209 protein-coding genes, 3 tRNA genes, 1 pseudogene and 2 riboswitches (1 of these 215 cut by a window edge) are annotated in these 230,686 nt (G+C 41.2%); of the genes and pseudogenes, 140 read left to right on the forward strand and 73 right to left on the reverse strand.

Going from position 1 to position 230,686, the window contains the following annotated elements:
- From WMO31_RS00005 to WMO31_RS00020, 4 genes are all read left to right on the forward strand, one after another.
- A partial coding sequence (locus tag WMO31_RS00005) for a hypothetical protein (RefSeq protein ID WP_367998981.1) occupies nt 1–1,112 on the forward strand: 1,112 nt, incomplete at its 5' end.
- Nucleotides 1,113–1,379: 267 nt separating this feature from the next.
- Nucleotides 1,380–2,255: a hypothetical protein gene (locus tag WMO31_RS00010; RefSeq protein ID WP_155128987.1), complete on the forward strand. Its 876-nt coding sequence runs from the start codon at nt 1,380–1,382 to the stop codon at nt 2,253–2,255.
- 182 nt (nt 2,256–2,437) lie between these two features.
- Nucleotides 2,438–3,505: a hypothetical protein gene (locus WMO31_RS00015; RefSeq protein ID WP_367998982.1), complete on the forward strand. Its 1,068-nt coding sequence runs from the start codon at nt 2,438–2,440 to the stop codon at nt 3,503–3,505.
- Between the two features lie 294 nt (nt 3,506–3,799).
- Nucleotides 3,800–5,374 (forward strand): hypothetical protein, encoded by a 1,575-nt coding sequence (locus WMO31_RS00020; protein ID WP_367998983.1) that lies wholly within the window; start codon nt 3,800–3,802, stop codon nt 5,372–5,374.
- Between the two features lie 145 nt (nt 5,375–5,519).
- Here the strand turns inward: WMO31_RS00020 and rpmB are convergent, their stop codons facing one another.
- On the reverse strand, nt 5,520–5,708 hold the full coding sequence (gene rpmB, locus WMO31_RS00025; RefSeq protein WP_015523414.1) for a 50S ribosomal protein L28: 189 nt from the start codon (nt 5,706–5,708) through the stop codon (nt 5,520–5,522).
- Between the two features lie 199 nt (nt 5,709–5,907).
- On the opposite strand from rpmB, the gene WMO31_RS00030 reads away from it, so the two are divergent.
- From WMO31_RS00030 to WMO31_RS00095, 14 genes are all read left to right on the forward strand, one after another.
- Nucleotides 5,908–6,606, forward strand: coding sequence for a site-2 protease family protein (locus tag WMO31_RS00030; RefSeq protein ID WP_295246637.1), 699 nt, complete (start codon nt 5,908–5,910; stop codon nt 6,604–6,606).
- A gap of 44 nt (nt 6,607–6,650) precedes the next feature.
- Nucleotides 6,651–7,424: a segregation and condensation protein A gene (locus WMO31_RS00035; protein ID WP_101070574.1), complete on the forward strand. Its 774-nt coding sequence runs from the start codon at nt 6,651–6,653 to the stop codon at nt 7,422–7,424.
- Nucleotides 7,424–8,038, forward strand: coding sequence for an SMC-Scp complex subunit ScpB (scpB, locus tag WMO31_RS00040; RefSeq protein WP_117521080.1), 615 nt, complete (start codon nt 7,424–7,426; stop codon nt 8,036–8,038). Before WMO31_RS00035 ends, scpB begins: the two co-directional genes overlap by 1 nt.
- A 19-nt stretch (nt 8,039–8,057) precedes the next feature.
- Nucleotides 8,058–8,678, forward strand: a complete 621-nt coding sequence (locus tag WMO31_RS00045; RefSeq protein ID WP_367998984.1) for a DUF2953 domain-containing protein — start codon at nt 8,058–8,060, stop codon at nt 8,676–8,678.
- A 30-nt stretch (nt 8,679–8,708) separates the two neighbouring features.
- Complete coding sequence (gene ytfJ / locus WMO31_RS00050) at nt 8,709–9,128, forward strand: GerW family sporulation protein (RefSeq protein ID WP_015523418.1); 420 nt, start codon at nt 8,709–8,711, stop codon at nt 9,126–9,128.
- Nucleotides 9,129–9,179: 51 nt separating this feature from the next.
- Nucleotides 9,180–10,304 carry a D-alanyl-D-alanine carboxypeptidase family protein gene (locus WMO31_RS00055; protein ID WP_295184419.1) on the forward strand — a complete coding sequence of 375 codons (1,125 nt, stop codon included), beginning with the start codon at nt 9,180–9,182 and terminating at the stop codon, nt 10,302–10,304.
- Nucleotides 10,305–10,347: 43 nt separating this feature from the next.
- A complete protein-coding gene (locus tag WMO31_RS00060; RefSeq protein ID WP_015523420.1) occupies nt 10,348–11,097 on the forward strand; it encodes a pseudouridine synthase in 750 nt (249 codons plus the stop codon).
- A gap of 230 nt (nt 11,098–11,327) precedes the next feature.
- Nucleotides 11,328–12,641 (forward strand): carboxyl transferase domain-containing protein, encoded by a 1,314-nt coding sequence (locus tag WMO31_RS00065; protein ID WP_021883776.1) that lies wholly within the window; start codon nt 11,328–11,330, stop codon nt 12,639–12,641.
- Nucleotides 12,642–12,679: 38 nt separating this feature from the next.
- Nucleotides 12,680–13,045 carry a DUF2118 domain-containing protein gene (locus tag WMO31_RS00070; RefSeq protein ID WP_046433336.1) on the forward strand — a complete coding sequence of 122 codons (366 nt, stop codon included), beginning with the start codon at nt 12,680–12,682 and terminating at the stop codon, nt 13,043–13,045.
- 30 nt (nt 13,046–13,075) lie between these two features.
- Nucleotides 13,076–14,479, forward strand: a complete 1,404-nt coding sequence (locus tag WMO31_RS00075; RefSeq protein WP_015523423.1) for an oxaloacetate decarboxylase subunit alpha — start codon at nt 13,076–13,078, stop codon at nt 14,477–14,479.
- A 283-nt stretch (nt 14,480–14,762) separates the two neighbouring features.
- Nucleotides 14,763–16,760, forward strand: coding sequence for a S8 family serine peptidase (locus WMO31_RS00080; RefSeq protein WP_337367653.1), 1,998 nt, complete (start codon nt 14,763–14,765; stop codon nt 16,758–16,760).
- A gap of 14 nt (nt 16,761–16,774) precedes the next feature.
- The gene (locus tag WMO31_RS00085; RefSeq protein ID WP_367998985.1) at nt 16,775–17,452 is read left to right on the forward strand and encodes a hypothetical protein; all 678 of its coding nucleotides are present in this window, start codon (nt 16,775–16,777) and stop codon (nt 17,450–17,452) included.
- A 193-nt stretch (nt 17,453–17,645) separates the two neighbouring features.
- The gene (locus WMO31_RS00090) at nt 17,646–18,659 is read left to right on the forward strand and encodes a hypothetical protein (RefSeq protein WP_367998986.1); all 1,014 of its coding nucleotides are present in this window, start codon (nt 17,646–17,648) and stop codon (nt 18,657–18,659) included.
- A gap of 196 nt (nt 18,660–18,855) precedes the next feature.
- Nucleotides 18,856–20,694 carry a fibronectin type III domain-containing protein gene (locus WMO31_RS00095; RefSeq protein ID WP_367998987.1) on the forward strand — a complete coding sequence of 613 codons (1,839 nt, stop codon included), beginning with the start codon at nt 18,856–18,858 and terminating at the stop codon, nt 20,692–20,694.
- A 291-nt stretch (nt 20,695–20,985) separates the two neighbouring features.
- Here the strand turns inward: WMO31_RS00095 and ilvC are convergent, their stop codons facing one another.
- The 6 genes from ilvC to WMO31_RS00125 form a co-directional block, all read right to left on the reverse strand.
- On the reverse strand, nt 20,986–22,005 hold the full coding sequence (ilvC, locus tag WMO31_RS00100) for a ketol-acid reductoisomerase (RefSeq protein WP_117966319.1): 1,020 nt from the start codon (nt 22,003–22,005) through the stop codon (nt 20,986–20,988).
- Nucleotides 22,006–22,086: 81 nt separating this feature from the next.
- Nucleotides 22,087–22,578, reverse strand: coding sequence for an acetolactate synthase small subunit (ilvN, locus tag WMO31_RS00105; protein ID WP_015523428.1), 492 nt, complete (start codon nt 22,576–22,578; stop codon nt 22,087–22,089).
- A gap of 12 nt (nt 22,579–22,590) precedes the next feature.
- A complete protein-coding gene (ilvB, locus tag WMO31_RS00110; protein ID WP_021883769.1) occupies nt 22,591–24,213 on the reverse strand; it encodes a biosynthetic-type acetolactate synthase large subunit in 1,623 nt (540 codons plus the stop codon).
- Nucleotides 24,214–24,409: 196 nt separating this feature from the next.
- Nucleotides 24,410–25,651, reverse strand: coding sequence for a hypothetical protein (locus tag WMO31_RS00115; RefSeq protein WP_367998988.1), 1,242 nt, complete (start codon nt 25,649–25,651; stop codon nt 24,410–24,412).
- Nucleotides 25,652–25,849: 198 nt separating this feature from the next.
- Complete coding sequence (locus WMO31_RS00120; RefSeq protein WP_367998989.1) at nt 25,850–28,174, reverse strand: heavy metal translocating P-type ATPase; 2,325 nt, start codon at nt 28,172–28,174, stop codon at nt 25,850–25,852.
- A gap of 12 nt (nt 28,175–28,186) precedes the next feature.
- Nucleotides 28,187–28,504, reverse strand: coding sequence for an ArsR/SmtB family transcription factor (locus WMO31_RS00125; protein WP_015523431.1), 318 nt, complete (start codon nt 28,502–28,504; stop codon nt 28,187–28,189).
- 708 nt (nt 28,505–29,212) lie between these two features.
- Between WMO31_RS00125 and murA the strand changes: the two genes are divergently transcribed.
- The 4 genes from murA (at nt 29,213) to WMO31_RS00145 (ending at nt 33,677) form a co-directional block, all read left to right on the forward strand.
- Complete coding sequence (murA, locus tag WMO31_RS00130; RefSeq protein ID WP_021883766.1) at nt 29,213–30,505, forward strand: UDP-N-acetylglucosamine 1-carboxyvinyltransferase; 1,293 nt, start codon at nt 29,213–29,215, stop codon at nt 30,503–30,505.
- A gap of 122 nt (nt 30,506–30,627) precedes the next feature.
- Complete coding sequence (locus WMO31_RS00135; RefSeq protein WP_195231938.1) at nt 30,628–31,416, forward strand: MBL fold metallo-hydrolase; 789 nt, start codon at nt 30,628–30,630, stop codon at nt 31,414–31,416.
- A 21-nt stretch (nt 31,417–31,437) separates the two neighbouring features.
- Nucleotides 31,438–31,923 carry a 23S rRNA (pseudouridine(1915)-N(3))-methyltransferase RlmH gene (rlmH, locus tag WMO31_RS00140; RefSeq protein ID WP_304036707.1) on the forward strand — a complete coding sequence of 162 codons (486 nt, stop codon included), beginning with the start codon at nt 31,438–31,440 and terminating at the stop codon, nt 31,921–31,923.
- A gap of 14 nt (nt 31,924–31,937) precedes the next feature.
- The gene (locus WMO31_RS00145; RefSeq protein ID WP_367998990.1) at nt 31,938–33,677 is read left to right on the forward strand and encodes an Rqc2 family fibronectin-binding protein; all 1,740 of its coding nucleotides are present in this window, start codon (nt 31,938–31,940) and stop codon (nt 33,675–33,677) included.
- A 308-nt stretch (nt 33,678–33,985) separates the two neighbouring features.
- On the opposite strand, the gene WMO31_RS00150 is transcribed toward WMO31_RS00145, so the two are convergent.
- Nucleotides 33,986–34,864, reverse strand: a complete 879-nt coding sequence (locus WMO31_RS00150) for a radical SAM protein (protein ID WP_015523434.1) — start codon at nt 34,862–34,864, stop codon at nt 33,986–33,988.
- 90 nt (nt 34,865–34,954) lie between these two features.
- Nucleotides 34,955–35,170, reverse strand: a complete 216-nt coding sequence (locus WMO31_RS00155; protein ID WP_367998991.1) for a DUF6514 family protein — start codon at nt 35,168–35,170, stop codon at nt 34,955–34,957.
- Between the two features lie 487 nt (nt 35,171–35,657).
- Here WMO31_RS00155 and pulA point away from each other — a divergent pair, with 487 nt between their 5' ends.
- Entirely contained in the window at nt 35,658–39,359 is a 3,702-nt protein-coding gene (gene pulA, locus WMO31_RS00160) for a type I pullulanase (RefSeq protein WP_367998992.1), read from the forward strand.
- A gap of 301 nt (nt 39,360–39,660) precedes the next feature.
- On the opposite strand, the gene mnmA is transcribed toward pulA, so the two are convergent.
- Nucleotides 39,661–40,734, reverse strand: coding sequence for a tRNA 2-thiouridine(34) synthase MnmA (gene mnmA, locus WMO31_RS00165; protein ID WP_155129032.1), 1,074 nt, complete (start codon nt 40,732–40,734; stop codon nt 39,661–39,663).
- Nucleotides 40,735–40,773: 39 nt separating this feature from the next.
- Nucleotides 40,774–41,688 carry a quinolinate synthase NadA gene (nadA, locus tag WMO31_RS00170; protein WP_293638806.1) on the reverse strand — a complete coding sequence of 305 codons (915 nt, stop codon included), beginning with the start codon at nt 41,686–41,688 and terminating at the stop codon, nt 40,774–40,776.
- A 261-nt stretch (nt 41,689–41,949) separates the two neighbouring features.
- Here nadA and WMO31_RS00175 point away from each other — a divergent pair, with 261 nt between their 5' ends.
- The 3 genes from WMO31_RS00175 to WMO31_RS00185 all read left to right on the forward strand — a co-directional run bounded on the left by WMO31_RS00175 (nt 41,950) and on the right by WMO31_RS00185 (nt 44,746).
- On the forward strand, nt 41,950–42,450 hold the full coding sequence (locus tag WMO31_RS00175; RefSeq protein ID WP_295241877.1) for a hypothetical protein: 501 nt from the start codon (nt 41,950–41,952) through the stop codon (nt 42,448–42,450).
- 192 nt (nt 42,451–42,642) lie between these two features.
- A complete protein-coding gene (gene srtB, locus WMO31_RS00180) occupies nt 42,643–43,440 on the forward strand; it encodes a class B sortase (RefSeq protein ID WP_367998993.1) in 798 nt (265 codons plus the stop codon).
- A complete protein-coding gene (locus WMO31_RS00185) occupies nt 43,424–44,746 on the forward strand; it encodes an LCP family protein (protein WP_367998994.1) in 1,323 nt (440 codons plus the stop codon). Before srtB ends, WMO31_RS00185 begins: the two co-directional genes overlap by 17 nt.
- A 403-nt stretch (nt 44,747–45,149) precedes the next feature.
- Here WMO31_RS00185 and WMO31_RS00190 read toward each other — a convergent pair whose 3' ends face one another.
- Together WMO31_RS00190 and yfbR are read right to left on the reverse strand one after the other, a co-directional pair.
- Nucleotides 45,150–46,331 carry an LCP family protein gene (locus WMO31_RS00190; protein WP_367998995.1) on the reverse strand — a complete coding sequence of 394 codons (1,182 nt, stop codon included), beginning with the start codon at nt 46,329–46,331 and terminating at the stop codon, nt 45,150–45,152.
- 160 nt (nt 46,332–46,491) lie between these two features.
- On the reverse strand, nt 46,492–47,079 hold the full coding sequence (gene yfbR / locus WMO31_RS00195) for a 5'-deoxynucleotidase (protein WP_117522739.1): 588 nt from the start codon (nt 47,077–47,079) through the stop codon (nt 46,492–46,494).
- Between the two features lie 253 nt (nt 47,080–47,332).
- On the opposite strand from yfbR, the gene WMO31_RS00200 reads away from it, so the two are divergent.
- The 8 genes from WMO31_RS00200 to WMO31_RS00235 all read left to right on the forward strand — a co-directional run bounded on the left by WMO31_RS00200 (nt 47,333) and on the right by WMO31_RS00235 (nt 56,507).
- Complete coding sequence (locus tag WMO31_RS00200) at nt 47,333–49,792, forward strand: YfhO family protein (protein WP_367998996.1); 2,460 nt, start codon at nt 47,333–47,335, stop codon at nt 49,790–49,792.
- Between the two features lie 39 nt (nt 49,793–49,831).
- Complete coding sequence (locus WMO31_RS00205) at nt 49,832–51,193, forward strand: Sapep family Mn(2+)-dependent dipeptidase (protein ID WP_021883754.1); 1,362 nt, start codon at nt 49,832–49,834, stop codon at nt 51,191–51,193.
- 42 nt (nt 51,194–51,235) lie between these two features.
- Nucleotides 51,236–52,024 (forward strand): hypothetical protein, encoded by a 789-nt coding sequence (locus tag WMO31_RS00210; RefSeq protein WP_367998997.1) that lies wholly within the window; start codon nt 51,236–51,238, stop codon nt 52,022–52,024.
- On the forward strand, nt 52,018–53,097 hold the full coding sequence (locus WMO31_RS00215; protein ID WP_015523447.1) for a glycosyltransferase family 2 protein: 1,080 nt from the start codon (nt 52,018–52,020) through the stop codon (nt 53,095–53,097). The genes WMO31_RS00210 and WMO31_RS00215 overlap by 7 nt, the downstream gene beginning before the upstream one ends.
- Nucleotides 53,098–53,147: 50 nt before the next feature.
- Entirely contained in the window at nt 53,148–54,017 is an 870-nt protein-coding gene (locus WMO31_RS00220; RefSeq protein ID WP_117520825.1) for a LicD family protein, read from the forward strand.
- 15 nt (nt 54,018–54,032) lie between these two features.
- Nucleotides 54,033–54,758: a DNA alkylation repair protein gene (locus WMO31_RS00225; protein ID WP_367998998.1), complete on the forward strand. Its 726-nt coding sequence runs from the start codon at nt 54,033–54,035 to the stop codon at nt 54,756–54,758.
- Between the two features lie 33 nt (nt 54,759–54,791).
- Nucleotides 54,792–54,913, forward strand: a riboswitch (FMN riboswitch).
- A 107-nt stretch (nt 54,914–55,020) separates the two neighbouring features.
- Nucleotides 55,021–55,683, forward strand: coding sequence for an ECF transporter S component (locus tag WMO31_RS00230; protein ID WP_101070602.1), 663 nt, complete (start codon nt 55,021–55,023; stop codon nt 55,681–55,683).
- Between the two features lie 74 nt (nt 55,684–55,757).
- Nucleotides 55,758–55,855: riboswitch (THF riboswitch) on the forward strand.
- Between the two features lie 88 nt (nt 55,856–55,943).
- Nucleotides 55,944–56,507, forward strand: coding sequence for a folate family ECF transporter S component (locus WMO31_RS00235; protein ID WP_367998999.1), 564 nt, complete (start codon nt 55,944–55,946; stop codon nt 56,505–56,507).
- A gap of 303 nt (nt 56,508–56,810) precedes the next feature.
- Here the strand turns inward: WMO31_RS00235 and glgA are convergent, their stop codons facing one another.
- The 5 genes from glgA to gap form a co-directional block, all read right to left on the reverse strand.
- On the reverse strand, nt 56,811–58,238 hold the full coding sequence (glgA, locus tag WMO31_RS00240) for a glycogen synthase GlgA (RefSeq protein WP_367999000.1): 1,428 nt from the start codon (nt 58,236–58,238) through the stop codon (nt 56,811–56,813).
- Between the two features lie 28 nt (nt 58,239–58,266).
- Complete coding sequence (glgD, locus tag WMO31_RS00245; protein WP_015523453.1) at nt 58,267–59,379, reverse strand: glucose-1-phosphate adenylyltransferase subunit GlgD; 1,113 nt, start codon at nt 59,377–59,379, stop codon at nt 58,267–58,269.
- Nucleotides 59,369–60,580 (reverse strand): glucose-1-phosphate adenylyltransferase, encoded by a 1,212-nt coding sequence (locus WMO31_RS00250; RefSeq protein WP_015523454.1) that lies wholly within the window; start codon nt 60,578–60,580, stop codon nt 59,369–59,371. Before WMO31_RS00250 ends, glgD begins: the two co-directional genes overlap by 11 nt.
- 72 nt (nt 60,581–60,652) lie before the next feature.
- A complete protein-coding gene (gene glgB / locus WMO31_RS00255) occupies nt 60,653–62,575 on the reverse strand; it encodes a 1,4-alpha-glucan branching protein GlgB (protein ID WP_367999001.1) in 1,923 nt (640 codons plus the stop codon).
- A 262-nt stretch (nt 62,576–62,837) separates the two neighbouring features.
- The gene (gene gap / locus WMO31_RS00260) at nt 62,838–63,869 is read right to left on the reverse strand and encodes a type I glyceraldehyde-3-phosphate dehydrogenase (protein WP_015523456.1); all 1,032 of its coding nucleotides are present in this window, start codon (nt 63,867–63,869) and stop codon (nt 62,838–62,840) included.
- 564 nt (nt 63,870–64,433) lie between these two features.
- Between gap and rny the strand changes: the two genes are divergently transcribed.
- From rny to WMO31_RS00275, 3 genes are all read left to right on the forward strand, one after another.
- The gene (rny, locus tag WMO31_RS00265) at nt 64,434–65,981 is read left to right on the forward strand and encodes a ribonuclease Y (protein ID WP_101070614.1); all 1,548 of its coding nucleotides are present in this window, start codon (nt 64,434–64,436) and stop codon (nt 65,979–65,981) included.
- Nucleotides 65,982–66,612: 631 nt separating this feature from the next.
- Entirely contained in the window at nt 66,613–67,863 is a 1,251-nt protein-coding gene (locus WMO31_RS00270; RefSeq protein WP_367999002.1) for an ammonium transporter, read from the forward strand.
- A 15-nt stretch (nt 67,864–67,878) separates the two neighbouring features.
- Nucleotides 67,879–68,265 carry a P-II family nitrogen regulator gene (locus WMO31_RS00275; protein ID WP_015523458.1) on the forward strand — a complete coding sequence of 129 codons (387 nt, stop codon included), beginning with the start codon at nt 67,879–67,881 and terminating at the stop codon, nt 68,263–68,265.
- A gap of 72 nt (nt 68,266–68,337) precedes the next feature.
- On the opposite strand, the gene WMO31_RS00280 is transcribed toward WMO31_RS00275, so the two are convergent.
- The 3 genes from WMO31_RS00280 to fabF form a co-directional block, all read right to left on the reverse strand.
- A complete protein-coding gene (locus WMO31_RS00280) occupies nt 68,338–68,781 on the reverse strand; it encodes an acyl-CoA thioesterase (protein WP_337606228.1) in 444 nt (147 codons plus the stop codon).
- A gap of 35 nt (nt 68,782–68,816) precedes the next feature.
- The gene (locus tag WMO31_RS00285) at nt 68,817–70,478 is read right to left on the reverse strand and encodes a class I adenylate-forming enzyme family protein (RefSeq protein ID WP_367999003.1); all 1,662 of its coding nucleotides are present in this window, start codon (nt 70,476–70,478) and stop codon (nt 68,817–68,819) included.
- 85 nt (nt 70,479–70,563) lie between these two features.
- Nucleotides 70,564–71,790: a beta-ketoacyl-ACP synthase II gene (gene fabF, locus WMO31_RS00290; RefSeq protein WP_117886664.1), complete on the reverse strand. Its 1,227-nt coding sequence runs from the start codon at nt 71,788–71,790 to the stop codon at nt 70,564–70,566.
- A 203-nt stretch (nt 71,791–71,993) separates the two neighbouring features.
- Between fabF and WMO31_RS00295 the strand changes: the two genes are divergently transcribed.
- The 4 genes from WMO31_RS00295 (at nt 71,994) to WMO31_RS00310 (ending at nt 76,444) form a co-directional block, all read left to right on the forward strand.
- Nucleotides 71,994–72,905, forward strand: a complete 912-nt coding sequence (locus tag WMO31_RS00295; protein WP_101070611.1) for a LysR family transcriptional regulator — start codon at nt 71,994–71,996, stop codon at nt 72,903–72,905.
- A 166-nt stretch (nt 72,906–73,071) separates the two neighbouring features.
- Nucleotides 73,072–74,283, forward strand: coding sequence for an iron-containing alcohol dehydrogenase (locus WMO31_RS00300; RefSeq protein ID WP_101029450.1), 1,212 nt, complete (start codon nt 73,072–73,074; stop codon nt 74,281–74,283).
- Between the two features lie 168 nt (nt 74,284–74,451).
- Nucleotides 74,452–75,147, forward strand: a complete 696-nt coding sequence (locus tag WMO31_RS00305) for a flavodoxin family protein (protein WP_367999004.1) — start codon at nt 74,452–74,454, stop codon at nt 75,145–75,147.
- A 13-nt stretch (nt 75,148–75,160) separates the two neighbouring features.
- The gene (locus WMO31_RS00310; RefSeq protein ID WP_367999005.1) at nt 75,161–76,444 is read left to right on the forward strand and encodes an alpha-amylase family glycosyl hydrolase; all 1,284 of its coding nucleotides are present in this window, start codon (nt 75,161–75,163) and stop codon (nt 76,442–76,444) included.
- A 208-nt stretch (nt 76,445–76,652) separates the two neighbouring features.
- Here the strand turns inward: WMO31_RS00310 and WMO31_RS00315 are convergent, their stop codons facing one another.
- Together WMO31_RS00315 and WMO31_RS00320 are read right to left on the reverse strand one after the other, a co-directional pair.
- Entirely contained in the window at nt 76,653–77,903 is a 1,251-nt protein-coding gene (locus WMO31_RS00315) for a chloride channel protein (protein ID WP_367999006.1), read from the reverse strand.
- A 177-nt stretch (nt 77,904–78,080) separates the two neighbouring features.
- Nucleotides 78,081–79,532, reverse strand: coding sequence for an MATE family efflux transporter (locus tag WMO31_RS00320; protein ID WP_367999007.1), 1,452 nt, complete (start codon nt 79,530–79,532; stop codon nt 78,081–78,083).
- 443 nt (nt 79,533–79,975) lie between these two features.
- Between WMO31_RS00320 and WMO31_RS00325 the strand changes: the two genes are divergently transcribed.
- Nucleotides 79,976–80,368: a hypothetical protein gene (locus WMO31_RS00325; RefSeq protein WP_324496445.1), complete on the forward strand. Its 393-nt coding sequence runs from the start codon at nt 79,976–79,978 to the stop codon at nt 80,366–80,368.
- Between the two features lie 63 nt (nt 80,369–80,431).
- Nucleotides 80,432–81,406: a Gfo/Idh/MocA family protein gene (locus tag WMO31_RS00330; RefSeq protein ID WP_155129089.1), complete on the forward strand. Its 975-nt coding sequence runs from the start codon at nt 80,432–80,434 to the stop codon at nt 81,404–81,406.
- An 86-nt stretch (nt 81,407–81,492) separates the two neighbouring features.
- Here the strand turns inward: WMO31_RS00330 and rbr are convergent, their stop codons facing one another.
- Complete coding sequence (rbr, locus tag WMO31_RS00335; RefSeq protein WP_117948679.1) at nt 81,493–82,038, reverse strand: rubrerythrin; 546 nt, start codon at nt 82,036–82,038, stop codon at nt 81,493–81,495.
- A gap of 533 nt (nt 82,039–82,571) precedes the next feature.
- Here rbr and WMO31_RS00340 point away from each other — a divergent pair.
- From WMO31_RS00340 to WMO31_RS00355, 4 genes are all read left to right on the forward strand, one after another.
- Complete coding sequence (locus WMO31_RS00340; RefSeq protein ID WP_367999008.1) at nt 82,572–83,612, forward strand: sulfate ABC transporter substrate-binding protein; 1,041 nt, start codon at nt 82,572–82,574, stop codon at nt 83,610–83,612.
- 82 nt (nt 83,613–83,694) lie between these two features.
- Nucleotides 83,695–84,546 carry a sulfate ABC transporter permease subunit CysT gene (gene cysT, locus WMO31_RS00345; protein WP_101070216.1) on the forward strand — a complete coding sequence of 284 codons (852 nt, stop codon included), beginning with the start codon at nt 83,695–83,697 and terminating at the stop codon, nt 84,544–84,546.
- Between the two features lies 1 nt (nt 84,547).
- The gene (gene cysW / locus WMO31_RS00350; RefSeq protein ID WP_021883727.1) at nt 84,548–85,369 is read left to right on the forward strand and encodes a sulfate ABC transporter permease subunit CysW; all 822 of its coding nucleotides are present in this window, start codon (nt 84,548–84,550) and stop codon (nt 85,367–85,369) included.
- Nucleotides 85,369–86,427, forward strand: coding sequence for a sulfate/molybdate ABC transporter ATP-binding protein (locus WMO31_RS00355; RefSeq protein WP_296167694.1), 1,059 nt, complete (start codon nt 85,369–85,371; stop codon nt 86,425–86,427). Before cysW ends, WMO31_RS00355 begins: the two co-directional genes overlap by 1 nt.
- A gap of 87 nt (nt 86,428–86,514) precedes the next feature.
- Here WMO31_RS00355 and WMO31_RS00360 read toward each other — a convergent pair whose 3' ends face one another.
- A complete protein-coding gene (locus WMO31_RS00360; protein ID WP_015523477.1) occupies nt 86,515–87,021 on the reverse strand; it encodes a zeta toxin family protein in 507 nt (168 codons plus the stop codon).
- Entirely contained in the window at nt 87,018–87,770 is a 753-nt protein-coding gene (locus tag WMO31_RS00365; protein ID WP_117522718.1) for a tRNA threonylcarbamoyladenosine dehydratase, read from the reverse strand. Before WMO31_RS00365 ends, WMO31_RS00360 begins: the two co-directional genes overlap by 4 nt.
- Nucleotides 87,771–88,092: 322 nt before the next feature.
- Here WMO31_RS00365 and hemA point away from each other — a divergent pair, with 322 nt between their 5' ends.
- From hemA to hemL, 6 genes are read left to right on the forward strand one after another with little or no spacing between them, the layout of a single operon-like run.
- On the forward strand, nt 88,093–89,232 hold the full coding sequence (hemA, locus tag WMO31_RS00370) for a glutamyl-tRNA reductase (protein ID WP_367999009.1): 1,140 nt from the start codon (nt 88,093–88,095) through the stop codon (nt 89,230–89,232).
- Nucleotides 89,232–89,840 carry a precorrin-2 dehydrogenase/sirohydrochlorin ferrochelatase family protein gene (locus WMO31_RS00375; protein ID WP_367999010.1) on the forward strand — a complete coding sequence of 203 codons (609 nt, stop codon included), beginning with the start codon at nt 89,232–89,234 and terminating at the stop codon, nt 89,838–89,840. The genes hemA and WMO31_RS00375 overlap by 1 nt, the downstream gene beginning before the upstream one ends.
- On the forward strand, nt 89,837–90,697 hold the full coding sequence (gene hemC, locus WMO31_RS00380) for a hydroxymethylbilane synthase (RefSeq protein WP_367999011.1): 861 nt from the start codon (nt 89,837–89,839) through the stop codon (nt 90,695–90,697). The genes WMO31_RS00375 and hemC overlap by 4 nt, the downstream gene beginning before the upstream one ends.
- Nucleotides 90,690–92,174, forward strand: a complete 1,485-nt coding sequence (gene cobA / locus WMO31_RS00385) for a uroporphyrinogen-III C-methyltransferase (RefSeq protein WP_367999012.1) — start codon at nt 90,690–90,692, stop codon at nt 92,172–92,174. The genes hemC and cobA overlap by 8 nt, the downstream gene beginning before the upstream one ends.
- Before the next feature lie 4 nt (nt 92,175–92,178).
- Nucleotides 92,179–93,150, forward strand: a complete 972-nt coding sequence (gene hemB / locus WMO31_RS00390) for a porphobilinogen synthase (protein ID WP_367999013.1) — start codon at nt 92,179–92,181, stop codon at nt 93,148–93,150.
- A gap of 12 nt (nt 93,151–93,162) precedes the next feature.
- Nucleotides 93,163–94,425 carry a glutamate-1-semialdehyde 2,1-aminomutase gene (hemL, locus tag WMO31_RS00395; protein ID WP_367999014.1) on the forward strand — a complete coding sequence of 421 codons (1,263 nt, stop codon included), beginning with the start codon at nt 93,163–93,165 and terminating at the stop codon, nt 94,423–94,425.
- Between the two features lie 62 nt (nt 94,426–94,487).
- Here the strand turns inward: hemL and WMO31_RS00400 are convergent, their stop codons facing one another.
- Nucleotides 94,488–94,940, reverse strand: coding sequence for an RrF2 family transcriptional regulator (locus tag WMO31_RS00400; protein WP_046432502.1), 453 nt, complete (start codon nt 94,938–94,940; stop codon nt 94,488–94,490).
- A 292-nt stretch (nt 94,941–95,232) separates the two neighbouring features.
- Here WMO31_RS00400 and WMO31_RS00405 point away from each other — a divergent pair, with 292 nt between their 5' ends.
- The 15 genes from WMO31_RS00405 (at nt 95,233) to WMO31_RS00475 (ending at nt 106,277) form a co-directional block, all read left to right on the forward strand.
- Nucleotides 95,233–96,480, forward strand: a complete 1,248-nt coding sequence (locus tag WMO31_RS00405) for an O-acetylhomoserine aminocarboxypropyltransferase/cysteine synthase family protein (protein WP_367999015.1) — start codon at nt 95,233–95,235, stop codon at nt 96,478–96,480.
- Between the two features lie 5 nt (nt 96,481–96,485).
- Nucleotides 96,486–97,346 (forward strand): ferredoxin-like domain-containing protein, encoded by an 861-nt coding sequence (locus WMO31_RS00410; protein WP_101029430.1) that lies wholly within the window; start codon nt 96,486–96,488, stop codon nt 97,344–97,346.
- The gene (locus WMO31_RS00415) at nt 97,339–97,584 is read left to right on the forward strand and encodes a sulfurtransferase TusA family protein (protein ID WP_015523486.1); all 246 of its coding nucleotides are present in this window, start codon (nt 97,339–97,341) and stop codon (nt 97,582–97,584) included. The genes WMO31_RS00410 and WMO31_RS00415 overlap by 8 nt, the downstream gene beginning before the upstream one ends.
- Nucleotides 97,585–97,908 carry a thioredoxin gene (trxA, locus tag WMO31_RS00420; protein WP_367999016.1) on the forward strand — a complete coding sequence of 108 codons (324 nt, stop codon included), beginning with the start codon at nt 97,585–97,587 and terminating at the stop codon, nt 97,906–97,908.
- A 5-nt stretch (nt 97,909–97,913) separates the two neighbouring features.
- Nucleotides 97,914–98,120, forward strand: a complete 207-nt coding sequence (gene thiS, locus WMO31_RS00425; RefSeq protein ID WP_015523488.1) for a sulfur carrier protein ThiS — start codon at nt 97,914–97,916, stop codon at nt 98,118–98,120.
- Nucleotides 98,120–98,932 carry a thiazole biosynthesis adenylyltransferase ThiF gene (gene thiF / locus WMO31_RS00430; protein ID WP_367999017.1) on the forward strand — a complete coding sequence of 271 codons (813 nt, stop codon included), beginning with the start codon at nt 98,120–98,122 and terminating at the stop codon, nt 98,930–98,932. The genes thiS and thiF overlap by 1 nt, the downstream gene beginning before the upstream one ends.
- Complete coding sequence (locus WMO31_RS00435) at nt 98,929–99,339, forward strand: M67 family metallopeptidase (protein WP_015523490.1); 411 nt, start codon at nt 98,929–98,931, stop codon at nt 99,337–99,339. The genes thiF and WMO31_RS00435 overlap by 4 nt, the downstream gene beginning before the upstream one ends.
- A 12-nt stretch (nt 99,340–99,351) precedes the next feature.
- A complete protein-coding gene (gene trxB / locus WMO31_RS00440; RefSeq protein WP_367999018.1) occupies nt 99,352–100,263 on the forward strand; it encodes a thioredoxin-disulfide reductase in 912 nt (303 codons plus the stop codon).
- Between the two features lie 20 nt (nt 100,264–100,283).
- A complete protein-coding gene (locus WMO31_RS00445) occupies nt 100,284–101,966 on the forward strand; it encodes an adenylyl-sulfate reductase subunit alpha (protein WP_367999019.1) in 1,683 nt (560 codons plus the stop codon).
- Nucleotides 101,950–102,264 (forward strand): 4Fe-4S dicluster domain-containing protein, encoded by a 315-nt coding sequence (locus tag WMO31_RS00450; RefSeq protein WP_304026220.1) that lies wholly within the window; start codon nt 101,950–101,952, stop codon nt 102,262–102,264. Before WMO31_RS00445 ends, WMO31_RS00450 begins: the two co-directional genes overlap by 17 nt.
- Nucleotides 102,265–102,305: 41 nt before the next feature.
- On the forward strand, nt 102,306–103,205 hold the full coding sequence (gene cysD / locus WMO31_RS00455) for a sulfate adenylyltransferase subunit CysD (protein ID WP_117519891.1): 900 nt from the start codon (nt 102,306–102,308) through the stop codon (nt 103,203–103,205).
- On the forward strand, nt 103,205–104,893 hold the full coding sequence (locus tag WMO31_RS00460; RefSeq protein WP_367999020.1) for a sulfate adenylyltransferase subunit 1: 1,689 nt from the start codon (nt 103,205–103,207) through the stop codon (nt 104,891–104,893). The genes cysD and WMO31_RS00460 overlap by 1 nt, the downstream gene beginning before the upstream one ends.
- 169 nt (nt 104,894–105,062) lie before the next feature.
- Nucleotides 105,063–105,263: a TM2 domain-containing protein gene (locus WMO31_RS00465; RefSeq protein WP_021883707.1), complete on the forward strand. Its 201-nt coding sequence runs from the start codon at nt 105,063–105,065 to the stop codon at nt 105,261–105,263.
- A gap of 17 nt (nt 105,264–105,280) precedes the next feature.
- Nucleotides 105,281–105,664: a hypothetical protein gene (locus WMO31_RS00470; RefSeq protein ID WP_117846858.1), complete on the forward strand. Its 384-nt coding sequence runs from the start codon at nt 105,281–105,283 to the stop codon at nt 105,662–105,664.
- Nucleotides 105,665–105,743: 79 nt separating this feature from the next.
- Entirely contained in the window at nt 105,744–106,277 is a 534-nt protein-coding gene (locus WMO31_RS00475; RefSeq protein WP_367999021.1) for a methylated-DNA--[protein]-cysteine S-methyltransferase, read from the forward strand.
- On the opposite strand, the gene WMO31_RS00480 is transcribed toward WMO31_RS00475, so the two are convergent.
- Entirely contained in the window at nt 106,270–107,049 is a 780-nt protein-coding gene (locus WMO31_RS00480) for a GHKL domain-containing protein (protein ID WP_367999022.1), read from the reverse strand. The genes WMO31_RS00475 and WMO31_RS00480 overlap by 8 nt on opposite strands.
- On the opposite strand from WMO31_RS00480, the gene WMO31_RS00485 reads away from it, so the two are divergent.
- Entirely contained in the window at nt 107,033–107,209 is a 177-nt protein-coding gene (locus WMO31_RS00485) for a hypothetical protein (protein ID WP_367999023.1), read from the forward strand. The two genes, WMO31_RS00480 and WMO31_RS00485, sit on opposite strands and share 17 nt — an antisense overlap.
- Nucleotides 107,210–107,551: 342 nt before the next feature.
- On the opposite strand, the gene WMO31_RS00490 is transcribed toward WMO31_RS00485, so the two are convergent.
- On the reverse strand, nt 107,552–108,259 hold the full coding sequence (locus tag WMO31_RS00490; RefSeq protein ID WP_101106166.1) for a LytR/AlgR family response regulator transcription factor: 708 nt from the start codon (nt 108,257–108,259) through the stop codon (nt 107,552–107,554).
- A 579-nt stretch (nt 108,260–108,838) separates the two neighbouring features.
- Here WMO31_RS00490 and WMO31_RS00495 point away from each other — a divergent pair.
- Both WMO31_RS00495 and WMO31_RS00500 read left to right on the forward strand, forming a co-directional pair.
- On the forward strand, nt 108,839–109,216 hold the full coding sequence (locus tag WMO31_RS00495; RefSeq protein WP_306552528.1) for a hypothetical protein: 378 nt from the start codon (nt 108,839–108,841) through the stop codon (nt 109,214–109,216).
- A 3-nt stretch (nt 109,217–109,219) separates the two neighbouring features.
- Nucleotides 109,220–109,762 (forward strand): VanZ family protein, encoded by a 543-nt coding sequence (locus WMO31_RS00500; RefSeq protein ID WP_015523500.1) that lies wholly within the window; start codon nt 109,220–109,222, stop codon nt 109,760–109,762.
- A 352-nt stretch (nt 109,763–110,114) separates the two neighbouring features.
- Here the strand turns inward: WMO31_RS00500 and WMO31_RS00505 are convergent, their stop codons facing one another.
- The 4 genes from WMO31_RS00505 to WMO31_RS00520 all read right to left on the reverse strand — a co-directional run bounded on the left by WMO31_RS00505 (nt 110,115) and on the right by WMO31_RS00520 (nt 120,109).
- Complete coding sequence (locus tag WMO31_RS00505) at nt 110,115–117,446, reverse strand: non-ribosomal peptide synthetase (protein ID WP_367999024.1); 7,332 nt, start codon at nt 117,444–117,446, stop codon at nt 110,115–110,117.
- Nucleotides 117,447–117,464: 18 nt separating this feature from the next.
- Entirely contained in the window at nt 117,465–119,225 is a 1,761-nt protein-coding gene (locus WMO31_RS00510) for an MATE family efflux transporter (protein ID WP_304027813.1), read from the reverse strand.
- Between the two features lie 9 nt (nt 119,226–119,234).
- Nucleotides 119,235–119,543, reverse strand: a complete 309-nt coding sequence (locus WMO31_RS00515; RefSeq protein WP_304016929.1) for an STAS domain-containing protein — start codon at nt 119,541–119,543, stop codon at nt 119,235–119,237.
- 167 nt (nt 119,544–119,710) lie between these two features.
- On the reverse strand, nt 119,711–120,109 hold the full coding sequence (locus WMO31_RS00520; RefSeq protein ID WP_304017021.1) for an ATP-binding protein: 399 nt from the start codon (nt 120,107–120,109) through the stop codon (nt 119,711–119,713).
- Nucleotides 120,110–120,617: 508 nt separating this feature from the next.
- Here WMO31_RS00520 and WMO31_RS00525 point away from each other — a divergent pair.
- From WMO31_RS00525 to WMO31_RS00555, 7 genes are all read left to right on the forward strand, one after another.
- Nucleotides 120,618–121,361, forward strand: coding sequence for an AzlC family ABC transporter permease (locus WMO31_RS00525; protein ID WP_367999025.1), 744 nt, complete (start codon nt 120,618–120,620; stop codon nt 121,359–121,361).
- On the forward strand, nt 121,351–121,656 hold the full coding sequence (locus WMO31_RS00530; RefSeq protein WP_015523509.1) for an AzlD domain-containing protein: 306 nt from the start codon (nt 121,351–121,353) through the stop codon (nt 121,654–121,656). The genes WMO31_RS00525 and WMO31_RS00530 overlap by 11 nt, the downstream gene beginning before the upstream one ends.
- A gap of 68 nt (nt 121,657–121,724) precedes the next feature.
- Nucleotides 121,725–122,891: an exonuclease SbcCD subunit D gene (locus WMO31_RS00535; protein WP_367999026.1), complete on the forward strand. Its 1,167-nt coding sequence runs from the start codon at nt 121,725–121,727 to the stop codon at nt 122,889–122,891.
- A complete protein-coding gene (locus WMO31_RS00540) occupies nt 122,878–126,027 on the forward strand; it encodes an AAA family ATPase (protein ID WP_367999027.1) in 3,150 nt (1,049 codons plus the stop codon). Before WMO31_RS00535 ends, WMO31_RS00540 begins: the two co-directional genes overlap by 14 nt.
- 106 nt (nt 126,028–126,133) lie before the next feature.
- Nucleotides 126,134–126,916: a ZIP family metal transporter gene (locus tag WMO31_RS00545; protein WP_101070243.1), complete on the forward strand. Its 783-nt coding sequence runs from the start codon at nt 126,134–126,136 to the stop codon at nt 126,914–126,916.
- A gap of 143 nt (nt 126,917–127,059) precedes the next feature.
- Nucleotides 127,060–127,317 (forward strand): DUF1490 domain-containing protein, encoded by a 258-nt coding sequence (locus WMO31_RS00550; protein WP_187299825.1) that lies wholly within the window; start codon nt 127,060–127,062, stop codon nt 127,315–127,317.
- Nucleotides 127,317–129,443: a heavy metal translocating P-type ATPase gene (locus WMO31_RS00555; RefSeq protein ID WP_367999028.1), complete on the forward strand. Its 2,127-nt coding sequence runs from the start codon at nt 127,317–127,319 to the stop codon at nt 129,441–129,443. The genes WMO31_RS00550 and WMO31_RS00555 overlap by 1 nt, the downstream gene beginning before the upstream one ends.
- Before the next feature lie 79 nt (nt 129,444–129,522).
- Here WMO31_RS00555 and WMO31_RS00560 read toward each other — a convergent pair whose 3' ends face one another.
- On the reverse strand, nt 129,523–130,191 hold the full coding sequence (locus WMO31_RS00560) for an SdpI family protein (protein ID WP_303666360.1): 669 nt from the start codon (nt 130,189–130,191) through the stop codon (nt 129,523–129,525).
- 11 nt (nt 130,192–130,202) lie between these two features.
- Nucleotides 130,203–130,457 carry an autorepressor SdpR family transcription factor gene (locus tag WMO31_RS00565; RefSeq protein ID WP_303666359.1) on the reverse strand — a complete coding sequence of 85 codons (255 nt, stop codon included), beginning with the start codon at nt 130,455–130,457 and terminating at the stop codon, nt 130,203–130,205.
- Nucleotides 130,458–130,794: 337 nt separating this feature from the next.
- Between WMO31_RS00565 and eno the strand changes: the two genes are divergently transcribed.
- From eno to WMO31_RS00580, 3 genes are all read left to right on the forward strand, one after another.
- Entirely contained in the window at nt 130,795–132,093 is a 1,299-nt protein-coding gene (gene eno, locus WMO31_RS00570; RefSeq protein ID WP_367999029.1) for a phosphopyruvate hydratase, read from the forward strand.
- 503 nt (nt 132,094–132,596) lie between these two features.
- Complete coding sequence (locus tag WMO31_RS00575) at nt 132,597–133,961, forward strand: MATE family efflux transporter (RefSeq protein WP_367999030.1); 1,365 nt, start codon at nt 132,597–132,599, stop codon at nt 133,959–133,961.
- 52 nt (nt 133,962–134,013) lie between these two features.
- Nucleotides 134,014–134,580 carry a GNAT family N-acetyltransferase gene (locus tag WMO31_RS00580; protein WP_367999031.1) on the forward strand — a complete coding sequence of 189 codons (567 nt, stop codon included), beginning with the start codon at nt 134,014–134,016 and terminating at the stop codon, nt 134,578–134,580.
- Nucleotides 134,581–134,641: 61 nt separating this feature from the next.
- Here the strand turns inward: WMO31_RS00580 and WMO31_RS00585 are convergent, their stop codons facing one another.
- From WMO31_RS00585 to WMO31_RS00595, 3 genes are all read right to left on the reverse strand, one after another.
- Entirely contained in the window at nt 134,642–135,745 is a 1,104-nt protein-coding gene (locus WMO31_RS00585; RefSeq protein ID WP_367999032.1) for an acyltransferase, read from the reverse strand.
- Between the two features lie 302 nt (nt 135,746–136,047).
- Nucleotides 136,048–138,762, reverse strand: coding sequence for a CDP-glycerol glycerophosphotransferase family protein (locus tag WMO31_RS00590; protein WP_367999033.1), 2,715 nt, complete (start codon nt 138,760–138,762; stop codon nt 136,048–136,050).
- A 182-nt stretch (nt 138,763–138,944) separates the two neighbouring features.
- Nucleotides 138,945–139,487, reverse strand: coding sequence for a TIGR01440 family protein (locus tag WMO31_RS00595; RefSeq protein WP_367999034.1), 543 nt, complete (start codon nt 139,485–139,487; stop codon nt 138,945–138,947).
- Nucleotides 139,488–139,880: 393 nt separating this feature from the next.
- On the opposite strand from WMO31_RS00595, the gene WMO31_RS00600 reads away from it, so the two are divergent.
- Nucleotides 139,881–140,357 (forward strand): GNAT family N-acetyltransferase, encoded by a 477-nt coding sequence (locus WMO31_RS00600; protein WP_101070251.1) that lies wholly within the window; start codon nt 139,881–139,883, stop codon nt 140,355–140,357.
- 34 nt (nt 140,358–140,391) lie between these two features.
- Nucleotides 140,392–143,001: an NYN domain-containing protein gene (locus tag WMO31_RS00605; protein ID WP_367999035.1), complete on the forward strand. Its 2,610-nt coding sequence runs from the start codon at nt 140,392–140,394 to the stop codon at nt 142,999–143,001.
- A 55-nt stretch (nt 143,002–143,056) separates the two neighbouring features.
- On the opposite strand, the gene WMO31_RS00610 is transcribed toward WMO31_RS00605, so the two are convergent.
- Entirely contained in the window at nt 143,057–143,392 is a 336-nt protein-coding gene (locus WMO31_RS00610) for a helix-turn-helix domain-containing protein (RefSeq protein ID WP_021883681.1), read from the reverse strand.
- Between the two features lie 125 nt (nt 143,393–143,517).
- Between WMO31_RS00610 and WMO31_RS00615 the strand changes: the two genes are divergently transcribed.
- Both WMO31_RS00615 and WMO31_RS00620 read left to right on the forward strand, forming a co-directional pair.
- Nucleotides 143,518–144,096: a zinc ribbon domain-containing protein gene (locus WMO31_RS00615; protein ID WP_117948599.1), complete on the forward strand. Its 579-nt coding sequence runs from the start codon at nt 143,518–143,520 to the stop codon at nt 144,094–144,096.
- 41 nt (nt 144,097–144,137) lie between these two features.
- A complete protein-coding gene (locus tag WMO31_RS00620; RefSeq protein WP_367999036.1) occupies nt 144,138–144,941 on the forward strand; it encodes a DUF6591 domain-containing protein in 804 nt (267 codons plus the stop codon).
- A 65-nt stretch (nt 144,942–145,006) separates the two neighbouring features.
- Here the strand turns inward: WMO31_RS00620 and WMO31_RS00625 are convergent, their stop codons facing one another.
- From WMO31_RS00625 to WMO31_RS00645, 5 genes are all read right to left on the reverse strand, one after another.
- Nucleotides 145,007–145,261: a hypothetical protein gene (locus tag WMO31_RS00625; RefSeq protein WP_367999037.1), complete on the reverse strand. Its 255-nt coding sequence runs from the start codon at nt 145,259–145,261 to the stop codon at nt 145,007–145,009.
- Between the two features lie 205 nt (nt 145,262–145,466).
- Nucleotides 145,467–145,985 (reverse strand): hypothetical protein, encoded by a 519-nt coding sequence (locus WMO31_RS00630; RefSeq protein ID WP_367999038.1) that lies wholly within the window; start codon nt 145,983–145,985, stop codon nt 145,467–145,469.
- Between the two features lie 280 nt (nt 145,986–146,265).
- Nucleotides 146,266–146,676: a peptide deformylase gene (locus WMO31_RS00635; protein ID WP_021883674.1), complete on the reverse strand. Its 411-nt coding sequence runs from the start codon at nt 146,674–146,676 to the stop codon at nt 146,266–146,268.
- Nucleotides 146,677–146,736: 60 nt separating this feature from the next.
- Nucleotides 146,737–147,447 (reverse strand): zf-HC2 domain-containing protein, encoded by a 711-nt coding sequence (locus WMO31_RS00640; protein ID WP_367999039.1) that lies wholly within the window; start codon nt 147,445–147,447, stop codon nt 146,737–146,739.
- A complete protein-coding gene (locus tag WMO31_RS00645) occupies nt 147,440–147,922 on the reverse strand; it encodes an RNA polymerase sigma factor (protein WP_367999040.1) in 483 nt (160 codons plus the stop codon). The genes WMO31_RS00640 and WMO31_RS00645 overlap by 8 nt, the downstream gene beginning before the upstream one ends.
- A 138-nt stretch (nt 147,923–148,060) precedes the next feature.
- On the opposite strand from WMO31_RS00645, the gene WMO31_RS00650 reads away from it, so the two are divergent.
- On the forward strand, nt 148,061–148,252 hold the full coding sequence (locus WMO31_RS00650; RefSeq protein ID WP_117969967.1) for a hypothetical protein: 192 nt from the start codon (nt 148,061–148,063) through the stop codon (nt 148,250–148,252).
- A 61-nt stretch (nt 148,253–148,313) separates the two neighbouring features.
- Here WMO31_RS00650 and WMO31_RS00655 read toward each other — a convergent pair whose 3' ends face one another.
- Both WMO31_RS00655 and WMO31_RS00660 read right to left on the reverse strand, forming a co-directional pair.
- Nucleotides 148,314–148,763 (reverse strand): MerR family transcriptional regulator, encoded by a 450-nt coding sequence (locus WMO31_RS00655; RefSeq protein ID WP_021883670.1) that lies wholly within the window; start codon nt 148,761–148,763, stop codon nt 148,314–148,316.
- Between the two features lie 177 nt (nt 148,764–148,940).
- Nucleotides 148,941–149,780: a patatin-like phospholipase family protein gene (locus tag WMO31_RS00660; protein ID WP_117931550.1), complete on the reverse strand. Its 840-nt coding sequence runs from the start codon at nt 149,778–149,780 to the stop codon at nt 148,941–148,943.
- 64 nt (nt 149,781–149,844) lie between these two features.
- Here WMO31_RS00660 and WMO31_RS00665 point away from each other — a divergent pair, with 64 nt between their 5' ends.
- Nucleotides 149,845–150,453, forward strand: a complete 609-nt coding sequence (locus WMO31_RS00665; RefSeq protein ID WP_303675462.1) for a TetR/AcrR family transcriptional regulator — start codon at nt 149,845–149,847, stop codon at nt 150,451–150,453.
- Here the strand turns inward: WMO31_RS00665 and WMO31_RS00670 are convergent.
- From WMO31_RS00670 to WMO31_RS00695, 6 genes are read right to left on the reverse strand one after another with little or no spacing between them, the layout of a single operon-like run.
- A complete protein-coding gene (locus WMO31_RS00670) occupies nt 150,428–151,132 on the reverse strand; it encodes a flavodoxin family protein (protein WP_293641715.1) in 705 nt (234 codons plus the stop codon). The two genes, WMO31_RS00665 and WMO31_RS00670, sit on opposite strands and share 26 nt — an antisense overlap.
- A 2-nt stretch (nt 151,133–151,134) precedes the next feature.
- Nucleotides 151,135–151,590 (reverse strand): 3-hydroxyacyl-ACP dehydratase FabZ, encoded by a 456-nt coding sequence (fabZ, locus tag WMO31_RS00675; protein ID WP_117522667.1) that lies wholly within the window; start codon nt 151,588–151,590, stop codon nt 151,135–151,137.
- The gene (locus WMO31_RS00680) at nt 151,587–152,321 is read right to left on the reverse strand and encodes an SDR family NAD(P)-dependent oxidoreductase (RefSeq protein WP_117931552.1); all 735 of its coding nucleotides are present in this window, start codon (nt 152,319–152,321) and stop codon (nt 151,587–151,589) included. The genes fabZ and WMO31_RS00680 overlap by 4 nt, the downstream gene beginning before the upstream one ends.
- A 15-nt stretch (nt 152,322–152,336) precedes the next feature.
- Nucleotides 152,337–154,535 carry a beta-ketoacyl synthase N-terminal-like domain-containing protein gene (locus WMO31_RS00685; RefSeq protein WP_367999041.1) on the reverse strand — a complete coding sequence of 733 codons (2,199 nt, stop codon included), beginning with the start codon at nt 154,533–154,535 and terminating at the stop codon, nt 152,337–152,339.
- Nucleotide 154,536: 1 nt separating this feature from the next.
- Complete coding sequence (locus WMO31_RS00690; protein WP_021883662.1) at nt 154,537–154,779, reverse strand: acyl carrier protein; 243 nt, start codon at nt 154,777–154,779, stop codon at nt 154,537–154,539.
- A 39-nt stretch (nt 154,780–154,818) separates the two neighbouring features.
- Complete coding sequence (locus WMO31_RS00695; RefSeq protein ID WP_367999042.1) at nt 154,819–155,505, reverse strand: lysophospholipid acyltransferase family protein; 687 nt, start codon at nt 155,503–155,505, stop codon at nt 154,819–154,821.
- Between the two features lie 242 nt (nt 155,506–155,747).
- Here WMO31_RS00695 and trpS point away from each other — a divergent pair, with 242 nt between their 5' ends.
- Both trpS and WMO31_RS00705 read left to right on the forward strand, forming a co-directional pair.
- Complete coding sequence (gene trpS, locus WMO31_RS00700; protein WP_015523540.1) at nt 155,748–156,809, forward strand: tryptophan--tRNA ligase; 1,062 nt, start codon at nt 155,748–155,750, stop codon at nt 156,807–156,809.
- Between the two features lie 169 nt (nt 156,810–156,978).
- Nucleotides 156,979–158,001, forward strand: coding sequence for a carcinine hydrolase/isopenicillin-N N-acyltransferase family protein (locus tag WMO31_RS00705; protein ID WP_367999043.1), 1,023 nt, complete (start codon nt 156,979–156,981; stop codon nt 157,999–158,001).
- A gap of 51 nt (nt 158,002–158,052) precedes the next feature.
- Here WMO31_RS00705 and WMO31_RS00710 read toward each other — a convergent pair whose 3' ends face one another.
- Nucleotides 158,053–159,366, reverse strand: a complete 1,314-nt coding sequence (locus tag WMO31_RS00710) for a sensor histidine kinase (protein WP_367999044.1) — start codon at nt 159,364–159,366, stop codon at nt 158,053–158,055.
- On the reverse strand, nt 159,363–160,085 hold the full coding sequence (locus WMO31_RS00715; protein WP_367999045.1) for a LytR/AlgR family response regulator transcription factor: 723 nt from the start codon (nt 160,083–160,085) through the stop codon (nt 159,363–159,365). Before WMO31_RS00715 ends, WMO31_RS00710 begins: the two co-directional genes overlap by 4 nt.
- 187 nt (nt 160,086–160,272) lie before the next feature.
- On the opposite strand from WMO31_RS00715, the gene WMO31_RS00720 reads away from it, so the two are divergent.
- From WMO31_RS00720 to WMO31_RS00740, 5 genes are all read left to right on the forward strand, one after another.
- Nucleotides 160,273–162,303, forward strand: a complete 2,031-nt coding sequence (locus WMO31_RS00720; protein WP_367999046.1) for an alkyl/aryl-sulfatase — start codon at nt 160,273–160,275, stop codon at nt 162,301–162,303.
- An 18-nt stretch (nt 162,304–162,321) separates the two neighbouring features.
- Nucleotides 162,322–162,867, forward strand: a complete 546-nt coding sequence (locus WMO31_RS00725) for an HdeD family acid-resistance protein (protein ID WP_295239670.1) — start codon at nt 162,322–162,324, stop codon at nt 162,865–162,867.
- 257 nt (nt 162,868–163,124) lie between these two features.
- Nucleotides 163,125–163,199, forward strand: a tRNA-Cys gene (locus tag WMO31_RS00730).
- A 48-nt stretch (nt 163,200–163,247) separates the two neighbouring features.
- Nucleotides 163,248–163,323: transfer RNA gene (locus WMO31_RS00735), tRNA-Val, on the forward strand.
- A 6-nt stretch (nt 163,324–163,329) separates the two neighbouring features.
- Nucleotides 163,330–163,405: transfer RNA gene (locus WMO31_RS00740), tRNA-Gly, on the forward strand.
- A gap of 97 nt (nt 163,406–163,502) precedes the next feature.
- Here the strand turns inward: WMO31_RS00740 and WMO31_RS00745 are convergent.
- The 9 genes from WMO31_RS00745 to WMO31_RS00785 are packed head-to-tail and all read right to left on the reverse strand — an operon-like array spanning nt 163,503 to nt 172,064.
- Nucleotides 163,503–164,165: a V-type ATP synthase subunit D gene (locus tag WMO31_RS00745; RefSeq protein ID WP_021883654.1), complete on the reverse strand. Its 663-nt coding sequence runs from the start codon at nt 164,163–164,165 to the stop codon at nt 163,503–163,505.
- Between the two features lie 21 nt (nt 164,166–164,186).
- Nucleotides 164,187–165,560: a V-type ATP synthase subunit B gene (locus tag WMO31_RS00750; RefSeq protein WP_015523546.1), complete on the reverse strand. Its 1,374-nt coding sequence runs from the start codon at nt 165,558–165,560 to the stop codon at nt 164,187–164,189.
- Entirely contained in the window at nt 165,560–167,326 is a 1,767-nt protein-coding gene (locus WMO31_RS00755; RefSeq protein WP_118101353.1) for a V-type ATP synthase subunit A, read from the reverse strand. The genes WMO31_RS00750 and WMO31_RS00755 overlap by 1 nt, the downstream gene beginning before the upstream one ends.
- Before the next feature lie 11 nt (nt 167,327–167,337).
- Entirely contained in the window at nt 167,338–167,661 is a 324-nt protein-coding gene (locus tag WMO31_RS00760) for a V-type ATP synthase subunit F (RefSeq protein ID WP_015523547.1), read from the reverse strand.
- Nucleotides 167,654–168,625, reverse strand: coding sequence for a V-type ATPase subunit (locus tag WMO31_RS00765; RefSeq protein ID WP_367999047.1), 972 nt, complete (start codon nt 168,623–168,625; stop codon nt 167,654–167,656). Before WMO31_RS00765 ends, WMO31_RS00760 begins: the two co-directional genes overlap by 8 nt.
- An 11-nt stretch (nt 168,626–168,636) precedes the next feature.
- Nucleotides 168,637–169,218 (reverse strand): V-type ATP synthase subunit E, encoded by a 582-nt coding sequence (locus tag WMO31_RS00770; RefSeq protein WP_367999048.1) that lies wholly within the window; start codon nt 169,216–169,218, stop codon nt 168,637–168,639.
- Nucleotides 169,219–169,259: 41 nt separating this feature from the next.
- Nucleotides 169,260–169,733 carry a V-type ATP synthase subunit K gene (locus WMO31_RS00775; RefSeq protein ID WP_015523549.1) on the reverse strand — a complete coding sequence of 158 codons (474 nt, stop codon included), beginning with the start codon at nt 169,731–169,733 and terminating at the stop codon, nt 169,260–169,262.
- The gene (locus WMO31_RS00780) at nt 169,730–171,718 is read right to left on the reverse strand and encodes a V-type ATP synthase subunit I (protein WP_367999049.1); all 1,989 of its coding nucleotides are present in this window, start codon (nt 171,716–171,718) and stop codon (nt 169,730–169,732) included. The genes WMO31_RS00775 and WMO31_RS00780 overlap by 4 nt, the downstream gene beginning before the upstream one ends.
- Before the next feature lie 34 nt (nt 171,719–171,752).
- Nucleotides 171,753–172,064, reverse strand: a complete 312-nt coding sequence (locus WMO31_RS00785) for a hypothetical protein (RefSeq protein WP_015523550.1) — start codon at nt 172,062–172,064, stop codon at nt 171,753–171,755.
- A gap of 600 nt (nt 172,065–172,664) precedes the next feature.
- Here WMO31_RS00785 and ybaK point away from each other — a divergent pair.
- Nucleotides 172,665–173,144, forward strand: coding sequence for a Cys-tRNA(Pro) deacylase (ybaK, locus tag WMO31_RS00790; protein WP_101070280.1), 480 nt, complete (start codon nt 172,665–172,667; stop codon nt 173,142–173,144).
- Nucleotides 173,145–173,157: 13 nt separating this feature from the next.
- Nucleotides 173,158–173,946 (forward strand): class I SAM-dependent methyltransferase, encoded by a 789-nt coding sequence (locus tag WMO31_RS00795; protein WP_367999050.1) that lies wholly within the window; start codon nt 173,158–173,160, stop codon nt 173,944–173,946.
- A gap of 56 nt (nt 173,947–174,002) precedes the next feature.
- On the opposite strand, the gene WMO31_RS00800 is transcribed toward WMO31_RS00795, so the two are convergent.
- From WMO31_RS00800 to WMO31_RS00820, 5 genes are all read right to left on the reverse strand, one after another.
- On the reverse strand, nt 174,003–178,040 hold the full coding sequence (locus tag WMO31_RS00800) for an efflux RND transporter permease subunit (RefSeq protein ID WP_367999051.1): 4,038 nt from the start codon (nt 178,038–178,040) through the stop codon (nt 174,003–174,005).
- A gap of 123 nt (nt 178,041–178,163) precedes the next feature.
- On the reverse strand, nt 178,164–178,778 hold the full coding sequence (locus WMO31_RS00805; protein ID WP_367999052.1) for a TetR family transcriptional regulator: 615 nt from the start codon (nt 178,776–178,778) through the stop codon (nt 178,164–178,166).
- Between the two features lie 144 nt (nt 178,779–178,922).
- A complete protein-coding gene (locus WMO31_RS00810; protein WP_367999053.1) occupies nt 178,923–179,393 on the reverse strand; it encodes a low molecular weight protein-tyrosine-phosphatase in 471 nt (156 codons plus the stop codon).
- A 382-nt stretch (nt 179,394–179,775) separates the two neighbouring features.
- Nucleotides 179,776–181,101 (reverse strand): ATP-binding protein, encoded by a 1,326-nt coding sequence (locus WMO31_RS00815; RefSeq protein WP_367999054.1) that lies wholly within the window; start codon nt 181,099–181,101, stop codon nt 179,776–179,778.
- Nucleotides 181,102–181,104: 3 nt separating this feature from the next.
- Complete coding sequence (locus WMO31_RS00820) at nt 181,105–181,794, reverse strand: LytR/AlgR family response regulator transcription factor (RefSeq protein ID WP_367999055.1); 690 nt, start codon at nt 181,792–181,794, stop codon at nt 181,105–181,107.
- A 369-nt stretch (nt 181,795–182,163) separates the two neighbouring features.
- Between WMO31_RS00820 and WMO31_RS00825 the strand changes: the two genes are divergently transcribed.
- From WMO31_RS00825 to WMO31_RS00940, 24 genes and pseudogenes are all read left to right on the forward strand, one after another.
- Complete coding sequence (locus tag WMO31_RS00825) at nt 182,164–183,126, forward strand: FHA domain-containing protein (protein WP_195231112.1); 963 nt, start codon at nt 182,164–182,166, stop codon at nt 183,124–183,126.
- Nucleotides 183,127–183,159: 33 nt separating this feature from the next.
- Nucleotides 183,160–184,056 (forward strand): PP2C family protein-serine/threonine phosphatase, encoded by an 897-nt coding sequence (locus tag WMO31_RS00830; protein ID WP_195231111.1) that lies wholly within the window; start codon nt 183,160–183,162, stop codon nt 184,054–184,056.
- A 14-nt stretch (nt 184,057–184,070) separates the two neighbouring features.
- Nucleotides 184,071–184,232 (forward strand): hypothetical protein, encoded by a 162-nt coding sequence (locus WMO31_RS00835; protein ID WP_195231110.1) that lies wholly within the window; start codon nt 184,071–184,073, stop codon nt 184,230–184,232.
- Nucleotides 184,233–184,260: 28 nt separating this feature from the next.
- Nucleotides 184,261–187,113 carry a WD40 repeat domain-containing serine/threonine protein kinase gene (locus WMO31_RS00840; RefSeq protein ID WP_195231109.1) on the forward strand — a complete coding sequence of 951 codons (2,853 nt, stop codon included), beginning with the start codon at nt 184,261–184,263 and terminating at the stop codon, nt 187,111–187,113.
- 398 nt (nt 187,114–187,511) lie between these two features.
- The gene (locus WMO31_RS00845) at nt 187,512–188,492 is read left to right on the forward strand and encodes a DUF6017 domain-containing protein (RefSeq protein ID WP_144017173.1); all 981 of its coding nucleotides are present in this window, start codon (nt 187,512–187,514) and stop codon (nt 188,490–188,492) included.
- Between the two features lie 20 nt (nt 188,493–188,512).
- Nucleotides 188,513–188,731, forward strand: coding sequence for a DUF5348 domain-containing protein (locus tag WMO31_RS00850; RefSeq protein ID WP_074091776.1), 219 nt, complete (start codon nt 188,513–188,515; stop codon nt 188,729–188,731).
- Nucleotides 188,732–188,819: 88 nt separating this feature from the next.
- Nucleotides 188,820–189,302: a PcfB family protein gene (locus WMO31_RS00855; RefSeq protein ID WP_077735128.1), complete on the forward strand. Its 483-nt coding sequence runs from the start codon at nt 188,820–188,822 to the stop codon at nt 189,300–189,302.
- Nucleotides 189,299–191,086 (forward strand): VirD4-like conjugal transfer protein, CD1115 family, encoded by a 1,788-nt coding sequence (locus WMO31_RS00860; protein WP_077735129.1) that lies wholly within the window; start codon nt 189,299–189,301, stop codon nt 191,084–191,086. The genes WMO31_RS00855 and WMO31_RS00860 overlap by 4 nt, the downstream gene beginning before the upstream one ends.
- Nucleotides 191,079–191,249, forward strand: coding sequence for a hypothetical protein (locus WMO31_RS00865; RefSeq protein WP_173772911.1), 171 nt, complete (start codon nt 191,079–191,081; stop codon nt 191,247–191,249). Before WMO31_RS00860 ends, WMO31_RS00865 begins: the two co-directional genes overlap by 8 nt.
- A 199-nt stretch (nt 191,250–191,448) precedes the next feature.
- A complete protein-coding gene (locus WMO31_RS00870) occupies nt 191,449–191,664 on the forward strand; it encodes a Maff2 family protein (protein ID WP_009906233.1) in 216 nt (71 codons plus the stop codon).
- An 18-nt stretch (nt 191,665–191,682) separates the two neighbouring features.
- Complete coding sequence (locus WMO31_RS00875) at nt 191,683–192,552, forward strand: VirB6/TrbL-like conjugal transfer protein, CD1112 family (protein ID WP_367999056.1); 870 nt, start codon at nt 191,683–191,685, stop codon at nt 192,550–192,552.
- A 42-nt stretch (nt 192,553–192,594) separates the two neighbouring features.
- Nucleotides 192,595–192,999, forward strand: coding sequence for a PrgI family protein (locus WMO31_RS00880; RefSeq protein ID WP_025579738.1), 405 nt, complete (start codon nt 192,595–192,597; stop codon nt 192,997–192,999).
- Nucleotides 192,947–195,109 (forward strand): annotated as a pseudogene (locus tag WMO31_RS00885) (VirB4-like conjugal transfer ATPase, CD1110 family); the annotation flags it as partial. The gene WMO31_RS00880 and the pseudogene WMO31_RS00885, both read left to right, overlap by 53 nt.
- A gap of 359 nt (nt 195,110–195,468) precedes the next feature.
- Nucleotides 195,469–195,732: a hypothetical protein gene (locus tag WMO31_RS00890; RefSeq protein ID WP_025579741.1), complete on the forward strand. Its 264-nt coding sequence runs from the start codon at nt 195,469–195,471 to the stop codon at nt 195,730–195,732.
- A gap of 152 nt (nt 195,733–195,884) precedes the next feature.
- Nucleotides 195,885–197,672 carry a C40 family peptidase gene (locus WMO31_RS00895; RefSeq protein ID WP_438871048.1) on the forward strand — a complete coding sequence of 596 codons (1,788 nt, stop codon included), beginning with the start codon at nt 195,885–195,887 and terminating at the stop codon, nt 197,670–197,672.
- A 31-nt stretch (nt 197,673–197,703) separates the two neighbouring features.
- Nucleotides 197,704–197,955: a DUF4315 family protein gene (locus WMO31_RS00900; RefSeq protein WP_018112827.1), complete on the forward strand. Its 252-nt coding sequence runs from the start codon at nt 197,704–197,706 to the stop codon at nt 197,953–197,955.
- The gene (locus WMO31_RS00905) at nt 197,945–198,673 is read left to right on the forward strand and encodes a DUF4366 domain-containing protein (protein ID WP_018112826.1); all 729 of its coding nucleotides are present in this window, start codon (nt 197,945–197,947) and stop codon (nt 198,671–198,673) included. The genes WMO31_RS00900 and WMO31_RS00905 overlap by 11 nt, the downstream gene beginning before the upstream one ends.
- Complete coding sequence (locus WMO31_RS00910) at nt 198,670–198,852, forward strand: hypothetical protein (RefSeq protein ID WP_018112825.1); 183 nt, start codon at nt 198,670–198,672, stop codon at nt 198,850–198,852. Before WMO31_RS00905 ends, WMO31_RS00910 begins: the two co-directional genes overlap by 4 nt.
- A gap of 92 nt (nt 198,853–198,944) precedes the next feature.
- Nucleotides 198,945–199,193: a DUF3781 domain-containing protein gene (locus tag WMO31_RS00915; protein ID WP_005921256.1), complete on the forward strand. Its 249-nt coding sequence runs from the start codon at nt 198,945–198,947 to the stop codon at nt 199,191–199,193.
- A gap of 22 nt (nt 199,194–199,215) precedes the next feature.
- Nucleotides 199,216–199,689 carry a GNAT family N-acetyltransferase gene (locus tag WMO31_RS00920; RefSeq protein ID WP_009905261.1) on the forward strand — a complete coding sequence of 158 codons (474 nt, stop codon included), beginning with the start codon at nt 199,216–199,218 and terminating at the stop codon, nt 199,687–199,689.
- 123 nt (nt 199,690–199,812) lie between these two features.
- Entirely contained in the window at nt 199,813–201,903 is a 2,091-nt protein-coding gene (locus tag WMO31_RS00925; protein ID WP_131780863.1) for a DNA topoisomerase 3, read from the forward strand.
- Nucleotides 201,904–202,120: 217 nt separating this feature from the next.
- Complete coding sequence (locus WMO31_RS00930) at nt 202,121–206,149, forward strand: antirestriction protein ArdA (RefSeq protein ID WP_367999057.1); 4,029 nt, start codon at nt 202,121–202,123, stop codon at nt 206,147–206,149.
- 2 nt (nt 206,150–206,151) lie between these two features.
- On the forward strand, nt 206,152–206,358 hold the full coding sequence (locus WMO31_RS00935; protein ID WP_077735221.1) for a transposon-transfer assisting family protein: 207 nt from the start codon (nt 206,152–206,154) through the stop codon (nt 206,356–206,358).
- On the forward strand, nt 206,355–206,720 hold the full coding sequence (locus tag WMO31_RS00940) for a cysteine-rich VLP domain-containing protein (RefSeq protein ID WP_077735222.1): 366 nt from the start codon (nt 206,355–206,357) through the stop codon (nt 206,718–206,720). Before WMO31_RS00935 ends, WMO31_RS00940 begins: the two co-directional genes overlap by 4 nt.
- 144 nt (nt 206,721–206,864) lie before the next feature.
- Here WMO31_RS00940 and WMO31_RS00945 read toward each other — a convergent pair whose 3' ends face one another.
- From WMO31_RS00945 to WMO31_RS00965, 5 genes are all read right to left on the reverse strand, one after another.
- Entirely contained in the window at nt 206,865–207,158 is a 294-nt protein-coding gene (locus WMO31_RS00945; RefSeq protein ID WP_077735223.1) for a hypothetical protein, read from the reverse strand.
- Between the two features lie 38 nt (nt 207,159–207,196).
- Nucleotides 207,197–207,475, reverse strand: coding sequence for a helix-turn-helix domain-containing protein (locus tag WMO31_RS00950; protein WP_077735224.1), 279 nt, complete (start codon nt 207,473–207,475; stop codon nt 207,197–207,199).
- A gap of 60 nt (nt 207,476–207,535) precedes the next feature.
- Entirely contained in the window at nt 207,536–208,885 is a 1,350-nt protein-coding gene (locus tag WMO31_RS00955; protein ID WP_144017161.1) for a relaxase/mobilization nuclease domain-containing protein, read from the reverse strand.
- A complete protein-coding gene (locus WMO31_RS00960) occupies nt 208,846–209,175 on the reverse strand; it encodes a plasmid mobilization protein (protein WP_144017160.1) in 330 nt (109 codons plus the stop codon). Before WMO31_RS00960 ends, WMO31_RS00955 begins: the two co-directional genes overlap by 40 nt.
- 250 nt (nt 209,176–209,425) lie before the next feature.
- Nucleotides 209,426–209,779, reverse strand: a complete 354-nt coding sequence (locus tag WMO31_RS00965) for a helix-turn-helix domain-containing protein (RefSeq protein WP_144017159.1) — start codon at nt 209,777–209,779, stop codon at nt 209,426–209,428.
- 161 nt (nt 209,780–209,940) lie between these two features.
- Between WMO31_RS00965 and WMO31_RS00970 the strand changes: the two genes are divergently transcribed.
- The 20 genes from WMO31_RS00970 to WMO31_RS01065 form a co-directional block, all read left to right on the forward strand.
- Nucleotides 209,941–210,129 carry a helix-turn-helix domain-containing protein gene (locus WMO31_RS00970; RefSeq protein ID WP_144017158.1) on the forward strand — a complete coding sequence of 63 codons (189 nt, stop codon included), beginning with the start codon at nt 209,941–209,943 and terminating at the stop codon, nt 210,127–210,129.
- Nucleotides 210,122–210,814, forward strand: a complete 693-nt coding sequence (locus WMO31_RS00975) for a response regulator transcription factor (RefSeq protein ID WP_144017157.1) — start codon at nt 210,122–210,124, stop codon at nt 210,812–210,814. The genes WMO31_RS00970 and WMO31_RS00975 overlap by 8 nt, the downstream gene beginning before the upstream one ends.
- Nucleotides 210,815–210,820: 6 nt before the next feature.
- Complete coding sequence (locus WMO31_RS00980; protein ID WP_367999058.1) at nt 210,821–211,738, forward strand: sensor histidine kinase; 918 nt, start codon at nt 210,821–210,823, stop codon at nt 211,736–211,738.
- Between the two features lie 137 nt (nt 211,739–211,875).
- Nucleotides 211,876–212,802, forward strand: coding sequence for an ABC transporter ATP-binding protein (locus WMO31_RS00985; RefSeq protein WP_144017155.1), 927 nt, complete (start codon nt 211,876–211,878; stop codon nt 212,800–212,802).
- A complete protein-coding gene (locus WMO31_RS00990; RefSeq protein WP_144017154.1) occupies nt 212,795–213,580 on the forward strand; it encodes an ABC transporter permease in 786 nt (261 codons plus the stop codon). Before WMO31_RS00985 ends, WMO31_RS00990 begins: the two co-directional genes overlap by 8 nt.
- A gap of 11 nt (nt 213,581–213,591) precedes the next feature.
- Entirely contained in the window at nt 213,592–214,410 is an 819-nt protein-coding gene (locus tag WMO31_RS00995) for an ABC transporter permease (RefSeq protein WP_144017153.1), read from the forward strand.
- Nucleotides 214,407–214,865: a hypothetical protein gene (locus WMO31_RS01000; protein ID WP_144017152.1), complete on the forward strand. Its 459-nt coding sequence runs from the start codon at nt 214,407–214,409 to the stop codon at nt 214,863–214,865. The genes WMO31_RS00995 and WMO31_RS01000 overlap by 4 nt, the downstream gene beginning before the upstream one ends.
- A 20-nt stretch (nt 214,866–214,885) precedes the next feature.
- Entirely contained in the window at nt 214,886–215,149 is a 264-nt protein-coding gene (locus WMO31_RS01005; RefSeq protein WP_144017165.1) for a hypothetical protein, read from the forward strand.
- A 478-nt stretch (nt 215,150–215,627) separates the two neighbouring features.
- The gene (locus WMO31_RS01010) at nt 215,628–216,068 is read left to right on the forward strand and encodes an RNA polymerase sigma factor (protein WP_009905239.1); all 441 of its coding nucleotides are present in this window, start codon (nt 215,628–215,630) and stop codon (nt 216,066–216,068) included.
- Nucleotides 216,049–216,306 (forward strand): helix-turn-helix domain-containing protein, encoded by a 258-nt coding sequence (locus tag WMO31_RS01015; protein WP_009905237.1) that lies wholly within the window; start codon nt 216,049–216,051, stop codon nt 216,304–216,306. The genes WMO31_RS01010 and WMO31_RS01015 overlap by 20 nt, the downstream gene beginning before the upstream one ends.
- A 418-nt stretch (nt 216,307–216,724) precedes the next feature.
- Nucleotides 216,725–216,928: an excisionase gene (locus WMO31_RS01020; protein WP_009905235.1), complete on the forward strand. Its 204-nt coding sequence runs from the start codon at nt 216,725–216,727 to the stop codon at nt 216,926–216,928.
- 79 nt (nt 216,929–217,007) lie between these two features.
- The gene (locus WMO31_RS01025) at nt 217,008–218,201 is read left to right on the forward strand and encodes a site-specific integrase (protein WP_144017150.1); all 1,194 of its coding nucleotides are present in this window, start codon (nt 217,008–217,010) and stop codon (nt 218,199–218,201) included.
- 208 nt (nt 218,202–218,409) lie between these two features.
- Nucleotides 218,410–222,330 carry a putative Ig domain-containing protein gene (locus WMO31_RS01030; RefSeq protein ID WP_367999059.1) on the forward strand — a complete coding sequence of 1,307 codons (3,921 nt, stop codon included), beginning with the start codon at nt 218,410–218,412 and terminating at the stop codon, nt 222,328–222,330.
- A gap of 325 nt (nt 222,331–222,655) precedes the next feature.
- On the forward strand, nt 222,656–223,570 hold the full coding sequence (locus tag WMO31_RS01035) for an FHA domain-containing protein (protein WP_195231104.1): 915 nt from the start codon (nt 222,656–222,658) through the stop codon (nt 223,568–223,570).
- A gap of 8 nt (nt 223,571–223,578) precedes the next feature.
- The gene (locus tag WMO31_RS01040) at nt 223,579–224,637 is read left to right on the forward strand and encodes an AAA family ATPase (protein WP_195231103.1); all 1,059 of its coding nucleotides are present in this window, start codon (nt 223,579–223,581) and stop codon (nt 224,635–224,637) included.
- 14 nt (nt 224,638–224,651) lie between these two features.
- Nucleotides 224,652–224,906: an EsaB/YukD family protein gene (locus WMO31_RS01045; protein WP_195231102.1), complete on the forward strand. Its 255-nt coding sequence runs from the start codon at nt 224,652–224,654 to the stop codon at nt 224,904–224,906.
- An 11-nt stretch (nt 224,907–224,917) separates the two neighbouring features.
- Nucleotides 224,918–229,432 (forward strand): type VII secretion protein EssC, encoded by a 4,515-nt coding sequence (gene essC, locus WMO31_RS01050; protein ID WP_195231101.1) that lies wholly within the window; start codon nt 224,918–224,920, stop codon nt 229,430–229,432.
- Nucleotides 229,433–229,506: 74 nt separating this feature from the next.
- Nucleotides 229,507–229,800: a WXG100 family type VII secretion target gene (locus WMO31_RS01055; RefSeq protein WP_195231093.1), complete on the forward strand. Its 294-nt coding sequence runs from the start codon at nt 229,507–229,509 to the stop codon at nt 229,798–229,800.
- 89 nt (nt 229,801–229,889) lie between these two features.
- Nucleotides 229,890–230,606, forward strand: coding sequence for a coiled-coil domain-containing protein (locus WMO31_RS01060; RefSeq protein WP_195231091.1), 717 nt, complete (start codon nt 229,890–229,892; stop codon nt 230,604–230,606).
- 14 nt (nt 230,607–230,620) lie between these two features.
- A protein-coding gene (locus WMO31_RS01065; protein ID WP_195231089.1) for a hypothetical protein crosses the window boundary here: on the forward strand, nt 230,621–230,686 show its 5' portion. It continues 222 nt past the right edge of the window; only the first 66 of its 288 coding nucleotides appear in the window; the start codon lies at nt 230,621–230,623; the stop codon falls past the right edge of the window.

Here is a 230,686-nt window from a genome sequence, read left to right on the forward strand (position 1 = left end):
CTGCAAACGATGATTGGGCAGCTAGCTGGGGTCTTCCCGAGCAGAGCGCAACTCCTATAGGCGAAGAATTTGACCTTACATTCAATGGTCAGAATATGCTTCTTAACACAGTTTCTGCCGGTTTTGAAGAAGATTCACTCGTTGATGTAACAATCACACTCGACATTACAAACTTTGATTATTCAACACGTTCAGGCGCTAAGGCTACTGTTAAGGTTGAGCCTTCAACTCCTGCAGTTGATAATTTAACAATCAACGCTACATCTAATATTTGCCAGGCTAACGGTTCAGGCACATTTAATGTAGGTGACAAGGTATCAGTTTACTATCTCCTTGACACTAAGGACGCACAGCTTGAAGAAGTACAGTGGGCTCTTACATATGATAAGAACCTCCTTACACTTGATTCACTTACAATGCCTGAAATCGCTGACGGCATGGTAAATATGGATGATGTTTCAGGCAATGCTTCAAACCTTGCACTTTATGATTTTGCTGGCGGCAAGAAGCTTGTTGAGGCTGTATTCACAGTTAACGGTACAGGTACAACAAATGTTGACCTCAATGTAGTTGATCTTACACTTGGTAAGCTCAATCCTGCAACAGGCACAGTTGATGCTGATTCAGAATATGAAGCAGTAGTTAACGGCGACATGGCTAATGATCTCTTTGATCACATTAACTCAGACGCTAAGGTTGAGGCATATGTTGAGCCTACAACAACAGAGCCTGCTACAGAGCCTACAACAGTAGAGCCTACAACAACAGAGCCTGCTACAGAGCCTACAACAGTAGAGCCTGCTACAACAGAGCCTGCTACAGAGCCTACAACAGTAGAGCCTGCTACAACAGAGCCTGCTACAGAGCCTACAGACGCTCCTTCAACAGAGCCTACTACAACAGAGCCTGCTACAGTAGCTCCTACTACACCTGATGCTACATCTGCTACACAGGCTGCAACAAAGGGTCAGTCAACAGCTGACACACCGGCTAACGGCACAAGCAGCAACGCAGTACAGACAGGTAATGCTTCTATGGCAGTAGTTATCCTCTTAGCTCTTGTTTCTGCAACAGGTGTTGTTTACTTCACAAGAAAGAGATTCAATAAGTAATTGAATTTCCTATTGTAAGACTGTTAACGGCGTTGACAGATTAAAAAAATAATTTTTCGCCTCTCGGTTTTCCGAGGGGCGTTTTTTTATATCGTAATGTTGTGAAAATCAGTTTGAATTATAATTTCTAAAATATCATTTCTTTAAAGGTGAATCTGCAATTAATTTACTTTTCACATAAATTTCACCGAGAATTGTTAAATTATTGATTGAAATTTTAGTCTTAATGATATATAATAGGGATATCAAACTAAAGGAATGAAAAAAATGTCTAAAAAAATCAAAAATATGCTTTCAATTCTCTTCGTGGCTGTACTTACCGTGTCAGCATTCTGTATTCCTGCAAGTGCTGCCGAGGATGACCTTACAATCAGCATTTCAACAGATGAAAAGGATTCCGTAACAGCTAAAGTCGGCGATACGGTAAAGTATGCTATTTATATGACCGATACAAAAGAAGAAGTAATCGGAGCTGCAATGAGTTTCTTTTACAACGATGAATATTTGAAGTTAAATGCCGATTCAATAAACTGCGAAAGCTTTAAAAATGCGATTGGCAACCCTAAACTTAAGAATTTTTACACCTTTACATGGACAGATGTTCAGAATCCCGTAAAGCTTAACGGTGACAAGGCTCTTGTTTCTGCTGAATTCAAGGTACTCAAGGGAGGCAAAACCGATCTTTCATATTTCATCTCGGATATGTACGGCGATGATATGACATATCTCAAATCATATAAAATCACCTGCAAGCTTTGGGTGAACGGTAAAGAGGTAGAGGATAGTGCCGTTCCGATAGTAAATAATGATACGGCAAATTCCGAAAAAATTCAGGGCGATTTTGTAAACTACATTGACGGAATGGGCGAGGAAAACTCACCTAACAAAGACGATCATAAGTCGGTAGTTGTTGAGAAAAAGTACATCTCAACTCAGCAGAATAGTCAGGTTGTAGATGTTACAAAGGTTGTTGAGAGCTCTGCAAACGGTTCGGGTTCAAACACGACATTAATTATTATAATTGCAATTGTTGTTGTTTTGATTGCCGCAGGTGCAATTATTTTCGTAAAGAAAAAGGACGAAAAAAAGAACAAAGCTGCGGACAATAATGCAATGTCGGACGACGCAGATGCAGATAAATAAAACAGATAAATATCTTTTATAGGAAAATTTTTTATAATACAAGCTAAATACACAAAATTGCGATTGCAATTTTGTGTATTTTTTTGTTTTAAGCTTTTTGAAAAAGATTGCAATTTTGAAAATTTTGTTATATAATGATTTCATACCGATAGAAATCGGAAATTTTTTTGGAGGAGATTCAAATGTCAAAAAAACTTATCAGTATCATAGTGTCATGCGCTCTCGTCCTTTCACTTGCTCTTGTAGGTGTAATCGGCGTTTCCGCAGCTATTGATACAGACGGTCGTTATGTCCCAAGTGAGGGCGTAAAAGAAACACACAAAGTTTACTTCCTTATGCCTGAGTCATGGAAGAGTGAAAAGTACAATGCTCATGATGCAGGTGCATACTGGTGGAACGGTTCAGATGCATGCGGCTCTCTTGACGGTACGTCAGTAGGTCCTGCTTGGCCGGGTTATAAGATGCAGGTTGAAAATGCTGAAAATAACATCTTCTATCTTGACCTTCCTACAGATGTTCCTAATCTTGATTTCAACAACTACCTTAACGGCGGTCAAAGGACAGAAGATGCCGCAACAGGTAAAGTAACTTACGAGTTTACTGAGGAACAGTTTAAGGCTGCTAAGCAGACTGCCGATGTTTCTTGTCAGTACTATTCGGAAGGCGACAATGAATATTATGACAGTTTGCTTGACGGCGAATTCTGGGCAAAGGCTCAGGAAGCATTTGACGGTGATGACAAGACATTCCTCGGTAAATTTGCTGACAACTTCTTTGAGGATCCTGACTGGGGTATCTCAATGTACCTCACCAACATGATTTATGTTATAGACCCTACCAACACTTCTGTAAGCGTAACAGGTAAGGAAACATATGCCGGTGAGTTCTACTTCTACTATGGTCTTAACGAAGAAACAGGCAAGTACGAGTACGGTTCACTTCCTAACTATGATATGGCTAAGGAAGCAGGTCTTGTTCAGACAGTAGATAAGAATGCAAAACCTGCTACACCTGATCAGCCTACAACAACAACTCCGTCAAATAACAACAACACAGATCCTACAAAGAACACAGTTCCTACTGCAGGTCAGAACCCAACATCTTCTGCAAACGCAGTTTCAACTGCTGACACAGCAAATAGCACAGACAACAGCGCAGTTCAGACAGGTGCTACAACAGCAGCTGCAGTTCTCGCAGTTCTCCTTGTTGCAGGCGGTGCAGTTCTTTACACACGCAAGAGATTTGAATAATCTTAAATAATTATACATAATTATTTGATGCCCTCCGCTTTGGAGGGCATTTTTGCATTACTGTTTATTATTTGTTCTCTTATGTATGACTGAATAAGCGGAAATTACGGTTGAAAATATGCCAAAATTCCATAAAATGCAAATTTGGTGGAATTTAACACAAAAATTTGGTTGTTATTACATTGAGATTAAGGCTCAAAATTCCCTGTAACACTTGATTTTTACTGCGTTTTATACTATAATAAGCATACAGATGCAAGTATGGTGTCGGAAATTCATAAGGAGGAAATACAAATGTCCAAAAAAGTTATCAGTCTTTTGTTGGCTGTTATGCTCACAGCGGCAATGATTGTGGTTGCTGCAATAAGCGTTTCTGCTGATACGGACGATGAAGGCAGTTATGTGCCTTCTGAGGGCACTGAAACCTACCATATATATTTCTGCAAGCCTGATGACTGGGAAAACAAATATACATCTGATGCAGGTGTTTATTGGGAAAACGGTTCGGATACTCCTTCAGCGTGGCCCGGTTATTCAGCTCGCAATGCTGATGTCAAAAATGTTTACTGTTCTGATGTACCGACCGATGTTGATAAAGTAATCTGGAACAACGCTCTTAAAGGTACAGACGATCCGACAAATCCTGAATATAAACTTGCTTATCGAACAACCGATATTAATTTTAAGGGTTATGATAAAGGCGAGTCTGATTATTATCCCAACGGTGTTGAAAGCTTTGACAATATGATTTATGTTATCAATCCTGAATTTACTTCCGAGAACGATAAGGATGAATTGTTTTTTGCCGGTGAGTGGTTCTACTACTACGGTAACGGTGAATACGGCAATGCTCCTAAAAAGGCAGACCTCAAGGCCGGTGATTATTACGGCAAAGACGGTGTGTTTCCGACAGAGTACAATCCATCTGCTGAGGAAACAACAGCCGAATCAACAACAGAGGTTGTAACAGAATCGGAAACAACCGAGTCTGCAACTGATGCCCCCGTTGCAACAGAGGGGACAACATCGTCTGCTGAATCTTCGCTTGCTCTTACAGTAAATGCAACATCAAATTACTTCCCAATGGCAAGTGCAAAGTATAATGCAGTTACAAATCAGGTAACGGTTACATATTTTATGCAGTCTCCAAAGAATGTGCTCGACACGCAGTGGCACATTTCTTATGACACTTCAATCCTTTCGGTTGCTGATGTGAATACTGCTAAGTCGGTTTGCCCGACAATGGACGGCAGAGGTGTATATGTAAACTTCAAGAATAAGTCGGAAGGCGTTGGTTATGTAAGATTCGGTGCAAGTAATCTCGGTCTTTATGACTTTAGCGAAAAGACGCTTTTTGCAACAGTTGTTTTTGATGTTAAAGACATTTCAAAGGTTGCACCGGTTTCGACGACGGTTGACCTTGTTGTTGAGGTGCTTCGTGTTTCGGAAGTAAAACCGGACACAGAAATGACTGACGGTTCAAAAGAAGTTATTCTCGTTGATAAAGAAGTAGTTAAGAAAGCTCCTGTTGCTGCGGCAGTAAAAAATGATCTTTCAACTGAGCTTACTCCTTCAACCTATGCAGAACCGACAACAGCCGAGCCTACAACCAAGGAATCTACAACATTAGACACGACTGCCGAGCCTTCAACCGCAGAGCCTTCTACCGAGGAAGCAACATCTGTAACACAGCCTGTAACAAAGAAAATCAGCTCAACATCCGACACTCCCGATACACCCGACAGCAACGGCGGCAATGACGGCGTTGTTCAGACAGGTGAAGCTCCTCTTGCAGTTGTAATCCTCTCTCTTCTCATCGGCTCAACTTGTGTAATGTTCGTTCTTCGTAAGAAAGAAGAAATCCTTTAACGGCTGATAAAGACTAATAATTAAGAGGGCTGACCAAACAAAGGTCAGCCCTCTTTCTGTGCTGTGATTGAGGTTTAAAATTCTGATAAAAATACAAAAAAACAGCTCCACCGTAAATAGTGGAGCTGTTTCGTAATCTGTAAAATCAGTTAGCTCTGGTAACCTTACCTGAACGCAAACAACGGGTGCAAGCATATACACGCTTTGGTGAACCGTCAACAATAGCCTTAACACGCTGTACGTTGGGCTTCCATGTTCTGTTTGATCTTCTGTGTGAGTGAGATACCTTAATACCGAACTTTACATCCTTACCGCAGAATTCACATTTTGCCATGCGTCTGCACCTCCTTAAAGAAAACTAATTCTATTTCTAACTTTGTTATAATAACAGAAAATGAGAGAAAATGCAAGTGTTTTTTGAAAATTTCTTAACTTGTTTTTTGCTCTTGTAATTTTTGACGATATATTATATAATTAGGAATAAATATAGTTACACGATTGTTACCTAAAAATTCAGATTTCAGGAGGCTCTTATGCTCTCATTATTACTTAACGGCATCAGAAACGGCAACCTTGATTTCGGCTCGGTAATTGCCGAAATATTGGCTGTACTCGTTATTATATTTTTAATTCTCCCGTTCCATGAATGGGCGCACGCTTTTACTGCGTCACTTCTCGGTGATAAGGCGGTAAAGGGCAGAGGCAGACTTTCGATTAATCCGCTCAGCCACATTGACCCTATGGGTGCTTTGTGTATGCTTTTGTTCGGATTCGGTTGGGCAAAGCCTGTTCCGATTGATCCGAGAAATTTTAAAAATCCAAAGGTCGGTATGGCAATCACCGCAATTATGGGACCGATTGCAAATATCGTTGCGGCTTTTGTCGGACTCCTCATTTACTATCCGATTATCCTTTTTACGGGTGCTTTTCCGCTTTCAACAATCGGTGATTACATTATTCAGTTTTTAAGTTTTTATATTTCGTGCAATGTCGGACTTGCTGTGTTCAACCTTATCCCGATTCCGCCTCTTGACGGCTCAAAGGTTCTGTTCGTATTTTTACCCGACAAGGCTGTTGAATTCTTTTACAGATATCAGATGTATTTCTTCATCGGCCTTTTTGTTCTCCTTTATGTAGGAATTCTCAACACTCCGATTAACTGGCTCAGCAATCAGATTCTTGACTTCATCAGCTGGCTTGCAAGCCTGCCGTATATGCCGTTTGTCGGTTGATTTCAAAATCATTCGTAACATCAAATCATAACTGAAACTTATTTATGGAAACACAACAACTTCAATATAAGCTGTCGGCATTTGAAGGTCCTCTTGACCTTTTGCTGACGCTGATTTCTAAAAACAAAATAGATATTTACGACATCAGCATTTCCGAATTGCTCGACCAGTACATGGAGCAGATTAATATGATGCAGGAAAATCAGATGGATATCGCATCGGAATTTCTGACAATGGCGTCAAGGCTTGTTTATATCAAGTCTGTAATGCTCCTGCCAAAATATGAGGAAGAGGCTGAAGAACTCAAGAAAGAACTTTCGGGACAGCTTCTTGAATATGCCGTTTGCCGTGAAATGGCGGCAAAACTGGGCGATATTTATGACTTTGACAGCTTTTACAGAGAGGCTTCTCCCGTTGAATTTGACTTGACTTACAACCGTATTCATCCGAGTGAGGATATTGCAAAGGCATATGTCAGCGCAGTCGGACGGGGCAAGCGTAAGCTTCCGCCGTCAAAAGACGCATTTTCGGGCATTGTGTCGCATAAAATCGTGTCGGTAAACAGTAAGATTATCCATCTTATGAGAAGGCTCTGGCACGGCAAAAGGCTTGAATATCACGAAATTTTTGAGGTGTGCGAGGGCAAAAGCGACCTTGTGGCAACATTTCTTGCAACGCTGGAGCTGGTAAAGGGCAAGCGTATCAGAATTGAGGGCAGCGGTGAAAATGCCGTTGTTCATATGATTGAGGATAAAAACGCAATGCCTTTGCCACAGGTTGACGAGGACGAAAACAATGAAAATGAGGAGGTGCAGTAATGGCTGTTGAAAATATTCGTGGTGCGATTGAGGCGATTTTGTTCGCAAACGGTGCGTCGGTTGAATTTTCCCGAATAGCGCAGGCACTTGAAATTTCCGAAAAAAAGGTTAAAGAGCATATTTCTGCACTGATTGATGATTATGAAGCGTCAGGACGGGGCATAACTATAATATTGCTTGACAATTCCTGTCAGATGGTTTCAAAAAAGGAATTTGCTCCGCAGATTCGTACCGTTATGGATTTGAGAAGAAACACTCCGCTTTCACAGGCGGCTCTTGAGGTTCTTGCAGTTGTTGCGTACAATCAGCCTGTTACAAAGGCTTTTGTCGAGCAGGTGCGTGGTGTTGACTGCAGTGGTGTAATCGGCAGCTTGACAACAAAGGGACTTGTTGAAGAAAAGGGCAGACTTGAGTTACCGGGCAGACCGTTGCTTTACGGCACAACCGAAAACTTTTTGCGTTGCTTTAACATTTCAAGTCTTGACGAACTTCCTCCGCTCCCCGAGGGTGATGAGGACAAGGAGTCCGAAGAAAACGGTGAAGAACAGGAAAAGACTGAAAACGGCAATGAGCAGATTGATTTGCTTGCCGATCAGCCTGTTGACAGGCAGTAAAATTTAGGGGGAATTCCCTTTGCTTTGGCTATATATCCTACTCGGAATTGTGCTGTTTATTGCGCTTGTGATGTTTATTCCGATTACTTTGTGTGCATCATATAAAGAGGAGTTTTGGTGCGCCGTGTATATCGGATTTGTAAAGCTTCAGCTTGTGCCGGCAAAACCCAAAAAGGAAAAGAAGAAGAAAAAAGCAAAAAAACAAACTCAGAAAACCGAACAGCCTAAAAAAACGACAGAAAAAAAGCCGAGCCTTATAAAAAAATACGGTATTGAGTGGCTTTTGAACCTGATAAAAAAAGTTGCAGAGCTTGCAGTATCTGCATTGCAGGACTTTTTCAGCCACATACTGGTTAAAAAATTGTCGCTGAGTATCAGCGTTGCAGGTGACGATGCGGCTGACACGGCTATAAAATACGGCAAATACTGTGCCGTTGTTTATCCGGCAGTAGGTACAATTGTCCGTGTTGTAAAATGCAAAGGCTACGGAGTTGACATAAATCCGAATTTTTCGGAAAAAGCAGAAACTGAAATTAACTTTGACTTTGCCGCAAGAATTTTCGCATTCCGACTTATCGGTCTTGCCGTTAAGCACGGAATCAAGGGGATTAAACTTCTTGCAGAAGTTAAAAATGATTGATATAAATATTGTTGAAAAAGGAGAATGGCTATGGAACATCCTATCGGCAGTTTAATGGATACCACAATGGAAAAAATCAAGGAAATGATTGATGTCAATACTATTATCGGCGAGCCTATAACTTCGCCTGACGGCACACTCATCATTCCTGTTTCAAAGGTAAGCTACGGCTTTGCGGCAGGCGGTTCGGATCTGCCTACCAAAAAGGAAAACAAAGACTGCTTTGGCGGCGGTAGCGGTGCAGGTGTGACAATTCAGCCTGTTGCATTTCTTACCGTTTATCAGGGCGATGTAAGGCTTGTTTCCGTTGACAGGGAAGAAGGCACAGCCGATAAGCTCGTTAATATGATTCCCGATGTTCTCAAAAAAGTAAAGGGAGTTTTCAAAAAGGATAAGAGCGAATCCGCAGACGATTTTTCCGAAATCACACAGGACGATATTGACGGCTGATTCGTAATATTGCAACACCCCTCGGCATAGATTTATGCAGGGGGTGTCCTTATGAAAAAAATAATCTCGCTTGCGGTGTGCTTTGTTATGCCGTTTGTGCTTATGGGCGCAAAGACTGCGGAGGATACTCCTCCAACAACTTCTGCACAGGCATTTGTTCTTTATTGTCCTGATAACAACACGGTTATCTGTTCAAAAAATGCAGATGAAAAAATGAAGCCTGCGAGTACCACAAAGATTATGACATCTCTCATAACGCTTGAGGAGGCGGCATCCTGTAACAGCGAAGTAACCTTCAAACAGGAAATGGTTGCCGAGGGCAGTTCGATGTATCTTAAAGTCGGTGAAAAAGTCCGACTTTCGGACCTTGCGTCAGGAATGATGATGGCGTCGGGTAATGATGCGGCGAATGCGGCGGCATATACGATTTCGGGCAGTCCCGAAAAGTTTTCACAACGAATGAATGAAAAGGCAAAGCAAATCGGTATGACGAATACCAATTTTGTAACGCCGAGCGGACTTGACGATGATAACCATTACTCAAGTGCAAAGGATATGGCTCTGCTTATGTCATATGCACTTGAAAATGACGATTTTGCAAATCTTACGGCTAAGAAGAGCGTGACCGTTGAATTTCTTGAACCGAAATCAAGGAAAACCGCATATGCAAATCATAACAGGCTTTTGTCGCTTTATCCCTACTGTACAGGCGGAAAAACAGGCTATACAACGGTGGCAGGGCGGTGCCTTGTTTCCTCTGCAAAAAAAGACGGCGTAACGCTTGTGTGCGTCACTCTGAATGACCGTAACGATTGGAATGACCATATTTCCCTTTATGATTACGCTTTTGAAAAGTACAGGGGAGTTGACTGCAAGGACGCTGACTTTTGTGCCGATATTCCGTGCGTGGGCGGTGATAAGGACAGCGTAACGGTTACAGGTGAGAAGAACAACACAATCGTTTTAAAGCGTGAGGACTGCGATAAAATCAAGAAAAAAATCTTCATAGACAGCTTTTTGTATGCTCCGATTGAAAAGAACGAATCGGTCGGCAGAATTGAATACACACTCGGCGGAAAGCTGCTTTATAAATGCAACATTGTTGCAGGCGAAAAGATTAAATCGGATAAAAAGAGTGTGTCAATATTTTCGGCAATAGGAAATCTGTTTTCGTGACAGCTTAAATATACAGAAAATTTTAATAAAAAGGAATTTACATATGGCTAAAATTGAACCTATAAGACTTCAGAAATTCATAGCGCAATGCGGTATTGCGTCAAGGCGAAAAGCCGAGGAGCTTATTCTCGGCGGTCATGTCAAGGTGAACGGCAAAACCGCAATTCTCGGTGATAAGGTTCTTCCTACAGACAAGGTGTTTGTAAGAGGCAAGAGAATTGTTGTGCCGAAGGGCGGTAATTACCGATATATTATGCTCAACAAGCCCCGTGGATTCATTACCACAATGAATGATGAGCGTGGCAGAAAGTGTGTTGCACAGCTTGTTGAGAATGTCGGCGAGCGAGTTTATCCGATAGGCAGACTTGACAAAGACAGCGAGGGTATGCTTGTTTTTACAAATGACGGTGACTTTGCAAACAAGGTTATGCACCCGAAAAACAATGTTTACAAGATTTACAGAGTAACCGTTCGACCGTCAATTGACGAGGATCAGCTTGTAAAGCTTGAAACAGGCGTTGAGCTTGACGGCAGGAAAACCGCTCCTGCATATGTCCATGTAATTCACAAGGAGCAGGGCAGAGTAGTTCTTGAAATGATTCTTCACGAGGGTAAGAACCGTGAAATCAGAAGAATGTGCGAGGCTGTCGGGCTTGAGGTTGCAAGACTAAAACGCACCCAGATTGGTGGAGTTAAAATGGGTATGCTCAAACAGGGCGACTGGAGAGATTTGACCGAACAAGAGGTTAAAAAACTGCTTGCAAACCCGTTTTTAAACGGCAAACAGCTTTAATTTTCCGTTTTTGAAAAATACTTCCGAAACGGTCAATCAAACTATTCGTTAATTCGACAATAAATTTACGGTTTTGGTGTAATAACTATTAAATGTGTTCAAAATTGAAATAGTACAGCGTGTTTTTCTTGTACTTTTGAAGATTATAGAGTATAATGTATTGTGTAGAAAATTAGTATGCACGCTCAGTTTTCGTGCATATTCAATACATGGTATTGGAGGATTTTAAGATGAGTATTGAAAAGATCAATCAGGCAAAGGCTGAAATTGCCGCAACTTCCGCTTATAAGACAATTACGGCGTTTTTTGATGCAGACAGCTTTTGTGAAATTGATGCCTTTGCAAAATCCGGTGAAGGTTTTGCCGAGGTTGTTGCAGGCTTTGGAACAGTAGAAGGTATGCCTGTTTATGCGTTTGCACAGAACAGCGACATTTGCGGCGGTGCTATGAGTAAGGCACAGGCTGCCAAGCTTAAAAAGCTGTATGGTCTTGCGCTCAAGACAGGCGCTCCTGTTGTAGGATTCTATGACAGCGTTGGCGGCAGACTTAATCAGGGTACAGAGCTTCTCGCAGGTTGCGGTGATGTTCTCAATGCGGCTGCGTCACTTTCCGGTGTTGTACCGCAGATCTCGGTTGTTCTCGGCACTTGCCTCGGAACAAACGCTCTTAACGCCGCAAGCGCAGACATCGTTATCATGAGCAAAGACGCACAGCTTTCACTTTCGGTAACAGGCAAGCATTCCGATGCCGCTTACAATGCTGAAAACGGTATTGCCTCAATCGTTTGTGACGACGCAGACAAGGCAATCAAGGCTGCAAAGGAACTTATCCTTTATCTTCCGTCAAATAACCTCACAATGGCTCCTCAGTCATTTGAAGAAGCTCCGGCAGAGGACGGTTGCGGTTGTGTAGTCAGCAGAACAGTTGACGGCAACAGCATTGTAAAGCTCTTCAATGATTACGGCAAGGAAGCAAATGTTCGTTTTGCAAGACTCGGCGGTCAGGTTGTAGGTATTGTTGTTACAAAGGGCAAGGAGCTTGGTTGCAAGTCTGCAAACAAGGTAGCAAAGTTTGTTCGTTTCTGCGACGCTTTCTCACTCCCTGTTGTAACATTCGTAAACTGCCCGGGCTTTGAGTCAATCAAGTCGGCAACAAAGGCATCAGCCGCTTATGCTGAGGCAACAACAGTTAAGATTTCTGTTGTTACAGGCAAGGCAATCGGTTCAGGCTATGTTGCTCTTGCAGGCACAGGCGCTAATGCAGATGTTGTTTACGCACTTCCCGATGCAGTTATTTCACCTGTTAATGTTGAGGCTGCCGCATTCATTATGGCTCCCGAAGTTATGAATGTTGCCACAGATAAGCAGGCTGAGGTTGCTCAGAAGTTTGCTGACGAGAATCTTTCTGCTTACAATGCCGCTCAGAACGGCTATGTTGACGGTATTGTTGAAGAAGCTCAGCTCCGTCAGACTCTTATTTCTGCTCTTGATATGCTCTCGGGCAAGCGTGTTTCAACACTTTCAAAGAAGCATTCAACTATCTGATAAATGATTACTTGTTAAAATAAAAGGGGATACTAAAAATGAAGAATTTAAGAATTACAGTTAACGGCACAGCATATGATGTTCAGGTTGAAGAACTCGGCGGCTCTTCAGCTCCCGCAGCAGCCGCTCCTGCTCCGGCAGCCGCTCCCGCTCCTGCAGCAAAGCCGGCAGCTCCCGCAGGCGCTCAGGGTTCTGTTGTTGTAAAGGCTCCTATGCCCGGTACAGTTGTTAATGTTGTTGTTTCGGCAGGACAGGCTGTTAAGGCTGGAGATGACCTCGTATTCATCGAGGCTATGAAGATGGAAACTCCCGTTAAGGCTCCGCAGGACGGCACAGTTGCAACAGTTGATGTTGCAAAGGGTGAGTCAGTTGACTCAGGTAAGGTTCTCGTAACACTTAACTAATCAATAATTCGGAGAAAGGGATGCTGTAAAATGGCAAAAAAAATCAGAGTTACCGAAACTGCTCTGCGTGACGCTCATCAGTCACTCATTGCAACAAGAATGACAACAGAGGAAATGCTCCCTGTTCTTGACAAACTCGATAAAATCGGTTATTACTCACTCGAATGCTGGGGCGGCGCAACATATGACTCATGCCTCAGATTCTTAAACGAAGATCCGTGGGACAGACTCCGCACAATCAGAGAGCATTGCCCTAACACAAAGCTCCAGATGCTTTTCAGAGGACAGAATATGCTCGGTTATCGTCACTATGCCGATGACTGCGTTGAGTACCTTGTTCAGCGTTCAATCGCAAACGGTATTGACATTATCCGTATTTTTGATGCTCTTAACGACATCAAGAATCTTAAAACAGCTATCAAGGCCGCTAACAAAGAAGGCGGTCATGCACAGGTTGCTATCAGCTACACAACAGGTCCAGTATTCACAGATGAATACTATGTTGAGTATGCTAAGAGAATTGCAGACGCAGGTGCAGATTCAATCTGTATCAAGGATATGGCTGCTCTTCTTACTCCGACAAGAACCGAAAGCCTTGTAAAGGCTATCAAAGCCGCTGTTCCGGAGCTTCCGCTTCAGCTCCACACCCACTACACATCAGGTCTTGCATCAATGTGTCTTTTAAAGGGTGTTGAGGCAGGTGCCGACGGCATTGACACAGCAATCAGCCCACTCGCTCTCGGTACATCACACGCACCTACAGAGTCAATGGTTGCCGCTCTTTCAGGCACAGAGTTCGACACAGGTCTTGACCTTAAACAGTTCTCTGACATCCGTGCTTACTTCATGACTCTTCGTGAGAAGTACATCAAGTCAGGACTTCTTGATCCTAAGATGCTCGCAACAGACGCTAACGCTCTTATCTATCAGGTTCCCGGCGGTATGCTTTCCAACCTTCTTTCACAGCTCAAGCAGGCCGGTAAAGAAGACAAGCTTGACGAAGTTCTTGCAGAAGTACCCCGTGTTCGTAAGGATTCAGGTTATCCTCCGCTTGTTACTCCGACATCACAGATTGTCGGCACACAGGCTGTATTCAATGTAATCACAGGCAAGCGCTACTCAATGTGCACAAACGAGTTCAAGGGACTTGTTGCCGGTGAGTACGGTACAACTCCAATGCCGATTGATCCTGCGTTTCAGAAGAAGATTATCGGTGACAAGAAGATTATCAAAGGTCGTCCTGCAGATCAGCTTAAGCCTGAGCTTGATAAGCTCCGTGGCGAGATTGAGCAGTGGATTGAACAGCCTGAGGATGTTCTTTCTTATGCACAGTTCCCGAAGGTTGCTCTCGACTTCTTTGAAAAGAGAAGAAATGCCAAGGTTGGCATCAACGGCGACAAGCTTGACAAGAAAAATATGGTTCACCCAGTTTGATTTGACAACTAAAATTAACATTTATGCCACTTTCGCTATGAAAGTGGCATTTTTTATTGATAGTTAGAATACGAAATATGTGAAGTAGGTACTGCTTTTTATAAGTAAACACTACTGACAAAATTAATAATGAATTTTCAAATGAATATGAAGTTTTTATTGAAAGTGAAAGTAATATGTGTTATAATAGTGATATAAAATCACAACAGTAAGGTTGGTGACGATAATGTAATATTATAAAAATGTAAATAATAAAAAGTAATTTAGGAATAGGAGTCTATGTATGAAAAAATTAAAATTATTGACAGGACTATTTTTCTCTGCTATACTTACAGTAAATGCTACTGTAGCTTATGGAGCAGTAACTGCGGATGCTAATTATAATACTCTAAAAACTGATTGTAATGATATTAGTTTGTCAGAGGATTTTTGTGACAACTCTTTGATTGTAGCACTTCGTAACGAAACAAGTATGGAATTAGACACATATTCTGTGTCTGATTTTAGCGAAGTCAACGCTAAATCAGTAAAAGATTTAACATCTGATACTGTAGATACGATTCAAAATGAATATGTTTCTGTTTATAATGATTTTATTAATGTAGTGTCACAAGATGATACAGTATTTTTGTCTGATGAACTAGGACAGCAGGCACTTGACAGTATTGATGAAAATATTAAGGATGAATATTCAGATTTTCATCAAACCTTGTGTATAACATTAAATAAACACGATAAACAAAATGTTTTAGATGCTATAGAAACTCTTCAAAAGAGAAATGACGTACTGTATGCTGAACCTAATTATTGTATTACATTAGATTCAACTGATGTGACTAATGACGAATATGTTAGTGAACAATGGGCTTTAGACAAGATTAATTTACCTGATGCATGGAAGATAACTACCGGTAGCAAAAGCGTTAAGGTAGGTGTTATTGATAGTGGAATAAAAGCGGATCATCCAGATTTAAAAGATAATGTTGATTGTGAATTGAGTAAATCTTTTGTTGAGGGAACTGATGATTCGTATGCATTAGAAGATGTTTTTGGTCATGGTACACATGTAGCCGGAATAATCGGTGCGGTTGGAAATAATGGTACTGGTGTTTCAGGAACTTGTTGGAATGTAGATTTAGTAAGTCTGAAGGTTTTTAATGATAATGGCAGTAGTGGAGATAGTAAAAACAAACTTAGTGGTGTAATTAATGCTATAAATTACGCAAAAGCAAATGACATAAGAATATTAAATTTAAGTGCAAGTTTTGCTGGTCATATTTCAAAATCTTTTGAAGAAACAATAAATAATTACAATGGTTTATTAGTATGTTCAGCAGGTAATTATGGCTTAAATATCGAAACAGCAAATAAATATAACAGAATACATCCATCTATATATACTAGTGACAATATAATCTCTGTTGCTGCTTCAAATGTTGATGATGAAATATGGAGAAGGGGTGAGTATGATGGAAGTAATTATGGTGTAGTTAGTGTTGATTTAGCTGCGCCTGGAGCAAATATTTATTCCACATACTCTGCAGAAGATAAAGCATATGTCAGTATGACCGGTACATCTATGGCAACACCGTATGTTACAGGTGTTGCTGCATTGATTCAAAGTAAATATCAGAATATTTCCACTAAAGCGACAAAAAAAGCAATTCTTGATGGTGTTGATAAGTCATCATATTGGTCTAAATATGTAAAAACCGGTGGTAGGTTAAATGCTCATAACGCACTTAAATCAGCAGGTGATTGTAAGTTTACAATTCAATACGATAAAAATGGCGGTAGTGGAAATAATATGCCAAATACAACTGTTACTTACGGTGTGTCAACTAAAATTAGTTTAAATACATACCAGTCACCCTCTGATGAAAAGTTATTTGCAGGTTGGTATGCAAATAGGAAGTCTGACAATAAGTGGTTATATCAAAATGAGTCAGGTAAACTTGGTTGGTATAAAGAAGGAAGTCAGCCGAGCGGTTATACAAAATCAATATATAGAGATGGGGTGACGGTTGCTCATACATCAAGCGTAAAGAACGACACGATTGTTATGTATGCTTACTGGATAAAGAAGGGTGATGTTTTGAAAGGTGATGTTAATATTGACGGTGCAATAACCATTGATGATGCAGTTCTTGTTCAGAAGTATATAAGTCATATGTGTACGTTTAGCGACATACAAAAATATGCTGCTGATGTTAATTCTGACGGAGTTATAAATGTTTATGATTCAACAGAAATACAAAAAATAATTGCTAAACTTAATTAACGGGAGAAATCAAAATGAAAAAAATTTTAACAGCATTGATAGCATTTGTAATGTGCTTTTCGGTTGTAACAACAGCTTTTGCGGCTACACCTGATGAAATATCAGAATCGGATGTTGCATCAGAAATCAGACAGGTGATGATAGATACATATTACGGCGGTAAAGAGCCTGAGTATCTCAACATTGAAATTGTTGGTTCAACAAGTGACGGCGGAGTATGTTTTATGCACAATGAAGGCTTTAGCCTTGATTATTCAATTGAAGAAACAATTGGTGACTATACTTATCATTACAACCATAACGATGATGTTATGCTTTATAAGAATGGCAATGTTTACTCAATTAAAGAGGCTTACGAAAGCGGGGTTATTGACGATAGTATTCTTGAAGAATTGTCAAAAATGAATTTTGGTTTGGAATCTAATAAACCGAATACAACTGTTCCTACTGAGCCTACAACTACGGTTGCAACAGTTGACGAACCTGTAACAGTACCCGATACAACTTCTGTAACTTCGGCAACTAAGCCTGTTTCAACAAGCGACACAGCAACAAATGACACACTGAGCAATTCACAGAGCAACGGCGGTGCAGTTCAAACAGGACAGAACAGCGTTGCTGTAATTCTTCTTGTTGCAATGCTTGCAGGTTGTGCAGTAATTTTTGCAAAACGCAGAAATCATTTTGAGTAATTTACAAATTAAATAATCCCTGTAAAAGCCGTTCTCGTTATTGAGAACGGTTTTTATTTTGCTGATTATTTTATGTGAATTTTTAGCAACTATATTGCATTACATATAATTAAGCGGTATAATGAAGTAAATTGAATATCTGTTGCGTATACCATTATTACAGATAGAATAAATAAAAGATGAGGAAATAAAAATGAAAAAACTTTTAACAGCATTGATAGCATTTGTAATGTGCTTTTCGGTTGTAACAACAGCTTTTGCTGCTACACCTGATGAAACTTCTGATCCAGACTTGATTTCAGATATTAAACAGGCTATGTTAGATACATATTATGGCGATGAAAAGCCTGATTTTATTGAAGTAAGAATATATGGTACAGCCAGTGACGGTGGCGTGTATTTCGATTTTATGGATAGTTTTACACACTGGACAGATGAAGTGGAATTCGATATAGGTGATTATACTGTTTCTTATCCGAGAGATTGTCCCGTTTTGTTATACAAGAATAATAAAGTATATACCTTGTCAGATGCCTATGAAACAGGTGTAATTGATGATGATATGCTCTATGAATTATATGTTTGGGGAAATCTTTGGGGTAAGATAGATGTTACCCCAAAGGGTGAAGATAGAGCTCTCCTTTCAGAAATAAAGCGTGTAATTATAAATAAATATTACAATGGCAAAGCACCTGAATATTTGAATGTCGAAATTGTTGGTTCTACAAGTGATGAAACAGTATGTTTTAGAAATATACCCTTTATGAGTTTAGGCGTTATGATTGAACAAACAATTGGTGACTATACTTATTATTACAACCATGGCGATGATGTTATGCTTTATAAGAATGGCAATGTTTACTCAATTAAAGAGGCTTATGAAAGCGGAGTTATTGACGATAGTATTCTTGAAGAATTGTCAAAGATGAATTTTGGTTTGGAATCTAATAAACCGAATACAACTGTTCCTACTGAGCCTACAACTTCGGTTGCAACAGTTGACGAACCTGTAACAGTACCCGATACAACTTCTGCAACAAAGCCAGTTTCAACAAGCGACACAGCTACAAATGACACACTGAGCAATTCACAGAATAACAGCGGTGCAGTTCAAACAGGACAGAACAGCGTTGCTGTAATTCTTCTTGTTGCAATGCTTGCAGGTTGTGCAGTAATTTTTGCAAAACGCAGAAATTATTTTAAATAATTCAAAACATCAACAGAATATATAAAATAAACCGTTCTCGCTTTTGTGAACGGTTTATTTATTTTAGCTTAAAAATTTGTGATAGTTTATCAAGATGTATTGCTTTTTATATCATTTAATGTTACAATTAACTTGCATAAAAATTTAGCTAAAGTTTTTAATAATGCGTAGAATATTTACAAAGTGAGGGATAGATATGAAAAAGTTTTTACCTATAGCTATGGCGGCGGTAATGTCGATGTCTGCGGTTGCGGTTTCGGCAGTTTCTGCAAATGCGGTTGAACCGCTTAACACACCCGTGCAGTATGCACAGGTTGCAAGGGCAAGCTTGGCAACTCCGAAAATTTCAAAAGCCGAAAGCGTTTACGGCGGTGTAAAGCTTACATGGAACAAAGTGAACGGTGCGGCTAAATACAGAGTTTACTACAAGGGCCGTAAAGGCTGGACACGAATGGTTGATACAACTTCAACCTCATATATCGACAAGGATGTTTCATCGGGCAGGAATTACACCTATACTGTAAGATGTATTTCTGCTGACGGAAAGAGCTTTACAAGCGGTTATGATTCAAAGGGGACAACCGTAAAATATATTGCCGCCCCCGAAATTTCAAAGCTTGAAAGCGTAAACGGCGGTGTAAAAATTTCTTGGGGCAAAGTAAGCGGTGCGACTAAATACAGAGTTTACTACAAGGGCAGTAAAGGCTGGACACGAATGGTCGATACAACTTCAACCTCATATATCGACAAGGATGTTTCATCGGGCAGAAATTACACTTATATTGTAAGATGTATCACATCAGACGCAAAGAAATTTACAAGCGGTTATAACCCGACAGGCAAGTCGGTAAAGTATGTTGCCACACCGAAAATTTCAAAACTTGAGGTCACATATGACGGCGTAAAGCTGACATGGAACAAAGTTGCAGGTGCAGAGAAGTATCGTGTGTACTACAAGGACAGAAACGGTTGGACAAAGCTTGCCGATACAACAGGCACGACTATGCTTGATATGAATGTTGTTTCAAAGGAATTTGATTTAAGCATTGATGATATTTATTACACGGTTCGTTGTATCAGCAAGGATGCCAAAAGTTTTACAAGCGGCTACGATTCAAAGGGTACGCCTATTGGCAATCATCAGGATTGTCCCGAAATTTACAGCATTGGTGCAGTAAACAACGGTATTGAAATGCATTGGACGGGAGATGCGCCAAAGTTCCGTGTTTATATTAAAGAAAACGGTTTTTGGAAGAGGATAGCAGAAACTTATGACAACTATTATGTTCACAAGGGTGCAAAGTCCGGCAGTAACACTTATACGGTAAGAGGTGTTTCAAAAGACGGTAAAAAGTTTACTACGATGTTTAACCCAACCGGTGTAACATACAGGTATAAGACATCTGATAAAACAAGGGACGCTTATATCAATTATATGATGAATCATCAGAGTGAATGGATGCCAAGCTTGGGAAGTAATCACAATTTGTCAGGTGTTATGTTTTTGGATTTCGACTTTGACGGAGTTCCGGAGCTTGTTGCACAAAAGGCTGATTCCAATGAGTATAGTTTCCATTCCGTTGTTTACAAATTTGAAGACGGTAAGTTAAAAAGAGTGGGAAATGTTAACGACGGTTTTGCGATATACTATAATAAAACTGCCAAAAAGTATGAGGTTCACGACCTAAAGATATCTTTAAATGTAGATGACGGTTACTATTGGTCGGGTAATTCAATAATCACATACGACGGAGAGAATCTTTTTGCAAATATGTATTCGGCAAGAGGCGTAGGCGAAGAATCAAATAATAATATTTATTATAGATATTTTGACGGTAATGACAAAAATATTTCACGGGCAAAATATAACGAAATTAACCTTAAACAGTTTAATAATTGCGTAAATGCACATATGTTTACCAAATTTATTGCGACAGGTTATGGTGATAACAGCGTATGGGGTGAGAACACTACCGCTGAGAATAAGCAGTCTTTGCTTGATGCTTATAATTCTTTCTCCTATGAGAAGTATTGATTATTTAAAAATTAATAAGTTTTAACTGCAAAAGGGTTCAGCCGTAAAAAGCTGAACCCCTTTATTGCACAACAAAAATCGGTTCAGCCAAATTGACTGAACCGTTAATCTGTACTATATTAAGCTTGGGAACAAGTAGTTGTAAATTATCACAAACTACCTACACGAACTACGAGCGAGGTACTCGCAAAAAGGGTAGCTTGAAAATCAAGCTACCCTAAATTCGTACTATGTAATGCTCGGGTGACAGAAGTTTGAATATATCAAACTAACTTCACGAACTAAAAAACATTAGTTGTTGATGAGCTTATCTTCGTCAGACCAGCTGTAGAGCTTTCTAACTTCCTTACCGAATACTTCGGCAGGAGCTTCGGCAGCGAGCTTTCTCATAGCCTTGAAGTGAACCTGTGAACCGGCATCGCTCATGTCAAGGAGGAAGTCCTTAGCAAATGTACCGTCCTGAATGTCAGAAAGAACCTTTCTCATAGCCTTCTTAGTATCCTCTGTGATGATCTTTGGACCTGTGATGTAGTCACCGTACTCAGCTGTGTTAGAGATTGAATATCTCATGCCTGCAAAACCTGACTGATAGATAAGGTCAACGATGAGCTTCATCTCATGGATACACTCAAAGTAAGCGTTTCTTGGGTCGTAACCGGCATCGCAAAGTGTTTCAAAACCTGCCTGCATAAGTGCACAAACACCGCCGCAAAGAACAGCCTGTTCACCGAAGAGGTCTGTTTCTGTTTCTGTTCTGAATGTTGTTTCAAGAACGCCGGCTCTTGCACCGCCGATACCGAGTGCATATGCAAGTGCGAGATCCTTAGCCTGACCTGTAGCATCCTGCTCAACTGCAACGAGGCAAGGTACACCCTTACCAACCTGATACTCTGAACGAACTGTGTGACCCGGTCCCTTAGGAGCTACCATTGTAACATCAACATCCTTTGGAGGCTTGATGCAACCGAAGTGAATGTTAAAGCCGTGAGCGAACATAAGCATATTGCCTGCTTCGAGGTTTGGCTCGATGTCGTTCTTGTAAAGAGCTGCCTGCTTTTCATCGTTGATAAGAATCATGATGATGTCAGCCTGCTTTGCAGCCTCTGCCGATGTATATACCTTAAAGCCCTGTGCCTCAGCCTTTGCCCAGCTCTTGCTGCCTTTGTAAAGACCGATGATTACATCGCAACCTGAATCCTTGAGGTTGAGAGCGTGTGCATGACCCTGGCTGCCGTAACCGATAATAGCAATTTTCTTACCCTTGAGAAGGTCAAGGTTACAATCTGACTGATAGTAGATTGGTGCTGTCATGTTTTTTGTGTAGTCTTTCATATTAAAGTCCTCCTTACCGCAAACGCGGCATATAAATTAAAATATATGCTAACTGTAAGATTAAACGGAAACCGAAGCTGTGCCTCTGTCAATGGCAACAGTACCTGTTCTTACAATCTCACGGATACCATAAGGCTTGAGTAAGTCAACAAGCGTGTTGATGCGGCTTGCACATTCGCAGTACTCAACGGTAACTGACGAAGGGGATACATCAACGATTTTCGCCTGCATAATTTCAACCGTTTTGACAATTTCGGCTCTTTTTGAGGCGGCGCAGTGAACTTTGATTAAAACAAGCTCACGGCTGATAAATTCGCCCTCGTTAAGCCTTTTTACCTTAATGACGGGAATGAGCTTGTTGAGCTGTTTTTCAAGCTGTTCAACAATGTACTCGTCACCGTTTGCAACGATTGTGATTCGGGAAACCGACGGGTCCTGAGTAACACCTACTGCAAGTGAGTCGATGTTAAAACCTCGGCGAGAGAAAAGTCCCGAAATTTTTGAAAGAACGCCCGCCTGATTTTCAACAAGTATTGATAATGTATACTGCATTTTATCACCTCATTAAATTGACGGAGTGTCGGGGTGAACATCGCAAACAAGAATGAACGGTTTTTCCGAATCAACAATACCCTTGATGATGTTTTCGGCTTCCTTGTTTGAATGAGCCTCTGCATGGTCAATGCCGTAAGCATCGGCAATCTTCAAGAAGTCGGGATCACCGTTGAGAATTGTTGCGGAGTGTCTGCCGCCGTAGTGTTTGTCCTGAAGTTCACGAACCATTCCGAGTCGTGCGTTTTTCATAATGATGATTTTAATTCCGAGCTGATTGCCTGCAATAGTCGCAAGCTCATTAAGCCCCATCTGAAAACTGCCGTCACCGCAGATTACAATAACATCACGGTCGGGTCTTGCAAACTTTGCACCGATTGCAGCGGGAATTGAGTAACCCATTGTACCCATACCGCCTGTTGTGAGGAATCTTCCCTCACGAATACGGAAGTTGTTTGCACACCAGATTTGATTTTGTCCCACATCGGCAACGAGAATTGCCTTTGAGCGGAACATTGCGCTAAGATGACCGACAAGTGTTCTCGGCTCAACAAAGCCGTCAAAAACGGGAGGCTCACGGTAAAGGTCTTTTTTCCAGTTCTTTACGGTTTCGCTCCACATTGTTGTAACCTTGTAATCGCCGATGCTGTCAAGCAGCATATTGATGACATTTTTCATATCGCCTACAATCGGAATTTCTGTTTTAACATTCTTACCGATTTCAGCAGGGTCAATGTCAATGTGAATTACCTTTGTGTTTTCACTCATCTGGTCGGGAGCCGCAACAGCTCTGTCACCGAGTCTTGCACCGCATACGATTACAAGGTCGGCTTCGTGAAGAGCACGGTTGGCAACAGCCTTGCCGTGAGTGCCGAGCATTCCGAGATAAAGCTCATGCTCGCTGGGCATAACACCGATGCCCATCATAGTTGAAATAACGGGGATACCCGTAGTTTCTGCAAATTTTTGAAGTTTAAGCTTGATACCAGAACTCAGCACGCCGCCGCCTGATACGATAACAGGACGCTTGCTTGCGTTGATGGCCTCAACAGCCTTTTTAACCTGAATTGCGTGTCCCTTAGTGTTCGGCTTGTAACCGATAATGTTTACGCTTTCGGGATATTCAAAACTTTCAATTTCATTTTCCTGAATATCAACGGGAATGTCGATAAGTACAGGACCGGGTCTGCCGGTTGAGGCAATATGGAAAGCCTCTTTGAAAACTCTCGGAAGGTCTTCTGTTTTGCTGACGAGATAACTGTGCTTTACAAACGGTTCACAAGCTCCTGTGATGTCAGCTTCCTGAAAGACATCTCTGCCGAGAAGGTCGGAACGAACCTGACCTGTAATGGCAACAATCGGAATAGAGTCCGTATAGGCGGTTGCAATGCCTGTGATGAGGTTGGTTGCACCGGGACCGGAAGTTGCCACGCAAACACCGGGACGATTACTGCATCTTGCATAGCCGCTTGCCGCATGAGCAGCGTTCTGTTCCTGACGAACAAGAATGTGGGTAATGCTCGAATCGTAAATTTTATCGTAAAATGGGCAGATAGCCGCACCGGGATAACCAAAGACTATGTCAACGCCCTCGGCTTCCAAACATTTTACCATAATTTCAGCACCGCTGATCATTATGTTTTGTCCCTCCTATCCTTTTTATTGTGAGCAAAAGGTGTTTTGTAACATTAAATATACCTTTTTACTTTACCGCTAATTATACAATAAATACCTTAAAAAGTAAAGAGCAGTATTGCCCATAAATTAAATTTTTTGCAGGATTTTGACAGATAATTTGCAAAATGAATTTTAATTGATTTTTACCGCCTGTTTACTGAAAATTTAAGTCGCTTAATTTTGTAAAGTATATTCTTGAATTAAGGTCACTTTTTTTGTCTGCATTATCAGGGGACATCATTATCATCAAATTATCTTTTCCTATCCGTGATATACCGCCTATAGTGTACCCTTTTTCTTCAATATTAAATTTTGTTTCTTTCATTGTTTTGTTGGTTGTATCAAAAAGATATATGTAGTTATTTTCTGAACTTGATTCCGCCCTCTTATACAATAAATTTGTATCACTGTCATCTTCAGATGCGGATACTATTGAAAAAGTATCATCTACATCTTCTGATATGTCGGATTTTTTCAGCTTATCGCTGTCTATATATCCTATACATCTTGTTATGCTGAAATTTTGATAGAATAGATAATTGTTTTTAAAATCAAAAACCTGTACGCCCTGAATTAATTCGTTTGAATCATCTGAAATGTTGGATATATCATAGCTTTTGAGAAAATTCATATCATAGTCATAAGTTTCTATTTTTAAAGAAGCTTCGTTCTGTGAAATGCAATCCAAAACCAAAAGAGAGATTGTTTTTGTACTTTTGTCAATTGAAACTTTTCTTATAGTTTCCCCGATACTGTTTTTATCATCAAACTCTAAATATTTTAATTGCTTGAATTTTTGAGTTTCGGTATCATACAGTTCCAAAGAAGTACCGTTGTCTAGCACTTTTGTGATTATGACAAGATTGTCTGCTCCTGTAACAGTGTCATATGGAAATCCGCCTTTGTCAGAAAATACAGTCGTCATTTTGTTTTTATTAAGGTCGATATCAATAAATTCAAGAGTTCTGTTTTCTTCGTCTGTAATGTCGCCCGTGCTTGACGTAAAGCAAAGGTGATTATTTACATAAGCTTTATCGTGAATTTGCATAGACCAGTTTTTTATTGAACCAAGTTTTACACTGTTTTTTTTATCTAAATAATATCTGTAGTATTCCATTTCATTTGGAGAGTCTTTATTGATTTTTGAATATATGAAGCCGTTATCAATTTGTTTAAATAAGCCGTAAAGATTTAAAGTATCCACCTTTTTGCCGTTATTGTAAATTTCATAATCATGATTTAATTCTGTTGTTTCAATATCTGAATCAAGAGATAAATCATCTGTATTCGTTACGGTTGTTTGTTCAGTGGGGTTATTGCTTGATGAAGAAGTGTTACATCCATATAATGAAAGTAAAAATAAAGCGGTTACTAATAATAAAAATATCTTTTTCAAATTAATCTCTCCAAAGTTTATTTATCAGTTGCAAGCACTGACAAAAATATTATAATTTACATAATTATAAAAGTCAATGATTTTAAAATACTATAATATAAGATTATGTTTAGAAAAATTTTGGCAAATGAAAGCACCGTGAAACTTGTGAAAGCTCACGGTGCTTTATCATAATAAATGATATGATTTGCAAAAAAATTAATATTTCTTTTTGAGGAGTCTTGCGGCAATGAGTACGCAGACTACGCTTACGCCTGTGTCGGCGATAACAGACATCCAGATTTGTGCAAGACCGAATGCGGCGAGGATAATTACAAGAGCCTTGATTGAGAGGGCGAAGATGATGTTGCCCTTGACGGTGTTGATCACACTTCTTGCAATTTTAATTGCCTTTGGAAGCTGTTTGAGTGTGCCTGATGCGAGAACTGCGTCTGACGCTTCAATAGCGGCTTCACTGCCGAATCCCATTGCGATACCGCAGTCGCTTGCCGAAAGAACAGGGGCATCATTGATGCCGTCACCCACAAAGCAAGCACCCTTGGATTTTGATTTCAAGCCCTTGAAAAGCTCAAGCTTTTGAGCAGGGAGAAGCTCTGCGTGACATTCGGAAAGTCCGAGTTCATTTTTAACATTTTCGGCAGGCTGTTGTCTGTCACCTGTGAGCATTACCGTGTTCTTGACACCGAGCGCGTTAAGCTGTGAGATAACCTCTTTTGCCTCAGGTCTTACCGTATCGCTGACATTGAGCGAACCGATAAGCTGACCGTCATAAATTACGAAAACAGAATCGTCTTTATTTGCAATCTTCTTCTGCTCGTCCGAAAGAATCTTTGAACCGCCGCACTGAATAGTTTTGCCGTTATAAACTGCGCTTGTTCCGTGACCGGCACTTTCGCTGTAGTCGGAAAGCTCGGGAAGTTCAAGACCGTTTGCCTTCTCTCTGATTGCGGAGGCAATCGGATGAGCGGAATATTTTTCGCTTGCAGCGGCAAGAGCAAGAACTTCGTCGGCACTGTATGAACCGACAGTATTAACCTTGTTTACGCTGAGCTTGCCGCTTGTGAGTGTGCCTGTTTTATCGAATACGAATGTGTCTGCTTTTGCAAGAGCCTCAATATATTTTCCGCCCTTGATGAGTACACCGACTTCGGATGCCGCACCGATACCCGAATAGTAGGAGAGAGGTACGGAAATAACAATAGCACACGGACATGACGCTACAAGACAAACAAGCGCACGGTATAGCCATTCGCTGAATGCTCCGAGTCCGCAAAGCGGAGGAATTACTGCGATTGCAACTGCAATGAGTACAACAACCGGTGTGTAAACAGAGGCAAATCTTGAAATAAGCTTTTCGCTGTTGCCCTTTTGAGCGGCGGCATCTTCAACAAGCTGAAGAATTCTTGTTGCGGTACTGTCGCCGAAATGCTTTGTGGTTTTGACAGTAATAAGGTTACTGCCGTTGATTGCGCCGCTGAGTACCTCACTGCCCTCGCCTGCATCAACAGGAAGGCTTTCGCCTGTGAGAGCCGATGTGTCGAGAGTCGTTTTACCTTTGATAATAATGCCGTCAAGCGGAACTCTTTCGTATGGCTTGACTTCAATGATACTTCCGATTTCAACGCTTTCGGCAGGAACAACCTGTTCTGCACCGTCAACAATAATTGTTGCTGTATCGGGACGAATGTTTGCAAGCTTTTCAATGTCACGGCGGGATGCGTCAACTGCTCGATCCTCAAAAATTTCACCGATAGAAAAGAGGATTGTTACCATTGCCGCCTCAACAAAATCTCCAAGACAGAATGCCGCAATTACCGCAACAGCCATAAGCGTTGTTTCGTCAATTCTCAGCTTTAGAATGTTTTTTGCACCCTTGATAAATACCTTGTAACCCGAAAGAAGTGTTGCAACAAAACACGCTGCGAGTACAACATAATGAACAGCCGTAACACCGTCAAGTGTAAGGTGGAGAATTTCGGACACTACAGCAAGTACAATTGAAATTGCAAGGAAGATTGTGTCATGGTTGATTTTCTTTTTCGTGATTTCGGGTTCTGCCTTTGTTGTGATATCATTTTTCGGAGTTTTGTCAACAACAGTTACACCGTCCTCAATGCTGTCGCAGATCGACTGAATTTCGGAAACAGGATTCTGCTTTTCGCTTTTGAAGTTGAGAAGTTTTGTCGCAAAATTAAAGCTTACATCCTCAAAGTCGTCTGTTTCTGCAATTTTAGCCTCAATTTTGCCCGCACAATGAGCACAATTGAGATTGTCTAAAGTGTAGGTGTATTTTTTGAGATTGGTTTTCGGAGTTTTGTCAACAACGGTTACACCGTCCTCAATGCTGTCGCAAATTGCCTGAATTTCGGAAACAGGATTCTGCTTTTCGCTTTTGAAGTTGAGAAGTTTTGTCGCAAAATTAAAGCTCACATCTTCAAAGCCGTTTGTTTCTGCAATTTTAGCCTCAATCTTGCCTGCACAATGAGCGCAGTTGAGATTATCAAGCTGATATTTGTACCTCATATGTCTCCCTCCTTATTCAAGGACATGGTCAAGTCCCATTTCGATGATTCGTTTCACATGGTCATCGTCAAGGCTGTAATAAATCTGCTTTCCTTCACGGCGAACACGCACCAGCTTGTTCTGCCTTAACACACGCAGTTGGTGGGAAATTGTGCTTTGCTCCATGCTGAGAGCTTCAGCAATGTTGAGCACCGACATTTCATTTTCCGAAATGGTGTACATAATGCGAAGTCGGGTTGAATCACCGAAAACCTTAAAAAGGTCTGCAAGCTCAAACAGCACATCAATGTCGGGCATTTCGGGAGTGGTCGTTTTTTCTTTGTTTTCCATAGGCGTCCCCTTTAATTTTCTCTCAGGTTAATAGTTATACTTGAACATATGAAGATATGCTCATATGTTAATTATAATATAGCATTCCCTTTTTAAAAAGTCAATAGACACACACGAAAAAATGTAATGTTTTTCAAGTTTTTTTGCCCCAAAGTTTCACTTGTTTATTGTGTCCGTTTGGAAAGTATATATAGTATAGAAAGTTAATTTTAAATTTGAAAAAAGAAGATTGAAGGTGTAAAATTATCATAGGAATAACGGAACGATATTTTTCTGTGTTCAATTTGAATTGTAAATTGCTCAGATGCCTGATGATAACACGAAAATAACACTTGTTTCAATTTGTAATAATTTTACAAAAAATCGCTTTGATTAATTACTTCTTTTTAGGAAAAAACGGTTTTAAAAAGCATGGTTGGTTATATTAAAAACAAAAAAAGCAACAAATTAATAATTTGAGTACAACTTGCCCAAAAATAGATTACAGTTTTATTATTCCGTTGACTTTACTACAATTTTGTAGTATCATTTTCTGTAAGAGAATTGTTAAATTACATCTGCGTAACCGAGTGGGTTCGTTTTTAATAAAATGTAACAAATTAGTTCTTGCTGCGAATTTTAAATTCGTGTTATTTTTGACTTTTACTTATTTGATATATATTTCAGATATTTTTTTAATATCTTTTGCACATAATTGGGGTGTAACAATTGGAGAAGTTTGTAGTTACCGGCGGAAAGCCATTATCAGGTGAAGTGACAATCAGCGGTGCGAAAAATGCAGCCGTTGCAATTATTCCGGCAGTTATTCTTTGTGATGAACCCTGCCAGATTGAAAATATTCCTAACATCAGCGATGTATCACTTATCAGCAGAATTCTTCAGCAGATGGGTGCTAATGTAAGACGAATCAACCGTTCGTCCTTATATATTGATCCTACAAAAATCCGCACATGCAATGCTGTGACCGACCTTGTAAGAGGTATGAGAGCGTCATATTATCTCCTCGGCGCACTTTTGGGCAAGTACGGCAAGGCTAAGGTGGCTCTTCCGGGCGGCTGTAACTTTGGCGTGCGTCCGATTGACCAGCATCTTAAAGGCTTTGAGGCTCTCGGTGCGACAACTCAGCTTGTTGACGGTGCGATTATAGAGGCAGAATGCGACAGCCTTGTCGGTACACATGTGTACCTTGATGTTGTGTCCGTTGGTGCAACAATGAACATTATGCTTGCCGCATCAAAGGCAAAGGGACAGACCATTATTGAAAATGCCGCAAGAGAACCGCATATTGTTGACCTTGCGAACTTCCTTAATTCAATGGGTGCGGATGTCAGGGGTGCAGGTACGGATGTTATCAAAATCCGTGGCGTTGAGTATCTTCACGGCATTACTTATTCGATTATTCCCGACCAGATTGAGGCAGGAACATATATGTGTGCCGCCGCCGCAACAAGAGGTTGTATTACGGTAAAGAATATTACACCGAAGCATCTTGAATCAATCAGCGCAAAGCTGCGTGAGATGGGCGTTAAGATTACGGAATATGATGAGGCTCTCAAGGTTGATGCGTCATCTGCTCCGCTAAAGCGCTGTAACATCAAGACAATGCCGCATCCCGGCTTTCCGACAGACTGTCAGCCGCAGTTTGCCGCATTGCTTATGAGCGTTCCCGGAACAAGCATCATCAACGAGAATGTTTGGGATAATCGCTACCAGTATGTCAGCGAGCTTATCAGAATGGGTGCGCAGATTTCTGTTGAGGGCAGACTTGCAATCATTGAGGGCGGTGTTCCGCTCACAGCGGCTCCCGTTAAGGCAACCGACCTTCGTGCAGGTGCGGCTATGATTATTGCCGCTCTTGAAATTAACGGTACAACAGAGATTTCTAATATTCAGTTCATTGAGCGTGGATATGAAGATGTTGTTGAAAAGTTCAGAGGACTTGGTGCAGATATCAAAAAGGTGTATTTTACAGGAGATAACGAGCAAGAGCTTGGTGCCTGACTAAAATTTAATTAGAAATCAAAGCCGTTTTCTTTGTGAGAACGGCTTTTTTGTGAGATAATTTACAAATTTTAAAATTTGTGTTATCATATTCGTTATACTAAAGATAAGGATTGATTGTTTTGGCAAGAGCAGTACCGCTGTTCAGCGGAAGTAAGGGTAACAGCTACTACATAGGTTCGGCAAGCGAAGGCGTACTGATTGACGCAGGCCGTTCATGCAAGCAGATTGAAAATGCCATGCTTGCAAACGGACTTGATATGGGCAGTATCGGGGCGGTTTTTATAACTCACGAACACACTGACCATTGCAGTGCGTTGCGTGTGCTTGCAAAGCGTTACGGTTTTAAGGTGTATTCAAGTCTTGGTACGCTCAATGCTTTGAGGGCAGGTAATAAGCTTGATCCAAACACAGATGCAGATGTTATAACTGACGAGGTTGTAATCGGCAATATGCGTGTTCAGCGAATTGACACCCCCCACGATGCGGCGGAAAGCTGTTGCTACCGTGTTACTGCTCCCGACGGAAAATCCGCACTTATAGCAACCGATATGGGCGTTATGTTGCCCGATGTCAGAACTGCCGCAGAGCAGAGCGACTTTGTTGTGCTTGAGTCAAATCACGATATTAATATGCTCAAAAACGGATTTTATCCTTATCAGCTAAAGCAGAGAATCCTTTCAAACAGAGGACATCTTTCAAATGAGGCTTGTGCAAAAGAACTTGTTAACCTTGTTGAAAAGGGAACTTTAAGACTTATGCTCGGCCATCTCAGCGAAGAAAATAATACCGTTCCGCTTGCAATGTCAACATCCGTAGACCTGCTCACATCAAACGGAATGAAGTACAAAAGCGATTATTCGCTTGATGTTGCTCCGAGTGTAAGCACAACAAAAGCCATCATCTTTTAACCTTAAACAAACAAGAGGAATATGATTAAGATTAACATAATTTGTATCGGCAAAATAAAGGAAAAATATTTTACCGACGCAATTGCAGAGTATGCAAAACGCTTGACCGCATTTTGTAAATTCAATATTATTGAGCTTTCGGAAGAACGCATTAAGAGCAACATACCGAATAGGTCGCAGATTGATGAGGTTATTTTCTCTGAGGGAAAACGAATCATGCAGAAAATTTCGCCTTCGGATTATGTTGTTGCAATGTGTATTGAGGGAAAGTCTATGTCGAGTGAGGAGCTTTCAAAGCTGATTGACAATGCGTCTATAAGCGGAAAAAGCACCGTTGATTTTATTATCGGCGGCAGCTACGGGCTTGACGAATCGGTTAAAAAACGGGCGGATGTCCGTCTTTCAATGAGCAGGATGACCTTCCCTCACCAAATGGCAAGAATGATTTTAAGCGAACAGATTTACCGTGCGTTTGAGATTTCATCAAACGGTAAATATCACAAATAATTTACGGAGTTACTATGGCACTTGACGGAATTTTTTTAAGACATATTAAAAGTGAAATAGAAAAAGAGGCTCTCGGTGCAAGGGTGTCGCAGATTTATCAGCCGAACAGAGAGGAGCTTGTGTTCGGGCTGAGAACATTTTCCGGCAACAAAAAGCTGTTGCTTTCTGCACGAGCAAATTCACCGAGAGTGAACTTCTGTTCGTCAACACCCGAAAATCCTGCACAACCTCCGATGTTTTGTATGCTTTTGCGAAAAAGAATCGGCGGCGGAAAGCTTGTGGGACTTCGCCAGAACGGTTGCGACCGTGTTCTTATGCTCGATTTCGAGTGCGTGAACGAACTCGGCGATACTGTGATGATAACTGTTGTATGCGAAATTATGGGTATGTACAGCAACATAATTATTGTCGATTCAAACGGCGTCATCATCGATTCACTCAAGCGTGTCGATCTTACAATGAGCAGTAAAAGACTTGTACTGCCGAATATAAAATACGAACTTCCCGAATCGCAGAACAAGCTTAATCTGCTTAAATGTTCGGTGCTTGATGTGTGTACAGCCGTAAAAAATCTTGACACGGAAATGCCGCTTAACAAGGCGCTGTTAAGGACAATTGAGGGTGTTTCTCCGATTGTATGCCGTGAGATTGAATACAAGGTTATGGAGGGCGCAACAAACAGAATTGAGGGTGTGCTTTTTGACCGACTCGCAGTTGAAATCGAAAAGCTGAAAAGCGTTTGCAGCGATTGTTCGGGCAAGCCTGTTGTGGTTTATCGTGAGGACGGCAAGCCTATGGACTTCTGCTTTATGAATGTTGAGCAGTACGGCGATTTTGCAAAGGTTGAGAGTAAGGAAAGCTTCTCCGATTTGCTTGACGGATTCTATGAGGCTCGTGACAGTCGTGACAGAATGAGGGTGAAATCGCAAAGCCTTACAAAGCTTTTGAACAACACACTTGAAAGGCTTGCACGAAAAATTGCAAAGCAGAAGAGTGAGCTTGAACGCTGTGCAGACCGTGAGCATCTTCGCATATGCGGTGATCTTTTACAGGCAAATATCTATCGCATTGAGCGTGGTGCGGAGTATGTTGATGTTGAAAACTTTTACGATGAGAACAACGCAATTTTACGCGTAAAGCTTAATCCGGCAATCTCACCTTCGGCAAATGCTCAGAAGTATTACAAGGATTACCGCAAGGCTAAAAATGCCGAAATTATGCTCAAAGAGCAGCTTGAAAAGGGCAGGGAAGAGCTTGATTATATTAATTCGGTTCTCGATACGGTTGACCGTGCGGAAAATGAAAAAGACCTTGCGCAAATTCGTGAGGAACTTACCGAGCAGGGCTATCTCAAGGTTCAAAAGGGCAAAAAGCCCCGTCAGACAACTTTGCCGCCGCTCGAATTTGAATCAAGCGACGGCTTTAAAATCCTTGTAGGAAGAAACAACCGCCAGAATGATAAGCTGACTTTGAAAACAGCATCAAAGAACGATATGTGGCTGCACACAAAGGACATTCACGGTTCTCATGTAATTGTTGTTTCGGACGGCAAAGAGATTTCCGACACGGCAATCTATGAGGCGGCACGGCTTGCGGCATATCACAGTAAGGCGAGAAACAGCAGTCAGGTTCCCGTTGACTGCACACTTGTTCGCTATGTGTCAAAGCCAAACGGCTCAAAACCCGGTATGGTGATTTATGTCAACAACAAAACCCTGTATGTAAAACCGTCACAAACGGTTGAAAAGCAGTAAAATATTTTAATAAAAATTAAACGGAGGGCAAGACGCTCTCCGTTTTTATGTTAATTTAATTGTTTTTAACGGGCGGTAAAATCGAATGTAAAAATTCGTATTTTAGGGGTGCAGAATTTGAACTCATACCCTTCAAAATTTGCACCTGCCCCCTTCAGAATTTGAACCCGCCCCCTTCAGATTTTGAAGGGGACTACTTCAGAATTTGAAGCCTAATAATACCCATAGAAAAAGACTAAGGGAATAATACCAAGTAAACAATACCAATTGAAAAATGAAGAGGAATTCAGATGACCGAACTGACAAAATCATCCTTCAAAATCCCATTCGGGGACATAGCTTTCATCTGCGGAAGAAAGCTCCTGTGTAAAGCCGTCAATTCCCAGTCGCATCATTTCAAGCTTTACCTTGTCATATTCTCTGCGTGTGATTTTACGGTTAATTCGTGAAAACTCCCTGTCGCTGACCTTGCCCATAGGAATGTACTGACACATAAGACTTAACAAAACCTGATCGCCGAATCTGCGTTTTACAATATCAAGCACTTCAAGGCTGTTCTTTGTGTGGGCAGGCAAAATCAGATGCCTTACGATAACGCCCTTTTTCATAATGCCGTCATCGTCAAACTGAGGCAGACCAACCTGAAAAGTCATTTCGTGAATTGCTGCAACAGCCGTGTTGACATAATTCGGTGCAGAAGAGTATTTTACCGCAAGAAAATCATCTGCATATTTAAAGTCGGGAAGATAAATATCAACAAGTCCGTCAAGCATACTGAGAGTTTTCGGACTTGTGTATCCGCTGCAGTTATATACAATCGGAATTCTCGGTTTGTAAATTTCAAGACTTTTAACAACAGCGTGTGCAAAATGGTCAGCCGTTACAAGGTTGATGTTATGTACTCCCTTATCCTCAAGTTCTTTGTAACATTCGGCAAGTCTTTCGGGAGTGATTGTTCTTCCGCCGTCCTCGTTTGAAATTTCGTAGTTCTGGCAGTACACGCATCTCATTGTACAGCCCGAAAAGAAAACAGTTCCGCTGCCCTTTGTGCCGCTTATGCACGGTTCTTCGCCATAGTGCGGAGCAACCCTTGCAACAACGGGCAGTTCTCCCATTTTACAAAATCCGTTTCCGCTGTGGGCAGTACGAACCGCACCGCATTTTCTCGGACATAAATTGCAAATCATGATATCACCTTATTGTCTGATATATAATGTCTGATAGAACATTAAACACTATTGTACCACGATTATGACAAAAGTTAAAGTCTTTGCAAATTAAAGTGTGAAATCAGTAAGATAATCTTCGATGATGTCGTCAAGCTGGCAGAGTTCAAGCTCAAGTTCGTTGCACATTTCGACAAGCTCCGTCATTTCACGAAAGCTTTCGCTGATTCCCGACACGGATTTTATAAGCATTTTGCCGCAAAATGCACTTATCCCAAAGGTGTTAAATCCGTCTTCGGGTGTATGATTCAATTTGTATGTTATCATTTTTCCCTCCGGATGACAACCGGTCACAAGATAATAATACTATTATGTTGCGATATTGTCAATATTGTTACAAAAATATTGTTGAGTTGTAAACAAATAGTGATGTATCAGTAATAAATTGTACATAATGACAAATGAATGTAAACCACAGTTAAAGAATTATATAACAATAAAAACTTTAGTTCGATAAAATCTTAATAATATGTAACAAAGTATTACATATGGTATATAATTTCAGTGCAGTCAGATTTTTCGGCAAACGGCAAATAACATATCGACGACAGTTAACTGCTGAAATATTGCAATAACAATAGTTAATCATTGCTTTGCATCAGTCTTTATTTGTGCATAATGTATAAAAAGCGTTCTTAAAGTTTGGCTTTAGGATGCTTTTTTAGTTCTCAATAGGAAAAATACGGCATTTATAAATGTTAAAATATAGTTATCGTGCGGTACTTTGTGCGAAATAATATTTAGGAGTGAAAATATGAGATTACGCAAACCATTATCGATTCTTCTTTCTCTGTCCATGATTGCAGGTATGTCGGCCTTTGCCTCAAATGCGGCAGTAACAAGCGATGAATCGGTTTCAGCAGGCAATTATTACAATGCAAATTATCTTGAAAGCTATGCAAGCAAAGCGTATAACGAATCGGGACTCGGTTCAGTCTACAGCAAAACTTCCACAACATGGAAAATCTGGTCACCTGATGCGTCATCCGTAAAGCTCAAGCTCTACACAACAGGTTCTGACAACGAGGCGGGCGCTTCGGCAATCGGCACCTATGATATGAAAAAAGACAGCTCAACAGGTGTTTGGTCACTTAATCTGAGCGGTGATTACAAAAACAAATATTACACATATCTTGTAACAGTAAACGGCACAACCAAGGAAACACAGGATGTTTACTCACAGGCTGTCGGTGTAAACGGCAACCGTACAATGGTTGTTGACCTTGACTCAACCGATCCGAGCGGTTGGTCGGACGATAAGCATGTTCTCTTTAACAGCGCATCCGAGGCGGCTGTATGGGAAGTTCATGTGCGAGATTTTTCAGTTTCCAAAAACTCGGGTGTGAGTGAGGACAACAAGGGTAAGTACCTTGCATTTGCCGAGGGCGGCACAACTCTTAATTCAGACACAAGTTCATCAGCCGTTTCAACAGGCATTGACTACCTTGTTGAGCAGGGCATTAACTGCGTTCAGCTTATGCCTGTTTATGATTACGGTTCGGTAAAGGAAGATGTTGCAAGTTCTTCTTCAAACCGTAACTGGGGTTATGATCCGGTGAACTATAACGCTCCCGAGGGTTCATATTCAACAAACCCATATGACGGCAACACAAGAATCACTGAGTTCAAGCAGATGATTCAGGCTCTTCATGACAGAGGAATTTCAGTTGTAATGGATGTTGTTTACAACCACACATTCTCAAACGATTCCTGCTTTAACAGAACTGTTCCGGGTTACTACTACAGAATGCATTCATCATCAGCATATTCAAACGGTTCAGGCTGCGGTAACGAAACTGCGTCAGATAAGCTGATGTACAGAAAGTATATGATTGAATCCGTAAAGTATTGGGCGGAGGAATATCACATTGACGGTTTCCGTTTTGACCTTATGGGTATTCACGATATCACAACAATGAACGATATCCGTTCTGCTCTTGACGGACTTTATTCAGACGGTTCGGGTAAAAAGATTCTCATGTACGGTGAACCGTGGACAGGCGGTTCAGTTGCAATTTCCGACGGTTGCTCGCAGTCAAAGGCAGGTTCACTCAACCCAAGAGTAGGTATGTTCTGCGACAGCTACCGTGATGCAATTAAGGGAAGCACAGACGGTTCCGATAAGGGATTTGTTCAGGGCAACACCGATAAGGCCGGAACGGTTGCAAACGGTGTAACGGGCAAGGGCTTTTCGGCTCAGGCTCCTTCACAGACAATTGCTTATGCCGACGCTCACGATAACCTTATCCTCTGGGATAAAATTGTAAAGAGTAACGGCTCATCAAGCTGGAATTCAACATCTTCATCACTCAGGGGACAGGTTAAGAAAGTAATGGGACTTCTCCTTACTTCACAGGGTATCCCGTTTATGACGGCAGGCTCGGAATTTTGCCGTACAAAACAGGGTGATACAAATAGTTACAAATCAAGCGACGCAATAAATGAGATTGATTGGTCAAGAGTAAAGACCTACTCGGATGTTGCCGCTTATTACAAGGGACTTCTTGAAATCAGAGAAAACTATTCTCCGATGAAGAGTTCAACATTCAACACTCCTTCATTCCAGTCAACACACGGCGATGTTGTTGCTTACACATATTCAAACAACAAGTCAAATGAGTGGGGCAAGGTTTGTGTTCTTGTAAACGCAAGTTCAACAAATGATTGGCCGATTACACTTGACGGCAGCGGCTGGACAGTAGTTGCAGACGGTACGACGGCAGGTCTTAAAAGTCTTGGCACAGTTTCGGGCAACACATATACAGTTCCCGCAAACAGCGCCTGTGTGCTCGTTCAGAGTTCAACATTCAACAACCTTAAGGTTAGTGAAAAAACATTCGGTACGGTAACAATCAAACATATTGATGACAGCGGAAATGTTCTAAAGACATCAACAGCAAAATATGCAGACGGTACAACATACCGTACTTACCCCGACACAACCATCCTTTATGACTACACTCTCAAGGATACTCAGGGTGTAACTTCGGGTACTGTTACAGGCGGAAAGAACTACAATGTAACTTATGTTTACAGCTCCAGCGGTATTCGTTCAGGCTATATTACGGTAAATTATGTTGACGAAAACGGTGAGTCAATTAAGGATACCGTTTCAACAAAGTATCGTGAAGGCGACAGCTACAGCGTTCCGTTCACATCAATTCAGGGCTATCAGCTTGACACAGACAAGTATCCTGCCAACACGACAGGTACATTTAACGGTACTAACACAACCATTAACTTTGTTTATAAGGCACTTGACAGCACAAGTTCGGTTGTTCACTACTATAACTCAAACAACTGGTCAAATGTTCGTTGCTATGCTTACACAGACGGCGGTGAAGAGCCTAACGGCAAGTGGAACAACGCAACTGTTATGACAAGTGAGGGCAACGGATGGCTCAAATGCACAATTCCTGCACCAAGCTCATATGTAATGTTCCACACAAACTCACAGCAGGAGCCGGGTGCAAACGAGACAGGCTACCTTGTTTCGGGCGAGGCATGGGTTCAGAATAAGAAACTCAGCTTTAGCAGTAAGGTTATCACAAGCCACATTGACGCCGCAACAGGTGAAAAGATTGCCGATGATGAAATTTTAATTCGGTCAAAGGTTTCTTCCGACGATACATACAAAACTTCTCCGCTTCCGGGCAGAACAGATGTTATTGCTCCCGTAAATGCGTCAGGTAACCTTTCATCGGGTATTATCAATGTTGTTTATCTTTACACATCATCGGAGCGTCCCTCAACTGCTCCTTCAACGGTAACTCCTACCACAGCCCCCGTTACACAGCCGACGGAAAAAATCCTTATCGGTGATGTTAATCTCAATGGTGCGATTGATATAGTTGACACAACAGCGGTTCAGAAGTACATTGTGAAGCTCATAACACTCTCAGACAAGGCTCTTATCGCGGCCGCAAGATGTGACGCTGACGGCGAGGATGATATCGTAAGAGTTAAAGACGCAACATACATTCAGATGTATGTCGCAAAGCTTGACGGTCACGGAAATGTCGGCACTTACTATGAGCCGGAAGTTACTCCGACAACCGCCCCTGTTACCGAGCCGGCAACAGAAGGGCCGACAGTTGCTCCGACAACCGTTCCTGCAACAACAGCTCCTGTTACAGAGCCTACAACCACTCCGTCATCAACCTATACAGTTAAGTTTACGGATTCACTCAACTGGGGTGGTACACTCTACTGCTACTCATGGGCTGAAGACGGTACATCTACAAAATCATGGCCGGGCGTTGCGATGACATATCTCAACACAAATGACCATGGTCAGAAGGTTTACTCGGTTGAAGTTCCGAACACTGTTGATTACATTATTTTCACAAACGGTTCGAGTCAGACCATTGATATCGGTTTTGACGGCACTTCGCTCAATTATTATACAGAGTCGCAGTATGATTCAAAGGGTCATGCTTATGTCGGCACATGGTAATCATTTTTTGAAAAAATGTAAATAAGTAAAAATATAAGTCGGCAAGACAGTACGCAAATTAAACTATCTTGCCGACTTTTTATGTTGGTTTGAAGTAGTGGCGGATATCATCCGCCCGCAAGTAACGGTACAATATTTGTAATTCAACTTGCTTTTAAATACAACAATGTCATTGTTAAACTGTAGGGGCGAACTGTGTTTTCCTGCCTGAAATATAATCGCAATGCTATCAATGCAATGCTATCAATCTAAAAAGAGAGCGTAAAATCACGCTCTCTAAAATCATCATAATTATAAAACTTTATATAATCGTTCCGCCGCCAACTACATATTCACCGTCATAGAGGACTGCTGCCTGACCTTTTGAGATTGCTCTTTGCGGTTCGTCAAAGACAATGTGTAGGGTGTTATCGTCAATCTGTTCAACGATTGCGTCCTTTTCGGGCTGGCTGTAACGAACTCTCGCCTTGACTTTAATCGGCTTGTCAATTTTGTCACAGGTGATGAGGTTTATGTCCGTTGCATAAAGCTCCTTTGAGAAAAGCTCGTTGTTATCGCAGAGAATAACCTCGTTGGTGTCAAGATTCTTTTCCTTAACATACATAGGGTGGGGGAGTGCAAGTCCAAGACCTTTTCGCTGACCTACAGTGTAACGGATAATTCCCTTGTGTTCACCGAGAATATGACCTTTGGTATCAACAAAATTACCGTTAGGATAAGTTTTGCCCGTGTACTGTTCAATGAATTTTGCATAGTCCCCGTCGGGAACAAAGCAAATGTCCTGACTGTCGTGCTTTCGTGCGTTTATCAAACCAAGCTCATTTGCAATTTCACGCACCTTTTCCTTTGTATATGTGCCAAGCGGAAGAAGTGTTTTTGCAAGCTGTCTTTGTGTAAGACAGTACAGCACATAGCTTTGGTCTTTTGTGCTGTCAACCGATTTTTTCAGCAAATAGCGGTCTGCACCCTTGTCATACTCAATTGTTGAGTAATGCCCCGTGACAACGCAGTCAAAGTCAAGCTCTTCTGCACGGCGAATGAGCTTTTCAAATTTGATAAAGCGGTTGCAGTCAATACAGGGATTCGGTGTTGTACCGTTTTCATAGGCTCTGATAAAGCGGTCGATTACATTTTCCTTAAAGCTGTCCTTGAAGTTATAGACATAGTAGGGAATGCCGAGCTTGAGGCAAACTCTCCTTGCATCATCAATGTCATCAAGAGAACAACAGGTTTTTTCTCGCTTTTCACCGATATCTTCGTTATCAAAGAGCTTGAGGGTAATGCCCGTTGCGTCATATCCCATATCCTTGGTAAGAAATGCGGCAACCGAGCTGTCAACTCCTCCGCTCATTGCAATCAATGCTTTGTTAGTCATTTATTCCTCCCGAACAGATTTGCGTTCATAAGTAATTTATCAGCCGAGTCTGATCATTTCGTCAATGCACTTTCTTGCGTCTGTGATAGTCTGATCGTCAAGCTTGATTTCTTCTCCGCCGTTGCCGTTAAGGCAGTTGTAAACATCAACAAGTGTTGTTGATTTCATATTCGGGCAGATGAGCTTTAATGTAAGACCGTAGAAATTCTTGTCCGGACATTCATACTGCAAATGTTCGGCAATGCTGATTTCTGTACCGATAATGAATTCCTTTGCATCGGATTTCTTTGCATAATTCATTATGCCCGATGTTGAGCCGACATAATCAGCCATAGCAACAACTTCGGGAGTGCATTCGGGATGAACAAGAACGAGTGCGTTCGGATGAAGCTCCTTAGCCTTTTTAACATCATCAACATTTACGCAGGCATGAATCGGACAACCTCCGTTGAGAAGCTTGATGTTCTTGTCGGGACACTGCTTTGCAACATAGTCGCCGAGGTTGCAGTCAGGGATAAAGAGAATGTTCTTATTGTCAAGATTGTTTACGATTTTAACAGCCGATGAGCTTGTTACGCATACATCGCAAATTGTTTTGAGTTCTGCCGTAGTATTGATGTATGCAACAACTGTGTAATCGGGATACATTTTCTTAACCTGAGAAATAAGCTGTTTGTCCATCTGGTCTGCCATACTGCAGCCGGCAACAGGCTGTGCAAGGTAAACAGTTTTTTCAGGTGAAAGAATTTTGCAGGTTTCAGCCATAAATCTTACGCCGCACATAAGAATGTTCTTGTTTTCGGCTTTGCTTGCGTCAACACTCAGCTTGTAGCTGTCGCCTGTGTAATCTGCAATTTCAAGAATTTCATGCGCCTGATAGCTGTGGGCAAGAATACAGACATCCTTTTCCTTTTTCAGCTTGAGAATCTGTTCTTGTATTGATGAAATATTCATAATAGCTTTCCTTTCAAGGTAATCAAAATTACTCCCCCTTATTATACATTTTCAGCAGTTTATATGCAATAGCTTTCGGTGTAAAAAAGCTGTATTTTTTGCGTTTTTAACAAGAAACAGCCCATATTTTTGGTTGTATTTAAAAAATATTTTTGTTCCTTTAGACTTTACACATAAATGAATATGTGCTATAATTAAGTATAAATTTTGAATAGTATCATATCCCAAAGTTAGAATGGGTTAAATTAGGAGGATTATGTGATGAAAAAGACAATTGCTGTGTTATTTGCAGTTATGATGATGTTATTGTCGGCAGTTCCCGCATTTGCTGCCGCGAGTCCGGAACCGAGTACATTTAAATACAAGGTAGAGATTATTCCGACAGAGGGCGGTGACGGTGATTATAAGTTCACAACAGGTATTGACGAAAAGGGCGAACAGCATGTATTTATTGAGCCGATTCCTAATGACGGTTATGTTTTTGACCACTGGGAAATTTCGGGCGGTCCTTTCAGAACCGACAGCAAGTATACAGATGCTAATATGAATATTATTATTTCAGGTGACATTGTTTGTACTCCTTATTACCGTAAGGCAAGCAGCGGCGGCACAACAGGTCCTGTTGCTACAGCTACGGCAAAGAAAGATGATTCAACAACTTCACCAAAGACAGGCGCAAGCGATGTTGTACCGTATGCAATCTTAGTTCTTTCTCTTGCGGCTTGCGGTGCGGCTGTATTTAAGCTTGTAAAGAGCAAATAATCCAACCTTAACTAAAAATCAAGAGACTTCTCATAAGGAAGTCTCTTTTTTATTCATTAGATGTTTGAATATTAGGTTTTGTATTGCAGATGCAGTAGTTTGTAAATTGTAATAAAATTTTACTAACAGGTAATGATTAATTGACATACTGACACAAAAATGATACAATATAACTAATTGGGAGTTTTTGATATGAGCAGAAAAAGAAACAAATTTCTTATAGCTTTGATTATTTTGCTTGTGGCTGCAATTATCGGCACACTTGCGTACATAGTCGTTAAAAACTTAAATGAAAATAACGAACGAAAAAGTCTTGATAACATCGCAGGCTCGTATGCGTCAGGCATTGAAAACGGTACAACCTCTGCAACAGAAATGACTTCACCGTCAATCAATGTGAAAAAGGTCGAAAATCCGATTGACTTCAAGTCGCTTCAACAGCAGAACAGCGACATTTATTCGTGGATTTACATTCCGAATACAAATGTAAATTATCCTGTTTTGCAAAGTCATCTTGACGATAACTTATATCTTGACCACGATATTTATAAGAATTACAGCTTTTCGGGCAGTATCTATTCGCAGATGTGTAACAAGCGTGATTATTCCGACAGAGTGATTGTGCTTTACGGTCATAATATGGCAAACGGCTCAATGTTTGCAACGCTCCATCGCTTTTATGATGCCGATTTCTTTAACAAGAACAGGTACATCTATGTTTACACTCCCGACAGAAAGCTTACATACGAAATTGTGTCAGCTTTTGAATATGATAACCGACACATTATGAATTCGTTTGATTTTTCCGATGATAATGTATTTTCGGATTATCTCAATATGATTAAAAATCCACATTCTGTTTCTGTGAACAAGAGAAATACGGAGCTTACTACCGATGATAAAATTCTTGTTTTAAGTACATGCTTAAACAGCGGTGATGGAAGATATCTTGTGCAGGGAGTGCTGAAGAAAGATGAACCGACAAAATGAAAGTTCGGCTGAGGCAACAACTGAAAATATAGAGAACAAGCTTGATCCGAATACACCGGAAATTCTTGAATCGAAAAGAGAAAAGAACAGTAAGGAGCATGTAAGCAATCCTTCAAGGTTGGATATAGAAGGTTATATTTTCAAGGACAGCAAGTTAATAAAGAAAAAGAAAAAAGTATATACAGATGTGTACGGAGTTGATTCCGACAGCATTGTCGTGAAGAGTAACACCACAAATCACTATAAAAAGCATAGATCAAAGTCGCATCATCACCATTCAAAGCATCGAAAGATGAAAACCTGGAAAAAGGTGCTTTTGTCAATCGGCTGTACATTACTTGGTTTAATTATACTCACCGTAGGAACGGTTGCGTATTTGATTTATCAGGGCGGAAACGAGCTGTTTAATACTGATATTCATGTTACCGCCCCTCAGGGCATTGAAACCGAGGAAAACGGTAAGTATGTCGTATACAACGGTGAAACATATCAGTTCAATGAAAAGGTGACGAATGTTCTGTGTATCGGTGTTGACAAGCGCAACCTTGACGAAAATAATAACAGCAAAGTCAAGGCGAGCGGCGGTCAGGCGGATGTGCTTATGCTTGTGTCAATCGACACTTCAAACGGTAAAATAACGCTCTTCAACATTTCGAGAGATTCGATGGTTGATGTCACAATGTATTCAGCAGGCGGTGCGTATGCCGGCACGGAAAAACAGCAGATTTGTCTTTCGTATTCATACGGTGACGGTAAGGAATCGAGCTGTGAAAATACGGTAAATTCAGTTCAGAGGCTGTTCTATAACATTCCGATTAATACATACTTTTCGCTTGACCTTGACGGCATTTCCGCTCTCAACGACAGCGTTGGCGGTGTTGATGTTGTGTCACCCGAAACAATCGGGGAGTTTGTTGAGGGAGAAAGCTATCACCTTGTCGGACAGCAGGCTGAAAGCTTTGTCAGAACCCGTGATACAAGCAAGACCGATTCAAACAATATGCGTATGCAAAGACAGAAGGTTTACATTCAATCTTTTATGAATACGGTTCTTCAGCAGACAAAGGAAGATTTAACCACGCCAATCGACTTGTTCAATGCGTCTGCTCCGTATTCATGTACGAATCTTAACCCGTCAAAGGTGTCATATCTTGCTCAGCAGGCTGTGCTTGGCGGTATGAGCGGAATTGATATGGTTTCAGTCCCCGGTCAGGTTACAATGGGTTCAAAGTACGCAGAATTCAATGTCAGCGAGGCAGAATTTTATCAGCTGTTTTTGAGTATTTATTATACGAAAATAGAATGATAATCAAACAAATAAAATGCATCAGATTCCAAGTAAGGTTCTGATGCATTTTTGTTTTATGTGCAATGCGGTTGTTATATTGCAGCGGAATTTTCATCATATCAAAACATATTTATTGAACAAAAAAATTCATTAGAGCAGGCGGATAATATCCGCCCTTACGGCTCGGTTTGTAGAAAAAACTGCAAATGCTACGCTCGGGCATAATATGTTTTGTAATTAAACAAACTATCTTCACGAATAGGGTACGGCGGCTCGCCGTAATTTAGAGCGAATAACCGCAATGTTACGCTCGGGTGTAATATGTTTTGTAATTAAACAAACTATCTTCACGAATAGGGTACGGCGGCTCGCCGTAAAAAACAGACAGCCGATAATTGGCTGTCTGCATTTTGTTCCATATTTAATTTGATGCGGAGGTTGTTTCCTTTGAAGAAGTTCCGCCTGTGAACAATTCTTCAAAAACGAAGCTTGCAAACTTCTTTCTCTGTTCTTCAAGGTCTGAAATCTTGATTGTTGATGTGATTGTACCGTTCCATGTTTCGGTTTTATCATCGTAGTACCAAAGACCTTCTTCAGGAACATAATACTGCTCTACATCATAGGAAAGATATGTGAGAGCGTGAGAAACAAGCGCCGTGATTTCGTCCTTTTTGAGGTTTGTTGTTACAAGAGGACCGACAGAGCTTACAATTGAAACAATCTGACCGAGGTCTGCACTTTTCATACTTGTGAACAAAGTTTCAAGAAGCTTTCTCTGTCTTGAGGTTCTGTCCCAGTCGTCACCGTCAAGACCGATTTCGTTGCCGTCCTCGCCCTTTGTAAGACCTCTGTTTCGAGCATACCAAAGAGCCTCCTGACCGTTGAGATGAACAGTACCGGGTGCGTCTGTGATAGTTGTTCTTGTGTCAGCCTGATTGTTCTTGTACATCTGATAGTTGATGTAGTCAATTTCGTCCTGAGTAACTTCCATATCAATACCGCCGAGGGTGTCGATAATCTTCTTAAAGCTGTCAAAGTCAACAACCGCATAACGGTCAACCTTGATGCCGAAGTTTGCCTCAATTGTCTGAATTGAAAGCTTTGCTCCGCCGTAGTTATAAGATGCGTTGAGCTTGTCATATCCGTAACCGGGGATATAAACATATGTGTCACGCTGGAATGATGTCAGTTTAAGCTTTTTGTGATTGTTATCAATGGTCATCATGATCATTGTATCACTTCTGCCGTGTTTATCGCCTTTTGAATTGTCTTCGCCAAAGAGCATAACATTAAGCTCCTTGGAGTTCTGCAGAAGCTCTCCCTCTGAAAGCGAAAGGTTTGTTGCATCACTCTCAAGCGGAGCAACCGATGAGTTGGTTGCTGCTGTGTTGTTGTTTGTGTCATCAAGCTCTTTGAAGTTGAGGGTGTCAAGAAATGAATAGTAGTAGAGCATTCCGCCGCCGCCCAACAGGAAGATCATTGAAAACACAAGGCAGAGAATCCTTTTGAGTCTGCCTTTTTTATTATATAATTTTTTGACCTGCTTATTTGAGCTTATGTCAACAAAATTGCTTTTCTGACTGTTTTTTTCGTAATTTGGCATATTACTCCTCCAATCGGGTAAAAAGCACACAATACATAAGTATAGTCTATTATACCATATGAGAATTTATTTTAATTCTAAATTAGAATAAAAATCTGTCTTTTCGTAAAGTTTTAGCGAAAAATCTGACTGAAAATATTGATTTTTTTGTCGATAACTGTCAATCCTGTTCGTCAAGTGACAAATAGAAGGACGGAAGGAACTCTTTTTCAAACACCTCGTTTTCGGGCATATTCATATTGTGAATTGATTTTTCGGTTGCCTCTTTTGCCTTTGAAAACTCGCTGTTGCCCATTTTTATTTCTTCAATACATTTTATGAGTGCGGAAAACTTGTCCGCCGCTTTTACATATTTTTTAAGTTCATCGTCACCTGCACCGTTCATTTTGATGATTTTATCCATATCGTCCTTAAAATCATCCGGAAGCATCGACACAAGCCTGTTGCCTGCCGTTGTTTCAATCTCCTTATAGGCATTTTTGATTTCGGGGTTGAAGTATTTTACGGGAGTCGGCATATCGCCTGTTATGATTTCGGTTGCATCGTGGAAAAGTGCGAGCAATGCGGCTCTTTCGGCATTGAGATTACCGCCGAAACGCTTGTTGTGAATCAAAACAAGGCAATGTGCAATCATTGCAACATCAAGACTGTGTTCGCTGAGGTTTTCACAGCGTGTGTTGTTCATAAGTCCCCAACGGTTGATGTACCTCATTCTTGAAAGCATTGCGTAAAAATGTGAAATATTCATAGGTAGTTTCTCCTGTTTTTTGCTAAAAATTAGTGCAATTTGTATCGCATTATGTTATAATGTAATCTAAATGCGAGTGTACTCTGTTCTCTGCAAGCAAAGCAGAGTGTTGCTCCGAATTGAATATGTAGGTGTCTTTTGAATAAATGACGGTGAAGGACATTTATATTACTGATTATACTATTCATAATTTAAAAGTAAAGAAATTATCGAAAAAAGATTTTTTCAGACTTTTTGCTCCGTGGAGGGTTTTATGCCGAGCAGAATTTTGCAAAAATATCCAACACAAAAACTATTTGGGTTGCGTGTGTTTCTTATATCAATTATAACTGCAACAGCACTTTTTCTACCGTTTATCATAATGGGTGGCGGTGTTTTCTATTATTACGGTGATTTCAATGTTCAGGAAATTCCGTTTTATCAGCTTGTGCATGACGCCGTAAGAAACGGTGATATGGGTTGGATGCACAATGTTGACCTCGGAACGGATATGCTCTCAAGCTTCAGCTTTTATCTTCTTGGCAGTCCGTTCTTTTGGCTGACAATTCCGTTCCCGAGTGAGGCTGTACCGTATCTTATCGGACCGTTGCTGATTTTAAAATTCGGCTGTGCGTCACTTTCCGCATATCTCTATCTGAAAAGATATGTGGCTGACAGGAATTTCGCTCTTATAGGCGGATTGCTGTATGCATTTTCGGGATTTTCAATCTACAATGTGTTCTTTTTCCACTTCCATGAACCGATGATAATGTTTCCGCTGTTGCTTGCGGCACTTGACGCATTCATCTATGACGGAAAAAGAATAGTGTTCGCACTTGCGGTATTCTCCGCCTGTGTTGTGAACTACTACTTCTTTGTGGGACAGGTTCTGTTCGTAATCATCTATTTTCTTATGATTACGCTTACCAAAACCTACAAATTTAAAGTTAAAAATTTTCTCTTGCTTGCGTTTGAGGTTATCATAGGATTCCTTGCAACGGCATTCATACTGCTGCCGTCAGTGCTCGGCTTAATGGGAAACCCAAGGCTTGCCGAACTTCCGAACGGCTGGGATTCGCTTGTCTACAGTCAACCGCAAAAATACTGGCTGATAATTTTAAGCCTGTTTTTCCCCGCAGATATGCCTGCATTCCCTGTGTTCACACCCGGCTCAAATTGCAGATGGGCGTCTGTTGCGGCATGGTTGCCGCTTGTCGGAATGACGGGAGTTATCGCATATTTTCAGGTTTGCCGAAAAAGCTGGCTCAAAAAGCTTCTTGCCGTGCTTGCGGTGTTTGCGTGTGTGCCTGTTTTGAACAGTATGTTCCAGCTTATGAACAGCTCAATTTACTACGCAAGATGGTTCTATATGGGCGTGCTTATGCTTGTTCTTGCAACAATCAAGGCGTTTGAAAACAGAAAAACCGATTGGAACAGGGCGATTCGTTGGTCGGCAGGAATTACGGTAGGCGCAACTCTGCTGATAGGTCTTATGCCTGTGAGCTATACGGATGAGGAGAGCGGCGATATTCAAAATACGGTTATCGGCACTCAGGCAACATTTGAACGCTATTGGCTCTATGTTCTTATGGCTTTGTTAAGTCTGCTTGCGTTCGTTCTAATCATCAAAAAATTCAGACGAAACAAAAAGAGATTTACGGTTATGCTCACTGTTGGTATCCTGAGCGTTTCGCTTTTTACCTCATATTTTATAATCGCCACAGGCTATTTCTCAAGCAGCAGTACAAATACCATCAAAGAAGATATCATAAACAGGCGTGACGGTATCACAATTGCCGATATTGACAATGTTCGCAGTGATTTTTACGAATGTGTTGACAACACGGCAATGTTCTGGCAGATTCAGAGCATTAACTGCTTTCAGAGTTCTGTTTCAACATCTATAATGCAGTTTTACGATGCACTCGGAATTACAAGGGATGTTGCGTCAAGACCTGACCTTGATGTATACGGACTTCGCCCGTTTCTGAGTTGTAAGTATCTTTTTGATTACCGTGGCGACGGAAAATCGGGAAGTCTGAATTCATTCGTTGACGAAAACGGCAACACAAGAATGCCGGGTTGGAAATATCTCAGAACGCAGAACCGTTTTGATATTTACCGCAACGAATACTACATTCCTATGGGATACACCTTTGATAAGTTCATTGCCGAAGAAGAATTTGACCTTGTGACGAACGCACACAAGTCCGAGGCTTTGCTCTACGCAATGGTTCTTCCCCGTGACCTTATGAAGAAGTATTCCGATATTACGGGCTACAGCGATGAAAAGTACAAGCTTTTGTACGGCAAACATCCGGAGGATTACGACAGCATTACGGAAAAGTTTGATTACAGTAATTCAGATTACAAAAAGGTTTGTAACCTCAGAGCCTTGAACAGTTGTACTTCATTTGAATATACAGATAACGGCTTTAAGGCTGTTTACAATAATAAAAAGGGTGACGATAACCTGTTGTTTTTCAGCGTTCCTTACAGCGATGGTTTTACCGCAACTGTAAACGGTAAGGCGGCAGATGTTGAAAAGGTTGACTACGGCTTTATGGCTGTTAAGATTCCAAAGGGGGAAAAGTGTGACATTGTGTTCACCTACGAAACACCCGGATTTTCAACAGGTGTCAAAATCAGCCTTTGCGCATTCGGAGCATTTTTAATCTACTGTGCGGTTATTGTGACCGTTAAAACAGTTAAAAAAAGAAAAAATAAAAACTGATAAAGATATAATCAGCATTTAAGTACGGAGGTATTTATTATGTTTGGAAACAAAATACTTGACTTCAAAGACGAACTTTTAAAGGATCTTAACACACTTCTTTCTTTTGAATCGGTTGACGGTGAAAAGAATGACGAGTGCGATAATGCCTTGAATTTTATTCTTAAAAGAGCAGAAGATTTCGGACTGACAGGGGAGAGAACAACCGACAAGAGCGGTCATATAACCCTTGGCAACAGCGGAAAGCTTTGCGGTGTGCTTACTCACCTTGATGTTGTTCCTGCGGGAAACAGCTGGAGCGTTCCGCCGTATGCGCTTACCGAAAAGGACGGCAGACTTTACGGTAGAGGAATTGCAGACGACAAGGGTGCGGCTCTTGTTACTCTCTATTGTTTGAAAGCAATCAAGGACAGCGGTGTAAAGGGCGTGAACACTCTGCGTGCTATTTACGGCACGGGTGAAGAAACGGGTATGGAGGATATGGAAAATTATTTCAAGAAAAATCCACTTCCCGACATGGCATTCACTCCCGACAGCGACTACGGCATCTGCTTTGCCGAAAAGGGTATTCTTCAGCTTGAAGTCAGCACACTTTTAAATAATGCAACAACACTCAGCCAGTTCCATGCAGGCAGAGCAGTTAATGCAGTTCCCGACAGAGCGTATGTAATGCTTGATTCATCAGACTATGACGAGCAGACTCTCATGCGCCTTGCAGACGCAAGTGACGGTGATTTTGAATTTAATTACACTATTGACGGTCTTATGATAATCAGCCGTGGCAAAGCGGCTCATGCGTGTGAACCGGACAAGGGCTACAATGCCGCAGCGGCACTTGTTGACCTTATCTCAAATGTTTACACAACAAAGGAAACAGGTTCAATCTGTTCATTTATTGACTACGCAATTAACAAGGAAACAAACGGCAGATCACTCGGTCTTAAAATGAGCGACGCTGTTTCGGGCTCGCTCACCGTAAACCTCAGCAGCGTGAATATTGAGGGACAGACCGCAAAGGCTGTGTTTGATATCCGTTATCCCGTTACCGTGAGCGGAAACAGAGTTCTCAAACAGTTCAAAAAGGTTGCAAAAATCAGCGACCTCAAGGTTACTGTTCTCAATCACGAAGAACCGCTTTATGCCGATAAGGACAGCAAGCTTGTAAAGCTTCTCTCTGACGCTTATGAAAGCGTAACAGGTGAAAAGGCTGAGCTTTATTCAACAGGCGGCGGAACATACGCAAGAATGCTCGGAGGTAACGGTGTTGCATTCGGTCCTGCATTCAAAAATGACGATGTTCGTATGCACAATGCAGACGAAAGTATGGATAAGGAGAACTTCTTTAAACACGCTCAGATTTGCCTTGAGGCAATGTACAGAATGTTTACTGACGGAGAATAATGCGTTTCGTTATGAACAAATTCAGATGAAAAGGGAATGCTAATGAATACGGAAAAAACTGTTAGAAAACAGGCAAAAAAGGTTCTTGAGGGGAATCGGTCGGTGATTATCTCAGAGATAATGGTCACTGTGCTTGCATTTTTGACAGGGCTGTTTGCGTTCAGCCTTGCAATGTCTGTGGCAGGACTTTATGATGTAAAAAATCCGAATCAGACTCAGCAGATGCTTACAATGATTTTCGGGCTTGTATTTTTTGCTTTTGTTGTTGTGTGTCTGCCGCTCATAAACGGAGTTTACAGAAGTGTGTGTAATGTAGTCAGGGGCAGAGAGTGCAGTCCTCTTGATGTTTTTTACTATTATAAAAAGCCGAAATTATTTTTTAAGTCTGTTATTCTTGATGTAATTTCAGTCGGCTTGTTTTTTATCATAAGCGGTCTGCTCAATGTGTTCAATTATCTTAGTGCGGTTTCGGATAAAATAATTGAAAATTCACCCTCACTCACGGCGGTTGTGGCTGTATTGCTTGTTTTGGCGTTTATCGTCAGCACTGCGGTTGTTGTGGTGTGTTACATTATTTTTGTTCATTATACATTTTTGGCTTACGGTTTTAACGAACATCTGCCGCTCGGAATTTATCTTCCGAGAATGATGGCTTTTTCAATAAAGAACTTCATCTCCACAATAAAGCTGTTTATCGGTTTTATCGGCTGGGCGGCTTTGTGCTTTTTTGTTGTTCCGGCATTTTATGTCGTACCTTATTTTCTGACAACCTCTGCAATGTCTGCAAAATGGTTGTTCGAGCTTGAAGGGAGCAGAGATATTATATGTTAGTTTCACTTTGTATGATAGCCTATAACGAATCGAATGCTTTGAGCGGACTTTTCAGGGATATTGCACTTCAGGACTATCCGCATGATAAAATTGAGGTGGTATTTGTTGACAGTATGTCAACCGATGATACTAAAGAGAAAATGGAAAAATTCCGTGATACCGACTACGGATTTTGGAATGTGTCCGTTGTTCAATGCGTAAAGCGTAATCAGGCAACCTCATGGAATGCCGCTCTGATGACCGCAAAGGGCGATGTTATCATAAGAGTTGACGCTCACGCAAGAATTCCGAGAAACTTTGTTTCACGAAATGTTTATAACATAAAGCAGGGCGAAAATGTTGTAGGCGGCGGCAGACCGAATATCACTTCAAATGTTTCAAGCTGGAAGCTTACCTTGCTTGCGGCTGAGGATTCTCTGTTCGGCAGTTCGGTTGCTTCGTACAGACGGCCGCTTGCGCAAAAGGAATATCTTGACAGCCTTTTTCATGCGGCTTACCGCAGAGAGGTTATTGCTAAGGTCGGCGGATTTAACGAAAATCTCGGCAGAACCGAGGATAATGAATTTCACTACCGCATTAGAATGGCGGGCTACAAGATGTGCTGTTGCCCAGATATTATTTCGTATCAGCATTCACGAAACGACCTTCACGGAATGATAAGGCAGAAGTATTCAAACGGACGGTGGATAGGACTTACACTCTCGGAATGTCCTGGTTGTCTTTCATACTTTCACTTTGCACCGTTTCTATTTGTAATGGCACTTCTCGGCTGTTCCGTGCTTGCATTTCTCGGACTTCCGCTTTTTTTGTACATTCTTTTGATAATCTACGGAATGTTTGATATTGTAAACGCTGTCGGATGTTGCACAATGAAAAATGTTCAGCCTCAGTTTGTGTTTTTGCCGTTCATTTTCCCGTTGCTCCATGTTGCCTACGGAATAGGCACAATTGTTGGTTTGATTCAGATTCCGTCATGGCGGAAGAAAATCAAAAACAGCGGTGCGAAAGAACACATTGAAAAGGTAAAAAGAAAAATCAGGGAAAACACACTTCCCGGTCATTCATACAAATAATTTTTTGGGCGGATAATCTCCGCCCGTATTTGATATTTACGGAGATACTTATGACTGAAAAAGTAGAACTTACCCCCGAACTTTTGCGTGAGTTACAGCTTAAACAGCTTGATATGCTCGTGTATTTCAGGGACTTTTGCGAAAAGAACAATCTCACATTCTATCTCATCGGCGGTGCGTTAATCGGTGCGCTCAGAAACGGCGGATTCGTTCCGTGGGATGATGATGTTGATGTTATGCTGCCACGAGAGGACTACGAAAAGCTGTACAAGCTTTGGCATGAACAGGGCGCAGACGGAAGATTTCGACTTCTCAAAACTGACAGCGATATGTTCACGGGCAATATTTTTATGACCGTAACCGACACGAATTACACTATGGTCAAGACAAATCAGACCGAGGTTGATATTCCGCACGGACTTGTGCTTGATGTCTTTCCGCTTGATGTTTGTCCCGACAGCCGTTTTGCACGCAAAATGCAGTATGTGTGGACAATGCTTTATTCGCTGTTTTTGGCTCAGGTTGTTCCCGAAAAGCACGGCGGAATTGTGGGGGCAGGCAGTAAGGCTTTGCTTTCAATTTTCAGAGGAAAAAAGCTCCGTGAAAAGATTTGGAGAACTGCCGAAAAGCATATGATTAAGTACAGGCTTGATAAAAACAAGTGTGTAACGGAGCTTTGTTCAGGCCCTCATTGGATGAAAATTGAGTATCCGAAACACATTTATTCGGGCGTTGATTATGTCACATTTGAGGGCATAAAAATGCCGTGTATGTCGGGCTATGACGAGTATCTCAGAATGGTTTTCGGTGATTATATGCAGCTTCCGCCGGTTGAGGACAGAGTGCCACACCACGATATTGCATATCTTGACCTGAACTCACCGTGCGAAATTTATGACAGCAAAAGAAATAATAAGTAAAAATAACGGTGCATTATGGAGCTTATAAGAGATAATTGGAATAAAAATGACTATGATGATTTTGTAGAGGAACTTCGTTCATATGCCGATGAAAAGTACAGAAGCTTTCATTCCTCATTGATTCCCGACAATGACAAGGGCTTTTTTATCGGAGTAAGAATGCCTATTATGCGAAAGCTCGGCAAGGAAATTTCTAAGGGCAACGGACGCAGTTTTTTAGATCAGACAACTGATAATTCTTATGAAGAAAAAACAATGCGAGGTATTGTAATCGGTTTGCTCAAAACCGAAAGCTATGAAGAATTTTTGATGTACAGCGATGATTTTGTACAGCGTATAGACAGCTGGGCGGTTTGCGACGGCTTTTGTGCAAATCTCAAAGAAACCAAAAAGTACAAATCAGAATTTTTCCCTCATGTTTGCGAATACACCAAAAGCGACAATCCGTGGATAATTCGTGCAGGTCTTGTGCTGATGCTCGACTATTATCTTGAAGATGAGTACATAGACACGGTGCTTGAATGTTGTGACAGTGCGAAAAATCCGCATTATTATGTGAGTATGGCAAGGGCTTGGCTTGTTGCAACGGCACTTGCAAAGTGCAGAGAACAGACTATGCGGTACATAAAGTCAAATTCGCTTGATAATGCAACCTTTAATAAAATGATTCGGAAATGCGTTGAAAGTTTCAGAATTGACGATGAAACGAAAAAATATCTCAAAACCATGAAGAGATATTGACAAATCCGAAAATCGGCATATAATATAATCAACAGTTGTCTTCGGGGCGGAGTGAAATTCTCCACCGGTGGTTAAAGTCCACGAACAGGTGAAAGCCTGCCGAGTCTGTGAAATTCAGACACCGACGGTCATAGTCCGGATACGAGAAGATGCGACAGAACAGGCGGTTCGTCTGTTTTATTTTGGTACGCAATCCCGTTACATTTGTAGCGGGATTTTTCTTTTCCCGACAACTCGAAATAATTTTTCAGGAGTGGTCGTAATGACAAAATCAAAAGCAAAAACAATCAATTCAGACAACACGGCAAAGACAACAAAGCTTGCCGTAACCGCTATGCTTGCGGCACTTTCGGCAGTTCTTATGTTCTTTGAATTTCCCCTCGGATTCATCGCACCTTCATTCTATGAGTTCGATTTTTCCGAAGTTCCCGTTCTTGTCGGAACATTCAGCATGGGACCGATTGCCGGTGTAGTAATTGAATTTGTAAAAATTCTCGTTAAGTTTCTTATCAAAGGCACAAGCACAGGCGGAGTAGGGGAGCTTGCAAACTTCCTCATCGGCTGTTCGTTTATTCTGCCGGCAGGCTTCATCTACAAGTACAAAAAAACAAGAGTCGGTGCGATTGTCGGAATGCTTACGGGTACGGTTGCAATGGCGGCTATCGGTGTGGTTCTTAACACATTTGTGCTTGTTCCGCTCTACTCGTCATTTATGCCGCTTACAGAAATTATCAAAATGGGACAGGCGATTTTCCCTGCAATTGACGGCACATTTACATTCTGCCTGTACTGCGTAGGTCCATTCAACATCATTAAGGGACTCATCATTTCGGTAGTTGTTTTTATAATCTACAAGCCGCTTTCAAGACTTATCAACAGCCTCGATGCCCTTCTTACAAAGAAGAAAAAAGCAACAGTTCAGTAAACCCGAAATTAATTTTTGGTTGACAAACAGCAAATTCAGGCGTATAATAGCATATGGTGTCGAAAGGCATCTATCACAGAGTAGAAATTTGTGCGTGAAGTGTTTTGCGGACGGGGAGTTGCCGCAAGAACGAAAGGTTTATCCTGCGGTACAGATTTCGCATCCCGCTGTTACTTTGGGACATATAATTCAGCGGGCAGAGCAATCTGTCCGCTTTTTTTCTTCCTGAAGCAACAACAGAGATTCAGGAGGTAAAAAATATGTCACAACTCAAAAAAATTCAAAGCTCTTTGCTTGAAATGAAGAGTATCTACGCTCTTGCGGCAATTGCAATGCTGCTTGCACTCCGTATTGTTCTTGGATTTTTTGCAAACAGCACACTTCCGTTTTTCGGAAACAATGTAAAGCTCAGCGCAGCGTTCCTTCCCATTGCCGTAACAGGCGTAATGTTCGGACCGATTCCTGCCGCAATTGTCGGTGCTTTGGGAGATATTCTTTCATTTATCATTGCTCCGACAGGCGCATATTTCCCCGGCTTTACAATCAACGGTTTTATTACAGGTTTTATCTACGGTATGTTTCTTTATAAGAACAATGTAACTCCGCTCAGAGTTGTTCTTGCATGGTTTACAAATATGCTCTGCGTTGAAACATTCCTTGCGGCTTTCTGGCTTTACACACTCTACGGCGGCGGTTCAACACCGTACACAGTTTATCTTACAGCAAGATTCATCAGCGTTGCCGTTAAGTGCATTCCCGAGATTATTCTTGTGTTTGCTCTTGGTAAGCTTGCAGGTAAAATTCGTGTGTTCCGCACGCAATAAAGAGAACCTGATGAAAAACTAATGCAAAACTTTAAGGTTGGAAATCGACTGCTCCCCGCAGTAGTTTCCAACCTTTTTTGTTTTTGTGAAAAATAATTTTTTGTAAACATAAATTCACCTAATTCGGGCATTGGAATTGTTTTTCTATCAAACTATCTGCTCGAATTGGGAACGGCGGCTCGCCGTGCTGGCGGATAATATCCGCCCCTACGAGATTGCTATTTCAAATAAATCAAAAGTCGGAAAGCAAATTTGAAATCTGCTTTCCGACTGAATTTTTTGTTATAAAATTTGACTGCACGATTAAGCCCACTTGAGGGTATCGTTGTAGAGATTGATGTAGTCCTGAGCCGAACGATCCCAACTGTTGTCGCTCATCATAGCACGCCACATAAGCTGATGCCAACCCTGGTCGTCCTGAATGCCCCACAATGCTCGTCTTACGGCAAGCTGCATATCTGCACATTCATAGTTTTTGAATGTGAATCCATTACCGTAGTTGTCGGCACTGTCGAAAACAGAGTCTTTAAGACCGCCAACCTCACGAACAACAGGAATTGTACCGTAACGGAGTGCAATCATCTGTGCAAGACCGCAAGGCTCCTGAGCAGAAGGCATAAGGAAAATATCTGCGCCTGAGTAAATCTTTCTTGCAAGTTCGGGAACATAGCCGTGACAGAAGCAAAGTCTGCCCGGATACTTCGCCTGCATATAGTTGAAGTAGTCCTCGTACTCCTTGTCACCTGAACCGAGAATTACAAACTGCATATTTTCTGTGTCCATAAGCTCCTCAAGGCCCATTCTTACAAGGTCAAGTCCCTTGTGTGCAACAAGTCTTGTTACCATACCGACCAGCGGAACATCCCAGCGCTGTTCAAGACACAAACGCTCCTGCAAAGCACGCTTACATTCGCCCTTGCCGCTCATATCGTCCTTTGAATAATTGCGATAAAGCTGATAGTCTGTTTCGGGATTGTAGCTTTCTGTGTCAATACCGTTCTTGATACCGCAAAGCTTGTAATGACGAAGATTGAGTTCGTCATGAAGTCCCCAACTGAACCACGGGTCTTTAATTTCAGCCGCATAGCTTGGAGAAACAGTTGAAACACGGGTAGCTGTTTCGATAGCACCCTTCATCATATTGAGTTTGCCGTTCATTTCAAGAATCTTTGTTTCGGATGCAGGAATGCCGACGCACTCTGTGTTAACTTCCCAGCCGTATTCACCCTGATACTGGATGTTGTGAATAGTGAACAGACTCTTAATGTTATAGTACCATGGTCTGTGTGAATAGAACAGATAGTAGTAAACAGGAACAAGAGCCGTCTGCCAGTCATTACAATGAATGATGTCGGGATGGAAATCAATGTAAGGAAGCATTTCAAGAATTGCACGGGAGAAGAAAGCAAATCTTTCAGCGTCATCATAATGACCGTAGAGAGTGCCTCTCTTGAAATAATATTCGTTATCAATAAAATAGTATGTACAGTCATTCCATCTTGCCCAGAACAAACCGCAATACTGATGACGCCATGCAACCGGCACGGTAAAGTTTGTGATGAAGTTCATGGAGTTTTTAAGTTCCTGCGTAATTGTGCCGTAAAGCGGAACAACAATTCTGCAATCCTGACCTTTTCTGCAAAGTGTGTGCGGAAGACTTCCTGCTACATCAGCAAGTCCGCCACTGCCGCAGAAAGGATTAGCCTCTGAAGCACAGTATAAAATTCTCATTGTAAGATTACCTCCTGTTTAAACAACTTTATACAACAGATTTTTTAGCAATATAAATGGGGTACGAATCATATCCCATAAGTGATCGACCATCCTTGATGGTAACATCCTTATCTATGATAACATAGTTGAGGTTGGTATTGCAACCTATTTTTGTGTCCTGCATTACAATACAGTTAGAAAGCTTTGCGCCTTCGCCGACATAAACACCCTTTGAAATAACGCAGTTCTCAACCTCACCGTTGATAACACAACCCTGTGCAATGATTGAATTTTTCACATTGCTTGTAAGTCCGTAGCGTGACGGAGCGTCATCTCTTACCTTTGTATAGATAGGTCTTTGCGGATTGAAAAGCTCATCCCTTACTTCTTTTTTCATAAGATCCATATTGAACTCAAAGTAATCGTTGATTGAGCTGATTGCCGCACAGTAACCCTTATTTTCATAAGCATAAATACTGTATTTGCCCAGACTGCTCTGAAGAAGTCGCTTTACATCAAGCTGATTAACGCTGATGGCATTTCGGATTTCACTCATAAGAAGGTCTTTCTTGATGAGAATAGAGCCGTATGCGTGGTTGAATACCCCTTTGTCAACAACACCGGGCTTTACAAAAATCTGATTTACCTTGCCGTCATTGTCTACATCAAGGGTAATCGGTCTGTCGTAGCCCTGCGGAATTGCATGATTCTTATATATAAGTGTAATGTCTGCCTTCTTCTTTGAGTGGAAGTCAAAAACATCTGTGTAATCAATGTTAGTAATTACATTGCCCTGTGAAATAAGCACATACTCCTCACGGCAATGCTCAATGTAGCCGTGCATATTGTAGATTGTTTCAACAAAGCTTGAAAAAGCCTTGCCGTCATATGGTGGGAGAATTGAAAGATTGCTCCTTCTCTTTGAAAGGTCATATGCACTGCCCGAACCCACATGATCCATAAGTGACTGAAAGTTGCTTTTTGCAACTATGCCTACATTGCTGATACCTGAGTTTGACATATTTGAAAGGTCAAAGTCGATAATTCTGTATTTTCCGCCGATCGGAACGCTTGCAGTTGTTCTTGAAGATGCAAGCTCGGGGATTTTGTCGTCAAGTGTTGCCGCAAAGATGAAACCGAGTACATTATTACTTCTCATTGCCGTCCACCTCCGTGTCGCTGTCTATCATGGTTTTTGCTTTGATAACTGTGTTTTCTTTGATAACGGTATTTGCACCGACAACAGTAATTCCCCAGTCGTCAATATTTTCCGTTTCTTCGGGGTTTTGTCCGACTTTTGCATTTTTGCCTACAACGGTGTTTTCGGCAATGATAGCAAACTGAACCTCGGCACCGTCCTCAATTACCGCACCGGGCATGATGATTGAAGAATTAATCGTAGCATTTTTACCGATTGTAACACCTGCAAAGAGAATTGAGAACTCAAGGTTGCCGTAAACATTGCATCCGTCGGCAACGAGTGAATTTTGGATTGACGCCTCGTTTGAAACATAGTGCGGAGGCATCATCGGGTTTCTTGAGTAGATATCCTTGAGGTCTAAAGTAACCTTTGGATCGAGAAGATCCATATTAGCCTCCCAAAGGCTGTCGATTGTTCCCACATCTTTCCAATAGCCTTCAAAAGGATATGCAAACATGCGCTCACCTGCGTCAAGCATGGCAGGGAGGACATCCTTACCGAAATCGTGGCTTGAACCCTCTTTGAATTCATCCTCCGTAAGATACTTTTTAAGTTCCTTCCAGCTGAAAATATAGATGCCCATTGAAGCGTTAGTGCTTTTCGGATGAGCAGGCTTTTCTTCAAATTCGTAGATTGAGCCGTCCTCATTTGTGTTGAGAATACCGAATCTTGAGGCTTCTTCAAGCGAAACATCAATTACCGCAATTGTACAAGCGGCATTCTTTTCCTTATGATATTCAAGCATCTTGTTGTAGTCCATTTTGTAGATATGGTCGCCCGAAAGGATGACCACATATTCAGGATTATAACGCTCAATGTAGTTGATATTCTGATAAATTGCATTGGCTGTTCCCGAATACCAGTCTGCGCCGTCAACAGCCTGATAAGGGCTGAGACAGTTTACACCCGAGTGCATACTGTCAAGATCCCACGGCTGTCCGTTTCCTATGTATTCGTTAAGAACAAGAGGCTGATACTGTGTGAGAATACCTACAGCGTCAATGCCTGAATTTACACAGTTAGATAACGGGAAATCAATAATACGATATTTGCCGCCAAACGGTACGGCAGGCTTTGCAAGCTTTTTGGTAAGCACGCCAAGACGAGAGCCTTGACCGCCGGCAAGCAGCATAGCCACTACTTCCTTTTTTGGAAACATCTTAAAATACCTCCGATATTTATTTTATTATCTTTATTAAACTTATTAATTACAGTCTTGTGACTGAAAATATCAATTTTCTTTCTGAGCTTCATCGGGTTCAAGTTCTTTTGCACACCTCAGATAGATTACACTGAGAGGGGGGAGAGTGAGTGAAAGTCCCTGATCAAAACCGTGAATTTTCATTACCTCGGTTTTGATATTATTACCGTTTACAACACCGCTTCCGCCGAAACGCTCTTCATCAGAGTTGAAAACCTCGTCATAAAGACCGTATTTAGGAACACCGATGCAGTATTCGTCACGCCTGATGGGCTGAAAATTACATACCGAAACAATTTCATCACCGTTTTTGTCGGTGCGCTTGAATGCAATAACACTGTTTGTGTAATCGTCATGGTGAATCCAGTCAAAGCCTTTCCAGACCGTGTCAAGCTCGTAGAGCGGCTTGCAGTCAAGATAAAATTTGTTGAGCTCCTTAAAAAATGTTCTGAGCTTTTTATGCTTTTCAAATTCAAGCAAATCCCATTGAATTGCCTCTTCGTGATTCCACTCGTCAAACTGTCCGATTTCAGTTCCCATGAACACGAGTTTCTTGCCCGGATGAGCGTACATATATGTTATGAATGCTCTCACGCCTGCAAACTGCTCGTCATACTTTCCGGGCATCTGCTTTATGAGTGAGCCTTTGCCGTGAGAAACCTCGTCGTGTGAAATCGGCAGAAGGAATTTTTCTGAAAAAGCATAATAAAAGCTGAAAGTAAGACTGTCATGATTGAACGGCCGCCACATCGAATTGAGTGACATATAGTGCAGCATATCGTTCATCCAGCCCATGTTCCACTTGAAGTCGAAACCAAGACCGCCGTCCTCTATTTTATGAGTAAGCTTTGGCCACGATGTGTTTTCTTCAGCAAACATCATAACATCGGGGTGGTACATATGAACAGCCGTGTTGAGTCTTTTTACAAAATCAACGGCGTCAAGATTTTCTTTTCCGCCGAATTTGTTCGGTTCCCATTCGCCCTCGGTTTTACCGTAATCGAGGTAGAGCATAGAGGAGAGTGCGCCGATTCTCAAGCCGTCAATATGATATTTGTCGAGCCAGAACATTGCGCATGAAACAAGAAAACTTGTAACCTCGAATCTTGCGTAGTTGAAAAGGCAGGTTCCCCATGAGTCACGCTTGCTTGTTTTTGGATCGTTGCTTTCATAAAGAGGTGAACCGTCAAACCTTGCAAGTCCGAAATCGTCCGTCGGAAAATTTGACGGAACCCAGTCAAGAATCACACCAATGCCTTCACCGTGAAGCTTGTCAACAAAAGCCATAAAATCAGACGGTGTGCCATAGCGTGAAGTCGGGGCATAGTAGCCGGTTGTCTGAAAGCCCCAGCTGCCGTCATAGGGATGCTCCATAATCGGCATGAGCTGAACATGGGTGTAGTGCATCTCCTTTAGGTAGGGGATAAGCTCATCGGCAAGCTTTTGATAGTTAAAAAAGTTGCCGTCAGGATATTTTCTCCATGAGCCTGCATGTATTTCATAAATATTCATCGGTGACGATGAAATGTTGTTTTCTTTGCGTTTATTAAACCATTCGCTGTCATTCCACGAATAGCTTTCTATATCATATACAACAGAGGCCTGACCGGGGCGGGTTTGAGCATGAAAAGCATACGGATCTGCTTTCATAAGCCTGTCGCTGTATTCGCTTTCAATGCAGTATTTGTATGTACAAAACTCTTTTACACCCTCGACAAACACTTCCCACACACCGTAACCGATGTTATACATATAGTTTGCCTCGTTGTTCCAATTATTAAAATCGCCTGCAACCGAAACGCTCCTTGCGGTTGGCGCCCACACACGGAACACCACTCCGTTTTTGTCGTTACGGTTCACGAGGTGTGCGCCCAAAAAATCATATGCACGCACTGAATCGCCGGTGTGAAAAACTTCAAGAGCCGGTCTTGCCTCGTTAAAGCTGTAATTCATAAGAATTGCTCCTTGTTTAATATCTGTTGATTGTTGATTGTTTGCTCACACTTATATAATACCAAAATTATATGTCAATTTCAAGCAAATTCAAAAAATTTAAAACTAATTTTTCGTGTATATTTTATAAACTGCGACTAAATGTTACATTTTAAAGCATAATTTTACGAATAAAGAAAAATAAGGATAAATATCTTCTGAAAAGGAAAACAAAAAGGGCTGTCCAAAAAGGACAGCCCAAAGAATAATCTGTAAATTCAGATTAGCCAAGCTCAGCGAAATACTTAATTGTTCTTACCATCTGGCTTGTGTATGAGTTCTCGTTGTCGTACCAAGAAACAACCTGAACCTCATAAAGATCATCAGCAATCTTTGATACCATTGTCTGTGTAGAATCGAAGAGTGAACCGAATCTCATACCGATTACATCTGAAGAAACGATCGGATCTTCGTTGTAACCGAATGACTCAGAAGCGGCAGCCTTCATAGCAGCGTTGATACCTTCAACTGTTACATCAGAACCCTTAACAACAGCTGTAAGAATTGTTGTTGAACCTGTCGGAACAGGAACACGCTGTGCAGAACCGATGAGCTTACCGTTGAGCTCAGGAATTACAAGACCGATAGCCTTTGCAGCACCTGTTGAGTTAGGAACGATGTTAGCAGCACCTGCTCTTGCTCTTCTCTTGTCGCCCTTTCTGTGAGGACCGTCAAGAATCATCTGATCGCCTGTGTAAGCGTGGATTGTTGACATGATACCGCTCTGGATTTCTGCATACTTGTTAAGTGTGTCAGCCATAGGAGCGAGGCAGTTTGTTGTACATGAAGCAGCTGAAATGATTGTATCGTCAGCTGTAAGAGTCTTTTCGTTTACGCTGTAAACGATTGTCTTGAGGTCGTTGCCTGCAGGAGCAGAAATAACAACCTTCTTAGCGCCGGCATCAATGTGAGCCTGGCTCTTTGCCTTTGATGTATAGAAACCTGTGCACTCGAGAACTACATCAACACCGAGTTCGCCCCAAGGAAGCTCAGCAGCGTTTGGCTTAGCGTAGATTGTGATCTCTTTGCCGTCAACGATGATTGAGCCTTCGCCGGCCTCAACTGTGTGAAGGTTTTCACCGATCTTACCGCAGTAGCCGCCCTGTGCTGTATCGTACTTGAGAAGGTTTGCGAGCATAGCAGGATCTGTAAGATCGTTGATAGCTACTACTTCGTAACCCTCAGCACCGAACATCTGTCTGAAAGCAAGACGACCGATACGGCCGAAACCGTTAATTGCAACTTTTACTGACATAAAAAAATTCCTCCTAAAATTCTAAGGTGCTTCTATTATATTACATTTTTTTCATTTCTTCAATAGCTTGACAAAAATTTAACGAAAAATTTTTGAGTTTTTTACAAATACGGTAAAAAACACGGTCACATTTTGCTTTTTTAAGGCAAATTTAAGCTGTAACCGTCAAAAAGCTGTAATCTTTTTTATTTCCGTAATAATTATCTGCAAAATTCCCGTGCTTATTCTTGACAATTTGGTTATTTTATTATAAAATTGTATAGTCCGTTGATGCGGATTTTGGCAAAAGTACAGTTTTTGACTTTTGCGACTTTTTTAATCAGACTCTTTAAAAGAGCCGTCATATATAGATATTTTTTATAATTTTTATGGCGTTTCGCCTTTTGAAACGTTCTGTGCAACCTGTACGGTGTTTTGCGGTTGCGTATGTATATATAATGTATTAAAAATATTTACAAAGTAAAAATGAAAATTGAATATCTTTTTAACGGCACCTTTAAAGTCTAATTGATTGGGAACTGTGAAATATTAAAAAATCAAACTAAGGAGGTGTCCAGATTGCCATTGTGGATAAGTATTATCTGCATTGTCGCCGCAGTTGTTATCGGCGCAGGTGCAGGTATTTTCCTTGGAATTGCCATCCGCAAAAACACTGCCGAGAAAGAAATCGGAAGTGCTGAGGAGGAGGCAAAGAAGATTGTGGCTGATGCAATCAAAACAGCCGAAGCAAGGAAAAAAGAAGTAGTCCTTGAGGGTAAAGACGAGGTTCATCGTTTCAGAAACGAGAGCGAGAAAGAAATTTCCGATCGACGCAAGGAAGTTCAGCGTCAGGAGAGAAGAATCCAGCAAAAGGAAGAAACTCTTGACAAAAAGCTTGACAATATGGAACGCAAGGAAGAAAAGGTCAACAAAAAGCTTCGTGATGCAGATGCAAAACTCGAAGAAGTTGAAACTCTGAAAAAGAGCCAGTTTGAAATGCTTGAAAAAATTTCGGGCTACACGGCAGAACAGGCTAAAAGCTATTTGCTTTCACAGCTTGAAAATGAGCTTGCTCACGAGAAGTCGGTTAAGATTATGGAATATACCGAACAGCTCAAAGAGGAAGCAGACGACAAGGCAAGAAACATTATTTCGCTTGCAATTCAGCGACTTGCAGCTGAGCAGGTTTCAGAGGCAACAATTTCGGTTGTTCCTCTGCCCAATGACGAGATGAAGGGCAGAATCATCGGTAGGGAAGGCCGTAACATCAGAGCCATCGAAACTCTTACGGGTGTTGATCTTATTATTGATGATACACCGGAGGCTATCACGCTCTCATGCTTTGAGCCTGTAAGAAGAGAAATTGCAAGAATTGCACTTGAAAAGCTTATTGCAGACGGCAGAATCCATCCCGCAAGAATTGAGGAGATGGTTGAAAAGGCAAGAAGAGAGGTTGAATCCGAAATCAAGCGTACAGGTGAGAGAGCCGTGCTTGACGCAGGTGTTCATAACATTCATCCGGAGCTTGTCAAGCTTCTCGGCAGACTTCGTTACCGTACAAGCTACGGTCAGAATGTACTTGATCACTCTCTTGAAGTTTCATACATTGCAGGTATGATGGCAAGCGAGCTTGGTCTTGATCCTACAATTGCTAAGCGTGCGGGTCTTTTGCACGATATCGGTAAATCCATTGACCATGAGGTTGAGGGAACACATATTCAGATTGGTGTCGATCTTGCCAAAAAGTATAAGGAAAGCGACGCTGTTATTCACGCTATTCACGCTCACCACGGTGATGTTGAGGCGAGAACAATTGTTGCCTGTCTTGTACAGGCGGCAGACGCTATTTCAGCCGCAAGACCGGGCGCAAGAAGAGAAAATGTTGAAAACTACATTAAGCGACTCCAGAAGCTTGAAGAGGTTGCGTCTTCTTTTGACGGTGTTGAGCGTACCTTTGCAATTCAGGCAGGTCGTGAGGTTAGAGTTATGGTTAAGCCTGAAATTGTAAATGATGAGCGTATGATTCCGCTTGCAAGAGATATCTGTAAAAAAATCGAAGAAGAGCTTGAATATCCCGGACAGATTAAGGTTAATATTATCCGTGAAAGCAGAGCGTCCGATTTTGCAAAATAAAATATCTTGATTTTAACTACGGTTGACAGGACTATGTTGACCGTAGTTTTTATTTTGTAGGTACGATATTATCCGCCAGTACGGCAAGCCGCCGTACCTGATTCGTGTAGATAGGTTCATTAAATGAAAAATTGAAAATTGAAAATGGAAAATTGCGGTCGGGAAGATGGTTTGCAATATAAAAAACATATTATGCCCGAGCGTAGTATAGTAGCTGTTTGCACAATTTAATGTAGCGGCGAACGAGGTTCGCCGCTACAAACGCTACAAAGAATATACTGTAATCAAAAAAATAATTTGCAAGAAAATTAAATAAACTTGCAAAAATTAAATTTGTGCCGTAGCTTAGATTTTTGACCTGTTATTGTAAACTGTAATTTAAAAAACAGCAAAAAACTTTAAAAAATATTCAAAAAAGTATTGACAATCAGCCGTTAAGGCTTTATAATTCAAGACAGTAAGGCAAAGGTCTTACGAAGTTTTCGGAAAACTGAATATAAAAAGGACAAGGAAGTTCACTTTGGTTTCTTCTGATTTTGCAACAAATTTTTAAAAACTTGCAAAATCGGATAAAAACATTGTGAGCTTTATTTTTTTGCTTCGGCAAAAACGGTTTATGTGGAGGTTAAAAATGGATTCAGGAAATATAGGCTTTGTGCTGCTTTGTGCGGCTTTCGTATTTGTAATGACTCCGGGTCTTGCAATGTTCTACGGCGGTCTTGTACGAAAGAAAAATGTTGTAAACACAATGATGACATCAATTTTTATTATCGGTGTCGGAATTGTTATGTGGGTGCTTTTCGGTTATTCGCTTTCGTTTGCTCCGTCGGGAAATGCTTTTATCGGTGATTTCCGTTGGCTCGGTCTTGAGGGTGTTTCACTCACGGAGGGCTACACGGATGATGCGTCAATTCCGAATATGGTATTCTCAGCGTTCCAGATGATGTTTGCCGTAATCACTCCTGCTCTTATCACGGGTGCGGTTGCAGGCAGAATGAAGTTTAAGTCAATTTTTGTTTTCACAATTTTCTGGTCGCTTATCGTTTATTATCCGCTCGCTCACATGGTGTGGGGACAGGGAGGACTTTTAGGTGCAGACGGTATTGGTGCTCTCGACTTTGCAGGCGGCGATGTTGTACATATCAGTTCGGGTGTTTCGGCACTTGTACTTTGCATACTCCTCGGCAAGCGTCACGATTATGAACATTCAATTTACAGAATTCACAATATCCCGACAGTTGTACTCGGTGCATCGCTTCTTATGTTCGGTTGGTTCGGCTTTAATGCGGGTTCTGCACTTGCCGCCGACGGTCTTGCGGCTCACGCATTTATGACAACAGGTGTTTCAGCCGCAGCCGCAATGCTCTCGTGGATGCTCTGCGATATTATCAAGAACAAAAAGCCTACGCTTATCGGCGCAAGCACGGGTATGGTTGCAGGTCTTGTAGGTATCACGCCCGGTGCCGGCTTTGTTCCAATGTGGGCGGCAGTTATTATCGGTTTGACAACAAGCCCCGTTTGCTATATTATGATTTCATACGGCAAGAAAAAATTCGGCTTTGACGATGCGCTTGACGCATTCAGCTGTCACGGTACAGGCGGTATCTGGGGCGGACTTCTCACAGGTGTGTTCTCATGCACGGCAATCAACAGCAGTGCAGGTAACGGTCTTGTGTACGGTGAGTTTGCACAGTTCGGTGCTCAGGCGGCAGGTATCGGCATCACAATTGTAATTGCGGTTGTCGGAACACTCATCTGCTACGGCATCACAAGACTTCTTACAGGCAAAATCAGGGTTGACCTCAGAGATGAGCTTATGGGACTTGATGTTTCACAGCACGGTGAAGCTGCTTATCCGTCATTTAACGGTCTTGACAACTAACGGAGGTTTTAAAGTATGGAAAACAATAACGATATTCAGCTTATAAAAATAGAGGCCGTTGTTCGTGAAGAAATGTTTGTAGATGTCAAAAAGGCTCTCACGGATATCGGCGTAAACGGAATTACAGCGTATCAGGTTGTCGGTTGCGGAATTCAGCGAGGTATGTCGGAGTATGTAAGAGGACAGAAGGTTGATGTTCAGGTTTTGCCGAAAATCAAGTTTGAAATTGTTGTTTCTTCCGAAGAATGGGAGAGAAAAACAATTGAGGCAATCAGAAAAACAGCCTTTACGGGCAACCCGGGTGACGGTAAAATATTTACCTACTATCTTAAACAGGCGGTTAAAATCCGTACGGGAGAAACAGGCTACGATGCAATTCAGACCCCCAACTTTGACGACTGATATTTTCCTATTTTCCTATATCAAAAAAGTGCGTACCGAATTTCGGTACGCACTTTTTGCTTGTAAAATTGTTTATCTTCTTATTGTAATATCTTCCGGGCTGACAGTGTTGTCACGAAGCCGATTGTAATAATCGGGATTTGAATGCTTTATACTTATCGGCTTTAGCTCGGGAGTTGCAAAACAGTGTGTTGTTCTGCCTGTTGCAGAAAGTTCTCCGTTTATATTGTTGAAGATTTTATAGTCAAAAATCATTCTTGAACCCGTAAAAAATACAAGGCTTACTTCAACGGAAAACTCATCGCCGAATTTAAGCGGCTTTTTGTAACGGGCATATGCGTCAACATTTGGAATATACAATCCTTTTGACTGCATTTCGGCAACATCACAACCGATGTCGTGCATATACTGGATTCTTGCATCTTCAAAATATCTGATATAATTTGAGTGATGAACAATGTTCATACAGTCTGTTTCATAGTATGAAACCTTTGATTTGTATAATTTCTCGGTCATATTTTCTCCATTACATATATACGGAAAATCCGTAATTATTTTTTAAGCAACAAACCGTTTTTAAGGTCCTCTGCTGCCTGTTTTTTTATTACAAAATGCTGTTTCTTGCCTGTAGCAGTTTGCGGAAGTTCATTGACAAAACGGTAGTATCTCGGAGCCTGATATTTTGAAATATTCGGTGAGCTGTCGCAGAAATTGATAAGCTCGGCAACCGTAAGGCTTTCGTCAGCTTTTATTACATATGCCGCAACGCACTCGCCTCTTGTTGAATCGGGAACACCTGTTACGATACATTCCTGAACCTTCGGGTGTGAGTTGAGAATTTCCTCAATTCTTGCAGGATAAATATTTTCGCCTTTGCTGATAATCATATCATCTTTTCTGCCTGCAATTGTAAAAAACTGCTCGCTGTTCCAAGTGCCGATGTCGCCTGTGTACATCCAACCCTTGTAGAACTTGTCTTTTGTAGCCTTTTCGTTATTTACATAGCAGTAGGTAGTTTTGTTCGGACATTTGATGATGATTTCTCCCTCTGTTTTGTTATCGCAGGGGACTGTGTCATCGGGCTCTGCTTTTCTGTCGTCATAAACATTTACAAGTCGTACCTCATCATCTGTGCATGATCTGCCTGCCGAACCTGCCATTTCAGGAAGGTCATACGGACGAAGAAATGTATTCCAGAAAGATTCCGTTGTGCCGTAGCCGTTAAAAATGTTGGGAGAGAGAAGCTCCTGATAGCGGATGCAAGCGGCTTTTTCAAGCGGACTGCCCATGGTAATAATGCCCTTTAGCGAAGAAAGGTTTTTCTGATGTTTTTCCTGACGGTTTGCAAGCATCTCAAGAGTTGACGGAACACCTGTGATGAATGTAATGCCGTATTTTTCGATAAAGTCCATGCAGCTTCTCGGGTTGAATGTTCTCATAATCACAAGACACGCACCTGCATAAAGGGTAGGTGTAGGACCACCCGAATGAATACCGCCACGGTGAAACCACGGCGTCATATTCATCGTAATGTCAACGGGTGAGAGCGGAAAGTGCATAATTACATCGTGAGCCGAAAGAACTTCGTTGATTGCGTTAAGCGGAACACCCTTTGGAGTGCCTGTTGTACCCGAGGTCTGAAGTCTCAAAACCTCGTCATAAATATGCGGCGCATAGTCAACAGGCGGATTTTCGTCACTGCTGTCCTTGATGTAATCGTCAAAGAAAATGTGTCCTTCGGGAAGAGTTACTTCCTTTTTGGAATTATTAACGCAGAGAACCAATTTTGGCTTATGCTCGCAGATTTCAAGAGCCTGTACGGCTGTTTGCATAATGTCTGCATCATAAACATAAACAACAGGCTTGTTGTGTCCCATAATTTCTGCGGTTTCGCCCGGTGATAGGTTAAAGTTAGCGGGATTTGAGATTGCACCGAGTTTCTGCGGCGCAATGTAACCGAACAAAAACTGCGGTGAGTTGTAAAGCTGCATAAACACGATGTCGTTTTTCTTGACGCCGTCTTTTTTCATAGCGTTTGCAAATCTGTTTGCATCGGCATTAAGTTCTTTGTAGCTCCATGTTCTGCCGCTCTGAGGATCAATTGCAGCAGGTTTATCCGAAAAGCGTCTTACATTTCTCATAAAGCCGTTAAGCCATGTAAATTCACTTTCAAATGTTTCTCTGAACATCTGTGAATCATATGTTAAATTCATAATATCCCCCTGTCCTATTATGTATGGGTGTACATTATTTTATACACACATATGTGTGTTGCTTGTATGTTGTTTTGTCGGCAGATTATTTGCCGTATTTGCCTACGATAATACTTGAGTTCTGACCGCCGAATCCGAATGCGTTTGACATGGCAAAGTTGATTTCGGCTTTCTTTGCGGTATTTGCAACAAAGTCAATGCCGGCACATTCGGGATCAACCTCGTTGAGATTGATTGTAGGCGGAACTGTGCCTGTTTCAATAGCCTTGACACAGGTAATTGTTTCTGTAATACCGCCTGCGCCCATCATATGACCTGTTGCGCCCTTTGTTGAGCTTACATAGGGGAGAGTGTTGCCGAAAACCTTCTTGATTGAAGATGTTTCAACTGTGTCACCCTTGTTTGTTGCAGTACCGTGGGCATTGATGTAGCCGATGTCGGAAGGATTGATTCCTGCCTCTGCAATTGCCTGTTTCATACAAGCGATTGCACCTCGTCCTTCGGGATGCGGAGCAGTTACATGGTAAGCGTCATCTGTGTTGCCGCAACCTCTGATTTCTGCATAAATCTTTGCACCTCTTGCAAGAGCGTGTTCCTCTGTTTCAAGAACGAGCGCACCGCCGCCTTCACCTATTACAAAACCGTCACGGGTAACATCAAACGGACGGCTTGCAGTGCTTGGTGAATCGTTTCTTCTTGAAAGAGCTTTTGCGTTGGCAAGCGAATAAATTACAAGAGGACAGAGAACGGACTCTGCTCCTACTGCGAGCATAATATCAGCCTTGCCGCTCTGCATACACATACAAGCTGTGTTGATTGCGTCACCGCCTGACGAACAAGCTGTGCTTACCGTAAAGCTCGGTCCCTGAATATTGTAGTCGATTGCGATATTTGCGGCGGCAATGTTTCCGAGAATTTTGGGAATAAAACGAGGACCTACCTTTTTGTGTGATGCGCCTGTGAGTGCCTCCTGAGTATATGCGATTGTTGCAATACCTGCCATTGCAGTACCCATAACAATACCCGTTCTTTCGGGTTCAATCTCGATTCCGCTCTGTTTCATGGCTTCCTCAGCCGCAATATAAGCGTATTGCATAAATGGATCTGTTTTTCTGATTAAATCCTTTGGAAGATAGTCGGACGGATTAAAGTCCTTTACTTCGCCGGCAATCTGAACAGCGAGTTCAGACGGATCAAAAGTCTTAATTGTGTCAATGCCCGATGCACCTGCCGTGATATTATTCCAGTAGTTTTCAACACCGATGCCGACAGGTGTTACCGCACCCATACCGGTTACAACTATTTTCTTCATTCGTTAAGCTCCTTGTTTTAAAATAAGTTATTTACATTTTGCATATTATTATGCTATACTTGAATTGTACCAAATGTGGAAAAATTATTCAATACCGTTGATTATGCAAAAATGACGATTTGACAGTCTTAAATTTACAGTTTTGCATAATATTGAAAAAAACCGACAAAATACTGCGGGAAATAGTCAAAACGGAGGTTATTATGGATATAAATCAGCTCAATTGCTTTATAACTGTGGCTCAGACGCTCAACTTTTCAGAGGCGGCAAGGCGGAACTATGTTTCTCAGTCAACCGTCAGCAGATATGTAAGCGACCTTGAAAAGGAGTTTGGGGTTCAGCTTTTTACACGCTCTCACCGTGATGTTATCATAACAAGCGAGGGCAAGGCACTTTTGCCCTATGCGATTGAAATTGTTGAAACTTTAAAGAAAGCAAAAACCGTTATCAAGCAGATGCATGACGGAGGTCAGGGTAAAATTACGCTCGGCTGTGATGTTACCTCGCTTTCGTTCCCGACAAAATGTATTGCCGACTTTGCGGAAAAATATCCGGGAATTACAATTGATGTGCGACAGCTTGACGAGGCTGACCGCACGCTTGCAATCACAGGCGGTGAATACGACTTCTGCTTTATGCCGAGAGATATGGTTCCCGAAAGCTCAGGTATTGAATCAATCATTACACATAATGAAACTTTGTCCGTTGTAACAGCGAAAAATTCAAAATTCAGCGGAAGAAAAAGCGTTAAGCTTTCCGAATTGGCTGACGAAAGTATTTTGGTACTTTCGGAATCGGTTGCACCGATTGTATATATGGAAATTATGGATTTGTTCCGTACATTTCACATAACCCCGAAAATTGAAAATTCATTTGACGATCTTGTTTCCATATATGTGTCATCGTCATCGGGAATCGGCGTGTCTGTCATACCAACCTCGGTCGCCGCATATACTTCTGACGAATACACCGATTCATACCTTATTGATGATGCGGACACAAGCATAGCCTATGTTATGGCATGGGAAAAGAATATTTCAAATCCTGCTGCAAAGCTTTTTATGGAGGCTGTTAAGAAATATGCCAAGGGCGATGACAACATTTATGGGCTGTAACTGAGTATATTTCTCAATATAAATTCCAATAAAGAATTATAGTGAAAATTTCACAAAATAAACACACATTATTTTCAAAAAAGGTATTTACTTTATAAATCTTCGGTGTTATAATTACGGTAGTCAAGGAGAAGTTGACAAAATATCCTTTCAGGAGGTAATTAAAATGTACAGATTTACTTTACCGAGAGATCTCTATCATGGTAAGGATGCTCTCTCAAGTCTTAAAAATTTATCCGGCAAAAAGGCTGTTGTAGTTGTCGGCGGCGGTTCAATGAAGCGTTTCGGTTTTCTTGACAAGGCTGTTGACTATCTTAAAGAAGCAGGTATGGAGGTTAAGCTTATCGAAGGCGTAGAGCCTGACCCATCTGTTGAAACAGTTATGAAGGGCGCCGCTGTTATGCGTGAATTTGAACCCGACTGGATTGTTGCAATGGGCGGCGGTTCTCCGATTGATGCCGCAAAGGCTATGTGGGTATTCTATGAGTATCCAAACACAACCTTTGAGGAAATTATTACTCCGTTCAGTTTCCCGACACTTCGTACAAAGGCTAAATTCTGCGCTATCCCGTCAACATCGGGTACTGCAACAGAAGTTACGGCTTTCTCAGTTATCACAGACTATGCAAAGGGTATCAAATATCCGCTTGCTGACTTTAATATCACACCTGATGTTGCTATCGTTGATCCTGCACTTGCCGAAACAATGCCGGCTAAACTTACTGCTCACACAGGTATGGATGCTATGACTCACGCAATTGAAGCTTATGTTTCAACTCTCAACTGCGAGTATACAGATCCGCTTGCACTCCATGCAATTGAGATGATTCACGACAACCTCAAGAAGTCTTATGAGGGCGACATGGCTTGCCGTGATAAAATGCACGATGCACAGTGCCTTGCAGGTATGGCATTCTCAAATGCTCTGCTCGGTATCGTTCACTCAATGGCTCACAAGACAGGTGCGGCTTTCACAGGCGGTCACATTATTCACGGCTGTGCAAACGCTATGTATCTTCCTAAGGTTATCAAGTATAACTCAAAAGATCCTGTTGCAGCTGAGCGTTATGCTAAGATTGCTAAGTTCATCAACCTCAAGGGCGAAACAACAGAAGAACTTGTTGACGCACTCATCGCTGAACTCCGTTCAATGAACGATCAGCTCAACATTCCGCAGGGCATTAAGAACTACGGTCCGGGCGGCGTTAAGGCTGACGAGAGCATTATCGACGAAAAAGAATTCCTCGAAAAGCTCCCCGAAGTTGCCAAGAACGCAATTGCCGATGCTTGCACAGGTTCTAACCCACGCCAGCCAAATCAGGAAGAAATGGAAAAACTTCTCAAGGCTTGCTACTACGATACAGAAATCGACTTCTGATTCGTTTGACAATCTATTTGTACTTATCACAGCTCTCCGTTTTCGGGGAGCTGTTTTTTTAATAAAAAATCCGCATAAAAATGCTCCTAAAAGGCATAAAAATCATATGGACAATATTGCTTTGTTGTGCTAAAATTGACTTGAAATTGATGAATTTGGTGACATAAAATGAAAATTGCAGTAATAAACGGTCAGAACCATAAAGGCTCAACCTATCATATTGGCAAGCAGGTTGCCGATAAATTAGGCGGCGAGGTTACGGAGTTTTTTCTTCCTAGAGATTTCGGCGATTTTTGCGTAGGTTGTACGCAGTGTTTTCTAAAATCCGAAACACTTTGTCCGCATTATGGGCGACTGAAAAAGATTACCGAGGCTATGGACGAGGCTGATGTACTCATCTTTACAACGCCCGTGTATGTTTATCATTGCACAGGCTCAATGAAAGCATTTCTTGATCATTACGGTTATCGTTGGATGGTTCACCGTCCCGAACAGAAAATGTTCACAAAGCAGGCGGTTGTAATTTCGACAGCCGCAGGTTCGGGTACAAAATCTGCCAACAAGGATATCGCCGACAGTATGTTCTTTTGGGGCGTTCCAAAAACTTATCGTTACGGTGTCAATGTTCGTGCAACAAATTATTCAGGCGTCACCGATGAACTCAAAAAGAAAATTGACAAAAAGACTACCTCAATTGCCAATAAGGTAAAGAAAAATAACGGCAAAGTTAAGGCAGGTTTAAAAACAAAAGGCTTTTTCTTTATTATGAGAATGATTCAGAAAAGCGGCTGGAATGAAGCCGATAAAAATTACTGGGCAGAACGAGGTTGGAACGGTAAAAACAGACCGTGGAAAAATACATAAGGAGATGTTTTAAATGGCAAAAAATACTGAAATCAGCTTGAGAAACAAGGTTATTTATTCGGTTTATGTCCGTAACCACACAAATGACGGCACATTTAATGCCGTTGCAGACGACCTTGACCGAATAAAGTCACTCGGTACGGACATCATTTGGTTTATGCCGATTCATCCGATTGGCGTCAAGAATAAAAAAGGCTCTCTCGGCTGTCCTTATGCAAACAAGGACTATCGCACAACAAATCCCGAATACGGCACAATGGACGATTTCAAGAGCCTTGTTGAAAAAATTCACGCAAAGGGTATGAAGTGCATCATTGATGTTGTCTATAACCACACTTCGCCCGATTCAAATCTTTCAGTTGAACATCCCGAATTTTTCTACAGAAAGCCGGACGGCAATTTTGGCAACAAAGTCGGTGATTGGAGCGACATAATCGACCTTGATTATTCTAACAAAGAATTATGGCAGTATCAGATTGATTCACTTGTTATGTGGGCGAAAATTGTTGACGGCTTCCGTTGCGATGTTGCATCATTCGTTCCCGTTGAATTTTGGAAACAGGCGAGAGAGGCTGTTGCAAAGGTAAATCCCGACTGCATTTGGCTTGCCGAAAGCGTACACAGCTCTTTCAATGTGTTCTCTCGCAAGAGCGGAATTTATACCGCAAGCGACTATGAGCTTTTTGACGCTTTTGATATGGAATATGACTACGATATCCGTGAGGTTTTCGACAAATATTTGAAGGGCGAAACCACACTTTCAAATTATATGGATATGTTCAATTATCAGGAGGCAATTTATCCGCAGAATTACGATAAAATGCGTTGTCTTGAAAACCACGATCAGCCACGAATTTGCCATTATGTAAAGAACAGGAGCGACCTTGAAAATTACACAGCTTTTCTGTATTTCTTGAAGGGTTCAACCCTCATCTATGCAGGTCAGGAGTTCGGTTGTGACGAAACTCCAAGCCTTTTTGACAAGGATGTTTTCCCACGCAACACAGGCATTGATTTGAGCAACCTTTTTGCAAAGCTTGATACAATCAAGAAAACCGTTCTTGATGATGACGATTATTTCAAGGCTGATGCAGACGATGAAAACGATATTGCAATTCTTGAGCGTGACAACAACAAGAGCAAAAAAGTCGGCATTTTCAGCCTTAAATCAAAGTCGGCAGATGTAAAAGTTGACCTCCCCGACGGCGACTATAAAAATGAAATCAGCGGTGAAACAGTTACAGTTTCAAACGGAAAGGTTCATTGCAACGGCAAAGCAATAATTATCCGCAAGTAAAATAAAATTCAATAAAAGAATAATACAACCTCTCTGCAAAGCATTTCAGCTTACGGGGAGGTTGTTCTTTATATAAAAATCCGTGTTGCATGGTTACAACACGGATTTCTTGGTTTTATTTAATTGAGCCGTCGCCACCCATAAGAGCGGTCATTTCTTCAATGCGTTCCAAAGGAAACGGTGGTTCGCAAAGCAGTTTTTTATATGCTTACTTAGCTTTCTTTTTATTACTGCCGAAAATTTTAGTCGGAATAATGCTTCCGAGGAATGCGGCGAGCAAAATCCACGGAATAACTCTTGCGTCAAAGCAGAGCAAAAGGAGCATTGTTACGGCAAGCGGTTTTTTCATTGTGACACCGAGAAGTCCTGCCGTTATGACTGCCGCACAAAATGCCGTGTCAAGTCCGCCGAGCATTGCAACACCGTAGCCGATGCTCACTCCGCAGAAGATGACAGGGAAGAAGTGACCGCCTTTCCAACCCGACTTTATGCAGATGTTTGTGAGAACAAGTTTAAGCACACCGCTGATAATAAGAATCCACGGTGCAAATTCGGCAAAGCTTTCCTTGACAACGGTAATGCTTTCTTCGCCCGAAAACATTGTGAGGGGGAGGTATGTACCCATAACACCGAGGATAATTCCGCCGAGAGTTGTGCTGATAATAATGCCGAGCTTGCCCTGAATGAGTGCGAAAAATTTTCCGAAAATCTTTGAAGATATGATAAACAGAAAACCGCATACAGCGCCCAAAAGTGCGAGAGGAATTCCCCACAAACGCTCAAAATTTGTAATGTTATAACCACCAAGTCGTGGAAGTCCCATACTTCCGCCGAAAACGGAGTTAAGCAAAAACAGAGTTCCCGCCGCAAAAAGTACGGCAATGATGTTTGAAATTAGCTTTGTTGAACGGATATCGGTAGGCTTTTCTTCGCTGTCAAGCCTTTCTTCATTGACCGATGCAAGACCGAAAAGCGGTGCGTAGAATACCGCACTCAAGGTTGCGCTTATGCCGATTTGCATTAGTTCGGGAATTTTACTTTTAGCGTCTTTCATATGACTTCCTGCCCAGTAGCAAAGTCCCACGATAACGCCTGTCAAACCTGCCTCGGGACCGAGACTTCCGCCGAAAACAAGGGGCAAAAGTGCCGAAATGCAGAGTAAAAGCACCTTGTTGTACGGGTAAAATTTATCTTTTTTTACCTTTTTCATAACCTCGTCAAGTTCATCGGGGACGGCATTTGTCAGCTTTTGCCATATTCCGAGAATAATTCCGCCTGCCGTACAGACGATAATCGGATAAAATTTGAAATCAAAATTTGACGGAATTGTATCCCACACAAGACCGATTCCCAAGCCCATAAGTTTTAGAAACAGCCATACTATCAGCGAAGTAACCGCACCGCTGAATCCGCAAAAAATGTAGTATAAAAAATTGTTGGCAACAGTCCGTCTAGTCATTGTCGCACCTCCGTGTGTTTATAATTGGATTATAACATAAAACACAGCAAAAAAACAATTATTCCGCACAAAAAGTACGAAATAATTGCTTTTTATTATTTTTTTAATTTTAGAGCCTCTTCTAAACAAAAACAGCTGACACCAATGCCGATGTCAGCCATAAAAACCTATTTGATTTTAAATTTCAAAAGCGGCGCTTACCTTTTTGAATTCTCTTTTTCTGATGATGAAGTAGGCAATCAAAACGGATGTGCCTGTGATAAGCCATGAAACGGGGTAAACCATAAGGAGCATATCGTAGGTGTGGAATGCCTTGAATACCGTGAAGAGCCAGATGATTCTGAACACAACAGAACCGAAGATTGTGAGGATTGCAGGGAGGAGTGAATGTCCGATTCCTCTGAGCGCACCGCCGCTGATTTCGTATGAACCTGTCATAAGCTCAAGGAGCATAACAATCGCCATTCTGATGATTGCGTACTTGATAACGGTGGGGTCGGTTGTGAAGAAGGTGATGAAAAATCCGCTTCCGAGCATGAATATAACGCTCACACAGCCTGTGAAAATACAGCTGAAAAGCATACAAAGCCTAAACACCTTTTTGCATCTGTCAAATTGAAGTGCGCCGTAGTTCTGACTTGTGAATGTAACGGCTGTCTGGCTGAACGCACATACTATATAGTATGTAATGTATTCAAAGTTGAGTTCAGCCGATGAGCCTGCAACCGCCTGTGAACCGAAGCCGTTTACGGCTGTCTGAATGAATACATTTGAAATTGAGAAAACCATACCCTGAATACCTGCAGGAGCACCGATTTTCAAAATCATAATGAGATGTTCTTTCTTGAATGAAAGTTTTTTTGGATTGACTCTGATTGACTTGTCTTCGTTTCTGATGAGGAACATCATAACAAGTCCGGCGCTTATGCCGTCGGCAATTACTGTTGCAATGCCGACTCCTGCAACGCTCATATCGCAGACGATTACAAAGAAGAGGTTCAAAAGAACATTTACAATACCTGAAATTACAAGACAGTAGAGCGGACGGCTTGTGTCGCCTACACTTCTCAAAATTGCCGAACCAAAGTTGTAGAGCATTACAAACGGCATGCCCATAAAGTAAATTCTCAGGTATGTTGCCGCAAGGTCAATTACATCATCCGGTGTGTTCATCAGCCTTAACAGCGGTGTTGCAATAACCTGACCGAGTATCAGAAGAAGAAATCCGCATATAAGTGAAAGTGTTATTACCGTGTGAACAGCTTCCGAAACCTTTTTACGGTCATTTTGACCGATATATCGTGCAATCAAAACATTTGCGCCGACCGAAAGTCCCGTGAATAACAGTACAAGCATATTGATGAGCGGACCGTTGCTTCCGACTGCGGCAAGTGCCTGACTGCTTGAAAATCTGCCGACCACCGCAACATCGGTTGAGTTGAAAAGCTGTTGAAGAATACTGGATCCTGCAAGCGGAAGTGTAAAAAGAAGAATTTTTTTTACGAGCGGACCTTCCAGCATATTTATCTGGTGTGAGCGCTGTCGCTTTTCTTTTACGGTATTCTGACCTTTGTTTCTTTTAAACAGACTTGCAAACGCAAGTGAGGGCATTTTTTTGACTTTCTCCATTAATTTCTAACCTCTTCAATCACATAATCTTTGTAAACAATACCATTCTTTTCCGTTTTCCACAATTATTGTAATCCTGTTGACTAAAATAAACAAGCAAAATACCTTATAAACATAAAGTTTACTTTGCTCACAATTTTAGTTACAATAACTACCTCGTCAAAAATCTTCTTTTTATGCCTTTATAATATGGTAAAAACTGCTTTTCTGCATATTTTTATACTGTTTTTTCTCAATAAGCAAGGCTTTGAATTTGTATGCAATTTGTGCCTCTTCAACAAAAGTAAAATTGCTCTCTTGTAAGCATTGACGAAAAATTTTTTAACCTACAAATAAATGATTTTAAAATTGTTGTATATGCCGATTAAATTATAATGATACAATTATGATACAAACTTAATATAATATATGTTTAAAGGGATAAGCGAAAAGGAGTGAATGTTATGAAGAAAAAGATTGCTGTAATTGTGGTTGCAGTTGTTTTATGCGTTGCCGCCGCAGTATTTGCCGTGCCGAAAATCAGTTTCTATGCGTGTGAGCCTACCGTGTATTTTGATGTTGAGTACTGCGACAAGGTTGACGCTAAGATGTCTGCCGAAGATGCCGAAACCGTGAAGAAAATGTTTGAGGGCAAATCCGCATATTTTGATTCACCGTCTTGTGGTTTTTCCGAAAAGGCATCAATAAGAATAGGCTGTAATACATATATGCCTGCGTGTGACGGTGATGAAATTGTTAAGCACGGATTTATGTATTTTAGTCTTTCAAAAAGCGAAAATAACGAACTTCGCAAGATTATGAAAAAGTACGGAGCAGATACGAGAAAAGCTATCTAAAACCGTTGACAGACGCATTTCCGTGTGTTAAACTTTTCTCGAAAAATATACGGAGGTGTTTTTATGAAAAACTACAACTGGGCAACACTCGGTTGCGGAGTTATCGCAAATGAGCTTGCAGCCGCACTCAAAAGCAGAGGACAGAAACTTTATTCCGTTGCAAACCGTACCCATGAAAAAGCGGTTGCGTTTGCCGAAAAGTACGGCATTGAAAAGGTTTACAACGATATTGACGAGCTGTTTAAAGACGAAAATGTTGACATAATTTACATTTCCACACCGCACAACACGCATATAAAATATCTTCGCAAGGCTCTTGCGGCAGGAAAGCATGTTTTGTGCGAAAAGTCGATAACGCTTAATTCAGATGAACTTGACGAGGCAATCTCTCTTGCAGAGAAAAACCATGTTGTGCTTGCAGAGGCAATGACAATTTTCCATATGCCGATTTACAAGGCACTTCTTGAAAAGGTAAATTCAGGTGACCTTGGCGAGCTTAGGCTTATTCAGATGAATTTCGGCAGTTACAAAGAGTATAATATGAACAACCGATTTTTCAACCGCAATCTTGCAGGCGGTGCAATGCTTGACATCGGCGTGTATGCGCTTTCGTTTGTTCGTATGTTTATGAGCTCATGCCCAAACGATGTGTTGTCGCAGGTTAAATATGCAGAAACAGGCGTTGACGAACAAGCGAGTATTCTTTTAAAGAATAAAGAGGAGGAAATGGCAACTGTCATTCTTTCCCTTCACGCAAAACAGCCAAAGCGTGGCACAATCTCGTTTGACAAGGGTTATGTTGAAATTTTTGAATATCCCAGAGGCATGGAGGCAAAGATTACATACACGGCTGACGGCCATTGTGAAACAATCTCGGCAGGTCAGACAAAGGACGCTTTGCTTTATGAGGTTGAAGATATGGAAAAGGCGATAGAGGGCGACACGGCTCTTATGCACCTTGACTACACAAAGGATGTTATGAAAATCATGACCGACATCCGCAAAAGCTGGGGCATGAAATATCCCGAAGAAGAGTAAGTTTTTTGAATTTAATTTGATACTAAACACAAAACTCCACCGTGAAATGCGGTGGAGTTTCCTTTATATATTTGATTAAATCAGAATTAGTAGTTTTCTGCGTGAATTTCAAAATAGCTCTGTGGGTGGTTGCAGACGGGGCAAACCTCGGGAGCCTCTTTGCCTACAACAATGTGACCGCAGTTACGGCATTCCCAAACCTTGATTTCGCTCCTTTTGAAAACTTCTGCAGTTTCAACATTGCGGAGTAATGCACGGTATCTTTCTTCGTGGTGCTTTTCAATTGCGGCAACAAGGCGGAACTTGTGTGCAAGCTCTGTAAAGCCTTCTTCCTCGGCAGTTTTAGCGAAATCTTCGTACATATCTGTCCACTCGTAGTTTTCGCCCTCGGCAGCGGCAAGAAGATTTTCGGCTGTGTCGCCGATTCCGTTAAGCTCCTTGAACCACATTTTTGCGTGTTCTTTCTCGTTGTCTGCCGTTTTTAAGAAAAGGTTTGCAATCTGCTCAAAGCCCTGCTTTTTGGCAACAGATGCAAAATATGTGTATTTGTTACGAGCCTGTGATTCGCCTGCAAAAGCAGCCTCAAGGTTCTTTTCTGTCTGTGTTCCCGAATACTTTGTTGTTTTAGCCATAATATTTCCTCCGTTAAATTAATTTTTGAAATTTAAAATACTCAATACGCCTTTGTGTATTTAATTTTTGAATAAAATAATAATCATTATTGATTTAATACTACTATACCTTTTTTATATAGATTTGTCAATAGATTTACGCAAAAAAATATTTCTTTTTTAGGATAGGCATATTTCATTTGAAAATACCTATCCGTTATTTTATGCCTGTTTTTTCGATTTTATTACTATTTTTGCGAAAAATATTGCTTGTGTATTGTTGCAATTTGCTAAAGTGTTGGATGTGTGAAAATTTTACCTTGACTTTTCACCCTGTACAGTATAAAATAGTTCTCAAAGAAACACATAGTAAATTGATAGGAATTGTAGGTTAAACGAAATAACCTCAAAAATCCAAAAGGTGACGCTTATGAAAAACATTTACAATCTGAAGAAAATACGAATGTGTACCTCATTTGGAGGCAAGCCGTACTGTTGTATGTAATTGCCTGTCAGAATCTAAAATCAAATTAATTTAAAGTGAGGCAATCAAAATGAAAAATTTAAGAACAAAAGTATTATCGGCAGTATTGGCAGTTTCAGTATTAGGTGCGTCAGCGGTTGCCTTTACAGGATGCGGAAAAAAAGATACTACAAACGATTCAAAAGTAACATTAACAAATGTTTCGTATGATCCTACACGAGAGCTTTATGAATCATATAACAAAATCTTTGCAAAGCATTGGAAAGAAGAAACAGGACAGGATGTTGAAGTTACCCAGTCCCACGGCGGTTCGGGCAAACAGGCTCTTGAGGTTGCAAACGGTCTTGAGGCGGATGTTGTAACACTCGCACTTGAATACGATGTAAACGCAATTCGTGACGCAGGTCTGATTGAGGACGGTTGGGTAAATGAGTTTGACAATGACTCTTCACCATACACTTCAACAATTGTATTCCTTGTTCGCAAAGGTAATCCGAAAAACATCAAGGATTGGGACGATGTTGCAAAAGACGGTGTGGGCGTTATCACTCCAAACCCGAAAACTTCGGGCGGTGCAAGATGGAACTACCTTGCCGCTTGGGCATATGCAGACAAGAAATATAACGGTGATGAGGCAAAAATCGAAGATTTCATTAAAAAGCTTTATCAAAATGTGCTTGTGCTTGACTCAGGCGCAAGAGGTGCTACAACTTCATTTGTAGAAAACGGACAGGGCGATGTTCTTCTTGCTTGGGAGAATGAGGCGTACCTTTCAATCAAGGACAATCCCGACGAGTACGAAATCGTAACTCCGAGCGTCAGCATTCTTGCACAGCCGTCTGTTGCTGTTGTTGATGAAGTGGTTGACCAAAGAGGCACTCGAAAGGTTGCAACAGAGTATTTAAGTTATCTTTACAGCGATGAGGCTCAGCGTATTGCAGGCGATAACTATTACCGCCCTTATAATAAGGAAATTTTGAAGGAATACTCCGATGTGTTCGACCTCAACATTAATCTTGTAACAATCAACGATTTCGGTGGTTGGGACGAGACTCAGAAAAAGCACTTTGCAGACGGCGGTATCTTCGATAAGATTTACGAGAAAAAATAAAACCGATTAAAAAATGATATCAGGCAGTATATAGGCAATTCTGTCTGATGTCGGATGATATTTTACAGGGGAAACAGGTGTGATGATGGTTCAGGCAAAAAAGTCAAAAAAAGCAAAAAGAGTAATCCCGGGCTTCGGTCTTTCTTTGGGTGTAACAATTACATTATTAAGCCTTGTTGTGCTGATTCCTCTTGCCGCTCTCGTTATTTATACGGCACAGATGAGCCCCTCTGAATTTTGGGAGGCAATCACCCGTGAAAGAGTGCTTGCAAGCTACAAGGTTAGTTTTATAACCGCATTTATTGCATCTCTCATCAATGCCGTTATGGGTGTAATTCTTGCGTGGGTGCTTGTTCGTTACAAATTCCCGGGCAAAAGAATTCTTGACGGTATGATTGAGCTTCCGTTTGCACTTCCGACAGCGGTTGCCGGCATTGCACTTACTTCTCTGACTGCCGACACAGGTCTTATCGGTGGATTTTTTGCAAAGTTCGGCATAAGCATTGCCTACACAAGAGTTGGTATTACGGTTGCACTTGTATTTGTTGGAATACCTTTTGTAACAAGAGCAGTTCAGCCTGTCCTTGAAAAGCTTGACCCTGTTTATGAAGAGGCGGCAGGAGTTATGGGTGCAGGCAGATTCAGAATTTTCAGAAAAATTATTCTTCCCGAAATTCTTCCCTCGGTTCTCACAGGCTTTGGTCTTGCATTTGGAAGATGTCTTGGTGAGTACGGTTCGGTTGTTTTTATTGCAGGCAACAAGCCGTTTGAAACAGAAATCACTCCGCTTATCATTATGTCGGAGCTGCAGGAATATGACTACAAAAGTGCAACGGCAATCGCACTTGTAATGCTTGCCGCATCTTTTTTGATTCTGTTCCTTGTAAATATGGTTCAGCACAGAAATGCAAAAATTCTGAAAGGGGGAAGATAAAATGTACGAAGAAACAAAGCGGTCAAAGGTTGTAAAGTACATACTCATAGGTATTGCGCTTTTATTTGTATTCGTAATGCTCGTTCTTCCTCTTGTTACGGTAATCTGCGAGGCTTTCAAAAGCGGTGCAGAGGTGTTCTGGCAGGCTGTCAGCGATGATTACACGGTAAAGGCAATTGTGCTTACTGTTGAGGCAACCGTGTTTGCGGTACTGTTCAATACGGTATTTGGAATTTTTGCCGCCTGGTCAATTACAAAGTTCAGATTTAAGGGCAAAAAACTTCTTACAACACTCATCGACCTCCCCGTAACGGTTTCGCCCATAATTGCAGGTCTTATATTTGTACTCACATTCGGCAGACAAAGCCCGATATATCCGCTTTTAAGCGAACTTGGAATCAAGGTTATCTTTGCCGTTCCGGGAATTATCCTTGCAACCGTGTTTGTAACATTCCCGTTCATCTCAAGGGAGCTTATTCCCGTGCTTGAATCCGAGGGTACGGATGAGGAAGAAGCCGCCGCACTTATGGGTGCAAAAGGCACAACTATTTTCAGAAAAATAACATTTCCGCACATAAAATGGGCATTCCTTTACGGAGTTGTACTCTGTGCCGCAAGAGCAATGGGTGAATTCGGTGCAGTTTCGGTAATTTCGGGACATTTAAGAGGAAAAACAAACACACTTCCTCTCCATGTTGAAATTTTGTTCAACGAGTTCAAGTATGTTCCTGCATTTGCGGTTTCATCAATACTTGTGCTTATGGCGATTGCGATTTTGATTATCAGAAGTGTGGTTGAATACAAAGGAAAGAAGGATGCGTAATGTATGTTGAGCTTAAAAATATAAATAAAACTTTCGGTGACTACAAGGCATCCGACAATGTAAACTTTGGTATTGAAAAGGGCAAGCTTATCGGACTTCTTGGTCCTTCGGGCAGCGGCAAAACAACAATTCTTCGTATGATTGCAGGACTTGAAAATCCCGACAGCGGCGAAATTGTAATTGACGGAAAGGTTGTCAACGATATTCCCGCAAGCAAAAGAGGCATAGGCTTTGTATTCCAAAACTACGCTCTTTTCAGATATATGACAGTTTTTGATAACATTGCTTTCGGTCTGAAAATTCAGAAAAAGAGCAAGAAATTTATCAAGGAAAGAGTAAACGAGCTTGTAAAGCTTATCGGTCTTGAAGGACTTGAAAAGCGTTATCCAAGCCAGCTTTCGGGCGGTCAGAAACAGCGTGTTGCATTTGCAAGAGCGCTTGCGCCAAACCCGAATCTTCTTCTGCTTGACGAACCATTTGCCGCAATTGACGCAAAGGTTAGGCAGGAGCTTCGCTCATGGCTTAAGGATATGATTGAAAGACTCGGCGTTACAAGTATATTTGTAACCCACGATCAGAGCGAGGCTATTGAGGTTGCCGATGAAATTATAATTACAAACAAGGGCAGAATTGAGCAAATAGGCTCGCCGATTGACATTTATCAGCATCCCAAAACCGCATTTTCCGCATCATTTTTCGGTCAGACTACTACGCTTGACGATTATACAAAGTTCAAGACCTTTGATGTTGTCGATAATGTTGACCGTGCAGTTATCCGTCCCGAATTTGTAAAGGTGACAAAACTCAGCGAAACAACTGCACAAAAAGCGTCTGTATCCGTCGGCGAGGTTATAAAGACTTCGTTCAGAGGCGACAATATCGAAATTGCCGTAAAATGTGACGGAGGCACGGTTTATGCGTACAGAGGACTTGACGAAACTCCGATTACCGTCGGAGAAAAGGTCAATGTATTTCTTTATCGGCTTTTCATTACCAAAGGCGATGAGGTTCAGATTCTCCGTAACAAATCACTTCAGGAAGAATCGGTTATCATCTAATCTGTTTAATCACGATATCAACTGTAAAAAATCCTATAAAAACAAGCAAAGCACCGAGGGTAATTTCTCTCGGTGCTTTGCATTTCCTTAGCCTAATTTCAGTTTATTTTCAAATTCTGTAATCCATTTAGGTCTGTAACCGTTTGAATAATTGAATTTGTTGTTTTTTATTTCGGCAACTTTAATAAATCCGTTTTCATTATCATAAAAAATTACTTCATCACACAGCGGAACAATTCTTTTTAAAGAATCGAAGCGGTTATCAAATCTCCTGCACACATCATTTTTCGGAATATCATGACCGCCTTTCCGTACCCTGTTTTCAATTCTTGCAAGACTTTCTTCTTTTGAGTTAAGACCTACATAGTACATAATAACATAGTAGCCCTGTTTTCGTGCCTGCTGAATTGTTTTCTCGGTTCTGTGTCCTGAAAGAGTGGTTTCCTGTGTGAAAGAAATATTGTTATCAAGGCAGTATGTGTCAGAATAATCAACATTGTTTGTTACAATTCTTTCACCACTTAAAATTCCGTATAGGCTTGTTTTTCCAACACAGTCAAGTCCTGCGATAACTGTAAATGATTTTTTAATCATTTAATCAAGTCCTTGATAACTTCGCCGGCTATGATAAGACCTGCAACCGACGGAACAAATGCGGTGCTGCCGGGAACCTGTCTGCGTTGGGTGCATTTTCTCTCAGTTTCTGGAGGGCATATGCAATTTGTTTTACAGCTTATTGTCATATCGTCAACGGGTGTGATAGGCTTTTCCTTTGAATAAACAACCTTCAGCTTTTTGATACCTCTCTTTTTGAGTTCATGTCTCATAACCCTTGCAAGAGGACAGACCGAGGTTTTGTAAATGTCGGCAACCTCAAACGCTGTAGGATCAAGCTTGTTACCTGCTCCCATTGAACAGATGATAGGCGTCTTGGCTTTGTCGGCTTGCATAACAAGCTCAATTTTGCCTGTTACCGTGTCAATTGCGTCAACTACATAGTCGTATTTTGAAAAGTCGAATTTTTCCGAGGTTTCGGGAGTGTAGAAGGTCTGGTGTTTGTTGATGATTATGTCGGGATTGATGTCCTTGAGCCTTTCCTCTGCAACATCAACCTTGTATTTGCCTACTGTTTTTCTTGTTGCAAAAATCTGGCGATTGATGTTTGTAAGGCACACCTTGTCATCGTCAATAAGGTCAAGCTCGCCGACTCCGCTCCTTGCAAGAGCCTCCGCCGTGTATCCGCCTACACCGCCGATTCCAAAAATTGCAACTCTTGTTTTTGAAAGCCTGTCCATAGCTTCTTTGCCAATCAAAAGCTGTGTTCTTGAAAACTGATTAAGCATAAAAACGCTCCTTAATACATATTCAAATCATTTAGTATTCCTATCGGTACAATAAGTATTTACATCGGAATAAAACTCCCGCTGTTTGCTGACGGGAGGTATCTTTGTATAGTTTATATTGTAATCACTGTTTTTGTCAAGCAAAACCCGAAATTTATTGACATGGAATGGTGAATGTAGTATAATCAAAGCATACCAAACAGATAGGTTTAGTGGTAAAACAACTGACTAACTTTAATTGACAATAGCTGTCGGCAGTAATAAAATAACTTTAAAAGTGTATTTTACTGTCGGATTTTATTTGTAACGGAGCGAAATTTCTATGTACTGCCTGAGCGTAAGTCACAAAACTTCAAATGTGGTTGTGAGAAAGAAGCTTGCCTTTCCCGATGAGCAAAAAAAGACATTTCTTGACGAACTTTATTATTCTGAAAATATCAGCGAGTGTTTGATTCTCTGCACCTGCAACAGAACCGAGGTTTATTTTTGCGGTGACGAATCATCTGTGAAAACGGTTGAAACCGTTCTTTCGGATTTTTCGGGAATTGATTTTGACGAACTAAAAAAGTACATCTGTCTTTTCTACGGTGACAGGGCTTTGCTCCATCTTTTCAGGGTGGCAGGCGGAATTGAATCAATGGTTATCGGTGAAGATGAAATACTCGGTCAGCTAAAGCGAGCCTACGCCTTTGCAAAGGATAACGGCACGGTTGCATATGAGCTTAATATGTGCGTTCAGGCGGCTGTTGCCTGTGCAAAAAAAATCAAGACCGAAACCGCCATTTCAAAAACATCGGTTTCAGTTGCAACTCTTGCGTCAAACGAGGCGGCAAAATTCAAAGACGGTGAGCTGAATGTCCTTGTAATCGGTGCAACAGGCAAGGTCGGCTCAACCGTTGTGAAAAATCTCTTGTCGCACAAAGGTATAGGCGTTACTGTGACTTCACGAAAACATAAAGCAGAAACTGTTTTTGAAAATACGGGTGCGAATGTGATTGATTATGACGAAAGATACAAAGCGTTTGATTTTGCAGACTGCGTAATCAGTGCCACAAGCGGACCGCATTACACGGTTACATATTATGATTTAAAAAACAATATAAAAACCGAAAAATCAAGGCTGTTTATTGACCTTGCCGTACCGCCCGACATTGACGAAAATATCCCCAAAATAAGCGGTGTAAGGCTCATTAACATTGACTGCATAAAACAGCTTGCAAACGAGAACAATGCTCTCAAACTCGACAGCGTTGAAAGTGCAAAAGAAATAATTTTTGAGGAAATTGAAGTTCTCAAAAAAGACCTTGCCTTTCACGAATTTCTGCCGTGTATGCAGTCTGTGAAAAACGCAATGCCGTCAGATTTTTCGGAAAAATTCATTTATAAGCTGAAATCCGATGTTTCGGCAGAAGAATTTGCAAGAATTCTTGAAATCTACAGAAAGTGCGGAGAGAATAACTAATGGCATACTTCCCGTTTTATATTGACATTGAAAACAAAAAAATACTTGTAGTCGGCGGCGGTACGGTTGCACTCAGAAAGGTTGAAAAGCTGACGCCGTTCTCGCCGGACATAACCGTTGTTGCCCCGAAAATTTGCGATGAAATCAAGGCTTTGAATGTGAAAATCATTGACCGCAGATTTTGTGACAGCGACCTTGACGGTGCGTTTTGCGTTGTCAGCGCAACCGATGATGAAACGCTCAACGGCAGAATTTTTCAGCTTTGCAACGAGAAAAATATTCTTGTCAACACAGTTGACGATAAGGAAAAATGCGGATTTATTTTTCCTGCAATTGCAAGCAAAAACGGCATAACGGCAGGAATTACAACATCGGGCAAAAGTCCGATTTACGCAAAATATCTTAAAGAGCTTTTTGTGGGAATCCTTGAAGGTATGAACGAAAATACAACCGAGGTTTTATGGAAATATCGCCCGATAATTAAGGAGAAGGTTGAAAAGGAAGATGACAGAAGGAAGATTTTTGAACAGCTTCTTTCGCTTTGCCTTTCGGGACTTGAACCCGATGAAAAAACTGTTGAAAATTTGATTGAGGAATACGAACAATGACGATAAAAATCGGAACACGAAAAAGCAGGCTTGCCCTTGCACAAACCGAAATGTTAATAAAAACGCTGAAAAACCGTTTTCCGAATATTAAAATTGAAACGGTTTACATTTCGACAACAGGTGACAAAACCCTTGACAAACCGCTTACAGCTTTGGGCGGAAAAGGTGTGTTCATCAAGGAGCTTGAAATGTCGCTTTTGAGCGGAGAAACAGATGTTGCCGTTCACAGCGCAAAGGACTTGCCGACAAAAATTGCAGACGGACTTGAAATTTCCGCCGTGTTGCCAAGGGGCAGTTATGGCGATGTTTTTGTTACACGCAATGATTTTGAAATTAAGGACGGCTTTGTCATCGGAACAGGCAGTTTAAGGCGAAAGCTTTTTGCGGAGAAAATCTATCCTAATGCAAAATTCAAGGATATAAGGGGCAATGTTGACACCCGACTTAAAAAGCTGTTGAACGGTGAGTACGATGCTCTTGTGCTTGCAAAGGCAGGACTTGAAAGACTTGACCTTTGCAACGGTGAGGATTACACGGTAACTCCGTTTGATACCGATGAATTTCTCCCTGCACCGTGTCAGGGAATAGTTGCGATTGAAAGCAGAAAAAACAGCGAGGTTTCCAAAATGCTCGCTGAAATCAGCGACAAAAATACAATGCTTTCGTTTGAAACCGAAAGACAGGTTCTGCACAGCCTCAATGCCGATTGTTCAACTCCCGTCGGTGCAATTTCAAAGGTTGAAAACGACAGGATAACGCTTTCTCTGTCTGCCGACTGTAAAAAAACAGTCAGCGGAACAGATGAAATTTCAAACAGAATCAAACTTGCAAAAAGGCTGGTGAGCGAAATTGAGTAACGGAAGAGTGTATATTGTCGGTGCGGGATGCGGCGATTTTGACCTGATAACAATGCGTGGTGCGGAGTATATCAGACATTGCGATGTGCTTGTTTACGACAGCCTTATAGATGTGTCATTGCTCGGTTTTGCACCCGAAACGGCTGAAAAAATCTGCGTTGGAAAGCGTTCGGGCAGACACAGCGAAAAGCAGGAAAATATTAACGAAATCCTTGTTGAAAAGGCGAGAGAGGGCAAAACGGTTGTCCGTCTTAAAGGCGGCGATCCGTTCGTGTTCGGCAGAGGCGGAGAGGAGATTGAAGCCCTCAAAAATGCCGATATTCCGTTTGATATTGTACCCGGAATTTCATCCTCGATTGCCGTTCCCGAACTTGCGGGAATCCCTGTTACACACAGAAATCTGAGCCGAAGTGTTCATATAATCACGGGACATACGGCACAGGACACCCTGCCCGAAAATATAAAGAAGTGTGCCGAAACCGACGGAACGCTTGTCTTTCTTATGGGATTGAGAAACCTCCCCGACATTGTGGAAAATCTCATTCGTAACGGTAAATCGGAGGATACTCCCGTTGCAGTTGTGTCAAACGGCGCTTGTGCAAAAAATCAGACCGTGAGGGGAACCCTCTCGACAATCTGCGAAAATGTTAAATCCGCAGAGGTTGTTCCGCCTGCCGTTATAGTGGTTGGCGAAACCGCAAAATTTGACTTTGCCCCCACAATTACAAGACCTTTGAAAAATGTTTCGGTTACCGTTACAGGTACGAGAAAGCTCTCCGACAAGCTCGGCAAAATGCTCACGCTTTCGGGTGCGGAGGTCAAAAGACACGATCTTTTAAAGGTGATTGAATATCATGACAACGAAGTTTTTGACAATGCAATAAACGGCATTGACGGTTACGATTATGTGGTGCTTACAAGTATGAACGGTGCAGAAATTTTTATGAGCCGACTGCGTAAGCTGAAAAAGGATATCCGCAGTTTTGCAAATATTAAGTTTGCGGTGATTGGTTCGGGAACTGCAGCTGTACTTGAAAAGTACGGAATTTTTGCCGACTGTATTCCAAATGTCTACACAACCCGTGAACTTGGAATTTTGCTTGCAAAAACGGTGAAAAGCGGCGAAAAAGTATTGATTCTGCGTGCCGAAAACGGTTCGCCCGAACTCACTCGGATTTTGGCTGATAACAACATTGATTTTGACGATGTCAAAACCTATGACATTCAGCTTGAGAAAAAGCAGGATAATTCCGTTGTTGATACCGACTTCATTACTTTTGCGAGTGCGTCGGGTGTGAACACATTTTTTGACGGCGGAGCAATTATTTCCGACAGAACTTCCGTTGTCTGCATAGGTGAAATTACCGCCGAGGCACTTGAAAGTCACGGTGTAAATTCGTTCAGGATTGCAAAAACGAAGGACACAGACGGAATTTTGGAAACTATAATCAAGGAAGTAACTTTGAAAGAAGGATAAATATATGAGAAGATTTAGAAGATTAAGAGCAGGCGAACAGATTCGCAGTCTTGTTCGTGAAACAAGAATTGACAAGGGCGATTTGATTTATCCGATTTTCATTGCAGAGGGTGAAAATATTAAAAAGCCTGTTGATTCAATGCCGAATGTCCACCAATATTCGCTTGACAGAGCAGACGAGATTCTTAAAGAAATTGAAAACAGCAGCATTGCAGGACTTCTTATTTTCGGAATTCCAAAGCATAAAGACGAGCTTGCAACATCAGCCTATGACGATAACGGTGTAACTCAGAACGCAATCAGATACATAAAGAAAAATTATCCGTCACTCCTTATTATTGCCGATGTCTGTCTTTGTGAATACACAAGTCACGGTCATTGCGGTGTTGTTTGCGGTCACGAAATTCTCAATGACGAAACACTTCCGCTCCTCTCTAAAATGGCTGTCAGCCTTGCAAAAGCAGGTGCGGATATCATCGCTCCTTCGGATATGATGGACGGCAGAGTGTCTGCAATCAGAAACGCACTTGACGAAAACGGACTTATCAACACTCCGATTATGTCATACAGTGCAAAATTTGCCTCAGGCTACTATTCACCGTTCCGTGACGCCGCAGAATCTGCCCCCGAATTTGGCGACAGAAAAAGCTATCAGATGGATTACGCAAACGGCAAAGAGGCTCTGCGTGAAATTGCAGACGATATTGACGAGGGTGCGGATATGGTTATGGTCAAGCCTGCACTTGCATATCTTGATATCGTAAAAGCCGCAAGCGAACGCTTTGACCTTCCGCTTGTTGCCTATAATGTAAGCGGTGAATATGCAATGGTCAAGGCGGCTGCCGAAAAAGGCTGTATTGACGAAAAGAAAATTGTATGCGAAAATATGATTGCAATCAAGAGGGCGGGTGCGGATATCATAATCACATACCACGCACTTGATGTTGCAAAATGGATTGACGAATTTTACAAATAGGGAAGTGCTTTTATGAATACAACTCAAAGCGAAAAGCTATACGCACAGGCGCTTGACTTTATGCCCGGCGGTGTGAACAGTCCTGTCCGTGCGTGCCGTTCGGTCGGAAGAACTCCGCTTTTTATCGACCGTGCAGATGGTTCGAAAATTTATGATGTTGACGGAAACGAGTTTATCGACTATATCTGCTCATGGGGACCGAATATCCTCGGCCACAAACAGCCCGATGTTATCAAAGCTGTGACTTCTGCCTGTCAGAACGGACTTACATTCGGTGCGTGCCACAGCGGAGAAATTGAACTTGCCGAGCTTATCCGCAAAAATATGCCGTCAATTGAAATGCTCCGACTTGTAAATTCAGGCACAGAGGCGGTTATGAGCGCAATCCGTGCCGCAAGAGGCTTTACAAAAAGGGATAAAATCGTAAAATTCGAGGGCTGTTACCACGGCCATTCCGATGGCTTGCTTGTAAAGGGCGGTTCGGGACTTCTGACAAACTCAATTCCGAACAGCGCAGGTGTGCCGAAAGGCTACACAGACACAACTCTCCTTGCAAAATATAACGATGAAGAATCCGTGCAACAGCTTTTTGATAACTGCGGCGATGAAATTGCCTGTGTAATCGTTGAGCCTTGTGCCGCAAATATGGGTGTTGTTCCGCCCAAAAAAGGATTTTTAAAATTCTTGCGTGAAATCACTGAAAAGCACGGCTCACTTCTTATTTTTGATGAAGTAATCACAGGCTTCAGACTTTCACTCGGCGGTGCTCAAAAGCTTTACGGAGTAAAACCCGACCTTACAACCCTCGGAAAAATTGTCGGCGGCGGAATGCCGCTTGCGGTTTACGGAGGACGAAAAGAGATTATGGAGTGTGTTGCTCCTCTCGGTTCTGTTTATCAGGCAGGCACACTTTCGGGAAATCCGGTAGCGGTAAGTGCAGGCATTGCAACGCTTAAAATTCTTGAAAAAAATAAAGATTCGATATATCCCGAGCTTGAACGCAAGTCTGCAAAGATTGAAGATGCAATGAAGAACGCAGGACTTAATGTGAACCGTGTGGGTTCGATTATGACGGCATTTTTTACCGACAAAAAGGTTGTTGACTATGACACGGCAACCACAGCCGACACAAAGAGATATGCCGAGTATTACAATCATCTGCTTGAAAACGGAATCTATGCCGCACCGTCACAGTTTGAGGCGATGTTTGTTTCATTTGCACACACGGATGATGACATTGAAAAAACCTGTCAGGTTATTGAAAGCTTTAAATAAAATCCGATAAAAACAAGAAAAGCCACCGATTTTTATGTCGGTGGCTTTTTGTTTGTAATCTATCAGATGTAGTACATCGGAATGTTGTGTTCAATTTCATTGTTTTTGATATACTCATCGCAAAGCTGTGCAAGTGTAATGCTTTCGGCATATTCCTGAAGATATGACGACATCTTCGACCAAAGACTGTTGTCGATAAGTCTTATCATAACATCATCATCGCCCCGAGTGTTAAAATAAACATTGCTCAGAACATTTGCGTCAAGTGCGTTTATGATATCCTTGAATGTAATCTCTTTAAGGTTTTTTGCAATAACATAACCGCCGTTTGAACCCTTTTGACCTCGCACAAGTCCTGCCGAGCTGAGTGATGAGAGAATCTGTTCAAGATACTTTTTAGATATATTTTGCCGTTTGGCAATTTCGGGAGTTGTTACCGCATTGCCGTTTAGTGAGTGTGACGCAATGTCAATAACAGCGATGATTCCGAATTCCACCTTTGTTGAAATCTTCAATTTTAGCATCTCCTTTCCGTGCGTTTTGTTTGCTGAAAGAGTATATAATAATGGTAACAGTTTTTAATTTAAAAATCAATACCTACTAAACAAATATGTATTGTAGGAAATAATGGAATTACGGCAAATTTTAAAGAAAAATTGTGCAAGAGGTAAAATCTTATTAAACCTATTGAAATACTATGATTAATGGAGTATAATCTACCTATATCAATCGAAGCCGTCAGACAAATTCTTACGACGGTCTTACACAAAAGGGTTGGTTGTATGAAATTAAGGGGTTGGTGATATTATGGAGTTTAACACCGCATTACTTCACAAGGGGTTTAACGGTGAAAAGGCTTTTGGCTCAACCTTAACTCCCATTTATCAGGTCAGTGCATTTTCGCACAGCTCTGCCGAACAGCTTGAAAAGGTGTTCAACAACAGAGCTCCCGGCTACGCCTACTCTCGAATAGGCAATCCCACGGTAACATCTTTTGAGAACAGAATTGCTTCCATTGAAAACGGTGTCGGTGCGGTTGCGTGTTCGTCAGGTATGGCAGCCGTTACGATGGCACTCCTGAACATTCTTGAATCAGGTGACGAAGTAATCGCAAGCGCAGGTCTTTTTGGCGGAACAATTGATTTGTTTGGAGATCTTGAGCCTTTCGGAATTGTTACACGATATGTCAACAAGGTGACAGCCGAGGAGATTGAACCGCTCATAAACGAAAAAACAAAAGCAGTCTTTGCCGAGCTTATCGGCAATCCCGGACTTGAAATTGCCGATCTTGACGCTGTATCAGAGCTTGTTCATTCACACGGTGTTCCGCTCATTATCGACAGCACAACGGCAACTCCGTATCTTACTCAGCCGTTTGAACACGGTGCCGACATCGTTGTTCATTCCTCGTCAAAGTACATTAACGGCGGCGGAAATTCAATCAGCGGAATAATCGTTGACAGCGGCAATTTTGAATGGAATACGGAAAGATACAAAGGTCTTGCAGAGTACAAAAAATTCGGTCGGCTTGCATATGTTGCAAAGCTGAGAAACGGTATCTGGCGAAACATAGGCTGTTGCCTTGCACCGTTTAATGCTTTTATGAACTCTGTCGGACTTGAAACACTCGGACTTCGTATGGAGCGTCTTTGTTACAACGCTCTTGAGCTTGCAAAGTTCTTTGAAACACAGGACGGAATCGAAGTCAACTATCCCGCTCTTGAAGCTTCTCCATATTACAGCCTTTGTCAAAAGCTGTTGAAGGGAAAAGGCGGTGCAATCCTCACGATCAGGGCAGGAAGTAAAGAAAGAGCGTTTAAGCTTATCAACAATTTGAAGTATGCAACAAATGCAACAAACATAGGCGACACAAGAACACTTGTAATTCATCCGTCAAGCACAATTTACGCTCACGGAACAGAAGAACAAAAAAGAAACGCAGGCGTGTTTGATGATACAATAAGAATCAGCGTCGGCATTGAAGATATTGAGGATTTAAAGTCTGACTTCAAACAGGCTATAGACAGTATAAATGTGAATGAATCGGAGGAGTAAGAGAAATGGCAGTTGATTATGCTACGCTTAAAAAGGGCGGCTTTATGCGTCAAAAACAGAAAAATAATTTTTCGCTCAGGCTCAGAGTTGTAGGCGGCAACCTCACAGCTAAACAGCTTGCGAAAATTGCCGAGGTTTCGGAAAACTACGGTGACGGTTATGTTCACCTCACATCAAGACAAAGTGTTGAAATTCCTTTTGTAAAGCTTGATGATGTTGAGGCAGTTAAGGACGCACTTGCCGAGGGCGATGTTGAGCCGGGCGTTTGCGGTCCGAGAGTAAGAACAATTACAGCCTGTCAGGGTGAGGCAATCTGTCCCAGCGGTTGTATTGATACATACGCTCTTGCAAAGGAGCTTGACGACAGATATTTTGCAAAGGAACTTCCGCACAAGTTCAAGTTCGGTATAACAGGCTGTCAGAACAACTGCCTTAAAGCTGAGGAAAACGATGTCGGTATCAAGGGTGGAATCAAGGTTTCATGGAAAGAGGACGCTTGTATCGGCTGCGGAGTCTGCGTAAAGGCCTGCCGTCAGGGTGCAATCACTCTTGAGGACGGAAAAATTTCCGTTGACAATTCAAAGTGTAACTACTGCGGCAGATGCTTCAAGGCTTGCCCGACAGATGCGTGGGACACAATTCACGGCTACATTGTTTCATTCGGCGGACTTTTCGGCAACTCAATCAACAAGGGCGAAACAATTATTCCGTTTATCGAAAATAAAGAAAAACTTATGGAAATCTGTGATGCCGCTCTTAACTTCTTTGCAGAAAACGCAAAGCCGAGCGAACGCTTTAAGTTTACAATCGACAGAGTAGGCAGAGAAAAATTTGAACAGAGAATTTTGGAGGTTTACAATGGCTGATTTTGTAATTGACGATACAGTAGATATTACCGATGTGGTATGCCCGACAACTTTTGTAAAGGCAAAGGTTGCCCTTGAAGAGCTTGACGAAGGTCAGATCCTTTCAATCAAAATGAATGACGGCGAGCCTGTTCAGAATGTTCCGAGAAGTATCAAGGAAGAGGGACACAAAATTCTCAAGCTTATTGACAACGAGGACGGCACATATGACCTGATTGTTGAAAAGGTTGGTGATTAAATGCCGCAGAGAGTAAGCAAAGACAATTTTCAGAGCGAAGTTCTTTCAGCCGATATACTCGTGCTTGCGGATTTTTATTCCGACAGCTGTATCCCTTGCAAAAGACTTTCACCCGTACTCTTTGAACTTGAAAAAGAGTATGAGGGCAAGCTGAAAATTGCAAAGATAAATGTTAATTTTGATTCCGAGCTTGCATCGGAATATGAAGTACAGGCGGCACCCACACTCGTTTTTTTCAAAAACGGTGAAGAGAAAGAAAGACTCAGAGGTGCGGTCAAAAAATCAGAAATAATCGAAGTGACAGAAAAACTTATTAAGGAGTAATCGTTATGACAATCACAGTTGCAGGAAACAAAAAGGAAGTTGCAGACAATCTTACGGTAGCACAGCTCATTATTGACGAGAATGTTGAAACACCCGAGTATGTAACCGTTACAATCAATGACGAATTTGTTAAGAGCGGTACATTTGAAGAAACAACCTTAAAGGACGGCGATGTTGTAGAGTTCCTTTACTTTATGGGAGGCGGTCAGTAATGGCATTTTCAAACGAACAGCTTGAAAGATATTCAAGACACATTATTCTTAAAGAGGTCGGCGCAAAGGGACAGAAAAAGCTCCTTAATGCAAAGGTTCTCATTATCGGTGCAGGCGGACTCGGCGCTCCTGCCGCAATGTATCTTGCCGCCGCAGGTGTAGGTACAATCGGAATTGCAGATGCAGACGAGGTGGATCTCTCAAATCTTCAAAGACAGATTATCCACTCAACACAGGATATCGGCAAGCCTAAAGTTGAGTCGGCAAAGGAAACAATGGAGGCTATCAACCCCGATGTTACCGTAAAGACATACCACACATTTGTTACAAGCGAAAACATACTTGACCTTGTAAAGGAGTATGACTTCATCATTGACGGTACGGATAACTTTCCGGCAAAGTTCCTTATCAACGATGCCTGTGTAATGGCTAAAAAGCCTTTCTCACACGCCGGAATCATCAGATTTAAAGGTCAGCTTATGACCTATGTGCCGGATGAAGGTCCTTGTTACCGTTGTGTATTCAAAAACCCTCCGCCAAAGGATGCAGTTCCAACCTGTAAGCAGGCAGGTGTTATCGGTGCAATGGGCGGTGTAATCGGCAGCCTGCAGGCAATGGAAGCAATCAAGTACATCATCGGTCAGGGCGAGTTGCTCACGGGCTATCTTCTTACATATGACGCACTCAAAATGGAATTTCGCAAGGTAAAACTTCCGAGTGACACACACAATTGTGCAGTCTGCGGTGACCACCCGACAATCACAGAGCTTATCGACTACGAACAGGCAGAATGTGACGGTGTTCATTTATGATAAAACTTACAAAAAGTGACTTTGAAAAAATACTTGCTCACGCTGTAAAGGAGCTTCCCGATGAGGCTTGCGGTCTTATTGCAGGAACGGTTGAGGACGGTGACAAGGAGATTAAAAAGGTTTATCTCCTTACAAATATTGACCACTCAAACGAACATTTTTCGCTTGATCCAAAGGAACAGCTTGAGGCAATCAAGGATATGAGAAAGAACGGATTTGTTCCTCTCGGCAACTGGCATTCACATCCCGAATCGCCGTCAAGACCGTCTGAAGAGGACAAAAGACTTGCCTTTGACAGCAAGGCAAGCTATATGATTCTTTCGCTTATGGACAGAGAAAATCCCGTTCTCAATTCATTCAAAATTACGGGAGATACAGCAGAAAAGGAAGAACTTGTTATAGAGTAAAGGAGGGAGATTATGTACGACATCGTGATTATCGGCAGCGGTCCCGCAGGACTTTCAGCCGCAATTTATGCACAGCGTGAAAACCTTAAAGCGGTTGTGGTTGAAAAAGAATTTATGGGTACGGGACAGATTGCCGAGAGCGAGAGAGTAGATAATTACCCCGGACTTTACGGTGAAACAGGCTTTGACCTCGGAGAAAAGTTCAGAACTCACGCCGAAAAACTCGGTGCTGAATTTGTTGAGGGAGAGGTTACCAAGGTTGAAAGAGTAAACGGTAACTTCTCCGTAAACATTGACGGCGGTGAAAGTCTTGAAACAAAAACCGTAATTTATGCGGCAGGAACACAGCGCAGAAAGCTTGGTGTAAAAGGTGAAAAGGAATTTTCGGGTAACGGAGTTTCTTATTGTGCGGTGTGTGATGCGGCTTTCTATAAGGATAAAATTACCGTGGTAACAGGCGGCGGTGACACTGCTTTGGGTGACGCACTTCTGCTTTCAAGATTCTGCAAAAAGGTTTATCTCGTTCACAGAAGGGATTTTTTCAGAGCAGGCAGAGCCTTGCAGAACAGGGTGTTTGCCACGGAAAATATTGAAGCTCTTACAAATGCAACGGTATCTGAAATTAACGGAGATACAAAGGTGACTTCGGTCACACTTTTACAAAACGGAGAAGAAAAACAGCTTGATTGCAACGGTGTTTTCGTTGCAGTCGGAAGTATTCCCGATACAAAACCTCTTGCAAATCTTGTCAAAACCGACAAGGGCGGTTACATTATTGCCGATGAAAGCGGAAAAACCTCCACAGACGGTATTTTTGCAGGCGGTGACATCAGAACAAAAGCACTTCGTCAGGTTGTTACAGCCGTGTCGGACGGTGCAAACTGTGTGATTTCGGCAGAAAAATATCTTGACGAAAAACAATAACGGCAAGGGAGTGAAATCCTATGAAAACAGAAAAAATAAGCACCGATGTCCTCATTATAGGCGGCGGAACGGCAGGCTGTTATGCGGCTCTGACCATTTCCGAAAATTCGGACAAAAAGGTTCTTATCTGTGAAAAAGCACACATCAAAAGAAGCGGTTGTCTTGCCGCAGGTGTAAATGCTCTTAACGCATACATTGTTGAGGGCAGAAAACCGCAGGACTATGTTGACTACGCTAAAAAGGACGCTGACGGGATTGTCAGAGAGGATTTGCTCCTTACCATGTCCGAAAAGCTCAACGAAGTAACTGACAGGCTTGAAAAACTCGGTCTTGTAATTTTAAAAGACGAGAACGGAAAGTATGTTACACGAGGCAACCGAAACCTTAAAATCAATGGTGAAAACATAAAGCCGATTCTTGCGGACGCAGTCGAAAAGGCAAAGAATGTAACGGTTCTCAACCGCGTCAATATTTTTGATTACTCGGTAAAGGACAACAAAATCAACGGTGCATTCGGATTCGGCATTGAAAGCGGAATTTTCTACACAATCGAAGCAAAGGCTGTCATAATTGCCACAGGCGGTGCGGCAGGACTTTACAAGCCTAACAACCCCGGATTTTCCCGTCATAAGATGTGGTATCCGCCCTTTAACACAGGTGCAGGCTACGCAATGGGAATCAGAGTCGGTGCAGAGATGACAACCTTTGAAATGCGTTTTATCGCACTCAGATGCAAGGACACAATCGCTCCCACGGGAACACTTGCACAGGGTGTAGGTGCAAAGCAGATAAATTCACTCGGCGAGGTTTATGAAACAAAGTACGGACTTACAACTTCCGAAAGAGTTTACGGTACGGTAAATGAAAACCAGGAGGGCAGAGGTCCCTGCTATCTCAGAACAGAGGGAATCACGGCCGAGCAGGACGAATCACTTTTAAAAGCCTATCTCAATATGGCACCTTCGCAGACAATCAAGTGGATTGAAAGCGGAAGAAATCCTTCACGGCAGAATGTTGAAATTGAGGGAACAGAGCCGTACATCGTAGGCGGTCACACGGCAAGCGGTTACTGGGTTGACACAGACCGTGCAACCACAATTGAAGGACTTTTTGCAGGCGGTGATGTTGCAGGCGGTTGTCCGCAGAAGTATGTTACGGGCGCTCTTGCAGAGGGTGAAATTGCAGGGCTTTCGGCAGTTAAGTATATTGACAGCAAAGAAAGCTTTGAGAAAATCAGCGATGAAGATACAAATTATCACCTCAGGGAAACCGAGAAATATCTCACAGACCGCCATTCACTCTACACCACGGAACAGCTTGAAGAGGCAATGCAGACGATTATGGACAGCTACGCAGGCGGTATAAAAACAAACTACCGTTTCAACGAAAAACAGCTTGACATTGCCGACTGCAAAATCAGACAGCTTGAAACGCTCACAGATGACCTCTATGCAGAAGATTTTCAGGAGCTTATGTATATCTGCGAGCTTAAAGAAAGGCTTACGGTCTGCAAAAGCGTAATTGCTCACCTCAGAGCAAGAAAGGAAACACGCTGGCACAGCTTTGCCGAAAACCTTGACTATCCCGAAAAGGACGACAGGAACTTTAACAAGTATGTTAATTCCCGTCTTGAAAACGGCGAGATAAAAATTATTATTCGTGACCTTGTAACGGGAGGTGAAAAGTATGAGCATAGTAATTGACAAGTCCAAGTGCATAGGCTGCAAAAAGTGTCGCAATGTCTGCCCCGGAAGTCTTATCAAGACTGACGAAAACGGCAAAGCGTACATCAAATATCCCAAGGATTGCTGGGGCTGCACCTCCTGCATAAAAGAATGTCCCGCATATGCAATCAGCTTTTTCCTCGGTTCTGATATTGGCGGTATGGGTAGTAAGGTTCACACCGAAAAGAACGGAGATATCCTCTCGTGGTTAATTGAAAAACCGCATGGCGAGGCCATTAAGATTGATATAAATCAAAAAGAATCAAACAAATACTAAGGAAACACTTTGTAAGTATTTCCGTGAAAAGGAGATAAGGTATGAGTCAGCTTTCACATTTAGATGAGCTTGAAGCAGAAGCTATATACATAATCAGAGAAGTTGCGGCAGAGTGCGAAAAGCCTGTTATGCTCTACTCAATAGGCAAGGACAGCTCGGTTATGCTCCACCTTGCAATGAAGGCGTTTTATCCCGAAAAACCGCCGTTCCCGTTCCTCCACATTGACACAACATGGAAGTTCAGGGATATGATAAAATTCCGTGATGACACAGCAAAAAAGCTCGGAATTGAAATGCTCGTTTACACCAATGAAGAAGGTGTTAAAAAAGGCATCAACCCGTTTGATCACGGTGCGGCCTACACAGATATTATGAAAACACAGGCTCTCAAACAGGCTCTCAACAAATACGGCTTTACTGCGGCATTCGGCGGCGGCAGACGAGATGAGGAAAAGTCAAGAGCCAAGGAAAGAATTTTCTCTTTCAGAAATAAAGCACAGGCATGGGATCCTAAGAACCAGCGCCCCGAGATGTGGAAGCTTTACAACACAAAAATCAATAAGGGCGAAAGCATTCGTGTGTTCCCAATTTCCAACTGGACAGAAAAGGACATATGGCAGTACATTCAAAGGGAAAAAATTGACATCGTTCCGCTTTACTTTGCGGCAAAAAGACCTGTTGTTTACCGTGACGGCAACATTATTATGGTTGATGACGATCGTTTTCCGCTCAAAGAGGGCGAAGTACCCGAATTGAAATCGGTTCGTTTCAGAACACTCGGTTGTTATCCTCTTACAGGCGGCATAGAGTCAACTGCAACAACTCTTGATGAAATTATTGACGAAACCCTCAGCTCAGTTTCTTCGGAGCGTACCTCCAGAGTAATTGACAACGAGGCACAGGGCAGTATGGAACGCAGAAAAAGGGAGGGTTACTTCTGATGAAAGGTTTACTTAAATTTATTACCTGCGGCAGTGTTGATGACGGTAAATCAACACTCATAGGTCACATACTTTATGATGCAAAGCTTATTTATGCCGATCAGGAAAAGGCTCTTGAGCTTGACAGTAAGGTCGGCAGTCGCAGCGGTGACATTGACTATTCGCTTTTGCTTGACGGTCTTATGGCTGAGCGTGAGCAGGGCATCACAATTGATGTTGCTTATCGCTACTTCACAACCGACAACCGCAGTTTTATCGTTGCCGACACACCAGGTCACGAGGAATATACAAGAAACATGGCTGTAGGCGCATCTTTTGCAGACCTCGCAGTTATCCTCATTGACGCATCACAGGGCGTTCTTGTTCAGACAAGACGACACGCAAGAATCTGTAAGCTTATGGGTATAAGACATTTTGTCTTTGCCGTTAATAAGATGGATTTGGTAAAGTACAGCAAGTCACGCTTTGACGAAATCGTAAAGCAGATTGAAAAACTTAAAAACGAGCTTTTACTTGACGATATCTACATCATTCCGCTTTCAGCAACAGAGGGAGACAATGTTACCGTAAAGTCCGAAAACATTATGTGGTACAACGGTGTTCCTCTGCTTCAGTATCTTGAAACTGTTGATGTTGATTCCTCGGAGGAGGAAGAAGGATTCTATCTTCCTGTTCAGAGAGTTTGCCGTCCCGACCACACATTCAGAGGCTTTCAGGGACAGATTGAGTCGGGCAGTATCAGCATAGGCGATGAAATCGTAACACTCCCGAGTAATGAAAAGGCTCATGTAAAGCAGATTCTTATGACAGATAAGGATGTTAAAACCGCTTTCAAGGGACAACCCGTTACAATCACACTTGACAAGGAAGTTGATGTGTCCCGTGGCTGTGTAATTACAAAGGACACAAATCTTGCGTCCTATCAGGGGCTTACAGCGTCAATTCTCTGGATGGATGACGAACAGCTTACAGCCGGCAAGGATTATCTTGTAAAGCTCGGCACAAAGACTATTTCGGGTATCGTTTCCGAAATCAAGTACGCTGTTGATGTGAACACAGGCGAGCATATTCCTGCCGATTCACTCACAAAGAACGGAATCGCAGTCTGCACAATTCTGCTTGCAGAGCCGATTGCGGTTGACCTTTTCTCAAAGCATAAAACACTCGGCGAGCTTATTTTGATTGACCGTGTGTCAAATATGACATCAGCCTGCGGTGTTGTTGATTCGGTTGAAGAAAAAGCCGATGATGCAAAAAAGGCGTCATTCGTACTCGGCTCACTTGAGGCAAGAGGTGATATCTTTGAAGAGTTTTTCTATGACACTTCAAGTCTTAATGTTCTCAAATATCAGCCTGTCAAGGAAACCTATACAAAGGGGGACACAATCCCTGTTGAGGGCGAAAGCTATAAGTATCCCGACAGCTTTGATATTATAGTTCTTCGTGACAGCGTTGCCGTAAAGGTTCGTGATTGCAAGATTACCGATATCGTTTTGACATCGGAGTACAGCTACGGCGGTGTTTCTGTTGTAAACGGCAGAGGCTTCGAGGTTCTTGCCGACAGCAACGAAAAAATTCAGCAGTTTCTTTCCGAGTATTCAAATCTTAAAAGCATCAACGATGCGAATTTCTTTGCAAAGTGGGTTAAGTTCGATACCTACAGAAAAATTGCAATTCAAAACAGATAACAGGTTTATTCATTTTAACTCATTCGCAGAGGGCATTGTCATTTGGCAATGTCCTTTGTGATTTTATGACTTTCTTGCCGAAAAACTGACCTTGCTGCCAAATTGTTGCATTTACAATTTTTATTCTGTATAGTGTACTCAACAAATAAATTTAAAGGAGTGCTTACAAATGAGCAAAACAGCGGCGGTACTAATCACATTTTTTCTCGGTGAACTCGGTGTTCACAGATTTATGACAGGCAAAATCGGAACAGGTATCATCTGGCTTTTAACTTGCGGTGTTTTCGGTATCGGTTGGCTTGTTGATTTTATTATGGTTCTTACAGGCAAATTCACGGACAAAAACGGAAATGTCTGGGGTGCTAACTAATCTGAAAGGAAGTTACTATGGCATTCGGAATTAAAACCAAAAACATTAAGACACAAAATTCTTATACGATTGAGAGCTTTTTTGATGCAATCAAAGATAAAGAGTTTACGGCAGGAACTCCGTCACTTACAAAGCATGGAATGGCTACCGTAATAACATTTCCAGCTCTCGACAGTCAGAATCAGGTGTGGATTATGAAGAGCGGTTTCGGCAAGGAAACGCAGAAATTCTCAATTCAAAAGTCCACTCAGGCGGGTATGGACAATGTAGCGAAAAATGCGGCATTGGATTCAATCACAGGCGGGCTTTTCAGCGTTGGCGGAATGATCAGCGAAAACACAAAAAAGTGTGAAAAACTTGTTGATGCAACCGCAAAAGAACTTTCAGAAATGAATCTGTAACCAAAATCGGCACGATTTTCGTGCCGACTTTTTCTTGCCAAAAACTGCCTTTAACGGTACAATTAGGTGGGGTGAGATTATGTTTTTTAACGATTATTACAATTCTCCGATTGGCAATATAACTATGGCATCTGACGGTGAGAGCCTTTGCGGTTTGTGGTTTGACGGACAAAAGTACTTTGCGTCAACCGTAAAAGGTGAAACTGAGGATAAGACCCTGCCTGTTTTTGAACAGACAAAAAAGTGGCTTGACATATATTTTTCGGGCAACGAACCCGATTTTATGCCCAAACTTTCGCTTAACGGCTCAGAATTTCGCAAGGCTGTGTGGGATATTCTCCTGACAATTCCCTACGGCTCAGTTATGACCTACGGCGAAATTGCAAAAATTTTGGCAAAACAGCGTGGCATTTCGAGAATGTCCGCACAGGCAGTCGGTGGTGCTGTGGGTCACAATCCGATTTCGATAATCGTGCCGTGTCACCGTGTTGTCGGGACAAACGGAAACCTTACGGGTTATGCGGGCGGCATAGACAAAAAAATTAGCCTTCTCAAAATTGAAAAGACTGATGTTGAAAAGCTTATTCAAAAATTTCCGAAAAGAATTAACTAAAATTATTAATTACCCAACCCGTAGTTATTGCAAGTCTGTCATCCGACAGGCTTGTTTCAATTTTACCGCCGTTTTTTTCGGCAAGATTTTTCAAAGTTTTATACGCAAAGCTGTGGTACAGAACATTGTTCTGTGCCTTTTTTATTTCATTTTCAATCGGAAAGCTTATGCAGCAAAAGAGAAATCCAGCCCTTGTTTCCGCTTTTAAGGCGATAATCTGTTTTCCGTCACCGCAAAATTCCTTTACATTTTCAAACGCAATGTCAATCATATTGTTAAATAAAACGCAGATTTCAAGGTTGTCGGCAGGCACATTTGCAAGCGAACCCTCAAATGTGATTTTAATGTTTTCATCTGCATTTTTCTGCTTATCGCTTAAAATTGCATCGGTAAGATCATTGCCCGTGTTGTACAAAATCTGAAATGAGCTTATAATCTCGCTGTCATATTTTTGCAGGAGAGGAAGAACCTCATCATATTTCCGACTGTTGATAAGCGATTTTAATCCGATAGAAAGATCGTTATAATCATGCCTGATTTTTCTCAGTTCATATCCCGAAGTCGTAATGCTCTTGTAATAATTAATCTGTGCGTTAAGCTGTCTTTCGTAGATATCGTTTTCATACATATATCGGCTCTTTTTTATCTGATTGTACAAAAGAATCGGTATTGAAAACGAGAATACAATCGACACAATCAAGGTCAGAATTTTGAGCGCAATCGTTCTGTAATCAGATGACGGAATTATGTAGTATGTGCCGAAAGTCGCCATACTTCCGCCGAGATACAGAAAAATCAATATCATAATTATTGTTGGTTTGGTAATTGACTCAACCACAAGCTTGGTCTTGATTTTCAGCGGACTTGACAGGATTATAAATATTCCGAAAACAATCAAATTAGAAATAAGTTCAAAGGCGGCAGAGCTTTGAGAGTTTAACTCTATATGTAAAATTGAACATACTAATTGATTTATGGAATAAATAAAAAATGTCAATCCGGAAAAAAACAAGGAAGAAAATATTAACATTATCTTTCTGTCGTGTCCGAGTGAAAGAGGAAGAAATGTTAATGCAATAAAATGCAAAACCGGCAGAATCACATATTGTTGTTCATCTTTTAAAAAACAAGCAACCGAAGCGGTTAATATTATAAAAATTAAAGACAGGGCAAAATACATTTTATACTTGATAATTGAAAATACTTTTGAAGTAAAGTAAAAAACTGCAATCAGTCCTACTACAAGCTCCGCATAGCTGTAAAATAGCATTAAATTATAACCTCACATAATTTTTTTTAAGAAAATTCATATATGATGTCTGAAACGACTTTTGATAATTTTTGCTGAGAAAAGCCGATTCTCCGTTGCTCAGATACACTGTATCGGAAGAATACGATTTTATATAGTGAAGATTTACCACAAAAGCACGGTGGGTTTTCACAAAACAGTATGCAGGCAACAGCTTTGTAACCCCTGCAAGTGTTTTTGAACAGTGCATAATCTTATCGCTTAAATGAATGTTTGAATACTTTCCGTCGGCTTCAATATAACATATTTCGTTGGAGTTTATTTTTTTTAATTCTTTATTTTGAATGATGGTTATCGGATAATTTGCATCTACAATTTTTATATAATCGTCAATTGCCTTGAAAAATTTTGATTTGTCAATCGGCTTTAAAAGAAACCTGAATGTGTTCACTTCAAATGCGTCAATCATAAAATTCGGATAGGATGTAAGAAAAATTATGGAAGAAAGCACATTTCGCTTTCTCAGCTCTTTTGCAACGGTCAGTCCGTTTGTACTGCCAAGCTGATAATCAAGCACAATTATGTCGTAGTTTTTTTCGGAATTTAAAAGTTCTTCTCCGCTTTCAAATTCATCAATATCAATAGTTATACGATTATCCTTTGCATATTCCAAAAGCAGTTTTTTAATTTCTTCGGTTATATATTTATCATCGTCACATAAAGCCGCAAACACATCTTCACCCTCTTACTCCAAAAATAGAATATCTTGCTCCAGACTGTATTTATTTTGCTCTTTCTATCTGCTATTGTGAATTTAACAACAGAATAAAGGGGGAGCAAAAAGTGTTTGGTACTATCTTCAGATGGATCTTCGGTTGGCTCTAATGCTCAAAAATAAAAGGCAATCATTAGATTGCTTTTTATTTAGAAAAAAAGTTTACTCCCCAAAAACTCCCTTTTACTCCCATTGTGTAATAAATTATAATATTTGTAACTTATGTTGTCAACACGGATTCCGTGGCAAATAAAAAATTTTGACAGATTTTCTTATGATTTATTAACCGCAAAAACTCTTTACTCCTTAAAACAATGATTTTACTCCAATTGGTATTGAAATTAGTACAAGATTTGTTAAAATAACTATGTCATATTGTGACGAATTTTGTAGTTGCAAAATGACACAATAAACTGCAGTTTAAAATCAATTAAGAATAAGGGGTAAATTAAGTGAAAAAAATCAAAAATTTATTACAAAAATTTATTAAAGAAAACAGTTGTTCCAGCCTTTTTAGTTGTATTTTGTATGACTTTTATGGCAGTTCCAGTATATGCTGCGAGTGATTCGTACACATCGACTTTGTCTTTTCAAGGTGAATATGGAGGTAAATCCAGACAATATAATCACCAAAACATAATGTACGCTGCAGGTGTTGAAAGTTATATCGGTGGCAAAAAAATAGCATATAATTCATCTGTTAGTAAAAAGTTTAGTAAACAATATCGAGTGGAACTGTATAGAAAAACTGGTTGGTTTACAAAAGATAAAATTGGTAGTGTTAATTTAAGCAGATATAGTTACGGTAGTGCTAAATGGACTAATGTTGGTAAAGGTGAGTATTATTTTTACTTTGTGAAAGCAAGGGATGGTGTATCAGTTAGGTCAAGCAAAGTAATTATGAAAGGATATTGATTTATGATAACTCAAGAACTTGCCATAATGTTTGGAATCATAGCAATAATTTTTGCTGCTGTAATCTGCATTTTGTTAAAAAAAGGTGTTAAAAAGACGGCTTTGGTTTGTATCTTCATAGCTTACATAACAGCCGTTGTGTGCATAGTTTTCTTCCCAATACCGTATGCCAGTGACCCGATTGAATATTTAAACGGCTATACTTGGTACAACTTTGTTCCGTTTGCAATGATTACGGAAGCTTTAAGTAACGGATTTGGTGAAACGGCATTTTTACAGATTTTCGGCAATATATTCTTATCTGTTCCGTTCGGATTTTTTGTTATGATGTGGATGAAAAAGCCTAAGCTTTGGAAGATGTTTGTTTTTGCATTTGCTTTTACTGTTACGATTGAAATTACACAAATGTTCCTCGGTTTTGCAATCCACAGTATGTACCGCAATGTTGACATTGACGATATAATTCTCAATGCGACCGGTGCATTTATCGGATTCGGCTTGTACAAGATTCTTCCGCAAAGCTTCAAACAAAAACTTACCGCATAATTTAATATATAATTAAGGCTCTGTTTTGTGTGAACAGAGCCTTTTCTTTTGCAATTTCACCTCAAAAAATCCTTTTACTCCCCCAAACTGCCCTTTTACTCCAAGGTATATTTATTTTCGACTTTGAATATTTAAAATGTAGACAGAGATTATTATTGAAATCTTGTTTATCAATTTGACAGTAAGTGCATAATTTGACAAGCATTTAACTTTACCGTCCTTGTTCTGTTTTTGCAGAGCAGGGGCGGTGCTTTTTATGCTTGCCGTTATTATAAAATATAAAAACAGCGGACAATCCATTAATTCGGAATGTCCGCTGTTTTGCCTTTTATTATGACTTGATGTTGTATTATTAATCGAAGAAGCCAAGACCTCTTAATGCGTTGATGAATCGTTTCATATAGTCAAGCGAGGTAACGGGCCACACAAATCCCATTCTGTAGAGAACCTGCATTGTGTATGTGTTGCTCTTGCCGACTGTAAATGTCTTTTGACCGTGAGCCATGTTCTGATATGCAATCATACTTGAAAGAATCTTTGCTTTTTCGGGATCCTGCTCGGCTCTGTCAAGTGCAATCATATATTCCTCATACTCTGCACCCTGTGAATGAAGTCCGATTTTGTTCATCTCAGTGTAGAGGTCGCCCATAATGAGAGTATGGTTGTTGAACGGGTGGAACACGGTGCAATCCTTCGGAGCCTGTGCAAGCAGAAGAATTGCCTTTGCCACAAAATCAATCGGAGAAAGCTCAAACGGCATTTCCATTGCCTCATACGGATATTTGCCTATAAGGAGTGTAGATTTGAGTCTGCCCATAAATGTGTTGGTGGTGAAATTAATCTGATATTCACCATCGCTGTTTCTTGCGGCAAGTGTGCCTACACGCATAATCTTTGCGTTAAAGCCCTTTGAAACCTCTTCAAGAATTGCCCTTTCCGCAAGGAATTTTGACAGGGTGTACTTTGAACCCTCATGCTGACCAAAGTAAAGTTGATTTTCTTTGAGCTTGTCAACAGAACCTTGCTCGCCCACAAACATACCGCCTACGCTCATTGTTGACACATGAACAAGTCTTGCATTAGCCTTTTTGCAGAAGTCAAGCACATTGAGAGTACCGTAAAGGTTTACATCTTCAATGTCTGTACCCTTTGAGAAGTGCTTAACATTTGCGGCACAGTTGATGACCGTGTTAATATCCTTGTCAATAAATTTATCGAATGATTCACGGTTTGTAACATCACCGCTGATAACGGTAACTCTGTCGGGATATCTTTCTTTCAGACTTTCTTCAAAGTAGTAATAGTAGATTGAGTTCATTCTGTTTTCGGCAGGATTATTGTTCTTGTCACGAATCATGCAGTAAACCTTGCCGTTATACTTGTGAAGAAGTTCGTAGAGAATGTGTACTCCGAGGAAGCCGGCAGAGCCTGTCAGAAGAACATTGCCGAGTTTTTGAAGCTCACCGTTTTTGAATGTATCAATATTATTCTTTTCAAGAACTTTATTGATATTTGTATAATCGTAGTCCGAAAGATTTTCAAGGTCTTCTTCGGCTGAATCATCCTTGCTCACAAATTTTGCAAGAGTCTGCGGAGTAGGATTTGCAAAAATGTCGCTGTATGCAACCTCAATGTTTTTCTTTGATGCGGAGATTACAATTCTTGTTGCTGTAAGCGATGTTCCGCCGAGGTTAAAGAAGTTATCGTCTGCAAAAACATTGTCAAGTTCAAGAATTTCTGCAAAGATGTCGCAGAATGTTTTTTCAAGTTCATTCTTCGGCAACCGACCTCTTTCGGATTTGTTGCTTTTAGGTTCGGGAAGAACCTTTGTGTTGACCTTGCCGTTTGGTGTGAGAGGCATTTTGTCAAGCTGAACATATGCGCTCGGAACCATATAATCCGTGAGAGATTTTGCAAGCTCAGACTTAATTTCATTTGGCTCAATCTGTCTGTCGGCTGTATAGTAAACGCAGATTGCGTCAGCCTTGCCGACCTTTCTGATGAGAGCAATTCCGCTCTTGATTCCGTCAACTGCGGTCAGGCACTTTTCAATTTCACCGAGTTCAATTCTCAATCCTCTCAGCTTAACCTGATTGTCTGTTCTGCCGAGAATAATAACATCGCCGTCCGTTGTCCATTTTGCATAGTCGCCCGAGCGGTAGGTGCGTTCACCGTTAAATTCGATGAATGCCTTTGCAGTCTGTTCGGGAAGTTTGTTGTAGCCGAGCGCAACACCGCATCCCTGAATGAGAAGCTCACCTACAACTCCGATTGGAAGTAGATTGTTGTCGGAGTCAACGATATATTCCGTGTAGTTGCGTAACGGCCTGCCGATTGAAATTTCGTCTGCATTCGTAAGATTTTTTGCGTTTGAAGAAACCGTGATTTCAGTCGGACCGTAGGTGTTGATTATTGTTGCGTTCGTCTTTTCACGCAGTACCCTTAATAGCTTGTCGGGATATTTTTCACCGCCCGAGAGAATAACCTTGCAGTTTGCCATTGCGTCTGCAAATTCATCAAGCTCCATATACTGCAAAAGTCTTGACGGTGTAGAGTTGAACGCATCAACATTGTTTTCTTTAAAGAATTCTGCAAGTAACATCGGGTTTACCGTCTGTTCTTCACTTGCAAAAACGAGGGTAAGACCGTTGCAGAGCGACAGCATGGTTTCCTTTAGCGACATATCAAAGCTGATTGTAGTTACAGAGCCGTATGCGTGACAGTTGTCAACAACCTCTTTAACCTGAATGTTAGAGTCGCTGTATTCAAGGTAGTTTGCAATGCCAATGTGGCGGAGCATAACGCCCTTTGGCTTTCCTGTTGAACCCGAGGTGTAGATGAGGTACGCAAGGTCGTCAGGCTGTACATCAACATTCGGGTTTTCTTCATTATTGCCCGAAAGAAGTTTTGAAATATCAACCGTGCGGTCATATACGCCAAGCAGTTCGCCGTCCGTAATTACAAAGTCTGCGTCGCTGTCCTCAATAATACTGTCGATTCGCTCCTTCGGATAGTCGGGACATGACGGAATAAACGCACCGCCTGCCTTGAGAATACCGAAAAGTGATATGAAGAATTTTGAGGTTCTTTCAAGCAGAATAAGAACCTTTCCGCCCTTTTCAAGATCTTTTTCAATGAGTGAGTTTGCCGTGATATTTGCAAGACGGTCAAGCTCTTTATAGGTCAGTTTGCCGTCACAAGCCGAAAGTGCAATTCTGTCGGGAGTTTTTGCAACCTGTTCTTCAAACATTTTGTGAAGAAGTTTTGTCTTAACGGGAGCAATTTCTGTTGACTTAAAGCTTTCAAGCTGAGCAATTGCGGCGTTGTCAAGGAGTGAAACCTTTCTGATTTTGCCGTTTGGATTTTCTATAATATGTTCAACAGCGCATAGAACGGATTTTGCAAGCGTTCTCATAAGTTCACCGCTGTAAAGTGCGTCATTGTACTGAACCACAACGCTTGGCTTGCCCTTGTAATCCTCAATGTGAATGGCTGTTTTAAATTTTGCAGTATTCATTTCAAGGTAATCACGGACAACGGCTTTGCCATCAATTTCAAGGTTATCAACAACACCAAGCTGATATTCGTACATAATGTTCGGTGCATAGCCGTATTTTGCACAAAGCTGTGCGTAGGGATAAATTTCGTTTTCAATTGAATCTGTGAAAACAGCCTTGCTTTTTTCAACAAATTCAAGTGAGGTGATATCCTCAATTTCAATGCCGAGCGCAAGAGTTTTCACAAACATACCAAAGCAGTTTGTAAGTCGCATATCGCTTCTGCCGTTGCTGATTGTGCTGATGTAAACATTTCTGCTGTTTACAAATCTTGAAACAGCGTAGAATGTGCCGGCAAGGAAAAGGTGGGCGGGAGTGATTCCGTGCTGTGAACAGAAGTTTTCAACCCTTGCCATATCAACGGGGACTGCCTGAGATGCAAGAGCACCGTCCTCTGCATGACCTCTGAGGTCAGCCGTGATTTCGCTTGCAGATTCAAAATTTTTCATCATATTGTCGAAGAACTTTTCAGCATTTCTAAATTCATCACTGCTTTCAGCCTTAATTTCATTCTCTGCATAATCAAAGTAGGTGTAGCTTTCAGGCTCAATATTACCTCCCTCATACAGCGTTTTAAGCTGTTCAAAGAAGAGTGCAACGGACGCACCGTCAAAGATAAGGTGGTGGAAATCCGAAAGCAGATATACCGCCTTTTCGGTTTCTGCAACCGAGATTCTGAACAGCGGTGCTTTCATAAGATTGTGCGGCTTTACAAAATCCTTTTTGTAGGCTTCAAGCTGTTCTTCCGTAAGCTTTTCAACGGGAACATTCGGCTTTGCAGAGTCAACATATGCCTGCTCAATATCATCGTTTTCAAGTGAAAGGTGAGTCATAATATATGGGTGAGCCTTGATTACCTTTACAACGCAGTCGGCAAGCTTTTGTGCATCGACTGATTTTGAAAATGTGAGAATTGACGGAATATTGTAAAGTGTGCTGTACGGATTTTTCATACAGTCAATATACACGCCGAGCTGAGTTTTTGAAAGGGGATAGAGAGCCTTGTGTTCTTTCTTTTCTTCTTTTTTGACAGTTTGCGGATTTGCCATACCGCTGAACATAAACTCCTGAAGTTCGTCCTCAATCGAAAGAACCGAACAGCCCTTCATCATCTTTTTAACCTGTGCCTCAAAGCCGAATGCCTTGTTGAGCTCAACAGCAAGCTTGATAACCGAAAGCGAGGTCATACCTGCGTTGATGAGATTATCGGAAATATCAAAATCGCTGTGTCCGATAATCTTTTCGATAATTGCGGAAATTTTCTTTTCAAGGAATGTTAGTTCCCTCGGAGCGGAATTTTTCTTTTTTGAAGATTCTGCCTTGATTTCGGGAAGCTTGCGCTTGTCAACCTTGCCGTTTACATTGAGAGGAATTTTGTCAATCTGCATCGTAGCGGCGGGTACCATATACGGCGGCTTGTGTTCAAGAATAAATTCGTTGAGCTTTTGAATGTCAATTTTTCTGTCGGCAACAATGTATGCGTTAATGCATTGTCCGCCGCCCTCAAGCTTTCTTGCGATTACAGCTGTGTTTGTAATGCCGTCATATTTGCGGATAATCTTGTCAACCTCGGAAAGCTCAATGCGGAATCCTCTGATTTTAACCTGACCGTCATTTCGTCCGATAAAATCAACCTTGCCCTCATCTGTAAGGCGAACAATGTCGCCTGTGTGATAAAGCCTTTCGTAACCGTTTTCATTGCAATACGGGTTCTTTTCGTATGCTTTTGCAGTCTGTTCGGGACGGTTAAGATAACCTCTTGAAACCTGCTGACCTGATACACAGAGCTCGCCCAAAGCCCCTGTCGGAAGCCGTCTGCCGTATTTGTCTGTTACATAAAGCTTGATATTGTCAAGCGCCTTGCCGACAGGAATTCTGTGATAGAGCTTGTCAACGGGTTGTGCTGTGATGTAAACCGTACATTCTGTCGGACCGTAACCGTTTATGAGTTCAAAATTCTTTGGCGGTGCAAGTGGAACAAGCCGTTCACCGCCCGTAAGAAGATATTTGAGCGAGTGGTTGTCAATTTCGGTTGCAAACTGTCTTGCAACCTGTGTTGTCATAAATGCGTGGGTGATTCCGTTATCTTCAAAATATCTGTTCAGCCTTACAAGGTCAAGTCTGATGTCCTCCTCAATAATGTGAAGCTCGGCACCGCCGATAAGCGCAGGATACATTTCACTGAGGCAGGCGTCAAAACCGTAGCTTGCATATGCCGAAACAACGCTGTGTTCGTCAATGTCAGAGTTTCTGATATGAAAATCGCAGAATGAACGAACATTTTTGTGTTCAAGCATAGCACCCTTTGGAGTGCCTGTTGAACCCGATGTATAGATAAGTATAAACAAATCATCGGGTGAGGGTTTTGCAAAAACTGCGTCTGATTTCGGAAGATTCGGAATATCCTTTGTAAGAAGAATATCACCGCTGTAATCGGGCAAAAGCTCAAGCAGATTTTCGTCCGCAATAAGAAGCGTTGCGTTTGCGTCCTTAATCATAAACTGAAGTCTTTCGGGCGGATATGACGGATCAAGCGGTTGATATGCCGCTCCCGATTTCAGCACACCGATTGACGCAATCGGCATATATTCGCATCTCGGAATCAGAATTGAAACAACCTCTTCTTTACCGATACCCTTTGAGTGAACATAACCTGCAATTCGGTTTGTAATCTCATCAATTTCAGCGTAGGTGAACTTCTTTTCTTTATATACAACCGCTGTTTTGTCGGGAGTTTTTTTGCATTGCTCCTCAAACAAATCAACAACGGTTTTGCTGTCGTCAAACGGAAATTCCGTTTTGTTGAAGTTATCAAGCTCTGCAAGCTGATTTTCGTTTACAAGCTCAACTTCGCAGAGCTTGGATTTTTTAAGAAACTGCTCAACAATCTTTAAAAAGCTGTCGGCAAACGAACGAATAGTTTCCTCTTTGAATAAATCGTTTCTGTATTCAAAACGCAATTCAAAATCTGTTTCTGATTCAAATACCATAACATTCAATTTTGAAATGGCACTTTTTAACGGAACAAGTTTTAATTTTAGAGCCTGACCGCCTATTTTAAATGTGTTGAATATGTCAGCCTGATAAGCCAGCATAATGTCGGCAGAAAGGTCATAGGCAGATGCAAGTTTCATAAACGGAAACCAATCGTTTGCAACTGTTTCCTTTATGTTTCTGCGTATTTTTTTGAGATAGTCCGAAACTGTATCTTCTTCATCAATGTTTGCATGAATCGGAAGTGTGCGAACCATCATGCCGACTGTATTTTTAAGCTGTTTGTCAAATCTTCCGTGAGTAACCGTGCAAACTGTTGTTTCGCTCTGATTTGTAAACTTTGCAACTGCGTATTCATATGCACCGAGGAAAACTGTGTACGGCGTAATTTGGTTTGCTAAGGCAAAATTGCGAACATCCTCAACGGAGAATTTTCCTTTCGTGGATAATTCAAAAGAACCGTTCGGTTTATCCTCAACCTCTGAATTCTCTGCAAAATCTTCCGTTATTTCCGACTTTGACTCAACAGCCGAAAAAATGCTGTCATAGTAGTTCTTTGATTTTTGATATTCTTCGGTTTCTTCAAGCTTTTCCTCAAAAACAGAAAGATCAAGCTGAGAAAACTTTTCGGGTTCAAGCTCTTTTCCATCATATGCAAGTGCAATGTCATTGCAGATAACCGAAACAGATGTGCCGTCAGAGATTATGTGGTGAAAGTCCATTGCAAACATAGATTTGTCACCGCATTCAAAAACCGCAAACCTGAACAGAATATCTTTTTCAAGGTCAAACGGCTTAACAAAATCTTTGCCTGCCTGTTCAAGGTTATCAACCTGTACAACAGGAATGTCAAAATCAACGCTGTCACGAGGCTTCATCATCGGACTTCCTGTTGAACTGTCAATGAAAATTTTCATAACAGGGTGATTGTCAACAGTTTTTCTTACGGCATTTATCAGTCTGTCGGTATCAAGACTGCCCTTGTCAAAAACATAGGTGCAGGGAATGTTGTACATTGTGCCTTTTGGATTGTGCATACACGAAAGATAAACACCCATCTGGCTCGGTGTAAGCGGATAAAGCTCTCGCTTTTCACCTTTGTATGTATCAAGTAAGTTGATTAAATTACTCATAATATTCAACTCCGTTTGTTAAAGTTTAATTATTGTGCGGTTGAAACCAAGCGCCCTTGAATATTCAACCTTATCCGAAATCGCCTTTACAACCGTGAGAGGACTCATCTCAAATTCCTTATCGTCATTGAGCGGATCAAATTCATCACCGTTGTCACGAACGGAAATAATGGTTTCGTTTTTATCGGCAAAAATTCTGATGTCGATGTCTGCAAATTTCTTTTTGCCTTCCATTCTTTCGGCACAGCTTGCAGCCATTTCTTCAACGGCAACTGCAATCCTGTTTGCACGGCTTTCTTCAATTCCGTTTTTTGAAAGAAAAGAGGAGAGGTAGAGCGAAACGCCTGCCGCATTTTCTTTTGTTCCTTTGAACGAAAGGGCAAGAAGCTCGTTGTCCTCGGTTTCTTCAAGAAGGTAAAAGTTTTTATACTTTCCGCCCGATTTTCTCTTTTCGGCAAGGTCAATAAAATACACAACTACAAGTGTTCCCACCTGTGCAACCACGAGTGAATACCATACGCCCGTGATGCCGAAAAATTTGCCGAGAATTAAAGCTGACGGAATGAGTATGACGATTCCGTTGATGATTGAAATTGCAGTAGAAATAGCTCTTTTCTGCGTTGCCATATAGTAGTAAAGCAACAAAAACGAGAATGAAAGTCCGGGGAATGACAATGCGTTGATTCTCATTGCCGGAACTGTGTTTGCAATGTCTGTGGGTGAAGTAATTCCGAAAAATTTAATTATCGGTTCAGGCTCGATACAGATGAAAAGCATAATTACAACGCTTGAAACAGCAAGCACCCTTGCGGCTCTGCGGAATGCATAGCGCACACCGTCATAGTCCTTTTCACCAAGACAAACCCCGATAATCGGAATCATTGTCTGACTTGCACCAGTGATGAACATTGACATAAAAATTTGGCTTGACGAGCATACCGAATATGAAACCATACCCGCACTTCCGCCTATGCTCTGAATAATTGTGTTTAAAAACAGCATTTTAACTGTTATCAGCATTGTACCTAATGCTCCCGAAAGTCCGATTGTAACCATTTTCCCGAGAAATTTAAAGAATTGAACGGGATTTCTGAGAATTGAAAAGTCAAAGTGCAATGTGCTTTTCTTCATGATGAAGTGTGTTGACATCATCACAAACCCTACCGCGTAGCCTGTTACGGTCGCAATTGACGAGCCTGCAATGCCCATTTTGAAAGCACCCATAAACAGGAAGTCAAGTCCGAGATTTACGGCATTTGCCACAATTACAATGTTTGATGCAAACGCAGGTCTTGCGTCTGCTCTTACAAAGTGAATTGAACACATGAGCAAAAGGTAAATCGGTGTGCCGATTATGAACGGAACATAGTATTGATACAACAGCGATTTAAGCTCTGCGTCCTTTGTAAGCAACGAGCTTATCGAGTCGGCAAGCGGCAGCTGAATTGCAATAAAAATTACGCTGAGTGCGATAAGTACGATAAATGTAGAAGTGAAAACACGGTTAGCCTGCTTTTCGTCACGCCTGCCCTTTGCAAATGAAATTATCGAGGACGCACCGAGTCCAAAAAGAATAGTAATCGAAAAATAAAACTGCGAAATAGGGGACATAAGGTTGATTGCCGCAAGTGAGTTTTGCCCCAGAAGATTGCCTGCAATAATTGAATCCACAATCATCGCAATGTTTGTTGCCATAGCCGTCAGAACTGTCGGAAGAAAATATTCCGTGTATTTTTTGTTGACGGTAACGGCATTTCTGCCAAGTACGGTACTGCTCATTTTAACTCCTTATCCCTGCTTAATGTCAAGGTAGTCAGACATCCCCGTCATTGAGAACAGCTCCATAATTGTGTTGCTTACATTGACAATTTTAAGATTTCCGCCTTTGCTTTTTAGGTTTTTATAAAGTGCAAGAATAACCCTCAGTCCCGAGCTTGAAATGTACTCAAGGTCTTTAAGATTGAGGGTTACGGTTTCAACCTCGTCAAAATCGATGCTCTTTGCCTCGTCATCAAGCTGCGGTGCTGTCATTGTGTCAAGACGGCCCTTGAGTGTGATAATAACATTCTGATTGCTTATAGCCTTATTGATTTCCATAGTTAGTTCCTCCAATAAATTTTATTCTTAATTTCAATCGTTCAACATTTCCATTATAGTGTCAATACCGTGACAAAATACTGACAATCGGATTATTATAACCTGATTTTGGAAACATTGTATTATTCGGTTTTGAATTTTGAGTGATGAATAATTGATTTTTTAAATTAGAAATTCTTTGTAATTGTAAAAATGTTTTTGCCGTTAGATCTTTCATAGGAAAGAGTGTCGGAAAGTTTCTTTGTCATAAAAATTCCCAGACCGCCGATGCTTCGTTCTTCAAGCGGAGCGTGAATGTTCGGCTCTGCAATTTCAAGCGGATTGAATTTCTTTCCGCTGTCAATGAATTTTACAACTATGCAGTCTGAAAGTTTGCTAACTTCAATTTTAGTCTTGCCGACATTTTCACCGTAAGCATAGTTGCAGATGTTTACAAACACTTCCTCGCAAATCAGTTCAAGCTCAAAAACAAGCTTACCGTCTGCATTTTCACCAAGCATTTTTGTCACAAATTCTATAACATTCGGCAGATTTTCCTTAACGGCATCAACGCAAACGATTGGCATAATTCTCACTCACTTTCAAAACACCTGTTTCAACATAATGTACAGTTTTATACAGGTACTTAATCACAAAAATTATACAACATTTTGAAGAAGAAATCTATAGAATTTGAAAAAATATTGCTAAATTGTGAAAATATTTTAATTAATTGCGTTTACCTCGCATTCTTTTGAAAAAACAAAACCGCACAAAACAAAAATCAGTTTTGCACGGTTTTGTGGTTTTTATTTACTTTTTTCAATTTCCTTATTAATTTCGTCAAGTGATAATCCATATTATAAAACCTGAAAAAGCCAAAATCAATAATAGCCTAAAATTAGTTTCTAAATTTGGCATTACTCACAAAGAAAAGAGGTAAGTTTTGTTGCACTTTACCTTTTTGAAAAGCGGTTGTAAATTTGTGTAATATATTATTTACTTTTGCCGAGTTAAATATTATAATAAAAGGTATGCTTGCAAAATATATCTGCAATATTTTGTAAAAAATGAATTTAAAGTATGGAGTTAAAAATGGGTGGGAAAAATTTAATAAAATCTAACCGAAAGGTTATTCTTGAGGGAATGCGTGACGGTATTCCGATTGGACTCGGCTACCTTGCCGTTTCGTTTTCACTCGGCATTGCCGCAAAAACTGCGGGACTTAATGCGTTTCAAAGCTTTCTTGCAAGCCTTTTGTGCAACGCATCGGCAGGTGAATATTCGGGCTTTACCGTAATTGCGGCTGATTCGTCATATTTTGTAATTGCGCTTGCAACCCTTGTTGCCAACGCAAGATATCTTCTTATGAGCTGTGCGTTAAGTCAGCGTATTTCAAAGGACACCTCGATTATCCGCAGGCTGTTGCTTGGATTTTTTGTTACAGACGAATTTTTCGGAATTTCAATTTCACGGTCGGGCAAGCTGAATCCTTTCTATACCTACGGTGCAATTCTTATAGGCTGCCCGTGTTGGGCATTCGGCAGTATGCTCGGCACAATTGCAGGCAATCTGTTGCCTCTTCGTATTGTCAGCGCACTAAGCGTTGCACTTTTCGGAATGTTCCTTGCAATAATCGTTCCGCCGTCAAGAAAAAACAAAACACTTCTCGGAATTGTACTTGTCAGCTTTGCGGCAAGTTTTGCATTTGCATATATTCCCGTCATCAATCAGATTGACGAGGGTACACGCACAATTATTCTTACAATCGTAATTTCGGCAGCGGCGGCATTGCTGTTCCCTGTCAAAGAAGAGGAGGAGAACGAAAATGTCGCATAATCCCTATATATACATACTTATTATGGCGGCTGTAACATTCGCAATCCGTGTTCTTCCGCTTACACTTGTTAAAAAGCAGTTTACAAACACATTTGTGCGTTCGTTTCTCTACTATGTGCCGTATGTAACGCTTTCGGTAATGACATTTCCGGCAATAATCAACGCAACTCACAGTCCGATTGCAGGCATAGCAGCCTTTGCGGCAGGACTTGTAGCGGCATGGTTCAACGCAGGTCTTTTCAAGGTTTCATGCGTATGCTGTGCAGTTGTGTTCATTCTTGAATTTTTTGTGTGACATTTTTGACGCATAGCCTGTTGTATAATTAGTTTGGAAAGTTTTGATTAACTGAAAGGATTTTTAAAATGAAGTTTTTGCATATTTCGGATTTGCATATTGGAAAATATGTGAACGGCTACAGAATGCTTGATGATCAACGCTATATGCTTGAGCGGATTGTTGAGATTGTAAAAGAGAAAAATCCCGACGCTTTGCTGATTGCAGGAGATATTTATGACAAGTCTTTGCCGTCTGCCGAGGCGGTCGAATTGTTCGACAGCTTTATGACTGAAATTGCAGGGCTTCACGGTAAAACAGGGTTGAAAACCTTTGTAATCAGCGGCAATCACGATTCGCCCGAAAGAATCGGTTATTTCAACAAGCTGATTGAACTCAACGGAATTTTTACCGACGGTGTGTTTGAAGGTGTTGCAAGAAAAAATACTGTTGAATGTGACGGAGAAAAGGTTAATATTTTCTCGTTGCCGTTTATCCGTCCGTCATTTGTGCGTAAGGTATATCCCGAAGAATCGGCTAAAATTACCGACTATACAACTGCTGTCATGGTTGTGTTTGAACATTCCGATATCAATGCCGATGAAACCAATATTTTGATTGCTCACCAGTTTGTAACGGGCAGTGAAACCTCGGGTTCGGAGTCAAGCCTCGGTACGCTTGATAATGTTGAACCGTATGTTTTTGAACCGTTCGATTATGTTGCACTCGGTCATATTCACGGCAAGCAGATTATGGGCAAAAACAAAAATATTGCCTATTGCGGTTCGCCAATAAAATATTCAAAAACTGAATGTCGCAACAAAAAATGTGTGATTTTCGGCGAGCTTTCAAACGGAAAATTAAATCTTGAAGAAATTCCCGTACAGCCGTTGCATGATATGAGAATCATAAAAGGAACTCTGCGTGAACTTGCAGAAAATCCGATATCCGACACATATGACGATAAAACCGATGATTATGTTTTTGCCGAGCTTACAGACGAAAATCCCGTTACCAATGCATTTTCAACGCTTGAAAATATCTACCCCAACATTATGGGACTTGAATATGTCAACAGAAAAAAGAGCATTGAAATGACTCCCGAAATGTACGGTAAAACAGAGGGCAAGAGCAATATTGAACTATTTTCGGATTTCTATAAAATGCAGAACGGAAAAGAGATTGAACCTGAATCCGTAAAAATTATTGAGAGAATTTTCAAAGAAATCGGAGGTGTAAACGATGAAACCGATTAAACTGAAAATGAGCGCTTTCGGTCCGTATGCCGATGTTGAAACGGTCGATTTTTCGGCATTTGACGGCAAAGGACTTTTCCTCATAACAGGTACAACGGGCGCAGGCAAGACAACAATTTTCGACGCAATCTGCTTTGCACTTTTCGGTGAAACAAGCGGTTCTTCACGAAACGGCGAAATGCTCCGCAGTAACTTTGCAAAACCGCTCACACGCACCTATGTTGAGCTTGACTTTGAACACAGGGGAAAGAAGTACCGTATCATCAGAACCACCTCGAATGAGGTCGCAAAAAAGCGTGGAACAGGCAGTAAAATTGAGGGTGCGTCAGCAGAGCTTACGGGTGATGACATTACAACTCCGCTCACAAAAACGGGCGAGGTCAATAATAAAATCAGCGAAATTATCGGCTTGAAATGTGATGAATACCGCCAGATTGCAATGCTTGCACAGGGCGAATTCAAAAAATTCATTGAGTCGGGAAGTGAAAAGCGAAGCGAGATTTTTCGCAAAATTTTTCACACGGACATCTACAAAGAATTTCAGGACAGGCTGAAAACAGAGTCAGCCGAAAAGCTTGAAGAAAAGAAAAAAGTCTGCGAACTTATCAAGTCAAAAACCGTTGCTGTTGAAATTCCCGATGATGATAGCTTTGCCGAAATCAGCGAAAAAATCAGCCTTTATACCGACAGAACAGACCTTACGGTAATTGATATTGAGCAATTTCTTTTGCACCTATCGGTACTTTCCGAGATGCAGAAAAAGGACAATGCAGAAATTGAAAAAAAGCGAAAAGAGCTTGAAAAGACAATTCTTGAGGAAGAAAAGAAAAAGGCCCTTGCAGTTGAAATTAATAATAAATTCGATACTCTTGATGCCGAAAAGCTCCGCCTCGAACAGCTTTTGCAGAGCAAACCGCATTACGATGAAATGCTCAAAAAAGCTGAGAATGACGAAAAAATACTGCACTCCGTAAAGCCAAAATATGATAGCTTTGCCGAGTCACGGAAAAGATATGATTCGGCACTCAAAAACTGTAAAAATGCGGAAATAAACAGAAAATCTGCCGAAGGAAATTTGAAATTAAAACAGAATGTTTTTGCCGAGAAAAAATCGCTTGAGGGCAAAATCGCAACGCTAAACGAGGAATCGGGAAAACTTCGTGCAAAGGAAGATACTTACAGAAAATATTTTAACCTTACGGAAAATTTGAGTGTATATGAATCAGTTTTGCAAAATTCCGAAAAGGAAATTTCAAACAACAGAAAATCTTATTCTGATACGGAAAATCTAAAGGCAAAAGCGGAAAAATTTATCTCAGAAAACAGCGACACAGAGCAGAAAATTTTTGACGCCAAGAGCAAAATAACCGCATTGAAAGACAAATCAGGCAAGGCTGAAAGGCTTTTTGCGGAATATCAAAATCTCGCAAAAATCAATGCAAAGTTGACTAATGCAAAAGCAGAATGTGCTGACCTTGCAAAGTCGGCAACGGCACTCAACAACGAGTACAACACCAAGCACAATATCTATATAATGAATATGGCAGGCGTGCTTGCCGACACACTCGAAGATGAAAAGCCGTGTCCCGTCTGCGGTTCATTGCATCATCCGAATCCGGCAAAACACAGCGAAAATGCCCCCGACAAGGATACGCTCGATGCTTTGAAGGCAAGGTGTGAAGTTGCTGAAAGTGCCGTTCATAAAAAGTCAAATGAGGTCACAAGGCTTGAAACGGAATCAGAGTCCGCAAAAACAAATGTCACGGAATTTGCAAATGCACTTGAGGTTGATGCCGAAACACTTTCTGCAGAAATGATTTCACAGCTTTTGTCGGAACAAAAGAAGCAATTAAAAACCCTTGAAAACGAAGCTTCTGACCTTGAAAAAGTCAGAGAACAGCGTGAGGTCTGCAAGGCTGAAATCTCAAGGTTTGATGAAAAGCTTAAAAAGCTTGACCTTGTTCATACCGAATTAATCCGCAAAAATGCTGACGCAAAAAGCAAATATAATTCCGCAAAAGAAGAAACCGAGAGCCTTAAAGCTGAGATAAAATACTCATCGGTTGAAGAACTTTTGAATGCGGCAAAGGCTTGTGCCGACAAGGCAGAGCAGATTAAGTCTGAAATCGACCTTGCGCAAAGCGAGCTTTCAAAGGCAAAGTCAGATTTTGACAGCAAGATTTCTGTTGAAAACGAAACTGCAAAACAGCTGAAAAGTTTTGAATCTGAACTTGAAAACAAAAAAATGGAGCTTGATATTGTTCTTTCAGAGAATAATATCCTGGAATGTCCCGATTTTAATTTGTTGACCGAAGATTCTATAAAAAAATTAAAACGAAAGGCAGAAACCTTTACCGATTCTCTGAAAAAATCTCGGGCAACGGTTGAAGCCTGTGAAAAATCAGTTGAAGGAAAGCAAAGGGAAGATGTCCTTAAAATCAATAAACTGATTGATAGCTATACTTCTGAAAAGGAAAAATGGGACAATCTTTATACCGCAGGCGACAGAAGTCTGCACAATAATCAAAACATTTACAACAGCGTTGAAAAGCTTAAAAATGACTTTGAAGAAAAGCTCAAAATAGCAGATGTTTACGAAAACCTCAAGAAAACCGCCAACGGTGAAATTGTTTCCGATAACAGCAAAATCACCTTTGAACGCTACATTATGGGTTCGTATTTTGAACAGGTTTTGTACTACGCTAATCTGCGTTTTTCAAAAATGACGGGCGGTCGCTATGAAATTGTCCGTGGCGAAAGCCGTGACAAGCGAATCAGTGCAGGACTTGAAATCAGCGTTCGTGATAATTTTAACAACAAGGAAAGGGATATTTCATCTCTTTCGGGCGGAGAATCTTTTCAGGCGTCACTTGCGCTTGCACTCGGACTTTCCGACATTATTCAGCAGAGAAACGGCGGAATCAGACTTGATTCAATCTTTATTGACGAGGGATTCGGTTCACTTGACAACGACAGCCTTGCATCTGCAATTGAAACACTTAATGACCTTACAGGCAACGGCAACCGCCTTGTGGGAATCATTTCCCACATAAGCGAGCTGAAAAACAGCATAGGCAACAAAATCGAAGTTGTCGGTACAAAGTCGGGCAGTTCAATAAAAATTATTACAGATTAACATATCATATTATGCAGCGGAGCAGAGATTTTCTGTTCCGCTATTGTATTTTAAAATTTGTTGTGCTACAATGTAGTTAGCAAAGACTAACTACAAGGAGGTCAATATGCTTTTAAACGGACTGATTATAATTTTAATACCGTTTCTCGGAACATCGCTCGGCTCAGCCGTTGTACTTTTTTCAAAAGGAGAGCTCAATCAAAAGCTGCAAAAATTTTTGCTCGGATTTGCATCGGGAGTTATGATTGCGGCATCAATATGGTCGTTGTTGATTCCGTCGATTGAAATGGCAGAAAGTCAGAACATAGTTGCGTGGATTCCTGCGACAGTTGGATTTTTGCTCGGAATTGGATTTTTGCTTTTGCTCGACAGCGTTATACCGCATATGCACCTTGACAGCGACAATCCCGAGGGCGTTCGTTCAAGCCTTTCAAAGAACACTATGCTCGTTCTTGCTGTTACCTTGCACAATATCCCGGAGGGAATGGCGGTAGGTGTAACATTTGTCGGAGCAATTTCGGATAATACGGGAATAACCGTTGCAGGCGCATTGGCTCTTGCGGTAGGTATTGCAATACAGAATTTTCCCGAGGGGGCAATAATTTCACTTCCGCTCCATGCAGGCGGAGCGTCACGCAAAAAGTCATGCTTTCTCGGAATTATGTCGGGAGTTGTAGAGCCTATCGGTGCTGTACTTACGGTGATTTTTGCAGGAATAGCAGTCCCATTGTTGCCGTATCTTCTCTCATTTGCCGCAGGAGCAATGATATATGTTGTAACCGAAGAGCTTATTCCGGAATCACAAAACGGCAAACATTCCAACATCGGAACAATCGGTGTTGCAATAGGATTTACGCTGATGATGGTTCTTGATGTTGCTCTCGGATAAATTTTTTTATAAAATCGGAAAATTTCACTCTGCAAATTCTTGACAAATTTGTCATATATTATATAATTAATGGTAAAGTTGTTGTGTAAAACAACTTAAATATATGTACATTTGTGCATATGAGCGTTAAAGGAGGACTTTATATGTTGAAAGTATTCAAGAACGAAAAATTATGGTGTGCAGTTGCAGGCGCAGCAGCAGTAATCGTAGGCAAAAAGATACTTAAAGCAGATAAAACCCGCAGTCTTGCAGTTACAGGTCTTGCAAAGGGTATGAAGCTTCAGAAAGATGCAAAGGCAGCTTTCCAGAATATGAAGGATGAAGCTTCGGATATCTGCTATGATGCTAAAACAGAGGCAGGTATTCACGAAGATGCTGTCGCTGAAGAAGTGACAGAATAATGAAATTTAAAATTGTCTATGACAAGCCGCAGAGAATTCGTTTTCGCTGCGGCGCATATGCATTTGATAAGGAGTATGAGGGGGCAATCTATAATCTTGTGACCGCATCTCCTTATGTGAATTCGGCACAGGTAAGTTCTGCAAACGGTGGCATTCTTGTCAATTACACAAAGGGCAGCAGAAGTAAAATTATCGACCTTGTAAGAGCAATTAATGTAAAAACTCTTAAAAAGAATGAACCGAGTGCGGAATTTGGAATTCAGAAGATTGACAGCGATTTTCATGACAATCTTTTCACTCTTGTTGCAAAGCACTATCTTTCAAAGATGTTCCTTCCTGCTCCGATAAGAACGGCAATCACTCTTTACAGAAGTGCAAAATATATTAAAAAGGCTCTCAAAACTCTTTGGAACGGTAAACTTACCGTAGATGTGCTTGACGGTGCATCTGTTGTGGCATGCTTGTGTCAACGCAAGTTCAAAACAGCCGCAACGGTTATGTTTATGCTCAGAATATCGGGCTTGCTTGAAGAATATACTCAGGCAAGAACAAAGGCGGTTCTCACAGACAGCCTTGCAATCAAGACCGACAGGGTATGGCTTGTTACAGATGACGGTGATGTTCTCATTCCGATTGAGGATCTGCGTGTCGGCGACAAAATCCGTGTTCAGACAGGCAAGGTTATTCCTGTTGACGGTGTTGTTGCGGACGGTGAGGCAACCGTAAACGAGTCGTCAATGACAGGCGAGCCGTTGCCTGTATTAAAGCGTGAGGGAATTTCCGTTTATGCAGGTACGGTAATCGAAGAAGGCAGTATTGTTGTAACAGTCCGTCAGCTTGCGTCAAATACTAAAATCAGCAAGATTATTGAGCTTATCAGCAATTCCGAGGAACTCAAGGCAGGTGTTCAGAGCCGTGCCGAAGCTCTTGCCGACAGAATTGTTCCGTTCAGCTTTATCGGATTTTTCGCAACTCTTATCTTCACAAAAAACATCACAAGGGCAGTTTCACTTCTTATGGTTGACTACTCCTGTGCAATCAAGCTGTCAACCCCTATTGCCGTAATTTCGGCTGTAAAAGAAGCGGCTGACAACGATATTACAATCAAGGGCGGAAAGTATCTTGAGGCTTTTGCAAATGCTGACACAATCGTGTTTGACAAGACAGGTACTCTCACAAACGCAGAGCCTGTTCTTGAAAAGATTGTTGCATTCGGCGATTATACCGAGGACGAGGTTCTCAGAATCTCAGCCTGTCTTGAGGAGCATTTTCCGCACAGCGTAGCAAATGCCGTTGTAATCGGTGCTGAAAAACGAGGAATTTCTCACTCCGAGGAGCATACCGAGGTTGAGTATGTTGTTGCCCACGGTATTGCAACAACACTTCACGGTCAGCGTGCAATAATCGGCAGTAAGCATTTTGTTGTTGAGGACGAGAATGTTACCGTTACAAAGGAACAGCAGAATATTATTGACGAAAAATCGGGCTCATGTTCCGTGCTTTACCTTGCAATCGGCGGTGAACTTTCGGGTGCATTGTGCATCAGCGATCCGCCTCGAAAAGAAGCAAAACAGGCAATTGATATGCTCAAAAAACAGGGCATAAAGAATGTTGTTATGCTCACGGGCGACAGCTACAGAGCCGCAAAGGCGACTGCCGCAATGCTCGGAATTACCGACTATAAGTGTCAGGTTCTCCCCGAGGACAAGCACAGATATGTTGAAGAAATGAAGCAGAACGGTCAGAAGGTAATTATGGTCGGTGACGGTATCAACGATACTCCGGCACTTGCCGCCGCAAATGTTTCGGTTGCAATGAACGATGCGTCCGACATTGCCCGTGAAACTGCGGATATTACCATAAAAGGCTCTGATTTGCGTGCGCTTGTGCGTGTTCGCAAGTTGAGCAAAGACCTTATGAAACGAATCAACAAAAACTATCGTTTCATAATTGCTTTCAATTCGGCACTTTTGCTTTCAGGCTTTATGGGCGTTATTCAGCCGTCGGTTTCGGCATTTTTGCATAATGCGTCAACTATGATGATTTGTGCAAAAAGTATGACTCCGCTGACAAAGAAAAATGATAAAGGCAAAGCTTTGTCGCTCCCTGAAAAAGCAGAGCAGTAATTTTAGTGGATATTTATAAGTAAATATTTCAAAAAACAACCGCTGTCAGGTTTAATCCCGACAGCGGTTTTGTGCTTGATTAAGCGGATTTTTTTACTTTTATATACGCATAGATGTAGGCAACGGCAATGCTTATCAGAAGAATTGCAACCATAATAAATGTTGAATTGATTCCCTTTATGAATGAGCTTTCAATGATTGTCAAAACTCCGGTAACTACAAAGGCAATTCCGCCGGCTCGGTTTGATTCATACCACGCCAAGTCACTGCTTTGAGTCCATGATGTTTTTACTCCGATAAACGAATTTCGTTTTGTTTTCGGAAGAAAGTTGCCTGCAATAATCAACATTAAACCCATAACCGTATTTATAATGAACGGCACATTATCTGTAAAAGTTGTGCTGTCGGGCTTTAAAATTGCCAGAATGAGAAACATCAATTGAAGAATATTGAAAGCCGCAATGATTGATGTCACAAGTATCGCAGTGATTTTTACATTGTTATTTATCTTTTCAACGCTGTTTGTGCTGTATTTAGTATATATCTTGGTATACACCATGTAAAATGCGTACATAAACAGAATGATTGCAGGGAGAATGAAGTTTTCGTATTTTGAACCGTAACGGTCAACAGCACCGCTTGCGTTGTAGTGCATGGGAACGGTGTCATTCATAAAGAATAAAAATACGGAAGTAAGCAAAGTGGGCAATATGGAAAGTGCAAGCATAATTTTATTCAGCTTTTTCATAAAATCAACTCCTAAAATTGTTTAAGCCACATTATGAGTTCGTCAAACAGGGTTGTGTTAAGCTCATAATAAACATAATTTTTTTCTTTTGATTCAATCACCAGGTCGTTTTTCTTCAACAGATTGAGGTGATATGAAAGCGATGCAGGTGAAATTCCAAGTTTTTCGGCAATGTCGCCTGCAATCATTTTCTTGCCTTTCAGCATTGTCAGAATATTTCTTCTTATCGGATCTGAAAGTGCTTTAAGTGTACCGTTCAGTGACAAGCAGATACCTCCTCACAAAGTCCTATTACATCTATTTAAAAAATATTTTAAATAGCTTGTAGCTTTATTATAGCCTGATTTACCGAAAAGTCAAGAACTATTTAAAAATATTTTTAAATAGTTCTTAAATATCTCTGACGAATATTGCAGAAAAAAATAAAAAATTTCTCTTGATTTTCTTTGTTGAGTGGTATATAATAATACTCGGTTAGCAGAGGCTAACTCTTTTGAATAAATCATGTGGACTTCCCTTGCGGGTACCGAAAGCCTTTACTCGGGAGGATGTGCTTACCTTCCGAGAGGGTTGTCTGCAAGAAAAAAAGTTAGGAGAATTATAATGACTTATTTAAAAATTGAAAAAGTAGTCGGCAGAGAAATTCTTGACTCCCGTGGCAATCCGACAGTTGAGGCAGAGGTAACACTCGTTGACGGTACTGTTGCAAGGGGTACTGCCCCAAGCGGTGCGTCAACAGGCGAATTTGAGGCACTTGAACTCCGTGACGGCGACAAGTCAAGATATCTCGGCAAGGGTGTTTCAAAAGCAGTTGAAAATATTAACACAGTAATTAATGATACAGTTGCAGGTATGGATGCGTCAGACATTTATGCAGTTGACAAGGCTATGATTGAGGCTGACGGCACAAAGGACAAGTCAAAGCTTGGCGCTAACGCAATTCTTGCCGTTTCAATTGCAACAGCAAGAGCAGCCGCAACAGCACTCGATATTCCGCTTTACAGATTCCTCGGCGGTATCTCGGGCAACAGACTCCCTGTTCCTATGATGAACATCCTCAACGGTGGTGCTCATGCCGCAAACACAGTTGATGTTCAGGAATTTATGATTATGCCTGTAGGTGCACCGTCATTCAAGGAATGTCTGCGCTGGTGTGCAGAAGTTTTTCACGCACTTGCTTCCCTCCTCAAATCAAAGGGACTTGCAACATCAGTAGGTGACGAAGGCGGTTTTGCTCCGAACCTTGCAAGTGATGAGGAGGCTATTCAGTATATTCTTGAGGCTGTTAAGAATGCCGGCTATGAGCCGGGCAAGGACTTTATGATCGCTATGGACGCCGCATCATCGGAATGGAAGGGCGAGAAGAAGGGCGAATATGTTCTTCCGAAGGCCGGCACAAAGTTCACATCGGCAGAACTTATTGAACATTGGAAAAAGCTTGTTGAAAAGTACCCAATTATCTCAATCGAAGACGCTCTTGACGAGGAGGACTGGGATGGCTGGCAGCAGCTTACAAAGGAACTCGGTGACAAGGTTCAGCTTGTCGGCGATGACCTCTTTGTTACAAACACAGAAAGACTTGCAAAGGGTATCAAGCTTGGCTGCGGTAACTCAATTCTTATCAAGCTTAACCAGATTGGTTCGGTTTCGGAAACTCTTGAGGCTATCAAAATGGCTCACAAAGCCGGTTACACAGCAATTTCTTCACATCGTAGCGGTGAAACGGCAGATACAACAATTGCCGACCTCGCAGTTGCTCTTAACACTTGCCAGATTAAGACAGGTGCTCCGAGCCGTTCAGAGCGTGTTGCGAAGTACAATCAGCTTCTCAGAATTGAAGAACTCCTCGGTGACAGCGCAGTTTATCCCGGTACGGACGCTTTCAATGTTAAAAAAGACTGATTAATAAGACAGTTTGTTTTCATAAATATTTTCTCTAATGTTACAGGGCAGAGTCGTTTTTACGGCTCTGTTTTGTTTTTGCTGAAACCTTAGAATAACAAAATATTGACAATTTGCAAATTTTCATCAAAACGGTTGTATTCTTAAAACAGTCAATAATAATCGGATAATGTGAAATACTTATTATTTGGTTATAAAATTATGCTGTAATAAAATAGGACAAAATCAATACTGTGCATTGTGTAAAGTTTTTTCAAAACAAAAGCGTCTTTATTTCGTCATTCCTATACATTTACATTCACAAATCGCTGTGCTATAATCTAGTGCAGATTGCAATCTATCGCACACTCTGCTCCTTGCAAGCAAAGCAGAGTGTTGCTCTGATTTAAATCTGTTTGCAGAAATGCCGCATCGTCAGGCAAAGCATAGCGTTGATATGGACTTATACTTAAACGAAAAAGATATTAAAAACATAAAAATTTTTGATAAGAAGTGTGAATGTTATGAATGGTTCAAAATCTGTTAGAAATCTGACTCAGGGAAAAATTTCAAGTCAGATTTTATTTTTTGCAATTCCCGTAATAATCGGCAACCTTTTACAGGAGCTTTACAATGTTGTCGATACGCTGATTGTCGGTCAGACTCTCGGTGAAATCAAGCTTGCGGCGGTCGGATCAACGAGTTCGCTCAACTTTTTTGCACTCGGATTTTTCATAGGACTTTCCGCCGGCTGTTCGGTAATTACTTCACAGCATTTCGGTGCAAACGATATGGAACGGGTGAAAAAGAGCGTTGCCGCCCACATAATAATTGGCGTTGTGTCGGCTGTTGTGCTTACTGTTTCGTTTGTACTTCTTGTTAATCCGCTGCTTACAATGCTCGGAACAACCTCGGATACATTCGAGTACGCAAGCAGATATCTTACAATAATTTACCTCGGAATCCCCGCCACAATGCTCTACAACCTTACGGCATCACTTCTGCGTTCGGTTGGTGACAGCAAAACTCCGCTTTATCTGTTGCTCTTTTCATCCGTAATGAATGTGGGACTTGACCTGTTATTTATCATAGTGTTCAGGTGGGATGTTTCGGGTGCGGCAATTGCAACGGTAATCTCTCAGCTTGTGTCGGCAGTTCTCTGTTGTGTGTACATTTATTTCAAGGTGAAAATGCTCTTGCCGAACAGAAACAGCTTTAAAAATTTGACTTCAACTGTACGGGACGAGCTAAAAGTCGGTTTCCCGATGGGACTTCAAAACTCAGTAATTTCAATCGGAATGATGGTTTTGCAGTATTTCGTAAATCAGTTCGGTTCATATGCCGTTGCCGCCTACACAATCGGCAACCGTGTTCAGCTCCTCATCCAGAATCCGATGAACTCAATGAGTACGGTTATCGCAACATTTGCAGGTCAGAACGAGGGCGCAGGAAGATATGACAGAATCAAAAAAGGCGTCAATTTTTGCCTGTTGACCTGTATTGCATATTCAATTGTAATCGGTGCGGTTTCAATGATTTTTGCTCAGCCGATAACAGGAATCTTCACAAGCGGAAGCTCACAGCAGACTATTGATTATTCCATTCAGTTTATGTTCTGGAACTGCCCGTTTGAGTGGTCGCTTGCAATGCTGTTTATATACCGTGGAACAATTCAGGGACTTAAAAACGGCATTGTGCCTATGATTGGTTCGCTTATCGAAGTTGTTATGCGAATTATGACGCCCGTCATTTTCAGTTCTGTAATAGGTTACGCATCAATCTGTGTTGCCGGTCCTGCCGCATGGACAGGAAGTATGCTCCTTATGATTGCGGTTTATTATGTTAAAATAAGAAAACTTTCAAAGACGAAAACTGTTGTGGCAAATTAATCCTTTATGTGGTACAATATTCCATGTGATTATAGTAACGAAAGGGATTTTTATGATTTGCTTTAAAAAAGTTACAAAACAAATTTGTGATTATAAATCTGTAAAAGAATTATACCTTTCCGCATTTCCAGCCGTTGAGAGAGTACCGTTTTGGCTTTTGATGAAAAAATCAAAAAATGACGGTGCAGATTTCTACGCAATTTATGATGAAGAAAAGTGGATTGGACTTATCTATGCAATCACGGACGGCAAAGTTGTATATGTGTACTACTATGCAATTTCCGAAAAGGAGAGGGGACACGGAATCGGAGTTGCCGTGCTTGATGAATTTAAAAATTTGTATAAGGGCAAAAGAATTTTTCTTGCAATTGAACAGCTTGAAGAAGAAAATGCTCCCAATCAAAAACAGCGAATGAGTCGTTATAAATTCTATCAGCGTTGCGGATTTTTAAGGCTGAATGCAAAGATTGTTGAGGCGAAAATAACATTTGATGTTATGGCATACGGCGGTGAAGTCAATCCCGAAAGCTATAACAAAATGATGAAAAAATATCTCGGCAAAATTATGTCGCACTTCATTAAAACAGAAATGAAGGGCAGCGGAAAATATTTTGAATAATAAAAACACCGACAGGTTAGCTTTTGGCCTAATCTGTCGGTGTTGTTTTTTATAAGATATATTATTTTGTACAGCGGTTGCCGGATGTTATGGATTTGCGGGCGTTTATTTTATTGCCGACAAATTCGAAGAGCTTAAGTCTTAAAAGCTCAATTACGCAACAGCCTGCGAATATGAGAAGGATTGTTATAAATACAATCGGAATGTAAATCAGGGTGTCATAGAGGTGCTTATTGCTGAAGTTTGCAACATTCCACAGACAATCACGAACATACGGATTTTCGTGGATTGCATATATACCGAGCGTTGTGCCGGCTACTGTATTGACAAATTTTGAGCTGAAATTGAAATCTCTGAAAAAGAGAACCAACATCGCCGATTCGGCGAGGACAATCGGGTTGTTGAACATACCGAATGCCGGTTTGTATTGTGGAAAAACAGATGCCAATACAAAATCTAATACGCAAAGGCCGACGAAAATGCCGAGATAGCGGAAATTTGGTTTTCTTTTCTCAAGCGGTTTCTGCTTTACAAACAACCTCAGATAACCGCCAATTATGTACATCAAAAGGAATCCGCCAAGACTTTTGCCCATATAAGGATCAAGTATTTTGTTGACGCTGATCACATTGTTTATTCCGTGAATTTCCGCAAGCGTTGACCATAGGCCTACTGCCACAAAAACAATTCCCATAAAGTAGAGGTAATGTTTTTTAGAAAGTGACGCAAGCATTTTGTTGAGAAATGGGCTGAGCAGAAGAATAATCAAATAATTGCTCAGGAAATACCAAGTTCGTGACATTAGCGGAGTGAACGCCTTTATAACTGAATTTATATTTATGAGTGACGGATCGCTTATGAAGAAAATTATCGAAAGTATAATCGAGTAAAAAATCATTGCACCGTAGATTTTTCCGCCACGCCGTATGGTCTTTTTTATATCAAACTGCGAGGTTATCATGAAGTAGCCGCTTATCATAATAAACACATCAACAGGTGTTCTGCAGAATGACCATACAAATGTCACCAATATACCGTCAATATCGCCTGCGGCATTTGATGCGTCATGAAGTAATCCGTACTGATACGCATGCAAAAAAATTATCTGTATCATCGCAATAATTCGCAGTAACTCAATACCGGACTGTCGTTTTATTTTGCTCATTTTTAAACCCTCCGTAAACGGAAATCCCAAAAAGTACGGGATTTGTATCTGTCAATTTCTGACAGGAACTTCGTTTTCTTAACAATTTTCGTAAAATTTGCAACGTTGCTACAAGTACCAATTATACCATAATTTGCCTGTTATAACAATTTATTCGGTGTAGTATTTCAAGAGAAAAACAAGTAATTTTTAAACAATATATACAAAATTTGTACATATGTACAAAAAGCAATAAAAGTATATTGAATTTGAGGAGTATTGGCAAAACAAAAACGGTCAGCAAAAAACTGACCGCTTAAATATTATTTTAATTTGTCTTTGTTAACCTGTTGCTGATACTTGATGATTTCGTTGTAAATTCTTTCACAGTTGTTGTGATCGTCAAACTGATAGAAATCTTCAACTCTTTCAACATACTTTGGCTTCATTTTACAGCCGTTTTCCATATACTCGCAGAGCAGGTCAACAAGCTGGTCGCTTTCGGTACAAATTTCTCCGAATCCCATTGTATCATAGAAGAATCCGCCGTCATCATAGTGTGCAGGAAGCTGTGACGGATGGAAATATACAAGCGGTTTCTTCATATAAGCAAAGTCAAACTGAACGCCCGAATAGTCTGTTACCATAAGGCTTGACTCCTGAAAAGCTGTTTCGTAGTTGAAATCGCCAACCGATGAAACAACCTCAACATACGGATCGGGGATAAAGTCGTTAACCTGTGAGCTTAAAATCGGATGAAGAACATACTTAATCTTGTAGCCTGTACGCTTTGCCGTATCAATCAACTTTTTATTATTGATAAGGTCGTTGTAGATTTTATAATAGGTTGTGTGCTTGAATTCGGGATTGTAAGCTCTCTGTTCACCCTCGCTTGTTGTAACAGGCATTGCATTGTACATACGCCAGGTGGGTGAAAGCAGAATCTGCTTTTTATCGTTATTGATAAGTCCGTCATATCTGCCGATGCCTGTCATCTTGAGAATGTCAAAATCCTGATAGTTGTAAACATGGTTGCTCAGGTTTTTGTACTCATACTTTGACGCAAGGAAGTACATCTGTGTGTTATCAACAATTCTCTGCTGAGCCATTGCACACTTCTGAACCGAAAGTCCGTGCTGTAAGCACATTGAAGGGAAGTTGCACAAACCTCTGATGAATCTTGAACGATCCATACTGTAGCCGTTGAACGGAAATACATTTGAGTTTGTAATGAGCGCAATATCGGTGTTAAGAAACAGCATTTTGTGCTTGAATGAACGGTTCTTGACAGGCTTGAGTCCGTCAGCCTTTAGTCGCTTGTAATCGGAAGTGTTTTTGTCAATGATATAGTATCTTGAAATGCCGTCCTTTTTGTCTGCACAATATCTGTAAAGATATTCACAGCTGTCACCGCCCTTGTACAGTTTATCGTACATGAGCCAGATTTTCTTGTTCTTGAAGAAAGGTCTTGTAAGCCAATACTGAATTCTTGTAATGAAGCTGCGTTTACTCTCCATGAAAACATATGGGAGAAACTTGAGTTCTCTCTTGAATGTATCCATAGCAGATGCGTGGCAGATTACAATTGTGCTTGAGTTGTCAATATAGGCAACATACTTGTTGAATCTCCAGTAGGAGTTCTTTGGCTTGATTGTAAACTTAGACCAATGATGCAGGAATGAAAGCTTGAGCGGAATAATTGAATCCTTGTATCTTGCAAAGAATGCAACCGTTTGCTGAGGCTTTTCGGGATCAAGCTCAAGCTCAAGGTGGAAGGTGAATTTCTTGTACGCACTGATGCCGAAATATTTTGTCAGAGAATAACGGTCTGTGTTTGTAAGAACCTGTCTTTTGTCGCCAAACTGAACATAAAGCTCAAAATCTTCAAGGTCAAAAACCTGTCTGAACGAGCCGTCAATAACAAGCTTGCCGTCACGGTAGTCCATAACATGCATACCGACTCTCTGGTCTGTAAGCTTAGAAATATAGATATTGTTGCAGTTGAGATAAACCTCTTTTTTGCCCTCGGAATATTCAAAAGGCATATCCTTGAAAACACAATTGTGCTTTATCATATAGAACATCTCGGCGGCTTCCTCACTGTAGCAGAGAGAAACATACTTGTCTTTGTTAAGAACAAAACCGTCATTTGCAAACTTAAAACATTCTCTTGCTGTTTCAAAGAAAACTGCAAGCTCTTCATCGTTCATATTACGCTTGTTGCGGTTGTTCATATTTGCGAGGAACTTTGTTGTAATATTGAAAACAATATAGAACTGAATAAACAGCGGAATATTTCCGTCCCTGTCCTTGCTGTCATTGATGAGAGGCTTTAAGAAGTTGTTAAGCGAATCTGTGTACCAGTCCTTGTAGTTTGTGGGAACATAGTACATAAAGTCATCGCTTACAGGCATAAAGTAGTCAAATTCAATCTCATCAAGATATACATACTCCGGATAATCAAGCTGAATTCTGAGTGCAAAATCGTCTGCGCTTTCGTACTTGAGCTTGTTGTTCATTTTGTATGATTTGAAAATTTCAGTTCTGTAAAAAGTACCCGTAAGCTCAAGATTGATGAGGTTGGGATTATCAAAAAGGTTGACAACGCTTGATTCAAGCTGACCTTTGTTAAGTCTAAATTCCTTTTTCTCTCTGAAAACAGGGTTTACGCAAAATCTGTGACCGGCAACAAAAGGAATTTTTTCCCTTTTGTTGAACACCTTAATGCAACTTTCAAAATAGTTATAGCTGAAAGTGTCGCCGCAATTGCACACCGTAATATATTTGCCTGTTGCTTTTGACGCAGCAAGGTTGCAGGCATCGGCAAAGCTTTTAACCGACTTTGCATAAATCACCTTGCACATTGACATACTGCCACTTGCAATTTTGCTTGAAGTTTTGTCTGTTGCGTCAACAATAAGCACTTCAATGTTCTCTTGATGAATATTCTTTTGCTCGGATATTGATGACAGAGTATCTATTAATTTGTTATTGCTCTCAAGAAAGGGGACAATAACAGAAACAATTATACCGCTCATAGTACCTCCAGAAAAAAATTATCTCATTAGATTATACCACAGTTAGTGAAAAATGCAAACTTTTCTTTGATATTGTATGTCGCAAATTTGCGGAAAACGAGGTAATATGTTGAAATTTTAATAAGCAATAATAAAAAAACAGGCGACAGTCCGAAAACTGCCGCCCGTCAATTGTAATAAAATTAAAAGCTGTCGTCATAAACGGCACGGCAACCGCCGATGAATTTAGGACGGGTTCTTGCGGCAAGCAGAATTGCCTGTCCGATATGGTCAATGCTGAGTCTTACGGGTACGGCAACTCTTTTAAGGTGCATACCGATAAGTGTTCCGCCGATGTCAAGACCTGCGTCAGCCTTGATTTCTTCAAGTGCAACGGGATCTTTGAATGTTTTGTATGCTGTTGTGGCAAACGAACCGCCTGCCTTTGGCTGTGGAACAACATTCACGATTTCAGCGTTCGAAACAGCCTCTCGCTCAACGATGATTGCACGATTGAGGTGTTCACAGCATTGTGCGGCAAGGTAAATTTTTCTTTCGCAAAGCACTTCGTATATACCCTTGAAAACAGCCTGAGCGGTTTCAAGACTTGAATTGTGTCCGATAGTTCCGCCTGCAACCTCGCTTGAAGAACAGCCGATTACAACAATACTGCCCTCTTTAAGCTTGGCAACATCGCAAAGCTCATTACAAGCCTGTTTTGCCTGAGCATAAATTTCTTCATACATATATGTCAACTCCTTGGTTATGTAAATTTTATTCTGATTATATTATACCATTTTTTTTGCAAAGTACAAGTTTTTAATGCAAATGACAGCAAAAGACATAGAAATGTTAAAATGGTTCTTGAAATTTTATATATACAGGTGTATAATAAGACAAATAGATTTATTCTGCAAGTGTTTAAGAAATTTCAGAGCTTTACAATAATCTTATATAACAACATAAAACTGATAATTACTTTCGTTCATATTTACTCCCGAAAAGGTTTGCGGTCAATTTTGGTCGCAAGCCTTTTTGCTTTGTTTACATTAATTTTTTAATGTGGTAAAATAAATGTTGAAAGTTTCGGCAAAACGAAATTGCACAAGGTATTTTTTATATGATTGGAAGATGAAATTATGTGTGAAGTAACAATAAGACGGGCAAAATTTAAAGACATACCGCAGCTTGACAAGCTCCTTTTTGAGGTTCACAAGATTCACAGCGATATCCGCCCTGACCTTTTTACAGTCGGTGAGAAGAAATACACAGACGAGGAGCTTGAGCGAATAATTGTTGATGAGCAAAAGCCGATTTTTGTTGCAGAACATAACGGAAAAGTAAAAGGATATGCTTTTTGTATTTTCAAACAGGATCTTGAAAGCAAGTCGGTCACAAATATAAAAACCCTGTATATTGATGATTTGTGTGTTGACGAGGATACAAGAGGGATGCATATCGGCACAAAGCTGTATAACCATGTTATTGATTTTGCCCGAAAAAGCGGTTGCTATAATGTTACGCTAAATGTGTGGGCAGGCAATGACGGTGCAATGAAATTTTACGAGCGTATCGGTTTTAAGGTTCAAAAAATTGGTATGGAAACAATTCTCTAAAAGAAATATATAAATTTTCGGGTATGGTGATAAGATGAAAAAAATTGCAGTCGGTATTCTGGCTCATGTCGATTCGGGAAAGACTACGCTTTCAGAGGCTCTGATGTACTCCTCGGGCAACATAACAAAGCTTGGTCGGGTTGACCACAGGGATTCGTTTCTTGACACTTTTTCGCTTGAGCGTGACCGTGGAATTACAATTTTTTCAAAACAGGCGGTTATGAAGTACAACAACACGGAATTTACTCTGCTTGACACCCCCGGTCATGTTGATTTTTCGGCAGAAGCAGAGCGTACACTTCAGGTGCTTGACTACGCAATTCTTGTAATCAGCGGAACTGACGGCGTTCAGAGTCACACCTGCACACTTTGGAAACTGCTCAAAAAGTACAATGTGCCGTGTTTTATCTTCGTCAACAAAATGGATCTTGACGGTGCGGACAAGCTTTCCGTTATGGCACAGCTGCGTACAGGGCTTGACGAAAACTGCGTTGATTTTACCTATCCGAACTCCGACGGCTTTCGTGAAAGTGTTGCCGTATGTGATGAAAAAATTCTTGAAAAATATTATGAAACAGATTCCGTTGAAAAAACCGACATAACAGGTGCGATTAAGGAACGCAAAATCTTTCCGTGTATGTTCGGTTCGGCACTCAAACTTGACGGTGTAAAGGCATTTTTGAATCTGCTTGACGAATACACGGTTATGCCCTCTTACGGTGCTGAGTTCGGTGCAAAGGTCTATAAAATTGCAGAGGACAATCAGGGCAACCGCCTTACATTTATGAAAATTACCGGCGGAAGTCTTAAAGTGCGTGAGGTTCTCCAAAGCGAAAAAAATACCAATGCCGAAAAGGTAAACAGAATAAGAATTTATTCGGGTGAAAAATTCACAGCCGTTGAGGAGGCTGTTGCAGGAACCGTTTGTGCGGTAACGGGAATAACATTCACTTCATCGGGTGACGGCTTGGGTGTTGAGAAAAATTCCGGAGTTCCCGTACTCGAACCTGTTCTGACTTACAAGGTTGAATTAGAGGATGGGACAGACGCCCACACAGCTCTCACAAAGCTGAAAACGCTTGAAAACGAAGATCCTCAGCTGAATGTTGTGTGGAACAGCAGACTCGGTGAAATCCACATCCGACTTATGGGTGAAATTCAGCTTGAGGTGCTGAGGTGCATAATAAAAGAGCGTTTCGGTATGAATGTATCGTTCAGCACAGGCAGTATAATCTATAAAGAAACAATCGAAAACACGGTTGAGGGTGTCGGTCATTTTGAGCCGTTAAGACACTATGCAGAGGTTCATCTCCTTTTGAAACCTGCAAAGCGTGGCAGCGGAATTACAATTAATTCCCGTTGCAAAGAGGACTTGCTCGACCGCAACTGGCAAAGACTGATTCTTACTCACCTCTGCGAAAAAACACATCTCGGTGTGCTGACAGGCTCGCCGATTACGGATATTGAAATCACGCTTGTTTCGGGAAAAGCTCACGCAAAGCATACCGAGGGCGGAGATTTCAGACAGGCAACCTACCGTGCCGTAAGACAGGGACTGCGTTCTGCAAAGAGCATTCTGCTTGAGCCTGTTTATGATTTTACGCTTGAAGTGCCTAACGAAAATGTGGGACGGGCAATGTCAGATATTCAGCGGATGAGCGGTACTTTCAATTCTCCCGAAGCCAAGGGCGAGGATTCCGTTCTCACGGGTACTGCACCCGTGTCCGAAATGGGCAATTATACAAAAGAAGTTATGCAGTACACTCACGGCAGAGGCAGACTTTCGTGCAGCCTTAAAGGCTATGAGCCGTGTCACAACAGTGATGAAGTTATTGCACAAATCGGCTACGATTGTGATGCCGATGTTGACAATCCGTGCGGTTCTGTGTTCTGTTCTCACGGAGCAGGCTACAATGTGCCGTGGAATGAGGTCGGTGAGCATATGCATTTGCCGAGTATTCTCGATGCTCCGAAAGACGATGAAATCGGCACAAACAGCGAAAACGCTTTTGCAAAGTGCAAAACTCAGGACGATATTTTTGCTCTCGACAAGGAGCTTATGCAGATTTTTGAACAGACCTACGGTCCTGTGACACGCAGAAAGCACGCTCCCGAAAAGCGTCATGTCAAGGCGGTTTCGTCAATTGACAAGGCGGCTGAAAAGTATAAAAAATCCCCCGTGTATGACGGCACGGAGTATCTGCTCGTTGACGGCTACAATGTTATTTTTGCGTGGGAACACCTCAAAGAGCTTTCCGAAAGAAGTCTTGACGGTGCAAGACACGCTCTGATAAACATTCTCTGCAACTATCAGGGCTACAGCAAGTGCAACCTTATTCTCGTGTTTGATGCGTACAAGGTCAAGGGCGAACACAGAGAGGTTGAAACCGTGAATAATATCAGCATTGTATATACCAAAGAGGCAGAAACCGCCGATATGTTCATTGAGAAAACCTCTCACAAGCTTGCCAAAACCAACAAGGTGCGTGTCGTAACATCCGACGCACTCGAACAGATGATAATTCTGGGCAACGGTGCGTTGCGTGTTTCATCAAGAGCATTTTTAGAAGAAGTCAGACAAGCCGAAAATGAAATCAGAGAAATAATAAATTCTTCAAACGAATTAAACAATAATATGAATTAGTTTTTAAGCATAATAATAAGCCGACAGATACAGCGATTGTATTCTGTCGGTTTTTTTAATTTCTGTTAGGTTTGTTTTTTTCAAGCAAAAGTGCAAAATCTATCAGCAGTTTGTTTTCGTCCGAAGAAAGATTTTTGGTTATTTCTGCAAGCTGTTTTATTGTGGCGTTATTGTTAAGTTCAAATTCACCAATCAGCAAATCATCGGGAGAAACTTCAAGGGCATTGCATACCTTTATCATACATTCAAGTGACATTGCAACAGAACCTGTTTCAAGGTGTGACATATGAATTGTTGAAATATCAATAATTTCAGCAAGCTGTGCCTGCGTGAACCCTTTTTGCTTTCTGTATTTTTTAATTCTGTTACCTATTTCTTTAAGGTTTAGCATTGTTTATCACCAAGTAAATATTATCTTTTAAAAGGATAAAAATAAATAAATTATTAAAGATAGTATTGCTTTTAAAAGGATAGTATGCTATAATAAATACAAATTATTACTGAGGGTGATATGTTGTGTTTTGTAGTAATTGTGGCGAGAAAATTGAGGACAGTTCTTCTTTTTGTAAAAACTGCGGTGCAAAGATTACAAATAATGACAAAACCGAGCGAGTTCAGCTGAAATGCAAGGAATGCGGCGGTGTGATGACAGCCGACAGCAGTAATAAAACTTTGCATTGTCCGTACTGCGGTTCAAGTGAGGTTATTGTCTATGGTGATGCGGTTGAGGTTGAACGCATCAGAAATGATACTTACAAAGAAATGGAATATAAAAAGTGGGAAAGAGAGGACGAAAAAGAACGCAAAGCCGAAAAGAAAAAAGCTGACGAAGCGTACAGAAAAAGCGGCTTCGGTGTTGTTGCAATAATCGGTGCGATAATATGCGGAATAATTGCAATGGGCGAATTTTCACAACTCAGATATTCTTCAAGACTTTTAATTGACGCAATAATTTCCGCATTGCAAACTATTCTTTTTGTCTCATCTGTTTTGTTCAGAAAGGGAGTTATAAAATCCCCGACACAATCGCTTCCGACAATTCTTACCTTAGCAGGTTTAATTTTAATAATCCCGTTTGTAGTGTTTGCCTATTGATTTAGTTTTTTTATTATAAATATTTTAAGGAGAGTAAAACTATGAAAAAGAAAAAATTATTTGCCGCTGCGGCAATGTCGCTTGCAATACTTATGTCTGTGTCATTGTCAGGCTGCGGAGAAAGCAAGAACAATGATAACAGTGTTGTCGAAAGTTCTGACACCTCAGAAGAAAAAGAGCCCACAACCTATGGAACTATTGAGTGGCCTTCGGATGGCCTCGGAAGTTTTATTCCTGTTCCTATCTCTAAGACAGGAGAGATTATGTGGGATTCATCAGATAGCTTTTTGGCAGTTATTGCAAAAACTTCAAAGTCCGATTTTTCAAAATACATTAACAAATGTAAAGATAAGGGATTTAGCATTGATTGTTTGGAGAGCGACACAGGTTATATGGCCGAAAACAGGGATGGTTACAAAGTTACGCTTATATTTGAAGACGACAATACTATGAATGTCAGTGTTGATGCACCTGATGATGAGTCAAGCAATAAAGAGTCTTCAAAGAAAGAGCAGAGTTCCAAAAAGCAGGAAAGCAAAAAAGAAGAAAGCTCTAAAAAGGAAAGTTCAAAAGAAGAAAAGTCGGACAGTGATACTGTTACTCCCTCATTCAAAGAGATGATGGACGAGTACGAAGAGTTTATGGACAAGTATGTTGACTTTATGAAAAGCTATGATGCGAATGATGTAACAATGCTTTCCGAATATACCGAACTTTTGAGTCAGTACACCACATATATGGACAAGGTTTCAAAAATTGATGAGGACGAACTTTCATCGGCTGACCTTGCATATTATCTTGATGTTACAAACAGAGTAAATAAAAAACTTCTTGAGGTTCAATAAAATAAGCAAGCCGACAGATACAGCGATTGTATTCTGTCGGCTTTGTTGTTTTTAATAATGTAAAATCAAATTTCTTCTTCCGTGTCATCATCGGGTTCATCGTAATCGTCACGGTCATTTCTGTGGCGTTTAAAGCTTGCGACTGCCGTACCGCCGGCGATAAGCAGAAGAATTATCGCAAAATCTGTAGGCATTGAACCGCCGTCCGATTCATCGGAGGTGGAGCTATTTTGTGTGTCTGTTTTGTCAGTTGCAAAAGCAAGGGTATTGCTCCCGAAAATCATTATAAGAGCAAGCAAAAACGATACTAATTTTTTCATGACAACACCTCCGCAATATCTACACGAATTATACCATTATAATTCCAAACTAGCAATATTAAATTTGGGATATTAAATCAGAGATATATGTCAATGTTCACCGCAACTGTTCCTGTAGATTTTGTAGGGAAAGGGTTATACAATAAAGAAATTTTAATAAATAACAAAACAAGACAGCCGTAAACTGTCTTGTTTATATGTAATACTATTCGACTGCGTTGTTAATTGCCCTTATTCTGAGCAGTGAAACAATGCACAGAGTAACTTTTATCAACATTATGAAGATGAAAATTATGCTGTAAATATTGAATGTTTCAGCACCGCGAATTATGTCAAGAAGGGTATAAACTCCGTAAGCAACCATAATCATAAAAGTAACAGCAGATGATATAATAATCAATCCGTTTGCCATCGTGCTTTTACTGCGTATGGATTTGTAAACGAGATATACGGGCAATACCAACGATGCAATATCCATAATTTCAAAAATAACATATAAAACATAATTTTCTAACAAGCTTGAGAAAGATGCAAAGGTTGTAAAAAGAGTGTTGAAAATGAATATGACCGGGTAGTCGTCGTGTATTGCCCAGAAAGAATAATCTTCACAATAGTATGTGTTATACAAAAATGTCACTTGTATCCAAATGGCAAGCAGTAACAGAGTTGCAATGAGTACACCTTGTATAATTCCTGTGTACTTGAGAGTTTTATTGTTTTTCATAATCTCACCGCCTTTTGATTAATTACAATTTTTCTGTGTTTCTATTGTATTAATATTATAGCACAATGTAATTCAAAGTGCAATTGCAAAATATTCTGCCATGCAATTTCGTGCGATTTTTACAAAACAATAATCTAAAAAAGGTTCAGATTGACGGTAAAATTAGTTGTAATGAATAAATTGCAGTAAAACTTTTGTGCAAAATAAATGTGCAAAATAAAACCCGACAGCCACACATTGTACCGTGTGACTGTCGGGGAGAGAAGGATTTGTATTAACTTTAAATCAGAATCCCGTTGCAATGGTCAATTTCATGTTGAATAATCTGTGCGGTAAAGTCTGAAAAACTGCGTTTTATCTGCTTGAAATTTTCGTTGAAATATTTTACTTTTATCGTTTTGTAACGAACTGTTTTGCGTTCGCCGTCAAGCGAAAGACAGCCCTCCTCGGTTTCAAATTCACCGAACTTGCTAATGATTTCGGGATTGAACATAACAAGATATTTTCCGTTGTCATTAATTGCGATTATCTTTTTTGCAACGCCTATCATGTTAGCCGCCATGCCCACACAACGGTCAAAATTTGCCCTGAGTGTGTCAAGCAAATCCTGCGCCGTCTGCAAATCTGCCTGTGTTGCGTCCTCCGACTTTCTCTGTAAAAACATAGGATCATGTACAATTTCTCTTACCATAACTCTGCCTCTTTCAGTTTCTAACCCGAGTATAACACATCGGTGTATTTAAAACAAGCCTTACTGTTCCGACTGAATATTGACCGCTGTCCATTCACCGTCTTTATTGATTACGGTAATTCGTGATTTTACGGGTTCGGTTGTCATCCAAAAAGTTCCGTCCTCTGTGTATAAATCCTTTGTGTATTCAATCCACATATATCCCGTGTCTGTGTAAAGCTTTGCGGAGTTCAATTCAACCTTAGCTTTGACTGTGTAATCGCCCTCAACACGGTCATATGAATAATACGCAAGTTCTCCGAATTTTCCTTTGGCGGTTTCATATTCACCGTTGAAATCAATAACATTTTTTATATCATTCAAAAGCGGTTCAAGCTGTTTTTGGTCCGATTGTGAATATCCCTTGTCAAATTCACTTAGCATTTCATCGCTGAAATATGGGCTTTTCGCTGTATCTGTGTTGTCAGCACCGTACATATAATTTGCCCCGATAATAATTAAGGGGATAAGAACAGTAACCAAAATAGCCGCAATCGCAACTTTAATTATTCTTTTCTTTTTGTTCTGCTTTTCAATACTTTTCCATACGCTGTTCATTTCATCGTCAAGGTGTGTCGTTTTGTCAATTTCGGTTTTTGAAAGTGATAAAATACGATTGCATTTATCGCAAGTACGGCAATGCTCCTCAATAAATTTCCTGCTTTCATCACTTGCGGTATTATCGGAATACAAAGGAATTAAATCACGCACTATGTTGCAGTTTTTATTCATTATCATCACCAAGCCTTTCCAATAATCTGACTTTTGCACGGTAATAGGTGACTCGTACCCATGTTTCTTTTTTGCCGAAAATTTCGGCAATTTCCTTATATGACAGCTCTGCAAAAACTTTTAAAATAAAGACCTCACGATACGGTTCATCAAGAATATGCAGATATTTATGTATTCGCAATGCCGTGTCTTTATCCGAAAGCTTTTCTTCTAAATTGCTGATGTCAGCAATTTCTGCATTGTCAAAACCGTCAATTTTCTTTTGCTTACGCAGATATTTTAAATATTCGTTTTTGGCAATGGCACAAAGCCATGTTGAGGGCTTGTACTTTTTGTTGTAGCTTTTGTAATGTTCAAATGCTTTAAGAAAAGTTTCGGCAGTAAATTCCTCTGCAAGGTCGCTGTTTTTACAGAGATTAATCAGGAATCCGTAAACTGTTTTAAAGTTTTGTCTGTAAAATTCTTCAAATGGCACTTTGTCACCTCCCGTATATTAAATCCGCAAATTGCTGTTTTGTTACAGTATATTGAAATTTTATCATAAAAATTTTTTCTGTTCAATGTTTTGCAACAGACAACCTCTTGTCTACATATAAATTACCGAGGTGGTTAGGTGAAATATCCGGAGTTATCGTGCAATGTTTATGCTGAGGTTGACGGTGAGAATGTTTTGCTGATTGAAATTGACAGAGAGGGCAGAGCAAAGGTTTATCATGAAAATTTAAGAATTGACGGGGTGCGGAAAATTTTTGAAGAAATCAACTGCAACATTGAAAGCTACATAAAATATTTCGGAACAAAATAGCACAAAATAAAACGCCCTCCGTTTGGAGAGCGTAATTCTGTGAATTTACAAATTATCAAAATTAATCTTCGTCATCGCTGTGGGCATGGTCATACAGCTTTTGAATATCATCGGGAAGATTGTTCGGGAGCATTTCGTTGATTCTGTCCTCGTTTCCGTCAGCAATGGCAGTATCGTAGTACCAGCACTTAAAGCGGAGCATATCAAGCGTCTTTTGAAGACGCTCAATTTCCTTTTCTACGGTTTTTTTCTGATTTTCAAAAAGCTCTCGCCTTTGCGGATAGGACGAACTGCCCTCGGCGCACCATTGCATAAATTTTCTTATTTCCCTGATTTCAAGTCCCGATTTTTTGAGGCAGTCAATTATGCGGAGTGTTTCAAGCTCTCTGTCGGAAAATCTGCGGATGCCCGACACCCTCTCCATATGCGGAAAAAGTCCCTCTTTATCGTAGTAACGCAGGGTTGAAACAGGAATACCGCACATCTGAGATACCTGACCGATTGTGTACATAAAATCACTCCAAAATATTCTAAAAGGTCTTGACCTAAAGCCAAGTTTATCTGTCAATACAATCATACTGCATAATGATTTGGTTGTCAATTGAATTGTTTTTAAAATAAAAAGTCAAGGCACAAATCTGTACCTTGACTTTCGGGAAGATAATATATTAGAAAACTTATTGTCGTGTTATTTCTTTTCGAGAACATTGAGAAAATCTTCAATTTCGGCAAGCTTTTCTTTGGCAAGATTCTTGCCGGCGTTATATGCCTCGTCAAGCACATCCGTGTTCATCTCAAATGATTTTACATACTTGTGTGACGGGCGGAGTACCATAAGTATGCCGTCCTCCTCAAGCTGTTTCATTCTTTTGCATTGCTCATTATAGCGGTCAAATCTCGTCATAAGAGCGTTGATGAGGTTCGGATAGTCCTTGTATTTTTTGTTGATTAAAAATTCAAACTTGCGATAGTCCGTGCAAGGCTCATTTTCGGGCTTTGTCAAAAGCACAAGCACACGGGAACAGCCCTGTTCAAACGCACGGTCAAAGGGAACAGCGTCGGCAATACTGCCGTCAACATACTTTCCGCCCTCAAATTCGCTTATCTGATAGAGAATAGGAACTGTGCAGGACGCTCTTACGGAGTCAAGCAATCGCTGTTCGCTTTTGTTCTCGGAAAAATATTTTGCCTTGCCTGTTACGCAGTCGGTTGCCACAAATTCGCAGTTTGTATCTGACGCAAAAAATGTATCAAAATCGAACGGATAGTCCTGATAAGGAAATCTGTAAATCATATTGTCAAGATCCATTGAAAGAAAACCGAGAACTGAAAAATCGCCTGTTCTGTGGGGCATAATAACCCTGCGGGAACGACCTTCCTGTTTTGCGGTAAAATCAAGGGCAACCTCAGCTCCCGCCGAAACTCCTGCAACATAGTCAAAGTGTATTTTGTTTTCAAGCAGACAGTCGGTTATACCGGCGGTAAAAATTCCTCGCCTTGCTCCGCCTTCAATTATCAGACCTGTCATAAGGACCTCCGTTGACTCAAAAAAATTTTGGTGCTATAATCAAACTGTTTTATGGGGTGATAGTATGGACGCTAATGTGACTGACCTTCGCATTGTAAAAACAAGAACCAATATAAAAAATTCGCTGATTGATTTGCTTGCCGAAAAAAATGTTTCCAAAATCACAGTGACTGAGCTTGCAGAAAAGGCGATGATTAACCGCAAAACCTTTTACCGTCACTACAACACGGTTCAGGATGTTGTCGATGATATCAACTACGATATAATCAACGATGTTATCAGCCATGCGAAAAAATCCGACCGTGACGGCAACAATCTTGTGAATCAGCTGAATTTTATCGGTCTTTCCATTGTTGAAAATAAAGAACAGATTAATAAAATTCTGAAAAATTCTCCCGAGGTGTTCGGCTCTGGACGCTCTGTTGAGCTTTTGAAAAGATTTATCGAGGTTTCAATAAGACCTGTGCTTAATTTTAAAAATGAAACAAAACTCAAATACCTTGTTGAGTTTGTCGTTTCGGGATTTATCTCGGTTTATGTCCGTTGGTTCAATGACGGCTGTGCAGAAAGCTCCGAAAAACTTGCAGACGCTGTCAACGAGTTCGTTCTCGGAGCATTGTCCGAATATGTTCCACCCAAAAAGCTGATTAACTCATTTTCCAATGAGCCTTAGTAATTGCCTCGAATCCTTTGGGGGAGAGAATAGGCTTTGAAATTTTTTTCATTGTTTCATCGCAAAGACAACGGTTTTCGCAGAATTCCCTGCCTGCCTCCGTGATTGAATCAAGGTATGCTTTTCTCTGCCTTTCAGCTTTTTCTGCAATAAAAAGCTCGCCCTCGGGACATTTTATCATCGTGTAATTGCCGTTACCGCAAATCAAATCAAGCTGTTTTATAAGTGCGGGATACATCGGTTCGGCACTCACATAGCCGCAAGTCGTAATAACCAAAAGCCTCTTTTCGTGCATTGCTTCATCACGCAGTTCATGGAAAGAGGCTTCTTTGTCCTCGGCAACATTTCCCGAATAGGGGAGCATATACGGCAGACATCTGTCGGTTAATGCTTTCATCTGTGACGGCATACCGAAAAAGTAGAGCGGAAAGCTCTCAATGATAATATCGGCAGAATTAATCTTTTCGTAGATTTTCTGCATATCGTCCTTTATAACACATTCGCCGGGTGTTCTGCTCCAACACGAAAAGCAACCCATACACGGCTTGATTGTTTCCTTTTTAACCGTGATATATTCAATCTCAGTGTCAGCCGAAAAGCCGTCAAGAAATGCTTTTGTAATGTTGAGAGTATTGCTTTTTTCGCCCTTTGGACTACCGTTTAATACGAGAACCTTCATAATCACTCCTGTGACGGCTTGTAAACCGCATTTTTATCCATTGTGGTAAACAAAAGACTTCCCTTTGCCCTCACTTCACCGTCAACCTTAATGACACACGCAAATTCAAATGCCGACTTTGTTGACATTGTAACATTTACGCTGATAATAAGCGTGTCACCCGGAATAACGGGGCGGAGCATTTTGAAATCCTTGACTTTTAGAAGAACATATAACTTGTCCTCCTCAACGCTTTCGGGAGCAAATACAAGACTGCAAAGCTGTGCCGCAGATTCAATGAGCAATACTCCCGGCATAATCGGTGTGTCGGGAAAATGACCTGCAAAATACGGCTCGTTCACCGACACATTTTTTATACCTGTTGCCGAAACATTCGGCTCAAGCTCGGTCACCCTCTCAATCATCTGAAAGGGTGGTCTTTGTTTTATTCTTTGATTGATTTCAAGCAGATTCATCATAAGCTGAGTCCTCCGTCAAGCACAAGCACCTGACCTGTCATATATGAAAAATCGTCACTGCAAAGCTGTCCGACGACATTTGCGACATCCTGAACTGTGCCGAATCTCTTTTCGGGAATAGCCTCAAGATACTTTTTCTGCAATTCTTCGGGAATGCCGTTCATCATTTCGGTTTCGATAAAACCGGGTGCAACTGCGTTTACTCTGATTCCGTACTTTGCAAGTTCCTTTGCAAGCGTGTGTGTCATAGCGTTTACCGCACCCTTTGTTGCACTGTAAACCGACTGACCTTCAACTGCAAGAACAGAGCTTACGGAAGAAATGTTGATGATGATTCCGCTCTTTTTGCGGAGCATTTTAAGCGATGCCTGTCTTGCACAATTGAAATATCCTTTGATATTAATGTCAAGACTTCTTTCAAGCGACTCGTCTTTAATCATCAAAAGGTAAGCGTCGTCAACCACACCTGCGTTGTTGACAAGCACATCAATTCCGCCGAAGTCCTGCTGAATACTGCGGAACATATCCTTTACTTCGTCAATATCTGCCGTGTTTGCCTTGTAGGCAACGGCTTTTCTGCCGAGTGCTGTAATTTCGTCAACAACCTTTTGAGCCATTTCTAAATTTGAATTGCAGTTCACGGCAATGTCATATCCAAGCTCTGCAAGCTTTAAAGCGCAAGCCTTGCCAATGCCCCTTGATGAACCTGTTACAAGAGCGGTTTTGCTCATATTTACCTCCGATTTTTACGCTTTCTTCAGAATTACGGCAGAGTATGTTCCGCCCGCACCCATTGAAAGAGCAAGTCCGTATTCGTAATTTTTCTCGCTGTCAGAAAGAAGCTCAGCCGCATATGCCGCTGTCATTGCACTTGCTGCGGCTCTTGCATTGCCGATTTCCTGCGATACATCATAGCATGGCATAAGCGTCTTGATAATCTTCCTGTCATCACAGCATACAAAGTCGATATTGTCTGCCTCAATGCCGGCATTCACACAAGCCTTTTCGATAACCTCAACAACAGCTTTGCTGTCAACCTCTGAGTTGTCATAAGATACAGGGCGGTGAGCCTGTGCATAACCCTTAATTTCTGCATACTTGCGTGCATTTCTGCCGTTTGCACTTTTCTCTGTTTCAAGAACGAGAGTTACAGAGCCCTCACCGAGCGGTTTTTCAAGCAATTCGGCCTTTGTATAGAGTTCAAGGTTTGTCTTTGTGTTTTCATCGGTACCTGCGGCAAGCATAACGCTTTCGTTGCCGTCTGCAAGAATATCGGCGGCATAGCAAATACTCTGCAGTCCTGCCTGATTGCCGTTTGCAACAGTTGCGTTGTAGCCCTTGATGCCTGAGAAAATGCTCAGATAACCGCCTGCGGCATTGTAAACCGTATTCGGGAATGAAAAAGCACTGCCCTTTTCGGTGCCTCTTGTGATTGCTTTTTTCTGGAAATCAACAATTTCGGTCATAGGGCCGTCAGCCGTGCCGATTACAATACCTGTTTTATATTCGTTGTCTTTGTCAATTTTAATGTCAGCGTCTGCAAGTGCGTCCATACCGCTCAAAAGCTGGAGCTGGCTGAAACGGTCAAGCTTTCTGTAAAATGCAACCTTGATTCCGTGTTTGTCATAATCCTCGGAAGTAAGATTGCAGTTAAGGCTGTGTTCGTCAGTCTTTGTGCCCGTAAGCTTTGAAATGCCCGTAATGTAAATTTTTTCATTTTTACTGTTGTCGGGAATATCATGCTCGTTGTCCGAGAAAATGATGCTTGCGTTGTTGCCGCCGAATGCAAATGAGTTTGACATTGAATAGTGAACATCTTTTGTGTGGCTCTTGTTCGGAATAAAGTCAATGTTGCCCGCCTTTTCGGAAAGCACCTTCAAATCCTCATCGGAGTAGCCGATTGTAGGCGGAACGAGGTTTTCTTTTATTGCTTTTACGGAAAATACAGCCTCAATTGAGCCAGCCGCACCGAGGCAATGACCTGTCATAGATTTTGTTGAGCTGACAGAAAGGTGGTCGTTGCAGTCAAAAAGTGTGTGAAGTGAAAAAAATTCAGCCTCGTCATTTTTGGCAGTACCCGTTCCGTGTGCGTTTATGTAGTCGATATCGTCAAAACTAAGAGCAGAGCTTTCAACAGCCCTTCTGATTGCACTCATCTGACCTTCACCGTCGGGACGGGGTGCGGTAATGTGGTAAGCGTCACTGCTTACACCCGAACCGAGAATTTCACAGTAAATCTTTGCGCCTCGTTCAACAGCGTGTTCGTAGCTTTCGATTACAAGAATACCCGAACCCTCACCGAGCGTGATACCTGTGCTGTGATTGAACGGGGAACAGGCGTTTTCGTCAAGCGCATGGAGAGCGTGGAAACCGCTGAATGCAAGTGAAGAAAAACTGTCCGAACCGCCTGCGATGAACACATCACCCTTGCCCTCACGGATAAGGTCACAGGCATAGCCGATGCTCATTGTGCCTGCCGCACAAGCGTTGACGATGTTTGCGGTAATGCCCTCAAGTCCGAAATGAGCGGAAACATTGTTGGCAATTGCCGAAGCACCCATTTTGAAAATATCTTCTTTTTTACCGCCGTCACCCTTGATTTCGTCTGTGTAATATTTGTCAATGCTTGCCGCACCGCCTACACAACTGCCAAGAATAACACCGATGTTCTTTTCGGATGCGTCAATGCTTGCATCTTCAAAAGCCTCGTTTGCGGCATGAATACAGAGAAGGGATGAACGGTCATAGTTTTCGGGAGAAAGCTCTGACGATGCCTTGTCAACCTCTGCACCCTTGTGTGCATAACAGTTTGAGGTGTCAACCGACTTAACCTCGTCAATGCCGGAGTGACCGAGTGTTACGGCATCCCAGCAATCCTTTACATTGTCACCGACACCGCAGATAAGTCCGAGTCCTGTGACAACACATCTCTTTTTGTCAGCCATATTAACCCTGCTTGCTTTCTACATATTCTGTAAGTGCTCTGATTGATTGGAAGTGCTCACGGTCTGCACCTGTCATATCAATACCGAAAAGTGTGTCGATGCCTGCAACGATTTCGATTGAGTCGATTGAGTCAAGACCGATTTCGTCACCGAAAAGTTCTGAATCGTATGTAAGAATGTTTTCGGGAATTCTAAGGTTTTCTACGAGCATTTCCTTAATCTGATCTGCAATAGCATTGTTCATTTTAACTACCTCACTTAAAATTTTGATTTTTTGATTTTATTATAAATTTTCCGAAGAAAAATCTTCTTTGTAATAAACCTTGCCTTTGCCGTATTTTTCTTCAAGCTCAAGATAAAGCTTTTTGACCTGCTTTTCGGCTTCGGCACTAATTTCTTTTGCATATTTTGAGCAGCGAACATTTTCGGGACATTCGGATTTTATCGGATTGCCGATTAAAATTTTCTGCCTCTTTCCAAAAAGAATTTTATACTCACCCAAAGATGCAATCGGGATTATGTCAAGACCTTTTTTTGCCGCAAGCAATGCCGCACCGGGCTTGAACGGGAGCATTTTGCCCTCTCTTGCAATTCCGCCCTCGGGGAAGATAAGCATTGAATATCCGTTTTTAACCGCACCCTCACTTTGCGCATACCAGTTTGTGTCCATGGTGTCAAAGTCAACGGGAATACTGCGGCAAATTCGGATAAACGAGCCTGTTCCGCTCTTGTCGTACCAGCTTTTTTTAACAAGCATATACGGCTTGTATCTGCTGAGTACAGAGCTTATCACAACTCCGTCAAAGTGGTGAGTGTGGTTGCATACAAACACAACAGGCTTGCCCTTGAGGCTCTTTTTAAGGCTCTTGTCCTTCCATTCAACCTTCGGGCGAATAAGAAGATGCACAAGACCTTTTACAAATTTTATGAATGCAAGCTGTCCTGCATTTTTATGATAATTGTACTCCATACTCTTTGCCCTCGTTTTTTTAAAATATTATATTTTTATTTAAAAAAATTTCAACGGTCAAATGAATTTTGCGTGTGTCTTATGCAACATTCTGTCGAATTTTGTGGCATAAAATATATGGGAATTATTATGGAATATTTTTCCTTTTAGCTTTTTTACAAATGTTGACGGCTGTTGTTTATGGTGATATAATCATAGAAAAGAATTTTGCCTTTGAATCAAGGTAAACAAAGGAGAAACCTATGAAAAAAGTAATTTTAACAGGTGACCGTCCTACGGGCAGACTTCATGTCGGTCACTATGCAGGTTCGCTCAAGGAGAGAGTAAAGCTCCAGAATTCGGGCGAATATGATGATATATACCTTATGATTGCAGACGCTCAGGCTCTTACCGACAATGCCGAGCATCCCGAAAAGGTAAGACAGAATATTTTGCAGGTTGCGCTTGACTACCTTGCCTGCGGAATAGATCCGAACAAGTCAACAATTTTTGTTCAGTCAATGATCCCCGAGCTTACGGAGCTTACTTTCTATTATATGAACCTCGTAACCGTGTCCCGTGTTCAGCGTAACCCCACCGTTAAGGCAGAAATTCAGATGCGTAATTTTGAGGCAAGCATTCCTGTGGGATTTTTCTGTTATCCGATTAGTCAGGCGGCTGATATCACGGCATTCCGTGCAACTGCCGTTCCTGTCGGCGAGGATCAGCTTCCGATGCTTGAACAATGCAAAGAGATTGTTCACAAGTTCAATTCCGTTTACGGCGAAACTCTTACGGAACCGCAGATTATTCTTCCGAGCAACAAGGCTTGTCTGCGACTGCCCGGTATTGACGGCAAGGCAAAGATGAGCAAATCACTTGGCAACTGCATTTATCTTGCAGAAGAACCCGAGGATATCAAGAAAAAGGTTATGTCAATGTTTACCGACCCGAATCATCTTCGTGTTGAAGATCCCGGCAAGGTTGAGGGCAATCCCGTGTTTATCTATCTTGACGCATTCTGCCGTGACGAGTATTTTGCGGAATTTTGGAATGATTACAGCTGTCTTGACGAACTCAAGGCTCATTATCAGCGTGGCGGGCTCGGTGATGTTAAGGTTAAGAAATTCCTTAACAATGTTATGCAGGAGGAGCTTCGTCCTATTCGTGAACGCAGAAAAGAATGGGAAAATCATCTTCCCGATGTTCTCGATATTCTCAAAGAGGGCAGTAAGGTTGCAAAGGAAACTGCCGCAAAAACACTTGAGGATGTCCGTCATTCTATGAGAATCGATTATTTTACAGACAATAATCTTCTCAAATAATTTAAAATTCAATATGTAAAATACAGGTCGGAAGGACAGAAATCAAAAATTCTGTCTTTCCGATTTTTTTTATGAAAAAATTATTGCGAATTGACTCAAAATTGTTGAAAAAATAAAAATATTATGCTATTATTGCGTTGAAAATACCCCGTTTTAAGGAGGATACATTATGATTGACGCAAGAAAGCATACGCTTGATTCTGTTAAAAAGCTGACCGATTACAGCGATTTTAATCTTTATAAAATGGATATATGCTACGATTACAGCATTGATAAAATCATTGACAGAGGAATTTTTGATGATGAGTCGGCTCTCGGTGCAATTTTGCAGGAGGTTCTGCCCGATTATCCCGTCAATCTTAAAATGCCGAATTTTGGGTGCAGTGCCTTTACAATGAAAAATCCCGACAGCGTAATGATGGGGCGAAACTATGATTTTAAGAACGACACTTCGTCAATGCTTGTGTATTGTTCGCCAAAGGACGGCTACAGGTCGGTTGCGTTTGCGGCACTTGATAATGTAGGTGCAAACAACCCCGAGTTGAGTGATGAAACAAGGCTTGCAACCTTGCTCTCACCGTTTATCAGCCTTGACGGAATCAATGAAAAGGGCGTGTCAATCGCAGTTCTCACACTTGACAGCAAGCCCGTCCGTCAGCAAAGCGGAAAGCCTGTTATTGCCACAACGCTTGCAATCCGTCTTATACTTGACAGAGCTTCGTCAACCGAAGAGGCGGTTACACTTTTTGAAAAATACGATATGTTCGCCTCAAGCGGAAGAGATTATCACTTTTATGTTACCGATTTAAACGGTGACGGTCGTGTTATTGAGTACGATTGCAACAGCGATGACCGAAAGCTTGTTGTTACAAAATCGCCTGCCGTTACAAACTTTTTTGTGATGTACAAAAATTTTGTAAAGCCTTATCAGAAAAACGGTGTTTACGGTCACGGCAGAGAGCGGTATGATAAGATAATTAATGTTCTTGAAAAGAATAATAGTTACACAAAAGAAACAGCATGGGAGGCTCTTGTTTCGGCATCACAAGCACCGAATCCGAATGACATAACAAGCAATACTCAATGGTCGATTGTTTATGACAACACAAACCTTACCGCTGATATTTCAATCCGCCGAGATTGGAACACGGTGACAAAATATTCGCTAAAAGAAAATAAAATTACGGAATAAAAAACAGGGAAGAAACCGAAAAAAAGTTTCTTCCCTTTTATAATGTCCAATTCAGTTTTTGCCGTGCAGCATAACGTCCGCCGTAAAAATTCCGTTTTCGTGAGAAAATCTGCAATAACCGCCGTCTTTTTCGGCAATTCTGCGTACCGACTGCGTACCGATACCGTTACCGTTTCGCTTTGACGAACAGAAAAATCCGTCCTTTTCGGTAATCTCTCCGTTGAAAGCATTCTCTACTGAAATAAGCAATATCTTTTCGGAATGCGGACGGGCATACATTTTAATCTGCCGTTTATCTCTGTCAAGCTTCATGCTCGCCTCAAATGCATTTTCAAGCAAATTTGCGATTACAAGACAGATATCGGATTCCGAAACTGTCAACTTTTCGGGGATGTCAATTTTTAGTTTAAACGGAATACCATTGCTCTTGTATTTTGAATAATAATGTCCGATAATCGCATTAACAGCGTGGTTTTTACAGAGTACAAGCTCTGTGTCGGGTATATTCTGCGATGCTGACGAAAGGTATTTTTCAAGTTCTTCCCAGTTCTTTTGCTCGGCAAGAGCATTAAGTACGGCAAAGTGATGTCGCATATCATGCCGTGCCTGACGGGTTTCTTCAATAGCGACTTTTAATGCGTCATACTGTGCCCTCTGCATATTCAAAAATTGATTTTTCTGAGCAAGTTTGTTATTGCGGTTCAGACTTTTTGCAATAAAATACAGCAAAGCGTAGAAAATGAGCAACAGCACAAGAAGTGATACGCTTATAACAATGTAACCCTGCATAATTCTTCCTGTATGGAGAATGTTAGGATTCCATGGGATTATAAAAAAGTTGAGCAAGATGAATATTATCGGTAAAATCCAGAATACATACCATGTCTGGGCAATGTTTTCATCATCGAGCAGTTCACTCACACCGTGTGTTGCAGGATACCATGCAAGAATTACAAACATCCAGCATAGAATATTGAACAGCACAGCCGATTTAATTTCAAACCACGGTGTTGTGTTCTGCGGAAATGTTATCGAATCAACCGCCCGTGTAATGCTCGCAATGCAGGCAAACACTCCGCATACCGCAAGTAACACACTCACCGATTTCCACATGGATGTTTTGAGTGAACAACAGTATGCTGCCGAAAGGGCAAGCACTATCGGTATTGCAAGCACAAACGATTTCAGATTGTATCTGTAACAAACAAAACCGCACAATGTACAAAGGCACACAAGTGATAAAATCATCACAGGAAACAGCCTGAGCTTGGATACCTTGAGATGTTTTTTTATCGGAAAATATGCAAGTACAACACCGGGGATGATTGCACCGAGTTCAATCATCGGACAGAAAACATTTGTCAATGCAAATCCCTCCTGCCGAAAATATATTCGCCAAAGGTGCTTTTTGCGCTTTTTACAAGACTTCGACTTATGGAGATTCTTTCACCGTTGTCAAGAACAAATTCATTGCCGTTCATATCCCTGATGTGTTCAAGATTTACTATGATTCCTCGGTTGCACACAAAGAAATTATCCCCGTCATCAAACAGCATTACAAATTCGGCAAATGTACTGCGCACAGACTTTTCGGATTTGTCCGTACAATGAATATGTATGCAGTGCTTAAAATGCTCGGCATACAAAATGTCGCAAAGCTTTATACGCAACGAGTCACTTGCAGAGGGTATTTCAATGTATTTTTCTTCAACGGAAATTTTCCGTGAAATCTCATCAAGCAACATATCAAGCTCTTCGTCGCTGTATGGCTTCACAAGATAGTGCAATGCCCGAACCCTAAAGCCTTCAAGTGCGTGGTCGGTTGATGTGGTTGTGAAAACAAGCAGACAATCTTTGTCAAACTTCCTCAGCTTTTGTGCCGTATCAATTCCGTTTTCCTTTTCCATATATATATCCATAAAAACAAGGTCAAATCTGTTCTGCATTGCCTCATTCAGAAAATCCGTTCCGTTACCGTATCCGCAAATTTCAATATCATATGACCTTGAAAATGAGCTTTGAGAAAGTCTTTTGCAAAGTTCATTCCGCTCATTTTCGCAATCATCAACTATTGCAATCCTCATACCGTACCTCCTGCATAATTATCACTCTTATTGTATCACATAATATCGCAAATAGTGACTTTAATTTGCATTTCGTGCCAAAATTTTTCACTTTGTGCCAAATGTATGGACTAAATGACAATTATTTATTATAATTCAGTTTAAACCAAAAAATCATGGACAGATAAAAACACGGAGGAAATATTCTATGATTAACAAAAAGAAAACGGGGCTTTGCCTTGCTTTGGCGGCAACATTGATTGCCTCGTCTGCACTTTGCGGATGTCAGCAGAGCGACAGCAGTACATCCGCAAAATTCAACAGCGATGTAAAGGATGCGTCAAAATATACGGCTGACGAAAACGCACAGGTGTATAAGACCCTTGACTTTTCCGATGAACAGGAAAAGGAATTTGCAAAAAAGGGCTTTATAACAGCACCCGACAAACTCGAAATCAAAACCGAGAACGGAACTGTTGCATGGAGCCAGTCGGCATATGATTTTATCAGAAACTCGTCAACTCCCGACAGTGCAAACCCAAGCCTTTGGAGAAACACGGAGCTTAACTCGCTTTATGGACTTTTTGAAGTTGTTGACGGTGTTTATCAGGTCAGAGGCTACGATGTTGCCAATGTAACCTTTGTAAAGAGCGACAACGGCTGGATTGTTTTTGACTGTACAACAAGCTCCGAAACTGCAAAGGCGGCGCTTGAACTGCTTGAATCTAAGTTCGGCAAGGCGCATATTGCCGCTGTTGTTGTAAGCCACGCTCACATTGACCACTACGGCGGTATCGGCGGACTTATTGACGAAAAGGATGTTGCCGATTCATCACTTCCGCTTGACGAACAGATTAAGTCCGGCAAAACGCTCATTATCGTTCCCGAAGGCTACGAAAAGGCTGTTATGGAAGAAAATGTTTTTGCAGGAAACGCAATGAAACGCAGAACCAACTTTCAGTACGGATCATTGCTTGATAAGGGCGGTAAGGGCAGTTTGTCGGTAGGTATCGGTCTTACCCCTTCAAGCGGCACAACAACATACATTTCACCGTCTTATGAGGTGAAGAAAGCTACCGAAACTATCAAGGTTGACGGTGTTGAAATGGTGTTCCAGCTTACTCCCAACACAGAATCGCCTGCCGAGATGAATACCTATATTCCAAAATACAAGGCGTTGTGGATGGCTGAAAACTGCTCCGGCACAATGCACAATCTCTATACGCTCCGTGGCGCAGAGGTTCGTGACGGCAATGCGTGGGCGCAGTACATTATGGAGGCAAAGGAGCTTTTCGGAGATAAAGCCGAAGTAGTTTTCCAGGCTCACAACTGGCCGCATTGGGGCAACGATGTAATCAATGACTACATGGCAAACACAGCCTCTGTCTATAAGTACATATTCTCACAGACACTTATGTACATCAATCAGGGCTATACATCAACCGAAATTGCAAATATGATGGAGCTTCCAGATGAACTCAACAAGGTTTGGTACACACGCCAGTATTACGGAACTCTCAAGCACAATGTAAAGGCGGTTTATCAGAAGTATATGGGTTGGTATGACGAAAACCCGATACATCTTGATGAGCTTGAACCGACTGAATATTCTAAGAAGCTTGTAGAGTATCTCGGCGACACAGACAAGGTTCTTGAAATGGCTAAAAAAGACTTTGACAAGGGAGAGTATCAGTGGGTTGCACAGATTACAAACACACTTGTATATGCTGATCCCGAAAATAAAGACGCCCGCTATCTTTGCGCAGACGCACTCGAACAGCTCGGATATCAGGCTGAAAGCGGTGCATGGAGAAACGCTTATCTTACAGGTGCTTATGAGCTTCGTAACGGTACAAAAAATTATCCGAATTCCGAAGGTTCAGGTGCAACAGCTCTCGGTATGAGTACCGAAACAATGTTGGATTATCTCGGAATCTGTCTTGACGAAAAGAAGCTTGAAGATCAGAATCTTGTAATCAATCTTGAAGTGACCGATAAAAACGCAAAATATCTTCTTCGCATAAATCACGGTGTGCTTATCTATTCACAGGAAAAGTGGAGCGATAAGGCTGACGCAACAATCAAAACCAAGAGCGCAGGTATTCTCGGCATTACACAGAACAATCAGAAACTTATGGACGCCAGCATTGAAAAGGTTGAGGGCAACAGTGACATCATCAAAACCCTTACATCAAGCGTTGCCGAATTCCCACTGTATTTCAATATTATTGAACCCTAATTAAAGTATGAGGTGACTATGAAAGTATTTAATTGTATTTTCGGCATATTGTCGATAATAGGCGCAATTTATTGTATGTTCTATCCGGGACTTACCTTCCTTAATGCCGGTTGGATAGTGACAATTCTTCTCGGAGTATGGGGAATATGCTCCGTGATTGACTACTTTGCAAAACGCAAAAAGGCAAAGGCTGAACAGAGTGAAGCGATAATGGGAACACTCGGTCTTGTTGTCGGCATTGCAGCGGCAGTAATTTCAATTCTTGCTATGTTTATGCCGGGCATAAGACTTATGTTTGATGTTATCATTCTCTGCATTTTCTCAGGCTGGCTTGTAGTGGATGGTATCTCGTCCGTTGCAATGTCATTCAAGGTCAAAAAAGCATCTTCCTCAGGTGCATGGCTTATTCCGCTTTTCTGCGGAATACTCGTCATAATCGGCGGTATCTACGGATTTTTCCACCTCATATTTGCCGCACAGACAATCGGATTTATGATTGGTGTCCTTTTGTCAATCTACGGTGTAAAGCTTATTCTTTCGGCATTTGAAAAGCCGAGCGTGTAAGATACTTATTTTGTTTTCTTCTCTTTTTAAGAAAAGTATGATAACCCCAAAATCCCGAACCTTCAGAGTATTGCATCTTTGAGGGTTCGGGGCTTTATGAGGAATCAAAAACAGAGGTGTCATTTTTCTGTTTGATGCATAAAATATCAGTGTAGAAATTTTCCGTTAAATTTTGTTGTTAAAATGCAAATTCAGTATTGACAAATGAATTTTATTATGATAAAATAATGCCTGTTGAGTGACATTGCTCAGTATTCGGCGACATAGCCAAGTGGTAAGGCACGAGTCTGCAAAACTCTGACGCCCCGGTTCAAATCCGGGTGTCGCCTCCAAAACGGAAAGCACTTCTTAACGGGAGTGCTTTCCGATTATAAAAATGTGGGAGCATAGCTCAGCTGGGAGAGCATCTGCCTTACAAGCAGAGGGTCACAGGTTCGAGCCCTGTTGTTCCCACCATTATATGCGGATGTAGCTCATCTGGTAGAGCGCCACCTTGCCAAGGTGGAGGTAGCGGGTTCGAGCCCCGTCATCCGCTCCATTAAATCAGTACAGTTGATGTACTGATTTTTTTATTTTACAGAATTTTTTGACAAATAAGGGGCTGTGAAAAAACAGCCCCTTTGATTGTTGTGTAGTTAATTATAGTGTTCCGAATAATGATGTGCCTTGTCAAGAAGCATATCCTTAACCTTCATCAGCCTTGTACGACTGCTGCGGTCATTTTCTTCAAGTTTCATCGAAATATACTTGATTGTTTCCTGATATCTTGGAATCATAACATGCTCAAGCGAATTAACACGGCGGCGTGTCTTTTCAATTTCTGCCGACATAAGCTCACAGCTTTTTTCAATTTCAGCAAGCCTTATCAGGTCGGGCAAAAGTTCGTTGAGCGACATAACCGCATCATCAAGTTCAAACGAAGTAAACGCAAAACCGTAGGGAAAAATATCGCTCTCGTTGCTTGTTCGTGTGCTTGATGAAAACTGCGGAATATCAACGCTCATAACATTTTTGGAAGAAAGCTCAAGGTCAATTCTCTGCTTCGGTGACATCAATGAGGCGTCCAGAGCCTCTTTTGACATAACCGCACTTGCGTTCACAAAGTGGTTGTTGCACTCTGCAAGCTCTCTTTCAATCTTCTCACGAAGCTCCTTGTTTTCTCTTACAAGGTCAAGAAATCGGCGCATCAGTTCGTCACGCTTGTCTTTTAACATTTTATGACCACGGGTAGCTGTTGCAAGCTGTTTTCTCAGTTTTGTCAACTGCATACGGGTGGGATTAACATTCATAACTGCCATTAGCAAACACCTTCAATGCGATTATTCTTTACCGTAAAACTCGTCGAGCATATCGTCCTTAATTCGTTTAAGTTCACTTCTGGGAAGAATATGCAAAAGCTTCCAGCCGATGTCAAGTGTTTCTTCAATTGAACGGTTTGCGTCATAACCCTGTGAAACATACTCACGCTCAAATGCCTCGGCAAATTCAGCGTACTTTTTATCCATATCGGTAAGAGCCGCCTCACCGAGAATTATCATAAGTTCTCTTGCGTCTTTACCTCTTGCATAAGCGGCAAAAAGCTGGTTCATGGTTGCGGCGTGGTCTTTACGGGTTCTGTCTGGACCGATGCCCTTGTCTTTAAGTCTTGAAAGTGACGGAAGAACATCAATCGGCGGAGTAATTCCCTTTCGGTAAAGCTCACGGGATAGGATAATCTGACCTTCTGTAATGTAGCCTGTAAGGTCAGGAATCGGGTGAGTCTTGTCATCTTCGGGCATTGTAAGAATCGGAATAAGAGTGATTGAACCCTCTTTGCCTTTAAGTCTGCCGGCTCTTTCATACAATGTTGCAAGGTCTGTGTACATATAACCCGGATAGCCTCGTCTGCCCGGAACTTCTTTTCTTGCGGCAGAAACCTCACGGAGTGCATCGGCATAGTTTGTGATGTCGGTCATAATAACGAGAACGTGCATTCCTCTGTCAAACGCAAGATATTCAGCCGCCGTGAGCGCCATTTTAGGAGTTGCAATACGCTCAATGGCAGGATCGTTTGCAAGGTTTACAAACATTACGGTTCTGTCAATAGCGCCTGTTTCTTTAAACGACTGAACAAAGTAGTCGGATTCTTCAAATGTAATACCCATTGCGGCAAATACAACGGCAAACTGCTCGTCCTTACCTCTTACAGCCGCCTGTCTTGCAATCTGAGCAGCAAGCTGGGCATGTGGCAGACCCGATGCTGAGAAGATAGGCAGCTTCTGTCCTCTAACAAGTGTGTTAAGTCCGTCAATTGCTGAAATACCTGTCTGAATAAATTCCTGCGGATAGTTTCTTGCGGCAGGGTTCATAGGTGTTCCGTTGATGTCAAGTCTTTTTTCGGGAATAAGAGCAGGACCGCCGTCAATCGGATTTCCAAGACCGTCAAATACTCGTGAAAGCATATCGGGAGATACGGGAAGTTCCATTGAACGACCTAAAAATCTTACCTTTGAATTTGCAAGGTTAATGCCTGCGGCTGATTCAAAAAGCTGAACAAGTGCGTTTGAGCCGTCAACCTCAAGAACCTTGCAACGGCGTGTTTCACCGTTCGGAAGTTCAATTTCGCCGAGTTCGTCATATGTTACGCCCTCAACATCACTAACCATCATAAGAGGACCTGCAACCTCTCGTATTGTGCGGTATTCCTTTGGCATCAGTCCTCACTCCTTTCAAGTACATCCTTAATTTCCGAATCAAGCAGAGCCTTGATTGACTCGAACTCGTCCCGAACCTTATCCTCGGGTACATATTTATATCTTCCTATGCGTTCACGAACAGGAAGGTTGACAAGCATTTCAATGTCTGCACCGTTTGCAAGAGCCTCTTTTGCTTTGTCATAGTAAGCAAGAATTGCTCGCATCATAAGCACCTGTTTGCCGAGAGATGTATATGTGTCTGTCGGGTCAAATGCGTTTTGGTGCAGATAGTCCTCACGGATTGAACGGGAGGTTTCAAGCTTAAGTCTGTCGGGTGCGGAAAGTGCGTCCATACCGACAAGGTTTACAATTTCCTGAAGCTCGCTTTCTTCCTGTAATAATGTCATAAGTTTGCCACGAAGCTCCATAAAGTCGGGAGCGGCATTCTTTGAGAACCAATCTGCAAGTCGGTCTGTATAAAGCGAATAACTTGTCAGCCAGTTAATTGCAGGGAAGTGTCGTTTGTAAGCAAGGTTTGCGTCAAGTCCCCAGAATACCTTAACGATTCTAAGTGTTGCCTGTGATACAGGCTCTGAAATATCACCGCCCGGAGGTGATACAGCACCGATAACCGAGAGTGCGCCTTCCGTGTCATCACTGCCGTTTACGATAACACGGCCTGCTCTTTCATAGAACTGTGCAAGTCGGCTGCCGAGGTATGCGGGATAACCCTCTTCACCCGGCATTTCTTCAAGACGGCCGGACATTTCACGGAGAGCCTCTGCCCAGCGGGATGTTGAGTCAGCCATAAGTGCAACCGTGTAACCCATATCACGGAAATATTCTGCAATAGTAATGCCTGTGTAGATAGATGCCTCACGGGCGGCAACAGGCATATCGGATGTGTTTGCAATAAGCACGGTTCTCTCCATAAGAGAGTTGCCTGTGCGTGGATCTTTAAGTTCGGGAAACTCGTTAAGAACATCGGTCATCTCGTTGCCACGCTCACCGCAACCGATATATACGATAATATCGGCAGCCGCCCACTTTGCAAGCTGATGCTGAACAACAGTTTTGCCCGAACCGAACGGTCCCGGAACTGCGGCTACACCGCCCTTTGCAAGCGGAAAGAGTGTGTCAATAGGTCTTTGACCTGTGGTAAGAAGAATGTCGGGGGAGAGTTTTCTTTTGTACGGTCTGCCCACACGAACAGGCCATTTTGTACACATATTAATCTCAACATTGCCCTTGTCTGTTTTGAGAACGGCAACTGTTTCGTCAATTGTAAAATCACCCTCGCTGATGCTTTCAACAACACCGCCTGTTTTGTTCGGAACAAGAATTCTGTGAAGAACAGCGTGTGTTTCCTGAACAGTACCGAGTGTGTCGCCTGCCGCAACTGTGTCACCCTTTTTAACAAGGGGAGTAAAGTGCCACTTCTTTTTGTGATCAAGTGACGGAACATCAACGCCTCTTTTGAGGTTTGTGCCGGCAACCTTCATAATCTCGTTAAGCGGTCGCTGAATACCGTCATAAATTGAACCGATAAGTCCCGGACCGAGTTCAACGGAAAGCGGAGCACCTGTGGATTCAACAATCTCACCTGGTCCGAGTCCCGAAGTTTCTTCATATACCTGAATTGATGCCCTGTCACCGTGCATCTCAATTATTTCACCGATAAGTCGCTGACTGCTTACACGCACAACATCGAACATATCGGCATCACGCATACCCTCGGCAATTACCAGAGGACCTGCTACCTTAGTTATAATTCCAGATTTCAAATTCTTACACCTCAATCATTGAAGATAATGTCCGAACCGACTGCCTTTTCAACAAATGACGACAGCCTTTTTATGCCGATTCCCGTATTGCCTTTTACACCGGGGATAGGAATAACGGCAGGAATGAGCCTTTCTTCATATCTTTTTCGCTCTTTTTCAACAAGTCCGAACATTTCCTCGGTAATAAAAATTACCGCATAGTTGTCACCGTCAGCAATCTTTCTGAAAAGATGCGGTGCGTTTTCGTTGTCATCACACGGATAAATGTCCATGCCGATTGCCGCAAAGCCCTTTATGCTTTCGCTGTCGCCGATAACGGCAATATTTTTAGCCATAAACTTCACGCAACCTTTCTTTTACGGTTTCATAATTTGTCTTGGTGCGGATTCCGCTTGCAATAATGTGAATAACTTTTTTCTCTGTTTCACTTGCAATCAGATAGCCCGTAATCGGATCTGCACCGTCACCGCTTCTTTTGCATTTTTCTTTTGCAAGGCTCATAAGCCTGTTGTCAACAAATTTTTCAAATGCCGACGGAGAAGCCTTGTACTCTTCAACAGCCTTGTTACAGCCGTATGCCGAGATTTTTGACAGCACATCAAGCGTTGGTTCAAGTCCCTTTACGCTTGCCTCAATAACCCTTGAACGGGGGAAGTCCTGCACATCACAGATTGCAATTTCAAGAAAATCCCTGTCGCAATCGGCTTTTGCACCTCTTATGGCTGTCTTTACATTATTATAAAATACTGTAGCTTTAAAATATTCGGACATAAATTCGCTGTCGGATTTTTCGGATGTTTTCAGAACAAGCTCCATAAAAGCTCTGTCAAGAACCGCATCGCTGAGTCTTGCGTCACCTGTGTGTGCAAGAATTTCATATGCCTTGTCACAAGGTGCGGAAAGTTCTTCGCCCAAAAGTGAAAACTTTCTGTTCTCAACCGCCTGTTTAAGCGTTTCTTCAGAGAAAGTACACGGCTTTATCAAAAGCTGTGAATACGGTCTGTTTGAAAGCGTTCCCTTTAAAACAGCTTTAAGGTTGTGAAGGTCGTTAAGATAGAAGAACGGTTTGAATATTGCAAAATCGGGTGCGGTTCTTTTAAGATATTCCCACACATTTTCGCTGTGTGATTTCAAAATCTCTTCAATGTCATCACCCTCACCGTAACCCTTGTCCGAGAGGTATCTGCAAAGCTCGTTCACATTTTCACAACCGAGCATATGCTCAATGTCGCTGTTTGTAAATAGATTTTTTTCTTTAGCACGGACGGAGCCGATGGAAAATTCATAAGATAATGCCATCATATTCCTCCCTATGCCTTAAAAAGTTCCTGATTTATAAAATCCTCGATAGCGTCACGCTTTTCGGACAATATTGCCGAGAAGTCCATGTTTTCTTCAATGTCACCGCATTTAAGAATAAATCCGCTTTCAATGTCACACGGCGTTTTTGAAAGTTCTGCTTTTACACCGCATTCTTCAAGCCTTGCAAGAAAATCCTTCGGAAGTCGGTTCATATCCTTTTCATTCAAAAGCACAACACCGCTCATTCCGTTTAACTTTTTTGCAAATGTGTAAATCAGTTCAAAGTAATCTTCATCGGGAAGATTTTTCATTTTATTAAGAATTTCACTGTATGTCTTGTCAATTTCTTCACGCCTTCTCTTTAGGAAAGCGTTGCGTGTTTCAAGGTCGCAACGGCTCTTTGAAGCCGCCTGCATCTGCTTGACCTTTGACTGTGCCCTGTCGGCAATTTCGGCAGAAATCTTGTCGGCATCAAGCTTTGCCTGTGCCATAATCTGTGCGCATTTTTCATTGGTTTCAGCACCTATTTGGCTGATTCTTTCGTCACAGTCAAGACTTATGCGATTTAAAATTTTATCACCGCTGCTCAAAGTGATTCCACCTTTCTTTCGTAATTTTCGTTAGTCGGTTATCAGATGTTAAGGTTTGGAACTGTGATAACAACGAGAAGTGAAACGATGAATGAAAGGAGAGCGTAAATCTCAACGAGAGTTACGGAAACCATTGCCTTTGAGAAGTTTGAATCGTCCTTTGCGCTGAGTGCAATACCCGAAACGGCTGCCTTGCCCTGTGCAAAACCTGAAATCATACCGCCGATACCGATAGCAAGCGACGCTGCAAAGTATGCAAGTCCCTGTCCGATTGTCGGAGCTGTGCCGCCGAGAACGCCGCCGCTTACGAGAATAAGGAAGCCTACGATAAATCCGTAAAGTCCCTGAGTACCCGGGAGAAGTGTGAGAACGAGCATTTTACCGAATTTTGATGAGTCCTCGGAAAGAACTCCCATAGCTGCCTGTGCGGCAGAGCCTACACCTCGAGCAGAACCTACGCCTGCAAGTGCTGTTGCTATTGATGCGCCTAAAAGTGCGAAAAATATTCCATTCATTTTGATTTGTCCTCCTGAATTTTAATATATTTACTGTTGAGCTTGAACGGCTTAAACTGTTTGCCGCCGCCCTCATAGAATTTTCCGAACATTTCAACATACTGAAGTCGCATTGTGTGAACATATGAACCAAGTGCGTTGAGTCCGATGTTGATTGCGTGTCCGATGATGAACACAATAATGAGTAAGATAATTCCAAACCAGCTCTTTCCGAACATGGTCGAAAGCATATTGAATACCTGAGCCATAACTCCCGTTGTAAGTCCGAGAGCAAGAAGTCTTGAATAGCTCAGAAGGTCACTGATGTAACCTGTGATGTCATAGAGAGAGGCAAGTCCGCCGATGACTTTGCCGAATCCCTTTTTGTTTCTGCCCTGTGTGAGAACAAGACCGATTGCGCAGAAAATCGCAATGCCTGCTCCTACATAGACGAGTGTCTGACCGAATGCCATACCTGCCGCCAAAACGGCAAATCCGATAAGCATAAGCATCCAAAGTCCCGTGTCAAAGAACGCTCCGCCGTAATCCTTCTGCCTGAGGCAAACATAGAATTTGCAGCCCATACCGACAAGAATGTGTACAAGACCGAATGCTATTGAAATAATCATCAGCATAAGTGCGTCCTTTTGCGGGTCAATTGTCGGCCACGGGAAGATTTGTTTCATCGTAATGTTTGCACCCGTAAAGTAGTTGTAAAGGGTTGCGGGGGCATCTCCGAAGAAGCTTGCAAAAACAAGTCCCCAGAAAAATGTTGAAACACCGCAATATTGGAACAGCTTCAAGGTGTTTCTCATTTCCTTATCAGGCTTGAACAGCTTTATTGCAAGTCCTGTTCCTATTACCATTAACAGTCCGTAGCCTGCATCCGAGAACATCATTCCGAAGAAGAAGTAGAAGAAGAACGCAAGCAACGGTGTTGGATCAATATCGTCATGCGACGGGGGAGAGTACATATTTACAATGCTCTCTGCCGGTGCTGCAAAGCGACTGTTCTTTAGCTTTACAGGAGCTTTTTCCTCGTCAACATCGCCGAATTCGACATAGCATACAGAAACTCTTTCGCAAAGCCTTTCAAGCTTTTCACAGTCCTCCTCGGGAATGTAACCCGATATAACAAAAACATTCCGTGAATGCTGAAGTTCACCGATTACGCTGTATTTATCGGCTCTGATTCTGAAATAATCCTGTGTATCTTTAATATCTTTTCGTCTGTCTGCAAAGGAAATGATTTCCTTTTTTGCGTTTTCCGTATCATCTTCAAGCTTGTGACTTCTTTCAACAAGCTTTTTTGATTCCGCCAAAGGGGTAAGGCTTGAGTTTGTAACAGGTTTTGCAAAACCGATATCACGCAGAGCATTTTCCGCAAGCTCCTTTTGAGCAATCGGTGCAAAAAGTACAATGCAGGTAAGCCCCTCGTTTGCAAATTGAATTTCAAAATCAAATTCAAGCTTCGGAGACGCCTCGGCAAGTGCCTTTGAAAGCGATACCTCGTTGTACTCCTTTTGAATTGAGCCTATGAAAACAGCCGTTGTTTTTGTGTCCTTTGCATTAAGCGGAATGTCAAGATTCTTCCACGGCTCAAGCTGTGCAAGAGCGGTTTTTATGCGAATCCGTTCCGCCGCATTATCGGCAATCTGTTTGTTAAGCTCACAAATTCTGTTGCACACATCAATAACTTCGCCTGCATTTGATGCGATAACTCCGATTTCATCGGGATCAATCTCCCGCCGTCCGCAAAATGCGGAAAGCATACTTTTCTTTTCGGGAGAGTTGCTGTCGAGAATTTTCAGAGCGTTTTCACTGAGAGTAACATTTCGCTCGAAAATCTGAATTTGTGAGGTCATATCAATCTTGCCGAAACCTTTTCTGCAGGTTTGGGTCTTTTCAATCTGAACCAAACCCGAATCCTGCAAATGTTCAAGAAGTCGCTTTCTGTCCTGTCTTAGGGCAATAATCCGAACCGACTTCATTTTAAGTTTTGCCAATTTCTATCACCACGCTTCTTTCATTGCAACCGTTTTAAAGAGAGAGCCTTTGTATAGCCCCGTCAATAACACGCTTGCGGTTTTTGTCTGCAGTCCGAGAGAGAATGTCGCACTCAAGATTTGCCTTTTCAGAGGCTTTCTCAAGCTCTTTTTTGCCCTCTTTCGCTGTCTTTTCAAAAAGCATATCGGCATCCTTCTGTGCCTTTTCCTTTGCCGAAAGCACAACCTGTTTGGCATCTGCCTTTGTCTGTTCAACCCTTTCTGCTGATTCTGCTCGTGCATTTGCCTCACGCTGTCTGCAATCCTCTTCGGCATTGTAAATGGCGTCCAGCATATCTTTTGCCATTGTTATCCTCCTTTGCTAAAAAATTGCATAAAAATATTTATGAAGAATACACTATTTTGTTTATTCTATTCCTAGATTGTAGCACAATTATTTTAAAAAAGCAATCAACATACATTAAAGTTTGCCCAGTTTTTTATCATTTTCTTCCCTGTGACCGCATTTGCGAGTGGTTTTACAGCATTAATTTGCGATAAAAGAAAAAAGCACCGCATAATACGGTGTTTGAAAAATTAACTTGCTTATTATCTTACTTACTATCTTGCTTACTGACTTGCTTATTATCTTGCGTGTTGTGGGTAAAACAGCGATATTTTAGTCTGTAAAACAGAAGAAAGCCGTCCCGAAAAAATTCGGAGCGGCTTTCAAAGCTACGGTTATTCGGCAGGCGTCCCATTCTCCTGCATCTCTCAAGGTTTCCCTTTGTCAAGCCATCGGAGTGTGGACGGCGACGAAATCTTCCACCTCGAATAACTTCTGAATTTATTCTAACATTATTTTAATAAAAAATTGCAAATAAATCAAGGTTGAAATCCGATGCGAAAAGTTGTATTATGTGAGGGTAATAACAAGATGGCAATATGCATGGAGGATTGTGTATTTATGAAAGAAATCAAGACAAATGTAATGAGAATTTTAGACAAAGAAAAGGTTGAATATACTCACCATGAATATCCCCACGGCAAGGATGCTGTTGACGGAGTAACGGTTGCAACGCTTATGAATCAAAATCCCGATTATGTTTTCAAAACTCTTGTAACAAAGGGCATGGGCAGAGATTATTATGTTTTCGTAGTTCCTGTTGACCATGAGCTTGACCTTAAAAAATGTGCCAAGAGCGTAGGTGAAAAGTCGGTTGAAATGATTCCCGTAAAGGACATTACAAAGGTCACGGGTTATGTGCGTGGAGGCTGTTCACCTCTCGGAATGAAAAAGCAGTTCAAGACAACCTTCCACATTACAGCAGAGTCAATTCCGAAAATCATTGTCAGCGCAGGAAAAATCGGTTATCAAATTGACCTGAAGCCCGAGGATTTAATCCGCCTTACAAACGGTCAATGTGCCGATATTATTAAAAATTAAAAGGTGTATTGCATTGGATATTGTTGACAAAAATATAGACAACGGAAATGCTTTTGACTGGGGCAGAGTGTCAGCCGAATATGCAAAATATCGTGATATTTATCCGCAAAAATTTTATGATCAAATTGTTGACAGAGGGCTTTGTGTAAAAGGTCAGAAAATTCTTGATATTGGCACCGGAACAGGAGTTATTCCGAGAAATATGTATCGCTATGGCGGAGAGTGGGTTGGTACAGATATTTCAAAAGAGCAAGTTGGTCAGGCTCGTTTATTATCAAAAGGTATGAATATAAAATATTTTACTGTAGCAACAGAGAAAATAAATTTTCCTGATGAATCGTTTGATGTTATCACAGCTTGTCAGTGCTTTTGGTATTTTGACCACCAAAAGATTATGCCTGAACTTTACAGAATGTTAAAGCCAAATGGCAGGTTGTTAATTCTTTATATGGCTTGGTTACCGTATGAAGATGAGATAGCAGGGCAGAGTGAAAAACTTGTATTGAAATACAGTCCCGATTGGAGCGGTGCAGGAGAAACTATTCATCCGATAAATATTCCGAAATGTTATGAAGAAAAGTTTGATTTGATTTATCACAACGAATATCCGCTCAAGGTATATTTTACAAGAGAGTCATGGAACGGCAGAATGAAGGCTTGCCGTGGTGTAGGTGCGTCACTCTCAAAAGAAAAAATTGAATTGTGGGAGAATGAACATAAAAATTTACTCTTAAAAATTGCACCGCCTGAATTTGATGTGTTGCATTATGCCGCAATTGCTGAATTAAAAGTAAAGAAATAATAACACCCCCGACTAAACTGTTTGGTAAAGTCGGGGGTGTATTTTATTAATATGATTTATTCGTCAATAAATTCAAGGTCTTCGTCACTTACTTTTTTGAGTTCTTTTTTATTGAACAAATCGTAAATAACGGGGACGATATAGAGCGTCATAAATGTTGCGTAGAGCAAACCGCCGATGCAGACAATTGCGATAGGCTGCATCATTTCTGCACCTGTGCCTATGCCGAGAGCCATAACAACAAGACCGAGAACGGTTGTGAGCGCGGTTATGAGGATAGGACGCATACGGGTTTTGCCTGCCTCAACAATTGACTCAATTCTTTCCTTGCCGTCAATACGGAGTTTGTTGATGTAGTCAACAAGCACGATACCGTTGTTTACAATGATACCGCAGAGCATTACAAAACCGACAAGCGATACAACGCTGATGTCAAATCCTGTGATTAAAAGTGCGAGGAAGCCGCCCGTGAATGCAAGCGGAATTGTAAACATAATAATGAACGGTGATTTAAGGCTCTGGAACTGTGCAACCATAATGAGGTAGATGAGAATAATGCCGAGCAGAAGCATAAGCATAAGCTGTGAAACTGCCTCCATTGTCATTTCGTCTGTACCTGCATAGTCGATTGAACAGCTTTTCGGGAGCTTGTAATCGTTCATTGCGGATTTTACATTGTTTGAAACAGATGTAAGCGTGTAGCCGTCCTTGACTTCGGCGCTGATTTTAAGATAACGCTTTTGATTTTCACGGCTGATTTTATCCATAGTTTCAGATTTTGAAATATCCGAAACAGAGGAGAGTTTAACTGTCTTTTCGTTACCGCTTGAATCCTTGTAGGTAATGTCAATGTCACGGAGATTTTTCGGAGTAACGGTTTCGCTGTCGTCCTTTACAACCACAACATTCATATCATTGCCGTCATCATTCGTAAGAGTGGCAGCGTTTTTTTCTGTTGAAATTGCAGCGGCAACCTGCTGATAAACCTGTGCAACGGTAAGTCCCTTTTCAGCGGCTTTTGACTTGTCAACAGTAACCTTGATTTCGGGAGAAACAGCACCGATGCCGTTGTCAACCGATGCAACGCCTTTAACCTTTTCAAGTGTCTTGCCGATATCCTCGGCAGTGCTTTTGAGTGTGTCAAGGTCGTCACCGTAGAGCGTAATCTGAACGGAACCGTCACCCATAAGGCTTGACATTGAACTTGAAGTGCCGCCGCTTACGGCAGCCTCACCGTCAAGGTTTTCAAGATCCTTTTCAATCTTCTTTGAAATCTCACCGCTTTGTTTTGTAAAATCATCCTTGAGAACGGCATATGCCATAAGTGAGCCGGCATCATTTGACGATGAACCGCCTGTAAGTCCCATAAGGCTTGACGAGTTGCCCGCCATAACGCCTACGGTTTCAAATTGGTCATATTTTGAAAGCAAATCGTTGAGCTTTTCGCCCTCTTTAACTGTTTCTTCAAAGGTTGCGTTATCGTCAAGCTTCAATGATACTTGAATCTGTGTACTGCTCATATCGGGCATAAAGCTGAAACCTCTCATCAGACAAAGACCTGCACTTGTAAAGAGAAGTGCAACTGCAACGAGAATTGCAGGAACTTTGTGCTTTAATACGAAACGAAGTGAGCGTTCATATGCCTTCTTGATTTTTCCGTCCTTCGGAGCGGAATTAGGTTTCATCTTGCGGAGCATTCTCTGTCCCATGGTCGGAACAAGCGTCAGCGCAACAATAAGGCTTGCAAGAAGTGAATATGTAACCGTGAGTGCAAGGTCAACAAACAGCTGACGGGTGATGCCTTCAACAAATACAATCGGCAGGAACACGCATACTGTGGTGAGAGTTGATGCCGTAATTGCACCGGCAACCTGTCTTGCACCGTTAAGTGCCGCCTTAATCGGCGAAACTCCCATGCTTCTCAGTCGGTAGATATTTTCGATTACAACAACCGAGTTGTCAACAAGCATTCCGACGCCTATTGCAAGTCCTGACAGCGAAATCATATTGAGTGTTACACCGCTGAAATACATAAGAACGATTGCAAACACAACGCTTATCGGAATTGAGCAGGCAACAATGAGCGTCGGTTTGATATCTCTGAGAAATAGGAAAAGTATGATAATTGCAAGAACCGCACCCATAAGGAGGTTCTGTAATACATTGTTGATTACAAGGTTAATGTAGTCGCCTTCATTATAAAGGCTTGTAAAGTGAAGTCCGTCAACCTCTTTTGAAAGCGAATCAAGCTTTGTGTTAATGTTTTCGCAAACGGTAGAAGACGCTGTGTTGCTTGACTTTGAAAAGCTCAATACAATACCGGGGTTGCCGTTGATTCTTGCAAAGGTTTCGTCGGAATTATCGGCAACAAAAACATCTGCAACATCTTTAAGATGAATAACCCCTATTCCGTCAATTCCTGTGTCAAAAAGTACAAGCGACTTCATCTCTTTTTCATCATTCACCTTGTCGCCGACACGAACCATGAATTTATTGTTATCGTCATCGGTAACATAGCCTGCCGGCATTGAAAAGTTTTGTGCCGTTAGAATTGAAGAAATGGTATCAAGTGTGACCGTGTTGCTCACATCAGCCTTGCTTTTTGCCTCTTTCTTTTTATCTGCAAGTTCCTTTTCGGATGTTTCAATCTGTTTTTCTGCACTTGAAAGCTGTGTAAGTGCGCTGTTGAGTTCACTCTGTTTTGAAGTGAGAGTTGACATGGCAGAGGACATTTTGAAGTCTGCACTTGACTGTTGTTGTGAAATGAGGGCAAGAGCGGAATCAACCGAAACCGATTTATCGTCAAGTCCCGAAATTGCGTTATCAAGCTGTGCAATACCCGAGTTGATTTGTGAGATTTTCTCCGACATTTCACTTAATGCAGAATTGATTGCATCTCCCGAAGTCCCGAGCTTTTTAAGTGAGTTTTCAACATTTTGAAGAGCCTCTGCACTCTTGTTGATTGACTCTTGAATTGACTGCATTGTCTTTGCAATGTCGGGAGCTTTGATTCCGTAAGGCTCAAGCACCTTGTTAAGCTCGTCAATCTGCTGTTGAAGTGCCTTGTATTCCTCGCTGTCGGGCAGTGCATCATTCATTTTCCGAACAATTTCCTGATATTGTTCGTTGAATTTTGAAAGCTGTTCAAGCTTTTGCGTAAGCTGTGACTGCTCGGAAGTCAGCTCATCATAGGTAGTTTTCAGTTCAAGCAAACCCTGATAAGCGGTTTCGAGCAAAGTCTTTGTTGAAGTGAGGCTTGCCTTTCGGTCAAGCAACTGCATCTTTGCCGACAAAAGCTGTGTTTTACCGCTTTCAGCCTTGTTCTGTGCATCGGCAAGCTGTTTTGAAACAGCCTCCTGCTGTGAGTTGATTTGCTCAATTGAAGATGAAACAGTACCCTGACCGTCCTTGGCTTTGCCGATATTATCCTGCAATTCCTTTTTAGCCTTGGTAATTTTGTCCTCTGCATCACCAAATTGATTATCGAGCGCAGCAGAAATCTTCTTATTAAGCTTGTCAAGCTTATCCTGTGAAAGTACGACATTTTCCTGTTCCGTAACAATGCCCTTGTCAGAAACAGAGGCAACACCGTCAATGCCTTCAAGTTCATTCAAAAGTTCGTTTGTGACATAATCCGAAAGCTCTGTCTGCGACTTGCCTTCAAAGTCAACCGCCGTCATTGCAACGGGGAGAATATTCGGGTTGATTTTGATGAGGTATGGTGTTCCGACTCCGTCAGGCCAATTGCCCTTGATTGTGTCAAGGCTTGAACGCATATCAACAGTTGCGCTGTCCATATTTGTGCCGTCCTCAAATTCAATCATCAAAAGTGAATAGTTGTCCGATGAGGTAGAGGTGATCTCCTTAACACCGTCAATTGCCGACATCGACTGTTCAAGAGGCTTTGAAACCGTTGTTTCAACCGCCTCGGGCGTCTGACCTGCGTAGGTGGTCATGATAACGGCATAGGGAAAGTCCATATTCGGTAAAAGGTCGGGCGTCATCTTGAAAAATGACACTATACCGAGAACCAGAACAAGTACAACCGCAACCAATACCGTCATCGGTTTTTTTACGCTGATTTTAGATAACATTGATTACTCCTTTGTTTGTGCTTTTTATCTATGAGTATATTTCATATTAAATGCAATTTCTACCAACTTAGGTTTACATTTTCTGTTGAAATCGGCCGCAACCGGTTGCGTGAATATTTAAACTTAATCTGCAATTGCACCTGTTTTGATAATTTCAAGTTTTCTGTGATACTCCCTGTGAACCTCGTCAAAAGGTTTTCCTATTACAAAAACATTGAACACGGCATTCTTCAGCACTTGAGTGAGAATCTGTGAAAGACACTTCACATCTTCATCTGAAGTATATTTAAGGTTACTTCTGTCAAAATTGTTTGTAACGCTGACAAGCTCTGCAACGCCCTTGAAACGGTTGATAAAATATTCCGAAACAAGACTGTCATTTGCCTTTATATTTTTGATGAGATTCTTCATAATGATACTTTGTTTTGCATCCTTTGAACATTCGCATAGAATTTCAAAAAGCAAATCATAAGTTACAAATATGTCGCCGTGAGTGCGAGAGATAACCTCTGTGGCTTTTTCAAGCGAAAAGTTGATAAATGAGCGTGTCATAACCTCCACAAGGTCAACCTTATCGTCAAAGTACTGATAAAAACTGCCTCTCGAAATGTTTGCGTTCCTTATAATATTGTTTATGCTGACTCTCTCTCCCGACGAACCGGCAAATTCATTGAATATTGCGTCCGTGATTCTCTGACGCTTTTCTTCGGGAAGATTATAAAAGGTGTTTTTTATCATAAAAAATCCTCCAAAATAAATGTGACAGGCAGTCATATGACAACCTGTCACAATTTTAACATCGTTTATTTATTGTGTCAATTAAATGTGTTTTAGATTTTGCACATATACGATCAAAAATCTTTGTGCATATTAACAACAAAATTAAGCTTTGCCTTTAAATTTTTCAAAAAGTCCTTTGCATCCGCTGTAAATATCGTTGTATGCCTGCTCAAAATCACCGCTGTACCACGGATCCGATACATCACGATTCATACCTGCAAAGCTCATCATCTCGCAAACCTTTTCGTCTTTGTCATCACCGAAAATTCGCATAGTGTTTCTGATATTATTAGAGTCCATGCAGATGAAATAATCGTACTTGTCATAGTCGGATTTTTTGAGCTGAACAGCCCTCTTGCCGTCACAACCGATTCCGTGTTTTGCAAGCTCACGCTTAGCCGGCGGATAAACAGGATTTCCAATCCCGTTCCATATCTCCTCCGTACTCGTAGCAGATGATTTAATCACAAACCTGTCAGCAATCTCGCCATTCTTAACCATGTCCCTAAATATAAATTCCGCCATAGGCGACCGACAAATATTCCCATGGCACACAAACATTATTTTAATCAAAGTACAATTCCTCCCGCTTTGCCGTAATATGCCGTGATTTGCAAGGCGAAATGAGTATAACAGGAATGAATATCACTTTTAAAATTCCCTCTAAACACGCAAATCAAGGCAAAATGTGGCATATTAGATTTTTCAAAAGTAGTCAAATAGTAGTCAGTTAAGGGGGTGCAGACTACTTCCAAAATCAACCGTATAACGATAGCTTTTGGGTATGGGTGTGCAAAATGAATTTTTAGTTATTATAATTCTTGTTAAGAACTATAATTTGCCAATTTAAGCTATCGTTAATGAGGTTTAAAATATGATTATTATAGCATAAAATCTTTTTAGCCACAACAAAACAGCACTCATATCGTAATGATGTGGATGCTGTTTGTAATAATCAGATTTTTAACAATGCGATTGTAGTGAAAGTATTATCTTCACAACTTACTGTGAAATCGCCTGAATATGATTCTGTAATATTTTTTAGGATTTCAATACCAAGTCCTTTATGATTTGGCTTTGTGGATTGTAAATTATCAATGTTATCGGGAATATTATGGTCGCAGTAATTGATGCATTTTACTACAAAGTTATTATCTTTAATTTGCGATGAAAGAATAATAAATACTTTGCTTTTATCGTTAGAGCTAACACAAGACTCTATTGCGTTATCAATTATGTTGGTAAACAATCTACAGAGATCTGTGTTTTTAACATTGATGTTATTTGGAACATTCAAGTTACTTGAAAACTCAATATGATTTGCTTGTATGGTGTCATATTTGTTAATCATAATAATATTAACTAATTCATTGTCACAGAATTTTCTGATTTTGTTGTTCTCAAGAGTTTCGGTCAAATCTTGGATAATTGCGTTTGCTCGTTCACTATTATTATCATTGTTATCATTAACCATAGCTTTTACAACTGTAATCATATTACTGATATCGTGATTCATTTTTCTTGTTTCGGCAATACTTACTTTCATTTTGTTGTAGTATTCAAGTTCGAGTTCGTTCTTTAAATTAGAAATTTCGAGTGCTTCTTTCAAATCGTGATTTTCAGAATTTACAAGCAAAACTTTGTAAAGTGCGATGTCACATATAACCATACATATGATTGTTGCAATGACAAAAACCCAAAGTATAATATTTGCACTTGTCAGTTCAAAATTGTTATTGTTATATACAGATATGGCGATTGCCGAACTGCACATAAGCTGTGAAACAATGATAATATCAAATTGCCACATTCTTGATGAATAATTTTTGTGCTTAAGATTTTTATCAAAAATTTTTTTGCATATTAAAAGTAAAATCCAAAGAACAAGAATAGCTACAACATTGCTGAGTACATTTGCAACTTTATCGTCACGCAATGAAAATCCCATAAAAGTAAATAACGCCATAACCGAAAGCTCTGTTATACACATTGAAGCAAGGAACAGAACATAGGCTATTGTTTTCTGAGAGATTTTATCGCTGAAACAAGTGAAAAATGTTATGGCAATCACTCCGAATAAGATAATAGGTTTAAATGGATTAGCATTAAATTCCTCGTTTATTCTGGATAAAAAAGAAATAATCATTGTAAAGACAAAGAACATTCCCATTATAATTTTGTAAATAGGTTTGTCCTTTTTTAATGTAAGCAGTTGCAATGGATACTGAAGAAAAGTAGCAGTTGTAATTAAGTCTAATATAGTTGCAAAAACAAGTAACATTGTTTATCCTCCGAAATTCATAAGATATAAATTTTTGGCATCTTTAGCGTAAGAGTCGCTTATCGGAATAATAGCTCCGGTTGTCAAAGTAAATTGCCCTGATTGATAAGAGACAATGTATTTGGCATTTACAATATAGCTCTGGTGGCACCTTGCGAAATATTCGGGCAATTCCTTTGGAAAATCAGAAAGTTTTTTGTAGCAACGATAGATTTTGTCGTCGGTGATAATTTCACAAACTCGTTTAGAACTTTGGATGTATAGGATACTGTCAATCGGAATCAGGTGTTCTTTAAAATCATAGGAAATTTTTAATTTTGCAGTTTTTTTCTTATATTCACTTTCGGCTTGTTTAATGAAAAAGTTCAGAATGTTGTACTGAATCGGTTTTTCAAGAAATCCCTGTGGAGCAATATGCTCGTAAATATTTTCATAATAAACATTGCCGTAGCCGGTTATGAAAATAGTTTTTATATTTGGCTGGATTTTTTGAATATCTTCCGCAAGAAAAATTCCGTTGTCATCTTTTAGAACAATGTCAATAATCAACAAATCAATATTTTCTGAATGAATTATATTCAGAGTATCTTCTCTGTTAATAGAAACAAATACTTCGTGCTTAAACTTATTTTTTATGTATTTCGCAATGCTATTTGCAATTGATAAATCATCATCACAAACCAATATGTTCATATCCTATTCCCCCTAATAAACCCATATTGTGAAAGTTTCACTTAAAACTTATGCAATCAGTATATCATAATTTGTATAAAAATGAAAGATTTTATTTACTTTTGCAGAATTATGTAAAAAACAGGCGACTTGATGTAACTTTTCGGGATAGCGAAACAATTGGTAATGTTATATAATTATTAGTAAGATGAAATGTGATATATGTACAAGAAGAGAATAAATTGGTTTTTTATATTGATAAAACTAGTCTTGAAAAGAAGTATGCAAAAATATTCGCAAATTGCAATAGCAAGTTGTAACAGTTTTTAAAAATTAGAAATTACAAATTACAAGAAATAATATCAGTGACAAATATGGACGGTGCTTAGGTTGGCGAAAATTGTTTTTAAACATGGAAAGACATCAAATAATATATGTGTTAAATTATCTGGCAAAGATACAATTATGACTGTTGATTTATCAAATATAACTTTAAAATCACCAAAAGGATTTGTTAAACCAGAAATAATTGCTAAAAATCAGATTGTATATGAGAATCTAAAAGGCGGGCGTATCAAATCTTATTTATCTATGGGAATACAAGTTTCACAGTTTTTTAGCATTGTTGATCAGGTTTTGAATATAACCAAGTACATTATTGATAATGGACTGCTTCTTGAATGTTTAGTAAAAAATATTGATTACATATTTTTTGATGATGAAAATAAAGTTAGAATGATATATGTACCAATTTCTCATATGGCAGAAACTGAAGACATGTTATGGTTACTGAGATATATGGCTGATAGTGCTGTTTTAAAAAATAAAAGCGAAATAAAAGAATTGAGGGATTTTAAGAATTGTTTGAGTAGCTTAAGTGCATTTGATATTGATAAAATACGCAAAGAGTTACCTTTGTACAAAAATTTCTTACATGAATTAGATGAGGATGAACCTACTGATTTAATGGATGAATCAACAGAACTGATGGATGACGATAAAACAGATTTAGCAGATGAAACCGAAACATATATTATGAATGAGTTTTCAGAACAAGTGACTGGATTTCCAAAATTGAAACGATTGTCTACAAATGAAGTTGTCTATATAAATAAATCCGTGTTTAGAATTGGTAAGGATAAAAATTGTGTTGACTATTTTATTGACAATGTTGCCGTTAGCAGAAGTCACGCAGATATTATTGTCCGAGGAACAAGATGTTTTATTGTTGACTTAAAATCAAAGAATAAAACATATATTAACGATAATGTTATACCAATAAATACTGAGTATGAATTGCACAATGATGATGTTATTACATTAGCTGATGAGGAGTTTATAATTAATTTTTAATGAACTTCATAGAATTGGTTACGGAGGTTAATAATGCATTTCACAATAGCAGCAGATACTGATGTAGGAATTTCTAAAAAAATAAATCAAGATAGTTTCATAATTAAGAAAGCATTAATTGGTAATTCCGAGATTGTAATGGCAATAATCTGTGACGGAATGGGAGGTCTTTCAAAAGGGGAATTGGCTAGTGCAACAGTAATAGAAGTTTTCTCTGATTGGTTTGATGATAATATTTTATATGAATTTGAAAATATAAACTTAGAAATAATAGGCGAAAAATGGTCACTCTTATTAAAGAAATTAAATTCTGAAATCAATGAATTTGGAAAAGACAGAGGAATACGATTGGGTACCACATTTACTGGAGCATTATTTGTTGATGAAAAATATGTTGTTGTTCATGTAGGAGATTCCAGATTATATCATATTGGAACTAAATTATCACAAATTACAAAAGATCAGACTTTTATCGCAAGGGCAATTGAAAATGGTGAACTAACAGAAAATGAAGCAAAAAATGATAGTAGACGAAATGTTCTTTTACAATGTGTCGGAGCTTCGAAATTTGTAGAACCAGAAATAATATTAGGAATTACTCAAGAAAAGGGATACTTATTCTGTTCAGATGGTTTTAGACATGTAATTACTGATGAGGAAATCTATACTTCATTAAACAAAGTTGTCAAAGGCAATAAAAAAGCAATGTCTATGCAGATTAGGAAATTAATAGATTTAATAAAATCACGAAAAGAAAAGGATAATATAACTGCAATATATATTAAGGTTGAAAATATCTTTGACTGCAAATTTGAAAATAATGAAGAGAAAAAGAAATACACTTCACATTATACTTTAAAATTTTTGGTTATATTTTTCGGCATTATGTCAGTAGTATTTTTGTTTCTGGGAATAATTAAACTTTTTTAAATGGAGAATAAAATATGGACTGGTTAACTGATGAATTGATATGTTATGTTGGACTAGTGATTGCATTATTAGGTGTTGTTTTAGCGGTTTTCTCATTGTTTTTATACAAATTAAAAAAAGAAAAATTAATGAGTAAATACAATACTGAATATGGAGAAATCTCAAAAAGAAAATAATTTATAAAACTTTAAATAGGGGTGTAGTATGTCTGAAATTATTTCTTCTACATATGAACTGATTGAAAGAATCGGATCAGGCGGTGGTGGTGTTGTATATTTGGCAAATCACCTTAGACTTGGGAAAAAGGTTGTACTAAAAGCGGACAAAAGAAAATTGACCACACGTCCAGAATTGTTGAGAAGAGAGGTCGATGTTTTAAAGAATCTCACTCATAGCTATATTCCACAGGTATATGACTTCTTTGTTGAGAACGATACAGTATATACAGCTATGGACTATATTCAAGGCGAAAGCCTTGATAAGCCGCTAAAGAGAGGAGAAAGGTTTTCTCAGGCACAGGTTATTAAATGGGCGATTCAAATGTTAGAAGCTTTGGATTATTTGCACCAACCTATTCATGGAGATCCTCCAAAGGGTTATGTGCATAGCGATATAAAGCCTGCTAATTTAATGAAAAGACCAAATAATGATATATGCTTAATTGATTTTAATATTGCTTTAGCAATAGGGGAGAATAATGTTGTAGGATGTAGTATTGGCTATGCTTCACCGGAACATTACGGATTGGACTATTCGGAAGTAAGCGGAACAGTTATTGATGAAAACGAAACGGTAACCCTTAATGATGAAACAGCCACTATTACCTTATCAAAAATAAAATCCAGTTCATCTAACAGTAAAAAAAGAATAATGCCTGATGTTAGGTCGGACATTTATAGCGTGGGTGCAACTTTATATCATCTGCTTAGTGGTGTACGTCCTGCAAAAGACGCACTAAATGTTGAAAAGTTATCGCAAAAAGAATTTAGTCCGCTGATTGTAAAAATAATATCTAAGGCAATGGAGCCTAACCCGAATTTAAGGTATCAGACAGCAGCTGAAATGCTTGATGATATTTTGAAGTTAAGGGAAAACGATCCCAGAACGAAAAAATTAAAAAAATTTAGATTGATTACGCTTGTGGTGGCTGCGGTTGTTTTTGCTGTTGGTCTTTCTATTGGTTTTATTGGATTAAAAAGAATGCAAACACGAGAAAGTTTTTTGAAGTTAGCGGAGTATTCAAGCAATGCTTTGCAAGATGGTAATTCAGAAAAAGCAATAAAATATGCGTTAGAAGCTACCTCCAGTAATAGTGGAATACTAACCCCAGGTTTGTTGCCGGAAGTACAAATGTCACTGACTACAGCGCTCGGAGTATACGATTTGGCAGATGGATATAAGTCATATAACACTATTGAGCTTCCTTCGGCAACAATATGTATGAGGTTATCTCCTGATGGAAAAACAGGAGCTTGTATATACTCAGGGAATCTTGCGATTTTTGATACCGAAAAAGCTGAAATTATTGAAACATTGCCTTCAGATGAATCTGCTTTGTCAGAAGTAGAATTTATTGATAATTACAACCTTTGTTTTGCCGGAAAATACGGAATTACAGTTTACAATCTTGCAAGTAAAGAAACTGTATGGACCGGTAATAAAGCAACATCAATAAGTGTTTCTAGCGATGGAATAAATGTGGCAGGAATTTATAAAGATGAGAATACAGCTACAATATATGATTCACAAACAGGAAATATATTACAAACAGTTGATTTTAATGGAAGAAGTCAACAAGTTACGACTAATGATATATTTGCAAATCCAAATGATAATCTCTTTGAAATAAGTAATGATGGAAATCTGTTAGCTGTGAGCTTTTCAGATGGTTCTTTATCTGTTTTTAATGTTGCTAACGACGATGAAATAGAATTGTATGACAGCACTTCTGATTTTACCCATTTTGAAGGTGGCTTTTACAAAGAATATTTTGCCTATTCCGCATCGAATACAACCAAATCTGTTTTTGCCGTGATAGATGTAAACAAAAAAGAACAGATTGGCGGATTTAATAAAGATGGATATTTTGAGGTTCAGGCTGATGAAACCGGAATATTCACAAAAATAGATAATATTTTGGTTGAAATTGATCCGGTATCGGGAGAGCAAACGCCACTGGTAAATACATCTGAAAATATTGTTGATTTTGCTCTTAGCGGTTCGCATACGATGGCTTCATATAAAGGCGGTGTTCTTTTCTTTGACGAAAAAGCTAATTTGACATCAAAAATTGATAAAAAGTTTTCATGTGATTTTATTCAGATTTCAGAAGGAGTAGCGTTAATTGGTAGTATGGACGAGCCTGTTATATGTATTTTAAAATATGAAAATCATTTGGATTCTCAAGTGTTCTCATATGATTCAGACTACTCTCACGATGAAGCAAGAATCAGTGCTGATGAAAGGACAATAATGTTCTTTACATATAAACAATTCAGAATATATGACTTTGATAATGAATTGATTTGCGAAGTTGATATTCCGAATGCATCAGATGTTTATGATCAACAATTCGTCAGAGATGGTAACAGCTCGTATTTGGAAGTTACATATTATGATGGCACAATAGAAAGATACAATGCTAGGGATGGCACAAAAATATATTCCGAAAAAGGAGATATACCGGATTCAACATTGTATGAAGAATTCTATACAGACAATTATAGAATTGAGTCGCCGCTTCACGGTACACCTAAAGTTTATAAAAAAGACAGTGATGAAATAGTAACAGAACTTGAAGAGGATGCATATTTGACATATGTTACGCAGGTCGATGATTATGTCATCACACAATATATTACAGCAAGCGGAGAATTCTACGGGTACTTGCTAAATGATAAATGCGAGAAAATAGCTTATCTGCCAAATCTTTGTGATATATTAAATGGAAAATTGATTTTTGATTATCCCTCAACAGGCGATATACGGAAATCTAAAATATACAACATTGATGAGCTTATTTCAATGGCTCAAAATGAAATTGATGGAGGAATTTAAATGAAATTAGTTGATTGTCTTGAAAAATGCTTGATTTACGGGCATATTCGCAGGTTTGCAGATTGATTTTACTACTCATTTACTACTTTTAACGGATTGCGCCTTGATATGCAAAAGCACCTGCGAAGCTGCCGGATAAACCGCTACACCACCTTACGCGGCACGTCGAAAAGAAAAAATAAAATAAGCACCACCTATAAGGCGGCGTTTCTCACTCCTACACAGGAGAACAGGAACGCTGCTTTTTTTATGCCCTCATGTTACGCAGTAAGGGCAAACAAAGCCTTGATTTATGCGGCTCTTAGAGCGCGGAAATGAGAAAGACAAGGGTTGATACCTTTTCCCTCAAAACCGCGTTTCTACTGCGTAACAAATCCAACCAAAGGAGTGATGAAGCTATGGCAGTTTTCCGCGTGGAAAAGAACAAAGGTTATACGGTTATGAGCAACCACCATTTACGCAACAAGGAACTTTCCCTAAAGGCAAAGGGCTTGTTGTCGCAAATGCTCTCACTTCCCGAAGATTGGGACTACACCCTTGCAGGGCTGTCCCTTATCAACCGGGAAAGTATCGACGCTATCCGCACTGCTGTATGGGAGCTTGAAAAAGCCGGATATATCACAAGGCGGCAGGGACGCGACGAGAAAGGCAAAATGACCGCTATCGAGTACACCATTTACGAACAGCCACAGCCCCCGGCATTGGATTGTCCGGTATTGGAAAATCCAACAGCGGATAAGCCGATATTGGAAAATCCGATACCGGATAACCCGACGTCGGAAAATCCAACGCAATTAAATAAAGATATACAAAAGACTAACTTACCAAAAAAAGAAAAATTAAATACAGATATATCAAGTACCCATTCCATTCCTTTCCATTCCCTAAATCCCTCTCCCTTAGAGGACGCGGCACAGCCGCCGGAACGGAAGCGAAAGGAAACGGAACCGAGCGCATTTGATATTTACGAAGAAATCATCAAGGACAATATCGAGTATGACATTCTCATGCAGAACAACCGCCTTGATAAAGACCTCATCAATGAAATTGTGACACTCATGCTTGAAACTGTCTGCACCAAACGAAAGACAATCCGTATCGCCGGGGACGATTACCCGGCAGAGCTTGTCAAGGCAAGATTTATGAAACTTGACAGCAGCCACATTGAATTTGTCCTTAACTGCATGAGCGAGAACACCACAAAAATCCGCAACATCAAACAATACCTGCGGGCGGTGCTTTTTAATGCCCCGTCTACCATGAACAGTTATTACACGTCCCTTGTGGCGCACGACATGGCAAGCGGCGCACTGACACCAAAGAAGCCGCAGTATGGAGACCCGGATTATTATTCCTGCAACGAGGGCGAAAGCCTGTAAAACCAAAGGAGGATTTGATTATGACACAGAAAACAGGAGCTTTGATTTTTGATGAAACCGCTGACCGCTACGACATTCGCTTTGACGTAAACGACTATTACGGAGGGTTACACTGCGGCGACTGCATGGAGGTTTTTGTGCGGGGCAAATGGAAGCCAACCCGTATGGAGTACGGGGATAACTGGTATCTTGTGGGTATTCGGGCGGCAGACCTCTCTGGGCTTCTGGTACGGATTTAACAGGGCGGCGTGAAAACGGACGCTCTTTTTTCATGCCCGCCCCGCTTCCCGGCGGCGGGCATACCACCATAGGAAAGGAGGAAAACCATTGCAGGAGGAAACCAACGAAAAGACCATAGCCCTCTACATCAAGACCGGGAAGCTGACGGCGCAGCAGCTCCAAAAGGCTATGAAAGCCCTGCTTGCACAAATGAAAAAGCAGCATGACAAACAGAAAATCCCGCAGGGCAAGCAGACCCTAAAGCAGCTTATGAAGCAGAACGCGGGCGTTTCCAACATTGAAATCACAAAGGAAAATATCAAAGCCTTTGAACATACTGCGAAAAAATACGGGATTGACTTTGCCCTAAAAAAAGACAGTACCGAAACCCCGCCCCGCTATCTTGTGTTTTTCAAGGGACGGGACGCGGACGCACTGACCGCAGCTTTCAAGGAGTTTTCCGCAAAGAAACTGACACAGGAACAAAAGCCCTCTATCCGTAAGCTGCTTTCCACTCTGAAAGATAAGGCGGCAGCTCTGAACGCACAGAGGGACAAAGTGAAGAAAAAGGACAGGGAGGTATCGCTATGAAGCCGGAACTTAAAAAGCTGCTTATCCTAAATGCCCCCTATCTACTCTTTGTCTATCTATTTGATAAAGTCGGGCAGGCGGTGCGGCTCTCTCCGGGGACTGACCTTTCCGGCAAGGTGCTTTCCTTTGCAGACGGCTTTTCCGCTGCCTTTGCAAACCCGCTTCCGAGTTTTGCCCCTATGGATTTGCTTATCGGTATTGCGGGGGCTGTCCTTATCCGGCTTATGGTGTACTTCAAAGGCAAGAACGCAAAGAAATATCGAAAAGGTATCGAATACGGTTCAGCCCGTTGGGGCAACGCCGAAGATATAAAGCCCTACACCGACCCGGTATTTCAGAATAACGTGCTGCTGACACAGACGGAACGGCTTACCATGAACAGCCGCCCGAAGCAGCCGAAGTATGCAAGGAATAAAAATATCCTTGTTATCGGGGGAAGCGGCAGCGGCAAGACGAGATTTTTTGTGAAGCCAAATTTAATGCAAATGCACTCAAGCTATGTTGTAACCGACCCGAAAGGTACGGTTTTAGTCGAGTGTGGGAAGCTCTTACAGCGGGGCGGGTATCGGATAAAGGTGCTGAACACGATAAATTTCAAGAAATCCATGCGTTACAATCCCTTTGCCTATCTCCGCAGCGAAAAAGACATTTTGAAACTGGTAAATACCTTGATTGCCAACACCAAAGGGGACGGGGAAAAAGCCGGGGAGGATTTTTGGGTAAAATCGGAACGGCTCTTTTACTGCGCCCTTATCGGCTACATTTGGTATGAAGCCCCGGAGGAAGAAAAGAACTTCACGACGCTGCTTGAAATGATAAATGCCAGTGAAGCCCGCGAGGACGACCCGGAATTTCAGTCCCCCGTTGACCTCATGTTTGAACGGTTGGAGGAAAAAGACCCGGAACACTTTGCCGTCCGGCAGTATAAGAAATTCCTGTTATCTGCGGGAAAAACACGAAGCTCTATCCTCATTTCCTGCGGTGCGCGGCTTGCCCCTTTTGACATTAAAGAGCTGCGCGACCTTATGGAAACCGACGAAATGGAGCTTGACACCATAGGCGACCGCAAGACCGCCCTGTTTGTTATCATCAGCGACACCGACGATACCTTTAACTTTGTCGTGAGCATTCTTTACACGCAGCTTTTCAATCTGCTTTGTGACAAGGCAGATGATGAATACGGCGGCAGGCTGCCCGTCCATGTGCGCTGTCTGTTAGACGAGTTTGCAAATATCGGGCAGATACCGAAGTTTGAAAAGCTCATAGCCACCATACGAAGCCGGGAAATCTCCGCGTCGATTATCTTACAGTCGCAAAGCCAGTTAAAGGCAATCTATAAGGACAACGCCGATACCATAGCCGGCAACTGCGACACCACCCTTTTCTTGGGCGGCAAGGAGAAAACCACCCTCAAAGAAATGTCGGAAATCTTGGGGAAAGAAACCATTGACAGCTTCAACACTTCCGAGAACCGGGGGCGCGAGGTATCGCATGGGCTGAACTATCAGAAGTTAGGCAAGCAGCTTATGACCGAAGATGAAATAGCGGTTATGGACGGCGGGAAATGTATTTTACAGCTACGAGGGGTGCGCCCGTTCTTCTCTGATAAGTATGACATTACAAAGCACCCCAACTATAAATATCTTTCCGACTATGACAAGAAAAATACTTTTGATATGGAGAAGCATTTAAGGCGCAGACCCGCCCTTGTGAAGCCGGACGAAGTATTTGACTATTACGAAATCAGCGAAAGCGATTTGCAGGAGGACACCGACCATGAATAGACGTATCAGAAAGAAAAAAGACAAGAAGAAAATCACAGAAGCCATAAACGGGCTTGTTTTGATTGCTGAACGACAGGAACAACAGCGGCAGGCTGCTATCCGGCAGTTTGTGAAACGGTGTGAAGCCCTGTATGAGCAGCAGCGAACAGAAAGGAGGAATTGACGCAGTAACAAAGAAAAAGACAACTTACAGGATACGCGCCCCTACAAAAATTCCTATCGCCCACACTGACAACTGAATACCGCCGCGCGGCAGACCTTTAAGCAGCGCGGGGACTTATGACCGCGGCAGTTACAAAACTGACCGCCGTTTTTTATGCCCTTTTACGGGGCAAGCCGCATTTGCGGCAGAAAGGAGCTTTATGGAATTTTTTAACTCTGCTATCGACGTATTACAGACCCTTGTTATCGCACTGGGCGCAGGCTTAGGAATTTGGGGCGTTATCAATCTCTTAGAGGGATATGGAAATGATAATCCGGGTGCAAAAAGTCAAGGAATTAAGCAGCTCATGGCGGGCGGCGGTGTTGCCCTTATCGGCACTATCCTTGTACCGCTTCTTTCCGGTCTGTTCGGATAAGGTTACGGAGGGTAGCCTATGGAGAGCATACTGGAAGCGATTAACGAATGGATAAAAGAAATCCTTATCGGAGCCATTAACGGCAACCTTTCCACTATGTTCGGGGACGTAAACGAAAAAGTAGGCACTATTGCAGCGGAGGTAGGCAAGACCCCGCAGGGGTGGAACGCAAACATTTTCAACATGATACAAAATCTGTCGGAAAATGTGATTGTACCCATTGCGGGGCTTGTCATTACCTATGTCCTCTGTTATGAACTTATCAGCATGGTAACGGAAAAAAACAATATGCACGACATAGAAACATTCATGTTCTTTAAGTGGATATTCAAAGCCTTTGTTGCCGTTTTCTTGGTAACACATACCTTTGATATAACAATGGCAGTCTTTGATATGGCGCAGCATATTGTGTCCGGTGCGGCGGGGGTAATCGGCGGCGATACGAATATCGACGTGACCGAAGCCCTTGCCGCCATGCAGGAGGGACTAAAAGATATGGAAATCCCCGAACTACTGTTACTTGTCATGGAAACGAGCCTTGTAAGCCTTTGTATGAAAATCATGTCCGTACTGATAACCGTTATCCTCTACGGCAGAATGATTGAGATATACGCCTACTGTTCCGTTTCCCCTATCCCGTTTGCCACTATGACCAACCGGGAATGGGGACAGATTGGGAACAACTACCTAAAGGGGCTGTTTGCACTGGGCTTTCAAGGCTTCCTCATTATGATATGCGTCGGCATTTACGCGGTTTTAGTAGGCGAAATGGTGGTAGCGGACAATCTGCACAGCGCGATTTTTTCCCTTGCAGCCTATACCGTTATCCTTTGTTTCTCCCTGTTCAAATCCGGCGCACTGGCAAAATCCATTTTCAATGCACATTAACACAGCACACGCGGGAAAGTCCCGCAGAAAGGAGGTTTTTTCTTGGCGTATGTACCTGTACCCAAAGACTTATCCAAAGTCAAAACAAAAGTCGCTTTCAATCTGACAAAGCGGCAAATCCTTTGTTTTTCAGTGGCACTTCTTATGGGACTGCCGCTTTTCTTTTTGCTCAAAGACAGCGCAGGGACGAGCCTTGCGGCAATGGCAATGATTGTCGTCATGCTTCCCTGCTTCTTGGTTGCCATGTATGAAAAGCATGGACAGCCCCTTGAAGTGGTAATTAAGAACATCATTCAGACAAAATTTACCCGCCCCAAAGTGCGACCGTATCAGACGGAAAACCTATATGCACTTTTAGAGAAACAGCGGGCATTAGAAAAGGAGGTATCAGCGATTGTCAAAAGGACAGACAAAAAAGACGCGGGAAACCGCAGGAAACAAGCGTAAGCTGACCCGCGCGGAAAAGAAACAGATAGCGGCGGTTATCCGGCAGGCAAAGGGGGACGGCAAAGCCCACACCGCACAGCAGACCATTCCCTACCTTGCCATGTACCCGGACGGTATCTGCAAAGTGGCACAGCGGAAATATTCAAAGAGCATTGCTTTTGAGGACATTAACTATCAGCTTGCACAGGCAGACGATAAGACCGCCATTTTTGAAAACTGGTGCGATTTCCTCAACTACTTTGACGCAAGCGTGAATGTGCAGCTTTCTTTCATCAATCAAGGCTCACAGCAGGAACAGGCAGCGCGGGCAATCCATATCCCGCAGCAAAATGACGATTTTAACTCTATCCGCACCGAGTATTCCGATATGCTGAAATCGCAGCTTGCCAAAGGGAACAACGGGCTTGTCAAGCACAAGTACATCACATTTTCCATTGAAGCAGACAATCCGGCGGCAGCAAGGGCGCGTCTTTCCCGTATCGAAACGGACGTACTCAATAATTTCAAGGTGCTTGGGGTATCGGCGCACCCCTTATCCGGCTATGAACGTCTGAAAGTGCTGCATGGGGTATTCCACCCGACAGGCGAGCCGTTCTCATTCTCTTATGACTGGCTGACCCCGACGGGGCTTACCACAAAGGACTTTATCGCCCCGTCCTCTTTCAAGTTTGGGGAGGGACGCTACTTTGCTATGGGGAAAAAGACGGGGGCGGTATCGTTCCTTGAAATCCTTGCCCCGGAGCTAAACGACCGTATCTTAGCGGATATGTTGGACTTGGAAACAGGGGTTATCGTCAATCTCCACATTAAAAGTATCGACCAGTCGGAAGCAATCAAGACCATTAAGCGCAAAATCACAGACCTTGACAAGATGAAGATTGAGGAACAGAAAAAAGCGGTTAGAAGCGGTTATGACATGGATATACTCCCGTCCGACCTTGCCACTTTTGGGAATGAAGCAAAGAATTTGTTGCAGGATTTACAGAGCCGCAACGAGCGAATGTTTCTTCTCACGTTCCTTGTGGTAAACATGGCAGACACGAAGCGGAAACTGGAAAATGACATTTTCGCGGCGGCGGGCATTGCACAGAAATATAACTGCGCCTTAACCCGTCTTGACTATCAGCAGGAAGCGGGGCTGATGTCCTCTGTCCCTTTGGGGGAGAACCTTATCCCTATTCAGAGAGGGTTGACGACGAGCAGCACCGCTATTTTTATCCCGTTCATCACGCAGGAGCTATTTCAGACTGGGGCTGCCCTGTATTATGGGCTGAACGCTTTAAGTAATAACATGATACTCTGCGACCGCAAGCAGCTTAAAAACCCCAACGGGCTTATCTTGGGAACACCGGGCAGCGGAAAATCCTTTGCGGCAAAGCGGGAAATCACAAATGCCTTTCTCATTACCGACGACGATATTTTTATCTGCGACCCGGAAGCCGAGTATTTTGCCCTTGTAAAGCGGCTTGGCGGGCAAGTGATACGATTATCCCCGACCGGGAAAGGCATGGACGGTACGCCCCAGTATGTGAACCCTATGGATATGAACCTTAATTACAGCGAGGACGACAGCCCCCTTGCACTGAAAAGTGATTTTATCCTGTCCCTCTGCGAGCTTGTCATTGGCGGCAAGGAGGGCTTGCAGCCCGTTGATAAGACCGTCATTGACCGCGCCGTAAGGAATGTGTACCGGGACTATCTTGCTGACCCTGTACCGGAAAAAATGCCTATTTTGGGCGACCTTTACGACGAGCTGTTAAAACAGCCGGAGCCGGAAGCTGCCCGTATTGCGGCGGCGTTGGAACTGTATGTTTCCGGCAGTCTTAACGTGTTCAACCACAGAACTAACGTGGAACTTTCTAACCGCCTTGTCTGCTTTGATATTAAGCAGCTTGGAAAACAGCTCAAAAAATTAGGTATGCTCATTGTGCAAGACCAGATATGGAACCGCGTTACCATTAACCGGGCAGAAAAGAAATCTACCCGCTACTATATGGACGAATTTCATTTGCTCTTAAAAGAGGAACAGACCGCCGCTTACAGTGTGGAGATTTGGAAGCGTTTTAGAAAATGGGGAGGTAAACAGGCACAGTCCCTACAATCTTGCAAATGGGGATTGTGTATGCCGTCTTAACCGAAGCCGAAAAGAACGGTTAAGAATATCAGCGGAGAAGAAAACGGGAAAGGTTTTGCAATCCTAATCCGAGTGGAAGTGTCAAGGTAATACTTGATACACACGCAACGCATAGGGCTTGACCCCCGGTTTGCAATAGCCGGGAATATAACAGCCCCACGAGGCTCCGCTATCGTTTCGGTCTGCGGCATAAACCGCAGGATAAAAAGATATGCTATGCCGGGTATGAACAGACATACCGCTGAAAATGGGCGAAAGCCCCGGAGGGACAGATAAAAAACTGTCCGCTAATCACACAACAGATACCCACAGCTATCACGCAGAACATCAAGGACTTGCTTGCTTCCCGCGAGGTGGAAAATATCTTTGAAAACTCTGATTTTGTCCTCATGCTCAATCAGGCGCAGGGCGACCGGGCTATCCTTGCAAAGCAGCTAAATATCAGCCCACAGCAGATGAAATATGTAACCCACACCGAAGCAGGCGAAGGACTTATCTTTTACGGAAATGTGGTGCTGCCCTTTGTAGACCATTTTCCGAAAGACACCGAGCTTTACCGCATTATGACGACGAAGCCGGAGGAAGTGAGCAGCCTATGAAACAGTTAAAACCACGCGATAAAATCACACAGAAAATGACCCGCGACGGTGCGGTGGAAGTCAACGAAACACAGCAGACCGCCGAGCGTATCAGCAGCCGGGAAGCAGACAGCAACTTTTCACAGCCGGACACCGCTACCGCAGAGCGCGTCATGGAACACCTTGACGCAGCCCATACCCGAAAGGCAAGCAAAAAGGCAGTCAAGAAAGCGCAGGAAGCTACCGTTTTGCGTACTTCCACTTCCCGCTTGCAGTTTACCGACGAGGAACGGGCAACGCCGGAACTGGAAACTTACATCAAAAAATCAGAAAAAGCAGCCGACAAACTGGACGCGGCAAAGGCAGCTCTCCCGAAGCAGAAGAAACTGGTAAAAGAGCGCACCTTTGAGGAAGCCACCGGAAAGGCAAAGACCCGGCTTCACTTTGAGGAACAGGAAAAGCCCCTACCCGGCGGCAAACCCCACAATAATCCGTTATCCCGCCCCGCGCAGGAAGCGGGTATTTTTGTTCACAACAAAATCCACAGCGTCGAGAAAGACAATTCCGGCGTGGAGGGCGCGCACAAATCGGAGGAACTTGCCGAGCGCGGCGCAAGGTACGGGACGCAGAAACTAAAACAGGGCTACCGCAGCCATAAGCTGAAACCCTACCGGGAAGCGGCAAAGGCAGAACGGGCAGCGTTTAAGGCAAACGTCAATTTCCAGTATCACAAAGCCTTGCAGGAAAACCCGCAGCTTACAAGTAATCCCTTTTCCCGGTTCATGCAGAAACAAAAAATCAAACGCCAGTATGCAAAGACGGTAAAGAAAGGCGGCGCAGCTACCGCCAAAGCAGCCGCCGGAGCGTCCCAAACAGCAGCAAAAAAAGCGGCTGCCTTTGCAGGGCGACACCCGGCAGGCGTGATAATCGCTATCACCGCGCTGCTTCTGTTCATCATGGTATCGGTAGGGCTTTCCTCTTGTGGGGCAATGTTTTCCGGCAGCATGAACAGCGTGTTAGGGACTTCCTACACGTCCGAGGACAGCGACCTTGTGGCAACGGAACAGAGCTATGCCGCAATGGAAAACGAGCTGCAAAGTGAGATTGACGCTATCGAAAGCACCCACAGTGGCTATGATGAATACCGCTATGACCTTGATACTATCGGGCATAACCCACATGAGCTTGCGTCTTATCTGACTGCCCTTTTGCAGAGTTATACCCCGCAGAGCGCACAGGCAAAGCTAAAGCGGCTGTTCGGCTTACAGTACACTTTGACGCTGACGGAAGAAATCGAGATACGCACCACCACCGACGAGGAGGGCAACGAGGAAGAATACGAATACCGTATCTTAAATGTGAAACTGACAAACAAGCCGATTGCTTCCCTTGCGGAAGAACTGCTGAACCCACAGCAGTTTGAAATGTTCAAAGTGTACTTACAGACACAGGGCAACAAACCGCTGATTTTTGGCGGCGGCTCCCCCGACGGTAGCCCGTCCGAGGATTTAAGCGGCGTGGAGTTTGTAAACGGTACGCGCCCCGGAAATCAAGAGCTTATGGAGCTTGCAAAGCAGCAAGTCGGAAATGTGGGCGGCTACCCTTACTGGTCTTGGTACGGCTTTAACAGCCGCGTGGAATGGTGCGCCTGTTTTGTATCATGGTGCTACAATCAAGCCGGAAAAAGCGAACCGCGCTTTGCGGGCTGCGAATGGCAGGGTGTCCCTTGGTTTCAGTCAAGGGGACAATGGGGCGCACGCGGCTATGAGAATATCGCACCGGGCGACGCTATCTTTTTTGATTGGGATTTAGACGGCGTTGCCGACCATGTGGGGCTTGTGCTTGGCAGGGACGAAAGCCGCGTCTATACCGTTGAGGGCAATTCCGGCGACGCCTGCAAGATAAAAAGCTACGACCTCAACTATCAATGTATCAAAGGCTATGGGCTGATGAACTGGTAAGCAGCCCCAAAAAGAAAGGAGAATTTACTTTATGGCAAACAATAAAATTGACCGTATCAATAAGGAAATCGCAAAGACCCGCGAGAAAATCACAGAATATCAAAACAAATTAAAAGGACTGGAAGCGCAGAAAACCGAAGCGGAAAACCTTGAAATTGTGCAGCTTGTACGCGCTATGCGTATGACCCCACAGGAACTTAACGCCATGCTCAAAGGCGATACTATCCCCGGCATGACAGCCACAGACTATGAAGAACAGGAGGAAAATGCAGATGAAGAATAAATTCAAACAGACCATGACAGCCCTTTGTGCCGCCCTTATCCTTATGGGCGGTTTTTCTGTCCCTGCCTATGCACAGGGGACAGCCACAGAGCCGCCTACAGAGGACGCGACCAACGACAGCAATGTAGTTGTGGAGGAAAAAGAAGAAACGCCGCCCCTTACCCCAAAGGGCAACGCAACACTGGTGGACGATTTCGGCGGCAATAAGCAGCTTATCACTGTTACCACCAAAGGCGGCAATTATTTCTATATCCTCATTGACCGGGCAGCCGAGGGGGAACAGACCGTACATTTCCTTAATCAAGTGGACGAAGCCGACCTTATGGCACTGACCGAAACCGGGGAAGCCACGAAAAAACCGGAAGTCTGCAACTGTACGGAGAAATGCGAAGCCGGAAAAGTAAATACGTCCTGCCCTGTATGTGCAACTACTCTGACAGGCTGCACAGGCAAAGAACCTACCCCAACACCCACAGAGCAGCCGGAAGAACCGAAAGAAAAAGGGGGCAATCCCGGCGCGGTGCTTGCCTTAGTCCTCTTTGTGCTGCTTGGTGGTGGCGCAGTGTTCTACTACTTTAAGTTTGTAAAACCGAAGCAGAACGTGAAAGGAAACACCGACCTTGAAGATTTTGACTTTGAGGACTACGACGAGGACGAGCCGGAAGCAGATACCGGGGAAACTTCCGAAGATGAAGAAACGGAGGAAGAAACCCTATGACCCTGTTTACCGACAATCCCTTTGAAAAGATGATGATACAGAAACCGAACAGGCGGCGTGATAATGCGCCGCCTGTTCTTTATCCCCCGGCTTGTGCTTCCTGCCCTTATAAGGGACAGTCCCCTTGTGTGGGGTACTGTATCAGAAAGATTGAAAACAAACAACCGACAGAACGATAAAAAGATATACTTGCGATATGGAATATGATATAATTGTTCCAACCATAGGAAATGACAGAGTTAAACAAATTTGAAGTTGAGGAAAAGAAAGAATGGAAGATAAAAAGATATTGCTTGATAATATTGATAAAATTCATACAACCGAAATGGGAATTGATAGAATTAAAAGAAACCTAAAAATAGATACAGCAGATGTTGTTGAGTATTGCAAAAATAAGGTGTTGGATAAAAATTGCAATATATACAAACAGGGTAAAAATTGGTATTGCGAAGTTGAAAATATCAAAATTACTATCAATTCATATAGTTATACAATTATCACAGCACATATTGTTAAGTAAAATCGGACTTTGGAGTGAAATTATGGACTATATAATACGAGAAATGAGAAGTGAAGAATACTGTTTATTAAGTGATTTTTTGTACGAAGCGATTTATATTCCAGAAGGAATTGAACCGCCACCTAAATCAGTAATAGAATGTCCAGAATTACAAGAATATATCGTTGAGTTTGGAAATCGAAAACACGATAAAGCCTTAGTTGCAGAAATGCAGGGAAATGTAATAGGAGCTATTTGGGTAAGAATTATGAATGATTATGGACACATTGATAATGATACTCCATCGCTTGCTATGTCTGTCCACAAAAAATACAGAGGATTAGGCATTGGAACTTCATTATTGAAACAACTATTACAGGTAGAAAAATTGGCTGGATATTCAAAAATATCCTTATCCGTTCAGAAAAGTAATTATGCAGTCAAGATGTACGAGAAAGTGGGATTTACTGTTGTTGATGAAAATAATGAGGAATATATTATGATTGTAAATCTATAACCGAAAGCTACAGTTTGTCAAATTATTTTACTATTTCATATCGCACAATTTTATACAATCACTTGTAGGAGCAATCGAAAAATCGGTTGCTCTTTTCTTTTACCCGAAAGGAGGAACTTATATTTGATTTTAGTTATTGCAGAAAAGCCCAGTGTGGCGCAGACAATCGCTGCCGTACTTGGGGCAAAGGAAAAGAAAGACGGATTTCTCACAGGAAGCGGCTATATCGTTTCTTGGTGCGTAGGACATTTGGTAGGGCTTGCGGAAGCTGCCGCCTACGGGGAACAATATAAAAAGTGGAGCTATGACAGCTTACCGATTTTGCCGCAGGAATGGAAGTACACCGTTGCTTCTGACAAGGAAAAGCAATTCAAAACCCTAAAAGAGCTTATGCACCGGGCAGACGTTTCCGAAGTCGTCAATGCCTGCGACGCAGGGCGCGAGGGAGAACTCATTTTCCGTTTTGTCTATGAAATGGCGGGCTGCAAGAAACCTATGCGCCGCCTTTGGATTTCCTCTATGGAGGACAGCGCAATCAAAGAGGGCTTTTCCCGTCTGAAGAACGGCGAGGAATACGACGCGCTCTTTGCTTCCGCATTATGCAGGGCAAAGGCTGACTGGTTAATTGGTATCAATGCCACCCGCCTTTTCTCTGTCCTTTACAATCATACCTTGAACGTGGGGCGCGTACAGACCCCAACCTTAAAAATGCTTGTTGACCGGGACGCAGCGATTACCACTTTCAAGAAAGAAAAATACTACCATGTGCGCCTTGCCTTATCCGGCGCGGAAGCTGCAAGTGAAAGAATTTCAGATAAGGCAGAAGCAGACGCATTAAAAACGACTTGCGAAGCGTCAAAAGCAGTCTGTACTTCCCTTTTGAAAGAGAAAAAGACCGCAGCCCCGCCGAAACTCTTTGACCTTACTTCTTTACAGAGGGAAGCAAACCGCCTGTTCGGATATACGGCAAAACAGACCCTTGACCTTGCACAAGCCCTGTATGAAAAAAGACTTCTTACTTATCCGAGAACAGACAGCAGCTATCTTACTGACGACATGGGCGACACAGCGGCGGGCATTATTAAGCTGCTTTGCGGAAAATTTTCTTTTATGGCGGGAAAAGACTTCACGCCGGAGCTTGGAAAGGTGCTGAACAGTAAAAAGGTATCCGACCACCATGCCATTATCCCTACTATGGAGCTTGCAAAGACCGACCTTGCAGCGCTGCCGGAAAGCGAAAGAAATATCCTTACTCTTGCCGGGGGGCGTCTTATTATGGCGACTGCTGTACCGCATACCTTTGAAGCGGTTACAGCAGTTTTTGAGTGTGCCGGACAGTCCTTTACCGCAAGGGGAAAAACGGTACTGTCCGACGGGTGGAAAGAGATTGACCGAAAATACAGGACAGCCTTAAAGAACAAGCCCGAAACGGACGACGCAGACAGCGACACAGAAAATACCCTGCCGCCATTTACCGAGGGACAGACCTTTGAAAATCCGGCGGCAACGGTAACGGAGCATGACACAACACCGCCAAAACCTCACAACGAAGCGTCGCTGCTCTCTGCTATGGAGCGCGCCGGAAACGAGGACACCGACCCGGACGCAGAACGCAAAGGGCTTGGAACTCCCGCCACCCGCGCCGCCGTCATTGAAAAACTGGTAAAGGGCGGCTTTGTGGAGCGAAAAGGCAAGCAGCTACTTCCCACAAAGGACGGTATCAACCTTGTGTGCGTCCTGCCGGACACCTTGACAAGCCCGCAGCTTACCGCAGAATGGGAAAACAATCTGACGCAGATTGCAAAAGGCAAGGAAGACCCCGCCGCATTTATAGAGGGTATTGAGGATATGGCGCGGGAACTGGTAAAGACCTATCCGTTTCTTTCTGATGATAAAGCGCAGATGTTCAAGCCGGAACGGGAAGCGTTGGGAAGCTGCCCCCGCTGCGGTTCTCCTGTCTATGAGGGAAAGAAAAACTACTATTGCAGCAATAAGGAATGTAGCTTTACCATGTGGAAAAATGACCGTTTCTTTGAAGAACGAAAAGTAACCTTTACCCCAAAAATTGCCGCGGCACTCTTAAAATCCGGCAAGGTAAATGTGAAAAAGCTCTATTCCCCAAAGACGGGCAAAACCTACGACGGAACTATCGTATTGGCTGATACGGGCGGGAAATATGTCAACTACCGGGTGGAGCTTCCGAAGAAAAAATAACTGAATAGCAAGCATAGGAAAAGAGTACCCTTTTCCGTAAAATCCCTGCTTTCTCTACCGAGAACGGCGGGGATTTTTGCTTGTTGGGAAGTGTCCCAAACCCTCTGAAATCTTGAAAAAATATATAAAATCTTTGGCAAAAAGGCGGGCGCAGGGTACTGAATGATGAAACAGGAAAAAGCAGCGTCCGCGCTGCCTTTGGGAAAGGAGGTTACACATGGCAAGTTTACGGGACACCGTAAAGGACTATCAAGAAGAATTAAGGGACGGTATCGCTTGGGTGGCGTTTTGGAAAACGGGACGCTCTTGGAACGCAGAATATTTCCACCTTGAAATGGGCGACTACCTTTACCCGGAGGACAGAAGCCGTATGGAAGAAATCAAGCAGGCTGACCCTGCCGCCGTTGTGGTAAACGGTTATTATTCCGGCTATCTTGGCGAGAATATGAACCTTGACGAGCTGACCGCCGGAGTGCGCCGACACTACGAAAACGGATATAGCAATATCGGGGAATTTATCGAAGCCCACGACGACAGGCTGCCGCCGGAGCTTATCGAGGAAGCAAGAGCCGCCGCCCACGCTGCGGGGCTGCCTTTCTCTGAAAAAGCCTACCGGGACGGCGAAGAACCCGACCCCTATCTATTTGACGGGAGCATGAGCATGGAGGACTACGAACTTATGCACCGCATGATTGAGAAAGAAAGGAGTGAACGCATGGCAGAAACGATTTTAAGCGGGTATCTTTCTAATCTTGGAAAGTACACCGAGGGCAGCCCTGCGGGCGAATGGGTATCATTCCCCACGACTGCCGAACATTTGAAAGAAGTCTTTGACCGTATCGGGATTGACTTTAAGAACTATGGAGAATGGCATTTTACAGAATTTCAATCTTCCGTTCCGGGCTTGACAACACACCTTAACGAATTTTCCCACCCCGACGAACTGAATTATTTGGGCGAACTTTTGAAAATGCAGTTTGACGACGACAGGGAAAAATTTGTTGCAGCTATGGCATACGGCGACCATACAAGGGACTTGCAGGACATTATCAACCTTGCACAAAACCTTGATTGTTACTGGCTTTATCCGTCCGTACAGAGTGAGGAAGATTACGGGCATTATCTGATTGAAGAACTGGACGAGTTGGAGTTGCCCGAAGAAGCAAAAAAATATTTCATGTATGAGGAATACGGGCGGGACGCTGCTATCAATGACGGGGGCAGATTTACCGAGCAGGGCTATATCTACAATAACCGCAACACATTTACAGAATGGTACGACGGGCGTGACGTGCCGGAGGAATACCGGGTAACGCCGCAGCCGCCAGTACAGGAAAAGGAACAGGCAGACCTTGACGCTTCCGCAGCCATACAAACCGCCGCCACAGAGCAGCCCCCGGTTCTCCCGATTATCCTATCTTCTGAAAAGCCCGCCGATAAAATGAAAGAGATTACCGACCGACTGGAACAGGGAATTTTAGGACTTTATGAAAGCGACCGTTACGCCGATTATCTGCGTACCATGTCAAAATTCCATGATTACAGCCTTAACAATACAATCCTTATCGCCATGCAGGGCGGTAACCTTGTGAAAGGCTATAAACAATGGGAAAAGGAATTTGACCGCCATGTAAAGCCGGGAGAAAAAGCTATCAAGATACTTGCGCCGTCCCCGTTTACCGTTAAGAAACAGGTGGAAAAAATCGACCCGGACACCCAAAAGCCTGTTTTCGATAAAGACGGGAAGCCTGTTACCGAGGAAAAGGAAATCAAGATACCCGCTTTTCGTGTAGTATCTGTCTTTGATATTTCACAGACCGAGGGAAAGGAGCTTCCTGCCCTTACCTATGAGCTGACGGGCAACGTGGAACAATACAAGGATTTTTTCGCTGCCCTTGAAAAGACTTCCCCCTTTGCTATGGGATTTGAAGCATTAAGCGACGGCGTAAAAGGACGCTGCAATTACGAGGAAAAGCGTATCTTCATCAACGAGGGTATGGACGAATTGCAGAATATCAAGACCGCAATCCATGAAATCGCCCACGCCACGCTGCATGATACCGCCCTTGCCATGCCGGAACGCCCCGACCGCCGCACCCGCGAGGTACAGGCGGAAAGCGTCGCCTATGCGGTCTGCCAACATTACGGGCTTGATACGTCGGACTATTCTTTTGGGTATATCGCCGGGTGGAGCAGCGGAAAAGAACTTGCAGAACTGAAAGGCTCTCTTGAAACAATCCGCAGTACCGCCGCAAGTCTGATTGATACCATAGACGGACATTTTGCAGAAATCCAAAAGGCACAGGATAAGGAACAGACCACCGAACAGGCGCAGCCCGCACAAGAAGCTACCAAACAGCCCGAAGCAGAAGCAGCCGCGCCGGAGCTTCCCGAAGAAACAGCCCCGGTACAGGAAAAAGAAGCACAGCCGGAACAGGCTGCACCCGCCCCTTATTACACTATCAATGAAGCTGCCGCCAAACGCGCAAAGGATATGAACAGCTTTTCCGATTATAAGCAAGGCAGCGCGACGGCTGAATACAGGCATTACGTTGATGAAGCCGTACAGCTTGCAGAAAGGCAGAAACAGCGGGTAGACCCGATGTACCATGAGAAAATCGACAGCCTGCTTGACACCTACGCCCGGAAACTGGCGGCGAACATGAACAAAGGCTATGAGATTGACGCGCGTGTTCCCTCTATCCTGATTGCGGGCGGCTCTAACTTCCCCACAAGGAAGAAAGAAAAGCAGAACGCAGCCCGCGACAGCAATTACCGGGAATGGCAGGACATACATGGGCTTCTTGATAAAATCCGCAGTACCGGCATGGGCGGTATCAGCGCAGACGACCCACAGGCAGTACAGAAGTTAGAAAAGAAACTGGAAAGCCTTGAAAAATCGCAGGAAACCATGAAAGCCGTAAACGCCTATTACCGCAAGCATAAGACCCTTGACGGCTGCCCGCATTTACCGCCGGAGGAACTGGAAAAACTGAAAGCAGACATGGCGAGCGGTTGGCATTTGGAGGACAAGCCCTTTGCGACTTGGGCGTTATCCAACAACAGCGCAGAAATCCGGCGAGTGAAAGACCGTATCAAATCCCTTTCGCAGCAAAAAGAAATCGGTTTTGTGGGTTGGGAGTTTGACGGCGGCAAGGTGGAAGCAAACACCGAAGCGAACCGACTGCAAATCTTCTTTGAGGATAAGCCGGACGAAGCCACGCGGGAAGCCCTAAAAAGTAATGGCTTCCGTTGGTCGCCAAAAGCGGGGGTATGGCAGCGGCAGCTTACCAGTAACGCCTATTATGCGGCTGATTATGTCAAGGCGATTGCACCCCTTACCGGGGAAAAGCCTACCGAGTTACAGCGGGCGCATATCCGGCAGCAAAAGGTAGCTGCACAGGGACAACCCATACAGGAGCAGCCGGAACAGGAAGCCCCACAGGATAAAGACACCTTTTCCATTTATCAGATAAAAGGCGGGGACGAAACAAGGGACTTGCGCTTTGAACCTTACGACCGTCTGACTGCCACAGGACACCGGGTAGACGAGAAAAACTATACACTTGTCTATTCCGCAGAGCTTACGCCAGGGATTTCCCTTGAAGATATTTACACCCGCTTCAATATCGACCACCCGAAAGATTTTAAGGGACACAGCCTTTCCGTTTCCGACGTGGTGGTGCTTCATCAGAACGGGCAGGACACCGCCCACTATGTAGACAGCTTCGGTTATAAGGAAGTGCCGGAGTTTTTCAAGGAGCAGGAAAAAGCCCTCATTCCCGATAACTTGGAAACGGGCGAAACAATCAGAACACCGAGGGGGACTTTCTATGTAACCACCATGAGCCGCGAGCAAATGGAAGCTGCCGGATATGGATTGCACCACCAGTCCGACGACGGAAAATATCTGATTATGGGGAATGGAACGCGGGCGTTTGCCATTTTCGCAGAGCAGCCGGAAAACTATCTGAAAGCTGCCGAGCAGACCACCGAGCAAAACTACAACATGATTGACGGGCAGATAAACAACACCCCGACCGTCGCAGAACTGGAAGCAAAGGTAAAGGCAGGAGAAACCATTTCCCTTGTTGACCTTGCGGAAGCTGTCAAGGCTGACAAGGAACGCGGCAAGGCAGCGAAAACGGAAAAGAAGCCCTCTATCCGGGCGCAGCTTAGAGCAGACAAAGAAAAGACAGCACAGAAAAAAGCGGCAAAATCAAAAAATCACGAATTGGAGGTATGAGCATGATTAGACTGACCGTTGAAGAAACAAACCTGTTGAGCATTTACAATGAGGGCGGCAAGCGCGGGCTTATGGAGAACATCAACGCTGCGCTGCCGTTCATGGACGAGGATATGCGGGAACTGGCGAAGCGCACCCTTGCGAAAATCGTACCTCTGACAGAAAATGAGTATGCGGAGCTTGCCATTTTCGCCGCTGATGAGGTATGACCGGGGGTAAGCGGCTTACGCCGCCCCAAAGCCGGAAAGTCAACAGCCTTGTAAAAAAGGAGTGCTGCAACTGCGATAACGGACACTGTATTTTACTGGACGACGGGGAGGAATGTGTCTGTCCGCAGCTTATTTCCTATTCGCTTCTATGCAAATGGTTTCAGACCGCCGTACTTCCCCTTGATAAGCTACTGTATGCGGAGCTATTCAAGACCGAGGATAAAAAGCGTTGTACCGAGTGCGGAGCTTCTTTTGCGTCCACCTCTAACAGCGTCAAATACTGCCCGGACTGCCGGAAGCGTATTACCCGCAGACAGGCAGCGGAGCGCATGAGAAAACGGCGCGCCCTTGTTACGCAGTAGGGGCAAAAAAAGCCTTGATTTACGGGGCATAACAGACACGAAACTTGCATAAGCGATATGGAATACCTTTTCCCTTAAAATCGGGGTTCTACTGCGTAACATTTCTAAATCAGTACCTATGAAAGGACAGGGTGCGGGAGGTCATTACTGGCTTCCTGCACCCTGTTCTTTTTGTGTCTGACTGTCTTTATTCTGTATTCCCGGCTTCGGCTGCAATTCTTTTTCTATCCGGTTTCGGTAATGGGATTTCCTGCGGTAGAAATAGTTTGTTACTTCCTGTTCCGGCAGCCATATCCCCGCAGCTTCTATCCGTTCCATAACAGCGGCAACGATTTTCCAGTTGTTGCGCTTATGCGGCTCATGCCCTTTTTCTATCCAAAGGCGGCGGTATTCCTCATAAAGCCATATACTGACAGCTTCTTTCTGTCGCTGCTTCAAATGCCGGAACTGCTTATCTGTCCGCAGCAGCTTTCCGTCTACCTTTTTATGATTTTTTGTTCCGATTTCTTTTTTTCCTCTCTTTCCATTTCCTCAAGGGGAAACTGGGGGAGGGCTTCTATCAGCTTCATTGTGATATTCTGGCGCATATCTTCATCAATTTCCAGTTTGAATGTTCCGTCCGGCTGACGTTTCTTTACAGTTGCCTGCCTGTCGATTTCGTCCTTGTAGCACATAAGCACCTTTTCCACCGCCCATGTTTCCCCGGCAACGGCAGCACGTATGGTTTCATAATCGGGTATCGTTTGGTCTGCCATGTTTTCACACTCCTGTCTGTATTGGAATACCTTTATCCTACCACGCTTTTATGAATATTTCTACTGTAAGCGTTCGGTTTCCCTGCCCCGTTCCGGCTCTTTATTCAGCCTTAAAATACTGTCTATGTTCTGTTTGATAACGTCATATTCCTTGACCTGTTTTTTTAGCTTGCCATAATCAGCATAAAGGGCTTCTTTCTGCGCTTGGAGTTTCCCGTATTCTTCCTGCATGGCGGCGAGATTGGGGAGCTTGGTAATGCCCGCCGCTTTCAGTGTCTTTACTGCCGCTTCATGGAGTATCAGACTGCTTTCCTGCTTTGCCCGGTATGCGTCCTTATCCTTTGTCCTGCGGTATGCTTCATAGATGGGTTTTGTCTTTTGGTAGGTGGTAACGTGCTTCATCAGCACCGCCATATCTGCAAGACGCTTTTCCACGCTCTTTAATGCGTCTGCTGTCTTTTCATTCTCCGCATTTATTTCCTCAATCCGGCTGACTAAATCTGCGTACTGCTCAATCTGATGTTCGGTCAAGAAATTCATAGTCTTTGCTGCCAGTTTCAGATTATGGATTTTCGCCCACTGTTCATAGCCCCGGCTCTCTTGTGCCTTGATACTGTTTTCAATGTCGATAAGCAGCGATACACCACGCTGCTCTTTGGGAGCTTTCGCCGCTTTTGTACGCTTGCCCGCAATCCGTTCTCTGATTGCTTCTTCTGTATAATCTGCACCGAGAGTTTTTAAGCGGGTAAACCGTTCCTGTCCCGGAGCGCGGCAGGAGGTATATTTTCCCGGCTTTATCTCATAGCCCGCCGCCTGTAACCGCTGCAACAATTCTTCAAAACTTGCCACTTGGGGGATAAGCGTATCAATGGCGATTTTCAGCTTGCCTTTCCAACTTGTCCCGGTTTTCTCCGCTTGATATTCCGCATAACTTTTTCCCTTACTGCCTTTGCCCGGAACGACCACAGATAGCCCGTTTTCCCGGCACAACTTATCGCTCATGTTCCGTATGCCGTAGTAGCTGCGTTTATTGGAATTGTACTTATGGTAGTCAACGAAATTGACCGCACAAAAAATGATATGGTTATGGATATGCCCCTTGTCTATGTGGGTAGTTAGGACGTATTCATGCTGTCCTTTTGTTACCGCGTCGGCAAGCTGCTTTCCGATTGCGTGGGCTTTCTCACAGTCCACTTCTCCCGGCTCAAAAGATTGTATCAGATGAAAAGCTAAGTTGTTCCCTTTTTGCCGAGCCTGCGACAAAGTATATTCAAACTCAATATCTGCCGTTTCATAGCTGCACCCAAAGGAGGACACAAGCGTTTTCCCGTCTGTCTTATCCGGGTTTTGGATATAGTCAAGGGCTTTGCTCAACGTGCTTTTAATAGGCTTAATCTTTGTAACCGCCATATTTCCGCAAGCACCCCCTTTATTTCCTCTATGTCCTCTTGGTAGACGATGCCTGTCGCGTTGACACGCTTTGCAATCTGATTGATATTGACCCCGATTTTCTGTATCTCCGCTGTCATGGCTTTTATGTCGCTATGGTCTGTCTGAATGATGTACCCGTCAATGGCAATCTTGCGAAGATACGCCGCCATGTTCCGGGTGGGGACGAGCTTCATTTTCTGCTCAATCAATGCCCGTTCTTCCTCTGTTACATAGAATTTGATTTGTACTTTTCTTTTGCGTCCATTCATGCAATCGCTCCTTTCCATTCCGAGGGTTTGGGACACTTCCCAACAAGCAATTTTCAACCGACGCACCGCAGGACGGGAGGGCGAAAATACGGAAAAGGGTACTCTTTTCCTATGCTTGCTAAGAAAGTTTTTTTCCTCACTGGTTACTACAAGGCAATGCTCTATATGCCAAAAAAGAGCAAAAGAAAAACGCTGCAATCAGTAAAGATTACAACGCTTCCTAAATCATATTCAATTTTACCGGACACATTTATTTGTCCTCTTTTTCGACTTCTGAAATTTCTTTTGCAGTTGCCGTTACAATCCGTATGCCGTTATCGCTCATATCATCAAGGAGAGCGTCAAGCTGCCGCCGCTTTGTATCTTTTTCGGCGGGCGTATCTAAAAGAAACTGGTCTACGGATATATTGTAACGGAGCATAAGCTCAAAAAAGATTTGCAGACTGGGGTGCTGTCCTTTGTTTTCAATATTCGCAAGGTAACGAGGGGAAATATACATTTCATCACTTACCTGTTTGCGGCTTTCCTTACGCCCCGTCCGCGCAGCTTTTATCGCTTCTCCAAATGCTTTGAAGTCATATTTTTCTACTGGTCTTTTTGCCATATTTATTCACCCAGTTACATTTTACTGTTCCCCTTTCTGCTTGGATATGTCTATACAGTTCCACTAATTAGCCATAATAATTCATATCTATATACTTGCTATTGTTCGTGTATCCGACTATAATTATACTGATATGATTTGCAGAAAGGACTTGGGTTGTTATGGAATATATGTCTTGCCCCGAAGCAGCAAAGAAATGGGGAATTTCTGAACGGCGTGTACAGATACTTTGCAGGGAGAACCGCATACCGGGTGTTGCAAAACTTGGGTATATGTGGCTGATACCACAAGACGCAGAAAAACCGATTGACGGTAGAACAAAACAAGGAAAGGAGCTATACCATGAATAAAGTTTTGATTATAGATGATGATAAGGAACTTTGTGCGCTGATTAAACGCAGCGTACTATCAGAAGATATAGAAGCTGATTTTTGTAATACTGGAAAAGAGGGATTACAAAAATTAAAAGAGAGAGAATATCAACTTGTGATACTGGACGTTATGATGCCCGGTATGGACGGATTTGAAACATTGGAAGAAATTAGAAAGGAAAGCAGCCTGCCGATTTTGATGTTCACATCAAAAAATGACAGTGCTTCTAAGGTACGCGGTTTAAGGGCAGGAGCTGATGATTACTTGACAAAACCTTTTGACATGGACGAACTGATAGCCCGTATCGTTTCCCTTATACGCCGTTATACCCGTTTCAATCAACAGGACGGAATATCACAGCAGCTTGAATTTGACGGATTGAAAATTGATATTGAAAATCGTTCTGTTACTACGGAAAATGGAATTTTTGAATTGCCTCCAAAAGAATTTGACCTACTCTTATACTGCGCAAAAAATCAAGGGAAAATTCTGACAAAGCAACAGATTTATGAAGAAGTGTGGAGAGAGGAATATTTCTATGATGACAGCAACATTATGGCAATTATCAGCCGACTTCGCAAGAAATTAGAGATAAATCCCGGAAGTCCAAAATATATTCAAACGATTAAAGGTATCGGTTATCGTTTTAACAAGGAGGTTTGATTTTCTATGGAAGCAATTATTTTTCTATCCATAATCATTGCACTTTTTTCTATTTTTCTTTCCTACTTTGTCATCAGACGTGTTAAAAAACAGATAGCCGAGATAACAGACGCACTGATTGATATAAAAAAAGGAAATGGGAATAGACGTATCTTATCTGCAACAAACGAACTGGTAGCCCCTCTTGCCTATGAAATAAATGAGATTGTTGTGTCTTATGAGAGCAGGCTTTCTACTGTCCGGCAGACAGAAGAAACAAACCGACAGCTTATGACAAGTCTTTCCCATGATGTTCGGACACCGCTTACAACGCTTATTGGGTATCTTGACGCTGCACATAAAGGAATTGTTACAGGAAAAGACAGGGACGACTATATCGAAACTGCCCGCCGTAAAGCCCACGATTTGAAAGAATATATTGATGTTCTTTTTGACTGGTTCAAATTAAATTCTAATGAGTTTGCTATGGATATAAATATTGTTGAAGCTGCGGAGCTGACACGAAATATCTTGATTGACTGGATACCCATATTTGAAGATAAGCAGATAGATTACAACATTGATATTCCCGAACAGCCTTTCCGGGTAAAACTTGATACGGACGGCTATATGAGGATATTGAACAATCTTATTCAGAATGTAATTTCTCACAGTCATGCGGATAAAATAGAAATAATCCTGTCAAAGCAGGAAAAAAATATGCAAATCCGATTAGCAGATAATGGAATAGGGATTGAAAAAGAAGATTTGAAGCATATTTTTGAACGGCTCTATAAATGCGATAAGGGACGGTCTGAAAAAGGCAGCGGTCTTGGGCTTTCTATCACACACCAACTTGTAGAAAAGATGAACGGCACAATAACAGCAAATAGCATACAGGGAAAAGGAACGGAATTTACTTTGCTTTTTCCCTTAGCAAATTAAGGTTCTCCCGTCCTTATGACGGGAGCCTTAATTATTTGGGGGAGAAATATTTCAAATTGCAAGGTTAATGCAAGGTTGCGGCAAGGTTAATGCAAGGTTGGTGTGATAGAATACTTTACAGAACAGGAGGTTTGAATATGGACAAAAATTATATCATTGAAACAAAAAATCTTACAAAACAGTACGGCTCACAAAAGAGTGTCGCTGACTTAAATATCCATGTGCAGAAAGGGAAAATTTACGGACTGCTTGGAAGAAACGGAGCTGGAAAAACGACCACTATGAAAATGCTGCTCGGATTAACAAAGCCAACTTCCGGCGAAGTTAAAATATGGGGAAAGTCTTTGCAAGGGAATGAAAAGAAACTGTTGCCCCGTATCGGTAGTCTGATTGAGTCCCCCGGCTTTTATCCTAATCTGACTGCTACGGAAAATTTGCGTATCTTTGCAACCTTACGGGGCGTACCAAACAGCCACGCAATTAAAGACGCTTTAGATTTGGTGGGATTGCCTTATAAAGACAAGAAACTATTTTCCCAGTATTCTCTTGGTATGAAACAACGGCTTGCGATTGCACTTTCCATTATGCACGACCCGGAGCTTTTGATTTTAGATGAACCTATCAATGGGCTTGACCCGATTGGAATTGCAGAGGTGCGCTCCTTTATTCGTGAACTTTGCGATACAAAAGGAAAAACAATTTTAATTTCCAGTCATATTCTTTCGGAGATTTCTCTGCTAGCAGATGATATTGGAATTATCGACCATGGCGCACTACTGGAAGAAGAAAGTCTTGCGGAACTGGAACAAAAAAGCAGTAAACATATCCGATTTACTCTTTCTGATACCGCACAGGCAGCAAGAATTTTGGAACGTACTTTCCACGAAAACCATTTTTCTATACAGGACGACCACAATTTACGTCTACACAATCTTGATTTACCAGTAGGGAAAATTGTAACCGCCTTTGTAGAAAATGGATTGGAGGTATCAGAAGCTCATACTTGTGAAGAAAGCCTTGAGGATTATTTCAAGCGTGTGACAGGAGGCGAGGGAATTGCTTAAACTGATTAAATGCGAGTTTTACAAATTTAAACGACGTTCTCTTTTTGTTTTGGCTACTCTTGTTGCTTTGGTTTTTCCGATAGTAATGACTGCTTTATATTGGAACATTCCAACACAAGTTAATTATGATAATTTGTTTTCTGGCATTGTGGACTATGGCGATTTTCTTCTTTTGTTGCCGATATTGGTTGTTATTGCAACTTCTCTGTTCTTTACAGAAACAGATAACGACACTTTAAAGAACCTTACAACAATTCCTGTTAGTAAAGGTAAAATAGTTGTAGCAAAAATCGGAGTAATGGCTATTATTTCAGTATCTTATACGCTTTTAGGTTTTTTTGCCAGTATGTTGTGTTCAAAAATCCTTGGTATTGCTATGGAAAACATGGCACAAAAATTTGTATTGAGTATAGGATTGGGAATAATGCTCTTAGCCGCGGCTTTACCTTGTGTGGCATTAGTTGTATGGTTCAATAAAAGTGACTTGATTTCTATTGTCATTACTCTTTTTTACACAATTATAAACTATGTAATTCACGTAACAGATATAGGAATGCTGACACCAGTAGGAGTAAATATAGGAACAATCTTACCTATACCTGTAATCAATCGTTGGATTTATCAATTTTACGACGAGGGGAGCGGAGCCGCGGCTGAATTTTATAACACTATGCGTCCTTATTTTGTCCCCACTCATATATGCGTCTGTATTATTGCACTCTTTCTGCTCGTATCAATTTATGCAATTATAAAAATTTATAATCGTCGTGAAATATAGGAGGTGTGAATATGCTTGCTTTTATTACAACAGAATTTCAAAAGTTAAAAAGATACAGTATTATTTTAGTTGGTATGCTTGGTGTAGCGTGTTCCCCTATTATTTCAATCGTTATGCAAAAAATTATGACAGATGAAGCTAAAAATGTCTTGAATTATACATTTCCCGATTTACTTAATAGTACGATTTGGAATAATATGACCATGTTTTTTCCTATGATTATAGCTTTGATTGGTGGCTATATGATTAACCGGGAATACACTGATGATACACTAAAAAATCTGCAAGTTATTCCTATTGCTTTTCCTAAACTGATGATTGGGAAGCTAAGTACAATAGGACTACTTTCTATACTTTTAGGGTTATGTAATTCATTTGTCACTATTATAGTCGGAATAATCGCTTGTCGTGAGAATATGACTTTATCAACGATTATAATTGGTACTATACAAATTTGTGGAATGGCATTATTTACATTTATTGGAGAAATGCCACTTATCGCACACTGTGGAAAAAAACAAAACTCTTTCAAAGGTGGGGCTGTTGCAGCTTTTCTATTAGGATATATCAGTATCTACTTCAAAAATCCTATTATCAGAAATTTGTATCCGCTCTCTGCCGGATTAAGTATAGTCGGATTTAACGGAGAAGGATTTGTGACAGATACTACCGGAGCCTATTCATCTTCTCAAAGCATTTTATTAGGTGTTTTAATGATGTTGGCTATGCTTATATTATCATTGATAATAATTTCTATTCCGCAAAAAGAAACTTTAGCTACCCCTTTATCTCAAAAAAGAAGAAAGACAGAAAGGAAGATTGCAAAATGAAAAAGCTGATACCTTTATTTTTAATGTTATGTTGTCTTGTTTCTGTAACTGCCTGTTCTAAAGACGAAATTGTAAGTAATTATAATCAGGCATTACAGTCTATTGGTGATAAGGGTTTAACAGATGATAAAGATTTGCAAGGAAAACGTGAATTTGGTATAGATAGCTATGTAGGAAGTTATACCGCTGATTATGATAATTTTTCCGGTAATGAAATCATTTTCGGGGGAACAGCTCTTGAACGAGATAATGGAAATAAAATAGAAATTTCCTGCGATATAGCTGCTCAAACCGGAAATTTGAAACTAATTTTACAAACGGGAACTGATGAACCGAAAATCCTTTGTGATACAGAAAGCTCATATAATGATACTATTGAACTTCCGTCTGCAAGCAATTATGTTCTGATTGAAGCAGACAATTTTACAGGTTCACTGAAATTAAAACTTAAATGATAAATAGAAAGGAAACCATTATGAAAGAAAAAATTTTAAGTATTATATCCCTCGTTACAATTTTTGTACCCCTTACTATGTTATTTGTTTGGAAGCCTACGGCTGCAAATGCAACAGCTATTGCTATTGGTTACGGTGTTTTTATTGTTGCCAGTTTTCTTTACGCACTATTCTTATTTTTCAAAAGACAGCAACGCGATATTTATGTAAAAGTTGGATTGGGTGTAAATGCTCTTTACCTACTTGGGATATTATTTATGGTTATAATTCCACGTCTTTTCTAAAATTTAAAATCTAAATATCTGCCGGACGACGGCAAAAGAAAAAAAGCCGTCGCAAAGCAGATACACTTTCACGCGCCTTTGAAGCGGTGGCTTGATTTTTAGAGCCGCCGCTTCTTTTTGCACAAATTTAGCAACGACGACCCCATTTAACTTTGCAATCAGCATGGCGGCATATAGGAGGTTGCCGTTATGCTGAATAGAATAAGCTATATCTATTTGACAAAAGAAAGTCTTTTGTCAAAAAAAGTTTCTATCTTGCAACGGGGTATTCCGGGCAATGGTATGAACTATCAAATCAATTAAATACCGCTGTTATTTCCTATGCGTCTATCTGCGTTTTGCAGACGGGCGCATTTTGCATTTTACAGAAGATTTTTCAAATAAATTTTCCTATTCGTCCGGCATTTGAAAAAGTCGTCTGTATTATCACGCGAAAAGGGGAGGTACTACCGCCTTTCGGCAGAAAGGAGGTGATTACATGGAACCTAATCGCAGAGAATTTCAGAAGCAATGTGCCTTTCAAAGTTTCTGTAAACGGGTGCTGCACAACGAAGCCTGCAACGCCCATGATGAAATCCGGCGACGCAGGAAACGGGAAGTTTCCTTTTGTGACCTTGCCTTGCATGAGGAACGGCAGCTTTACACTACGGATAAGTATTTTCAAGCTGAAACAGCCGAGCCGACTTATCAAATGGCAGGAAAAGAAATAACCCCGAAACTATTGCTTGAAGCAATTCGCACCCTGCCGGAGGAAAAGAGAACCGCTATACTTCTGTACTATTTCGAGGGCATGACTGACGTGGAAATCGGAAAGATGTTCAATACGTCGCGCAGCACGATACAGTACAGACGGACAAGCTCTTTTGAACTGTTAAAGAAATATTTGGAGGAACACGCTGATGAATGGAACGAATGGTAATCAAAACGACTACCCGGAAAATGCCCTTGTTCCCTATCCCGTTATTTTGGCGGCGAGCAAAGGCGACCCGGACGCTATGAAAATGGTCTTGCAGCATTTCAGCGGCTACATAGCAAGTCTTTCCATGCGGAAGCTCTACGACGAGCGCGGCAATGTCTATTATGGCGTTGACGAGGATATTCGGGAACGACTGCAAGCAAGACTGATGAGGGCTATCCTCACTTTTCGGGCTGAATAACCTATGCGATATTGGAGCGCTTCTTCCCCTTTTCCGTTCCATACCGCATGACCGCCCCTTGCTCTTTGACAAAGAAAGCGACGCAATAGAACGGCGACGCAGCATAAGGCAAATCGGATACATTCCTTTTGTGCCGAGCCATACGGCGGGTACGCCATGACCTTTCTCCTATGAAGAAACGAGCGAGAACCACCGCGCCGCAAAGCAAGTGTAGCAACCTGCGGGCGATAACGCACAGAATACATAATGATACTTCCTTATAGCCATAGTCCGAGCGTTAGAAGCGTCGCAGGCAATGGGTAGGGCTTCGGCAGACCGCCGGAGGGGTGCAAGTCCCATGAGGTTGTGCTAACAGCCGTCCGATTAAAGCCTATGTCACTGATTGACTTTTGACCCACTAAGAAAGGGGGACAACAAAATGAACAATAACGACGTGCCGATTTGGGAAAAATACACCCTTACCATAGAAGAAGCCGCAAAATATTTCCGTATCGGAGAAAGTAAGCTGCGAAAACTGGCAGAAGAAAATCCCGTCCCGGACTGGGTAATGATGAATGGAAACCGTATTCAGATTAAGCGCAAGCAGTTTGAAAAAATGATTGATACGGTGGACGCAATCTGATAGTGAAATCGAGCCTTGAATGTGGTACAATGTAGTCAAGCATATCAAGGCTCTTTCCATTATGGAAAGGAGCATAACGATGTCGGAAAAAAGACGGGATAATAAAAATCGTATTCTCCGCACCGGAGAGAGCCAGAGAAAAGATGGGAGATATGCCTACAAATATATAGATACCTTTGGAAAACCGCAGTTTGTTTATTCTTGGAAGTTAGTGCCTACGGACAAAACCCCGGCAGGAAAGCGTGACGATATAGCGTTAAGGGAAAAGGAGAAAGAAATCCAAAAAGACCTTGACGACGGTATCGACCATATCGGAAAGAAAATGACAGTCTGCCAGCTTTACGCAAAGCAGATACGCCACCGGGCAAATGTGCGACATGGGACAAAACAGGGGCGAAAACAGCTCATGCGGATTTTGCAGGAGGATAAGCTGGGAGCCTGCCGGATTGAAAATGTGAAGCTCTCCGACGCAAAGGAATGGGCGTTACGCATGAAAGAAAAAGGTTATGGCTTCAAGACTATCAACAACCACAAGCGTTCCTTAAAGGCTGCCTTTTACACAGCTATACAGGACGATTGTATCCGCAAAAATCCGTTTGACTTCCAGTTGAACACAGTCCTTGAAGATGATACGGAACCAAAGGAACCTCTATCCCCTACGCAGGAAGCAGCTTTCCTGTCCTTTGTACAGAGTGATACCGTTTATCGGAAATATTATGATGAGATTATCATACTGTTAGGGACAGGACTTCGCATTTCGGAACTCTGCGGACTGACGGAAGCTGACATTGACTTAGACAAACAGCTTATCCATGTAGACCACCAACTTTTGAAGATTGCAGATGTGGGCTACTATGTGGAAACGCCTAAGACGAAAAGCGGCAACCGGGTTATTCCTATGAGTGAAAAAGTGTTGGAAGCATTTCAGCGGGTGCTGAACAAACGGAAATATGTACAGCCCGTTATTTTGGAGGGCTACACAAAGTTTCTGTTCCTTAACCGGAATGGCTTGCCAAAAGTGGCAGTCAATTATGAAAGTATGTTCCGGGGGCTTGTAAGGAAATACAATAAAACGCAAAAGGTAGCATTGCCAAAGGTAATGACACCGCACACCTTACGCCACACATTCTGCACCACGTTAGCAAATGCAGGAATGAACCCAAAGGCATTGCAGTATATCATGGGACATTCCAACATCAATATGACGCTGAATTATTACGCGCATACGACTTCCGAAACGTCGATAACAGAAATGAAGCGGTTGATTGCATAGTAGTAAACGGAGAATTTACTACTCCACATACTACTTTTGAACACCAAAACATACGGGGATATAAGAAGATTTGAGAGTATCTTCCATAACGAAAAATGCCGGAAAAGCCTGTAACAATAGGCTATACCGGCATATAAGAACTTTTGAAAAGATAGTCAAAAATTACTTTGTGATTTAAAATAAACAAGTTAGAAGATTACTATCATATTTGCTTACAGTAATGGTGATAGTAACGGCAATTACTTCAACGGGTGTTGTAGCTCACGCTTCTATGTTGCCGTTGGAAGAAGTCAAGGCGTATTTGGTCTTGAATGGAAAAACTGATGAGGAATTATCCTCAATGAAGTTGGATGATGTACTGGATATGCTTGTTGATTCAGAGGGAAACAAGATAGAAGTATCCAACAATGCTACAACTGTTTGGAAATATACAAAATCTAATGATGATGGATTAGAAGAATACAAACAATACAACATTGGGAAAAATGAAACTATTGATTTATCTATAGACGCTGATATAAAGGCTTATACTATCGAATTGATTATAGGTTCTTCAAACCAATTAGACAATGATAATATTAGGTATATTATAAAAGTCTTTATTACCGACACTGTTAGAGATGAAATTGGTTATGATTTATACTTGCAAGAAGCATCCGGAAATCGATATTTAGTGACTCCGGAAAGGAAGAATTCGGGAGTAAACACCCAAATACCAAAATTTCCTTTTGCTGTGAATGAATATGTTGTTTCTGAACCCGAAAATGGAAACCAATACTATTTGGGAATTTCATCTATTGCCGACGAACACCCAAATATCAAAACAGAAGTATATGATTTTTGGGCATATATCAGTAGTGGCGGAAATACAGAAAATATTGATTCAATAACTGATGATATACTAAATCCCAAAATGGATGAAAGCAATCCCGGATTAGCAATAAATTACGGTGAAACAAATTGGTTTGCTATTGTATACTTAGATAATAATAATAATGTTATTGGACAGTCATTCATAACTTTTGCAGCTGTATCAGATACAACATATGTAGATGTAAGTTTGTATGCTAAAAATGGAAATGAATTTACAGATGCAGTATTACTTAATGTGGATCACATTGGATTTGAAGATGTAGATTCTTCATTTGCGGGTAAAGGAATACATGAACATTGTTTGATGCTTAAGGATGCTTATTCCGTAGATTCCGAATTATATTGTGTTCTTAATGCGCACGGAGTAACATACGGAGATCAGGCCAATAGTTATGTTAAAAAAGCAGTTGTCGGTTGTTATGATTCTTTAGAGGAAGCTGCAAATTGCGAAGATATAAAAGACCAGTTAATTCCGGTTGATCAGACATCATCTTCAAGAGGATATAAAGCAAATTATAATTATGAAAATGGCGGAGTTCAATTCACAATCTTTTTTGAGGACGGCAATGTTTGGAGATTGGCTGTTTTAGCTATGGAGTACACTCCAAAGTATGATAAAAATTATTTTAAGCCATATACAGATAAACCCATAATTGGTCAAAAGGATCCTTGGTTTAATGTAACGGGTGCAATAGATGGCAATGGAAAAGAATACAGCGTAGATAAAGGTAATGCATATGTTGTTGAAAACGGCAAAAATATCAATATGGATACATATTACGGTTATGGCTATCAGACCGTTTTTATAAAAGATGACTCTAACTCTGATGTTGATTTATCCAATATGAAACCCATATTCAACTATACGGATGAAAATAGATTATATGCCGTTTCCGAAGATACCGGCGACAAAGTTGATGAAACGCACACAAGAGATTTTGCCGAGGCAAATCAGCAGTATACATTAGTATTTGATGATAATGAAAATCAAAAAAGAAATTATTGGATTACATATAAGAAATTAAATAATAATGGACCGGAGCTTTATGTTTTAGGACCGCAAGAAAGAGAAGTAATATTTGATGATTACTTTGGAGACAAGCACGACATTCTGATAGCTAATGTTGGTAATGCTCCCCTTACAAACTTGAGTGTTGAACTTCGGAATACTGAGAATGTTAAGCTCGACGGTTACTGGACAGTTGGCGGTAAGAACAACGATACATTAGCTGCTTTTTCAACCACCTCTAAAACTACTCAATACGGAGAATTACCTAATATGGGAAAGATTCGTTTGGTACCCGATGGTAACGGCGAAGTAAAAGGTACAGTAGTAATTAAGGCCGGTGAAGTAGGAAAAGAGCAGGAGGTTGTTATATCACTTAACGGTACAGTTAAAACACCGGAAATTATAACCGATAATTTGAGTGATGCAGTAAAATATGTACCTTATCAATACATAATTGCAACAGATAATATTCATGATAACATAAGAGAAGAATTTGAAATTGTTGAAGGTGAGCAGGCGTTACCTAAAGGATTGGTATTTAATAAGAAAACAGGTGAGATTTCAGGTGTTCCGCAAGTTCCCGATAATAATGCCGAATACGAAGATTATGAATTCACAATCAAAGTTAATTACTTTAATGAAGGTGAAACTGAATCATTCGAATCAGTAAGCAAAAAATTCAAATTGAGAGTTAATTCAAATACCAATGACAATGTTTATAACGCTTCAGATGAAGGCTATACAATTAAGGAACATATCGGTGCTAAAACTGAAAATTCACACGAATTTGTTTTGGAAAATATTGAAGAAGATCAGCTGTTTGTTTCAAATGGTAGCTATGGTGAGTTTGTCGATTTGTGGCTCAACGGTGAAAAATTAGAGGAAGGCATAGATTATGACTCGGAATCAGGTAGCACTAAGATTACCATAAAGAGTCAGACTTTTGAAAATAAAGCTGATAAGGACGGAACAAATACAATAGCGATGGAATTCCGTAACGATGATAATGAGGTTAACCGTACTGCCCAAAACTTTAATATTAAAAAGCAATCAAACACAGATAAAGATAAGGATAAGGCAAATAAAGAAGCGGCTGATAAAGTAGTTGCATTAATTGACGCTTTGCCAAACAGCGTTTCAATTTCCGATAAGAGTGCCGTGGAATCTGCGAGAAATGCTTATGATGCTTTAACCTCGGCACAGAAGGATTGTGTTCCTGAGTCCAGTTATAACAAATTGGTAGCGGCAGAAAATGCTATAGATACTTTAAATAAAAACCGAACAGCGGCTCAACCTGTAATCAATCTTATTGATGAAATTCCGACAAGTATTACACTTGATTGTAAAGATAAGGTAACAGCCGCAAGAAGTGCTTATGATAAGCTTACATCGGAACAAAAAGAGTATGTAACAAATTACAGTAAGTTAAGTGCTGCGGAAAACGCAATTGAAACATTAGAAGCCGAAGAACAGGCTCGCGCAAAAGACAGAGCGGCAGCGGAACCGGTTATTGAGCTTATAGACGCTATTCCATCTACGGTAACATTGGAAAGCGAGAATGCAATTACAACGGCTCGAAACGCTTATAATATTCTCCTCTCTAACCAAAAAGGCTATGTAACTAATTACAGTAAGCTTACAAACGCTGAAGATAAGCTCGCTGAATTGAAAAAAGATACTGACGAAAAAACCGTCAATATGGTTTGCAGTATCATTGATAAAGACGGTAAAGCGTTAGTTGATTACATTGCCGAAATTCATTCCAATGTTCTGCAATCAAGAACAGATGAAAACGGTTTTGCAAGATTTTCAAATGTTTTAATTGACGAACACACATTAATTATTAAAGATTCTAATGGTACAAAGTGTGCGGAAAAGACATTTAAAATTGTTGAGGGCGATTCGTTATCTATATCCGGTAATGAAATTACAGCAAAGGCAGGTTCAACATTTACATTATCGGTATCAGTAAATGATGGAAATATCAGTTTCTTAAAAGTTGAATCGGGAGATAAAGCCCCCGAACTTGAAAATGAGGATGATAAAACGCACTCAATAGATATTTCTGACAGCGCTAAGGATGAAGAAAATATTGATGATAAAACAATTGACATTACTAATAATTCTGCAACCTCACTGCAGACCGGCGATAACAGAAAGATGTATGCTTGGTATTTATTATTAATAGCTTCTTGGTCAACACTTGTCCTTATTTTTATCAGCTGCAGAAAGAAGAAAAGCAGATAGCAAACGGTAACGATAGTGGGTGGCAGTATTGCTGCCGCCCACCAATAGCAATCGTATAAAGAGTATAAGATGAATTTTGTTATGTTACAGCCAATTATATTTTTTGTCTTGTCATTTTGTTTTATGGTAATTGCTGTTTGTTTGATCGTAATAATTGTTCATTCAAACAAGAAGATAAAACAATCAGACAAAAAAGAATTAATTATCACAGAAGAAATAAAAAGCGTAAATACAAGTGAAGAATGTGATTTGTTTTTAGACTCAAATTCACTATTAAATTGAATTTGAATGTGAAAACTAAATAAATTTTGAGGCGGAAGTGAGTATGATAAAAAACGAAAAAATGATGATTTATGATGAATTTGTTTGTAATTCCAATATATCGTATGTATTAAGAGACAATTCGGTGTTTTCTTCAACCGGATATAAAGTACTGCAAAATCAGAAAAATGATTGTTTTGTAAAATGTTGCAAGATGATATTAAACGGAAGAATACAGCTATACTACATAACAGAAGAATATATACAATTATCAAAGCTGATATTGTCAATTGACGCTGATATCTTTATATCAATAACTTCGGATTTTATTTCCCACATAATGTCTGTTAAAAGTAACGGTTTCTTATCTTGTAAAAACATAGATCTTTCTTTAGAACACATTTATGTTGATCCTTTAACAAATCATGTAAGACTAATCTATCTTCCCCTCAATGTCGATTTGTATAGTGATATGTTTCAGTTTGAAAGATCATTGAGAACTGAAATATGTAAGGCAATTAAGATGTCAAGTTCACTTAATTCTCCTCAAACTAATAAGTTATTAAAAAACTTGAATGATGAGACTGTACCAATTGAAAATTTAATTTGCAGTTTTGGCGGGGGTAAAGAAGCCGGAAATACTTATTTGAATAAATTCGGGCAAAATCTTGTAAAGCAATCAATGCGTTTAGTGGCTGTAAATACTCCGTTACCTTTTGAATTAAAAGTAAACAGAGATGAATTTACTATAGGTAGAAAAGAATCTCAAGTAGATGGATTAATTTCGTTTAATAAAATGATAGGCAGAGTTCACTGCAAAGTTAATTACATTAAAGGCAGTTATTATATTACTGATTTACAAAGTGCAAATGGTACTTATGTAAATAAAGTCAGAATAACACCAAATGAGCCGTGCAGAGTTGAAAATGGGGATATTGTCAGGTTGGCAAACAGTGAGTTTCGTGTAGAGATTATGTAGGAGGTACTATGGATAAAAAAGCCAAAATAGTAATAGCTGATTTGGATTTTGATTACATTATGCCTTTACAAGCCCGATTGGCTAAAATGTATTACAATCAAGTTGAATTGGAAATTATTACTGATAAGGACTATTATAAAGAATTTTTGAGTTCTCCCAAAAGCATTGATATATTGTTAGTTTCGGAAGAACTATACGATAACTCTTTAAACAGACATAAAATTGATAATATCTTTGTGCTTGTTGAGAATGATGACAATGACAAATCATTGAATCAAAATTTACTTTATAAGTATACAAGCGTAAAAGAAATACTTAATATTATTTTCAGTAAGAGCAAGGCCTCTTTAAGTTATAACACTAAAAGCATTACAAGAAAAACCAAGGTAATATTGGTGTTTTCTGCAAGTGGAGGTGTTGGAAAAACAACGTTATCGTTAGGCCTTTCAGCGTGTTTGGCAAAAAATTATAGATCTGTTCTATATATGGAAGCTTGCAGATTGAACACATTTCATTATTTTGTTAGCGATAAAGAACCAATAGCAACAAATGATGTGTATGCAAAATTGGGTATGGATGACATACCGAAGTATAATTTATTGAAGAATTATCTGAAAACAGAATTGTTTAGTTATGTGCCTCCTTTTAAGGCATCGCTTATGTCTTTAAACCTAAATTATGATATATTTGAAAAAATAGCCGTTTCATTTAAAAAATCGAATGAATTTGATTGCATTGTGATTGATACAGATAGTGTATTTGATGACTACAAGGCAAGATTATTAGAAATTGCGGACAAAGTTTTAATCGTTACCAAACAAACGAAATCCAGTGCATTTGCTTTAAAACAATTAATTGTAAATATGTCCGGATTAAATTCAGATAAATATATTATCGTTTGCAATGACTTTTGTAAAGATTCTGAAAATGCGGTTATTTTACCTGAATATGCATCCTCATTTTCAGTAAACGAATATGTTAATCATATAGAGAATTGTGAAACAAAAACGCTTGAAAATTTATCAGAGGAAGATACTATTAAAAGATTATCTTTCCTTATGATATAAATTTGGAGAAAACTATGGAAACAAAAAAAGCAATTATCGTATTCGAAATATCAGAACGAAAAGAGTCGTTTGATTTAGAAATACCTTTGGATATTTCAGCTAATGATTTAGTCATTGCGTTGAATTCTGCATTTAAATTAGGAATAGATGTGTCTAATATTAAGAAATGCTATTTATCTTCTGAGCATCCTATAGCCTTAATTCGCGGAGATAAGAGCCTTAAGGAATTCGGAATAAGAGATGGAAGTTTGATAAGTTTTAATGGGTAGGAGATAAAACGGTGAATAGATATAAGATAATACTGTCTAACCAAAATGTTTATAAAGAAATTGAAATTCAAGATAATGTCTTAAAACTCACAGTGGGAACATCTTTGGAATGCAATGTTAGATTACATAAGGATTTGTTTTTTGAGGAGTTTTTATTAACTTTTTCAAAACAAGGTGATTTATGGATTGTAACATGTTCTGATAACTTGTTTTTGAATGTTGGCGATGTCAGAAAACTGTTGAACAAATCCGTGAAGCACGGTGATGTTCTGAGTGTGAAGTATCAGGATTCTGATGTTGAAGCATTCAATATTGAATTTTTGATAGATTTTGATAATGAAAGTAAGAACTACGAACGCATAATAAATGTATCAAATTGTTCAAATATAAAAATTGGTACTAACCATTCGTGCCAAATTAGTTTAAAAGGTCATTATGTAAATAATGATTTGCTTGAATTTCAGAGAAATAAAAAAGGTTTTTCTGTTAACATAATTAATACAACCTACGGATTCTATTTAAATGGTACTAAGACTATATCAAAATGTACTATAAAAGATGGGGATTTTTTTTCTATTTCAGATTTTGTTTTTTATTACAAAGATAGAAAAATCTGGACAGAAATTAGGGAAGATATAACAGTGAACGGCCTAACTTTTAGCGATAATCCCATTCCTGTCAATTATCCCAAATTTCAAAGAAATACCAGATTAAAGAGTGTATTAAATGATGATGAGATTGAAATACTTGATCCACCCTCCAAACCGAAGAAAAATCGTGATAACATATTAACCAGTTTGTTACCATCTATGGGAATGTTAATGTCGTCCGGCTTTATGGCTTTAGCGGGTGGCTCTAATATGATTGTTTTTAGCGTTATTACCGGTGGTATGGCTATTTTGACAACAGTAGTTAACTTGGTCCAAAATAAAAAAGACTTCAAAAAAGAGATTCAGGATAGAATCGATAAATACACAAAGTATTCAGAAAATAAAGATAAGGAAATCATAGAATCAAGAAATCAAGAAAGAAGACAGTTGGAAGAACTCTTTATTGATACCAAAAAAGAACAGCAAAGACTTTTCTGCTTTTCTGAAGAACTTTTTGACAGAGTCCCTGAAGATGATGATTTTCTCAATGCTAGATTAGGAATCGGCAGTGTGAAAGCCATTAGAAAAATAAAATATAAAAAGCAGGAAAAATTAGAAATTGAGGATGATTTACAGTTAATACCCCAGAAGTTGTTCCAGAAATATGAAATGTTGCCTGATGCGCCTGTTGTATGTGACTTTACAAAATGTAATTGTGTAGGAATTATCGGTAAAGAATCAAACAGGTATTCAATATTCAAAAATATTGCTATAGATATTTGCATTCGGCATTATCCTAGCGATGTAAAACTATTTTTTATATCTGAAAAACACCATAAAGAAAGAATTCAGTGGCTACGATTTCTTCCTCATGTAAAAAATGAAGTAATTGATGCAAAAAACATTGTTGTTGATGAAGATAGTAAAAACAGAATTTTTGATTATCTTTTCAAAGAAATGTCTTTTCGTGAAAACGAAAAAGGACATCAAAATGAGAAAGATTATGAAAGAATAGTTGTATTTTTTTATGATGAATACGGCTTTCAGAATCATCCTATATCAAAGTTCATTAGTAAAGCCAAAGAACTTAACATAACTTTTGTTTTTATGAGCGATGCAAAGGGCAATGTGCCGTTAGGATGCGATTCTTTTATATTTGTAGATTCAGCAACAAAAGGCAGAGTTGTTTCTGCTGAAAATAAAGAAGAAGTAACTGATTTTGAATATGAGACTATTGATGATGCAACAGCGAAAAAAATGGTTGAAGTATTAGCTCCTGTTTATACAGAAGAAATTTCTCTTGAAGGTGCTTTAACTAAGAATATTTCTATATTTGAAATGTTTAATATATTTGATGCGACTGATATTGATTTGAAGTCAAGATGGAATTCATCAAAAGTATATCAATCAATGGCTGCTCCTATAGGTGTTACAAGAAGTGGTTTAGTATATTTGGATTTGCATGATAAAGCACATGGCCCGCATGGTTTGGTTGCCGGTACAACTGGTTCTGGTAAATCAGAATTATTACAAACATATATTTTATCGATTTCTACTTTATACCATCCATATGAAGTGGCGTTTGTAATTATTGATTTTAAGGGTGGTGGTATGGTAAATCAATTCAGAAATCTTCCACATTTATTGGGAGCGATAACCAATATTGATGGAAAAGAAATTGACCGTTCATTAAAATCAATAAGAGCTGAATTGCAAAAAAGGCAGAGGTTGTTTTCTGAAGCCGGTGTTAATCACATAGATAAATACATAAAAAAATATAAATCAGGAGAAGTAAATATACCTATTCCTCATTTGGTTTTAATTGTTGATGAGTTTGCTGAGTTAAGAGCTGAACAGCCCGACTTTATGAAAGAATTGATTTCAGCATCGAGAATAGGAAGAAGTTTAGGTGTTCATTTAATACTAGCAACGCAAAAGCCTCATGGACAAGTAGATGACCAAATTTGGAGTAACTCAAGATTTAAATTGTGCTTAAAGGTTCAGAATCAAGACGATAGTAATGAAGTTTTAAAATCTCCATTAGCCGCTGAAATTAAGGAACCGGGTAGAACATATTTTCAGGTAGGAAATAATGAAATATTTGAGCTTTTACAGTCTGCTTATAGCGGTGCTCCAGCAAAAACAATAAATACTAATGCTAAAGAGTTTACTATAAGACAAATCAATGATTCTGGCAGAAAAGTACCAATATATACGCAAAAGAAGAAAAAGCAGAAAGGAATAAATACCACACAATTAGATGCAATTGTAAAGTATGTAGATGAATTTTGTAAAGACAACAATATAAAAAAGTTATCTAATATTTGTCTTCCACCACTTCCAAAGATTATATCGTATCCTCAAAAAGTTGATATAGCTAATGGCTTGCTTGATATAGGTGTTTATGATGATCCAGAGAATCAAATTCAAGCATCAACATTTGTTGATATAAATAATAAAAACACTTTGATTATTGGTTCATCTCAATATGGCAAAACTAATTTACTTCAAAGTATGATTAGAACACTTGCTAATACTTTTACTCCAAAAGAGGTAAATATATATATTATTGATTTTGGTTCTATGGTATTAACTAACTTTGAAAGCTTAAATCATGTGGGAGGAGTAGTTACCTCGTCTGAAGATGAGAAGTTAAAAAACTTATTTAAGCTCTTGAACACAGAGATTGCTGTTAGGAAAGATAAATTAGTTGAAGTAGGAGTCAGTTCCTTTTCCGCTTACTTAGAAGCAGGATATAAAGACATACCTCGTATTTATTTACTGGTTGATAATCTTACAGCATTGTTGGAGTTATATTTACAAGATGATGATAGTTTGATGAATATTATCAGAGAAGGAATTTCTGTTGGAATTACAACAATAATTACAAATTCGCAAACTTCAGGAATTGGATATAGATATATAACCTATTTTGCTAACAAAATTGTTTTCAACTGTAACGATGTCAATGAATATGTGAATTTATTTAATCGTACGGATATTTTTCCGGATGAAGTACCTGGTAGATGTATAGTTGAAGCTGATAAACGAGTTTTGGAGTGTCAGTCTTATTTGGCTTTTGAGGGGGAAAAGGAAATTGATAGAGTGCATGAGATGCATAAATTTATTGCTGATTCTAATGCCAAGTTTGAAAATTTAAAAGCTAAACATATTCTGAGTATACCTCAGATTTTATCATGTGATATGCTACACAAAGAATTTGGTGCAAAAACAAATGATTATAATTTGCCGATAGGATTGACCTATGCTGATGTATCTCCGTTTTACTTAAATCTTACACAATTAGGAATAATGGGATTATGTGGTAAAGAAAACACTGGTCACAAAAACTTTATTAATTATATGATTGATTCTCTTGAGCAAAATAGGGTAAAATCACCTTCAAAAGTTGTGATTTTGGATGATTTTTCAAGAAAATTTAGCCATTTGAAAGATAAGGATATTGTCGATACATACACATTAGATTGTGATACCGTAGTAGAAATACTTAAAAAGTGGCATACAATTCTTGAAAATAGGTACAACAGTATGGTTGAAACAGGAACTTTCGGTGATTCAAACGAATTGTTGCTCTTGATTATACAGAATAATGATTTAGCTAAGAAAATTAATGATGACTGGGATATAATGGAAAAATTTAGGGATATAATTACAAGGTTCAAGGGAATGAATGTTGCGGTTGTCTTCTCAAACTTTATAAACGCTACTGTTTCTTTTGACTCACCTGAACCATTAAGGCTGGTAAAGCAGCAACAACATATTATTTTCTTTGAAGATTTAAATAATCTAAAACCATTTGACGTCCCATATGAAGAGTTTAGAATTAATAAGAAAAAGTTGGAAATGGGGGACGCATATTATATTTTAGATAATATGGTTGTGAAGCTGAAATTAGTTAAATCAGATTTCGATTAACTATGTTTAGATAGTGGATTGGCAACTGCCGATTTTACTATATATCAAGAACAAATTATAGGAGGTGAAAAATAATGGCAAATCAGATTAGAATGACTCCGGAAATGATGAGAACAAGAGCAAGCCAGTATACAACTCAGGCTGGTAACCTTCAGGATATTATTAATGCAATGGATAGATTGCTTACTCAGTTGCAGTCTGAATGGGAAGGTGAAGCCAGCAGAGCATATGCAGCAAAGTTTGCGGAGTTGCGCCCTGGTTTTGTTAAGGCAAAGGATCTTATTGATGAGATTTCTGCAGCACTCAAGTCAACAGCTAACATTGTTGAGCAAACCGATCAGAATATTGCTGGTCAGTTTAGAAAGTAATTACTGTTTTATGGAGGCAGCGGCGGATAATACAATATACTTAAAATCTGCCGTTGCCAAAATAATACGGTTGTTTGGGAGGATGTCGCATGGCATACACAAAAGCTCAAGTTAATTATAATATTAGATACAATGAAAATTTAGTTAGACAGTACCAAAATACTTTAAATAGCCTTAATAGCAGAATAAATCAAGCGAATAGTAGAATTAATCAGTCACAAGGTAGGATTAATACGGCTAATAATAAAATAAATAGCAATAATAGTAAGATTAATCATGATAACGGTAAGATTAGTCAGATTAATTCGCAAGCTTCACAACTTGAAAACCAGATTAATGAATTAAATAGATTAAAAAGCAAATATCAAGCTTTACAAAATAATTTTGGTATTAGACAATCTCAGCGACAAAGTATATTTAGCAGAAACTTTTCACAAAAATTTAACCTAAGGTTTATTACGTCATATATTTCTGGGATGGGAAATCTGTTATACGGAGGAGAATATAGGAATGCATATAATGGTTTAACATCTGCTATGAGTACAATTCAGAGTAAAATAAATGCAATTCAGAGAGAGATTGATAATCTTAGGAGTCAAATCAATAGTTTAAGAAACGAAATCAATAATTTGCAAAATGAAGTTAACGGTTTGCGTAATGAAGTTAATAGTAACCAGAATAACATAAACAACTGTAGAAATGAAAAAAGTTCGCTGCAATGGCAGATTAACGATACGAATAGCAAATTATCTTATCGTAGAGGTAGAATCACATATTGGCAAAATCAATTAAGGTATGCAAGGTGACAGGAGGAATTAATATGGCAAGTAATGATCTTATTATTGATGATGATTATTGTAAGAGCATGCAAACCTACTTTATGATA

This window comes from Ruminococcoides intestinale, from assembly GCF_040095935.1.
Lineage (GTDB): Bacteria > Bacillota > Clostridia > Oscillospirales > Acutalibacteraceae > Ruminococcoides > Ruminococcoides intestinale.

Excerpts from the sequence above, each read along its gene's own strand:
- WMO31_RS00085 (WP_367998985.1), top strand. The coding sequence starts at position 16,775 with ATGAAAAAAATTTTAACAGCATTGATAGCATTTGTAATGTGCTTTTCG.
- WMO31_RS01040 (WP_195231103.1), top strand. The coding sequence starts at position 223,579 with ATGGATAAAAAAGCCAAAATAGTAATAGCTGATTTGGATTTTGATTAC.
- ybaK (WP_101070280.1), top strand. The coding sequence starts at position 172,665 with ATGAAAGAAATCAAGACAAATGTAATGAGAATTTTAGACAAAGAAAAG.
- WMO31_RS00835 (WP_195231110.1), top strand. The coding sequence starts at position 184,071 with ATGGACTGGTTAACTGATGAATTGATATGTTATGTTGGACTAGTGATT.
- pulA (WP_367998992.1), top strand. The coding sequence starts at position 35,658 with ATGAGATTACGCAAACCATTATCGATTCTTCTTTCTCTGTCCATGATT.
- WMO31_RS00680 (WP_117931552.1), bottom strand. The coding sequence starts at position 152,321 with ATGAGCAAAACCGCTCTTGTAACAGGTTCATCAAGGGGCATTGGCAAG.
- hemA (WP_367999009.1), top strand. The coding sequence starts at position 88,093 with ATGTACTGCCTGAGCGTAAGTCACAAAACTTCAAATGTGGTTGTGAGA.
- WMO31_RS00225 (WP_367998998.1), top strand. The coding sequence starts at position 54,033 with ATGGAGCTTATAAGAGATAATTGGAATAAAAATGACTATGATGATTTT.
- ilvC (WP_117966319.1), bottom strand. The coding sequence starts at position 22,005 with ATGACAGCACCAATCTACTATCAGTCAGATTGTAACCTTGACCTTCTC.
- WMO31_RS00785 (WP_015523550.1), bottom strand. The coding sequence starts at position 172,064 with ATGGCAAAAGATATGCTGGACGCCATTTACAATGCCGAAGAGGATTGC.
- WMO31_RS00445 (WP_367999019.1), top strand. The coding sequence starts at position 100,284 with ATGAAAACAGAAAAAATAAGCACCGATGTCCTCATTATAGGCGGCGGA.
- eno (WP_367999029.1), top strand. The coding sequence starts at position 130,795 with ATGACTTATTTAAAAATTGAAAAAGTAGTCGGCAGAGAAATTCTTGAC.
- WMO31_RS00515 (WP_304016929.1), bottom strand. The coding sequence starts at position 119,543 with ATGGAAATCAATAAGGCTATAAGCAATCAGAATGTTATTATCACACTC.
- WMO31_RS00355 (WP_296167694.1), top strand. The coding sequence starts at position 85,369 with ATGTATGTTGAGCTTAAAAATATAAATAAAACTTTCGGTGACTACAAG.
- WMO31_RS00015 (WP_367998982.1), top strand. The coding sequence starts at position 2,438 with ATGTCAAAAAAACTTATCAGTATCATAGTGTCATGCGCTCTCGTCCTT.
- cysD (WP_117519891.1), top strand. The coding sequence starts at position 102,306 with ATGAGTCAGCTTTCACATTTAGATGAGCTTGAAGCAGAAGCTATATAC.
- WMO31_RS00200 (WP_367998996.1), top strand. The coding sequence starts at position 47,333 with ATGCCGAGCAGAATTTTGCAAAAATATCCAACACAAAAACTATTTGGG.
- WMO31_RS00010 (WP_155128987.1), top strand. The coding sequence starts at position 1,380 with ATGTCTAAAAAAATCAAAAATATGCTTTCAATTCTCTTCGTGGCTGTA.
- srtB (WP_367998993.1), top strand. The coding sequence starts at position 42,643 with ATGAGCAGAAAAAGAAACAAATTTCTTATAGCTTTGATTATTTTGCTT.
- WMO31_RS00910 (WP_018112825.1), top strand. The coding sequence starts at position 198,670 with ATGACCCTGTTTACCGACAATCCCTTTGAAAAGATGATGATACAGAAA.
- WMO31_RS00955 (WP_144017161.1), bottom strand. The coding sequence starts at position 208,885 with ATGGCGGTTACAAAGATTAAGCCTATTAAAAGCACGTTGAGCAAAGCC.
- WMO31_RS01055 (WP_195231093.1), top strand. The coding sequence starts at position 229,507 with ATGGCAAATCAGATTAGAATGACTCCGGAAATGATGAGAACAAGAGCA.
- WMO31_RS00915 (WP_005921256.1), top strand. The coding sequence starts at position 198,945 with ATGGAAGATAAAAAGATATTGCTTGATAATATTGATAAAATTCATACA.
- WMO31_RS00970 (WP_144017158.1), top strand. The coding sequence starts at position 209,941 with ATGGAATATATGTCTTGCCCCGAAGCAGCAAAGAAATGGGGAATTTCT.
- WMO31_RS01000 (WP_144017152.1), top strand. The coding sequence starts at position 214,407 with ATGAAAAAGCTGATACCTTTATTTTTAATGTTATGTTGTCTTGTTTCT.
- WMO31_RS00205 (WP_021883754.1), top strand. The coding sequence starts at position 49,832 with ATGTTTGGAAACAAAATACTTGACTTCAAAGACGAACTTTTAAAGGAT.
- WMO31_RS00460 (WP_367999020.1), top strand. The coding sequence starts at position 103,205 with ATGAAAGGTTTACTTAAATTTATTACCTGCGGCAGTGTTGATGACGGT.
- WMO31_RS00125 (WP_015523431.1), bottom strand. The coding sequence starts at position 28,504 with ATGGAAAACAAAGAAAAAACGACCACTCCCGAAATGCCCGACATTGAT.
- WMO31_RS00220 (WP_117520825.1), top strand. The coding sequence starts at position 53,148 with ATGACTGAAAAAGTAGAACTTACCCCCGAACTTTTGCGTGAGTTACAG.
- glgA (WP_367999000.1), bottom strand. The coding sequence starts at position 58,238 with ATGAGAATTTTATACTGTGCTTCAGAGGCTAATCCTTTCTGCGGCAGT.
- WMO31_RS00475 (WP_367999021.1), top strand. The coding sequence starts at position 105,744 with ATGTTTTTTAACGATTATTACAATTCTCCGATTGGCAATATAACTATG.
- WMO31_RS00860 (WP_077735129.1), top strand. The coding sequence starts at position 189,299 with ATGAAGCCGGAACTTAAAAAGCTGCTTATCCTAAATGCCCCCTATCTA.
- WMO31_RS00080 (WP_337367653.1), top strand. The coding sequence starts at position 14,763 with ATGAAAAAATTAAAATTATTGACAGGACTATTTTTCTCTGCTATACTT.
- WMO31_RS00360 (WP_015523477.1), bottom strand. The coding sequence starts at position 87,021 with ATGATTAAAAAATCATTTACAGTTATCGCAGGACTTGACTGTGTTGGA.
- WMO31_RS00725 (WP_295239670.1), top strand. The coding sequence starts at position 162,322 with ATGAAAGTATTTAATTGTATTTTCGGCATATTGTCGATAATAGGCGCA.
- WMO31_RS00995 (WP_144017153.1), top strand. The coding sequence starts at position 213,592 with ATGCTTGCTTTTATTACAACAGAATTTCAAAAGTTAAAAAGATACAGT.
- WMO31_RS00820 (WP_367999055.1), bottom strand. The coding sequence starts at position 181,794 with ATGAACATATTGGTTTGTGATGATGATTTATCAATTGCAAATAGCATT.
- fabZ (WP_117522667.1), bottom strand. The coding sequence starts at position 151,590 with ATGATGAATCTGCTTGAAATCAATCAAAGAATAAAACAAAGACCACCC.
- WMO31_RS00275 (WP_015523458.1), top strand. The coding sequence starts at position 67,879 with ATGGAAAACAATAACGATATTCAGCTTATAAAAATAGAGGCCGTTGTT.
- WMO31_RS00120 (WP_367998989.1), bottom strand. The coding sequence starts at position 28,174 with ATGAGGTACAAATATCAGCTTGATAATCTCAACTGCGCTCATTGTGCA.
- WMO31_RS00560 (WP_303666360.1), bottom strand. The coding sequence starts at position 130,191 with ATGAAAAAGCTGAATAAAATTATGCTTGCACTTTCCATATTGCCCACT.
- WMO31_RS00535 (WP_367999026.1), top strand. The coding sequence starts at position 121,725 with ATGAAGTTTTTGCATATTTCGGATTTGCATATTGGAAAATATGTGAAC.
- WMO31_RS00235 (WP_367998999.1), top strand. The coding sequence starts at position 55,944 with ATGTCACAACTCAAAAAAATTCAAAGCTCTTTGCTTGAAATGAAGAGT.
- WMO31_RS00585 (WP_367999032.1), bottom strand. The coding sequence starts at position 135,745 with ATGAGCAAAATAAAACGACAGTCCGGTATTGAGTTACTGCGAATTATT.
- glgB (WP_367999001.1), bottom strand. The coding sequence starts at position 62,575 with ATGAATTACAGCTTTAACGAGGCAAGACCGGCTCTTGAAGTTTTTCAC.
- WMO31_RS00865 (WP_173772911.1), top strand. The coding sequence starts at position 191,079 with ATGAATAGACGTATCAGAAAGAAAAAAGACAAGAAGAAAATCACAGAA.
- WMO31_RS00095 (WP_367998987.1), top strand. The coding sequence starts at position 18,856 with ATGAAAAAGTTTTTACCTATAGCTATGGCGGCGGTAATGTCGATGTCT.
- scpB (WP_117521080.1), top strand. The coding sequence starts at position 7,424 with ATGGCTGTTGAAAATATTCGTGGTGCGATTGAGGCGATTTTGTTCGCA.
- WMO31_RS01035 (WP_195231104.1), top strand. The coding sequence starts at position 222,656 with ATGATAAAAAACGAAAAAATGATGATTTATGATGAATTTGTTTGTAAT.
- WMO31_RS00830 (WP_195231111.1), top strand. The coding sequence starts at position 183,160 with ATGCATTTCACAATAGCAGCAGATACTGATGTAGGAATTTCTAAAAAA.
- WMO31_RS00250 (WP_015523454.1), bottom strand. The coding sequence starts at position 60,580 with ATGTTTCCAAAAAAGGAAGTAGTGGCTATGCTGCTTGCCGGCGGTCAA.
- WMO31_RS00980 (WP_367999058.1), top strand. The coding sequence starts at position 210,821 with ATGGAAGCAATTATTTTTCTATCCATAATCATTGCACTTTTTTCTATT.
- WMO31_RS00150 (WP_015523434.1), bottom strand. The coding sequence starts at position 34,864 with ATGATTTGCAATTTATGTCCGAGAAAATGCGGTGCGGTTCGTACTGCC.
- cysT (WP_101070216.1), top strand. The coding sequence starts at position 83,695 with ATGATGGTTCAGGCAAAAAAGTCAAAAAAAGCAAAAAGAGTAATCCCG.
- hemL (WP_367999014.1), top strand. The coding sequence starts at position 93,163 with ATGAATACAACTCAAAGCGAAAAGCTATACGCACAGGCGCTTGACTTT.
- WMO31_RS00300 (WP_101029450.1), top strand. The coding sequence starts at position 73,072 with ATGTACAGATTTACTTTACCGAGAGATCTCTATCATGGTAAGGATGCT.
- WMO31_RS00500 (WP_015523500.1), top strand. The coding sequence starts at position 109,220 with ATGATAACTCAAGAACTTGCCATAATGTTTGGAATCATAGCAATAATT.
- WMO31_RS00600 (WP_101070251.1), top strand. The coding sequence starts at position 139,881 with ATGTGTGAAGTAACAATAAGACGGGCAAAATTTAAAGACATACCGCAG.
- WMO31_RS00895 (WP_438871048.1), top strand. The coding sequence starts at position 195,885 with ATGGAACACCTTGACGCAGCCCATACCCGAAAGGCAAGCAAAAAGGCA.
- WMO31_RS00450 (WP_304026220.1), top strand. The coding sequence starts at position 101,950 with ATGAGCATAGTAATTGACAAGTCCAAGTGCATAGGCTGCAAAAAGTGT.
- WMO31_RS00670 (WP_293641715.1), bottom strand. The coding sequence starts at position 151,132 with ATGAAGGTTCTCGTATTAAACGGTAGTCCAAAGGGCGAAAAAAGCAAT.
- WMO31_RS00815 (WP_367999054.1), bottom strand. The coding sequence starts at position 181,101 with ATGTTACTTGTTTTTGCAACTATATTAGACTTAATTACAACTGCTACT.
- thiS (WP_015523488.1), top strand. The coding sequence starts at position 97,914 with ATGACAATCACAGTTGCAGGAAACAAAAAGGAAGTTGCAGACAATCTT.
- WMO31_RS00190 (WP_367998995.1), bottom strand. The coding sequence starts at position 46,331 with ATGCCAAATTACGAAAAAAACAGTCAGAAAAGCAATTTTGTTGACATA.
- mnmA (WP_155129032.1), bottom strand. The coding sequence starts at position 40,734 with ATGACTAACAAAGCATTGATTGCAATGAGCGGAGGAGTTGACAGCTCG.
- WMO31_RS00870 (WP_009906233.1), top strand. The coding sequence starts at position 191,449 with ATGGAATTTTTTAACTCTGCTATCGACGTATTACAGACCCTTGTTATC.
- WMO31_RS00905 (WP_018112826.1), top strand. The coding sequence starts at position 197,945 with ATGAAGAATAAATTCAAACAGACCATGACAGCCCTTTGTGCCGCCCTT.
- WMO31_RS01005 (WP_144017165.1), top strand. The coding sequence starts at position 214,886 with ATGAAAGAAAAAATTTTAAGTATTATATCCCTCGTTACAATTTTTGTA.
- WMO31_RS00750 (WP_015523546.1), bottom strand. The coding sequence starts at position 165,560 with ATGCCAAAGGAATACCGCACAATACGAGAGGTTGCAGGTCCTCTTATG.
- WMO31_RS00595 (WP_367999034.1), bottom strand. The coding sequence starts at position 139,487 with ATGTATGAAGAAATTTATGCTCAGGCAAAACAGGCTTGTAATGAGCTT.
- WMO31_RS00660 (WP_117931550.1), bottom strand. The coding sequence starts at position 149,780 with ATGACAGGTCTGATAATTGAAGGCGGAGCAAGGCGAGGAATTTTTACC.
- WMO31_RS00340 (WP_367999008.1), top strand. The coding sequence starts at position 82,572 with ATGAAAAATTTAAGAACAAAAGTATTATCGGCAGTATTGGCAGTTTCA.
- WMO31_RS00930 (WP_367999057.1), top strand. The coding sequence starts at position 202,121 with ATGGCAAGTTTACGGGACACCGTAAAGGACTATCAAGAAGAATTAAGG.
- fabF (WP_117886664.1), bottom strand. The coding sequence starts at position 71,790 with ATGAAGAAAATAGTTGTAACCGGTATGGGTGCGGTAACACCTGTCGGC.
- WMO31_RS00505 (WP_367999024.1), bottom strand. The coding sequence starts at position 117,446 with ATGAGTAATTTAATCAACTTACTTGATACATACAAAGGTGAAAAGCGA.
- WMO31_RS00480 (WP_367999022.1), bottom strand. The coding sequence starts at position 107,049 with ATGGCGACTTTCGGCACATACTACATAATTCCGTCATCTGATTACAGA.
- thiF (WP_367999017.1), top strand. The coding sequence starts at position 98,120 with ATGGCATTTTCAAACGAACAGCTTGAAAGATATTCAAGACACATTATT.
- ytfJ (WP_015523418.1), top strand. The coding sequence starts at position 8,709 with ATGGAACATCCTATCGGCAGTTTAATGGATACCACAATGGAAAAAATC.
- WMO31_RS00410 (WP_101029430.1), top strand. The coding sequence starts at position 96,486 with ATGGCAGTTGATTATGCTACGCTTAAAAAGGGCGGCTTTATGCGTCAA.
- WMO31_RS00805 (WP_367999052.1), bottom strand. The coding sequence starts at position 178,778 with ATGATAAAAAACACCTTTTATAATCTTCCCGAAGAAAAGCGTCAGAGA.
- WMO31_RS01060 (WP_195231091.1), top strand. The coding sequence starts at position 229,890 with ATGGCATACACAAAAGCTCAAGTTAATTATAATATTAGATACAATGAA.
- WMO31_RS00580 (WP_367999031.1), top strand. The coding sequence starts at position 134,014 with ATGATTTGCTTTAAAAAAGTTACAAAACAAATTTGTGATTATAAATCT.
- WMO31_RS00320 (WP_367999007.1), bottom strand. The coding sequence starts at position 79,532 with ATGGAGAAAGTCAAAAAAATGCCCTCACTTGCGTTTGCAAGTCTGTTT.
- WMO31_RS00545 (WP_101070243.1), top strand. The coding sequence starts at position 126,134 with ATGCTTTTAAACGGACTGATTATAATTTTAATACCGTTTCTCGGAACA.
- WMO31_RS00985 (WP_144017155.1), top strand. The coding sequence starts at position 211,876 with ATGGACAAAAATTATATCATTGAAACAAAAAATCTTACAAAACAGTAC.
- ilvN (WP_015523428.1), bottom strand. The coding sequence starts at position 22,578 with ATGCAGTATACATTATCAATACTTGTTGAAAATCAGGCGGGCGTTCTT.
- WMO31_RS01025 (WP_144017150.1), top strand. The coding sequence starts at position 217,008 with ATGTCGGAAAAAAGACGGGATAATAAAAATCGTATTCTCCGCACCGGA.
- WMO31_RS00520 (WP_304017021.1), bottom strand. The coding sequence starts at position 120,109 with ATGCCAATCGTTTGCGTTGATGCCGTTAAGGAAAATCTGCCGAATGTT.
- WMO31_RS00070 (WP_046433336.1), top strand. The coding sequence starts at position 12,680 with ATGAAGAATTTAAGAATTACAGTTAACGGCACAGCATATGATGTTCAG.
- WMO31_RS00845 (WP_144017173.1), top strand. The coding sequence starts at position 187,512 with ATGGCAGTTTTCCGCGTGGAAAAGAACAAAGGTTATACGGTTATGAGC.
- cysW (WP_021883727.1), top strand. The coding sequence starts at position 84,548 with ATGTACGAAGAAACAAAGCGGTCAAAGGTTGTAAAGTACATACTCATA.
- WMO31_RS00405 (WP_367999015.1), top strand. The coding sequence starts at position 95,233 with ATGGAGTTTAACACCGCATTACTTCACAAGGGGTTTAACGGTGAAAAG.
- WMO31_RS00530 (WP_015523509.1), top strand. The coding sequence starts at position 121,351 with ATGTCGCATAATCCCTATATATACATACTTATTATGGCGGCTGTAACA.
- WMO31_RS00935 (WP_077735221.1), top strand. The coding sequence starts at position 206,152 with ATGATTAGACTGACCGTTGAAGAAACAAACCTGTTGAGCATTTACAAT.
- WMO31_RS00690 (WP_021883662.1), bottom strand. The coding sequence starts at position 154,779 with ATGAACAATGCTATTGCAGATCAGATTAAGGAAATGCTCGTAGAAAAC.
- WMO31_RS01045 (WP_195231102.1), top strand. The coding sequence starts at position 224,652 with ATGGAAACAAAAAAAGCAATTATCGTATTCGAAATATCAGAACGAAAA.
- rbr (WP_117948679.1), bottom strand. The coding sequence starts at position 82,038 with ATGGCTAAAACAACAAAGTATTCGGGAACACAGACAGAAAAGAACCTT.
- WMO31_RS00155 (WP_367998991.1), bottom strand. The coding sequence starts at position 35,170 with ATGATAACATACAAATTGAATCATACACCCGAAGACGGATTTAACACC.
- yfbR (WP_117522739.1), bottom strand. The coding sequence starts at position 47,079 with ATGAATATTTCACATTTTTACGCAATGCTTTCAAGAATGAGGTACATC.
- WMO31_RS00035 (WP_101070574.1), top strand. The coding sequence starts at position 6,651 with ATGGAAACACAACAACTTCAATATAAGCTGTCGGCATTTGAAGGTCCT.
- WMO31_RS00960 (WP_144017160.1), bottom strand. The coding sequence starts at position 209,175 with ATGAATGGACGCAAAAGAAAAGTACAAATCAAATTCTATGTAACAGAG.
- WMO31_RS00640 (WP_367999039.1), bottom strand. The coding sequence starts at position 147,447 with ATGAATAAAAACTGCAACATAGTGCGTGATTTAATTCCTTTGTATTCC.
- WMO31_RS00920 (WP_009905261.1), top strand. The coding sequence starts at position 199,216 with ATGGACTATATAATACGAGAAATGAGAAGTGAAGAATACTGTTTATTA.
- WMO31_RS00295 (WP_101070611.1), top strand. The coding sequence starts at position 71,994 with ATGGATATAAATCAGCTCAATTGCTTTATAACTGTGGCTCAGACGCTC.
- WMO31_RS00625 (WP_367999037.1), bottom strand. The coding sequence starts at position 145,261 with ATGAAAAAATTAGTATCGTTTTTGCTTGCTCTTATAATGATTTTCGGG.
- WMO31_RS00760 (WP_015523547.1), bottom strand. The coding sequence starts at position 167,661 with ATGGCTAAAAATATTGCCGTTATCGGCGACAGCGAAAGCATAAAGGGC.
- trpS (WP_015523540.1), top strand. The coding sequence starts at position 155,748 with ATGAAAAAAGTAATTTTAACAGGTGACCGTCCTACGGGCAGACTTCAT.
- WMO31_RS00495 (WP_306552528.1), top strand. The coding sequence starts at position 108,839 with ATGGCAGTTCCAGTATATGCTGCGAGTGATTCGTACACATCGACTTTG.
- WMO31_RS00175 (WP_295241877.1), top strand. The coding sequence starts at position 41,950 with ATGAAAAAGACAATTGCTGTGTTATTTGCAGTTATGATGATGTTATTG.
- WMO31_RS00975 (WP_144017157.1), top strand. The coding sequence starts at position 210,122 with ATGAATAAAGTTTTGATTATAGATGATGATAAGGAACTTTGTGCGCTG.
- WMO31_RS00550 (WP_187299825.1), top strand. The coding sequence starts at position 127,060 with ATGTTGAAAGTATTCAAGAACGAAAAATTATGGTGTGCAGTTGCAGGC.
- WMO31_RS00055 (WP_295184419.1), top strand. The coding sequence starts at position 9,180 with ATGAAAAAAATAATCTCGCTTGCGGTGTGCTTTGTTATGCCGTTTGTG.
- WMO31_RS00365 (WP_117522718.1), bottom strand. The coding sequence starts at position 87,770 with ATGCTTAATCAGTTTTCAAGAACACAGCTTTTGATTGGCAAAGAAGCT.
- WMO31_RS00210 (WP_367998997.1), top strand. The coding sequence starts at position 51,236 with ATGAATACGGAAAAAACTGTTAGAAAACAGGCAAAAAAGGTTCTTGAG.
- WMO31_RS00685 (WP_367999041.1), bottom strand. The coding sequence starts at position 154,535 with ATGGCTGACAAAAAGAGATGTGTTGTCACAGGACTCGGACTTATCTGC.
- WMO31_RS00075 (WP_015523423.1), top strand. The coding sequence starts at position 13,076 with ATGGCAAAAAAAATCAGAGTTACCGAAACTGCTCTGCGTGACGCTCAT.
- WMO31_RS00330 (WP_155129089.1), top strand. The coding sequence starts at position 80,432 with ATGAAAAACTACAACTGGGCAACACTCGGTTGCGGAGTTATCGCAAAT.
- WMO31_RS01010 (WP_009905239.1), top strand. The coding sequence starts at position 215,628 with ATGGAACCTAATCGCAGAGAATTTCAGAAGCAATGTGCCTTTCAAAGT.
- WMO31_RS00230 (WP_101070602.1), top strand. The coding sequence starts at position 55,021 with ATGACAAAATCAAAAGCAAAAACAATCAATTCAGACAACACGGCAAAG.
- WMO31_RS00655 (WP_021883670.1), bottom strand. The coding sequence starts at position 148,763 with ATGTACACAATCGGTCAGGTATCTCAGATGTGCGGTATTCCTGTTTCA.
- glgD (WP_015523453.1), bottom strand. The coding sequence starts at position 59,379 with ATGAGAAGTAATAATGTACTCGGTTTCATCTTTGCGGCAACACTTGAC.
- WMO31_RS00540 (WP_367999027.1), top strand. The coding sequence starts at position 122,878 with ATGAAACCGATTAAACTGAAAATGAGCGCTTTCGGTCCGTATGCCGAT.
- WMO31_RS00185 (WP_367998994.1), top strand. The coding sequence starts at position 43,424 with ATGAACCGACAAAATGAAAGTTCGGCTGAGGCAACAACTGAAAATATA.
- WMO31_RS00525 (WP_367999025.1), top strand. The coding sequence starts at position 120,618 with ATGGGTGGGAAAAATTTAATAAAATCTAACCGAAAGGTTATTCTTGAG.
- WMO31_RS00465 (WP_021883707.1), top strand. The coding sequence starts at position 105,063 with ATGAGCAAAACAGCGGCGGTACTAATCACATTTTTTCTCGGTGAACTC.
- gap (WP_015523456.1), bottom strand. The coding sequence starts at position 63,869 with ATGTCAGTAAAAGTTGCAATTAACGGTTTCGGCCGTATCGGTCGTCTT.
- WMO31_RS00775 (WP_015523549.1), bottom strand. The coding sequence starts at position 169,733 with ATGAATGGAATATTTTTCGCACTTTTAGGCGCATCAATAGCAACAGCA.
- rpmB (WP_015523414.1), bottom strand. The coding sequence starts at position 5,708 with ATGGCAAAATGTGAATTCTGCGGTAAGGATGTAAAGTTCGGTATTAAG.
- hemB (WP_367999013.1), top strand. The coding sequence starts at position 92,179 with ATGAGAAGATTTAGAAGATTAAGAGCAGGCGAACAGATTCGCAGTCTT.
- WMO31_RS00510 (WP_304027813.1), bottom strand. The coding sequence starts at position 119,225 with ATGAGCAGTACCGTACTTGGCAGAAATGCCGTTACCGTCAACAAAAAA.
- WMO31_RS00065 (WP_021883776.1), top strand. The coding sequence starts at position 11,328 with ATGAGTATTGAAAAGATCAATCAGGCAAAGGCTGAAATTGCCGCAACT.
- WMO31_RS00715 (WP_367999045.1), bottom strand. The coding sequence starts at position 160,085 with ATGAGGATTGCAATAGTTGATGATTGCGAAAATGAGCGGAATGAACTT.
- WMO31_RS00555 (WP_367999028.1), top strand. The coding sequence starts at position 127,317 with ATGAAATTTAAAATTGTCTATGACAAGCCGCAGAGAATTCGTTTTCGC.
- WMO31_RS00375 (WP_367999010.1), top strand. The coding sequence starts at position 89,232 with ATGGCATACTTCCCGTTTTATATTGACATTGAAAACAAAAAAATACTT.
- WMO31_RS00270 (WP_367999002.1), top strand. The coding sequence starts at position 66,613 with ATGGATTCAGGAAATATAGGCTTTGTGCTGCTTTGTGCGGCTTTCGTA.
- WMO31_RS00900 (WP_018112827.1), top strand. The coding sequence starts at position 197,704 with ATGGCAAACAATAAAATTGACCGTATCAATAAGGAAATCGCAAAGACC.
- trxA (WP_367999016.1), top strand. The coding sequence starts at position 97,585 with ATGCCGCAGAGAGTAAGCAAAGACAATTTTCAGAGCGAAGTTCTTTCA.
- WMO31_RS00605 (WP_367999035.1), top strand. The coding sequence starts at position 140,392 with ATGAAAAAAATTGCAGTCGGTATTCTGGCTCATGTCGATTCGGGAAAG.
- WMO31_RS00305 (WP_367999004.1), top strand. The coding sequence starts at position 74,452 with ATGAAAATTGCAGTAATAAACGGTCAGAACCATAAAGGCTCAACCTAT.
- WMO31_RS00090 (WP_367998986.1), top strand. The coding sequence starts at position 17,646 with ATGAAAAAACTTTTAACAGCATTGATAGCATTTGTAATGTGCTTTTCG.
- trxB (WP_367999018.1), top strand. The coding sequence starts at position 99,352 with ATGTACGACATCGTGATTATCGGCAGCGGTCCCGCAGGACTTTCAGCC.
- WMO31_RS00745 (WP_021883654.1), bottom strand. The coding sequence starts at position 164,165 with ATGGCAGTTATGAATGTTAATCCCACCCGTATGCAGTTGACAAAACTG.
- WMO31_RS00325 (WP_324496445.1), top strand. The coding sequence starts at position 79,976 with ATGAAGAAAAAGATTGCTGTAATTGTGGTTGCAGTTGTTTTATGCGTT.
- WMO31_RS00575 (WP_367999030.1), top strand. The coding sequence starts at position 132,597 with ATGAATGGTTCAAAATCTGTTAGAAATCTGACTCAGGGAAAAATTTCA.
- WMO31_RS00310 (WP_367999005.1), top strand. The coding sequence starts at position 75,161 with ATGGCAAAAAATACTGAAATCAGCTTGAGAAACAAGGTTATTTATTCG.
- WMO31_RS00630 (WP_367999038.1), bottom strand. The coding sequence starts at position 145,985 with ATGAAAAACAATAAAACTCTCAAGTACACAGGAATTATACAAGGTGTA.
- WMO31_RS00415 (WP_015523486.1), top strand. The coding sequence starts at position 97,339 with ATGGCTGATTTTGTAATTGACGATACAGTAGATATTACCGATGTGGTA.
- WMO31_RS00875 (WP_367999056.1), top strand. The coding sequence starts at position 191,683 with ATGGAGAGCATACTGGAAGCGATTAACGAATGGATAAAAGAAATCCTT.
- WMO31_RS00965 (WP_144017159.1), bottom strand. The coding sequence starts at position 209,779 with ATGGCAAAAAGACCAGTAGAAAAATATGACTTCAAAGCATTTGGAGAA.
- WMO31_RS00720 (WP_367999046.1), top strand. The coding sequence starts at position 160,273 with ATGATTAACAAAAAGAAAACGGGGCTTTGCCTTGCTTTGGCGGCAACA.
- WMO31_RS00280 (WP_337606228.1), bottom strand. The coding sequence starts at position 68,781 with ATGACCGAGAAATTATACAAATCAAAGGTTTCATACTATGAAACAGAC.
- WMO31_RS00635 (WP_021883674.1), bottom strand. The coding sequence starts at position 146,676 with ATGGTAAGAGAAATTGTACATGATCCTATGTTTTTACAGAGAAAGTCG.
- WMO31_RS00030 (WP_295246637.1), top strand. The coding sequence starts at position 5,908 with ATGCTCTCATTATTACTTAACGGCATCAGAAACGGCAACCTTGATTTC.
- WMO31_RS00315 (WP_367999006.1), bottom strand. The coding sequence starts at position 77,903 with ATGACTAGACGGACTGTTGCCAACAATTTTTTATACTACATTTTTTGC.
- nadA (WP_293638806.1), bottom strand. The coding sequence starts at position 41,688 with ATGAATATTTCATCAATACAAGAACAGATTCTCAAGCTGAAAAAGGAA.
- WMO31_RS00215 (WP_015523447.1), top strand. The coding sequence starts at position 52,018 with ATGTTAGTTTCACTTTGTATGATAGCCTATAACGAATCGAATGCTTTG.
- ilvB (WP_021883769.1), bottom strand. The coding sequence starts at position 24,213 with ATGATCAGCGGTGCTGAAATTATGGTAAAATGTTTGGAAGCCGAGGGC.
- rlmH (WP_304036707.1), top strand. The coding sequence starts at position 31,438 with ATGATTAAGATTAACATAATTTGTATCGGCAAAATAAAGGAAAAATAT.
- WMO31_RS00940 (WP_077735222.1), top strand. The coding sequence starts at position 206,355 with ATGACCGGGGGTAAGCGGCTTACGCCGCCCCAAAGCCGGAAAGTCAAC.
- WMO31_RS00695 (WP_367999042.1), bottom strand. The coding sequence starts at position 155,505 with ATGGAGTACAATTATCATAAAAATGCAGGACAGCTTGCATTCATAAAA.
- WMO31_RS00765 (WP_367999047.1), bottom strand. The coding sequence starts at position 168,625 with ATGGCATTATCTTATGAATTTTCCATCGGCTCCGTCCGTGCTAAAGAA.
- WMO31_RS00950 (WP_077735224.1), bottom strand. The coding sequence starts at position 207,475 with ATGGCAGACCAAACGATACCCGATTATGAAACCATACGTGCTGCCGTT.
- hemC (WP_367999011.1), top strand. The coding sequence starts at position 89,837 with ATGACGATAAAAATCGGAACACGAAAAAGCAGGCTTGCCCTTGCACAA.
- WMO31_RS00470 (WP_117846858.1), top strand. The coding sequence starts at position 105,281 with ATGGCATTCGGAATTAAAACCAAAAACATTAAGACACAAAATTCTTAT.
- WMO31_RS00590 (WP_367999033.1), bottom strand. The coding sequence starts at position 138,762 with ATGAGCGGTATAATTGTTTCTGTTATTGTCCCCTTTCTTGAGAGCAAT.
- WMO31_RS00435 (WP_015523490.1), top strand. The coding sequence starts at position 98,929 with ATGATAAAACTTACAAAAAGTGACTTTGAAAAAATACTTGCTCACGCT.
- WMO31_RS00145 (WP_367998990.1), top strand. The coding sequence starts at position 31,938 with ATGGCACTTGACGGAATTTTTTTAAGACATATTAAAAGTGAAATAGAA.
- WMO31_RS00705 (WP_367999043.1), top strand. The coding sequence starts at position 156,979 with ATGATTGACGCAAGAAAGCATACGCTTGATTCTGTTAAAAAGCTGACC.
- WMO31_RS00610 (WP_021883681.1), bottom strand. The coding sequence starts at position 143,392 with ATGCTAAACCTTAAAGAAATAGGTAACAGAATTAAAAAATACAGAAAG.
- WMO31_RS00020 (WP_367998983.1), top strand. The coding sequence starts at position 3,800 with ATGTCCAAAAAAGTTATCAGTCTTTTGTTGGCTGTTATGCTCACAGCG.
- WMO31_RS00800 (WP_367999051.1), bottom strand. The coding sequence starts at position 178,040 with ATGTTATCTAAAATCAGCGTAAAAAAACCGATGACGGTATTGGTTGCG.
- WMO31_RS00840 (WP_195231109.1), top strand. The coding sequence starts at position 184,261 with ATGTCTGAAATTATTTCTTCTACATATGAACTGATTGAAAGAATCGGA.
- WMO31_RS01020 (WP_009905235.1), top strand. The coding sequence starts at position 216,725 with ATGAACAATAACGACGTGCCGATTTGGGAAAAATACACCCTTACCATA.
- WMO31_RS00620 (WP_367999036.1), top strand. The coding sequence starts at position 144,138 with ATGAAAAAGAAAAAATTATTTGCCGCTGCGGCAATGTCGCTTGCAATA.
- WMO31_RS00060 (WP_015523420.1), top strand. The coding sequence starts at position 10,348 with ATGGCTAAAATTGAACCTATAAGACTTCAGAAATTCATAGCGCAATGC.
- WMO31_RS00850 (WP_074091776.1), top strand. The coding sequence starts at position 188,513 with ATGACACAGAAAACAGGAGCTTTGATTTTTGATGAAACCGCTGACCGC.
- WMO31_RS00665 (WP_303675462.1), top strand. The coding sequence starts at position 149,845 with ATGGACGCTAATGTGACTGACCTTCGCATTGTAAAAACAAGAACCAAT.
- WMO31_RS01015 (WP_009905237.1), top strand. The coding sequence starts at position 216,049 with ATGAATGGAACGAATGGTAATCAAAACGACTACCCGGAAAATGCCCTT.
- WMO31_RS00285 (WP_367999003.1), bottom strand. The coding sequence starts at position 70,478 with ATGAATTTAACATATGATTCACAGATGTTCAGAGAAACATTTGAAAGT.